We start from the raw sequence: 230,686 nt of genomic DNA on the forward strand, positions 1-230,686 counted from the left end.
TGATCAAACTCTTCAGTTTAAAGTGTTTAATCGACCCATTGAATCAATGACTTAATAAATCTAATTTGTTAAGCACTTTTCCAATCAGTCAGGTGTATCCGAAGATACTTTTTTTTGCATCCGAAGATGCTTCTCTGCCTGAATCCGGTAAGTGCCCACACAGTTTGCTTGGCTTGGTATATTGTTAAAGAACGTTCGCTTACTTCGCTGAAGTAGCGGCTTGCATCTCGGCAAGCAAGGCGGCGTATTCTACAGCCTCGAAGTTTTGTGTCAAGCCTTTCGGCGAATTTTTTTCTGACTCAAAACTTATACTTTTGGCGACTTCGTTGTCTGCCTCAAGCGTGGGGCGCATTTTAGAGATTTAACTCGCCGCGTCAAGCGCCTTTTTGACATTTTTATGTGTTTTTTTTGCCAACTGCTGATTTTGTGAGCGAAGCGTATAAAAAAAGCTCGCCGAAGCGAGCTTTTTGACTATCAATAAGCTGTTTTACTTATTTTTGCCTTTACCTTTACCTGGATTACCGCCACCGGTATCACCGCCAGTATTGCCACCGGTATCGCCACCCGTTGATCCACCACAGCCATTCGCTGTTAGGTAATCAACCGCTGCTTTTGCTTGCACAAGGCCATGGCCATAAAGTGTATCGCGACCTGTTGCACCCAAATCTTTGGCAGTAGCTGCTAAAGCGTTACGGATATCGTCGTTACTACAAGCTGTGTGATGCGACCATACTAATGCGGCTACACCAGCAACGTGAGGCGTTGCCATTGATGTTCCGTCGAAGAACGCCCAATCGCTATCTACAACACCTACGGTTGTGTTTGCACCTAATTGGTTAAGTAAGGTAGCACCGTCCGTATCACTAATACCAACTGCAGGGATACTTGACTGGTAAGTTCCTAAGGTACCCAACACCATACCTGGTTCGTTGTTATAAACAATCGCACCAACACCACCGCCGGCTTCACAAGCTTGTACTTTCTCTGCGAACGAAATCACACCACGTTCGATTAAACAAACTTTGCCTACCGCATCATTACAAGTGGTATCGCCGATACCGCAATTCGCTAACGCGCCAGAATTCTCGACGCGAGCCGTTCCTTCCATGCTAGTTGCTTCAACTGCAACGCCACCAACAGAGAGTGAAACTTTTTCACCCATGCCGCGTGGCACTGAAGAAAGAACGCTTACACCAGGACCAGCAAGTTCGACTTGTGCTGTTTGCTGTGAAAATGATGCGTGTTGTTCATTTGCATCAACTGCCGCAACAGAAACAACTGAATCGTAAGAGGCAGGATAAGAATCACGCGTGTTACCGTCGTTACCTGCAGCAGCGATGCTAAGGATACCGGCAGCGTTTAGCTGAGCAAACGCACGTTCTTCTGTACGGTTTGCACGTGTGCCACCTAAGCTCATATTAATAACGTTAGCGCCGTAATCAGCACATTGTTCGGCTGCTGCCATTAACGATGATGAGTATGCCCAACCAGAAGCTGAGAATACTTTCACGATATGTAGGTTGACGTTACCATTCGGCATCACGCCGACAACACCTTCCCCGTTCGATAACGCAGCAATCGTCCCCGCAACGTGGGTACCGTGACCATTTTCATCGGTATACCAGGTACCAGTACCAGCATCGTTTACACCAGTAACACCTGCTGTTTGTAAATCTGGGTGACCCATATCGTAACCTGAGTCGATGATACATACTGTACGTGTACCTGCTGCAGCATCTGATACTAAATCAGCTTGAACCATTTCGATACCATATGGTTTGCCTGGTTCCCACTGTGTGCTCTGCACATAGCGCTTCTCATCAGGCGTGACGCTGATAACGTTCGGGTTATTCATTAAACCATGAACGGCAGAGTGCGGCACTTGAATTGCCATAGCATTGAAGCGGTCGTATCGATGGATAATTTTATTATCTTTGTTGCCGCCTGGATCATCACCATCTTTAGGTGGATCGAGCAAACCGTCATCATCTAAATGTAAAAAAGCTTCAATGGCGTTTTTTGAGCCTGGCTTAAATTCGACAATTACGCGTTCTTTTTCGTTGTTTGCATGAGCTGGCCCATGGGCGTGTACAGCTGTGCTGATAGCAAGCGACAACGCCGCTAAAACTAGCGCACTATTTTTAGTAGTGTTCGACATGGATTTGACCTTTTTTTATTATACTTTTTAATGTGTTGTTCGTTTGCGGCTCATTATTTTTTTAACGCCACAACAACTCATAATGTAGTATTTTGCTCGTATGCGCAATGTCATATCGTGAAGAAATTGTAAAGTTACTTGATCGTAAGTTCAGTAGACATTTCGCGTTCTACCGTTACAATTCGCCCTCGTTTGTAGATGTAAGACACACATTTAGGAAGTTTCATGACTCAATTAACCATTAACTCTGACAATTACCAAATGCAACTTGCGGAAAAGGTCGCGCGTTTGGAATCAATGCTTACACCATTTAACGTTTCAGAGATTGCGGTTTATGAATCACCAAAAACTTACTATCGCATGCGTGCGGAATTTCGGGTTTGGCATGATGGCGACGACTTGTTCTACATTATGTTTGATCCGGATACCCGAGAAAAAATACGCACCGATTCCTTTCCAGTCGCCAATCGTCTTATAAATCGCCTAATGCCAGAAATACTCGACTATGTGCGAGGGCGTCCAAACTTAAGACAACGACTGTTTCAAGTTGAATTTCTAACAACGACAACAAACGAAGCTTTAGTCTCATTAATCTATCACCGCCAGTTAGATGAACACTGGCAGAGTGAAGCGCGAGAAATGCGTCAACACTTAAGTCAGTTTGGCGAAATAGAAATTGTTGGACGAGCAAAGAAACAGAAACTCCGCATTGATAAAGACTGGGTCACCGAAACACTCGTGATTAACGATAAACCATATCGCTTCCAGCAAGTTGAGAACAGTTTCACCCAACCCAATGCTGCCGTGAACCAGCATATGGTCAGTTGGGCACTTAATGCGACGCAAGGTAGTGAAGGTGACCTACTGGAGCTTTACTGTGGCAACGGTAACTTCAGTCTCCCCTTGGCGCAAAATTTCAAGCGTGTTCTGGCAACCGAAATTAGTAAAACCTCTGTTCACTCAGCTCGATACAATTGCGAACTTAATAACATCGATAATGTGACTGTAGTGCGTATGTCTGCTGAGGAATTTAGTGCAGTTATGGCAGGTGAGCGTGAGTCTCGACGAGCCAATGAAGCTGAATTGGAGCGCTTTGACTGTCAAACCGTTTTAGTCGATCCACCGCGAGCAGGTTTAGATGTTGATACGATTGAGCTCGTTCGGAATTATGATTCAATTGTATATATCTCGTGTAACCCTGAAACTCTGGTGGAAAATCTAGCGGCACTGCAGACAACTCACGAGGTGAAACAAGCCGCATTGTTTGATCAATTTCCGTATACCCACCACATGGAAGCTGGGGTACTATTAAAAAGAAAGCGTTAAAATTTTAGAGTTAAGCTGTGGTGAGAAGACTGGTTGAGCGAACCAAACGTAAGTTAACCCAATGCGCAGCGATAATAAGGCTTGCTCCCAGTAAAATAATAACCGGTTCGCCCATTTCACCTAGACTATCTTTGTGCCAATAGATGAAGCCGCCGGCGATTAATAATACCAACGGGTAGAAGCGAGCATGCTGGCGAATACCACTAATCAGCGCAACTAAGCCAAGCAAAATACTGGTACCTAGAATAACGCGCTCGAGCAGTTCTTCACCGATAAACGATAAACCAATTAACGATAGCATTGGTAAAATGACAGGTAGCAACAAGCAGTGCAAAGCGCACAAGGTGGTAACCCACATGCCTGTTTTGTCTAATGAACGCTGCGTCATTTTTCACTTACTCCAATGAATACCAACTACTCTAAACAAGAGTGTTATAGTATAACATTACTTATTTTAAGCGCAAGCGATGCTGTACGGTAAAACTTGACGAATATCAGAAACACCAGTAACCAGCATTAATAAGCGATCAAAGCCAAGCGCAACTCCAGCGCACTCAGGCATTTCTGAATTAAGAGCATCTATTAACCGAAAGTCAGCCGGCTTCTCACTCTTTCCAAATTGTTGGCGCAGCCGATTATCGTGCTCGAATCTCATCTGTTGCTGCGTTGCATCAGTTAACTCTTGATAACCATTCGCGAGCTCGATACCACCGACATACACTTCAAAACGCAGTGCAACCCGCGGATCTTCAACATCGAGTTGAGCTAATGCCGCTTGGCTAGCAGGAAACCGATGCACAATTGTGATCTGTGATTTATCTAACTGGGGTTCAATGACAAGCGCCATGGCCAACTGTAGCAAGGTATCTTTATCAGTTTCTCGCTCGACCAAATCGGCAATTCGCTCATCGTGCATCAATCGCGCTTGAAGGTCTTTTACTGAAATTGTCAGCGGGTCAATGTTCAAATGCTTTTCAAAAAGCGCTTGATAGGTCGACTGCTGAACGATTAAATCACCAAGCACCGAATGGAGTAAGCAGACGACTTCATCAATTAAATCATGCATTGTGAAACCTACTCGGTACCACTCCAACATCGTAAACTCTGGATTGTGAAAGCGACCAGCCTCGTCGTCACGGAATACTTTACCAAGCTGATAAATCGACTGCCCATGTGCGGCAAGTAGCCGTTTCATGGCATATTCGGGCGAGGTTTGCAGTTGAAACCGTTGGTGTGGGAAATGGCTCAGCGAAGTTTCAAGATTCTCAAGATGTAAATCCGTTACGCCGAATCGGCCAAGGATTGGTGTATCAACTTCGAGAACACATCGGTGCTGAAAAAAACTTCGGATAGTTTGAAACAATGCAGCTCGCTGTTGCAGAACATCAAGCGATGCGCTTGGTTGCCAATCATCAGTGAGCTGCATATAGATTCGGGAAACTTATTTCTGGACGCGCGAAACGTACTCGCCAGAGCGCGTATCCACTTTGACGACTTCGCCCGTTTGCACGAAAAGCGGTACTCGCACTACGGCGCCAGTGCTTAACGTTGCTGGTTTACCGCCGGTACCTGCGGTATCACCTTTTAAGCCCGGATCCGTTTCTACGATTTCGAGTTCAACGAAATTCGGTGGTGTAACAGCAATTGGGTTACCGTTCCACAATGTCAGGGTACAAGTATCTTGCTCCACTAACCATTTGGTTGAATCGCCAACCGCTTTTGCATCGGCGGCCAATTGCTCAAATGACTCATTGTTCATGAAGTGCCAAAACTCACCGTCGTTGTATAGGTACGATAGTTCCATATCAACCACGTCTGCGCCTTCAACTGAGTCACCTGATTTAAAGGTTTTCTCAACCACTTTCCCGCTGATGAGTTTACGGATTTTAACGCGGTTAAAAGCTTGCCCTTTACCTGGTTTTACAACTTCATTGTCGATGATGTTACATGGTTCACCATCTTGCATGATTTTTAAACCAGCTTTGAATTCATTCGTGCTGTAATTCGCCATAGCTTCCTCATATGCTTTCAAATTAAGCGATTTCGCGGGCAATAATAAACCATAACGACGCAATTTTCAGGTAAAATAATTGCAGTCATTAAACAAATTTACAGGAAGCTTGTGTCGAATCTGAATGTTATCTCTGTGCGGCCGCAGTGGCAGCAAGAGCTTGCACAATCTATTTCAGACCCGCGTGAACTCGGTGCGTTGTTGCGTCTACCAGAAGACTGGATTACTCAGAATCAATCTGCACGTGAGTTATTCCCATTGCGGGTAACGCGCTATTTCGCTGGATTGATGACACCCGGTGATCGATTCGATCCGCTGCTCCTACAAGTGATGCCGAAGCAAGAAGAATTTGCAACCAAAGAAGGCTTTGTTACAGACCCACTCGAGGAGCAAAGCAGCAATCACTCGGGCATTTTGCACAAATATAAATCACGCGTGCTCGTGATTCTTCGCGGTGGTTGCGCAATTAACTGCCGTTACTGCTTCCGTCGGCATTTCCCGTATGAGGACCATCACTTTGGTCGCGCACAATTACAACAGCTGGTTGAGTTGGTCCAAGCTGATGCAGCAATCAATGAAGTGATTTTAAGTGGCGGCGACCCATTGATGGCTAACGATGACCAGCTTGAGAGAGTGATAACCGAACTGGAGGGTCTGCCGCAATTAAAGCGAGTGCGCATTCACAGTCGACTTCCGGTCGTATTACCTTCACGCCTTACCGAGAAGCTTGCTAAGCGATTACAGTCGAGTCGGTTGCAGGCAATTTTAGTCATTCACGCAAACCACCCTCGAGAAATCACCAGTACCTTAAAGAGTGCTCTAGCGATGTGGGCCAAGCACAATGTCACGTTGTTCAATCAAAGTGTGTTGCTCGCCGGCATTAATGACTCGGCAGACGTTCTCGAAGCCTTAAGCGAAGCTCTATTTGATGCGCGGGTTATTCCATATTACTTGCACCAATTAGATAAAGTAGCTGGAGCAAGTCATTTCGCTGTGAGTGATGAGCGAGCTCGACAACTTGAACATGAGTTACGAGCCCGCCTACCTGGCTTCTTGGTTCCTAAACTGGTGCGCGAAATTGCTGGTGAAGCCAGCAAGACACCGCTTTAGATGTCAGCGCGCACAGAGAAGCAATTACTTGGCTGTTTCAGGAAAGGTTTCTCGGAACCATTCTTGTAACAGCTCTTTCTCAAAATAAAGACTATCCCGACTTGAGCCCATGATATTTCTAATATTGCGCGGTGGCGCGAGCGACTTTAACTCAATATGGTCAGCTTCACTCAAAACGTTACCTTGCGCATCAGTATATCGATATGAAATCACGAGATACGGATAAGAAACATCATCGAGGATGCGCTGAAATGCACTGCTGGTTGCACCGAACGTCGGCTCCACTCGACCGGCAAGATCAACGTCGTTAAAAGTAACCTCTAGCTTATTCTGCTCGGGTAAGCGCTCACCTAGCTTTGTTACATACTCAGCAAAATCAGCTTTAGTTCGTTCCTCAAAACGGCTTTTTAACTCGTTAACGGCTTCGAAATCTGTAAACGATTTCACGTCATCCCATTTTACCGAAACTTCCGCTGCGCTTGACGCACCAGCAAACAGACTAGCGACAACAGCAAGACTTAAAACGGACGCTTTCATGGTTAACCTCCATTACAAACACTGAGTATCTATTTTCAGATATTGCTTCTGAAATTTTGTTTTCAATAGTATAGACGCTGAAACGCTGAGTTTCGTGACAGCCCAGAAAACAAAAAGGGAAGCACAAACGCTTCCCTTTTTAACTCAGCGACGAATGCGCCGGCTTACATCATGCCGCCCATTCCGCCCATGCCGCCCATATCTGGAGCAGCTGGTTCATCTTTTGGTAACTCAGCAACCATCGCTTCGGTGGTAATCATTAACGCAGCTACCGATGCCGCGAATTGCAATGCTGAACGAGTTACTTTGGTTGGATCCAAAATACCCATTTCTAACATGTCACCGTAAACGTCTTGGCCAGCGTTGTAACCGTAGTTACCTTCACCGTTTTTCACGTTGTTTGCAACCACTGAAGCTTCAGCGCCAGCGTTGGTTGAGATTTGACGCAGTGGCGCTTCCATCGCGCGCAACGCCAATTTAATACCAACGTTTTGGTCTTCGTTGTCGCCACGTAAGTCAGCAAGTTTGCTTGCTGCGCGTACCAACGCAACACCACCACCAGGCACCACACCTTCTTCAACAGCCGCGCGAGTTGCATGCAACGCATCTTCAACGCGAGCTTTCTTCTCTTTCATTTCCATTTCGGTGGCAGCACCGACTTTAATCACGGCAACACCGCCAGCTAATTTAGCCAAACGTTCTTGCAGTTTCTCGCGATCGTAGTCTGAAGAAGTCTCTTCGATTTGCTGACGAATTTGCGTGACACGACCTTCAATCGCCGTTTGGTCACCGCTACCGTCAACAATGGTGGTGTTATCTTTGTTAATCACCACACGCTTCGCTGTACCGAGGTCGTCAAGCTGTGCCTTCTCGAGCTCCATACCGATTTCTTCAGAAATCACGTTACCGCCCGTCAATACCGCGATATCTTGCAACATCGCTTTACGACGGTCACCGAAACCAGGCGCTTTTACAGCTGCAACTTTCACGATGCCGCGCATGTTGTTCACGACCAACGTTGCTAAGGCTTCACCTTCAACGTCTTCAGCGATGATCAACAATGGTTTGCCTGACTTCGCAACGCCTTCCAATACTGGCAACAATTCGCGAATGTTTGAGATTTTCTTGTCAACAAGCAAAATGAACGGGCTATCGAGTTCAACAGTGCCGTTCTCTTGATTGTTAATGAAATATGGTGACAGATAGCCACGGTCAAACTGCATCCCTTCAACAACGTCAAGCTCATCTTGCAATGCTTGGCCCTCTTCAACGGTGATCACACCTTCTTGGCCTACTTTGTCCATTGCTTGAGCAATGATTTCACCGATGGTGCTATCAGAGTTAGCTGAAATAGTACCAACCTGTGCAATGGCTTTTGAGTTGTTGCAAGGCTGAGATAATTCTTTCAACTCTGCTACTGCAGCGATTACAGCTTTGTCGATACCGCGCTTCAAATCCATCGGATTCATGCCCGCGGCAACAGCTTTCAAGCCTTCGTTGACGATAGCTTGAGCTAATACGGTTGCCGTAGTAGTACCGTCACCAGCTTCATCATTTGCTTTAGACGCAACTTCTTTAACCATTTGTGCGCCCATATTCTCGAACTTATCTTCTAGTTCGATTTCTTTCGCAACAGATACACCGTCTTTGGTGATCAATGGTGCGCCAAATGATTTTTCTAAAACCACGTTACGACCTTTCGGGCCCAACGTAACTTTAACTGCGTCGGCTAGGATGTTGACGCCTTTTAACATGCGCTGACGCGCTGTATTACCAAACTTAACTTCTTTAGCTGCCATGTTCGTTTCCCTCTTAAGCTTCGATAATCGCTAGAATGTCTGACTCAGACATAATCAGGTATTCTTCACCGTCAATCTTTTGCGTTTTCACGCCATAGCTTTCGTTGAATAATACGCTGTCGCCGACTTTGACATCCAAAGCTTTCACGTCACCGTTATCCAAGATGCGACCATTGCCCACAGCAACAACCTCACCGCGCGTCGATTTCTCTGCTGCTGAACCAGTCAGCACGATACCGCCTGCAGATTTAGTTTCTGCTTCTGAGCGTTTGATGATCACACGATCATGTAAAGGACGAAGTTTCATCGTTGATAACTCCTAAACCTAAGGTTTGTGGTTGATAACTCTGCTTCAGGGATGAGCTGAAGCTGTTAAAAAATTTGTTGTGCCCCCTGTTATGGGGGATAAAAAATTGATATCAAGGTTTTCTGATAAATTTTTTTTGTTTTCGTATACTGACCAAAATTTAACGAATGGGTGTATGTATGACGACAGAATATCGTCTAGTGATTTGTAGTTGTCCTGATAAACATGTAGCCAAAGCTTTAGCAGATAAGATACTTCGCGCACGACATGCGGCATGCATCAATATTTCAGCACCCTGCACATCCATGTACTGGTGGGATGATCACATTCATGCCGAAGAAGAAGTTTTGCTACAAATCAAGACAACCGTCGGTTCACTTGATGCACTATTTGAACTCATTCAAACTGCGCATCCGTACGATGTTCCAGAAATTGTTGCTCTCGCTATTACCGAAGGCTCAGAAAGCTATTTAAATTGGATTACACAGGTCACCCAATCATGAAGTCAATGTGGTTTCGAAGCTTACTTGTTCTGTTGTCGCTGTGGCTGGTATTGCCATCTATTGCTGTTGCCCAGGCCCAGTTTGAATTGGGACAAGATGACCCGTTTGCTCAACAAAACCAGTTTTTACCGGTTGATGAAGCATTTCAATTCGACTTTCGCCAGCAAGGCGACGTACTCACTCTGAATTGGGAGATTGCGGATAGCTACTATATGTATCAGCACCGGTTCGTCATCAAAACACCGGTTCAGTTGAAGCAAGAGCCACAGTTACCAGAGGGTGAAGCCCACTTTGATGAATTCTTCGGCGAGACCATTGTCTATCGCGACTTCGTTGAGTTGACCTATCACTTAAGCCAAGCTAGCCCTGATCAAGCGTTTACTATTTCATATCAAGGTTGTGCTGATGCTGGCTTATGTTATCCGCCCACTGAAAAGACCATTTATCTCAACGCTGTGAAAGGCGATGGTTCAGTCGCCATTGATTTCCAGCAGGTCACCGAAAATTCGCAACAAACCACTTCATCGACATTTTTTGATGCGATCATCGAGAAGCCCTTATGGCTAGTTTTATTGCTCTTTGTAGTGCTGGGTATTGGTTTGGCGTTTACCCCATGTGTATTGCCGATGTATCCGATTATTTCCGCGATCATTATGGGACAGACTGGCGCCGGCACTAGCCAACCAAAGCAACTAAGTACCCACCGCGCTTTCACCTTAAGCCTTGCGTACGTGCAAGGCATGGCCATTACCTATTCGGTATTAGGAGTGGTCGTTGCACTGGCAGGATTACGCTACCAAGCGATGCTACAACATCCTGCAATACTCATTACCTTAGCAGTCGTGTTTGTGCTGCTTGCGCTAAGTATGCTTGGCGCCTACACATTACAATTACCACAACGATGGCAAAATTACCTCAATCAGCTCAGCCAATCACAACGCGGTGGCGCGCATCGTAGCGTGTTCACCATGGGAGCAATTTCTGGGTTAATCGCTTCACCATGTACTACCGCGCCGCTATCAGGCGTACTTTTGTTTATTGCGCAATCGGGTGACCTCACCATTGGCGCCGCCGTTCTCTACGCCTTAAGTGTGGGTATGGGACTCCCGTTACTGGCTTTCGGTGTTACTGGCGGCAAGCTGCTGCCAAAAGCTGGTGCGTGGATGAATACCATCAAACGGGTGTTCGGAGTGGTGTTGTTGGGCGTTGCCATTGTGCTAGTCGAGCGACTAATTCCCTACGTTGTTGCTGATTGGCTCTGGGTTATCTTTATTGCAGCAAGTGCGGCTTATTTAATTCAAGCCGATGTCCGTGAGCTTTCTCGGAAAGTCGCAGCTCGTTTCGTCGCTATTTGGATTATCATCGGTGGCGTACTTTTATATAGCTGGTGGCCACAGTCACACCACACGCTGCCGTTTGTTCAAGTGTCATCGGTTGCTGAAATTCAACAGCAATTAGCAACGGCAGCTCGTAATGATCAGGTTGTGATGCTGGATCTTTATGCCGATTGGTGCGTTGCGTGTAAAGAATTTGAACGGGACACGTTCTCTGCCGAACAGGTAGCCAATGCAACAGCGGATGTTGTGCTATTGCAGGCCGATGTAACCGCTAATACAGCATCAAACAATGCCATTTTAAGCGAATATCAAGTGCTCGGCTTGCCGACAATTCTGTTCTTTAAAGCAGAACAGGAAATAAATCGCTCGCGGGTGACTGGGTTTATGTCGGCAGAAAACTTCGCTGAACACATCGAAGAGTTAAAAACACGTTAAAACTTGCAGCGAACGGCGGTGATAAGACCAGTATTTTGCTGCTTATTTTCATTTTTTCACTATAATGCTGAATTAGGTGTTGAATTAGAGGCCGAACTTGGCCTCTAATATCAATCTTGATACGTTCGCAGCAGATCGCAGCATTATGACAGCAAATAACGATAAAAAATTCAGAGTGCTTCTACTCAACGGCCCTAACTTGAACTTGTTAGGTACGCGTGAGCCAGAAATCTATGGCAGCGACACCCTCGATAAGATTGAGCATCGCTTACGCGAACACGCTGAGTCAATGGGCATCACCCTTGATTGCCGGCAATCCAATGCCGAGCACCAGTTGATTGACTGGGTTCATGAAGCGCGCACATCACACGTCGATTACATCATTATTAACCCTGGCGCCTACACACACACTAGCATCGCTTTGCGTGATGCATTGGCTGGGGTAGCAATACCATTTACTGAAATACATCTTTCCAATATTCACGCTCGCGAAGAATTTCGTCAGCATTCCTTTTTAGCCGATGTTGCTGTTGGTGTGATTTGTGGTTTCGGTGCGCAAGGTTATGACTTTGCGTTACAAGCCGCCAAGCACTTTTTAAGCAAGCAATAACGAACACAAACCATTGGGGTCATAACAGATCATGGATATTCGTAAAATTAAAAAACTGATCGAACTGGTCGAAGAATCAGGCATTGCCGAGTTAGAAATCACTGAAGGTGAAGAGTCAGTACGTATTCACCGCGGCGGTAGCCACAGTGCTCCGATGCACTATCAACTGCCACCACAACAAATGATGGCAGCGCCAGCTCCTGCTCCGGCTTCTGCACCAGCTGCGGCTGAAGCGCCTGCGGCACCTGAGTTATCAGGTCACGTAGTGAAATCACCAATGGTTGGTACCTTCTATGCGGCCCCAGCACCAGGTGCAGCAGACTTCGTTAGCGTTGGTCAACAAGTAAAAGCTGGCGATACGCTATGTATTGTTGAAGCCATGAAGATGATGAACCAAATTGAAGCCGATAAAGGCGGAGTGGTGAAGCAAATTCTTGTTGAGAACGGCGAGCCGGTCGAATTCGACCAACCTCTGTTTGTCATCGAATAAATATATCGACACAGGACATCGTCATGTTAGATAAGGTAGTGATTGCAAACCGAGGCGAGATCGCGCTGCGTATTCTGCGCGCTTGTAAAGAACTCGGTATCAAGACGGTCGCAGTGCATTCCACTGTCGATCGCAATTTGAAGCATGTGTTGTTGGCGGATGAATCGATTTGTATCGGCAACGGTCCATCAACGGATAGCTATTTGAATATTCCGCGCATTATCAGTGCAGCAGAAATCACCGATGCAGCAGCGATTCACCCAGGCTACGGCTTTTTGGCCGAAAACGCTGATTTTGCTGAGCAGGTGGAAAACTCTGGATTTATCTTTGTTGGCCCAACCGCTGATGTAATTCGCCTGATGGGTGATAAAGTATCCGCGATTGAAGCAATGAAGAAAGCTGGCGTTCCATGCGTACCAGGTTCTGGTGGCCCGCTTGGTGATGACGATGCGACAAATATTAAGATTGCTAAACGCATTGGTTATCCAGTGATTGTAAAAGCAGCTGGTGGTGGTGGTGGCCGCGGTATGCGCGTTGTTCGTAAAGAAGACGAGTTACTGCGCGCAATTAGCACAACCAAAGCTGAAGCTGGTGCAGCCTTTGGTAATTCGATGGTGTACATGGAAAAATTCCTAGAGAATCCTCGTCACATCGAAATTCAAGTACTTGCTGATGGTCAGGGCAACGCCGTTTATTTAGGTGAGCGCGACTGTTCAATGCAGCGTCGCCACCAGAAAGTCGTTGAAGAAGCCCCAGCACCAGGTGTCACACCTGAAATGCGTAAGTTCATTGGTGAGCGCTGTGTGAAGGCTTGTATTGAGATCGGTTACCGCGGTGCCGGTACCTTCGAATTCTTGTACGAAAACGGTGAGTTCTATTTCATTGAAATGAATACCCGTATTCAGGTAGAGCATCCGGTGACTGAAATGATCACGGGCATCGACCTAATTAAAGAGCAACTGCGTGTTGCTGCCGGTCGTCAATTGTCTATCTCACAAGAAGATATCGTGATTCGTGGGCATGCGATTGAATGTCGTATCAACGCTGAAGATCCAAACACGTTCGTACCGTCGCCCGGTTTGATCTCACGCTTCCATCCGCCAGGTGGTCTTGGTGTGCGTTGGGATTCACATGTTTACGCAGACTACAAAGTGCCGCCAAACTACGACTCTATGATTGGTAAGCTCATTACTTACGGTGAAAACCGTGATGTTGCGATTGCTCGTATGCGTAATGCACTCAGTGAGTTAATCATTGAAGGTATTAAAACCAACGTGCCGTTGCAAAAAAATATTATGGCTGACGAGAACTTCCAGCATGGTGGCACGAATATCCACTATCTGGAGAAGAAACTTGGTATGGGTGGTCACTAAACCCGATGCCTTGGATTCAATTAACTGTTTCAGCGCCTGAAAAGCATGCCCCCAACATTGGGGACATGCTTGAAGGCAACGGCGCTATGGCCGTAACCTACCGCGATGCACAAGATAATCCGATTTTTGAACCACCTCTTGGCGAGCTCGTTTATTGGCAAGAAACCTTGGTCACTGGCTTGTTCCCAGCTGAAACGAATTTAGCACCAGTCATCGCAAATTTGAAAAAGTCGAGTTACTTCAAGGAAGGATTTAACTACAAAACTGACCAATTAGAAGATAAAGATTGGGAACGCGAGTGGATGGATAACTTCCACCCAATTCAATTTGGCAAACGCTTATGGGTTTGCCCAACTTGGCGTGAAATTCCCGACCCGGCGGCTGTTAATATCATGCTCGACCCCGGTATGGCATTTGGCACGGGCACACACCCAACAACCGCACTATGTTTAGGATGGTTAGATGGACAAGACCTTGCTGATAAGACTGTGGTCGACTTTGGCTGTGGTTCCGGTATTTTAGCCATTGGTGCGTTATTACTCGGTGCTAAACGAGCCGTTGGTATTGATATTGATAAACAAGCTTTGCTAGCGAGCATGGAAAATGCAGAACGCAACGGTGTCGCCGAGCAACTTGAAGTTTATCTACCAAGTAACCAACCAACGCTCAAAGCCGACGTAGTCGTCGCCAATATTCTTGCCGGACCATTACAGGAACTTGCTCAAGTTATTACAGATTATGTCGCCGAAGGTGGTGAACTCGTCATGTCTGGTATACTCGAACGACAGATCCCTGCCGTGCAGGCAGCGTATCAAGAACATTTTGAATTCAGCCCGCCACAGGTCAAAGATGGCTGGGTAATGCTCCACGCCAAGCGCAGACTGTAATATTCCTGCAATTTGTCAAGAGCAAAAAGTACAAAAAAGGCGGCTTTTGTACAAATTACAGCCTTTTCTTTAGCCGCCAAATTCCCTAAAATTTCCCACCCTTGAGTTGCACAGTTTTTAACCGATGCGGATCGGACCATATCAATTAGACAATCCAGTAATACTTGCGCCAATGGCGGGAGTAACCGACCTTCCCTTTCGACGTTTGTGCCGAGAGTTGGGAGCAGGGTTAACGGTGTCTGAAATGTTATCGAGCAATCCGTTGGTGTGGGATACCAAGAAATCACGTGACCGCATGGAGCACGCAGATGAGCCAGGTATTCGAGCAGTGCAAATTGCAGGTTCTGAGCCAGAGTTGATGGCAGCTGCGGCAATTCACAACGTGAATAATGGCGCACAGATTATTGATATCAACATGGGTTGCCCTGCAAAAAAGGTAAACAAAAAGTTAGCGGGCTCTGCCTTGCTGCAATATCCACAGCTGGTTGAAGAAATTATATCAGCGGTGGTGGCAGCAGTTGATGTGCCCGTTACGCTAAAAATACGTACGGGCTGGGATCCAGACAATCGCAACGGTGTAGCAATAGCTAAGATTGCTGAGCGACTTGGTATTCAATCGCTAGCCGTTCATGGCAGAACTCGCGCATGTATGTACAAAGGCAACGCAGAATACGACACCATTCGAGCTATTAAAGAGTCGGTTCGTATTCCAGTGGTTGCTAATGGTGATATCACCACGCCTGAGAAGGCGAAACAGGTTCTTGAGTATACCGGCGCCGATGCCATCATGATTGGCCGCGGTGCACAGGGGAATCCGTGGTTGTTTCGCGAAATTGCGCACTACTTGGCAACTGGTGAACAACTGCCGCCACCAAGTGCAGATGAAGTTTGTGATGTGGTCATTCGCCATGTTCGCAACCTTCACAACCACTATGGTGACTATAGCGGTGTTCGGATTGCCCGAAAACATGTGGGTTGGTACTTACAACAGCAACAACCTGCGTCAGCTTTTCGTCGGGAGTTTGTCAGCATTGAAGATGCTAACGAACAACTAAATGCCCTGACGAAGTTTTTTGCAACAGTAAACTAGAAGAGATAGAGCGCACCTATGTTTGATCAAAACGCAAATCGTGATCCGATTTCTCCATTTACCACAATTGGTAACAATGCTCAGCCGAAACCACTGCGTGATTCGGTAAAGCAGGCGTTGAATTCATTTTTGAAGCAGCTTGACGGACACGATCCTGAAGAGCTATATGAATTAGTGCTCGCTGAAGTAGAAGCTCCATTATTGGAAGAGGTCATGACCTACACGCGTGGTAATCAAACCCGCGCCGCAACGATGCTCGGCATCAACCGCGGTACTTTGCGTAAGAAGCTGAAAAAATACGGCATGAACTAAGTGCCCCCGGAAAAAGAGCGCCTTGTGTGCTCTTTTTTTCTTTGTAAGACATCAGAAAGGTAGAGCAACCATGCAACATCGTCCTATTCAACGCGCCCTTTTAAGTGTTTCCGACAAAACTGGAATCGTCGCTTTTGCACAAGCGCTCGTGCAACGCGGCGTCGCTATCTTATCAACCGGCGGCACAGCAAAATTACTTCGTGAGCATCAAGTACCGGTAACCGACGTCTCGGAGCACACGGGACAACCTGAAATTATGGACGGTCGCGTGAAGACCCTGCATCCGAAGATTCATGGCGGCATTTTGGCGCGTCGCGACGTGGACCAGCAGGTTATGGCTGAACAAAATATTGCGCCAATCGATTTGGTTGCGGTGAATCTCTATCCATTTGCTGAAACCGTTGCGGATGAAAATTGCTCACACGAAGATGCCGTTGAAAATATCGATATCGGCGGTCCTACGATGGTTCGCGCCGCGGCTAAAAATCATCGCGATGTGACCATTGTTGTGAATGCAAACGATTATGACCGTGTGATTGCCGAGATGGATGCAAACCAAAACAGTCTGACATTTGATACGCGTTTTGACCTCGCAATTAAAGCCTTTGAGCATACGGCACAGTATGATGGCATGATTGCCAATTACTTCGGTGCTCGTCTGCCGCAACAAGAAAGCAAGTTTCCAAGAACCTTTAATGTTCAGTTTGAGAAGAAACAAGATTTGCGTTATGGCGAAAATAGCCATCAACAAGCGGCTTTCTATGTCGAATCGAAGCCAACAGAAGCTTCTGTTGCAACCGCCGTGCAATTGCAAGGAAAGGAACTATCGTTCAACAATATCGCTGACACTGATGCGGCGCTTGAATGTGTGAAATCATTTGAGCAACCGGCTTGTGTGATTGTGAAACACGCGAACCCATGTGGTGTTGCGATTGGTGATACACCGTTGGCCGCATATGAGCGGGCTTTTAAAACGGACCCGACATCAGCATTCGGTGGCATTATTGCCTTTAACCGTGAGCTCGACGTTGATACAGCTAAAGCAATTGTTGATCGCCAGTTCGTTGAAGTGATTATTGCCCCAGTCGTCAGCCCAGCGGCGCGCGATGTAGTGGCGACTAAAGCGAATGTGCGCCTATTGGAGTGCGGTCAGTGGCCAGCCAAGCGCAGCGCTAGTCTTGATTACAAACGGGTGAATGGCGGCTTATTGGTGCAAGATAATGATCAAGGTGAAATTACGCTTGATGATCTGAAAGTTGTGACCGAGAAGCAGCCGACTGAAGCGCAATTACAAGATTTGTTGTTCTGCTGGAAAGTTGCCAAATTTGTTAAATCAAACGCGATTGTGTACGCCCGTGATGGCATGACAATTGGTGTTGGTGCCGGCCAAATGAGCCGTGTATACAGTGCCAAGATTGCTGGTATTAAAGCCGCCGATGAAAACTTAGAAGTACCTGGTTCAGTAATGGCTTCAGATGCGTTTTTCCCATTCCGCGATGGTATTGATGCAGCAGCCGCTGCGGGTATTACCGCAATTATTCAACCTGGCGGTTCAATTCGTGATGACGAAATCATTGCGGCCGCGAACGAACACGGTATTGCCATGGTGTTTACCGGCATGCGCCACTTCCGTCACTAACGGATTCGTTTGCCGAAATGGCTAGCACGGTTTAGGATGAAGCTATCTTACAGCTAAGGAGCAAGATAATGACTGCACGTACTCGTCTGTTAAATCTGTTGTTCATTCCTCTTACCGTGCTGAGCCTGAACGCCTGTTCAGAATCAGCGCAAGCAAATTCAGCAAATGCGGATGCATTGCAACAAGCGATTAACTCTGAAGCTCGCTCAGAGCGTAATAAAGCCCGCGATGAATTTCGTCATCCCGCTGAAACGTTAGCGTTTTTTGGTGTTGAGCCAACCTCTACCGTGGTTGAGATTTCTCCTGGTGGCGGGTGGTATACCGAAATCCTAGCACCGTATTTGAAAGACAAAGGGTTACTTTACGCAGCGCATTTCCCAGCAAACAGTAGCAGTGAATATTATCAGCGTTCACGCCAAGCATTTATAGATCGCGTCGCTAACGACGCTGCATTTAATGCAGTCGTTGTAACCGAATTCGCCCCCATGGGCGACAGTGTTATTGCGCCACCAGCAAGCGCTGATATGGTGCTGACGTTCCGTAACCTGCACAACTGGTATATGGGCGGTGGCGAAGAGGCGGTTAAGAATGCGTTTACGCAGTTTTATAACGCGTTAAAGCCAGGTGGTGTGTTAGGCGTTGTTGATCATCGCTTGCCAGAGTCACGCTCAGACGAAGATATGGCGAGCTCCGGCTACATGAAAGAAAGCTTTGCAGTTGCCATGGCGGAGGCAGCGGGTTTTGAACTAGTAGAGAGCAGCGCTATCAACAGCAACCCGAAAGATACTGCCGATCATCCTCGCGGAGTCTGGACATTACCACCTACCTTGCGCTTAGGCGACGAAGAGCGAGAGAAATATACTGCAATTGGTGAAAGCGATCGCTTCACTCTGAAATTTATAAAACCTAAATCGTAACGAGAGAGTTCATGAACGTATTGGTAATTGGCGGCGGTGGTCGCGAACATGCATTAGCTTGGAAAGCAGCACAGTCAAACGCTGTTGAGATGGTTTATGTTGCGCCTGGAAATGCGGGCACAGCAGCTGAATCAGGCATCGAAAATGTAGCGATTGCCGCTGATGACATTGATGCTTTACTCGCTTTCGCACAAGACAAGAATATCGGTTTGACGATTGTGGGCCCAGAAGCTCCGCTTGTACTTGGTGTAGTCGATAAGTTTACCGCCGCTGGTTTATCAATATTTGGCCCAACGCAAGCAGCTGCTCAATTGGAAGGCTCAAAAGCGTTTAGTAAAGATTTTTTAGCGCGTCACAATATTCCGACAGCTGCTTACGGTAATTTCACCGATATTGATGCGGCGAAAAATTATGTCCGTGAACACGGTACACCTATTGTGATTAAGGCCGACGGTCTGGCTGCAGGCAAAGGCGTTATTATTGCAGAGACTGAAGCTGAAGCGTTCGCCGCAATTGACGATATGCTCGCCGGTAATCGCTTTGGTGAAGCTGGTAGCCGAGTTGTTATAGAAGAGTTTTTAGTAGGTGAAGAGGCTAGCTTTATTGTCATGGTTGATGGCAAAACAGCGTTACCATTTGCGTCAAGCCAAGACCATAAAGCCCGTGATAATGGTGATAAAGGCCCAAATACCGGTGGTATGGGTGCCTATTCACCTGCCCCAGTGGTTACGCCTGTGGTACATGACTGGGTGATGCAGCACGTCATTCAACCAACCGTTGAGGGTATGGCGGCAGAAGGGAATCCTTATACGGGCTTCCTTTACGCAGGATTGATGATCGCACCAGATGGCACAGCTAAAGTACTTGAGTTTAATTGTCGTTTCGGTGATCCGGAAACACAACCGATTATGTTGCGCTTACGTTCAGATTTAGTCGAACTTTGTCAATTAGCTTGTGCTGGCGAGCTCGCGGGTCACAGTATCGATTTTGATCCACGTGCAACGGTCGGTGTTGTGATGGCCGCCGGTGGTTACCCTGATAGCTACGCCAAGGGCGATGTCATTACTGGCATTGAAGCAGCTGAGGCAAACGGCGCTAAAGTTTTCCACGCTGGTACCAAGCGAAACGAGCATGGTGAGCTGGTGACTGCCGGTGGGCGTGTTCTATGCGTCACCGCAATTGGTGACAGCGTCACCGACGCGCAACAGCAAGCTTATGCAGCACTTCACAAAATAAACTGGAATAACGTTTATTTCCGCACCGATATTGCACATCGTGCAATTAGACGCGAACAAGCCTAAAAAAAAAGCGCCGTAACGGCGCTTTTTTAATCTTCCACAACGATATCGTCGTCATCACTACCACTGATTTCAAATGCTTCATCAGTGTAGCGACTGCGGCCGTACATACTGCCTACTTTCGGACGATTGATACGCGCTTGATATTTCGACCAAGCTTTTTCAATTGCCGTATCCGCTGCTTTTTCGCCGCGCGCTACGGCTAACATTGATTGTTCTTCGGCTGATTCAGGTTCAAGCTCACCACTCATCAACGCCGCAATCAAACTGCCGTGTTTTGCTAACAGCTCACTTTCGCGAATTGAAAAATCGCCCGAACGAGCAAAGCCGTACGGGTAGTTTTTGAAGTCGTTAAACGGCTTCTTCATAATTTGATCACGGTTCATTGTTGCCATTGTGTGCCCATCCTCCAGACCAACAACTACAGGTAAACGGTAACGCCTCTTTGCGTCACTGACGATATAGAGGCGAAACCGTAAGTTGTCAACAATTTTCGAATTTTTTTACGTATTTAATTTAGAACCGATAATAAACGGATGCGCCGAAACTACGCCCCGCTTCAGCTAATACCGGTAATGATGGATCATCGATTGGCATTCCACTAACCCGGGCATTTCGCCAGTAACGCTTATCTGTCAGGTTAAATAGGCCTGCCGTTATGTTCAGATCGGGCGTGACGTACCAACGTGAAAGCCAATCGAAGGTTGCATAGCCAGGTGCTGAGAATAATGGGCTGTCTGCCTCATCGAGTAATGCGCGCTGACCTCGCACAGCGGTTAGCACCAATCGCGTATCCCAATCTTGGGCTTCATATTGAAGTTCGGCGATGATACGAGGCGGTGTTACATCAGCCAAATCACGACCACTTTCACGGTCTTCTCCACGGCTATATTCAGCGCTTATCGCGCTTGACCATGCCGCTGACCACTGTTGTTCCCAATTTGCTTCTATACCCTCAATCACGACCTTGTCGCGGTTAATCGACTGGAAAATCAATAGTTGACGGGCAGGGTCGAATCCCAATGATGCTCGGCTTTGAATAAAGTCACTATAGCGGTTGTGATAAGCCGTTATTGACCACTGAGTATCGCTATCTCGACCGCGGAAACCGGTTTCAAAAGCGTAGCCACGCTCTGCTTTCAAATCAGGGTTGGCAATCGCCAGCACTCTAAATTGCGGATAATACAGACCGATATTGACGTCAGAAAACGGCGGCGCACGATAGCCACGAGCATACTGAGCAAACCATTCGGAGTTATCCGATACTGACCAAATCATACCGAGCTTGGGCAGCCAGGCGTCATGTGTCAGATCAGTCACTTCCGAGTCTGGATAACGCTCCGAAAACAGAGCATCGTCACGCGTTCGTAATTTGTAATGCTCGTAGCGTATACCCGGACTAACAGTCGGTCCGTTATCCCATAATTCGAATTCATCGTGCAGATAAACACCGAGTTCCGTCACTCGGCTTCGAGGGAAGTCTCGCAGCGGAAACGTTTCACCTAACAATGTTTTCGTTGTTTCGTTCGTTACCAAATTCGTTTGCGCTGCATCTCGCTGATCTTCTAGAGTTGAACTCATCAATTCAAAACCATAGCCGATTCGGTGACGCGTATTGGCCAACTCAGTATCAGTTTCAAGATCGGCTCCGATCCCCGTTGTTGTTTGCTCAAAATCAAACAACCGCTCGATATCCAAAGGCTCGGGTAAAAGCATTCGTTGCTCAAAAGAGTCTTGCTCAATTTCCGTCGCTTGATGGTATAAGCGCCAGCTACCGCGATCAATCCATGCCATCGGATCAAGATTGAGTTCTGCCAATAAGCGGTACTGTTGACGACTATCTTCACCAAGCAAACTTGTGGTTGCGCTGAGTCGTCCGGTTCCAATAATTGATTGAACGTCTGTGTCTCGCGATTCATTCATCGCATCGAGCGTAAACTGCCATTCACCCAAATAAGTATCAGTTTCAGCACTAACCAACAATGCTTGCTGACGTCTTTGTTGCTCGTCGCGTAAAGCATCTGCTAAATCAGCCGAGCGAACATCTTCGCCGTATTGAATAGCTCCAGCTAATAGCAATCGAGTACCACCATCACCGAATGCTGTTGCTCCCATCAGGTTGGCACGATGACTGTCGGTGTTAAAGCCGGCTTGTAATCGTGAACCTCGCTTACCATTAAGTAATACGTCTTCCGCATCTAGCAAATGAACGGCGACCACACCACCTAAGGCTTTGCTACCATACATTGTGGATGCCGGACCGCGTAAAATTTCAACGCGACTAGCTAACCCTAATTCGAGCAAACCGCGCCCGGTATCTGAATAACTTCCAACTGCAAAGTAATCGGCTACCGGAACTTGATCGATTACGACTGCGGTGCGGTTACCGCCAATACCACGTATACGAAAACCGCTGTTACCAAACCGGCTACTATCGTCATCGAGCTCTACTCCTGGTTGATACCGAACTAAGTCGGCAGCGCTAATAACGAGATCGCGTTGTAAGTCATCTTCGTCAATGATCGTTACTGTACCCGCCACCTCGGAAAGTTGGCGTGGTTGCCGATGGGCAACCACGGTAATCACTTCCATGCCAGCGTTTTGCTGAGTTGTTGCTGCTTCATTCACATCTTGTGGTAAAGCCAGTGTTAACTGGGGCATTAACCCTAATGCCCCAGCCACAACACCAGCAAGTGCTGTATATTTCACGCTTAGTACACCTCGTTCCGTGTGTTGTAGTTATTGAACTTGCCAGTAGGAGTGACCATTTTCTCTCCTTTAATGACATGTTTCAGCTTGCGTGTTTTATCGTCGACGATAACAATCGCTGATTCTTCTTCTTGACCACTCCATACCGAGAACCAAACTTCGTCACCAGCCATATTGTACTCTGGCTGAACGATACGTTTCGGGCCTGGACCTAAATCCGCCCATTCGGCAATCGGTAACGTTTTATAACCAGCGTCTAGGTTGTTGATATCAAATACAGCAACGGATTGGGCAACTTTGGCATCAGGGTTAAATGGTGTATCAACCCATAAGTTACTTGATTTCGGGTGAGTTTTAATGAATAACGAACCACCGCCTTGCCCCTCTAACACACGTACCACTTTAAACGCATGGTCTTTATGCTTCTCAGGGTCGGTACCAATTAATGTGATATCGGCGTTACCTAAGGCGCTTGTCGCCCAGACCGGACCATACTTCGGATCAACAAAGTTGGCGCCACGACCAGGGTGCGGAATACGCTTCACCGGAATTAATGCCTCCAGCTCACGATCTTGAGCATCCACAACGGCGATGGTGTCATTTTCATTGGCTGCGGTCATAAAATAGCGACCTGAACGATCCCAACCACCATCATGTAAGAACGGGGCTGCGTCGATAGTAGTGACCTGTAAGTTATCGATATCGGAATAATTCACCAGCTTAATTTGGCCAGTTTCTTTCACGTTAACGATAAACTCAGGATGCTTATGCGAACCCACAATGGCGGCAACACGAGGTTCTGGATGATACTCTTGCGTATCAACAGTCATACCACGCGTTGAAACGATTTTATGTGGTTCTAACGATTCGCCATCCATCAACACGTAATGTGGTGGCCAGTAGGCGCCAGCGATTGCAATTTTATCTTCATAGCCTTTGTAGCGAGAGTTCTCAACCGAACGCGCCTCAAGACCAATCTTGATTTCAGCAACAACTTGCGGTGGATTCATATACAAATCGATTAGGTCAATTTTGCCATCTCGACCAATTGTCGTGAAATAACGACCAGAACTTGAAGCACGGGAAATATGAACCGCATAGCCGGTTTTCACATAATTCAGCACCTTCTTGCTCGCCCCGTCAATAATGGCAACTTCACCAGCATCACGGAGCGTTACCGCGAACATGTTATCGACATCATATTTATGTTGTGGCTTTTTCGGACGATCTTCTGGCTTAACATGCACTACCCATGAATCTTTCATTTCTTTCATGCCCCACTCAGGCGGGGTTGGTGGCTCATGTTGTAAGAACCGCGCCATCATATCGATGTCTTTTTCGCTCAGTTCTCCGGACGTGCCCCAGTTCGGCATACCACCTGGCGAACCAAAGTTGATTAACGCTTTAAGGTAATCGGTGCCTTTCTTCTGGGTGATATCGGTGGTTAACGGCAAACCTGTTGCCCCTTTACGCAACACACCGTGACACCCAGCACACCGCTGGAAATAAATTTCCTGTGCCTTAGCAAATTCCTCTTCGCTGATATCCGGCGCGCCTGGGGTTTTCACCATTTTGCCGCCAGAAACAGCCGAAGGAGCGCCTTTATAAGCAACCTCTGCAACGGTAGAGCCTTGGTGTGGCTGACCTTCCGCACGATCTTTTAAACCCAGATCAACGCGAACTTGCTCCACTTCATCTTCGGTTACTTCACCACCTTTATTGCCCCAACTTGATAAAACATAGTTGGCAATATCAGCAATATCTTCATCGCTAATATGTTGCATGGGCGGCATGACAGCATTGTATTTCTGACCATTTACTTCCAGCGGACCGGACATGCCTTTTAAAATAGTTCGCACCACGTGCAGCTTATCATCAACGACATGTGGGTTACCGGCAAGCGGAGGGAAAGCGCCCGGCAAACCTTGCCCATTGGGTTGATGACAAGCCTGGCAGTTCGCCTCATAGGCTTTTTTACCATCATCCGATGCAACGGCAACTGAGCTTCCTGCTGTTAGTAGCAGCCCTGTTACTACTGCAAGCGTAGACAGTTTCGGGTAAAACTTAGTTATCGTACTAGGTTTCATTAGATGTCCTCCTTATGGATCATCGAGAAATGAGACTACCTTGTCTGATAGTAAGCCTAGTACATGATTTAATTTTGATCTATGTCACTGAAGAGAGTAGGGTTATTGTGCTTTCGTGAGTACCTCTTACGAGGTACGTACACGTAAACCCCAATCTTCCCATGCTTGTTTTGCTAGCTGTTCACGAAACTGCGGCGCAGCAATATGGATGAGTGCTTCAGCTCGTTCTGTCAGACTCTTCGCGCGTAAATTAGCGACACCAAATTCAGTTACCACATAGTGTACATGGGCACGAGTTGTTACCACACCAGCGCCAGGATTCAGCATGCTACTGATACGAGAAACCTGACCACCGCAAGCTGTTGCTGGTAGAGCAATCACTGAGCGACCGCCTTCCGATAAACTGGCGCCGCGCACAAAATCCATTTGTCCGCCCACGCCGGAATAGATTTTGGTTCCCATTGAATCAGCGCAAACTTGCCCACTCAAATCTATTTGCAACGCGCTGTTAATGGCCATGACTTGTTTGTTTTGGCGAATCACCGAAGTGTCATTGGTATATTCAACGTCTAAAAACGCAACTAATGGATTATCGTCAACAAAATCATAAAGTTGCTGACTACCCATGGCGAACGTGGTGACAATACGTCCGCGATGTTTGCGTTTACGTGAATTGTTGATCACACCACTCTCGACCAACGGCAACACACCATCAGAGAACATTTCGGTGTGAATTCCTAAATCCTTATGATTGCCCAAACAACGCAACGTCGCATCTGGTATCGCACCGATACCCATCTGCAAACAATCGCCATCATTAATGAGACTAGCAACACGCTCGCCAATTTGCGTGGTTACTGCTGATTGCTGCGGTTGTGCATGCAGCGGTAAGCTCGCTTCGGCTTCAAAATAGCGATCGATTTGCTTTAGCGAAATAAAGGAATCGCCATGGGTGCGTGGCATCCGCGGATTAATCCAGGCAATCACTTTTCGTGCCACCTGCAAGGCCGCTCGCGTCGCTTCAACGGAAATGCCCAGACTGCAGTTACCATGGGCATCGGGTGGCGACACCTGAATTAGCACGGCGTCCAAAGGCTGTTCACCCGAGCGAAATAATTTAGGAATTTCAGACAAGAACATTGGCACATAATCAGCCAAACCTTCATTCACAGCAGCGCGCGTTGACTTACCGACAAAGAACGCGCGTTGACGAAGATGCCCTTTCAGGTTTGGGTCACTTAAAATCTCACTATGTTCAGTATGCAACTGTAATAACGTTAAATTTTTACGAGAAAGGGCAACCTCGGCTAGCCCTTCAAGAAGCTTATATGGTGTTGCGGCCATGGATTGGCACCAGATCACATCATTATCTTCCAGAATATGTAGCGCTTCTTGTGCATTTTGAACGAGCATAGTGATTCCTTTTCAGTTACATTTTAAACGTCATTCATCAACGTAAGTCATAAACATAGTATGAAAGTATTCGTTATGCTCGGTGCAATCAATATGGCGTTAGGGGTAATTCTTGGCGCATTTGGGGCACATGGTTTGGAAAAATTAATTAGCCCAGAAATGCTCGATGTTTTCCAAACGGGCGTTCAGTATCAAATTTATCACGCACTTGGTCTGCTGATGGTTGCCGTACTGCTAATTCCATATCCTCACGCTGGTGGGTTACGAACCGGAGGATGGATCATGCTGGCTGGCATCATCTTGTTCTCTGGTAGTCTATACTTGTTGGCGTTAACAGGAATTAAATTCTTTGGCCCAATAACACCCATCGGCGGTGTTTGCTTTATTGTGGCGTGGATTTGGATTTTTTGGGCCATGCTCAAGGAGTTCTAATGAATAAAATGGTCGCAGCTATCTTCATTTTTCTACTAGTGCCTACAGCTGTTGCATGCGACACCCCTTGGCAACCGTGTTGGTATGGGCAAGCTTCGGCCGCTAATACGTGTAGCGGTGATATTGTTCTGTTGTCTGCATATGATGCGAAACAAGTGTTATCAGCACGCCCAGAGTTGCGCTTGCCAACCCAAGCAGAACTGGAAAGTTTCTTGTTGACTGAGCATGCCGCGAAGCTCAGAGCACTTGCCGAAAATGTTGAAACCTTTCAGGTGCTCACCAGCGGTTTTGTTCAACACGGCAACGAATTCTTAGCAACAACGGTTGATATTCGACACGGCCGTGTTGAGTTATCAGCTTGGCGTAAACCAACTCTGGTTATTTTACGGCAAGCGACAATGAACTAGCAGTTCGCGTTAGTTGCCTAAATGCCAGTACGTTGCGGCAACTGCCGAACGACCAGTGTCGACAATGCCACCAATAGACCTGAGATGAGCAAGCACGCCACCAATCCGCTGTGCTGATACACCCAACCTGATAGTACAGTCCCTAACAAGCGACCCGCAGCGTTCGCCATATAGTAAAAGCCCACGTCAAGAGACACCCCATCGGTTCGTGAATATGACACGATGAGATAGCTATGAAGCGATGAGTTAATCGCAAATAAGAGGCCAAAGAGTGCCAAACCTACAATAATGACTAAGGTCACGGAAAGTTGTAGCCAAAGAGCTCCAGCAATTAGTAATGGCGTAAAGGTTAGTAATGCCCCCCATAGCGTGGCTTGATGCGAGGCACGGTCAGTTATTGTCGTTGCGGTTAATTTTGGGGCAAAGCTTTGTACCAAGCCGTAGCCAATGATCCATAAGGCCAAAAAACTACCAACCTGCCAGTGATCCCACTGCAACTCACTGGCAAGAAATACCGGAAGCGCAACCACAAACCAAACGTCACGCGCTCCAAACAACAAAAATCGAGCCGCTGAAAGAACATTAATAGGGCGACTTTTAGAGAATAACTCCTTAAATTTCGGCTTAAATGTGGCTTTCCCGGTTTCTCGGTTTAAGAAAATTAAACTGAAAATCCACACTAGCGTTAGCATGCAGGCCATACTTAATACTGCGCCCGCAAAGCCAAGCCAAGTGAGCAATACGCCACCAAGAAAAAAGCCGATCCCTTTCAAGGTGTTTTTCGATCCGGTGAGCAGTGCCACCCACTTGTAAAGTTGCCCTTGCGCGCTTTCAGGTACCAGCAACTTGATGGTACTTTTTGCGCTCATTTTGTTGAGGTCTTTGGCAATACCAGAGAGCGCCTGGGCTAACATCACCCATAGAATGGTCAACCAGCTACTCGGCACTAAAAGCATTGCGAGCGCAATAATTTGCAGGCCGAGACCAATATTCATGGTGCGATTCAAGCCCCAACGTGCCCCCAAATAGCCACCGACTAAATTCGTCACCACTCCAAAAAACTCATAGAACAAAAACAGCATCGCGACTTCAAATGCACTATAACCAAGCTGATGAAAATGAAGCACCACCAACATGCGTAGCGCGCCGTCGGTCAGGGTAAAAGCCCAGTAATTGCCAGTGACCAGTATGTACTGACGAATCGCCGGTGACAGTTGCGCTAGCATTGCCCTACTTTCTCCATCAACTCAACAGTGCGATTCGCATAGCCCCATTCGTTGTCATACCAAGCGTAAAGCTTCACATGCGTGCCGTTAATGACTTTGGTTGAGAGCGCATCAACAATGCTCGAACGTGGGTCCGTTTTATAATCAATCGACACCAAAGGGCGTGCTTCATAACCAAGAATTCCTTGTAACTGCCCCCGCGCGGCTTCTTGCATCCAGCCGTTAATTTCTTCTACAGAGGTTGGCCGTTCGACTTCAAATACGCAGTCTGTTAATGAGGCATTGGCTAATGGGACACGCACGGCATGGCCGTCGATTTTACCTTTTAGCTCTGGGAAGATTTCAATAATCGCGGTGGCAGAGCCGGTTGAGGTTGGGATAAGACTCATGCCACAAGCGCGGGCACGCCGTAAATCTTTATGTGGTGCATCGAGAATGCTTTGCGTATTGGTTAAGTCATGGATGGTGGTAATCGAACCGTGCTTAATACCTATTTTTTCTTGCAATACTTTCACTACCGGCGCTAGACAGTTTGTAGTGCACGAAGCGGCTGTCACAATACGGTGCTGGCTTGGCTCAAACAGGTGGTCGTTAACGCCCATCACAACATTCAAAGCCCCAGTTTCTTTCACTGGTGCCGAAACCACCACGCGTTTTACCGCCTGTTGCAGATAATCATTCAAGACAGCAACCGTTTTCATTTTGCCGGATGCTTCTAACACGATGTCACAATCACCCCAATTATTCTCAGCAATTGTTCTAAAGCGAGTAAATGGAACGGATTTGCCTTGAATAACGAGCGCTTCATCAGACGCAGACGCCTCATATTGCCAGCGCCCGTGCACAGAGTCGAAGTTAAGTAAATGTGCAAAAGTTGCAGCGTCTGCGCCCGGATCGTTCACCCGGATAAGCTCAAATGCCGGATTTTGCACAATCAAACGCAGTGCAAGTCGGCCAATTCGACCTAAACCGTTAATTCCAACTTTGATCGTCATAAGTTACTCCTTGATATTCTTTAAGTTTTGCCCGAGTTGAGGGTTATGTTCGGCAGCTAACGCAATTGATTGTCGCATCCAGTCAGGTAAAGCAGGGTTCAACCGGTAGTGCACCCACCGATGATCTCTTCGATCTAACAACAGACCATATTCGCGTAACTGAGCTAAATGACGCGAAATCTTTGGCTGCGACATGCCTGTAATCTCGACAAAATCACACACGCATAACTCTTCTTGGCGCGCTAGCATCAGAATCATAGATAATCGCAGCGGGTCCGCCATGATTTTGAAAAAGTCTTGTGGGCTATTAAATAGGTGCGGTCTTTCAATTCGCTTGCGAATAACCAATAAGAACATTCGAATTCGTTCGCTGAGCTCTTTTGCAGTAAGCAAGAAAGCATCGGTTTTTTTGCTCGAAACCGGATCAGAAAAATCCCATGCGATAAAGTTAATACCTTGAAACTCGGTCTGGCATTCAAGTCGAGCGCGGTCGCATAAGCTAATCACATAGTCGAACTGAATATTCGGAAGGTTATCAATCGACTTTGAGTGTAGTCCTTGGGTATCTACATTGAGTGCTGATAGCGCCACCAGAGCTTCTGGTTCAACATGTGATGGATGGGTGCCCGCACTAAACACCTCAATATCAGCAACGGCAAACTGTCGCATAATCGCTTCAGCCATAATCGATCGAGCTGAGTTGGCTGAACAAAGGAATAGAACTTTCATCTATCATCTCATATCTGAAAAATCATATATATGGTAAATCAGATATGAAGAAAAAGACAATAAAAAACCCGAAAGTTTTGACGCTTTCGGGTTTTTCGAATTTGGAGCGAGAAACGAGATTCGAACTCGCGACCCCAACCTTGGCAAGGTTGTGCTCTACCAGCTGAGCTATTCTCGCATGTGTTAACGAGGGCGTATTTTACGGATTCGTCTGTCGCCGTCAACCACTTTTTTCAGCTGAATTGTTTGTTCGCTCGGTTTTTGAACATCCTGCGGCTTTTTTCCACAAAATCGGTTGTGGCGGCTCCCGTATCGCACCCTGTTGATCCACAAACACTAATTTATTTTGCTCAACTCGATTTAACCAATGACGAACAATATCGGTTTGTTCAATCCAGGTATGCAATTCACAGCGAAATTTTTGTAACTGCGACTCACTCGGTTCCTGTGCGCTCACTGAGGCACTCATCATCAATGTCATTAACGCAACAATCAGGCGCATCAGGATTTCTCCTTGGTCTTGTTAAGTTGCGAAATTTTTCGCTCAAGTTCTTTCAAACGTTGCGGTTCTTCACCCGGCATCTTCAAATAGAATGCGCTACTCAACATCGGCATGCCATCTGGTAGTACTTTGTTTTCAAATATTAATTCAATAGTCAACGTCCCCATATGACTGTCCTGTCGAAATGACGGATTCAAAAACAAGTCAGGGCGCACATTGTTGGTGGTCACTTCCTGTGGGAAATAGCTGGAGAATACGGTTGCGATGCGTTTACCAATCAGCTTTTTGTAATCTTGTTCATACGCACTAAGCTGGTTATCAACCGGTAAGTAACGGTATACAGAATAGGTCAGGTAGGCTTCAGCAAAACGCGCAAGCTCATCACGATTGCGTTGAATGTTGGCCTTACCAAGAATACGGAACAGGGTATCTTTAGCAAAATCGCGGAAGCTTTCACGTAAATCAGTCAGCGGTCGCCATTGCTTCGAAGTCAGAATTGCTTTCGCACAATTGCGGGCTCGCGCATCCCAGTCGTCATATAACTCCGACATACTCGACACACCTGAACCATGAGTTTCTAGCAACCATTGCTTCGCGGATTGGTTCATGCGCTCTTCAAAATAGCCTTCAAACTTTGCAAAGTAACGATACTCACCTCGAGTTAGTGCTTTGAAGCCCGGCGCCATACTCAACTGTAACGGCAGATAACGCTGATTATGTTCGCGGTTAAACATCAAGGCTTTTGCGACTAGGCCATTTAATATTCTTTCGTCATCATCGCTAGCGGCACGCGTTAATGATTGCATGTAATCATCATAAAGTTGTTCGCGAGCTTGTTTGGCCTTGCGTCTCAATCGGAAGGGTTTATTGGGAGCGTCTTTGGTTAACTTTAAAAACGTTTCGTAAGCAATGATGGTGTTGCGGCGTTCAGCTAAGAAGAAGTTACGCTGATGTGAACGTACCTGTCGCCAAGCAAAGAATGCCAAGCCAAATACCCTATTAAAGCCCCATAGAAGTGGTGGCAATAGCCACCAAATATAGGTTGAAAACCAATGCCCGGGAATGACAAATGTTTGCTTAAACTGCGCTAACTCGAGCTCCGTAAGTGGTTGCTTACTGTCAGTAGCAGGCGCATACCAAACCAGCTCGGCAAACATTTCTAAAGGTAGCCAACGGTTGACGTGCCAACTTAAAAACGCATCTTGCTCACCATATACAGTCTCAATTTGCTTCTGGTAATCAGCAAATGCGACATACTTGGGTGGGCCATAGGTGAGCCCCATGAATATAATGAAAACTGCAGCAACGAGCCATTTAATCACGTGCTTAGCCTTCCTTGTTGTTGTTATTATTATTTAAATAAATTCGCTCGATAATATTTCAATTCTTCAATCGATTCACGAATATCTGCTAATGCGGTATGCGCACCTTGCTTCGTTAAGCCATTTGCAACATCCGGTGCCCAATACTTCGCAAGTTGCTTCAATGTACTGACATCCAGATTGCGATAATGAAAGTACGCTTCAAGTTCTGGCATATGTTTCGCTAAAAACCGACGATCTTGGCAAATGCTATTTCCACACATTGGCGAACTGCCTGCGGTTACCCATTGCTGTAAAAATTCGATCGTCGCATCGCTCGCTTGTTGCTCGTTTACTTTACTGGCTTTAACCCGTTCAACCAGGCCTGATTGGCTGTGCGTACGCACGTTCCAATCATCCATTTTGTCTAAATTGGCCTGCGATTGATGCACCGCAATAACAGGCCCCTCGGCCAATACGTTCAGTTCATAATCAGTCACTATCGTCGCAATCTCAATAATGTGATCGTAATCCGGCGTTAATCCTGTCATTTCCAAATCGATCCAAATGAGACGTTCTGCGCTCGCTGTCATGCAATTTACCTTATTTGATTACAATTAAGTTCAGGCACTCTGGTGCTGAATAATGTATGATTGCCCCTAGTATGTACTGGAATTAATTTGATGGCAAAACAACGACGTCTGAACAAAGGGCAACTACGCCGAATAAAGTCAAATCAAGAGAAGCGTATTCAACGTGCTGAATTAGAAATCGAAGTTGAAGATGCAGCTTTGGATGCTTCTGAATCAGGCATTGTCGTAAGCCGTTTCGGCCAACAAGCAATTATCTGCACCCAATCTGATCCAGCTCTACGTTGTCATATTCGTCGCGCTGTCGATTCATTAGTTTGTGGCGACGAAGTTATCTGGCGACGTTTCAAACAACGTTCAGAAGACGTAGCAGGAGTGATTGAGGCTGTGCAACCACGGCGTTCGTTACTGAGCCGTCCAGATTATTACGATGGTGTTAAGCCGGTCGCAGCCAATGTCGATCAAATTCTCATCGTCTCAAGCGTCTTACCTGCGTTTTCGAGTCAAATTATCGACCGCTATTTGGTGGCATGCGAGGATATTGGGGTCACCCCAGTTATTATTCTCAACAAGGCCGATCTTCTTGCTGAGCTTGAAACCGAGCAACGCGAAGAGATTGATCACGCACTGGCAGTATATCGCGATGTCGGTTATCAGGTGCTCGAAGTGAGTGCCAAACAGCCCGATTCTCTGCATGCTTTGCAAGAACTATTAAGCGCACATGTCTCGATTGTTGTTGGTCAGTCAGGGGTTGGTAAATCATCGTTGGTCAATGCGTTGTTACCTGATATCGATGCTGATGTTGGCGCTATCTCGGATAATTCAGGGCTTGGTCAGCACACAACCACTGTGGCGACGCGGTATGTCGTGCCAACTGGTGGTGTGTTAATTGACTCGCCAGGCATTCGTGAGTTCGCACTGTGGCATTTAGAGCCTGAGCGCGTCGCTTGGTGCTATATCGATTTTCGACCATACTTAGGACAGTGCAAGTTTCGCGACTGCAAACACCAGGATGATCCAGGTTGTGCACTTCGCGAAGCATTAGAAGCAGGTGACCTACACCCGCTACGCCTGTACAATTTCCACAAAATTATTGAATCGATGGCCATCAAAAAGCCATCCAGAGCTACTACTCGAGGTAAAAAAACGTGAATTGGGATCGCGTAAAAATTCAAATGCAACACTGGCTACCTAAGCATGCCGTATCGCGTCTGGTCGGTAAATTTGCAGCCGCACGCGCTGGCTGGTTTACGCAGCTCTTTATTCGCTGGTTTATTCGTCAGTATAAAATCGACATGAGTGAGGCCATTCATGAAGATCCAAAGGCATTTAAAACCTTCAACGAGTTTTTTACTCGTTATTTGAAGCCAGAGTTGCGCCCGTTAACAGCTGCAGATGATAATCAATTCGCTCATCCTGTTGATGGTGCAATCAGCCAACTTGGTGATATCGAAGAAGGTCGTGTGTTTCAAGCGAAAGGCCATGATTACAGCTTAACCGAGCTTCTTGGGGGCGACCCGCGCGATGCGCATGCATTTCGCGATGGCGATTTCGCAACCATTTATTTAGCACCAAAAGATTATCACCGTATTCACATGCCATGTGATGGCGTGCTGAAAAAAATGATCTACGTGCCCGGCGACTTGTATTCAGTCAATCCGCTAACAGTGGCTAACGTGCCCAATTTATTCGCGCGTAATGAACGAGTCGTTGCAATATTTGAAGCTGATTTTGGGCAATTTGCGATGGTGTTGGTTGGCGCAACTATTGTAGCTAGTATTGGCACCGTTTGGTCCGAAACTGTGACACCGCCGCGCGGCAGTGATGTGCACACTTGGGAATATCCAACCGCCGGCGACCAGGCGCTTCGACTGAAAAAAGGCGAAGAGATGGGCCACTTCAAATTAGGCTCAACCGTCATTTTGGTATTCCCAGATGACGTCATCGATTTTGCCGACGAATTGAAACCAGGCACTGTTACTCGTATGGGTACTGTATTGGGTGAGCGTGACGACTAGTTATGCTCATCTTTGCGCATCGTGGAGCAAGCTTTGAAGCACCGGAAAACACCATCGCGGCGTTTAGTAGAGCTCTCGATGCGCAAGCCGACGGCATTGAAATTGATGTCTATCCAATTGAAGATGAATGGCTCGTCTTTCATGATCGCTATTTAGCTCGGTTAACCGCTCAAACTGGGCGCTTACATGATTTAACTCTAGCCCAAGTTCGCACCTTAAAGGTTTTCGGACAACAGCCGATACCCACCCTAGATGAAACGCTCGACTTTATCCAAGGGCGTTGTCAGGTCAATATCGAGCTGAAAGGCGCCGATATTAAACGCGGCTTAACCCGCCATTTGCGGCGCGCGGTTGAACACGCCAATTTCCAACCGGAACAGCTCTTAGTTTCCAGTTTTAACCATCATTGGCTAGCACAGCTGAAGCAGGATCATCCGCACCAGCGCATTGGTGCGCTTACCACCAGTTGTCCACTTAATTACGCCTACTTTGCCGAACAACTTGATGCCTGGTCTGTACACATCGATGTCGATTTTGTGACTCAGGAATTTGTGGATGATGCCCATCAACGTGGTCTAAAGGTTTTTGTGTTTACGGTTGATGAGCCCGATGATATGCGTGATTTAAACGAGATGGGGGTGGATGGCATCTTCACCAATCACCCTACACTTGCGAGAAACGTGCTTCACGGGCTATTTGTTGATGCCCGTGAAGCCAATCGATGGGATTAGATTCCTAACTTCCTTTACTATCCGGATGCTGTTGTTCAAGTGCTGTTAGCTCATGCGCAACGGCTTCTGGTGAAGTGGTATTGCGAGCAAGCAAGGCATATAACGATGGAATAATGAAAATCGTTAAGAATGCAGACAATGCCACCCCAGCGAAGATAACCGTACCAATGACCATTCGACTTTCAGCACCTGGACCAGAACCAAGAATTAATGGCACAGAGCTCATTAGCGTTGTGAACGCAGTCATGACAATGGGGCGCAAGCGTTGCTGCGAGCCTTTAACAATCGCCTCATCAAACTTCATGCCAGCGTCACGTAATTGGTTGGTGAATTCGACAATCAAGATGCCGTTTTTAGCAGCCAGACCAATGAGCATGACAATACCAATTTGACTGTAAATATTAATCGTCATACCAGTCGCATAAAGCCCAATAATCGCTCCTAAGAACGCAATCGGCACCATTAGCATGATGACTAACGGGTGCACAAAGCTTTCAAACTGTGCCGCTAAAACCAAGTAGGCAACAAGCAAAGCGAGTACAAACACAAAGATTACCGAGCTTCCGCTCTCTTTGTACATTTGCGATTCGCCTTTATAGTCAATCGACACGTCGTCAGGTAACTCGTTACGAACGATATCTTCAAGATAAGCCAAGGCTTCACCGAGCGAATACCCTTCAGCTAAGTTCGCCTCAATAGTAATACTACGCATCCGGTTGTAGCGATTCAGTGAACCTGAAGTGGCTTGTTCTTCAACTGTCACTAAGTTTGACAGCGGGATGAGTTGATTCGAACTATTTGAGCGCACATAAATATTATCGATGGCGGTCGGGCTACGATAATCCGATCGTTCACCTTCGATAATCACGTCGTACTCTTCACCTCTATCGAGATAGGTGGTTGCACGACGTTGCCCTAACATGGTCTCGAGCGTTCGGCCAATATCACCAACTGACACACCAAGATCTGAAGCTCGCTCTTGATCGATACGAATCAACAATTGTGGCAGTGTGGCTTTATAGTCGCTGTCGAGATCCATCAAGTTCGGATTCTGACTCGCTTTCTCAATCACAATATCGCGATACGCCGCCAGTTGATCGTAGGTATTACCTTGCAGAACGAACTGCACTGGGCGTCCATTACCACCGCTTATACCGCTGCGCATAAATGCGAACGCGCGCACGCCAGTCACATTGTTAAGCTGCTGCGAAACTTCATCCATCAGCTCGAAAGTTGACCATTCGCGCTCTTCAAACGGCACTGCACCAACAATGGCAACACCAGCTGAGTTACCCCAACCTGGTGAGCGAATAATCAAGCGGTCGATTTTGCCTTGATCAATATATGGCATGAGGATGCTTTCGATTTCACGCATGTTGGCAGAGTTTGACTCAAAGCTTGCGCCTTCCTCGCTTCGCACCATGACATAGAATGTGCCGCGATCTTCTGGTGGCACAAATTCTTGCTCAACAAATTGCATCATGCCATACGACAACACGCCCGATAATACGATAAGTGCAGCCGCCATCCATGGGTACGCTAGAGTTCGTTTAAGTACACGCACATAGCCCGATTCAACCCAGGCGAAAACTCTATCTATAATTTGACCGAATTTACTCGAGCGCTCTTTTTTATGCAGAATTTTTGAGCTCAGCATTGGTGATAAAGTCAGCGCAGCGATGCTCGAAAAGGCAACTGCGGCGGCTATTGCTAACGCAAACTCGGTGAATAGCTGTCCGATATTGCCATCAAGAAACGCTAACGGTACGAAGACTGAAATCAGCACCAAGGTTGTTGCAACGACTGCAAAGCCAACTTCGCGAGCGCCGCGATAAGCGGCCAGCAATGGCGGCTCACCTGACTCAATGCGGCGATAAATGTTTTCGAGTACAACAATGGAGTCATCCACCACCAGACCGATAGCGAGTACCAACGCCAGCAAGGTCAGTAGGTTTATCGAGAAACCCATTGCAAATAGCGCAATGTATGATGCGATGATGGCCACCGGTACTGTCAACGCAGGAATTAAAGTAGCCCGAATATTACCGAGGAACATATAAATCACGATAACAACCAAGGCCATCGCAATACCCAGCGTGTTATAAACTTCGTCGATGGAGCCTTTGATGAATATCGATGAATCATAACTTGGCACAATGAACATGGTTTCAGGTAGCGTCTGAGCGATGGTATCAATTTCTTTTTTGACGTTTTCCACCACTTCTAATGTGTTGGCCTTAGATTGCTTAACGATACCGACACCAACCATGTTGATACCATTACCGCGGAAATCGGTTTTATCGTTTTCCGATCCCATTTCAATACGAGCCACTTCAGCCAATCGCACTAATTGACCGTTGTCACCACGCTTAATCGTCAACCGCTCAAAATGCTTCGGTGTCAAATAAGTACGGGCGACGCGAACGGTAAATTCGCGGTCAATTGATTCAACTTCACCGGCCGGTAATTCAACGTTCTCGGAACGTAGCCGATTCTCAATATCGGTCACCGTAATGTTACGGGCAGCCATTGCGTCGCGATCGAGCCAAATTCGCATGGCATAACGGCGTTCACCACCAAGTTGCACACGCGCAACGCCATCAACCACCGATAACCGGTCGGCAATGTAGCGATCAGCGTAGTCGGTTAGTTCCAACACCGACATGGTTTCACTGCGTAGGTTGTACCAAACGATGGTACTTTCATCCGAGTTTGCTTTTGAAACTTCAGGTGGGTCAACCTGCTCGGGTAGGTTATCCAGAACGCGCGAAACGCGGTCGCGAACGTCATTTGCCGCGGCATCAATATCTCGCGTCAGTTCAAACTCGATACTAATACGTGAGCGTCCATTACGACTGCTTGAGTTAATATTTTTAATCCCTTCAATACCACTTATGCGGTCCTCGATGACCTGCGTGATCTGAGTCTCAACAATATCTGCTGAAGCACCGGTATAGTTCGTATCAATTGAGACAACTGGCGGATCAATATCAGGGTACTCGCGTAACGGGAGCATCGTAAACGCGACGATACCGAAAACGATAAGCAGTATATTAACAACAGAAGCAAAAACCGGGCGTTTAACCGAAACATCTGAGAGCAACATCTGCGTTAGCCCTCCCGAACGGTTACAGCAACGCCATCACGTAGGCGCACCATTCCTTCGGTCACGACTTTATCACCAGGTTTGATGCCATCAATAATTTCAACAATCCCTGGCTTGCGGCGGCCCAATGTTACTGGCGTTTGGTGCGCAATGTTGTTCTCATCAATCACATAGACAAAGGTTTGATCATTGATTGGCACAATGGCTTTTTCAGGCAAGATCATTGTCTCATCCACGCTGCGTAATAAATTAACGCGCAGCAACATGCCTGGGCGTAATTTATTATCGTTATTTGGCAACGTTGCTCGCACCAAAATAGAGCGGGTTAGTGGGTCGACACGTGAGTCGATACTACGAATTTCACCACGAAACTCTTCACCCGGATAAGCACCGCTACGTGCAGCAACTTCTTGCCCAACTTTTAAACTGGCAAAAAAGAGTTCTGGAACATTGAAATCGAGTTTGATCGGAGTGACATCATCTAAAGTCGTAATTTGTTCACCCGGAGAGACTAACGAGCCAACGCTGACATGACGGATACCAAGACGTCCGGCAAATGGCGCAACAATACGCTTTTGAGCCAAGCGTGTTTCGGCAACCTCTAACTCAGCAATAATTTCTTTGACCAATACGTCTTGTGCTTCTAATTGCTGCTGTGAGGCGGCATTTTGGCGGCGCAAATCAACTAAACGTTGATACTGGCGATTCGCTTCGGCGAGACGAAATTTTAGTTCTTGTACAACCGCGGTTTCCTCGCGAGAGTCAAGTTCCACTAAGACATCACCAGCTTCTACGACATCACCATCGTCAAAGTGGACAGCCATCACGATATCTTGCGCTTGTGCGGTAACCACGATTGATTCATTTGCCTGAGCCGTACCTAGCGCTTCAATGACATCGCGAAATTCACTTATTTGAGCAGATTGAATACGTACCGGTACAGCGTTTTGTGGGCGCTCTTCTTTACCCGCATTCGGGTCTGCAAATCCAAAGAAGTACGCTGTGGCGACTGCCACGAGAACGAGTATGATGGTGATCGGATTAAATAAATTTCTTGCTGCCATAAATCCCTCAGGTTACCACTTTGGCTTCATGTCATGTTCTGACACTATTGTAACCTAGGGATTCCGTGCGACATCCCCGCTCATCGGACAATAAGCGGGGTTTACCGCAAATAGCAATTACTTATGAAAGGCGGGACTTAATTTGTGCACGGCTTCGATAAACGCTGCTGCATGGTCTGGATTCACCTCTGGGTGAATGCCGTGGCCTAAGTTAAAGACGTGACCGTGGCCATGACCGTAACTTTCTAATATGGTTGCAACTTCGGCTTCGATACGAGCTGGCGGGGCATATAATACGCTCGGATCCATATTCCCCTGCAGCGCCACTTTGTCGTTCACGGCTGCACGAGCAGTGCCCAAATCATTGGTCCAATCCACACCCAATGCATCACATCCAGTAGCGGCCATATCCCCCAGCCAAGCACCACCATTTTTGGTGAACAAGGTGACTGGCACTTGTCGACCGTCGGCATGACGCGTTAGGCCATTGACGATTTTTTGCATGTAATTTAACGAGAATTCACGATAATCGCGCGGGCTCAATACACCACCCCACGTATCAAATATCATCACAGCTTGGGCACCGGCGGCAATTTGCGCGTTGAGATAACTGGTCACCGACTGTGCTAATTTGTCGAGTAATAAATGCATGGCTTTCGGCTCACTGAACATCAGCTTTTTGACTTCACTGAAATTCTTCGTGCTACCACCTTCAACCATATACGTTGCTAGCGTCCAAGGGCTACCTGAGAAACCGATAAGCGGAACTTGTCCGTTTAATTCGCGGCGAATCGTTCGCACCGCATCCATCACATAACGAAGCTCTTGCTCTGGATCAGGTACGCCGAGCTTTTCAATACTCGCAATATCACGCACCGGGCGCTCAAATTTAGGTCCTTCTCCGGCTTCGAAATATAATCCAAGACCCATGGCATCAGGAATCGTCAGAATGTCTGAGAATAAAATGGCTGCATCCAGCGGGAAACGACGTAACGGCTGTAACGTCACTTCACACGCAAGTTCGGCATTTTTGCACAAAGCCATAAAGTCGCCGGCCTGTTTACGCACTTCGCGATACTCAGGTAAATAGCGCCCAGCTTGACGCATCATCCAAATCGGCGTGCGTTCGGTTGGCTGACGTAGCAACGCGCGGAGATACAGATCGTTTTTTAATTCCGACTTAAGTTCAGACATTTTATCTATCCAAGTTACCCTTTAAATTTTGCCGCATATTTTACCAGTATTAGGAATTTCTTTCCTGATCAATTTCAGCTTTTAAGCGCATAATCAATTTATTGGCGATGGTTCCTTGCTGCGGGATTTTTGGTAAATCGTTGATGTCATACCAACCGCCTTCTTCAAGCTCAAATGGGTCAATACGAATGTCACCACTTTCCCAATCAGCAAGAAAACCCATCATCAGAGAGTTCGGGAACGGCCATGATTGGCTGGTGACATAACGCGGGTTTTTGATACGAACCCCAGCTTCTTCCATCACTTCACGCATTAAGGTTTGCTCCAACGGCTCACCGGCTTCAACAAAGCCGGCCAAGACCGAATATAGCCCTTCGGGGTGGCGCTTACCGCGGGCTAACAGAATCTGATTACCTTTGCGAATCGCGACGATAATACAGGGAGAAATACGCGGATAACAGCGATGCTGACAGCTATGACAGTGCATGGCGATTTCCCAATCCACAGCCTGCATGCGCGCTCCGCACCGACCGCAAAACCGGTGCGTCGCAAGAAAATCAGCAATCTGTTTGGCTCGCGCCGCCATCGCGAATAGTTCATCGTCAGAGCCGATGATGAGCTCTCTCACACTCAAAAATTCACCAACGGCAGTGAAATTTGAATCCCCGTAATCGGCTATAACCAAATAACAATGGCGTTCACGTAACTCACCAATAAATACAGTTTTATATTCGGTTAAATCAGGAAACGGCAAATCCTCAAGCAATCCGTGTGGTATTTGCTTGGCTTCGGTCATGAGTAACTCACCACCTGAAATCACAAACCACCAAACAGGTTCGTCTGGTGCGGGGCGTTGGTATGGTTTTGTCATGTAAAATAACCTGAAAGTCAGCGAAAATAGTTGACGCTAGCTTAGCATCATCAGTAGATTGGTGGCTATTCATCAAACGGAGAAACACATGTTAAAGCGTAACGAGCAAGCCAAGCAACGCTGGGGAGGCGCCCACGCTGCAGTGGATACTTGGTTACAAGAGCGACAAGCAATGCTGATTGAATATTTTAAGCTTGCTGGGTTACCACCTTATGAACGTGAAGCACATGCGTTACCTGCGACAGCAGATATTACGCATTTTTGCGAATTGCTCATGGATTATATTTCAGCGGGGCATTTTGAAGTTTTCGATACGATTATTCGTAATAGCCAAAAGGCACCGGAATCGACCCGCGAGCTGGCTGATGAACTATTTCCATTAATAGGCGATACCACAGAGATTGCGCTTGATTTCAATGATAGCTATGGCGATGTCACGCCTGAATCTGAACTGAATGGGTTTGATCGAGATCTATCAAACTTAGGTGAGGCACTCGAACTGCGAATGGAGTTTGAAGACCGCTTATTAAACACGCTAGAGCAGCACGAGCTACTCTAGCGATGTTATCAATCAGCGAAGTAATGGTTATTGCTTCGCTTCAATCTCTACTGTTTCTTCTTCAGTCGCTTCTGGATCAACAATGTTGAGCAGTTCAACTTCAAAGATAAGAGTTGAGTTTGGTGGGATTTGACCGTTACCGGCGCCACGCTCACCATAAGCAAGATCTGAAGGGATAACAAAGCGATATTTGTCGCCTACGCTCATCAATTGAACCCCTTCAGTCCAGCCAGCAATAACACGGTTCAATGGTAATACTAATGGCTCGCCACGATCGACCGAGCTATCAAAGACTTCACCATTAACCAAAGTGCCGTGATAATGAACTTCAACTAAATCAGTTGCTGATGGTTGCGCACCGTCTTCTGGACCTTCTTGCAGCACTTCGTACTGGAGGCCTGACTCAGTGACTGTTACGCCTTCTTTCTTGGCATTTTCTGCTTGATACGCTTCGCCTTCAGCCTGCGCTTTACCACCGATTACAGTTGCCGTTTGCTCAGCAATCTGGGTTTGCATGGTTGTGATTAGTTCTTCCGCTTCAGCTTGCGAAATTTTCGCATCACCTTTGATTGCATCGACAAAGCCAGCAATCACAATTTCACGATCTAAAACAAACTCGGCTTGCTCTTGGCGGTTCAATGTTTCACCAACATATTCACCTAAGGTTGAACCGAAGGCATAAGCCATTTTGTCTTGCTCAGCCTCTGGTGCAGCTTCGCTTACCGGAAATTTTTCCTGTTGCTGCATACAACCGGTTACTGCAAGCGCGATTACTGCCAGCGCCAAAGGCTTTTTAAATTGCTTCATTTATTGTCTCCAGGATTGAATTCTCTGTCAGAGTAAGTTGTAATTCGTCGCGCTGAATATACTACACACAATTAGGGGTGTTTGCCTATGGCTGCGCAACACGAACATGATTTATCACGACGTATCGCCGATTTAGAAAGCCAATTGGCGTTCCAAGAAGATACCATTGAAACATTGAATCAATTGGTGACGCAACAAGCGGGAGAATTACAACTTCTGCAACGTAAGATGCAATTAATGGTGGAAAAGTTCCAACAAATAAGCGATCGAGAAGGTGGCAATTCCACCAACCCTGAGGATGACATCCCGCCCCATTACTAACCTGAACAAAACTTGACCGCGTGTAACTGACCCCGTATAACATTCTTTCTACGTTTTTGGAGGTTTCATGTCGGTTCAACATCCTATCATTGCAGTAACTGGCTCATCAGGCGCCGGTACTACCACAACCAGCCAAGCTCTGCGACATATTTTCCGTTCGCTGAATGTTGAGGCTGCGTGTGTAGAAGGTGATAGTTTTCATCGTTACTCCCGACCTGAAATGGAATTGGCGATTCGTAAAGCACAGGAGCAAGGTCGGCATATTAGCTACTTCGGTGCTGAAGCGAACGATTTTACTCGACTGGAGGCGCTGTTTCGCGAATACGGGGCAACCGGTAATGGTGAAGTGCGTCGTTATTTACATAGTTTTGATGATGCCGTGCCCTACAATCAGGTACCGGGCACTTTTACTCCATGGGAACCGTTGCCAAAGGCCACCGATTTACTCTTCTACGAAGGCTTACATGGCGGTGTGGTAGGTGAAGGATATGATGTTGCCCAGTATGTCGATTTGTTAATCGGCATGGTGCCTATCGTTAACCTTGAATGGATCCAAAAGCTCCTGCGAGATACCTCAGAGCGCGGCCATTCACGCGAGGCTGTCACGCAAAGTATTGTGCGAAGTATGGAAGATTATATTCACCACATTGTGCCACAATTTTCGCGGACACATATCAACTTCCAGCGTGTGCCAACCGTCGATACTTCAAATCCGTTTAGTGCCAAAGACATCCCTTCGCTGGATGAAAGCTTCGTTGTGATTCGTTTCCGTGGCATTAAGAATGTCGACTATCCCTACTACCTGCGAATGATCGACGGTTCGTTTATGTCGCGTATGAATACGCTCGTGGTACCTGGCGGTAAAATGGTGTTTGCGATGGAACTAATCTTAGCCCCGCTGATAGAAGAAATCTTAGAGAAACAGCGCAGCAACAGCCGCGCTTAGAGCCAAATGCTTTGATATTCTGCACCGCGGTCTTGCGCCAATAGCGGTGTTAAATAATCCATAATGTCATGAATTTGTTCCGTTAAACCAAACGGTGGATTGATAAATAGCATGCCACAGCCGTTGAGTTTACTGCGGTCAGTGGCTGTGCGGATGAGTAAATCGACCGCAAACACCTTTTCGACACCGGCAATACGTTTCACCTTTTGATGAAAGTCGCCAATGGTCAACGGATCTTTAATCGGATACCACACCGCATAAATCCCTGTTGCCCAGCGCCGCACACCATCAGTAAGCGCACGCACGACTTGTTCAAACTCATCACGCTGTTCAAATGGCGGATCAATCAGCACCATGCCGCGCTTTTGTGGGGGTGGCAATAAGGCTTTGAGCGCGCCATAACCATTGGTTTGTTCTAATACTTTAATTTGCTTTGCTGCGGGAAACTCGCTGCGCACATTTTCAGCCAACGCACCGCTGTCTTGTGGGTGCATTTCACACAGCGTCAGACTATCTTGTGGTCGCAAATGTTGTGCGCTGAACCAAGGCGAGCCCGGGTACCAGCGCAGTTGTTCTGGGCTATTAACCTGTTTCACCCACTCAACGTAGCGCTGAATAGCGGGCGGTAAATCGTCGCGAGCCAGTAACCGCGCGATTCCGTCGGTTGCCTCACCAGTTTTTTGCGCCTGCTCCCCTTGAAGGTCATACATACCAATGCCGGCATGCGTATCAAGCAACCAAAATGGTTTATCTTTTTGCTGAAGATATTCTAGGGCAACACATTGCAAAACGTGTTTGAGGACATCGGCAAAGTTGCCGGCATGGTAACTATGCCGATAGTTCATCTACGCATTCTCACCCGTGTCTACGATTGCATAGCTATGCGTAACTTTTACCGAGGCTTCCAGCATCTTCGCAACTGAACAGTACTTGTCTGCTGATAAAGCAACCGCACGTTCAACATGCTTTTCAGCAACGTCAGTACCGGTGATAATAAAGTGCAGGTGAACGTGGGTAAACACAGCAGGCACTGCATCGGCACGCTCACCCTTCACTTCGCACTGCACACCAGTAACCTGCTGACGTGCCTTTTCTAAAATACTCACCACGTCAACTGAGGAGCATCCACCAGCAGCCATTAACACCAACTCCATTGGGCTTGCGGCTTCGGCTTTATTGCCATCCATTGCCACCGTATGACCCGAGCCTGACTTCGCCTCGAATACTAAACCGTCACGCCAATTCACTGTTGCATGCATGGTCGCTGCCATCGATAACTCCTTTTCGTTGTGTCTATTAGAATTTAAGGCCAGGTGCAAGCTTCTCTGGCAAGCTTACATGCTCAGCTTCTACCGAAGCTACTGGGTAAGCACAATAGTCAGCCGCATAATAGGCGCTAGCGCGATGGTTACCACTCGCACCAATGCCGCCAAACGGTGCAGCGCTACTTGCGCCAGTAATTGGCTTGTTCCAATTCACGATACCTGCGCGAATACGCTTGAAGAAATAACGATAGGTATCTTCACTATCACACAAAATACCAGCAGAAAGGCCGTACTTCGTATTGTTCGCTTCTGCAATCGCTGCATCTAGATCAGTGTAACGATATATCTTCAATAGCGGTCCGAAATGCTCAATATCCGGCATTTCTGTGACATTGGTCACGTCCAGAATACCTGGGGTGACGAAACCAAGATTGTGGTCTTTTTGCAACATTTTCAACAGTACTTTGGCGCCCGCGTCAATCAAATCGTTCTGCGCTTTGACCATATCCGAAGCGGCTTTCGCTGAAATCATTGCACCCATGAATGGCTGCGGATCGGCTTCGTAATCACCAACCTGAATATTTTCAGTCACTTCAATTAGACGCTTCAAAATCGCATCGCCTTGCGCACTTTTCTCAATAAATAAGCGACGTGCACAGGTGCAACGCTGACCTGAGGTAACAAATGCTGATTGCACAATATCATGCACCGCAGCGTCGATATCTGCGACATCTTTCACGATGAGCGGGTTATTACCGCCCATTTCTAGCGCTAAGATCTTATCAGGACGCCCTGCAAATAATTTATGAAGCACGTGCCCAGTATTTGATGAGCCAGTGAAGAAAAGGCCATCGATTTGAGGATGAGCTGACAGCGCTTTACCAGTATCAACCAAACCTTGAACTAAGTTCAAAACACCATTTGGTAACCCAGCTTTTTCCCACATTTTTACTGTGAACTCAGCCACTTTAGGTGTCATCTCACTTGGTTTAAATATTACCGTATTACCCGCCAACAACGACGGCACAATGTGACCATTTGGTAAGTGACCCGGGAAATTATATGGCCCATATACGGCAACAACACCATGCGGTTTATGACGTACAAATGCTTTTGCACCTGGCATCGCATTTTCTACCGTGCCCGTGCGTTCATGATAAGCCCGCTCAGAAATAGCGACTTTACCAATCATTGCAGCAACTTCGGTTAGCGTTTCCCAAACCGGCTTACCGGTTTCTTCAGCAATAATATGAGCGAATTTTTGCTTATTTTCTTCGAGAAGTTCAGCAAAACGTTTACAGATTGCAAGACGCTCTTCGAAACTTTTATCCGCCCACTCAACAAACGCAGCTCGTGCTGCCATGACTGCAGCATCAACCTGTTCGTCAGTCGCGGCTTTCGCTTCCCAAATAACTTCATCGCGAGATGGATTAATTGATTTAAACAACTCGCCTTCTCCGGCAACCCAATTGCCGTTGATAAATAAATTCTGTTCAGACATTAGTTTGCTCCTGTCAATGTGACAAATCGAACGTAGTCGCCGTCTTGTACACGCAGCGCAGCGGCCGCTTCGGCATCGATAATGACGTGATCGTGCTCATCACTCAGCTGTGCTTGAATGGCACGAAACTCAGCAACTTTGGTATTACAAACAATGAAGCGTGGTTTATCTTTAGCCACTTCTCCGATAACTACAGGTAAGCGCTTACTCTCTCTCACGCTCTTGATATTTGACACTTCTGCCTCAACCGTTGGTCCCGCATCAAAGATATCGATATACCCGCGACAGCGGAAACCTTCACTTTGCAACATGCGCAAAGCAGGCCGCGTATTGTCATGCACTTGGCCAATGACTGCTTGCGCTTCCGGCGGCAAAAGCTGCACATAAATAGGTAGTTTTGGCATCAATTCATAAACAAACGTTTTCTCACCAATGCCCGTTAGATAATCGGCTTGGGTGAAATCCATCGAGAAAAAGTTTTGTTGTAACCAACCCCAAAATGGTGATTCACCGTTCTCGTCAGAGACTCCGCGCATCTCGGCAATCGCAATATCGCTAAAGCGATTGCGAAACTCAGCCATAAACAACATGCGGAAACGCGACAAGACACGGCCGTTCATGTTCTTGCGAAAGGGTTCGCGTAAAAACAACGTACAGAGTTCGCTGACGCCCGTGTAGTCATTACACAGCGTGAGCGTTCCAAGTGCATTGTAGATATCGAGCTCTTTCGAATGATGAACAACCTTACCGATATGGTAATGATAAAAAGCGTCGGTAAGCCCTACCGCCGCTTCGATACCACTGCAACCAACAACCTCACCGGTGTCCGTATCTTCCATGACAAATAGGTAGCCTTCTTCACCCGGCTCACTCACTTGTTCACGCGCAAAGGCTTCTTGCGCGCGAGCGATACGACGACGCAATAACGCCTCGTCGACCGGTAGCGAGGTGAAACCATGCCCAGATTCAACTGCGCAGGTGTAAAGCGCCGCATAATCCTGCGGCGTAATCGGACGCACCACTAACATAGCGTGTCTCCGCTTTGGTTAACCAGCGAGCTTAGCTACAGCTCGTTCAAATCGCGCTAAACCTTCCACAATATCTTGCTCAGGAATGATTAACGACGGGGTAAAGCGAATCACGCTTGGTCCAGCAACCAATACCATTGCACCTTCATCTGCTGCAGCGTTTAAGAAATCGCGCGCTTTACCTTCAAACTGCTCGGTTAATTCAGCGCCAAGCAACAAACCTTTACCACGAATATCTTTAAACACATGGTATTTTTCATTGATTTTATGCAGTGTATCTTTGAACAATTGTTCGCGTTTTTTAACGCCTTCAAGCACTTCGCTGGTGTTTACAACATCAAATACCGCTTCTGAAACCGCACAAGCCAGTGGGTTACCACCGTAAGTGCTACCATGGGTACCTGGCTTTAAATGTTGCGCAATTTCATTGGTGGTTAACATTGCACCGATAGGGAAACCGCCACCAAGCGCTTTTGCCGTCGATAAAATGTCTGGCGCCACGCCAAGTTGTTGGTATGCGTACAAGCTACCAGTGCGGCCAAAACCAGTTTGCACTTCATCAAAAACCAACAGCGCGTTGTATTTATCACACAGTTCGCGTACACCCTTCACGAATTCGACGTCTGGGCTAATCACACCGCCTTCACCTTGCAGTGGTTCCATCATGACCGCACAAGTCTGCTCTGACATCAGCTTCTCAAGCGCCGCTAAATCGTTGTAATCAACGTGCTCAACAGCACCCGGTTTTGGACCAAAACCATCAGAGTAAGCTGGCTGACCACCAACGGTTACGGTGAAGAAAGTACGACCGTGGAAACCTTTATTGAAGGCAATAATTTGATTTTTCTCAGCACCAAACTTATCCAAAGCCCAACGACGTGCTAATTTCAGCGCAGCTTCGTTTGCCTCTGCACCGGAGTTGGCGAAGTACACACGATCGGCAAATGTCGCGTCGGTCAATTTTTTCGCTAATCGGATAGCCGGCTCATTGGTGAATACGTTACTGAGGTGCCAAAGCTTGTTGCCTTGCTCGGTTAAAGCTTTGACCATAGCAGGATGACAATGACCTAAACAGTTCACGGCAATACCGCCCGCGAAGTCGACGTACTCTTTACCTTTTTGATCCCAAACTCGTGAACCTTCACCTTTTACCGGAATCATTTTCGCCGGATTATAGTTCGGTACCATTACGTCATCAAAAAGCGCGCGATCGACTTTATTCGTGGTAGTCATAAGTATTCCTCATGCCGTTCAAATTAGTTCAAATTGACCTTCTGAAGAGGTCGCGTAAAGTGGCTACATTATTGCAGAAAAAAGCAACGCTGTCGTGCTTGAAGCATACAAAAAGTGGGGGGTTTTAGGGAACTTAGCTTGATTTGCAGGCGCACTGCATAAGTATGCAGAAGCACCTATTTTCGTTGAATATCTATTGCTTAAATTTTATTCAGGTGGGCTGGCAAAATTCCAGAAACCGCTGAAAAATCGCGTGGCCATGTTCCGTCTCTATGGCTTCTGGATGGTATTGAACCCCCCACACCGGCAAATCAGCATGGCGAATTGCCATAATCTCTCGCTCACCCGCGGAGTTCGTCACCCAAGCGTCGACCAAAAGTTCTTCAGGTAGATGCTCATTGGCTAAAACCAAGGAATGATAGCGGGCAACTTTAAATGGCGATGGTAAGCCTTGAAATAGGCCGAGGTTATGATGATGAAGTTCGGAGGTTTTGCCATGCATGACTTGTCTAGCGCGCACTACTTGCGCGCCAAATACTTGTCCGATGGCTTGGTGACCCAAACACACCCCAAGTAGCGGGATTTGCCCCGCAAACTTTTCAATCACGGCCAGCGAAATGCCAGCTTCATTGGGGGTGCAAGGCCCCGGCGATATCACAATACCGCTGAGCGGTAACTGCTGAATTTCTGCAAGGCTAATTTGATCGTTACGCACAACTTTGACGGTGGCGTTCAACTCGCGAAAGTAGCGCACAACATTGTGCGTGAACGAGTCATAATTATCGATCATCAGCAGCATAAGTTATGGCCGAGGTACAAACCCAATCACGTCATACACCTTGCGCAAGGTTTCTGCGGCATGTGCACTAGCAGCCTCAGCACCTTTCGCCATCACTTGATCGAGATATGCACGATCATGGCGCAATTCGTTGTAGCTCTGCTGAATAGGTTCGAGCATAGCCACGACGGCGTCGGCGGTATCACCTTTCAAGTGACCGTACATTTTGTCTTCGTACTCTGGCACCAAATCCGCAATGGCACGACCTGTTGCTGCCGACAGGATTGACAGCAAGTTCGATACACCTGGCTTTTCTTCGGTATCAAAATAAATACGTGCTTGCTCATCTGAATCGGTGACAGCACGTTTCAGCTTTTTAGTAATCTTCTTCGGGTCTTCTAACAAGCCAATAAAGTTATTTGCATTTTCATCCGACTTCGACATTTTTTTGGTTGGATCTTGCAAGCTCATGACGCGCGCACCAACCTCTGGAATAAACGGGTCAGGAATGGTAAATACGTCACCGTAAATGTTATTAAAGCGAGTCGCGACATCACGAGCGAGCTCAAGATGCTGCTTTTGATCGTTGCCCACCGGCACTTCATTGGCTTGGTATAACAAAATATCTGCCGCCATCAGTGCTGGATACGTGAACAAACCAGCATTGATATTATTTGCGTGGCGATCGGATTTATCTTTAAACTGAGTCATCCGATTCAATTCGCCCATTTGAGTGTAGCAATTTAATACCCAAGCCAATTGCGCATGTTCTGGTACATGTGACTGCACAAAAATCACGCTCTTCTCGGGATCCAGCCCACACGCCATGTACAAGGCTAAGCCATCTAACGTCGCTTCACGCAACTTTTCTGGTTCTTGGCGAACCGTAATCGCGTGTAAATCAACCAACATAAAACGACAGTCATGAGTGTCTTGCATCTTGACCCATTGACGCAACGCGCCAATGTAATTACCAATTGAAAGTTGTCCTGATGGCTGACAGCCGCTTAGTACAATGGGTTTACTCATAATCTGTTGATTCCGTTTTTAAACTACTGTTGCAAGTTGTTGACGCATAGTCGCAATCACTTGCGCATAATCGGGTTGATTGAAAATCGCTGACCCAGCCACAAACATATCAGCGCCAGCAGCGGCTATTTCGGCAATATTGTCAACTTTCACGCCACCATCGATTTCTAAACGAATATCACGACCACTTGCATCAATGATTTGTCGTGCTTGACGTAACTTGTCCAACGTTGCAGGAATAAATGCTTGACCGCCGAAGCCTGGGTTGACTGACATCAATAGGATGACGTCAACTTTATCCAAAACGTAATCCAAATAATGTAATGGTGTGGCTGGGTTAAATACTAAACCAGCCTGGCAACCCGCTGCCTTAATTTGTTGCAATGAACGGTCGATGTGCGTTGACGCTTCTGGATGAAAGGTGATGATTGACGCGCCAGCTGCAGCGAAGTCATCAATCATACGATCCACCGGCTGCACCATTAAATGTACGTCAATTGGTGCAGTAATTCCGTAATCGCGCAACGCTTTGCAAACCATCGGGCCGATGGTCAAATTAGGTACAAAGTGATTATCCATTACATCAAAATGCACAACGTCTGCGCCAGCCGCTAAAACGTTTTCAACTTCTTCACCGAGTCGAGCAAAATCGGCTGACAATATCGATGGTGCAATTAGAAAGTCACGCATAAACACCTCACCTGTATAAAATTCGCCATAGTGTACCAAAGGTTAGTGCGCTTAGCAGTCAAAAAAATGCGGGAATTTGCTTGGCAGTTTGCGTTATTTCCTGCTATTTTAGTAGCTCATTTATTAACCGGAGGTTCCCATGAAACTGTCAGCAATGTCAGTCTTAGTGGCTACAAGCATTGTGCTTACTAGCGCAGTGGGTGCTTCTGCGTGGCATACACAAAACAGCAAAACGCTCGAAGAGTGCCAAGCACTCATGCAAAATAGTGAGCAACCTAATGCACAACAAGTGTGTGAAGCACATCAGCAAAGTGTGACTTGGGGAAGCTGGTTTAGTGGGAAAAGCCGTTCAACACAATTTCATTTCTTAGATTTATTCGAGTTGCTGTTTGGCTCCTCTGAAGCCAGCAAGCGCGACTACAATCATCCAATCAGTGGTTAAGTGGTTATGTCTTTACTGAAGACAGATGCCGAGCCGGCAAAAAAGCCCTCTTTTCTAGACATTATCATCAGTGTATTAGCAGCGTTGTTTGGTGTTCAATCTGACCGCAACCGACAGCGCGATTTCAATCATGGTAATCCAGTGATTTACGTCGCGGTCGGTGCAGTGTTTGTCATCTTGTTTGTGCTAACGCTGGTGCTGATCGTTAGCTGGGTTGTTCCAGACTAGTGATGCCAGAGTGGCGCAATAGTGCATCAACCTGAGGTTCACGGCCACGAAACTCTTTGAATAGCGCCATGGCTTCGCGCGAACCACCCCGCTCTAGAATTGCCCGCAAGAAATCTTGTCCAGTTTCACGATTGAAAATACCCTCGTCTTCAAAACGTGAGTAGGCGTCTGCCGATAATACTTCCGCCCACTTGTAACTGTAGTAACCAGCCGCATAGCCTCCAGCAAAAATATGCCCGAAACTGTGCTGGAAGCGGTTATAAGCGGGTGGCTTGCGCACTGCAACTTCATCACGAACTGAATCTAAGATGGCTTGAATGGTATCACCCTGTGCTGGGTCGTAATCGCGATGAATGCGTAAATCAAACAAACTAAACTCTAATTGCCGGACCATTTGCATCGCCGACTGAAAGTTGCGCGCCGCTAACATGTTGTCGAGCAGTTGTTGAGGCAACGGTTCGCCGGTTTCATAGTGCCCAGAAATCATGGCTAAGGCCTCTGGTTCCCAGCACCAGTTTTCTAAGAACTGCGATGGAAGCTCTACTGCGTCCCATGCCACACCGTTAATCCCTGAAACTCCAGCAACATCAACTTTGGTCAACATGTGATGCAGGCCATGTCCAAATTCATGGAACAAGGTCAGTACTTCGTCATGCGTAAACAGCGCCGGCTTATCACCGACTGGTTTATTAAAGTTACAGGTGAGATAAGCAACCGGCAGTTGTAGTGTGTGATTCGCCGTGATCCGTCGCACCGCACATTCGGCCATCCACGCACCACCGCGCTTCCCTGAACGTGCATATAAATCTAAGAAGAAGCTACCACGTACATCACCGTTATTGTCGGTGATCACAAAGTAACGGACGTTCGGGTGCCACGCAGCGACATTATCTTGTTCTTCAATGCGAATGCCAAAGAGGGTTTGGACAACGCTAAACAATCCCTTCACAACCTGGTTTTCAGGAAAGTACGGGCGCAGTTGCTCGTCGGAAATGGCATAGCGCTGTTGTTTCAGTTTCTCACTGTAATATGCAACATCCCACGCTTCGAGCTCATTGACTTGGTAATGATCACGCGCAAAATCGAGTACTTCTTGATAATCAGCCCGTGCTTGCGGCAAAGAACGTTGCGCTAAATCTTGTAGAAATTGTTCAACTTGCGACGTTGACTCCGCCATTTTCGTTGCCAGTGACAAGTCGGCATAGTTTTTAAAGCCGAGTAACACGGCTAGCTCATGTCGTAAAGCAAGCGTCTCCGACATAATTTGCGAGTTATCAAATTCGCCTGCTTGCGGCCCTTGATCGGATGCTCGGGTCGTGAACGCTTCATACATCGTGCGTCTGAATTCAGAATTATCCGCATAGGTCATTACCGGCAAATAACTCGGAAAATCCAAGCCAAACCGCCAGCCTTGCTGGTCGTGTTCGGCGGCAGCCGCCTGTGCGGCAGCAATAGCACTTTCCGGTAAGCCGGCCAATTCACTCTCGTCGGTCACCAAGTAGTACCAACTGTCGGTTGCGTCGAGTAAATGATTGCTAAATTGCGACGACAGCTCTGATAACTTCGTTTGAATTTCTGCATAACGTTGCTTTTTATCTTCAGGCAACGCGATGCCAGATAATTCGAAGTCGCGCAGCGTGTCGGTAATCACTTTGCGCTGTGCTTCAGTCAGTTGATTAAATTCCGCGCTTTCTTTTAACCATTTAAAAGCTAGATAAAGACCTTCGTGTTGGCCAACAAAAGTGCCATACTCAGACAGTAATGGGAGACATTGGTCATGCGCTTCGCGCAGCTCCTTTGAGCTCACCACAGCATTTAAATGCGAAACCGGTGACCAACTTCTTTCCAGTAAGTCGTCGACTTGCTCGAGCGGCTCAACAAGACCGTTCCAAGTAAAATCACCTTTGTTGATAACCTCAGCAATCGTCGTTTTACAATCACGAATACGCTGCTCGATTGCCGGCACAATATGCTCTGGTTGAATCGCTTCGAAGGGTGGTAAATGGTAATCACCGAGCAAAGGGTTTTGACTCATGGAACTTCCTCTTGAATAATGCGTAAATATTTTACTATCGCGTTTCTAATGATGAGATATGGGTGCTCGGTCTAATATCAAGGGCTGCACTTCACAACAGGGAATAACAATGACACAAAATACCTCCTATTGGCTACGCCAAACTTTCACTGCAGTGACTGCAGCGTTGCTGATCAGCGGCTGTAGTTCGTTACCCGGTGGCAGTAACACCGATACAGTTGCGTCGGCACAGGGTTCTGAAGCTGTTCAATTTGACGAACTGTATGGCGAAGGCAAATTTAATGCGCGGGGCGTCGGCCCAACGCGTTGGTTGGCAAATGGTAGCGGTTATACCGTTCTAGAGAGCACCGAAAACGGTGGCCACGACCTCGTTAGATACCATCCTGAAACTCAGCAACGTACCGTACTTGTCGAAGCTGAAAACCTGCGCCCAAGTGCAACTGAAGAACCACTTGAAGTTGCCGACTACAGTTGGTCCGAAGATGGTAAAAAATTACTTATTTTCACCAACACGAAGCGCTCTTGGCGTACCCATACCTTAGGTGATTACTGGGTTTATAATCTGTCGACCAAGCGTTTACAGCAACTCGGTGGCAATGCCGAGCCGTCGACACTGCAATTTGCAAAGTTTGACCCGCAAGCAACTCGTGTTGCTTACGTGATGAAAAACAATATTTATGTAGAAGACCTAAGTACGCAGAAAATCACGCAGCTGACAGATGACGGTAACGACACTATCGTCAACGGTACTTTCGATTGGGTTAACGAAGAAGAGTTTTTCTTACGCGATGGTTTCCGTTGGAGCCCTGATGGCCGCTCAATTGCCTATTGGCAATTGGATACCGAAGGCACTCCACTGTTTACGATGATCAATAACACCGATGCGCTATACCCAACGCTGAAGCAATTTCCGTACCCGAAGGTCGGTGAAACCAATGCCGCCATGCGAATTGGCGTCATGCCGGCGAGCGGCGGCGACACAAAATGGATGAAAATACCAGGCGACCCACGTCAAAACTATTTGGTGCGCATGCAGTGGGCTGGCAATAGCTCGCAGCTATTAATTCAGCAACTGACCCGCTCGCAAGCAGTGAATACTGCTTATTTAGCTGATGCAAAATCTGGTGCAGTCCGCGAATTATTGCAAGAAGTCACAGAGAGTTGGGCAGAATACGTTGATGATTTGCAATTTATCGACAACGGTAAATCATTTACTTGGTTGAGTGAGCGCAGCGGATTTCGCCATATTTACGTAGTACAGCGCGATACTGGGCGCCTCAGCACAATTACTCGCGGCAATTGGGATGTCATCGAGGTTTTGCAAATTAACGAAAATGATGGCTGGGTATACTTTATTGCCTCTCCAGAAACGCCGTTAGAGCGTTATTTATTCCGTGCCAGCCTTGATGGTAGCGGCAAACTTGAACGCTTGACACCAGACCAGCCAGGCACACATAGTTATCAACTTTCGGCTGATGCCAAGTATGCCGTGCATACCTTTTCTGACGTGAATAACATGCCTGTTGTCGACATGATTTCGCTGCCGGAACATCGTCGTATTCGCGTCATTAAAGATAACGAAAACGCGCAGGACGCCTTTGATAAACTCAAACGTGGCGCTTTTGAATTCTTTCAAGTCGAAGCGCAAGATGGTCTAAAGCTTGATGGTTTTTTAATGAAACCAACCGATTTTGATCCAAGCAAAAAATATCCGATTTTGTTTTACGTTTACGGCGAACCATGGGGGCAAACGGTTTCAAACAGCTGGGGCGGTGAGCGCTTTTTATTCCATACCTACTTAACGCAACAAGGCTACATCGTTGCATCAGTTGATAACCGCGGTACGCGTTCACCACGCGGTTTTGAATGGCGTCGCTCAATTTACAAAAATCTGGGTGATATCACCGTTCGTGATCAGCATGACGCCCTGCAGGCGATGTTAAAGCGCTGGGATTTCATTGACGGTGATCGCGTCGGCATCTGGGGGCACAGTGGCGGTGGTTCACAAACGCTGAATGCACTATTTCGCTATCCAGAAGCTTACCATGTCGGCATGGCGTTAGCGCCAGTTCCTGATCTCACACTTTACGACACCATTTACCAAGAGCGTTACTCTGGTTTACTGCCTGAAGCTGCAGAGCGTTACCGTGAAACGTCAGCCATCACTCATGCCGAAAACTTACAAGGGGACTTGTTGTTAGTGCATGGCACCGGTGATGATAACGTGCATTTTCAGGGTTCTGAGCGCTTAGTCAATGAGTTGATTAAGCATGGCAAGCAGTTCGATTATTTTGCCTATCCGAACCGTACGCATGGCATTAGCGAAGGCAAAGGCACCACGCAGCATTTGCGTACCATGATGGTTGAGTTTTTGAAACAAAACCTTCCAGTCAGTGCGCCTTAGTCGTCGGTAAAATCAAGATATTGGTTGTTCAGCACGGTTACGCCGTGCTGACGCAACCACTGTTCAGCTGCTTCATAGTCAGGTGAGTGTTGTGCAACTAACTGCCAGAACGCTTTGCTGTGATTGAATTCTTGTAAGTGACAGAGTTCATGAATCACAACGTTACGTACCACCCACTCCGGCGCCAGCCACAATTTCCAGCTAAAACGTAATTCACGCTTACGCGTACAATGCCCCCACTTACTGGTGAAGTCACCAATCGACCAACTGGTCGGATTAAGTTGATGCGCTGTGGACCAGGCCGAAAAAAACTGATCGAGCCATTGCATAGCTTGTTCTTTATACCAATTCACAATCGTCTGTTTGGGCTCGCGCTCGCTATTACTGCGCGCGGTAGTGGTTACAAATAATTCGTTACCGTAACGCTCGATGGTTTTTCGCGTTGCCACCGATACCTTTAATTTTAATGGCTGTCCAAGCCAACGTAATCGCTCGCCGGAGCGCCATTTTCTCGGCATTAAGTTATCGAGCTGCTGACGTTGCCGATTTAGGTGCTTATTAATCCAGTCTTGTTTTTGCTCAACGAATTGAGCAATGACGGCCTCCGACATATGCCAAGGTGCTTGAACTTCTAAATTGCCGCGGGCAACTTTTAGCGCCAAGTTACGTCGTTTTTTACTGCGATTGATTTGGTAGATAAGGCTCATCGGTTTTTTCGTTGCTTTATTCGTGTCCTCAGCCGGCTGTTGCATTGCACCTGCTGGCATTTTCGGCGATCATAGTCGAATTCTTATTATGAACTATTACTCTAGCATGTCACAGGAGTTGAGCACATGACCCGACATTACGATTATCTAGCCATTGGCGCCGGTAGCGGCGGCATTGCATCAGCTAACCGAGCAGCAATTCGCGGAGCTAAAGCGGCCGTTATTGAAGCCAAAGCAGTTGGCGGAACCTGTGTTAACGTCGGGTGCGTTCCCAAAAAGGTAATGTGGTACGGCGCACACATTGCCGAAGCCATTAAATACAGTTCAGCATACGGGTTTGACCTTGAGCAAAAAGGTTTTGACTGGAGCACCCTAGTCAAAAACCGCGAAGCTTACATTGAACGCATTCATGGCGGTTACAAACGTGGCTTTGAGAATAATGGCGTTGACTATATTGAAGGTTTTGCCCGTTTCGTCGATTCGCGCACGGTTGAAGTTAATGGTGAGCGAATTACCGCTGATCATATCACCATCGCTGTTGGTGGACGCGCTATGATTCCAGATGTACCGGGTGCGGAATATGGTATCGATTCGGATGGCTTTTTTGCGCTAACGGAACGTCCTAATAAAGCCGTTGTGATTGGTGCTGGCTATATCGCCGTCGAAATTGCTGGTGTCTTACATGCACTGGGTTCAGACGCTCACTTGTTAGTTCGCGGCGACCGCCCACTGCGTTACTTTGATCACGACATCACCGATGCTTTATTGGAACGTCTTAAGCAAGATGGCCCAGAATTACATACTGGTTGTGTGGTTGAGCGCGTTGAAAAAAGCGACGACGGCTTGCTCACAATCCATTGCGATAACGGTGAATCAATCGGCGGTGTTGATTGCTTAATTTGGGCTATCGGCCGTGAACCGGCGACCGACAAAATTAACCTAGAAGCTGCTGGCGTGACCGCTGATGCGCACGGATTTATTCGTACCGATAAATATCAGAATACGAACGTCAAAGGCATCTATGCAGTCGGTGATATCACTGGCGAAGCGCAATTAACACCGGTCGCCATTAAAGCTGGGCGTTTATTAGCTGAACGTCTATTCAATAAAGACATGCCGGACGCGCATATGGATTACAGTCAGATTCCAACTATCGTGTTCAGCCATCCAACCATTGGCACCGTTGGCTTAACTGAAACCGAAGCGCGTGAAGTGCACGGTGATAACGTGAAAGTATATCGTTCACAATTTGCTGCTATGTATAACGCTGTGACGCCACACCGTGCGCTGAGCACATTTAAGCTGGTGTGTGTAGGCCCTGAAGAGCGTGTCATCGGTCTGCACGGCATTGGCGAAGGCATGGACGAAATTCTGCAAGGGTTTGCCGTGGCGATGAAAATGGGCGCAACGAAAGCCGATTTTGATGCCACAGTCGCACTGCACCCAACCAGTGCTGAAGAGTTCGTCACCCTGCGTTAACCCTTCACATCAAGCGTCATCGATAAAATGCGAGACAGATGGCTGTATGGCAGCCCTGTCTCGCTATGCCACTGATTAAACGTATCCTGAATTTGCTTTGCGCCGCGTCGACTATACGGCGAAGCGTCAAGTAAGTTGTGATTGCGTAATGCGGTTAAATTATCAGGCGTTAGGAGATAACCGTCCCAACCTAATCGGCGCAAAACATGTTGCGCTGCCGTTCCGCCGAGGCGCGCTCCGTGCTTTTTAAAATATCGTAGTAACTCAGCTTGCTCTGCTGATGGCCATTGCGCTAAAAACTTGCCAAAGCTACCGTATCCTTCGGCCACTTCAACAATCATCCGTGCATTTATTGGCACCGTCGCAATTTTTTGCAAATTTCGCACAATTCGTTCATCACGCGCCAATTCATCAAGACGTTCGGGCGGTACTTGTTGCCAATACAGCGGCAAAAATCCGGCAAAAGCCGCTTCGAACCCAGCCCATTTATTTTCTATTACTCGCCAAGCAAATCCAGCTCGAAACACGCAGCGCGTCATTTCAGCCAGTACTTGGTTATCAGTGATCTTCTGTAATTCAGCTGCTGTTGCTATGCGTGGCATGCGCTCATGCACAGCTGGTTCGCCACCATGACGCTCACAAGCACGTTGGTAAAAGTAATCAAATTTCATCGTTTACTCTGCGGTTTTTTGATCGGATATCAAAGTTTTATCTTCATGGTTAAATACCATAAACTGTATCGATTGTCGTTTCACCCATTCAATAAAGAGTAGCCAATGTCTACCTCGAGCAAACCCGTGCAACAAAGTTTAAGTCGTTGGCGTACTTGGCACCGCTGGCTATCCCTGGTATTCGGGGTGCAATTAGTTATTTGGAGTATCAGCGGCGCGTATATGGTGTTTTTCGAACTCAGTTTTATTCACGGTGATCACTTAGTTAAAACAAACCATCCGTCATTACCAAATAGCGCTCAGATACGTCCAGTTGAACATGTTATTCGGGCATTTCCACGCGCTCGTGAAGTCACGTTGCAGCCCACTCTTGTTGGCGGCAAATGGATTGCTACCTATGAAGTTTTCGCTCACCGAGATACCTTTTTAGTTGACGCTCAATCTCTGCAACCGGTGGTATTTACCGAGGCCGATATTGTAGCCATCGCTAAGCGACTCTATGCACCAAGCGACTCCGCACCCATAACCAGAGCTACATTACTCGAGCACCGAGCACCAGCAGAGATTAGCCCAAGTTTATTACCGATTTGGCAGGTCAACTTCGATGATTTCGGTAATTCCAGCTTTTATATTTCACCAACCACCGGCGAATTAGTTACTAAGCGACATAGTTTCTGGCGTGGCTTCGACTTCCTCTGGATGTTGCACATTATGGATTATGAAACGCGAGAAGATATTACCAACTGGCTTCTACGAAGCTTCATTCTCGGCACCGGTTTACTTAGTATCACGGGTATTATGTTGTTAATCTTCACCATCGGTCGCAGTCGTGGTCAAGGAGCGCATTCATGATGCGCTTCGCACAATGGTTACATCGTTGGCTCGGTCTGATTTTGCTACTTCAGGTGGTATTGTGGCTTGTGAGTGGCTTATATTTCTCTCTGCAAGGCCATCATGCGATGTCCGGTCATCAATATAAACAGAATCCGACTGGATTGGTGCTTCGTCAAGCAATGCCCAACATCGGTATTGAAGAGATCTGGCGGCGTTATCCTGAGGCTCTTTCAATTCAGTTATATCGCATTGGCGAAACGCCGCAATACGTTGTCGAACTCGCCGATGAAGATGTGTACTTACACGGTCATACTGGACAGTTATGGCACACAAATGCTAAGCAAGCACAACAATTGGCACTCGCTACCTACAGTGGTCCTGGCAACATTCTCTCGACCTCACCGTTAACCAAAACTAAAGAGCTCGTTGGCTGGCAAGGTCAGGGTTACAAAATCTTGTTTTCTGATGAACTCAATACACGTATTTACGTTGATGCCGCCAATGGCCAAGTGCTGGATCATCGCAATACGCCGTGGCTGCTTGCTGATTGGGCATTTAAACTGCACTTTATGGATTACTCCGGTGCACGGAGTTTTAATCACTTACTGATATATACGGCGGCATTGTTGGCACTCTGGTTTACCTTGTCGGGTGTGTTGTTATTAGTGCAAAATCTACGTCGTGGCGATTTCAATCCACGTCGTCAACCAACCATATTAGAGTCTTTGCAGCGACAACATAAGCCGATCGCAAGCGGCTGTGGCGGTGGTGGTACTTGTGGCTTGTGTAAAGTGAAACTGACTGAGCCGACGGTGGCAACGCAAGCAGAGCAATTATTACTGACTACCATTGAAATTAATTCGGGTATTCGCCTCGCTTGTCAACATCGCGATCACGGTCAAACAATCATCTTACTTGATGAACATGTCACCCATTTCAAGCTCGCATTAGTTGCTAAAACTAAGTTGTCAGAAGCAATAACCAAACTAACGTTTAAAAGCGAACCCAGCTGTGAATACAGTGCTGGGCAGTTCATGCAATTTAAGATTCCTGACGGTAATAACGTACTGTTACGACATTACTCTTTTGCAACCAAATCACTGACAACAGCGCCAACTGATACACCATTACTGCACTTTCTTATTCGGCATGTTCCTGCTGTTGCAAACGTTACCCCTGCCGGTATCGGCTCATCTTACTTGCTTGGTCTTCAGGTGGGTGACACGGTTGATGCTGCTGGACCATTCGGTAACTTTGTCGCCACCGACACGAATCGCGAACAGGTTTACATTGCCGGAGGTGTCGGTATCGCCCCTATCCATGCGCTAGTTGAAAGTGAGAGTCAGCGACAACGTCATTTATTCCATGGTGCCCGCAGCGAAGCTGAGCTTATTTTTGCCGATGAATTTAAATTGATGCCAACGCTCGACTACCACCCAGTCGTCGATAAATTTGTGCATGAAGAGGTGGCTCATTGGTTAAATCAAAATCCCGGCGATTACGATTTTTATGTTTGCGGCCCACCAGCGATGCTGGCGGCAACATTACAGTTACTAGCAGATAAAAAAATACCGAAGTCTCGAATTCGTTACGATGACTTCGGTATTTAAGCGCTGTGATATCTTAAAAATCTTGCATGCGATTTTGTTTTGCACGAGGGTTTGCAGTCGTTGGGCGATTTATCTGCCCGCGCGGCGTTGCTTTGACTGGCGCCTGATAGGACGGCGCAGGCTTCACTGTTGGCCGCGGCGTTTGATAACTTGGTTGCGGTTTAGGCGCCGCCTGTGGTGATACTCTTACGCTACGCTGACTGACTTGCGGCTGCTTCGGTGCGTTCATGTAAGGCTGACGTACATCACGATTATTTACCTTTGGCTGAACTCGAACATTTCGCTCACGCACCACCGCATCACCCCATTGTGGCGCTTTGTTGCGTGGTGTCACTGTAACATCGCGGCGCTGGATAACTTCTTTCCGCGCTGTTTCTCTACTCGGCGTCCGCACTACCGCACGCGCCGGCTTGTTGTCACGTAACGTGCGCACAATCCGATCTTGTTCTGGGCGTTTGTTACGCTGAACTGCAACATTTCGCGTCGTAACTGTCGGTTGCGGCGATTGCGCGCGATTAGCCGTCATCACGCGCTCATTATTCACTGCTCGCTGAGAAACCGCTGGTCGCACAATTTCACCTCGACCATTTGCACCACCGTTGACCATGTAATATTTCGGCCGCTCCGGCTGCAAATCGCGGTGACGGTAATCCACACCACGGCGATGGCGTGGGTTATGGTACCAACGTTTACTATCTTTACCGGTCATGTAGTAATCACGACGCTTTTTCGGCGGCTCACGATAATAGTGATGGTTAATCACGACATAACGTTGTGGCCAATAGAAGTGGCTAAAATAGAAGTGGCTCGGGATACTGTAACTAATCCCCCAATAAATACCGGAACCGATACTCACTGTTAATGACGGACGCGTCCAAAATACCGGCTGGTAGTCATGCCAACGCCATGAACCATAAACCACACGCGGATCATAATAAGGCACATACACGACCTCGCGACGCACATTCTCGATCACAATGGTACGGTCTTCGCGTTCGACATTCACGTGCTTGTTAGAACGCAAATTACCAGCAACATAAGCGTCATCACGAAGCACTTGTACGCGCTCTAACACTTCGTCTTGCTGAGCTAAAAATGCTTCACCAATGGCTTGAGTCCACTGTAAATCGTCGCTCATTTGCTTTAATACATCAGGCGTGCCAACCAAAGCTTTTACACTAGCATCCCAGGTTTCAGCGGCAGCACGTTCCAGTGCTTGTTGCGGCGACAAATGTTCATGGCGACGCACCCAACGCTCTGCCTCTACCACTTCTAATGGATAGGTCGCAGCAATCAGAACATGTGACAAAAGACTGTCTGGATAAAGTGCAATCGGTGCAAGCAAGCGATCCAGTTCAGCTGTTGAATAATAGACAACTTGTTGCTGTGTCGTTTCCGCTTGCGCCACTGCCGGCACCAAAGCAATGCTTGTGGTACCCATTGCGCATAACATTGCGACGGCACTGAGACCGTGTTTAAACTGGCGAATTTGCATAAATATGCCTCCAATCGGCAAATAGCGAAAAGCTATTAGTTACTAGTTTAGTCGCAATTTTGTGCATTTTAGTTTCATCTAAACAATTATTTTTTGTAAAGATTCAGTTAACTAACTGATTATACAAGTCCTTGTTCGAGCATTGCGTCAGCGACTCGCTTGAAACCTGTAATGTTTGCGCCGAGTACTAGATTACGTGGTTTTCCATACTTATCAGCCGTTTGAGAAATATCCGTATAGATATTCTTCATCACCTGCTTTAAGCGCTCATCCACTTGTTCAAAGGTCCAGCGTTGCATACTAGCGTTCTGCGCCATTTCCAGTTGACTGGTCGCGACGCCTCCGGCATTAGCGGCCTTGCCTGGTCCATAAGCAATCGAACTCTGTTGCACTGCGTCAAAGGCCGCCTCAGTAAGTGGCATATTGGCGCCCTCCGCAATGCCTAAACAGCCGTTCTCCAACAAGCATTCGATATCTTCTCGCGTCACTTCATTTTGGGTCGCGCAAGGAAATGCTAAATCAACTTGATAACGCCAAACTTGATGGCCATTTTGGGGATAATCTTCGCGCGGTGTGTAGCTTGCCTCTGAGTGTGTCTCTAGATATTTCTCGAGGCGTTCATGTTGCTGCTCTTTTAAACGTTTGACTAAGTCGAGATCGATTCCCGCCTCGTGATAAATCGTGCCTGATGAATCACTGCACGTCACAGGTTTGGCGCCGAGCTCATAAAGCTTCTCCATGGTATAAATAGCGACATTACCCGATCCGGAAACCGCGCAACGTTTACCATCGAGCTCTTCTTCTCGGTCAGCCATCATGTAATTAGCAAAATAAACACAACCGAAACCGGTGGCCTCTTTACGAACAAAAGAACCACCCCAACCGAGGCCTTTGCCGGTAAGCACACCGTCAAAAGCATTGGCAAGACGCTTATATTGGCCGAATAAATAGCCTAACTCACGGGTGCCCACACCAATGTCTCCGGCGGGAACATCTGTGGTAGGCCCGATATGACGAAATAACTCCGACATAAAGGATTGGCAAAAGCGCATAATTTCGGCATCAGATTTCCCTTTCGGATCAAAATTGGCGCCACCTTTACCGCCGCCAATTGGTAAGCCAGTTAACGCATTTTTGAAAATCTGCTCAAACCCTAAAAATTTGATGATTGAACCATTGACACTCGGGTGAAAGCGTAAGCCCCCTTTGTAGGGCCCAAGTGCGGAATTAAACTCGATGCGGTACCCCTTGTTCACTTGCACTTGGCCGTTATCATCCAGCCAGGGTACGCGGAACATGATTTGCCGTTCCGGCTCTACTAAACGCGCAATAATCGCTTGCTCACGATACTTTGGATGTTGCTCTAGAATCGGCTCTAAACTCTCAAGTACGTCTTCTACGGCTTGGTAAAACTCAGATTGAGCTGGGCTGGTCTGTTGCAATTGTTCAATGGTATCGTGAATATAGCTCATACGCAGTTCCTATGGTTTGAATTTGAAAATCTCAATTAACACTAGTCTGTTACAACGGCTAAAAAAAGAAAAAAGCCCAAATTTAAGCCAATACAGATTATGAACAGCATTTATACAGGTGAGGCATGACAGCTACTTACACCATACACTTTAAGCGTGTTTATGACGCAATTGACGACACCGATGGTGCCCGAGTACTGGTTGACCGACTATGGCCACGCGGCGTTAAGAAAGAATCACTAAAGCACCGCGATTGGTGCAAAGAGGCTTGTCCTTCAAATGATTTGCGCAAGGCGTATCACGCAGAAGAAATTGATTATAAAACGTTTGCCGAACGCTATTTTGAGGAGCTCAGTGCACACCCAGACCATTTAACGCCACTGTTGCGCTACGCACGGCAATCAAAACTCACGCTTTTAAGCGCGGTCAAAAACTTTGAACGGTCGCACCTGCCCATTCTAAAGCATGCGATTTTAGAGGCGCTCAACTTAGAAGATCAGCAAGCTGACGACAACGAATTAAGCTCCGCCGTATGTTTCGGCAAAGATTTCAATTATTGGGGATAATCGTGACAACAGATTTTATTGAAGTTTATGACGACGCTTTACCAGCCGAATTTTGTGAGCGTTTTATTCAGCGTTTTGAGCAAAGTCCGCACAAACAACAAGGGCGCACCGGTGGCGGTATTGATACAGAAAAAAAGCGCAGTGAGGACCTTTACCTCAATCAACACCAAGAGTATGCCGACGACTTGCGGACTATCTGTGATATTACCACACGCTACGCTTTGGATTATTTCAAAAAGTATCATTTTGCGCTGATTGCACCGGTTGCTTTAAAAGTGAAGCATCCACGAACTGGCGAAGCCGTTAACCTAACCCATGAGAACTTTGACGAGGTTGTTGCCGGTAATGAGCAGGCTTATATGCAATTACTCTATCGATTAGGGCCGATTCAAGCGCAGAAATACTTGAAGAACCAAGGCAACTACAATTATTGGCATTGCGAAGTGTTCCCTGAAAAAAACAGTGTTGAAGCATTACACCGGAGTTTGTTGTTTATGTTTTATTTAAACGACGTTGAGGAAGGTGGCACCACTGATTTTTATTATCAGCAGCGCAGCATAAAACCGCGGCGTGGGCGGATGGTCATCGCACCAGGCTATTTCACCCATACACACCGCGGAACTATCCCGGTTTCGAATGACAAATACATTCTAACTAGCTGGATTTTAATGAATTCCGGGCAACAATTATTCGGGTGATTTCAACACCTGCCCGTCGTCGTCTAGCACTGTTACGTCAACATGAATGCCGTTACGAACGCTTTGTGTGACCACACAGAAGTTTTCGAACTGCTCGAGCACTCGGTCAAGTTTATCGATTTGATCCGCCGCTTGGCCGAGATTTAACTCAACTTGCATCGAACTGATGCGCAGGCGTCCGTCTACGCGCTCCATGTCGCCTTGTACTTTGGCGGTAACTTTACCTGGGTCACCCTTATACTTGCGAATGGCAAACATCAAACTTGCCGCCAAACAATTGGCGACAGCGGCCGCCAATAACTGGCTCGGGCCAGGCCCTTCACCGTGACCAACAGGCTCATGCTCATCGGTGATCAGCTGTCCAAATTCGCCGAAGTCAACTTCAAACTTGTAGTGATCAATCAACGCAAGTTTTACTTCAAACGCCGGATTTTCCATGTCTTCCTCCAGTTTTTCTGCAATAATTACTGATTCACCCATGTCATCATGTCGCGCGAGGAGAATGATTCATGAAGAATCCGCTGTATATTCCTTATGCAGGCCCTAATTTGCTTGAAACGCCGCTACTCAATAAAGGTAGCGCGTTCACTCGAGAAGAGCGAGCAGCATTTAATCTGACCGGTTTATTACCGCCACGGTATGAAACCATCGAAGAACAAGTAAAACGCTGTTACATGCAGTATTCAAGCTTTGATACGGCTATCAATAAACATATTTATCTGCGCGCTATTCAAGACAATAACGAAACCTTGTTTTACCGCTTAGTACAGCAGCATCTCGAAGAAATGATGCCAATTATCTATACCCCAACTGTAGGGGATGCGTGCGAACAATTCTCTGATATTTATCGCAGTTCACGTGGATTATTTATTTCCTACGAAGATCGCGATCAAATGGAAGATATTTTGCGCAATGCGACGAAGCGTAAAGTAAAAGTGATTGTTGTTACCGATGGCGAGCGGATTCTTGGTCTGGGTGACCAAGGTATTGGCGGTATGGGTATTCCAATCGGTAAGTTAAGCCTTTACACCGCTTGCGGTGGTATTAGCCCAGCTTACACATTGCCAGTGTGTTTAGATGTTGGCACCAATAACGAAAAGTTGTTAAACGACCCAATGTATATGGGCGCGCGCCATAAACGTATTGATCAGCGCGAATATAACGCCTTTGTGGATCGCTTTATGAAGGCAGCTAAACGGCGCTGGCCAGAAGCGATGATTCAGTTTGAAGACTTTGCGCAACCAAATGCGATGCCTTTACTGCGTAAATATCGTGATGAGTACTGTTGCTTTAATGATGATATTCAAGGCACCGCGGCGGTTACCGTTGGCACACTTTTGGCCGCTTGCCGGAGCAAAGGCGTGCAGTTGAAAGATCAAAAGGTTGCGTTTGTGGGCGCTGGTTCTGCTGGTTGCGGTATTGCTGAGCAAATTATTCAACAAATGGTGGCCGAAGGCCTTACCGATACGCAAGCACGTCGCAATATCTACATGGTTGACCGGTTTGGCTTACTTACGGAGGGCATGAGTGATCTGCGTGATTTTCAGCAAGCTTTAGCACAACCATTAGAAAACCTAAATGATTGGCAACACAGTGGCGACTATGCGTCACTGTTAGATGTAATGCATTGCGCTAACCCGGGTATTTTGATTGGCGTCTCTGGTCAGCCAGGTCTCTTCACTGAGCAAGTGATTCGGACGATGCACCAATACACCCAAAAACCAATTATTTTCCCACTCTCAAATCCGTCGCGGCAAATTGAAGCACACCCGGCGCACGTCATTGAATGGACTGAGGGTGAAGCCATCATCGCAACAGGTAGTCCATTCGACGCGATTAAATACAAAGGGACTGATTATCCAGTTGCCCAATGCAATAACAGTTATATTTTCCCGGGCATTGGCTTGGGTGTCATTGCGGTAAAAGCGCGTATTATCTCCGATGAAATGCTGATGGCGGCGAGCAATACTTTGGCTGATGAATCGCCGCGTGTGCGCGGTACCGGCGATAATCTATTGCCAGGCATCCCCGAGATTGCAGAGCTGAGTAAAAAGATTGCGTTTAACGTTGGTAAAGTTGCTCAGCAACAAGGCCTTGCGCTTGAGGTGAGTGATGAAACCTTACGTGATCGTATTGAAGCAAACTTTTGGCGTCCAGAATATCGTCGTTACAAGCGTGTAAGCATTTAGTCAAAGTCACTGGCGATTCGACCTATTTCCTTGTATGTTCAATACATAGCGACGCAAGGAGGTCGAATGCGCAGGGTGATTATGAGCCTGATATTGCTGTTGGTATCACCAACCGTTCAGGGTCAATCAAAAGAGACGGAAAAGCCCACCGACGAAGATAAACCAATGATCGATTCGTTTCGGGAGGGTTTAACAAGCTCAGTGAATGCCACTGCGGCGTGGCTCGACTCTTTTTTTGCCGATGAGATAGATCCTGATGCCTATGATACAGCTTCAGGTAGTCTCCGCGTCACTCCTGAATGGGATGAATATGGCGGATTTAAGCTGGATTCAAGCTTCCGTGCAACCGTCATTTTCCCGCAAGCTGAAAGAAAATTCTCTGCCATAATCGGTCGTGGCGACTTCGACGATTTTATTAATGATACGCAACAATCCCGCCCCTCTGTCATTCGACGCGATCAATCTGATGAGGAATGGATGCTGGGCTTAGGATTTGACCCGCAAGTTAGTAACAACCACAATTTATCATTTGGCGCTGGTATTCGCGGCGGTTTAGCACTCGACCCCTACTTTCGAGTGCGATATAAATATGAGTCGATCATCGGCGAAAATGTAGAATTTTTCACACAAAGTGTTGGATTTTGGCGCGACAGCGATGGCTTTGGTGTGGCACAAACATTTGCGTTTGATGCTGCGCTTTCAGATAACTGGTTCTCCAAAAGCTGGGTTAAAGGAACCTTTGCAGAGCGTACAGAAGGCGTGCGCTGGCATGCCTCTCAGAAAATTTATTATATGTATCACTTTGAGCGAGCCATTGCCGGTGAAGTATGGTGGTACGGTGAAACCGAGCTTGCGGTCCCGATGCAAGACTACGGCATACGCGCACTGCATCGGAGTCGATTCAAACGCGAGTGGTTATTCTTAGAAGGCTGGGTTGGTTTGCATTGGCCTCGTGAAACTTTTGAGGAACAACGCAAACCGAGATGGATGGTTGGTTTAGAATTAGAGCTTCTCTTTGGCAAGTAGAACTATAGCCAACCAAATGCCGCTGCGATACTTCGCATTCCCAACCCTGTCGCAATAAAGCAAACGATTATGCCTAAGATATTTTGCGCTCGTGAATTACGATGTAGTCCTAGTCGCGGTTGATTACAGACCCAGACCAAAAATATCGCAATAAAAGGTAGCAGTAGACCGTTGGCAACTTGCGCAAACAATATCACTTCAATGGGCTTTAATCCTAATGACGCAACCAAAATACCAATGGTCAAAATGGTGCCCCAAATCGCACGAAACTTTTTATCCTTGAGATTATTGGCATAACCTAGCACTCCACTTAAGGCGTATGCTGAGGCCAACGGTGCAGTCAATGATGACGAAAGACCCGCAGCGAATAAGCCGAGCGCCATAAAGGTTGTCGCCGCATCGCCAAATAACGGTTGCAGTGCTTGGCCTAAATCGGCAGCACCCTCGATTGTTAACGCTTTGCCAAAAAATGCTGACGCCGCTGTAGCAACAATCGCCAACGAAATAAGACCACCGAGCGGAATCGAGATATAAATATCCTGCCGCGCTTCATTGAGCTGATCCGCAGAGCGCCATTTTTCTGCACAGCTAGAAGCATGGAGAAATAAATTATAAGGCACCACTGTAGTCCCAATAAGCGCCACAACCATCAAAATACTACCGGTTGGCACTGATGGAATCAGCAAACCAGATATCAACGCAGACCAATCCGGCTGAGTTAAGATAAATGTGGCGAGAAAGGCGACGCTCATTAATAGCACCAGAGCGATTAATACCTTTTCGACCAACTTATAACTGCCCTGCCATAAAATAAAGCCAGCTAAGGCGCCAAGAATAACGGGTATATATTGGCCATCGAACGGCACTAAGTCGGCGAGCCCCATGCGGGCCCCACTAATATTACCGCCCTGATAAACGCTATTCCCAATGATTACGGCGGCGAAAATAAGTAACACGACGACTTTCCGTAACCCTGGCTGTTGAATCGCTGCACGAATATTCTCGCCCAACCCTTGTTGGGTCACAACGCCGAGGCGCGCCGACATTTCCTGCAAAATCATCGTCGCCAACACTGAGAAAACGAGTGCCCACATCAGCGCGTAACCATAGTTGGCGCCAGCTAATGAAGCCGTTACCACAGTTCCTGGACCAATAAACGCTGCGGCAACCAATGCGGCCGGCCCCATACTTAAACGTGGCTGTTTTGTCATTCTTCACCCATTTTTGGTTATTGTTATTATCGTATTTTCCTGGTCTCTTGCAGTTCCCAGTTGGCAGCGTTGTGAGTAGCATGCTAAATAATAATAACAGCCCAGGACACACTTTAGGATAGTCATGTATCAAGACAGTTTTGAAAGCCCCATCGGCCCCGTTACTATTAGTAGCCAAGACGGCGAGTCTATCTGTGAAATTGCGTTTGCGGAACCTGACGGTTACCCGTCCTGTAATGTCACCAGCAAAGGTAAGCAGCAACTGATTGAGTATTTTAATCGCCAACGGCAACAGTTCGATTTACCGTTAACACCTGCAGGTACTGAGTTTCAACAGCGTGTTTGGAAGCAATTAGCAACACTCGAGTATGGGCAATTAGCTAGCTACAAAGATATCGCGGTGGCTATTGGTAACCCGAAGGGTAATCGCGCAGTCGGCATGGCGAATGGTCGTAATCCTATCGCAATTGTCGTTCCGTGCCATCGGGTTATTGGCGCCGATGGAAGTATCACCGGCTACACCGGTGGTATTGAGAAAAAGGCGTTCTTACTCCGCCATGAAGGAGCGGCATTTTTTGAGTAATTTAACTTTTGCCGTTGTAACTTGAAAACATCCGCGCGACGTGCGCCTCAATTTCGTTACGCAACGACATCGGTTCAAGCACTTCAATATGTTCGCCGCAGCTCAAAATCCATGCGACGAGATCTTTGCTGACGGGCTGTACAAAGGTAAGAAAAAAGCTCAGCCCATTGCGTTCAATATGTTGTTCTGGATGCAGTGGATTGTTCGTCACTAGATTCAGCAACCCATTCGTACATTTCAGCTTGATACGCGCCAGTACACCGTGAGTATTACTATCTGGCAAATTAGGGAATGGTAAGTGCGGCGCAGTTTTCGCCAAACTCCAGCCAAATGGTCTTGAGCGATCATCAGCAATTAATGGGAATACTTCCGACAATTCATTTAGGTTTCTCTGGATAGTACGTACGCTTACTTCGACTCCATGCTCTGAGAGTCTTTTCCGTAGCGATTGCACATCCACTTTTTGCGGCTCACGCGGAATATGTTGAAGTAGCATTAAATATCGTAAAACACTTTGCACTGACGAGCTCCTTGTCTTTGGCGCTATATGACATCCATCATACCCCGAGTATGCGTCAGGACCTGTCGCACCAGTTACATTTTTGTAAAACTACAGCAAAACCAACCTATACCACATTGTATATAAGTCGAATAAGCGCTTTACTTAGCATCGCTGGCTAACCAGACTAGCCTTCGCAAAATGCCTGATAGGAGGTTCAAATGATTCGATTTGCACTCATGGTGTTGCTCGCATTAAGCGTTGTGAACGTTGCGACAGCACAAGATCAAAATGCACAAAAAGGTCAGCAAACAGCTGAAGAAGCGAAAGATAAGGCTGCTAAAGCTCAAGCTGAACGAGAAGCCTTACGCGCTCAAATGAAGGCTGAAAAAGAAGCCCTACAAAAAGAGCGTAATGAACAAAGCGACAAGCTTAAAGCTAAGAAAAAGAAGAAAGATGATAATGGTGATAATGGCGATAACCGCTAAGCGTTGATCACCAACGTCAATAATTATCCCCAAGGGTCGCTTATAAGCGGCCCTTTTTTGCTGTGGTAAGGTCTGTTATCACCCAACTGGTGTGTATAATAGTCGCCTAATTGTGCTATACATAAACAACGTCGCTGCACATTGCGTAGATATATTTAAGGATGAAGTTGTAATGCAAGTCGAGCAACCGGTTACATTGCCAAACCTGCCTGGAATGTTTTTTCGCTCATTATTTACTGTCGCGCGAAACGACCAGGAAGAGGCAGAGCCACAAACTTTAGACGCAGAATTTACTGCGCCTGCATTTTCGGCTACTCAATTAAAGCGGTATCACGAAGCATTTAATGGTTTTGTCAGCGAAGTTCCACTAACCCTCATTTATTGCTTGGCGCAACGCGTTCATTTGGCTCAAATGCTCGGCGAGCACTTCCCATGGCCAGCGCCTGGTTTAGTTCATGTTAGTAATAGCATTGAGCAACACGAAACCATTGTTGCGGATGAAGGTTTTCTATTAAAAGCGTCCATTCAGTTACCGGCTCGCGGCCCCAAAGTTTCAGCTCGCCGTTTACGTCCGTTATTTCAGGTTGAGTTTTGGCAGAACGACAAGCACGTCGCTACCTGTGTCAGCGAATATCAGGTGATGCCGAAACAAACCGATAAGCCGCGCCGTAGTAAAGAGAATAAAATAGCGGAACCACCAAGCGACGATTGGCAACGCATTGATACATGGAAATTAGCCGGCAAAGTTGCACGTGATTATGCGCGGTTATCGGGCGACTTTAATCCCATTCATTTGCATCCGTTGCTATCGCGATGGTTCGGCTTCGACCAGCCGATTATTCATGGCATGTACATGTCAGGTCGCGCTCAAGCTGAAGTTGAGCGCGCCGCCAAACGACCTGTGACTAAAATTGACGTCGCTTTTAAACGTCCAGTGCCGTTACCTGCGAAAGTTTCATTATGGCAGCAGCTCGATGACAATAACGACGGCGGTCAATATCAAGTATGCGGCGCTGAAGATCACCTCCAACGCCTTGAGGGTCGTTTTATTTTCGCCAAAGATTAATTACTTTTTCGGCTTTAACCGTTCGACACCCATAAAACGCAACGACAACTTTTCGTAAATGGGCTCTGACGCACCACGGCGAATTTTGTACATAAAGTATTTTTCGAATGCGACTTTCGCCCAATGCACCCAACGACCGCTACCAGTCCAGTTCCGATTTCGTGGTGGGTTTTGCGGAATAGCTAAAAACGCCGTTCCGGTATTACCCATATCAGCTAAACACAGTGCGCTTAACGTTGGCTCAACCAACGCATCGGAGCCGGCTTCCATCGCTTCAATATTCGACACAATCGCAGAGGTCATCGACTCAATCATTAATCCGGTTTTCGGTGCACCTACCGGCACGGGTGTTGCTTCAATCGGGGGAATCGCAACACAAACACCAGCCGCAAAAATATTGGGATACTTAGGTGAGCGTTGATATTTATCGGTAATCACAAACCCTTTGGGATTACATAGCTCTGCAACTGCAGCAACAGCTGGAGAGCCTTTGAATGGTGGTAAAAACATGGAGTGCTTATAAGCCAATTCGTGCTGCTTAATGACTTCTCCTGCGTCATTAAGCTCATCAAAGTAGCAGGTTCCATCAGCTAGTTTTGTCACTTTGGCATTACAAATCCACTTGATACCATGCTCTCGGAATTTATGCTCCATTAAGCCTTTTGAGTCGCCAACACCACCTAGGCCCATGTGGCCAATATACGGCTCTGGAGTAACAAAGGTAATCGGAACTTGATCACGAATTTTCTTTTTACGCAGCTCATATTCGAGCGATAGCACATATTCATAGGCTGGACCGAAACAACTTGCTCCAGGCAATGCGCCAATAATTACAGGGCCGGGGTTTTCGCATAACTGCTGATAATCGTGAAACGATGTTACGGCGTGGTCAACAGTACAAATCGACTGTGAGCCTCCGGCCTCAGGACCTGCTCCAGAAACCGCAGCAAAGTCTAATTTTGGTCCAGTACACAAAACTAAATAGTCATAGGCCATTTCATGACCGTCGTTAAGAACCAAAGTATTTTGAGTCGCTTTAATTTCTTTTACACCAGAGGGGGAAAATGCAATATCGCGCTTACTAAAGAAGTCGCCAATAGGCATCACCACATCGTCACGCTTGCGCGTACCTAAAGCAACCCATGGATTCGAAGGGACAAAGTTAAATTCTGCGCCTTCACCAATAACAGTAATTTTAGAATGCTTGCCTAATTTCTCGCGCAGTTCAAATGCGACAGAAACACCACCTAAGCCTGCACCAACAACAGCCACATGAGTCATGATTTAACGCCCTTTTTGTACACTATTTATACTATGACTATGTGCAACAGTTTGTATTTCGTCAATAGCTAAAATAAAAAACATACAAATAAACTGGCAATAAAAAAGGGCAGTTGAGAATTTTCAACTGCCCTTTCGGTCTTCCGTAATAGTGATTAGCGCAAGCTAGAACCACTTAACGTCGCGGTGGTCGCCGCATTTGCCTCAATGTCCGCTTGTTGGAAATGCAGTGAACGTAATTGTGGTTGCTCAGAATACAACAAGGTTTGATCAAGATAATGATCAGACAATACGTTCGAACTTTGCGAGTAAGTTAACAGCCCCTCAGCTACCGGACCTTCAGGCGTGAACTCCATCGCAAACATCCAGCTTGAGCCGTAGGTGATGTGGTATCCACCCGCTTCAGCACTCAAATCTGAACCAGGCAATAACGGATAACGATGACGAGGTAAAATCGTTCCGTCATTACTCATGTTGCTACGGAACACATTGAAGCCACCTTCAATGTTGTTCGCGCCACCCCATGGTAACTTCTGTCCTGACGGCGTGCCATCTGGATTACTACGTTCAACGAACTGCACACTGCCTAACGTGGCCGCAGGGTTCAGCCCAGCATCAACAATGCGCTGTTGCGCAGTTGCTAATTGCTGTAAGACAGTATTATTGGCTGCCAAGGTATTCGGCGTTGTCGTTGGTTGTTCAGCGTTATAAACAACTTGCCATTGAGGATTGCGGTTAAACTCAAAAGCAAACTCACGGAACATCATCGCGCCCTGACTCTCAAGGTTCATCTTACCGTCCCACAAGGCCAAGGCGTCACAAGCTGGAGTCACAACAACTGTAGTGGAATCGGCCATGGTTACCGGCGTTGCCCCTTGCGTTTGGCACAGTGCCAGCAGATCACTCAGTACCGCTTCACCAAGATAATTGCGATTACCGATAAGGCGATCAACTAAGTCTTCGCGAGTAAAACGACCGTCGACCGAACCACCTTCCGCAAGCATCTTCTGACCTAAACGCGAACGCAGAGATTGCTGATTACCGACCGGCCCCCACAATGGTGATACCCCTTCAATCGGGGCTGCCGGGTTGGTTAACCAGAAGCTATCATTGGAGTTCTGCACAAAGTCATTACGTTCCAGTTGTGGTGCTTGCTCAAACGGCACTGTGCCTTGTGGCATAAATGCACTGTCATCACCTGGGAAAATAAATAGCCCAGCTTGCTCAGTCAGCGTCTGATACAGTGGATTCTCAGCCCACATTGCCAACGCTTCTGGCAGAATATTGGGTACCGATGAACCATCCGTAAAGAATGCATTGCCCTGCGAATCAACCGCCATGGCATTGTTAAATACGGTACCCGTGTAATCAACGAATGTTTGTTTATAGGCATCAATGCTGTCGGCCATATTCATACCTAACCAGTGATCAAACAAATCATAGTTTGGTAGGTTCGCATCATGCAGTGCGTAGGCAACGTTCTGCCCAGTTGCGTCGGTGCCCCACGGCAGTGCGTTTGGAATCACAATGACGGGACCAAATTCACTGTAATAACTGGTTTTGCGCAACGTCATATAACTGTCTGCACCAGTTGCTACACGAATATCGTGTGTCTTGGTCGTCATCGGTACGCTTTCGCCATCAAGCATATAACTGGTACCTGATGCGTCGTTTGGGTCCAATGTTAACCGATGAATCGTGAAGCGCGACGCGGTTGAAAACGTATGGGTCCACGCCACATTTTCGTTAAAGCCAATATTGACGATACCTGGCATACCTGAAAGCGAACCACCAACTACTTTCAAATGCCCCGGCACTTCAATACCAAACTGCCAAAAACGCTGGTTTCCGGTATGTGGGAAGTGTGGATTCGCAATTAGCATGCCCTGCTCAGTCGCACTGAGGTCGCTACCGATTGCCCAGCCATTTGAACCTGATTCAGTCGGGTTGGTATCAGGAATGCCGACCTTGCTGATATCAAAGTTTAGAGCAACTGGCTCACCTGAATCGGTGGTCACAAAGGTTTGGTTATTTGGGACGCCTAAGAACAATGGCCCGGTAAAGTTTGCCGCGCCTGGCAACAATGCGACGCCCTGTGCATAGGTCATCAGGTCAATTGGCGTGATATCTTGAACCCAAGGCTGGCCGGCACAAGTCGGATCCATATCTGCTTCAGACGTTTCATTAATATACTTGTTGTAACCGGCCGCGTAACCGGTCAGAAGCGCTTGCGCATTTTCGCTAATTTGCTCGAAACCAACTTCAGCGTTGGCACGAATACCGAGCGTCAAAAAGCCAAAGTCGGTGAGTAAATTCTCAGAGTCACCAGAACCAAGCACCGCGTCAGGACCAAAATAGAATGCACGCTTTGAGTTAAACTTCACAATTTGATCGGCGAGGATACATAAATTATCTTGCGCAAACGCATAGCCAACACCGAAGCCTAGGCTTTCCATATTGTCAGCTTTTACATACGGCACGCCGTAATTTGTCCACGTGATATCCGCACTGAGATTGCCACTCGGAGCAAAAGCGACTAACCCCGTCGGTGGGGGCGATACTGGATCAATAGGTTCTTCATTGGTACTTGAGCTATCGCCACAAGCCGAGAGTAATAAAACACCACTGGCTAACACCAAAGGCGTGAGTAAGTTTAGCTTTTTAGTTTTAATTTTCATGAGCTTGCCTGGTTGTTCTGAGAAAATACGTTTGTATAAATCATGTAAACAACAGCAGTATGGCTTGAACTGGTCGGAGCTGCAAGTTCAAAAATTAGTCAACTTTTCCGCGCATTGCTTTAATCGATGCACGCTTTTTCTTCGCATCCACGCGGCGTTGCTGCGCCGCCTTCGAGGGCTTGGTAGGAATGCGCTTTTTGCGGGTTGCGCTGACACTACGAACTAATGCGACGAATTGCTCGAGAGCCAGTTCTCGGTTGGTTAACTGGCTGCGGGTTTCTTGGCATTTAATAATAATTTTGCCACTTTGCGTGATGCGATGGTCACGCAATGCCAGTAAGCGCTCTTTGTACATATCTGGTAGTGACGAGGCATTGATATCAAAGATAAGCTGTGCTGCCGTGGATACTTTATTCACGTTTTGCCCGCCAGCACCTGACGACCGAATAAATTGCCATTCGATTTCACGCTCAGGAATCTTCACACGCTGGGATATTTGAATCTCACCCATTAGCTAAACCTCCGCTGCGCTGAATACGACGTTCTACCGCTTTTAACACCAGCTGCGGCTGTGCGCATAGCAGCGTAAATTGTTCTTTGGCACGCGTAATCCCAGTGTATAACAGCTCTTTGGTTAAAATCGGGACATCATGATCCGGTAAAATCATTACCGTATGCGTAAACTCCGACCCTTGCGATTTATGAATGGTCATAGCGAAGGCGGTATCAACTTGTGTCAGACGACTCGGGAGTAGCCAACGGATTCCACCTTCGGCGGTTGGGAAAGCTACCCGTAATGGTTCATCCGACGTGCGGCGTAAAGCAATACCAATATCACCATTGCGCAAATCAAGGCTGTAATCATTGTGTGTCACCATTACCGGGCGCCCCTCAAACCAACCATGTTCAGCCGCTTGATCACCAAACAACCAATAGCTAATGCGTTGATTAAACTGATGCATGCCCCAGTCACCTTCACGCACAGCTGTTAGCAATTGAAATTGCTCCAATTGTTTGAGTATGCCCTTCGCCCAAGTATCGATGGCGACTTCGTCAGCGCTATCAGGTCGTTGTTGCAGCAGTTGTAGTAACGGCGCATAGCCTTGCTCCACTAACTGCTGAACCGCTGGATGATTCGCCCGCGGCACGGCACGCATGCGAATGTTATCAAATTCGACATGAGCGGCTGCCATCGCATCGCTATCGTGCAACCATTGCGCTAACCAGCCACATTGTTGGCGATTCACTTCATCTGCTAACTTACCAATGCCCTTATTCGGGTCAAAGCGTCGGCTCTCGTGAAACATGGTGGTGTGCTGTAGATACCGCCAACTTTCTCCGTTTGGATCGGTTTTATCGAACGGCAATGCAACTTCAGTGGTTTGATTCAACCATGCAGTCAACTCTGGCGTGTAATGGCCTTGTTCGGCTTGTTCACATAACTGCCCCAAGATAGCGCCAGCTTCAACCGAGGCGAGCTGATCTTTGTCACCTAGTAAAATGAGTCGTGACCGCGCCGGCAAAGCATTCACAACCGCAGCCATCATCTCAATATCGACCATGGAGGCCTCATCAATAATCAGTACATCGGCATGCAGTGGGTTGTCTTGGTGATGACGAAAGCCGCGACTATTCGGCACTGTGCCGAGCAGTCGGTGTAGCGTGACAGCCTCGGTTGGAATATCCGCTTTGACATCGTTTATCGTCTTGAGCGTATTCAACTCGTTACTTATTGACTCACTCATTCGCGCAGCGGCCTTACCGGTTGGTGCTGCTAAGCGAATGCGCAACGGCTGTTGGTGCCCACGCAGCTTTTGTAACGTGGCTAGAAGTCGCACGACCGTATAGGTTTTTCCAGTACCAGGGCCACCGGTTACAATAGTAAATCGACTACGCATCGCCATCGCACACGCGGTGCGTTGCCAACTTATCGACTGTTGCCTCCCAAACAACTCGTCTAAAACCTGTTTCAACTGGTGCTCATCAACTGGCTGAATTGACGCCATTCGGGCGGCTAGGTCAGCTTTAATTTGTTGTTCATAACGATAATAACGGCGCAAATACAAACGCTGTTGTTCAAGTACTAGCGGACTATTGGTTTGATTCACCGCCACCGAGCTGATTAATGCCTGCATAGCGCTATCTTGGTTCGCCAACGCTGGCACACTGGCTAACAGTTGCTGTGGCGTTTGACACTCTTGCAGACTTTCCAAGGTTGCATGTTCAGCTGGCAGATCAAGCGTCTGTTCGGGGGTAACATAGAGTTGATTTAGATCAAGGCATGGATGCCCGCGCCCTAATTGATAACTGGTTAGTGCCGCCAATAACACGGTCGCTTGGTCATCATCACCGAGTTGTTGCGCCAACTGTTGCGCCAAACTTAAATCAATGGCTCGTATCCAGCCATGCCGATACCACAGTTGCAGTTGCTCTAGCATTACTGCACCTCCGCTTCGGTGAATAACTCAGCTAATTGCATAATCAATTGCCGTGGCGGCTTGTCAAAAAATACGCCAGCTGAAGGCGCCTCGATTCCACGTAAGAATAGGTAGACTGCCCCACCAATATGGTCATCATAATCATAATCTTCGCCCAACCGCACCGTTAACAGCTTATGGAGCGCAACCAAATAAATGACATATTGCAGGTCATAACGGCTACTGAGAATTTTATCGCGCATTGCCTTCTCAGTATAAGCGGCTTCATTTGGTCCCAGATAATTCGATTTGTAGTCAGCGACGTAATACTTACCGTCATGCTCAAATACCAAATCAATAAAGCCTTTTAACATACCGTTGAGTTGCATCGGCAAAACTTTCGGACGATCGTGATCGGCAAGTACATGTTGTCGCACCAGCGCATCAATTGATTGTGCATCAAGGTGCGGCGCCGGAAACCAAAACTCGGGTTCGGCTTTCACTTGTTGTAAATTGACTAACGCCAGTTGGGTATCAGCAACCTGCATTGGCGTGGCAAGCATGGCGACTAACCAACGTATCAACACGGTTTGGTGACTTGCCCAAGGCTCGAGTTGCGTGCGCTCATGCACGAATTCACGCAACCGATCCGTGTCAGTATGCAACGCCGCAAACCCTTCATCCGCAGCGTCTTCCAATAAATTGTGCAGAAATGTACCGGCGTCAGCCCCTTTCGGAAAACTGTGTATGGTCTCGCGCTTTGGTGCTGCTTCCTGCTCAGGGATTCGGTCGTACTGCTCCTCCAAGGCATTCGCGCTATCAACATCATCCACCGCAACCCAATCACCATATTTCAATGCGCTATAGCTTGCAACCCACCAGTTTTCAAACCGAAAACCCTCGGGCATCTGGCAATAATCAATTGCCGGTTCAGTTGATTGCGGTGGCTCATAAAGTGTTTGCGGCACGTCGTCATGAATATCCTGACGCTGACAATGCGGCGGTGGTGTCCAGTCGCTCAAGTTCAACTTGTCACCACCACTGAGAACATAATTTATCGCAGTGTCGGGAAGAGTATTAAAAGGCGCTAACCCGACATAGGTTGCGAATTGCGCACGAGTAACAGCTACATAGAGCTTACGAATGTCTTCTTCAAGGCGCTCTTGATCAAGTTTTGCAGTAATCGTGTCATCGTCACCTGCCAGTGCAACCTGTATGTTGCCGTCACTGTCATGGTAGACGGCTGGGAACTTAATCCGTTTATCCTTAGTTTTGGTACATGCAATAAAAGGCAGATAAACCAGTGGATACTGCAACCCTTTGGATTTGTGGATAGTAATCACTTGTACCAGTTGACTATCACTTTCCAACCGCACTTGCTGCTCTTTCGCGTCAGTGCTATTGCCTTCTCGTGCCATTTCAATATGCTCGGCTAAATAGCGCAAAATGCCCGACATCCCTTCACTAACTGCCGCATGCTGCTGTAATAGCTCGGTCATGTGTAGAAGGTCGGTAAGTTGTCGCTCACCATCTACTTCGCGAAGCAATCGCGCTGGTACATCATAGTCGTGCAACAACCGCTGAATAAGCGCCAAAATACCATGCTGTTGCCAGCGCTGATGATAGCTCCAGAAACGCTCAGCAAAGCTATCCCAAAGTAATTCATTATTCAGTGTTTGGTCGATTTCATGTAGTGATAACGCAAATAATTGACTCACCAGTGCTGCCCGCAGTAACCGTGGATCACGCGGTTGCGCACAAGCTTGCAGCACCCGTAACAACTCCACCGCCAGTGGACTACTAAATACCGAATCGCGGTCAGACAAATAAACACTCTGAACCCCACGTTCGCGCAAGGCTTGGCGAATGATTTTGGCCTCGGTGCCACTATTGACCAGAACCGCGATGTCACTCGGTTTCACCCGCTCTAATTTGTCGTTTTCAACAAACCCAGCTTGCGGATTATTCAGTAACTGCACGATATGTTCGGCGTGCCAATTGGCCATAATCGTATTGAGATTCGCGTTATTTTGCTTGGCCTCGCTGGCAAAACAATCAAACTGTAGCGCCTCAGGTGAAACACCGTTAATTTCAAAACGCTGTTTTAAGCCATTCGCCGCAACTGGCACAAACGGTAAGGGGTCATCGCCGGAATTAGGGTCACGGAAATGAAATGGCCCATGCGGCGTATCCTGCGCTTCTAAAAATAACGCATTGCTGGCATCCACCATTGCTTGAGTCGAGCGATAGTTTGTGGCCAAGGTGTAGTGACGCCCGGCTGTCGCTACACGAGCTTTTAAATAAGTGTGAATGTCGGCATCACGAAAAGAATAAATGGCCTGTTTGGGGTCACCAATCAAAAATATACCCGTTTCATTGTGCGGATGCTCCAACTGATAGACTTTATCGAAAATCGCATACTGAACTGGATCGGTATCCTGAAATTCATCCACCATCGCAATCGGAAATTGCTGCCGAATCGTCGTCGCAAGCGCGTCACCAAACTCACCATGTAGCGCGAATCGTAACCGCGTGAGCATATCGTTAAAACCCATTTCGGCGCGCTGCTGTTGCAACATCGCAAAGCGTTTCTGAAGCCACCTTGCAGCGTGTTGTAATAATCCTGAACGCGGCGTGGGAATTTGTTCATAGGCTGAGCGAAGCTCGGTAAAGTGTTGCCATAATAAATGTTCTGGCAACTCGCCTTTCACACACTCCTGTAGCCCTTCAACTGTCAAACGGTCCCATCCGGATACAGGTTCCAACGTCGGCACCAGCGGCGCGTTCGGTTGTGAGAGAGAGTTAGCCCATTCGCGCAACTGAACCAACCATTTCGCAATGGAGTCGGCACGCATCTTCTGACCATTGAGACGTTTTTCATCGCGCAACCTTGCAAGCATTAATTCGCCATCATCAATCCATTGGTGCCAGTTCAACTGATGAAACTTATCGCGAATGTGCTGTTGCGCCTGCACGGTATTCTGTAACACAACCGCCGGTTCTGGTATTCCTTCAGGTTGGCCGTGATTCAAAATAGGTTTCACCGCCTTTAATAAGGCTTCGGGATCAGCAAATTCTTTGGTCACTAGCTGATATTGTGTGATTTCAGTTTCCGAGAACGTACTGATATAAGTGCGCCAATAATCTTCACTCACTTGCTGCCAGAGTGCTTGCGTATCGGTGTTTAATTGCTGGGTAAATAGGCTACCGCTGGCAAATGCATGTTCTCGAAGCATACGGTTACACCAGCCGTGAATGGTATGCACCGCCGCTTCATCCATTGCCTGAGCCGCTAAATCAAGTAACCGCGCATAGCGCGCTAAATCATGCTCGGCGTAACTCTTTTTCAACGCCCGCAGAAACTCATCACCTGAATCTATCTCGTCACGAAAGAAGGCTGCCGCTTGACTCAGGTTGGCGCGAATACGGTTGCGTAGTTCTTCTGTCGCCGCATCCGTAAACGTCACAACCAGAATTTCATCTGGGGTATAACAACGCGAACATTCATGTCCCAATATTAAGCGTAAATAAAGCGCGGCAATCGTGTAGGTTTTACCGGTACCGGCACTGGCCTCAATCAATCGACTCCCGACTAATGGAAAAGTCAGCGGTACCAGTTTATTGATTGCACTCATGCGTGTTCCTCCGCTGTTGGCAAGCTCTCAAATACATGCTGCAACATCGGTTGATAAAGCGCTTGTACCATCGCATTGAAAGTTTCCGCTGCAGTTAAACTCGCATAATCCGGAAAATAACGTGCGGTATATACCGCCACAAATTTCTGCGCAGTTTGGTTATAACCACCGTTGTCATAAAACTCTTGTGCTTTAGAATTCAAGGCGTCGAAGACTTCGTTTACGGCGGCTTGCTGCCAGTCTTTGTGGTTTTCTTTAATCCCCTCAAACGCAGTCTTTATTTCTAGTGGTAGTGGCTCCTGCAGTCCGCGATACACCCACTGCATCAATGTTTCCAAAAGCGTTAACGCTGATGCTTGCGGTAGTGGTGCAAATTGAATGCTACCTTCGCGCCCGAGCAGACAGCTACGGGTTGCTTGACGGCTATTCAGCAACAAATGTTCCACCCACAACTGCACCGTATGCTCAGCCCGTGGGCGGTAAACTTTACGTTTATTATCGACAACCACCGATGGCGTGACTTGAAGCCAGAGATGCTCGCCCAAACGATTTTTTTGCAAGGTAGAAAAAGTCGCTTCAAGAACAAGACCCTGATCAAATTGTTGGATAATTTGAAGGGTATCCACCGGCTCTGGGAAGGCGATTAAGAGTTCATTTGCACGTTCCAACAGACCTTGAGTATCGGCAACTAAATCTTCTTGCATTAATCGACCAGAAGCACCTATGGGCAATTCACCGGCGCGTTGATAGCGCGCGAGCATGGCGATAATTGTGGCTTCAGCACTGCTCACATCGTGCTCATCACGTAACTGGCGTAATACTTGATGCAACGTTGGCTGTAGCAACTGCCAACGTTCTAAACCGGTCAAGGCAAAGCGTTCCTCGTCACGAAGCGTATGCGTTTGTTCTTGCAAATAGGTATTCAGGCGAACCTGCGTGAACAATTTGGCTGACTCTTTCAGGAAGTCGCTCACCTGTTTCACGGTCAGTGCACGCGGCGGCAACCATGCACTTAATTCGCCAACAGCGGGCGCTGCCGTTGGCTCACCATGATGCACCACATGCCACTCTTCAGCGAAACTAAATAAACCGTTTGATTGTGGTTGTGACGCTTGGAAATAGGCGCGATGAAATGGTTGCAATCGATGCTCAATAATCCACGGCGATTGATCGCGTCGCTTTCCATAAACTTGTTGAATATGTTCAAGCAATTGACTGACGAGAACTGACGGTGGCTTTTCGCTATTGTCACGAATATTGCGCCCTTGCCAGCTGATATAAAGCAACTGTTGCGCGGCTAAAATAGCTTCAAGGAATAAATAACGGTCATCTTCGCGACGCGATCGATCGCCTGGACGATAATCGTGCGCCATCAGGTCAAAATCGAACGGCTTTTGTGTGCGCGGATAATCGCCGTCATTCATGCCCAACAAACAAACATATTTAAATGGAATAGCGCGCATTGGCATTAACGTAGCGAAGTTCACTCGCCCCGCTAAAAAACGTTGATTCAAGCTTGGTTCATCAACCTGACTCAGCCAACTCTCAAGGACCACGGTGATACTAACAGGTATCTCCAGGGCGGCGCTTTGGGTAGCATCAAGCCATTGCTGCAACCGCTGCTGCAGTTTATTCAACAACACCACATCGGCGTCAGCTTCAGGCAAAAACAGACGCCCTAGCAAATCATTCAAATAACTCGCCCACTGTGCTGGGGTACGCGGCTGACTGGCTTGTTCAAAGTGTTCATTTATTACCATCAAAAATTGTTGTAATGCACCGACAATGTCAGCATCGAGCCCGCCGACGTCGACCAGCGGCTCAATATTTTGCCAACCTGGTGTAAACCCTTCAGTGGCTCCGACTGCATAGCCAAATAGCATGCGTTGCAAGCCAAACAACCACGTATTTTGCCGCACAGGTGGCAACCCCAATTGCTGACGGTGTTGTTCATCGAGTGCCCAACGCACGCCTGATGCGTCAATCCAGCGTTGTAACGTCGCTAGTTGGTCTTCGCGTAATCCAAAACGTCGCTGAATTGCGCTGACTTGCAGTAAATCGAAGAGTTCACTGGCGCTGGCACGTTGCTGGCTTATGGTTAATACATATTCGAGCGCAATGAGCATCGGGTGCTGATGTCGCGCACCTTGATCGGCCAGACTATAGGGAATGCAGCGTGCATCGCTGCGCTCGTAACGACCAAATACCGCATCGATGTGCGGCGCGTACTGATCAATGTCTGGCACCATGACCATCACATCGCGAGGCTTGAGGTCTGGGTCAGCAGCAAATCGCGCTAACAGCTGATCATGCAAAATTTCGACCTCACGCTGCGGGCTGTGGGCACAATGAAATTGTATGGCGCCGTCATCTAAGCTCACGTTCTGCCATTGTGTCTGCGCTTCACTGGGTGAATTGAGGTGCAAGATATCGTAACGAATGGCATCTAAAATAGATGGCTGGTCAGGCACTGGTTGCTCAAATAAATCAAGTTTTAGCGCGGGAAACTCAGGGCGCAATTGATCGGTTTCATCAAAGGAATCTAATAAACGAATATAGTCACGCCCTTGCTTGCCCCACGACGCCAACAACGGGTGACTGTATGCGTGTAATTCATCGGGATTAATTGACTGCTGATGACGACGCTGCTGGCGCGCTTTGACTTCTTTATCGTAAATATCTTTGCCGTCAATAATATCAGCCCAGTAATACTGACATGGGTTGTGGACACAGAGAACCACTTGAGTGAAGCGACTCAATGCCTGTAAAACTTCAAGCGTTTGCTTCGGTAAACTTGAAATGCCAAATACGATAACTCGCGGCGGCAAGGTGTGTGGACGTTGCTGCGCACTACGTTGACGACAACTTTCAATAAATTGTTGATGCAAATACGCGCGGTTGTTCCAGCGCGAATCACCGACATCAGCTAAGAGGTAACGCCACAGCTTGGGTTGCCAAGCTTGTTCATCAGTTGCCGCCATGGCGCCGCCGTTAGCCCAATCACTCAGCCAATCAGCACGATAGATTTGGTATTGGTCATATAAATCGGCGAGGCGTTCGCTGAGCTGAAAACACTTACGTTGGTCCTGATCATCAGCCATATAACGGCGTAGCGGGGCGAATTCAGGTTCATCTAAATGCTCTGGAAGCAGGCGCAAAATTCGCCATGTTAGTCGGTCTTTATCAAATGGCGAGTGCCGTGGCAGATCGTGTCCCAAAATTGCCCGATAGGCTTGCCATTGAAAGCGAGCCGGCAACGTCACATCAACCATCGCGGCTATACCCAAGTCACGCGCTAAGTGTTGTTTGAGCCACTGTGCAATACCATTCGATTGCACCAAAATCGTTTCGTTGTCTAATGCTCCGATAGGATATTGTCGATTAATTGAAATCACCAGATCAGTTAAATCCTGTAACCGATGGCTATGGGCGACAATAAATCCTGGGGTAAGCTGACTCATGACTGTTCCTCTGCATGTGTAGTTGTCATCCTATCGAAATACCGCATCTGAAACCAGCCAAATCAAAAGTGATCTTCTGCTGTAATGTCGCTATATTTACAGCAATTCAAACCTGCGTATGGAGTCTTATCATGCAACGCGTTTATCTCTTCGTAATATCGCTTATATGTGTCCTGTTTTTATCCGCTTGTGACGAACAACAACCGGTAAATAAGATTCCTGTGGGCGTGGCTGATGTTCCCAATATTCATCACCCGAACGAGCAACACTTCACCTCCGGTAAACCTTCAAAAGATGATTTGGTGAAATTAAAAGAACAAGGTGTAACTGCTGTCATTAATCTGTTGACTGACGATGACATGAACAACGACGATCAAGAGGCGCGCTGGGCACAAGAGCTCGGCCTTGATTATTATCGCGTCCCGGTTGGTGGCCCTAGTGATCTCACTCGCGCTAGCGTCGCAGATTTTGATCGAGCCTTGGCCGCCACGGCAAACCAAACGACCCTCATCCACTGCGCCAGTAGCAACCGGGTTGGCGCCATGATGGCGTTACATGCAGCTTGGTACGACAACGCCTCGAACGAAGCAGCGTTGCAAACCGGTCGTGACTATGGGCTCAAGAGTCTCGAGACACCCGTACAAAAACTGCTTAACGAATAAAATTGTGGTAGAATGCGTGCGCAAATTTTGACCTCGGATTTACGATCCGAATCGCCAAAGAAGGAAATAACAGATGTATATTTGCGCCGCACTCTACAAGTTTGTGGAATTTAATGAATTTGAAGCTTTTCGTGAGCCACTTTATAACTGCATGATCAACAACGATGTGAAAGGCACGTTGTTGTTAGCTCGAGAGGGCATCAACGGTACCATTTGTGGCACCCGCAAAGGTATCGATAATGTGTTAGCGTTTATTCGCAGCCAAGAAGCATTTGCGGATACCGAGCACAAAGAGTCTCCGAGCGATAAACAAGCGTTTTATCGCACCAAAGTGAAACTCAAAAAAGAAATCGTCACCATGGGTATCGATTGGGTTGACCCGAAAAACGTTGTGGGCACCTATGTTGAGCCAAAAGATTGGAACGATTTGATTCGTGACCCAGAAGTTCTTCTGATTGATACGCGCAACGATTACGAGTATGCCGTGGGTACCTTTGAAGGTGCAATCAATCCCAAAACGGACTCTTTCCGCGAATTTCCACAGTACGTTAAAGACCATCTCGATCCGGAAAAACACAAAAAAGTCGCAATGTTCTGTACCGGTGGTATTCGCTGCGAAAAATCGACAGCTTATTTGAGATCCATTGGTTTCGACGAGGTATATCACCTCAAAGGTGGCATTCTGAAGTACTTAGAAGAAGTACCAGAAGAAGACACCAGTTGGAATGGTGATTGCTTTGTTTTTGATCAGCGCGTCACTGTGCGTCATGGCTTACAGCAAGGTGATTACGATCAATGTTACGCCTGCCGTATGCCGATCACTGATGAAGAAAAGCAGTCAGAACACTACGTGAAAGGTGTGAGCTGTCCACATTGTCATGACAAAACCACTCCGGAGCAAAAGGAGCGGTTTGCTGAGCGCGAAAAGCAAATTCAACTAGCGAAAAAACGTGGTGAGCAACACATCCGCGATGGCAAAGTCGATGAGCTCAATCGGGTTTAATTGTTGTTCGTTGTGGCTTGAAATAGTCTATACTCGTTCATAGATACAACTTATAAATTAAATCCAAACAAGGAGTTAATCATGCAACAGTTGAATGTAATTGGTATTGACCAACATCACGCGGAACAACTTGCCGAGCGTTTAAACCAACTTTTGGCGAACTATCAGGTGATGTACATGAATGTTCGTGGCTTTCATTGGAACATCAAAGGTCAGGAATTTTTCGAGCTGCACGTCAAGTTTGAAGAAACCTACAATGACTTGTTGCTGAAAGTTGATGAAATTGCTGAACGTATTCTGACACTAGGTCAGCGTCCGTTGCATGCTTACTCGACTTACATCAAGGCGAGTGAGATTCAAGAAGCGAAAGATATTCACGACGGTAAAGCTTGTGTACGCGAAATTCTCGACAGCTACCGTGTGATCATTCGCTTGCAGCGCGAAATTCTTGAGATTGCTGGTGAAGCCAGTGATGAAGGGACTGCGTCATTAATGAGCGATTACATTAAAGAGCAAGAGAAAACGTCGTGGATGTTAACCTCTTACTTAGGTTAATCCTCCGCTAAATGAAACGACCGCGCTTTATGCGCGGTTTTTTTATACCTTTCGCAAAGTTTATTATTTTTGCTATGCTGAATCAGTAGTACCTTAATCCATGAAAATAAAAAGGAAAAATTCGATGAACAAAGTCATTGGAATCGTTCTATTAGTGGTAGGTGTTATTTTGCTTTATTTTGGTTGGGAAGCTTATAACTCAGTTGCCTCTGAAGCGACTCAAGCGCTTACTGGCGAAACAACCGATGAAGCGATGTGGTATTTAATTGGCGGCGCGGTTGCCGTGATTGTCGGTTTGTATGGCGTCATTCGCGGCAAGTAAATCGCGGAAATTAACACGTCGTTAAGCACAAAAATGAAGCGAGCCAAATTGGCTCGCTTTTTTAATTCTGTTGCACATTCGGCAAACTTAAAGCGCGCAATGCCGCAATAATGCCAAGCAAAACCAATAAGCTGATAACCGCCTCAACCCCTGCAAAGCTCTCAAGCACACCGAGTAAAATACCTAGCAATAGCACAATGCCAATCACCGTATTCGAAACGGCGGTAAATTGTGCGCGATTTTCTTGCGTCGCCATATCCACTAAATAGGTTTTACGGCCAACACGCGCACCGTGGTGCGCCACAGCGGCACTAAAAATGAGTAATCCAGCAAGCCACTGCTGCGCCAATAGCTCTGGCATCATCATATAAAGCGCTAGAGCCACCGCCATAACGAATGAGGCCATTGCTGCGGCAGCCGCCATAACATGATGACTGGCGCTATCAGACCATCGACCCCAAAACCGTCCCGCAAGCATTCCCGCTAACCCACTTGCTAACATCAGGCCACCCAGACTCGTTAAACTACCTTCGCCGCTACGTTGAATCATCACCACGATATATGGAATAGCAAAGGCTGACGCAACTAATAAAGCTCGGGTTAAAACAAATTGCCCAAAGTTTTTGTCTTGCCACAGCAAACGAATTGATTTCAGAGCTTCAACCAGCGCATTACCGCCGCCTTCAGTGGCGCCGGGTACTTCTGGAACACTGGCGTAAATAAGCGCTGCGGTAAACCATAGCAGTGCAGCAAAGCTCAATAACAGGATAAATAACCAAGCATCCCCTTCGCGTCCAATGTCGGTTACCTGCGGCGCGAAAATAATCACCAAAGCAGTGACCAACGAAAGCAATCCAGCCACTGAGGCAGCTAAGCCTGAGAGACGTCCACGCCGAGTTTTTGAAATGGTTTTACCTTGCACATCTTTAATAGCTACCGAACAGACGCCGCGCGACAAGCTAAACAAAGCCAACAAGATGACAATAGCCCAGCCTAATACGGTGCCTTCGGTCACAACAATTGCAACGACCATACCTATGAGCGTCGCAGCTTGACCAACGCTACCTACCACCCAGAACCATTTTCGAATCGGGGTTTGTCGCATTTGTTGCGCAATAAATAGTTGCGGTAGCAACGCCAAAGATTCCCGTAACGGCACTAACGCGCTAATGAATATGCTAGGTGCGCCCAGTGCTGTGAGCATCCAAGGCAAAACGAGGCGTGCGCTGACTAAAGAGTCGCCCAACTTCGTGAGTGTCAGTGACCATAAATGCGCCATAAACGCTTGCGGTTGATCGTTACAAGCGCTCTCTGGGATATCTTTACAAACCCGAGCATCTTCATCCTCAGCTAACAATCCGTACATGCGGTCAGTAAGCTTAGACATAGACTCTCCTCGGGTGTGACACCGTTATAAATGATGATGTTGCAAATGATGATGTAATTCGTACCACAAGCGACTAATGGTTTGAGACAGTTCTAACCAATTGGCGAGATGCTGCATATCAATGCGTTCACCCGATGCACCTTCGTAAGCATTGATGAACGCGCGCTGTTCGCCGTGTTCTAATTGATTCACCTGAATACAATTGGCGAGATCAAAATAGCGTTCTCCAAGCCCCGAATATTCCCAATCAATCACTTGTGGCGGCTGGCTCAAGAATACGTGATGAAAAGCGAGATCATTGTGACAGAACACTGGATTGTTGCCAAAGCTATCCAAGAGCTTGCGCTGTTGTTGCAATAACTTTTGAAACTGTCGAGCACGTTCCGGTTCATATTGTGCCAAATTGTCGCAATATCGTTGCACGCGGCAACGCAGCGACCACACTGGAACATCAACCGGTAAACGATGAATATGAGCACAAATTTCGCCTAAGCGTTGAATCTTCGTGCCCATCGATTTTTTGTCATGTGCTAAATCCGGCGTTTCTATAAACGCCTGTAGCATCAGCCCTTGTACCGGATCGTAATGCAAAACTTCTGGTGCTAGACCGTGATTGAATAAGATTTGCTGAACCGTCACTTCTTGATCGCGATCGAGACCGTAGGGGTGATCAAAGCGAAAGTGTTTGAGGACATAAACGCCGCTGGTTGCAGTAATTTTATACACATCGTTGGCGACTCCGCGTAACAACGGTTCGGTTTTCATCACGCCGTGTATTGGTAAATTTGTTAACCAGTGTTGTTGCATAATTCCTTTTGACTCCGACGCCAATTCCACATGGCATATAGTATCAGTACGATATAAATCGCAAAAAGCCCACTCGTTTTTTCAAAACCTTTGATGGCATATAAGTATATATACACACTATCAATCACCAACCAATATAACCAGTTAGAAAATAATTTCCGTGTGAGTAGCCATGTCGCAAACAAACTATACACCGTAGTAAAACTGTCTAACCACACTTGATCGGCGTTGGTATAGCGCCCCAACAACCAAGCACATGCGCTAGCTATCAGCGCCAGCAGAATAACAGCACGGGCATGCCACCACCACGAATACTCGGTGATGTCTTGCGCGGCAACCCGCGCCTGACCAAATCGCCATTGCCACCAGCCATACCCCGATAAAGCAACATAAATGGCTTGCAACCCTGCCTCCATGTACAGCTGCACTTGGAACATGAGCAAGGTATAAATTGCGCAACTTATAGCGCCTGCTAGCCAACACCAAACAGACTGGCGTGCTGCAAGCAATAAGTACAACAACGCAAAAGCAATGGCGATACTTTCCAATTTTCGCTCCCAATTACATTGCGTAGTTAAAAGTTATACCAACTCGACGTGGCTCACCCCACTGGACATAAGTCGTAGGCTGATATTCATCACGTGGGTCATTACCAAAATAAAATCCGCGTGTGGCGTAATCTTCATTCGTCAGGTTACGTCCCCAAAGCTTGATGTGCCAAGCATTCAATTGCCACTGCAAACTTGCATGTAATAGGCTAAAAGCATCGCTTTGGCTATTGTGCGAGTCAGAAAAGTAAAAACTATCTTTGCTGTCTATCTGCACGGTAGCGCTGATATCGTTATTGAACTGCCAATGAATACCGGTATTCACCTGATAGTTTGGTGCTTGAGCCTGATCGCGACCTTCCATATCAACGCCGTCTTCAGTCACAAAACCTTCAATTTTGGTATCTAATAAACCAACGTTGGTAAACCATGAAAGCTGTGGCGTCAGCTTCAAATTAAGCTCAGCTTCAAGCCCCTGAACTTTGCCTCCCGCCGCATTTTCAATGTAACCAATAAAGGTTTGGGCGCGATTAATCCAACTTTTCAGTTGCACATCGTCGCGATTTTGCGCAAACAGCGCGACATTTAATGACAGCGTATCATCGGCGTTAATGTACTTATAACCCGCTTCTAAGCTAGTCAGGTATTCCGGTGCAAAGCTCGAGCGCTGCAACAAAAACTCTTCGAGTTCCGGGTTATCTGTTGCTTTACCCAATGCTTCAGCGTTCACGCCGCCGGTTTTATAACCACGTGACCACGTGATATAGGCCATATGCCCTAGTGCTGGTTTATAGTTAAGACTAATTCGACCACCAACCATGGTGTCTTTGGGGTTTACCGCCACCGCGTTGGAATCTTGATAAGCGTTGCGATAACGCTCTAGGCGCAATCCGGTGATCAATTGCCACTGCTCAGAGAGGTTTTGCGTGACCTCTGCATAGAGTGCGTTACGTTTGCTCGCATAATCACTGACGAACATATCATCCATGTATGTATCCCAGTTCATAAATTCGCGTTTTAAGTTCTCAGTTCGATCGAGATAGTACCAGCCCACCACCCAATCGGTAGGTACGCCAAACATCGTTGCCGGCTGTGTACTGAGCCAACGAGCCTCAAAGGTTTGATCTTGACGGTCGCGCCAATACGCGTCGGTCGATGAATATTCCCAACCTGGGGCGATACCGACATAACTCCAATCTTCATCGTAGCTATAGACCGTGTCGGCGCTCATGATGCTGTAACTGAGTACAGTTTCATGGGTATCCGCACCGGTATACGACAACGCCATGCGCGCCGCTTTCATGGTCGCATCGTCTTGACCTGGCTCATCCGAGAGCGTCTGACGGGTATTGTCGAGTGAAAACGCATCATAGCCATTATCTTGACGGTACAAATGCGCAGTTGAGCGCAATTGCCATGTATCGGCTAGCTCGGTCCACAAATTGAAACGAGCGATTCGCTCTGAACGTGATTGGGTGTCGTCACGCTGCAAATAAGTATTTTCGGTAAAGCCATCGTCAGCTTGCTGATACACACTCAGCCGAGCCCGTCCTAAAACGCCAAGTTCACCGCCAGCAGCAAAACCGCCTTCAACCGCACCATAGTTCGCTGCGCCGAGTTGCCAAAACCCATCAAACTGAGTGCCTGCTTGCGTGCTTTCGAGCACGAGCATACCGGCCATCCCATCCGCTCCGAAGCGCCCACTTTGTGGCCCACGATACACTTCCACTTGGCTGATATCGAATAACTGTGCAGCCTGACCTAAGCCGCTATAGTTGATGCCATCAATCAAGATGCCGACTGATGGATTAATCGGATCAACAAACTGACTACGTTCACCAATGCCGCGGATTTGTAAGAATCGCGCGCGTGAGCTGCCACTGGAAAAGTTAAGGTTTGGAATAATATTCAGCACCTCTTCCATGTGGGTGCCATGGCGTTGGCCAATCACATCAGAAGTAAGCACTGACACACTTGTTGGCGCTTCATTCACGTAAACAGATCGATATTGACCTTGAACCGCTATCCGTTCAATGGGGTCTTCGGAAGCAACGCTTGCAAGTAATAGTAAAGCAGGTGATAACATGGATTATTTCCTCAAAACTTAGTCAGAAACAATCCGGTCGGGCAGGTTTTATAATGGAGTAAATTGCTACCATCCCTACGCCAGTATTAACCGGATCAGGTGCAAAGGGTTTGCAAATTGCATCTCAGCCCAACCGATTATGCTGGCGGGCACCCCTTGGTAAATTGCGCGGCGAGTATAACAGACCTGGCTAGATAAACGCCAGTGCATCACCGTAAAGTTGTGACAACGGTAAACCTTGCGCATGAAACGCATCGCGGATAACGCGTACCATCTCAAAGCGCCCCGCTACGTAAATATCCGCTTCGTTAAGATCAGTTTGATCAGCCATCACCGCGTGATGCACAAGCCCCTGAGCTCCGTGCCATGTATCCGGTGCGTGCTCAACGACGGGGCAATAATGCATATTTTCGTGCTGCTCAGCGAGCTCTTGTAGTCGCTTATCTAAATATAAATCTTCCGGCTTGCGACCCCCCCAGTACAAAGTTACTGGGCGTGACGACTGGCTCCGTAAATGAGCTTGCAAGATAGACCAGGTGTAAGAAAAGCCAGTACCGCCAGCAATAAGAATGAGAGGTCGCTCGCTATCCTGACGCAACCACGCTTCACCTAATGGAGCTTCAATCGTAATTGAACCGGTATCACGCATTTTTTGCAAAACTTCCATCGCATACGGGTTATCTGCGGTCGCCCCAACATGCAGTTCAAGCTCGGAGGTCTTCGATGGGCAGGAAGCAATCGAAAACGGTCGTTTGTCCCGCTCACCCATAACCACTTGAATATATTGCCCAGCTTGGAATTCAATCGGCTCTGGTAGTGCTAACACAATGCGATACACGTTGGGCGTCAAATTTTCTATGGTCGCAACACGACACACGAGTTGTTTCATAACAGCGTTGTTTCCTTAAAGAATATCGAGTTCGTCCCACAACGCATCAACACGTTGCTTCACTTCAGCATCCATGACAATAGGTACACCCCATTCACGGTCAGTCTCGCCAGGCCATTTATTGGTCGCATCCATGCCCATTTTCGAGCCAAGACCAGATACCGGCGACGCAAAATCGAGGTAGTCAATTGGTGTATTTTCTACCAGAACCGTATCGCGTGATGGGTCCATGCGCGTCGTCATTGCCCAAATCACATCTTTCCAGTCACGAGCATTCACATCATCGTCGCAAACAATCACAAACTTGGTGTACATAAACTGGCGCAAGAAGCTCCATACGCCCATCATCACGCGCTTCGCATGGCCGGCATATTGCTTCTTCATGGTCACCACCGCGACCCGATAGGAACAGCCCTCGGGTGGCAGGTAGAAATCAACAATTTCTGGAAATTGCTTTTGTAGTAGCGGCACAAACACTTCATTTAGGGCGACGCCAAGTACCGCCGGCTCATCCGGTGGCCGTCCGGTATACGTGCTATGGTAAATAGGCTTTTCGCGCATGGTCACGTGAGTCACCGTAAACACGGGGAACTCATCAACTTCGTTATAGTAACCCGTGTGGTCACCATAAGGCCCTTCCGGCGCCATTTCATTCGGCGCAATGTAACCTTCTAGAATAATTTCAGCATGCGCCGGCACTTGTAGGTCATTGCTAATACATTTGGCCACTTCTGTTTTTCCATCGCGCAGCAGGCCAGCAAATGCGTACTCCGATAAACTATCTGGCACTGGTGTTACCGCGCCAAGAATCGTTGCCGGGTCAGCACCTAAAGCAACCGCTACGGGAAAATTTTCGCCTGGATGTGCGCGTTTCCACTCTTGGAAATCTAGCGCACCACCGCGATGCGATAACCAGCGCATAATCACTTTATTCTTGCCGAGTAATTGTTGGCGATAAATGCCCAAGTTTTGGCGTTCTTTGTGTGGCCCACGAGTCACTGTGAGTCCCCAAGTAATCAGCGGGGCTACATCACCCGGCCAGCAATGCTGAATCGGTAGTTGGGTTAAATCGACGTCATCACCTTCAAGCACAACCGATTGGCATGGAGCCTTTTTCAGTTGTTTGGGTGACATGCTGAGTACTTTTTTGTACATCGGCAACATGTTAATCGCATCACGAAAACCCTTTGGTGGCTCCGGTTCTTTTAAGAACGCTAAGAGTTTGCCGACATCACGCAAAGCCTCGACCGATTCTTGCCCCATACCCAAAGCAACACGCTCTGGCGTACCAAATAAGTTGGCCAGTACCGGAATATCATGCCCTTTCACGTTTTCAAATAGCAGCGCAGGGCCACCTGCCTTCAACGTCCGGTCGGCAATCTCAGTCATTTCAAGATAGGGATCAATTTCATGCTGTATGCGCTTTAACTCACCGCGCTTCTCTAACAACGCCATGAAATCGCGTAGGTCTTGATATTTCACTCGGGCTCTCGCTGTGGTTTATGTTTTACCAATAAGTCAGGGCGCAGTATAAATGTTTTTGTTATAGTTTTCAGCGCTGACTCGACGAACTCATAGGGATATCGAAATGCTGGCTTTTTGGATCATTACCTGCGTGACTGGCTTACTGATACTAACCAGTTTATTGCCGCGGTTGAACAAAACAATTTGGTGGGTCCGGGTATGGGACTTCCCGCGTTTGCAGCAAACTGCTGTTGCGTTGTTCCTATTAATGGCCAGTGCTATTTTTCTTCCTGCTGATCAACTGAGCACCTGGCTATTGATCGCGGCGCAATTAGCTTGCGGGGCTTGGCAATTTTGGTGGATTTTCCCATATACGCCATTTGCCCAACGCACGGTGAAACGATACAAGCGAAAGCGTGACGAAGCCAACGTAGACGAACACATTCGATTGTTAACCGTGAATGTGCTTGAGCCCAATCGTCGAGCCGTTGAACTCACTCAAATCATTAATAACCATCGCCCCGACGTTATTGTTGCGGTTGAAACCGACGAATGGTGGGAACAGCAGTTTCGGGATATTGAAGACGACCTACCTCACGTTATACGCAAGCCACAGAATAATTTATACGGCATGATGGTGTATTCAAAATGGCCCATGAGTAACATTGAAGTCACCGACTTAGTTCAAGCAGGCGTGCCTTCAATGCATTTTGATTTGCAATTACCGACGCGGGTCATACGAATGCACTGCGTGCATCCTGCCCCGCCAAGCCCAACCGAAAATGAGAAATCTAAACAGCGCGATAACGAATTAATGCTCGTTGCTGGCCAAGCGAAACGCGAGAATGGTCCGGTGATTGTTACCGGTGACCTTAACGATGTCGCTTGGTCCAAATCAACGCGTGCATTTATCGAAGAAAGTCAGTTACTTGATCCGCGAATGGGACGAGGAATATACAACACGTTTCACGCCAAAATACCGATCATGCGCTGGCCGCTTGATCACGTATTTCACAGCAATCACTTCATGTTGGTTGAGCTCAAACGGTTACCGCCGTTTGGCTCAGACCATTTTGCTTTACTGACCGAGTTGGCTTTAAAAAGCGAAAACTAACGCTATTCAGCGGTGCGAACAAAACGGATAAACCGCGAGACTGCCGGATTATCATTGAATTCGCTACCGTCATAAAAATCGATATAGCGGCCCAACGCTAATGGTGCAGGGTCGATATCTTCGGCATCAGGCGTATTCGTCCAAAACGGTGAGCTTGGTGTTTCCGGAAATACTTCGGTACGAATGGCTGGGTCGAAACACGCATACTCAACCAACGTTGCTAGCTCTTTAATATTCGGTAATCGCCAATCGGTGACATCACCATGGTTAAAGTCATCTTGTGCATTGAGCGCTTCACTCCAGTCGGTTACCGCTGTCGGCGAACCGGTGCAACTGTTATTGCTGGCTTCATAGGCTTGACCGTACAAGCATAAAGACCAAGTAAGACCGGTGCGAACATCCAGAACGGTGCCATCACGGTTATCATAGAATTGATCAGGTGCAGTATTCGGTTGAATCGATTCATATTTGCACGACGCTTCAACGATGCTTGATGCACTCAATACACAGGCCATTAGCGAAAGATAAGTTAACTTTTTCATCATGAGTCTCCTTTTTACTCGCGAACAGCTGGATTACGGGCGGCACGAATACTGATGTAATCATTCTTGTTACACAGCATACGGCGCGCATTCTGGATGTCCCAACACCAAGCTGCACCGGCATTATCTGCGGCTGGCGATGAGGTCATAATTTTAGTCGAGCTAAATTGCGCGACATCTGGGAAATAATTCGCGTCGTAGGAAAGTAGTTGCCCAAACAATGAGCTACTTTGCGCTTCGTTGACGGTAGGTAAACGCCAATCACTGAAGCCGCAATAACCCAACACATTCAAATAATTGAGATAGTTTTCGCTGGTACAGCCTGCTTCATAGTCAATCTCACCACCTTCGATGCCAGGGAATTCACAAGTTGGCGCGGTATAATAGGTTTCATCAAGATTCGGCTCTAATTCATTCGGACTATAAGTACCCGCATTGCCAGCATTATTTGCTGGATCTGAATTATACCAACGATAGAGATTTGCTGGATTATTCCAACCATCGATATAGGTCGGACTGCCCCAAACCGCATACACTGTCCCAGACAAATTATCACGTACACATTCGAACGCTGTAGCTGTGCGGGGTAGCGCGTTACCGTTAAAATCAAGCTTGGTGAAATTTAAATTGCCCTGACCGTCATCATCGAAGGTGCCTTCCGCACCTGTGTCTCGCCCATAATCGGCATCTTGATTTTCGTAACCAGCTGCTGCTGTCGCTGCGTTGTAGTTGCCGGCATTGTAGTACCCCACATAGCCGGTATCCGCTAACACCGCATCGCCGGATATCATGACCGTCAACATACTTCTGGCGCTATTAATTGATGCACCATCAGCATTGTTGAGGCCTAGCACAATGGTTTCGCCGCCCTCTTTGAGATCATCGCTTAGCATCACTAAAGGAATCTCAACCTGTGTCGTAAATGCAGGTATTGAAAACGCTTGTTCCGCGATCGTGTAATCGCTATCTCGGGTTGCTGTACCGGCCAAGCTAACGGCAAACGTGACGGGTGTTTCTGAGGCATGACTCAAACGCGCCAATACTTCAATTTCGCCAGCCTGTTCAGAGGTTTTAAATTGCGGCTGACTAAATTGTAGCGACGGAATTGCATCGTTGTTCTTTATCGTTACTTCAATGGCGGAAACGCCCAGCTCAAGGCCGCTAGCGCCAGAAAAGTTAACGGTGAACGATTTATCGCTACCATAATAGTTGTTCGAGATAATCGGTACGGAAAATGATTTGGATGTTTGCCCGGCAGCAAACTCTAAGGTTCCAGTGGTCGAACGATAATGTTCGGTAGCAAGCGCAGTGCCATTTGTTGTGGCATAGCTCAACGATGCCGCTGACCCAGATGCCTCCGAAAGCGTCACAACCACTTCTGCCTGCACGGCATCGTTGGGCGTCAATTCGGTTACCGTGAGACTACTTGCTGAGGCTACCGGCGTCGTTTGTGAACCGCCGTCATCGCCGCCACCATCACCGGTTGGATCACCTGGTGGTTGGCCGTTTTGGAATACTTCACCATCACCGCAAGCGGCGAGAGATAGTACCAACAAAGAGGAAATTAAAAACCGATGCTTGAACGCCATCTCAACAAATCCTTTTTATCGTTTTAATTTTTATTCAACAAGTAATAACGATAAATAAGATATAGCGCAAGCGAATTCACAAATTAAAGGGAAAATTGGAGATAAAACTGCGGCCCCTCCCATGAAAAGAGAGGCCGCTGATTCATTCTAGCTCTTTTGGCGTTTCATCGCTTCGAAGAACTCATCGTTGGTTTTCGTCATCTGCAATTTATCAATGAGGAATTCCATGGCTTCGGTTTCGCCCATTGGGTGAACGATTTTGCGAAGAATCCACATTTTCTGCAGTTCATCTTGCGAGGTGAGCAACTCTTCACGACGCGTACCTGAACGATTGAAATCAATGGCTGGGAAGACACGCTTTTCAGCAATCTTACGGTTGAGGTGCAGTTCCATATTACCGGTACCTTTAAACTCTTCGTAGATGACTTCGTCCATCTTCGAGCCGGTATCGATTAACGCTGTGGCGATAATAGTTAAGCTACCACCCTCTTCAACATTACGCGCAGCACCAAAGAAGCGCTTCGGTTTGTGTAACGCATTGGCATCCACACCACCCGTCAAAACTTTACCTGAGCTTGGAATCACCGTGTTGTAGGCGCGTGCTAAACGAGTAATTGAATCCAGCAAGATAACCACGTCTTTCTTGTGCTCAACAAGACGTTTCGCCTTCTCAATAACCATCTCAGCAACTTGCACGTGACGACTTGCTGGCTCATCAAAGGTTGACGCAACCACTTCGCCTTTCACCAAACGATGCATTTCGGTCACTTCTTCTGGACGCTCGTCAATAAGAAGTACCATCAATACGCACTCAGGATGGTTGGCAGCAATTGACTGGGCAATATTCTGGAGCAATAAGGTTTTACCCGCTTTCGGTGGCGCGACAATCAAGCCACGCTGACCTTTACCAATTGGCGATGCTAAATCGAGAACTCGCGCAGTAATGTCTTCGGTTGAACCGTTACCACGCTCCATACGCATACGTTCGTCAGCATGCAGTGGCGTTAAGTTTTCGAATAAAATTTTGTTGCGGGAATTTTCTGGTTTGTCGAAGTTAACTTCGCGGATTTTCAGGAGGGCAAAATAGCGTTCGCCTTCTTTCGGCGGTCGAATCTTTCCTGATACGGTATCGCCGGTACGCAAGTTGAAGCGTCGAATTTGGCTTGGTGAGACGTAAATATCGTCTGGGCCGGCCAAGTAAGACGAGTCTGCAGACCGCAAAAAGCCAAAGCCATCTTGCAAAATCTCGAGCACACCGTCGCCGTAAATATCTTCACCGCTTTTCGCATGTGCTTTCAAAATGGCGAAAATAATATCTTGTTTGCGCATGCGCGCCATGGACTCAAGGCCCATTGTGTCTGCGAGCTGAACAAGCTCGTTCACAGGTTTATTTTTTAATTCTGTTAGATTCATAGGGGGGTTATGACTTTTTTGGCCAATGGAAATAGTTACACGTTTATTCAGTTAAACCAGTTTATTAAATCAGTTCGGGATTTGACTGCTCGGTTGCCGGAAGGCTGGCATCCTGAAGAATTGTTATGCCAGAAAAGTAACACTTAAATGAAAAAACGTCCAGTTTTTCAGCTCATTTTGTGCAAAAGCTCGGCAAAGGTTGCTGAAGATCAGTTTCAACAACCCGCCGAATCTGTCTAGCAATTACAGGTTTTGTTCAATGAACTCAGCCAGTTGCGCTTTAGACAACGCACCTACTTTAGTACCTGCGACTTCACCGTTTTTGAACAACAACAAAGTAGGAATACCACGGATGTTGTACTTCGGTGGGGTTTGATTGTTGTGGTCAACGTTCAGTTTACCGACAGTGATGCGGTCGCCGTATTCGTTGGCAATATCGTCCAAGATTGGTGCGATCATTTTGCATGGACCACACCACTCGGCCCAAAAATCTACTAATACTGGCTTGTCAGAATTAAGAACATCGCTCTCAAAACTTTCATCACTTAGCTGAACAATTTTGTCACTCATGATAATCTCCGCTGCTGAATTCGCGTGAAATAATAAAACACTATTATTTCTGTTTTTGAATGTTAGCGCAAACTGATATGCTTACGCCATGAGTAAAACACACTTAACAGAGACACGCTTCGCCGATCTCGACCTGCATCCGCAGGTATTGTCCGCACTGGAAAGTGCAGGATTTGAATATTGTACACCGATACAAGCATTGAGCTTACCGATTGCGTTAATCGGAAAAGACGTTGCAGGCCAGGCCCAAACAGGCACTGGTAAAACGATGGCGTTTTTAATTGCAACGTTTACCACGTTGCTTAATAACCCTCGTGACGGTGAGAAACGCTATCCGCGTGCCATTATTATGGCGCCAACGCGTGAGCTTGCCATTCAGATTGCCAATGACGCCGAACAACTTGCGAAGCATTGTGATATGCGCCTTGGTATTGTGTATGGGGGCGAGGGTTACGATTCTCAACGGCAACAGCTCGAAGAAGGCGTTGATATCCTCATTGGTACGACAGGTCGCTTGATTGATTATTACAAGCAAGGCATTTATCAACTCGATAAAATCCAAACCGTGGTGCTTGATGAAGCCGATCGCATGTTCGATTTAGGCTTCATTAAAGATATTCGCTACATGTTCAACAAAATGCCAGCACCGGGCCAACGCCAAAGTTTACTGTTCTCTGCTACCTTGTCGCAGCGCGTACAGGAACTTGCCTATGAACACATGGACTCACCAACCAAAGTTGAAGTTGAGCCATTGCGTAAAACCGGTGAGCGTATTAGCGAAGAGCTGTTTTATCCGTCCAAGCAAGACAAAATCAAGCTATTGCTGACTCTTATCGAAGAAGATTGGCCAGATAAAGCGATTATTTTCGCCAACACCAAGCATACCTGCGAGAAAGTTTTCAATTGGCTTGAAGCTGATGGCCATCGCGTTGGTTTGTTAACCGGTGACGTGCCACAGCGCAAACGCCTCAAAATTCTCGAGCAGTTTACCGATGGTGAACTCGACTTTTTGGTCGCTACCGATGTTGCTGCGCGTGGCCTTCACATACCTGAAGTCAGTCATGTTTATAACTACGACTTACCCGATGATTTTGAAGATTATGTCCACCGTATTGGCCGCACTGGCCGTGCCGGTGCCAGCGGCAAAGCGGTTAACCTAGCCTGCGAAGAATATGTTTATAATCTGCCAGCCATTGAGGAATATATTGGTCACAGTATTCCGGTGACAAAATATGACCCAACGGCATTATTAACTGATTTGAAAACACCGCGCTCGAATCAGCGTCGCCCTCGCGGAGGTCGCCGTAGTGGCGGCAACCAACAGCGACGAAGTGGCGGTCGTAAACCGACTCGGTAACACAGCATGACGCAGGACGCACGCTTCGCCGCCATAGATTTAGGCTCCAATAGTTTTCATTTAATTATTGCCACGGTGAAGCGTAACGGCCACTACCGCATTTTAGGTCGCTATCGGCAAAAAGTTCGTCTAGCCGATGGATTTAATGAGCAGCTTGTTGTCAGTGATGCCGCAATTACTCGCGGCGTCGATTGCCTACTCGGCTTTGCCAATCTCCTTAAAGATATTCCCACCGAACGCATTCGTTGCGTCGCAACGGCCACGTTAAGAAAAGCCAGCAACAGTGATGCGATGCTTACACAATTCAAGCAAGCATTAGGGCACGCAATTGAAGTGATTAGTGGCGAGGCTGAAGCAAGACTTATTTATCAAGGTGCTACGCAGCATTTGCTCCACTCTCAAAAAGCTGTTTTAGTTTTAGATATTGGAGGAGCAAGTACTGAGGTTATCGTTGGCGAAGGCGTTGCGCCGAAACACTTGGTGAGTCTCGATATGGGTTGCGTGACCTGGCAAAATCAATATTTCCCCGAGCAAGTGATTACCGATAACGCATGTCAACGCGCAATTGCAGCAGCCTGCGCGCTCATTGAACCGCACGCGGCACGTTTTAAGCAAAGTGGTTGGCAGCATGTCAGTGGTGCTTCGGGAACGTTTCGTGCGCTATACGACATGAACGAACGCGGTGAACAGTTGCCCATGTGTCAACAATGGTTGCGTGAAGTTCTGACCAAGGCGTGCGCTATCGGTCACGTCAGCGGATTAGGTAAATTAGGTATTCGCCGCGATCGCCAAGCTGTATTCGTTGGCGGACTGTGTATCTTGATTGCATTAGTGGAGCAGTTAGATATTCAGCGTGTTGAAATTGCCGAGGGCGCGCTACGAGAGGGCCTGCTAATCGACATGCTGACCCACTCGATGCCGCAATAAATTATTTCTGCTGTAATTGCTGTGCTGCGTACTTGGCAAAATACGTCAAGATACCGTCGGCACCGGCACGCTTAAAGCCTAATAGCGACTCCATAATTACCGCTTCGCTCAGCCACCCATTCGCAATAGCAGCCTGCATCATGGCGTATTCACCGCTAACTTGATAAGCAAACGTCGGTACCTTGAAGGTATCTTTTACACGGCGCACGATATCAATATACGGCATGCCTGGCTTTACCATAACCATGTCAGCACCCTCGTCAATATCCAACGCAACTTCATGTAGGGCTTCATCTGAATTAGCAGGGTCCATCTGATAGGTTTTCTTATCACCACCTTTCAAGTTACCCGCTGAGCCGACTGCATCGCGAAATGGCCCGTAAAACGCCGATGCATACTTGGCCGAGTACGCCATAATCTGCACGTTGATAAAGCCATGCTCTTCGAGTGCTTCACGAATGGCGCCAATACGCCCATCCATCATATCTGACGGAGCCACCACATCGGCGCCTGCGCGTGCATGCGATAACGCCTGGCGTACCAGTGCCTCAGTGGTGATATCGTTTTGCACGTAGCCTTGCTCGTCAATAATGCCGTCTTGACCATGCGTGGTGAACGGGTCGAGAGCCACGTCGGTAATTACACCAAGTTCAGGAACCGTCGCTTTAATCGCTCGCACAGCACGTTGCGCTAAACCATTATCATCCCAAGCAGCTTCAGCTGTAAGTGATTTATCTTCAACTGGAGTTACCGGGAACAAAGCCACGGCCGGAATACCTAGCGCTGCAATTTCCTGACACTCCGCAACTAGCAAATCAATCGACAAACGCTCGACCCCTGGCATGGATGCAACTTTTTCGCGCTGTTGTTCACCGGGCAATACAAATACCGGATAAATGAAATCAGCTGGGCTGAGTTGGTTTTCGGCAACCATACGCCGGCTGAAGTCATGGCGACGTAAACGACGCATACGCCGGAATGGAAATTGACTGACATGCTGCATAAATTGTCCTTCGCTTATTCAGTTGAGGTTGACTCGGAGCGCTCTCTTTCCACAATGACACGAATTTGATCGCGGCCCGCGGCTTTGGCGCGATATAGCGCGTCATCTGCCGTTGCAAGTAATTGTGTGGGCTGATCATAGACCCCCGCCGCAGCAACCGCAACACCAATACTGACGGTAATATGCATTGGACCATGATCCGTATCAAATGGGTGTTCCCGTACAAGTGTGGCAAGCTTCACGGCGAGTTCTCGCGCACCTACTTCATCTGTATCTGGCAGTAATAAAGTAAACTCTTCACCACCATAACGATACAAGGTATCACTTGCACGACGTAAGTTACGCTTCAGCAAATGCGCCAAATCAATCAATATTTGGTCGCCGAGTAAATGCCCGTACCTATCATTTAGCGCTTTAAAATGGTCTATATCGAGCATAATCACGGTTAAACTGGTGCCGTTGCGGCGACACCGACGAAATTCACGCTTGAATTCCTGATTTAAGAACCGGCGGTTATAAAGACCTGTTAAGCCATCCTCATTGCTGCGCTGTTCAAGTTCTTGGTTCGCCTTTTGCAAGCGCATCATCACCCGTTCCAACTCTTCAGTACGTTGCGATACCATGTCTTCCAGCTGATGGTTCATTTGTTCTTTGAGCACCAATTGTTCTTTACGGCCATCGTTAAAACGTATTGCCAACGCCCACGACAACAACAGCACTTCGAATGCCGAAGCTCCCATAATTGCGTAGCGTTGCACGAACACTGATTCAAATAGGCCTAAATAACCCAGGGCATTGACACACAGCGCCGCTAACAACGCGCTTAATGCCAACGTATAAATGCGTGCATAAATAAGCCCACGACGCCACAGGACAATCCCACTGGCGAGCAGGAAACTACAACTGACAACCGCCAATATCAGTACAAATGGAATAAGTACCGCGTACGGCAAAAAGATACTCAACACAAATGTGGTCGCAAACACCATCATGAAGCGTTGTAACCATCGATGAATGGTGGCGCTGTGAACTTTGGTTTGGAGCACGCCCATAGTCACCAAGGTGGCGAACATAATCATAATACTGCCGATCATGGTCACAATGCGGTCTTGTAACCAAATCCAATTCGGCCACAAATATTGGTAGCCAACACCGTCGAGGCCAGCCATCAATAAGCCAATAGACAGCGTGTAAGCGGAGTAATTTAAAAAGTTTGTGTCACGCGTAACCAAGAAGGTAAACAAGTTATATATCGCCATACACAGCAATAAACCAAAATAAAGCCCCGTGGCCGCCACTTGATATTGATGGGATTCCATAAAATCTAACGGCGCCCAAATCTCTAACGGAAATCGCAGTGAACTCTCGGTTCTCACTCGAATATAAACATCGTGAGCAGCATGCGTAGGTAAAGGGACAACAAAGTTTTTATTATCGACGGGTCGCTCATTAAATGGCAATTGGTCGCCCATATGGAGCTGCTTGAAAACTTTACCCGATTGCACGAAATAAACATCGATGCTATCGAGTAACGGATACCCCATATACAGCATTCGATCAGCTTCATGTTCGCCGACACGTATCCGGAACCAATAGGCGTTCGGCGTGTAACCAAATGACACCGCTTCGCCTTCTGGTATGGTTTGCCAGTTTTGCACAGGCGAATCTATCAGTTGCTGGAGTGACGTATTTTCACTCTCTTGCTGATAATAAATAAGTGGTTTTGTCGGCTCTGATCGAGCCTCGGACAGCGCGCCCCCAAAACACAACACCACCAGTAGAATCATCCACTGCTGGAAAGTTTTGTATGTCATAGCTTCCCTATTTTGTAAAAAAACGAAGGCTGTTTTGCCATGTCTGGGCAGCTATTTCTCTGACTTCCTGGTGTCGCAGCTGCGCCAAAAATTGACCGATTTCCGGTAAATAACATGGTTCATTTTGTGCAGGACGAGGGCGTATCGTTCGCGGTAGCAAGAATGGTGCGTCGGTTTCCAAAAGCAGACGATCTGCTGGAATATCTAACACAGCTTGCTGAAGTTCGAGCCCTCGACGTTCATCACACAGCCAACCTGTTATGCCTATATAACAACCAAGTTCGAGGTAACGTGCAAGTTCTTTTTTACCACCAGTAAAACAATGGGCTAGCATACGCGGAATTTTTGCTTGATAACGTGCTAATAAATCACATTGTTGTTGCTGTGCATCGCGCTCATGCAGATAAACGGGGAGCTGTAGTTCCGCTGCGAGTGCCAGCTGGGCTTCAAAAACTTCAAGCTGTATTGCTTGCGGTGAATAATTCCGATTGAAATCGAGTCCGCACTCACCGATGGCCACAACATTTTCATGATTGGCGAGTTCCCGAAGTTGATTGATGAAGTTGGGTTCAGCGGCCGCGGCATCATGCGGGTGAACCCCCACGGTTGCCAATAATTGCTTTGGAAAGCTGTCGCACAAGGCAATTGCGTCAGCACTTTCACGAACATTCGTGCCAATCACTAACAGTTTTTCGACACCAGCGGCGGCGGCGCGCTCGAGCACCGCCTCCACATCCCGATAAAGCTTACCGTTCGTTAAATTGACGCCGCTATCAAACCAGCGCATTACTTAATGCGTTTGACGCGCGTACGACGCGGGCTATCTTCCCGGCCAAGGAAGAAGTAGCTACCAAACAAGCCGCGCTCAAGGTAGTACGGCTCGCCTTCTTTGATCGTAAAACGTTCAGCGCTAATTTGTTCCCAAACTTGACCATCGGTAGTTTCAATCGTCAGTACGCCGACTCTATTTTTTGAATAACTAGCGATACGGATATCCATACGTTCTGGTTTGGCGTTTTCCGCATCTTCGTCTGGCAAATGTTCAAAACCAAAACGCTCGCGTTTACTTTCCGCTGTTTCAGTCTGTTGCGCACGACCTTGATTATTCGCGCGTTGTTGCGCACGTTCAGATGCTGGCGTTCCTGCTACTGGGCTATTGGTGCTTGCAGCTGGTGCTGTAGCATTTCCAGCAGCCACATCATCGAAGCAAACAAGTCGCTTCAGTGGGTTTTTGATAGTTGTACATTGCGCTAACTGCTGTTCGAGTGACTGCGCTTGAGCCGGGCTTGAAATGGCCCAGACTACCGACATGGCAGCAATTGAAAGAACCACAAACTGCTTGGTCATAATTTATTCCTGATGTTGTTCGGTTTTTGAATCGTTTGAATATAGACCCGCGATCACTAAACCTAGTTCAAACAATAACCACATGGGTATAGCTAATAAGGTTTGTGAAATAACGTCGGGCGGCGTGAGTAACATACCCACCACGAAAGCACCGACAATAATATACGGGCGCTTTTTACGCAATGCAGCGACATTAGTTACCCCAGTCCAACATAGCAAAATAATGGCAACTGGCGTTTCGAAGGCAATGCCAAACGCCATAAAAATAGTCAGCACAAAATCAAGATAGCTGGCAATGTCGGTAGCAACGGTCACTCCTTCAGGAGCCGCTGAAGCAAAGAAGCTCAAGGCTAGTGGGAGTACGACAAAATAAGCAAAAGCAGCACCGGCATAAAACAGTAATGTGCTACTGGCGAGCAACGGTACCACCAAACGTTTTTCTTTACGGTACAGCCCTGGCGCAATAAATGCCCAGAGCTGCCACAATAAATAAGGCACCGCGATTGCAATCGAGACCACAAACGCCAACTTAAATGGGGTAAAGAATGGCGTCGCTACATCGGTCGCGATCATACTTGCGCCTTGCGGTAAGCTCGCCAACATCGGCGCTGCTAGCAAACGATAGAGCTCTTCGGCAAAGATAGCCGCCACCACAAACACCAAACCCACAGCAATCACGCTGCGTAAAAGGCGATTTCGAAGTTCCAGCAGGTGATCAATTAATGGCGATTGGCTACTCATGCTTGCTGCTATCATCGCTTTTGGGTGTTGCTGAGCTTTCTTGTTTCGGTGCATAAGGGCGTTGAACTTGCTGGGCAGCTGCTTTCAGTTCGGCAACGGAACGCTGTAGTTCTGGGGGTAATTTATCCATATCGAGCTGTTCGGCTTTTTGTAAGTGCTCGTGCAGTTCTTTAATACGCAGCTCATGCTTGAGTTCATTTTGCACGTTACTTGAAAATTCACGCACACTGCGCACGGTGCGTTGCAAACCACGCAGCGCACCCGGCAATCGTTCTGGGCCCAATACGATCAAGCCCAGAATGGCAATCACGATGAGTTCCCAAAAGCCGATATCAAACATCTGAATTACTTATCTTTGTCTTGATCAGCAGCTTGCTGTTTTTGATCCAGTTGCTTACTTTCAGCTTGGTCTGCTGAAGAATCATCGCTCACTGATTTTTTAAAGCCTTTTACTGCTGAGCCTAGATCAGAACCAATGTTACGTAATCGTTTTGTGCCAAATAACAACACCACAATCACCAAAATAATCAGCAATTGCCAAAGACTTACTCCACCCATGTCATGCCTCGTTTGTTATGAACTTTTTCGACGCCACAGCGCGATACTACTCAATATCGCTGCTGCTGCAGTAGATGCAACCAACCACAATGGCTGCGCCGTTACATATAAAATTGTTGTACTAATAATTAAGCCACACGTCAGTGCTGCCCAACCGATTTTTTGGCTCTGCAATTGTTGCGCCTCGCGCATTTGCGCTAGGATTTGCTGACGTGCCAGCGCTTGCGGCCGTTGACTCTTCAGATAATCATAAAGCAAGGTCGGCATTTCTGGCAGTTTTTCTGCCCAAAATGGTGCGTTTTCTTGTATAGAACGCACGACCGCACGCCAACCCAACTGCTCTTTCATCCATTTTTCTAAAAATGGTTTTGCGGTTTGCCATAAATCTAACTGCGGATATAGCGTACGTCCCAAGCCTTCCACGTATAACAGTGTTTTTTGCAATAACACCAATTGTGGCTGTACTTCCATTTCGAAGCGACGCGCAGTGTTAAACAGATTAACCAATACGTGGCCAAAGGAAATTTCTGCCAGTGGCTTATTAAAAATTGGTTCGCAAACGGTACGAATTGCTGACTCGAATTCTTCAACGTTGATATGCGCCGGCACCCAACCTGAATCCACATGCAGTTCCGCTACTTTGCGATAGTCTCGGTTAAAGAATGCAAGAAAGTTTTCGGCCAAATAACGTTTATCTTCGCGATTAAGTGTCCCGACTATCCCAAAATCGATACCTAAATAGCTTGGGTTATCCGGGTTTTCGCGTGAAACAAAAATGTTGCCAGGGTGCATATCTGCGTGAAAGAAGCTATCGCGGAACACTTGCGTGAAAAACACTTCAACGCCGCGTTCAGCAAGAATCTTCATATTCACGCCCATCGCCATTAAGGTATCCACATCACTCACCGGGATCCCATCAATACGCTCCATCACCATCACATTGTGACGACTAAAATCGCTGTATACAGTGGGGATATAGAGTAACGGTGAGTTTTCGAAATTACGCTTTAATTGGATGGCATTACCCGCTTCGCGCAGCAAGTCGAGTTCATCCAACAAAGTTTTCCGATACTCTTTCACCACTTCTTTCGGCTTCAAGCGACGACCATCAGGTAAGTGCCGCGCTAGCACACCCGCTAAGGTTTCCATTAAGCGTAAGTCCGCATCAATATCGGCGCGAATATCTGGGCGAATGACCTTAATGACCACGTCTGCACCAGCATCATCGCCTTGTTTCAAGCGCGCGGTATGCACTTGGGCGATGGACGCAGAGGCCAGTGGTTGCACAGAAAAATCGTCGAATGCTTCATCGATATGCGCTAGGCCCAGTGCCTTCTCAATCAATTGTTGCGCTTGCTCGCCTGGAAATGCACGTACTTTGTCTTGTAACTTAGCCAGTTCAAGGGCAATGTCCGGTGGCAATAAATCGCGTCGAGTCGACAACATTTGGCCAAACTTCACCCATACCGGACCCAATGACTCAAGAGCCAAGCGCAAACGCTCGCCGGCTGGTTTTTGTTTATGCTTGTTGGGCATCCAAAACAGCGCATAACGGCCAATACGTAAGCTCCATGGTAACCAACGCGCTGGAATAATCTCATCCAAACCATAGGTGAGGAAGGTCTTGGTAATTTTGTAGGCTCTGCTAATGCGCTGACTCACTCTTGCTTACCTTTTATCGCGTGCTGAAAAGTTTGCTCGAAGGTCTCGTTCAATCCGATCAACTTGTGCCCGAACTTGCTGAATTTGTTGCTTAAACTGGTCAAATTCAGTGGTGCTGACGAGTAGTTGCTTTTCTTCCACAAGTACGTCACGCACCCACGCTTGTTGATCAGCTAAAGCCTGCTGCAACCAATGCTTACTGCGCATGAACGCTTGGCTAATAAAATGCGCTGGTACGTCGCCTAAGCGCTGCGCTAATTGCTCTTGCCAATCGATATCGAGTTCAGCAAATAGCTTGCTAAACTGCTGTGCCAACATGGGGTCACCCTCAATATCCAGTGCGTCAGCTTTAATTAAGCGCGTAATATTCGCCGTGTCGCGTAGCTCTGGTAGTACTGCAAGGCGCGTCATAATATGACAATCCACTGTATCAGTATCCACCCAGCTCAGAAGAATTCCGTCCGCTACAGCAGTCACGGTAAACGGCTTACCAAGCTCCGACAGTGTCACACGCACGCGCTTGTCGCTCAGTTGCTGCAAACGCTTTGGCGATTGCGCATCGAGACTTAACAAATGATTGGCAAACGCTTCAGCAGCGCCAGTAGGGAGAACCGTCCACAACATCAGAATTTAAACCCACGATGCAATGCCACAATACCACCGGTCAAATTGTCATAAGTCACTTGGTCGTAGCCGGCTTTTGTCATCATGCCTTTCAAGGTCTCTTGATCGGGATGCATCCGAATTGATTCGGCAAGATATTGATAGCTATCAGCATCGCCAGCCACCATTTGCCCCATTTTTGGTAAGACATTGAACGAGTAGAAATCATACGCTTGATTCAACAATGGCTGAATTGGCTTGGAAAACTCCAAAACTAATAGTCGACCACCTGGCTTTAATACGCGGAACATTGACTCTAACGCTTTCTGTTTGTCGGTCACATTACGCAAACCAAAAGCAATGGTAATGATGTCAAAACTATCATCAGCAAAGGGCAATTCTTCGGCGTTCGCTTGTACGTAGCGAACGTTGCCGACAATACCGCGATTGCGCAGTTTATCGCGACCAACTTCTAGCATCGCGTCATTAATATCGGCTAAGACAACTTCGCCAGTTGGTCCAACGCGGCGTGAAAACTGGGCGGTTAAATCACCGGTACCACCGGCAATATCCAAAACCTTCATGCCGGTACGAACACCACTACAATCAATCGTGTAGCGCTTCCATAAACGATGAATGCCAAACGACATTAAATCGTTCATCACGTCATATTTTTGTGCCACCGAGTTGAACACGTTGGCAACAAGGTTTTGTTTCTCTGTTTTCGCGACTTGCTTGTACCCAAAGTCGATAGTTTCTTGATTCGATTCTTTCATGTTTAAACCTTTTTCAGCGTCTGCCGCTAGTGTACTACGAAATCAGGCTTGGGCGTAGTGATCACGACGTGGTAACCAGCGTTGGATCAATGCATCGGCGGTTTGTGGATAACGCTCCCAAATCGTGTGCGCGAGCTGCTGCACCTGATCGACTAAATGACTATGTTTGACTAAATCCGCCACTTTCATTTCGGTTAAACCGGTTTGTTTTTGCCCTAATAATTCACCGGGCCCGCGTATTTCCAAATCGCGCTGTGCAATCACGAATCCATCGCTGCTGTCACGCAGAACCGCTAATCGCTGAGTTGCGGTTTTCGACAGTGGTGCATGATACAGCAACACACAGTGACTCGCCGCCGCGCCACGTCCGACGCGCCCCCGCAATTGATGCAGTTGTGCCAAACCGAGACGTTCGGGATTCTCGATAATCATCAAACTAGCATTCGGTACATCCACACCCACTTCAATCACCGTAGTCGCAACCAATAAATCCAGTTCATGCGCTTTAAAGGCTGCCATGACTGCTTCTTTTTCTTGGCTCTTTAAGCGCCCATGCACCAAGCCAATACGCAAATTCGGTAAAGCCTCTTGCAACTGCGTCGCGGTGTCTTCTGCCGCTTGGCACTGCAAAGCCTCTGACTCTTCAATAAGCGTGCATACCCAATACGCTTGTCGTCCTTGTTCGGTGCACACCTGATGAACGCGCTCAATCACTTGGTCACGCCGCGTATCCGGAATAGCCACCGTAGTCACCGGTGTACGGCCTGGTGGCAGCTCGTCAATAATCGACGTGGCCAAGTCCGCATAAGCCGTCATCGCTAAGGTGCGTGGTATTGGCGTCGCGGTCATAATTAATTGATGCGGCTGGAACCCCTGTACCACACCCTTTTGCCGTAATTCTAAGCGTTGATGCACGCCAAAACGGTGCTGCTCGTCAATAATGACTAGGGCAAGATTGTGATAATTCACATCAGCTTGAAACAGCGCATGGGTGCCTACAATAAACTGCACTTCACCACTGGCGATAACAGTTAAATTTTCTTGGCGCTCTTTGATTTTCTGTTTACCTGCGAGCCAACCAACGCGGATACCTAATGGTTCCAGCCACTGCCGAAAGGTTAGCGCATGCTGTTCAGCAAGAATCTCTGTAGGTGCCATTAGCGCAACCTGATAGCCCTGTCCAATCGCAGTCAGTGCTGCGAGCGCTGCGACTAATGTTTTCCCCGAGCCAACATCACCTTGAACCAAGCGCATCATTGGGAAATCCAAGGCCAAATCGTGTTGAATTTCTTGCACTACACGTTGTTGCGCAGCAGTAGGTTGAAACGGCAATTGCGCTAAAAACTCTTGCTGTAAAGCTTGATTTACTTGCAACGCTCGCGCTTGGTGCGCTTGTTTTACGGCTCGCAACTTCAACAAGCTCAGCTGATGAGCGAGGAGTTCTTCGGCTGCTAAACGGGTCTGCGCGGGGTGTGTACCTTCGGTTAACTGTTGCAAACTGACATCAAGTGGCGGCCGATGCAACGTGCGTAACGCTTGCGCCAAACTGATGCCACCAGGACGCAACTGCTCAGGTAATAGTTCGGGTAGTGCCTGTTCATTAAGATAAGTAAGCGCTTGCTCGCTTAGCTTTCTCAGCGTGGCTTGCTGAACCCCTTCAGTGGCAGGATAAACAGGCGTCAAGGCTTCTTCGCCTAACTCCGGCGCAGCGCCTTCGATGATTTTATATTCTGGGTGAATCATATCGGGGCCGTTAATACCGCGACGCGTTTCACCAAAGAGTTGTAGCCGCGTACCTTGCGCGAATTGTTTGAGTTGCGCCGCTGAAAACTGAAAAAATATGAGATTCAGCACACCGCTCGCATCACGAACTTTCACTTTGAGCATGCGCCGACGACCATAAGCCACCTCGGCTTTAACTACTTCCGCGATCACCGTTGCGCTCGTGCCAGCTTGTAATGCGGCAATAGGATAAATGCGTGAGCGATCTTCATAGCGTAGTGGTAAATGTAATAGAACGTCCTGCACGTTTGCCAAGCCAAGCTTTTCCAGCTTCGCTTGCAGCTTTGGCCCCACGCCTTTTAGCGCGCTTAATGGGATACGGTGCAGGCCATCTGAAGTCATCGCTTGGCGCTCCGAATTTGTTGCCACCATGCCTCATCAGCGGCAATTTGCCCGTGCTCATCAAGCTGTGGATAGGGAATATCATTTAACCGACATAAACGTGCGAAGATGGGATGTCCGCCTTCGAAGAGGACACGTTGGCGCTCGGCTTCAGGCAGGGTCGGCCGCTGGTAACAGCCAGCCGCGTCGCGTTGCCGTTGAGCTTCATACATAATCACTGCAGCAGCCACAGAAACATTCAGTGACTCAGCCATACCAACCATTGGAATAATAATTTGATGATCGGCGGCAGCAATGGCCTCCGGTGTGACGCCGCGGCGCTCTTGGCCTAAAATAATCGCGGTGGGCTTGGTGTAATCGATAGTGCGAAAATCAACGGCTTGGTCAGACAAATTGGTTACAAGTATTTGTTTGCCTTCAGCGCGCAACTGGTCAATCGCCGGCTGCAGGCCATCGTGATGCTTAACCTTCACCCATTTTTCGCTACCAACGGCTGCACCGCGGGTCATGCGAAAATGGCGCTCGTACCAAATAGCATGAACCTCGTGCACCCCAACCGCATCGGCGGTGCGCACTAAAGCAGCTAAATTGTGATTTTTATGGACACTCTCCAAACACAACGTAAGATCAGGTTGACGCTGGTCTAACAGTTGCGAAATACGTGCGAAGCGCTCCGGCGACATGATGATTTCCAACTATTTTTTTATTTAAAACTGAGGCAAGTATAACGGCATGCGAGAGTTATCCATAGTATTTCGCCATCCTGATTTTTATGTGCTGGATAAGCCTTCCGGCGCGCCGATGCATGCCAACGATAATGAACTTGGCGTGGTACATCAACTCAGTGAGCAGCTTGGCGAAACGTTATGGCCCGTACACCGTTTAGATACACCAACTTCTGGCGCCTTACTCATTGCCAGAAATCACAGCGCTGCCGCGGCTCTTAGCGGGCTTTTTGCGGAGCGTAAAATGCAAAAGTTTTATATTGCGATTAGCGCCGGCAAACCGAAGAAAAAGCAGGGCTTGATTAGTGGTGATATGGATAAAGTTCGTCGTGGTAATTGGCGCTTGTTACACAGTCAGGACAATCCCGCACAGACGCGCTTTATGAGTTACTCCCTTAAGCCCGGCTATCGATATTACGTGCTCAAACCCATCACTGGCCGAACCCATCAACTGCGCGTCGCTTTGAAAAGTATCGGCGTACCTATTTGTGGCGATGACCGTTATGGCGGTGAGGTTGCCAAACATCTGCATTTGCACGCTTGGAAATTACAATTTGAACACAACGGCGAACACTTTGATATCACAGTATCGTGGCCGAGCTATGAGCACTTTGCTGACCTGCCGGAAATGATCGAGACGTTTTGACCATTTCCTAAGCTGTACGACCATAGTTGTGGTTGGCAAAGGCTAATTAAAAACGGCATACTCATTTCATGTTTGTTTTTTAACCCAAAGGTAGTTGCCATGAAACACAGTCTATTAAGTTTAGCGTTAGTCACAGCGCTTGGTTCCTTTACTGGTGCAGCGCAGGCTCAGCAGCCCGTTAAAATTGGTGCCGATCTTGAACAGAAGGTCATTGAATGGCGTCGTGACTTACACCAACATCCGGAATTAAGTAACCGCGAGTTTCGCACCGCAAAAGTCATCACAGAACACTTGAAAGAACTTGGTTTAGAAGTTCAAACGGGCGTTGCGCACACCGGTGTGGTCGGCCTTTTAAAAGGTGCCAAACCGGGTCCAACGATTGCACTGCGCGCTGATATGGATGCACTGCCTGTTACCGAACTAACCGACGTTCCGTTCGCTTCAAAAGCAGTATCTGAATATCGCGGCAAAGAAGTTGGCGTCATGCACGCATGCGGTCATGATTTGCACGTGGCAATGTTGATGGGTGCGGCTGAAAAGCTCACAGCAATGCGCGACCAACTAGCTGGTAACGTTGTATTTATCTTCCAACCAGCGGAAGAAGGCGCGCCAGCTGGTGAAGAAGGCGGCGCTGAGTTAATGCTCAAAGAAGGTCTGTTTAAGCAATATCAGCCAGAAGCGGTATTTGGTATTCACGTGTGGTCGGCCGGTAACACAGGCGAAATTGGCTACCGCGAAGGCCCATTAATGGCATCGTCAGATCGCTTCGAAATTAACGTGAAGGGTCGTCAAACTCATGGTTCACGTCCATGGGGCGGCGTTGACCCAATTGTTGCCGCGGGTCAAATCATCAGCAATACGCAAAGCATTGTGTCGCGCCAGGTTGATATCACCAAAGCGCCAGCTGTCGTAAGCTTCGGTATTGTCGAAGGTGGTGTGCGTAACAACATCATTCCTGATGAAGTTTACTTGGAAGGGACCATTCGTAACTTTGATATGGATAACCGCGCACAGATTTTTGAAAATTTGAAAGCGACGGCAGAGCACACAGCCAAAGCCAGCGGCGCTGAAGCGCACGTGCATATCGACGAAGGTTATCCGGTAACGATTAATGACCCAGAGTTAACGCGTAAAATGTTGCCAACCATGCAACGCGTGGCCGGTGCAGATAATGTCAAAGTCAATGCGTTGGTAACCGGTGCTGAAGACTTTTCGTTTTATGCACTTGAAGTACCTGGTTTGTTTGTGTTTTTGGGTATTACCCCAGAGGGACAGAATCCGGCAGAAGCGCCAAGTAACCACTCACCGTATTTCTATGCCGACGAAGATGCTCTGAAAACAGGCACCGAGCTGTATGTAAACTGGGTGTTCGATTACGCTAAGCTGAACTAATAACGCTAGAAATTAGAAGCATAAAAAAGGCCCAAGATTGGGCCTTTTTCGATTCGAGGTTTCAGTTACTGCACTTTGAGCATCTCGCGAATCACTTTTTTATCAATTTTGCCAACACTCGTACGCGGAATTTCTTCCACCACTTTCACGGTGTCGGGCACGTACCATTTCTCGATTAAGCCTTCATCGATATATTGCTGCATGTGTGCAACCACCGCTTCGCGATCGACGTTGGCGCCAGCGCGTGCGGTAACAATAGCATGCGGGCGTTCGCCCCATTCCTCATCCGGTAAGCCAATTACCGCAGCGAGCTCGATATCTGGATGCTTACTAATTAGGTTCTCAATATCTAGCGAGGAAACCCACTCCCCGCCGGTTTTAATCACATCTTTGATGCGATCACGAATCTGCAAGGTATAGGTACTATCAATGGTGCCAACATCGCCGGTATGCATCCAGCCGTTTGCCCAAAGTTCTTGGCTCTTTTCCGGCTCGTTTAAATAACCTTGCGTTAACCACGGTGTGCGCACGACCACCTCGCCCATGGCTTCACCATCATGCGGCAAGAAGCGACCGTTACTATCAATAATCCGCATATTCACAAACGGCACCGGACGACCGGTTTTGATACGCTCCGCCACTTGTTGCTCATGGCTAAATTCGTCCGCATTCAGCGGCATCCAAGTCGTGCTCAACAGCGGGCAGGTTTCGGACATGCCGTAGCCAGTGTAAATCTGAATGCCACGCTCGAGCGCTGCACTGGCAAGGCCAGCTGTTAGAGCACTGCCGCCAATCAGCACTTGCCAACCGCTAAAATCAATCGCTTTCGCTTTTTCACTGCTCAGCACCATTTGTAATATGGTCGGTACACAGTGTGAGAACGTGACTTTTTCGGTGACAAATAGCTTCAACAGGGTCGCTGGTTCATAACGTCCCGGATAAACCTGCTTTAAGCCCATCATGGTGGCGACATAGGGTACGCCCCATGCATGCACGTGGAACATGGGTGTAATTGGCATATACACGCTGGATGCCTGCATCAGTTGCATGTTGTCATTCATTGACGTGGTTGCCGCAAGTGCCATGGTGTGTAGCACGAGTTGACGATGCGAAAAGTAAACCCCTTTCGGATTGCCGGTCGTGCCTGTGGTGTAAAAAGTGGTGGCGATGGCGTTCTCGTCAAAATCAGGAAAGTCGTAGTCTGGTAACGCACCGCGCATCAGCTCTTCATACTCACCGACCGTGCTTAGAGGGGCATCAGGCGGGGTATCGGAGTCACTCAACTGAATGTACTTTTCAACCGTCATTAACTCGTGTTTCACTTTTGCTAAAAGCGGCAGAAAATCATCATGCGCCAGCACTACTTTGTCTTCAGCATGGTTCATGGTGTAGACAATCTGTTCCGGCGCTAAGCGCACGTTGACCGTGTGCAATACGGCACCAATCATTGGAATCGCAAAGAAGCATTCAAGATAACGTGGCGTATCCCAATCCAGTACAGCCACTACATCACCAGCCTTAACACCAGCTTCGGTGAGCACATTCGCAAGTCGACAAACACGCTCATTAAATTCCTGATAGCTGTAACGCTTGCCATTGTTGCCACCCACAATTTCGTTGTCGCCGCCATAGCGTTGACTCGAGAGCAGCAACTGCTTAATCAGCAGAGGATATTGATATGCCTCTTCGGTTGGTTTTAGTAATTTTACCGGCATAAAGATTCCTTGTTGTTCTGTATTTTTTAATTGTTACCACTTACGGGTGACTTCATAAATATCGGTACGGCGATCTTTTAAATTAGTCACCGAACCTTCGTGATGTAAATATCGCAATTCATCTAAATTCAGATCAGAAAAAATGAGCTGTTCGGTATTTGGCGTGGTTTCCGCCAAGATGGCATCGTATGGGAAAGCAAAGTCAGAGGGCGAGAAAACCGCCGACTGCGCATACTGTACGTCTAAGCTTTCAACTTGCGGCAAGTTCCCGACACTACCGCAGGTCACCACATAGCATTCGTTTTCGACCGCCCGGGCTTGGGCACAGTGGCGAACACGCAAGTACGCATTGCGTGTATCGGTCCAAAACGGCACGAAGAGAATTTCTAACCCTTCGTCGGCCATTAAGCGGCCAAGTTCTGGAAATTCGACATCGTAGCAAATGAGAATGCCAACTTTACCGGCATCGGTATCAAACACGCGAACTTGATCACCTCCCTCGATAACCCAGTCACGTTTTTCGTGCGGTGTAACATGAATCTTGCGTTGTTCTTCAACGGTGCCATCGCGACGACAGAGGTAAGAAACGTTATAGATCACGTCGTCTTCATTAATTGGCATGGAACCGGTAATAATATTAACGTTGTAACTGACCGCCATTTGCGACATTTCGCGTTTGAAACGTTCGGTGAATCCGGCAAGGAATCGAATGGCATCCTTTTGTTGGCTTTGGTCGGTGAGCCCCATCAACGGCGCATTGAAAAACTCTGGAAATACTGCGAAGTCACTTTGGTAACTCGAAATCGCATCAACGAAGTACTCCACTTGGCGAAGCATTTCCTCCACGGAGTCAATTTCACGCATTTGCCATTGTACGGCGCCAATTCGTACGTTACGGATGCGCGACCCGAGAATATTATCTGACGGCTCGTATAAAAAGTTATTCCACTCAAGTAACGTCGCAAAACCAACCGAACGTTTATCTTCCGGCAAATATTTACCTAATAGCCGTTTAACAGTGAAATCATTCGCTAATTGGAACGTTAGAATTGGGTCGTAGATTTCGCGGCGGTGCACGGCCTCAATGTATTGGCCTGGCGTCATTTCATCAGCGTACTTGTGGAAATTAACAATACGCCCGCCAGCCAGAATCGCTTTCAGGTTCGATTGCCGACAAAGCTCTTTACGCGCATCATATAAGCGGCGTCCCAAGCGATAACCGCGATAGTCTGGGTGGATTAGCACATCAAGACCATAAATCGCATCGCCTTTGCGGTCGTTCAGAATATTTTCACGCGCATCCATCAAATCATCATAGGTGTGCGGGTTACTAAAACGGGCGTACTTTACTTTGACGGTTAATGCTACGCCAACTAACTGCCCATTGTCCTCAAGGCAAATCTGACCCTCTGGAAATTCTTGCACCAGCTTTAAAATCGTATGTTCACCCCAAGCGCCACCAATATCGGGATAGACCTTATCCATCAAGACTTTTAATTGCGGGTAATCGTCTTTGCGCAAATTACGTAACTGTAAGTGAAGTTCATCCGGGCTCATAGACATCCTTTGTGGTTCTGTGTACAACTTGAATTAAAGGTAAGCGTTCTACGCGATGCTTGCAACGTCAAGATAAGACATATAAACTTCTGGACGTCTAAATAACAACATAACTGAAGCAAGGATTTTTATGACACAGCCAGCCAGTGCCAAGGCGCTTTTGCCGCTTGGTTTATTTCTTACGCTGTTCCTTGGCACCGGGATCTACTTCCAACTGTCAGGTGTCGATTATGCGTTTTATCAACTCGCCAGCCCAGTCGCCATACTGCCCGCCATTGTTCTTGGTGTACTGCTAAGCAAGCAGGCATTTGACGCACGTATTGATACCTTTGTATCGGGTGTTGGCGAACGCAACATCGTCACCATGTGTATGATTTATTTATTAGCCGGCGCCTTCTCAACCGTCGCTGCAGCTACTGGCGGTGTCGACGCTATGGTTGCGCTTGGCTTAAATGTCATCCCACCACAATTCTTGCTGCCTGGTTTATTTATTATTGCCGCGGTTGTTTCAACTGCTATGGGCACCTCAATGGGTACCCTCGCTGCGCTGGCACCGGTTGCGCTGGGTTTAGGTCAGGCCGCAGAAATAGATTTAGCGTTACTGGCAGGGGTGTTAGTTAGTGGTGCTATGTTTGGTGATAATTTGTCATTTATCTCTGATACCACTATTGCGGCGACGCGCACTCAAGGCTGTGAAATGAGCGATAAATTCAAAGCGAATTTGAAAATAGCCTTGCCGGCAGCAGCTATTACGCTCATTTGGTTGTTCACCTATGACACCGGTGCTGTACCACCTAAGATTCCCGATGCGAACTTATGGCTGAGCCTGCCGTACTTCTTCATTATTGTGTTAGCTGTGCTGGGTTTAAACGTTTTCGCCGTGCTTACCCTGGGGATTATTCTTGCCGCCGCCTTTGGTATGGTCACCGTTGGTTATGAATGGGTCGCCTTTAGCAAAGATATCTACGAAGGCTTCACCAGCATGCAAGAAATCTTCTTGCTGTCGCTATTGATTGGCGGCTTATCGGCGCTGATTCGGCAACAAGGTGGCTTACAGTTTCTTGCGAACACCGTCAGTAGTATCACGAGCCGATTGTTTAAACATAAACAACAGCGCGCCGCGTTTGGTGTCGCTGCATTAACTGGACTAACGAACTTCGCCGTTGCCAACAATACCGTGACGATTTTGCTCTCTGGTGAAGTCAGTAAACGCCTCGCAGAAGAAGGTAATTTAGCCCCACGCCAAAGCGCAAGTTTGCTGGATATCTTTGCTTGCGTGGTGCAAGGAGCTCTGCCCTACGGCGCCCAAGCATTATTGATGGGTGCAAGTTTTGGCTTATCGCCGTTGGATGTGAGTATTCACACAGGTTACTGCTTTATTCTTGGGGCGGTATCAATCGGCATGATCATCTGGCGCAAGCCATTGGAAGCTCGCGCCAGTGGGGTGACTGCTTAATTGGTGCTTGGCAACTCCATCACGCCATCAATCTCAATTTGCGCGCCCTTCGGTAAGGCTTTCACGCCGATAGCGGCGCGCGCAGGGTATGGCGTTTCGAAAAATTCAGCCATTACCTCGTTCACGATTGGGAAGTTACCCAAGTCGGTCAAATAAATCTGAACCTTGACCATGTCCTGCAACTCGCCGCCAGCGGCTTCACAAACCGCACTCAAGTTTTTGAATACTTGCACGGCTTGCGCACGAAACTCTTCACTGACAAATTCCATGGTTTCTGGCACCAGTGGGATTTGACCTGACAAATAAACCGTCGTACCAATCTTCACCGCTTGTGAGTAGGTACCAATGGCAGCGGGTGCTTTTTCTGTACTAATGATGACTTTTGACATGTTTACTTCCTTAAGCGCCAAACTCGCTGCACATTCGGCATCTTCCGGATGTGGCGAATCACATCGGCGAGTTGTTTCCTATCACGCACACTAAGTGCGATATCAATATAATAAATATTGGCGTCGAGTTCTTCCGTCTTCAGACCGTGGATATTACATCCAGTGGCTGAAATCGATGCGGTCAGTTTGGCGAGTGCACCTTGATGATTTTCAATCTCAACCCGCACTTCAGTGGTAAACTCGGCTTCGGTATTGCCTTCCCATTGCACTGGGAAATAGCGGCCCGGCTCTTCTTCATAGCCGCGCACGTTCTTACATTCTTTGCGGTGTACCACAAGCCCCTTGCCTGGGCTCACGTGGGCAATAATGTCATCGCCTGGTATCGGTCGGCAACATTTCGCAAAACTCACCAATAACCCTTCAGCACCACGAATTGCTAATGTCGTTTTCGGTTGAACGGCGGTGTCTTGTTCGTCTTTTAACTGCGAAAGTTCACCCAATAGACGTTTAGCGATTGCTATCGACATCATGTTGCCCAAACCAATTTCCCTTAATAACGACGGTAAATCGGTAACTTTGACTTCTTTTAACACACGGGTGAAATCCGCTTTTGGAATGTCGTCATAATTGATTGGCCCGAGTGCAGCACGCAACAAACGCTCACCTAACTGCTCCGCTTCACGTGTCTCTTGCCCTTTCAAGTACTGACGAATCTTCGCACGCGCCTTACCGGTAACAGCAAAATTCAACCAAGCAATGTTCGGACGCGAACCTGGCGCTGTTTTAATCTCAACCGTTTGCCCGGTTTCGAGCGGCTTCGACAATGATGACACCTTATGATTCACGCGTGCGCCAATGCAGGTATTGCCGATATCTGTATGCACAGCATAGGCGAAATCTACTGGCGTGGCCCCCTGCGGCAATTCAATAATGCGGCCTTCTGGCGTGAAGACATAAATCTCTTCAGGGAATAATTCCGACTTCACGTTTTCGATAAACTCGAAAGCGTTACCTGTACTTTGCTGTAATTCTAATAGGCTTTGCATCCAGCGGCGGGCGCGTACTTGCGCAGTGGTGCCAGTACTTTCATCGGTTTTATATAACCAGTGCGCGGCAACACCGCGGTCAGCCATCAGGTTCATCTCTTCAGTACGAATCTGTACTTCAACCGGAATCCCGTGTGGACCTTTTAAACTAGTGTGCAACGACTGATAGCCATTCGACTTGGGAATGGCGATGTAATCTTTGAAGCGCGTTTCAATCGGTTTATAGAGATTATGCAATGCGCCTAAGACGCGGTAACACGTGTCCAGCTCATCGACAATGACGCGAAACGCATAAATGTCCATGACTTGTTCGAACTTCAGCTCCTTGTGTTTCATCTTTTGGTAGATGCTATACAAGTGCTTTTCACGTCCGAGCACACGTGCCTTTATCCCGACATCCTTGAGTCGTTTTTCGATTTCCGTTTGCACGCGCTCAACCAGCTCACGACGATTACCGCGGGCCTTTTTCACTTCAGATTCGAGTAATTTGGCGCGCCACGGATGTAAAGCGTGGAAACCCAATAATTCCAACTCGTTCTTGATATCGTGAATACCTAAACGATGGGCAAGTGGCGCATAAATTTCTAAGGTTTCACGCGCAATGCGGCGCTTTTTATCGGGGCGTAAATGACTAATCGTGCGCATATTGTGCGTACGGTCAGCTAATTTGATCAAAATGACACGAATATCCTGCACCATCGCCATGATCATTTTGCGATAGTTTTCAGTTTGCAGTTCTTCTTTGGAATCAAACTTAAGCTTGTCGAGTTTGGAGACGCCTTCGACTAGTTCAGCGACGGTGGCGCCAAACTGCTCTGCGAGATCTTCTTGGGTATATTGGGTGTCTTCAATGACGTCGTGTAGCAATGCCGCCATGATCGTTTCATGATCAAGCCGCATGTCGGCCAGCAAGCCGGCTACTGCAACAGGATGGGTAATGTAGGGTTCGCCACTATGGCGTTTCTGATGTTTGTGCCCATCAGCAGCTAATTTGAAGGCCGCAGAAGCTTGCTCCACCTGCTCTGGTGGTAAATACTCAGCTAACTGTTGCCTGAGGCCTTCAAACAAATACACCCGATTTACTCAAGCCCACGAATTGCGTCAACCGCTGCCATTTCTTCAGCATCTTTCTGCGCCATTTCAGTACGCTCTTCAGCGTCTAAACGTTTGGCGTCGATATGACCGCCTTCAATTTCGCGTAAAGCGACGACGGTTGATTTTTCATTGTTTTTCCAAGGAACCAATGCATCTTTGCCTTGGGTTGCCAATTGACGGGCACGACGTGCTGCTACAAGCACTAAATCGAATCGGTTGCCAATACGGTCAACAGCATCTTCTACGGTTACGCGAGCCATGTTTACTCCAACTATGTGCAAAACGGGTCAGGAATTATACGGATTTACCCGCCATTCGCCAAGAGATCTTTGAGTTTAGCGGCATGCCGCACTTGTTGTAATGCTACCTTAAGGCGTTGTGCAAACACAATATGCTCTAATTGTGCCAACGTTTGGTCAAATTTATCATTGACCAGCAAGTAATCAAACTCATGATAATGCGACATTTCTGCATGCGCTTTTTCCATGCGTGAACGAATCACTTCGTCACTATCTTGGCCACGACTACGCAAGCGTTCTTCAAGTATTTCAAGGCTTGGCGGTACAATGAAAATAGATTGCGCCTGTGGGTGGGCCTCACGCACTTGTCGTGCTCCCTGCCAATCAATATCCAAAAACACGTCAATGCCTTGCGCCAAGGTTTGTTCAATGTAACTTCGCGACGTGCCGTAATAATTACCGAAAACATGTGCCCATTCATAAAAATCATTTTTGTCGATTTTTTCTTTGAACTGGGTTTCAGTCAGGAAATGATAGTGCACACCATCAATTTCACCCGGCCGCGGTGCTCGAGTGGTGCACGACACAGACACCTGCATACTCTCTTCAGTGTGGCGCGCGAGCAAAGCACGGATTAAACTGGATTTACCTGCACCGCTTGGTGCAGCCAAAATAAATAAATTGCCGGTGGCGATTGGTGTTGTCATGAATACTTACATTGATCGGCTTGCTAATAACGGCAAAGCATAGCATGTTGCATAGTAAAATAACTAGAGCGGAGAGCTGAGATGACAACCGGATGGATTATTATCATTGTTGCAGTATTACTGTTGGTGTACCTGATTGGTATTTACAACAAACTCGTACGTTTAAAGAATCAATTTGAAAATGCCTTTGCGCAAATAGAAGTGCAACTCAAGCGGCGTTACGACTTGATACCGAATCTTGTTGAAACCGCAAAAGCTTATCTCAGCCACGAGCGCGAAACACTCGAGGCCGTGATTTCGGCGCGTAATCAAGCTGCCGCAGCGTTACCACAAGCGGCCAAAGATCCAACCAATGCCGGCGCGATGCAGCAACTCGGTGGCGCCGAATCAGCCTTAGGCAGTGCGCTAGGCCGTTTGAACGTGGTGATGGAAGCCTACCCTGATTTAAAAGCGAATCAAAACATGATGCAGGTAAGTGAAGAACTCACCAGCACAGAAAATCGCGTCGCGTTTTCTCGCCAAGCATTTAACGATGCGGTGATGACTTACAATACCTATCGTCAATCATTCCCACCGGTGATGTTTGCGAGCTTCTTTGGTCATAGCAAAGATGCCAACTTATTGGAGTTTGCTGATAGCGCGGAAATACAGGCTGCGCCAAAAGTTAACTTTTAATTTGTGTCACTCGCTGGAAGATTACGATGGTTAATTTCTTCGAACATCAGCAGCAGGCTAAACGCAATACAGGCCTGCTGGTGGTGCTGTTTTTTCTCGCGTTCACCCTAATCATTGGCTTTGTTGCCGTCGTAACCGCCGCTGTCTTTGGTGGTATTGCAGTGCAACAAAACGGAGATTATCAGTTTAGTTGGCAACCCATTGCTTGGGTGGTGCTGATTGTTGGTGGCGGTATTCTCACGGCAATGTTAGTGAAGTGGTTGAGCTTGAAGCCCGGCGGGCACGTGGTTGCTGAAAGCTTAGGTGGCGTGCGCATTGAACCGAATAGTACTGACCCGCTGGAGCGCCGAATTCTTAACGTTGTTGAAGAAATGGCTATCGCTGCCAATATGCCCGTGCCGGCGGTTTATTTGTTGCCCAACGAAGCGAATATCAACGCATTCGCGGCAGGATATGAAAGTAAAGACGCCGTGATTGGCTTAACCCGCGGTGCGGTTGAAACCTTTTCGCGCGAGCAACTTCAGGCCGTTGTTGCACATGAGTTTAGCCACATTCTCAACGGCGACATGCGCTTGAATATTCGTTTAATCGCCGCGCTTGCAGGGATTTTGCTGATTGCACATGTCGGACGAATGTTTTTGCACTCAGCGCGCTTTAGTACATCGCGACGCCGTGGCAACGGCAATGCACTACCACTTATCGGCTTGGCCTTGTTCATTATTGGCTATATTGGCGTATTCTTCGGCAACATCATCAAAGCAGCCGTGAGTCGTCAACGCGAATATCTCGCTGATGCTGCCGCTGTGCAGTTTACCCGTAATCCGGAGGCCTTATCCGGCGCCCTACAACAAATCGGTGCCCGCGAGTACGGAAGTAAGATTGGTCACGCCAATGCCGATGAAACCGCACACTTATTTTTCGGCCAAGCATTAAGCTCGTGGTTTACCCTCATGGCAACACACCCGCCGTTAGATAAACGTATTAAGCGAATTCAGCCGAATTGGAATGGGCGCTATCCAAAACCGAAAAAGGCCATGGTGCAATCGGTGGCGGAGCAGCAAGCCAGTCAGCCACAACCAACGGCTTTGAATCGCTTGGCGATGCTGGCGTTACCGGCGTTACTGCTAGAGCGGGTGCGTTCACCACAACAAGCACCGCAATTTATTCGCGATATGTTAGTGGGTAAATTGCTTGGCGAAGAGCAACCCCAATTAGAAACACTCAATGCAGCGCAGCAACTGGCGTTGGTTGAGCTTGCGATTCCAGCGCTACGGGTTGCCAAAGATTCAGACCGACTCGGGCTGTTGCGCGATCTTGAGCAGCTTGAACACAGCAATGATTTATTTCACTGGTGCTTGTATCAATTGTTAGCGCGGCAATTAATCGAATCGAAACGCTTCAAGGTGAAATTAGATAATGCTGAAGCATTTGCGGCAACAGTGGTTGCGCTTAAACGTGCCGAAGCACAACAACCGTTGAATTTGGTACAACTTGAGCAGGCTTTAAACACCTGCAAGAGCTGGTCACCAAAAGCAAAACAACCTTTAGTACAAAAATGGGTTGAAACAGTGACTTCTGACCAACATATCTCGGATACCGAACGCAAATTAGTCGCCACGCTGTGTGCTTGTATCGAAGAGCCACTACCGGATGAGATGCTGACGAATTCTGCATCGTCAAATTTTGCATAATTTGTATAAGTCGCGCGATCGATTTCGTCGGCACATGCGTATTCCCCGTACCAGACTGATTTAAGGAGTTATCATGTCGACGGATTTATCCCCTTTATTGCAACCTTTCTCATGCAAATCTCTTCAGCTTCGCAATCGTGTTGCGATGGCGCCAATGACCCGCAGTTTTTCGCCCGGTAACGTTCCGAACGAAGCTGTTGTGAAATATTATCAACGTCGTGCTGAAGGTGAGATTGGCTTAATTATTACCGAAGGTGTAGAAATCAATCACCCGGGTGCCAGCGGCTTCCCGAACGTACCGAAAATTTATGGTGAAGCGATGACTGGTTGGCGCCGCGTCGTTGATGCTGTACATGCCGCTGGTGGCCAAATTATTCCACAATTGTGGCACGTGGGAGCCGTACGTAAACCAGAAACTGATGATGCCGCACCGGCCTATAGCCCATCAGGTTTATTTGGACCCGGCAAACCAAGTGGTGTCGCCATGACCAAGGATGACATCAACGATGTGATTCAAGCATTTGCCGAGTCAGCCAAGCAATCGAAAGAAGCTGGGTTTGATGGCGTAGAAATTCATGGTGCCCACGGCTATTTGATTGATCAGTTCTTGTGGGAAGGGACCAATATTCGTGACGACGAATATGGCGGTTCGCTGGAAAATCGTGCTCGCTTTGCCTGCGAAATTGTCAAAGCCGTTCGCGCCGCAGTTGGTGAGGATTTCGCAATTGTCTTTCGTTTTTCGCAGTGGAAACAGCAAGCTTACGAGGCCAAACTTGCGGAAACTCCTGAACAGCTCAAGCAGCTTCTCGATTTACTCGTTGCTGCTGGTGTTGATGTTTTCCACGCTTCAACGCGACGCTTTTGGGAGCCTGAGTTCGAAGGTTCCGATTTAAACCTTGCCGGCTGGACGCAGAAACTAACCGGAAAACCGACCATTTCAGTCGGCAGTGTTGGTTTAACCGAAGATTTTATAAGCGGCACCTTTGCCTCAGATAAACCAGCAGTAGAAAAATCCGGCATTGACGAGTTAGTCAAACGCATGGGCAACCATGAGTTTGAGCTTATCGCCGTCGGCCGTGCGTTATTGCAAGATCCGTACTGGCTACAAAAAATGCGTGATGGCAAAGAAGACGAAATTAAAGCGTTCAGCAAGGCCTCGCTGAAAGAGTTGGTGTAAGTTCTGATGAAGCATCGGGTGGGACTCATTTGGTTTGAGAATGACCTGCGGGTTGCCGACCACCCGTTGCTGCACCTTGCGCAACAAGAATGCCAACAACTCATTTGCTTGTACTGTGTGAATCCGAAATGGTTTCGCCCCAACCGCTATGGCTTGCGCAGTATGGGTGAAAACCGTTGGCGATTTCTGCAACAAACACTCGTTGATCTCGACCAACAACTTGCGCAACTTGGCCAGCGCTTATATGTAAGCTACGAATCGCCTCTGGCTGCCGTTGCCAAACTTATCGGTCAGTTCGGTATCGATGTGATTTACCGTAGCCATCATTGCGGCAGCTATGAGCGCCAATACTTCGATATTGTGCGCGAGCGCTATCCATTTTTGGATTATGTGCAAACTGACAGCAATACCTTGTTTGAACGTGAACAAATTCCCGAGGTGATTGATCAGATACCTGATAGCTTCTCGAAATTTCGAAAGTATATTGAGAGTTCGCAGCGCCGTGCCACTATCAAAGAACCATTGGCAGCACCCTTACAGTTACCGCCACCGCCTGCGTCACTGAGTTGGCCAACGTTAGTGTTGCCGACAACTGACAGTATTTTTGTCGGCGGTACCCAGGCCGGCATGAATCACGTTCGCGATTACTTCGCTGGACCACATGCCCAAACCTATAAGCAAACTCGAAACGCTTTAGATAATTGGTCTGATTCAACCAAGTTCTCGCCGTGGTTGGCTTTTGGTGCTGTTTCACCACGCCAAATTCTTACAGCGCTAACCACACATGAACAAGAAAAAGGGGCTAATGAGAGTACCTATTGGATTTTCTTTGAGTTGCTCTGGCGTGAGTACTTTCATTGGTATGCCGCTTATCACGACAAAAAGTTGTTCGCGGCCGACGGCATTCAACAACGCCGCCCACCAACAAGCTTTTACGCCTCACGCTTTCAAAAGTGGTGCCAAGGCAACACACCGTATCCGATCGTTAACGCATGCATGAATCAACTCAATGCAACGGGGTATATGTCTAATCGGGGACGCCAGCTTGTTGCCAGTTGCTTTGTCCACGAACTCGGTTTGGATTGGCGCTATGGTGCAGCTTATTTCGAACAACAATTGATTGATTATGAAGTTGCAGCCAACTGGGGCAATTGGCAATACTTAGCTGGTGTGGGTGCCGACCCGCGCGGGCATCGCTGGTTTGACTTAACTAAGCAAACCGCGATGTATGATCCACAAGGCGAATTTATTCAACGTTGGCACGGCGATTCTTTTGACGGCCAACTTGATCATATTGATGCCGCTGATTGGCCCATAAGTTAACGGCGGCGTTGCAACCACGGATACACATGCTCGTGCATTTTAGGATCCATAATTGCCATCAAGAAATGGTGGCGTTCCGGAATTTCTCGTACCGTGACATAGCGTGATTCCAGCGGCTTAAAGTATTCAAATGGCGCAACCGAATCGACGTTACTGGCAAGAATCAATGTAGGTACCTTTACCGGTGGTAGCACTTGATGCAAATCAAGCGACGCTGGGTCAATATTTCGTTTCATCAAGGTATTTTTCACACCCTCACGAATTGACTCTTCAGATACGATTTTGCTGGTTTGCTCATGAGTGATTTTACTCACCTCGTACACTGCGTCCTCAAACTGACGCATTGGTGCCAGTAACACCAAACCACTGATATCGTTGCGCTGACGAGCCACATGTACAGCCGCTAATGCGCCCATGGAAAAACCTGTGATGAATAAAGGGTGCGGGCGCTCGCGTGCCGGTAACGAATTAATTAGCGTAGTAATCATTTCGACATCATCAACCGCAAACCCTGGTTGTTCATGTGTTGAACCACCATGACCTTTCAAGTCGGGAATCACAACATGAAACCCGAGGAAGCGATAGTAATCGGCTAAGAAAAACATGGTTTCTTTTGAGCCACCGTAACCATGCAGCATGATCATGGTGCCACGACGTGCTTCTGGAATTTGCTGACGGTTGAGGGTTAATTTGTATTCTTGCGTCTGTGTTTCGCCCACTGCAGTGAACTCAAAAACACGTGAATCAGAGTCGGTTATAGGTGCCGCATACAAGTATTCCGTACAGCCGCCAAGATATGGCATGCAAAACTGACGTTGTTCACCACCAAGCTCGACAATAAGCTCAGGCATGTTAGCCGGGATCCCGATCGGCTCAACACGATTCGACAATTTGTGCTCTACATACGTAGCGCACCCTTGCAGCAGAGCTACAGCAACTAGTCCAAAACACAGCTTGCGATACATCGGGGATCCTCAACATGTTTATCTGACATTTGACATAAGCCCCCGATAATATCACTTCTTAACGTAACGCCAACAGTCTTTACGTTTCGTTATTTACGCCAAAGCTTGCGCAAGATCCGCGATGATGTCGTCAACGTGCTCGATACCCACACATAAACGGATAGCTTCCGGCTTCACGCCGACCTTAACCTGTTCATCTGCGGATAACTGCCGATGGGTAGTCGATGCCGGATGACATGCAAGTGATTTTGCATCACCGATGTTCACTAACCGCTTGAATAGCTTCAGCTTGTCATAGAATCGAACGCCAGCTTCATAGCCACCTTTCACACCAAAAGTGAGCAACGAGGCCGGTAGGCCACCTTTAATAATCTGCTGCGCAAGCGCGTAGTTCGGGTGTTCTGGGGTTCCCGCATAATTTACCCATGCAACTTGCGGGTGTTGTTGAAGATACTCGACCACTTTCTTCGCATTCTCACAGTGGCGTTCAATACGTAACTCAAGTGTTTCGAGCCCCTGTAAGATTAAAAAGGCATTAAACGGCGATAAAGCCGCACCAGTGTTGCGTAACGCAACGGTGCGAGCTCGTGCAATAAACGCCGCTGCTTCAAATGCTTCGTTATACACCACGCCATGATAGGCCGGCTCGGGTTGAGAAAACTGCGCGAACTTCTCAGCATGCTTCACCCAATCAAAGTTACCACCGTCAACAATGATGCCACCGATAGTTGTGCCATGCCCGCCGATATATTTGGTTAATGAATGCACAACAATGTGCGCCCCAAGTGCGATGGGTTGGCACAGAATAGGCGTCGCTACCGTGTTATCAACCACCAGCGGTACACCATGTTTATTCGCAATTGCTGCAAAGCGAGGAATATCCGCGATATTGCCAGCAGGGTTACCAATACTTTCGCAATAAAGCGCTTTGGTATTGGCATCAATGAGTCGCTCAAGCGCTTCGGGGCTGTCATCTTCAGCAAAGCGCACATCAATGCCAAGCGCGGGCAACTGGTGGGCAAATAATGTATAGGTGCCGCCATAGATTTGTGGGGTGGTGACAATGTTGTCACCGTGCTTCGCTAAAGTCAGCAGCGTGTAATGAATGGCAGCCATACCAGAGGCTACCGCCAACCCGGCTATACCCCCTTCAAGGGCTGCTACACGTTGCTCGAGCACATCATTGGTTGGATTCATGATACGTGAATAAATATTACCAGGCACGGCTAAATCGAATAAATCAGCGCCGTGCTGGGCACTATCAAATGCATATGCAGCAGTCTGATAAATCGGTACAGCAACTGACTTGGTGGTTGGATCCGTGTCATAGCCATGATGAATTGCTAGCGTTGCTGGATGGTAATTCGCAGTCATATCAGCCTCAATTAAATAGATGTTTATACGTTTAGACGTCCATAATAATTAAATGACGCCAACCTGCAAGTTATTTTTTACAGAAGTTTCAGCAGTTCCAAGATATCGCTCTGAACACCGGCAGCCGTTACTTCGGGCCCAGCTCCAGGGCCTTGTATAACCAAGGGATTCTGTTGGTATTGGCGGCTTCGAATAATAAAATTGGCATTACCTGGCGGTAAATGCGCATAGGGCGAGTCGCTACCAATCGGCTGCAACTGTGCTGTTGCTTTCACACTTCCGTCAGGCATCGCTTGCACGTGGCCGATATAGCAGAACTGCTGGGCGGTTGGATAATGCTGTAAGCGCCAATGTTCAAATGCCTGGTCAAACTCATCGAGTTGTTGCCAAAACGACGCTACCGGAATCTGTTGTAGTGCCGTCGGTACTAGGTTGTGCAAGGTGACATCGGCTAACTGCAGCGACCAACCGGCATCTCGAGCCAAAATCAGTAGCTTACGAGCGACGTCCATACCACTTAAATCAATACGTGGATCGGGTTCGGTGTAGCCGATGTCGGCGGCTTTGCATAGCCATTCGGATAGTTTGTCACCGGGCCGATATTGCTGGAATATCCACGATAATGAACCAGAAAAGTTCCCTTCCATTGCGGTTATCGCGTCATAGCAATCTAGTCGCTCCCGAATCGCTTTTTGAATCGGTAAGCCGGCACCAACGGTGGTGTTATATAACCAATATCGCTGATGGTGCTCTAGCGCATCGCGAAGCTGTTGATAATATTCCGGATGACTCGAGCCAGCATATTTATTGGCACTGATGATGTGAGCACCGGCTTCTATCCAAGGGAGGTAATTACGACTGACCTCTTTCGAGGCAGTGAGATCCAACACCGCAACGCTATGGCCTGAGTCACATAGCTTACTAATTTCTGCGACCACCGCCGATTGCACCTGCATCGATACGGTCTGTTGCTGCCAATCACTGGGTAACGGCCAGCGCCACAATCGTTTCGAATTCGCTGCGGCGTGCACAAAGACATTGTCCGGCAAACGCGCGGCATAATCATTTAACCAAGTTTTACCGATGGTTCCTAAGCCAACAACAATCACTGCTAACGCCATGATGACTCCAAAAACTGCTTCAATACCGGTGCATAATCAGCGGTATTTTTGATGAAACCGTCATGACCATAAGTCGACGGAAAAATATGACAGCCACGCCCGTCGGGCAGTTGCCCATGAAATATTTCAAGTAAGCTTGGCGGGACCAATTGATCGCTGTCAAATCCAATCAGGAGCGTCGGTTGCTCAATATGATAGGGCTCAATACGATAACTATCGAGCGCGGGGCCGAACACTTCAAACAATTGTCGCGCTCGCGGCAATGAGCGTTGCACCGTACGTAATCCGCGGCTTTCGATATAATTCACCGCATCTTGCGGGTCGGGATAATATTGATCCATGCCCTCGGCACTACGGTAGCTCAACATCGCCAACGCACGTGCCAGCTGTGTACCGCGTTCAGGTTGTCCAGCGGCATCGCCAAGACGCACAAATTCTCGTTGTAACGCCCGTAACATGACCGCCTGTGCGGTCGGACGATGCGCCGCGCCAATCACCGCAACACGGTCAAAATTCAGTTGCTTATCTTGAGCTAACTCTAATGCCACCAGACCACCGTATGACCCGCCAACAACCGCATGGAAATCGACCCAGCCGAGCTCCAGTAATGCGGTACTGATATAGCTCGCTTGTTCAGCAATCGTTTGTGGCACCGCTGCAACTTCAGATTCACCGTTACCACCGGCATAATCAACCGTAACTACTGTAAATTGATTCGGATCAACGGCTTGCGCTAAGCCTTGCCACCAGCCATCTGCAGCATTGGTTATTGCTTGTCGATCACCCGAAATACCACCTAGTACTAACACCAATGGGCCGCGACCTAACGCGTTGATATAAATAGCCCCACCCGGCACTGGGCATTGATGCGTTTCAATAAGAAACGAAGAGCTGGCTGTCATCAGCATTACCTTTTGCAACAAACGATGAATTAAGATGCCGCCTAATGTAGCGGCTTTTGTATTGAATATCAATATAGACGTTTAGATGTCTAAATGTTTTTTGTATAAGCGTTGGGTTCTTGCGATAATCGCGCTATACCTACTGACAAGACACGCTACATAAGGTGATGCGAACATGCCAAGTTTTGATATTGTTTCTGAAATCGATAAAGTTGAATTAAAAAATGCTGTCGACAATGCTACCCGCGAATTGACCACGCGATTTGATTTTCGTGGTGTTGAAGCAACCATCGAACTCAATGATTTAACTGTAACGTTAACGTCAGAATCTGACTTCCAAGTGCGTCAGTTACAAGACATTTTCAACAATCACTGCGCTAAGCGTAATATCAGCTTAGCGGGTATCGACATTCCAGATGAGCCGACCCACAGCGGTAAAACCTACAGCTTGGCGCTCACTTTCAAGCAAGGTATTGATCAGCCGCTTGCCAAAGATATCACCAAAAAAATTAAAGAGAGCAAACTGAAAGTTCAATCATCGATTCAAGGTGACAAAGTGCGCGTAACCGGCAAAAAGCGCGATGACTTGCAACAAACAATCGCGATGTTACGCAGCTCGGATATCGAATTACCACTGCAGTTCGAGAATTTCCGCGATTAATTAGCATGCCGGCCTGTCCGTTATGCCGCGCTTCTACAACCTCGTTGTTGTATACACAGCAGCGAGGTCCCCTTTCGCAACGTGAATATTATCGTTGTCATCAATGCCAGTTGATTCATGTTCCGCCCGTGTTTCATCTTGATAACGCGGCAGAAAAGTATATTTACGATCTGCACCAGAATGACCCTAACGATTCCCGTTATCGCGAGTTTTTGCGGCGCCTGTTTGAACCGATGCGTGAACGTTTGCCGGCCTCTGCAACAGGCCTCGATTTTGGGAGCGGCCCCGGCCCCGCTTTAAGCTGTATGTTTAACGAAGCCGGCTTAACCTGCCAAACGTATGACATCTATTACGACAACGTGCCGGAGCGGTTAGCCGTCACTTACGATTTTGTCGTGTGCAGTGAAGTCATCGAGCATGTCGCGAAACCTCTCGAGGGGTTCCAACAGTTACTCAATTGCCTTAAAACTGGCGGATTACTCGGCGTCATGACACAGCGCTGGACGTCAACCGACCGCTTCCCCGGCTGGGGTTATCGTAATGACCCAACGCACGTCAGCTTTTTTCATGAACAAACTTTTGTATATTTAGCCACAAAGTTTGGCTTAGAGCTGACTATTTACCCACGTGATGTGGTAATTTTTAAGAAACCTCAAGTAGCAACTAAGGATAGCAACGCATGACCTCGCATTGGCAGCAACGCCGCTCGGGCGGCCCATCAAATAGACCGGGCGATTTACGCACACCATGGCAACGGGATCGTGCGCGCGTGTTGCACTCTGCAGCATTCCGACGATTACAATCGAAAACTCAAATCATGAACGTCGGTGAAAACGACTTTTATCGAACCCGACTCACTCATAGCCTAGAGGCAGCGCAAATTGGTGCTTCGCTGATCAATCAGCTCCAGCAAGTTTGTGCCGAGCACGAAGCACAGTATCTGCCTGACTTAAATCTCATGGAAACGTTGTGCCTAGCGCACGACATTGGCCATCCGCCATTTGGCCACGGTGGCGAAGCCGCATTGCACTTTAAAATGCTGGGCTCTGGTGGCTTTGAAGGCAACGGCCAAACGTTTCGAATTGTCGGTAAACTAGAGGCCTATCATCCTGAACACGGAATGGACTTAACTCGCCGTTCACTGTTGGGTTTATTAAAGTATCCGGTGTTGATGCCAGCACTTGAGGTGCCGAAAAATATTTCACACCCAGGCAGCTTAGCAAAATGGAAGCCGGCAAAAGCGCTCTTCGCCTGTGATTCTGATCTACTCGATTGGGTGCTTGAGCCACTGTCTACTGCTGACCGTGAATTGTTTCAAGCGGTCGATAAACTCGCTGAAGCACCGTGGCAAAAATCCAAACATAAGGCTCTGGATGCGTCACTCATGGAGTTGGCCGACGATATTGCTTATGGCGTTCACGATTTAGAAGATGCTGTGGTAACCGGTACGCTTAGCGAGAGCCAATGGCATGCGCATGTCGATAAAGTGATTGACCAATTGCCAACTGAGCTAGCGCAGCTGATGCAAGAGCTCGGCGAGCAGCTGTTCGCCCGCGAACATCACCAACGCAAGAATGCCATTGGCTCATTGGTGAATATTTTTGTAACCCAGGTTCGGCTGGAAGAGGTTCTGCCCGAAGCTGATGAACCATTGATTCGATATAATGCGACGCTACCTGATGCCGAAGCTTACTTGCTGAAAAGTCTAAAAGATGTGGTGTTTGAACACGTCATTAACGAGCCATCGATTCAACAGTTACGGTATCGTAGTCAGAATATGTTGCTTGATTTGTTCACTGCGCTGCACACCGAGCCGCTGCGCTTATTACCGCGCAATACGCGTGAACGGTGGCAAAAGGCATCGGCGGAACAAGGGCAGCAAGCAGCCGATCGCATACTGTGTGATTACGTTGCCGGTATGACTGATGATTATGCTGAACGTATGTACCGCAATTTATTTGTGGTCTAGCCACGTTAATAAATCGCTCAGCGGCAACGGTTTACAGAATAGATAACCTTGCATGAAGTCGCAGGCATAGCGCGTGAGATAATCGCGCTCTGCTTCGGTTTCGACACCCTCGCCAACTACTTCAATACCAAGCTCAGCGGCCATGGTTAACATACCGCGGGTAATTGCTGCATTGCGTGAGTTGCTATCGATGTCCTGAACGAAGCAACGGTCGATTTTCAATTTTTGAGCGGGAATCACATTCAAGTAGCTTAAGCTGGCGAACCCGGTGCCAAAGTCATCAAGAGCTATCTCAAGACCCAGTTCGCGTAATTCAGCCATCATGCGCAGTGCCCCTGCCGAATCTCGTAGCAACACGTTCTCAGTAATTTCCGCGACCAATTGATTTGGCTTAATCGCGTATTTCTTTATCAAACCGGCAACGGTCTCAATGAAATCATCACGGTAAAACTGCATCGGCGAAAAATTCACGCTGACTTGAGCAACACCGGATTCACGCAATGTCGCCAAGTCTTTGCAGGCTTGTTCAAGTACCCAATTACCAATCGCAACGATTTGTCCAGTACGCTCGGCCAGTGGAATAAAATCAGCAGGCGAAATATAACCGCGCTCAGGGTGCGCCCAACGAACCAAGGCTTCAACGCCAACAATTCCGCCGCTACGCGAGACTATGGGTTGATAGAACACTTCAAATTGAGCTTTTTGAATGGCTTCTTGGAGTTGTGCTCGCAAGGTAATTTGCTGCTGCGTATCAAGATCCAAGTCAGGTGAAAACCACTGATAAGTGCCACTACCACGGCGCTTGGCTTCGTACATGGCAACATCAGCATGTTGAATGAGCTCATTTGGATTCTTCACCGCTATTTCGCTACTTGCGATACCGATGGCCGCGGATAAACTGACTTCGGCATCATCATAAGCAAATGGTGCGTCAAAGGTTTCCAATATTTTACGGGCAATAGGAATCACGCCTTCGTCCGTTTGGACACTTTGAATAACTGCGACGAATTCATCGCCACCAAAACGTGCGAGTAAGTCGTGCTTCGGCATCACACTGCTCAAACGTTTTGCCGTTTGTACCAGAATGTGGTCACCGCACTCATGCCCAAGGCTATCGTTCACTGGCTTGAAGCCATCTAAGTCGATAAATAGGACATATACTCGCGCGCTATTATTTGCCACCGAACGTTGTAAAAATCGCTCTAACGCAGTGCGATTCGGTAAGCCCGTTAACACATCATGCTCGGCGTTATATGCCAACTCAGCTTCGCGTTCAACGCGTTCAGAAATATCGTTTTGTAGGCCGACAAAATGGCTCACTTCATGATTAACATCCCGCACCGGCGAAATAATTAACTCATTCCAAAACGGTTTACCGTCTTTACGATAGTTGCGAATCACGCAGCGAATTTCACTTTGTTCTCGCAGCGCTGCCGAAATTTCTCGAACGGTGTTGGGGTCAGTATCTGCCCCCTGTAAAATACGGCAATTGCGTCCGATCATTTCTTCGGGTTGATAACCGCTGATATCACTAAATGCCGGATTAATATAAATAATTGGAAAGCCTGGACGACGAGCATCACTGATCACAACACCATTCGTACTCGCTTCCACACTGCGATTGAATATTTGTAGACGCTCTTCGTATTCACTTTGTTGCGTAATGTCTTTCGCGATACCGTGAACACCCGTGATTTTGCCATCAACAATCATCGGGATATTCGTTAATTCCAGTTTCTTTAAAACGCCCCGACTGTTTAAAATTCTCACTTGGTAGTGCTGTGGCTCACCTTCTTTGGCGGCTTCGAAATGCCGACGCATAAGGGCATGATCTTCTTCGACTAAACATGCCTCGTAATGACGCCCAATCACTTGCTCGATAGGGAGATCAATGAGCTTTTCTCCAGCCTGATTAACGCTGGTAAAAAAGCCATCGAGATCAAGTGTGAATACTGCGTCTGGATTATGTTCAAATAACGATGCAGTTTGCTGTTCACTGCGAAGGCGTTCGACGCGATCTTGATGCTGAGCAATCACCAGTGAAATAAGATCGCGACTACGCTCAATTAAACGCGCTTCTTCTGCATCTGGGATTCGCGCCTGAGTCGAATACAACGCAAACGTACCCAATAAGCGTCTATCTGTTGGTGAAAATACCGGAAATGACCAAGCTGCGCGTAATTTGTATTGGTCAATCAGCGCCAAGAAAACTTCAAAGCGCGGATCAATTAACATATCTTCAACCACAACAGGTTGTTTTAACGCAGCAGCCGTACCGCAGGCACCAACGCCTTCAGCTATTGGCAAATTCTGAAGGGCTTTGGTGAATTCAGGTGGAAGTGATTTTACCGCAACGGCATCAAGTGCTGTTCTTTGCGTGTTCACCATCATCACGGATGCAAAACAGTCTGGAATTTGAGTTTCTACCAGCTCGCAAATATCGGCGAGCTTGTCGGCTAATGGATGGTCTTGTGCGAGCGAGTTTAACGTATCGTATTCAGCGTCGATAAAGGCTTGCAGATGTTTTGTTTGGTTGCGGGCGCGGCGCCAAAAAAATAAGGCAAAAAATAGCGCAACGAAAAGCACTAGCGCCAGCCCTATAATAATTCCGCCTGAATAATGCTCCACCCAATTATTTCCTTAATGCTGTGATGCTAATCCGAGCGGTGACTTGCGCGAAAGGCATGCCAAATAAGACCGACACCTATCAATATGAGCCCAACATACAATATTTGCAACTCAATAAATGCCGCTAACGACAAACAACTTATTAATCCTAAAACAGAAATCCAACGTGGCACGAAGCGCTCCTCAGCTTTGACTCTTAATGCAGCCAAGTTGGTAATGCTGTAATACACTAAAACGGTAAACGCACTAAACGACCAAGCTATCTTCAAATCGCCGCTGATCACAACCAGTAACATCACAATAAACGTGACCCATACCGCTGTTGGTGCAGACGTGCGTTGCTGATTCAACTGCGACCATTGTTTCGGTAAGTCACCGCGGCGCGCCATCGCTAACACCACCCGCGAAACTCCTAAAATAAGATTCAAAATGACGCCACACATGGCTATCACGGCACCAACGGCTACCAGTTGTCGCCATACACCAGATGGCAGTAAATTTGATAATACGAAATCGCCACTGCTGGTAAGCGGCAAGTAATGCAAAATTCCCCAACCAATCAACGCATACAACAGCGTGACAACAACTACGGTGGCGAGAATAGCGCGAGGTATCACATGGCGCGGGTTTTGAACTTCCTCACCCATGGTCGCAATGCGTCCGTAGCCGGTGTACGCCACAAATAATAAACCAGCGCTCGCCAGAAGGCTTCGCCAAGTTGGCTCGTCTGCAATCCCCACCTCAGGCATCGGCCTGTTGGCGCTTACTGCCACGAATACCAGCAACGCACCAATTGCTAGCGCAACTAATATGGCATTGGCACGATTCGAACGGCGTAGGCCGCCTAATACCAACACCGTGAATATCAGTAAGGTTACACCAGCAATCACTTGCACCAACCAACTAGGGCCGGCAAGCCAGTTTTGAAGCGCAACACCAACCGCTAATGCCGCCGTAGCAGCACTGGCACTTTTCGCGAGCACAAACAGCCAGCCCGCGGTAAAACCAAGTTGCCGATTTAAAAACTGATAACCATACTCATAAGTTCCGCCACTTACGGGGTGGATTGCAGCCAGTTGCGCGCTAGATAAACCATTAAACGTTGCAACGGCGGCGGCAATCAGCAATGCCCAGATTATCCATGAGCCGGCCAATTCAACGCCGAAACCAATACTCACAAACGCACCAGTACCAATAATTGAACCGAGCCCGAGTAAAATGGCTCCCCCAAGTGATGTACTACGCACCAATTGTTGCTGTGGTTGATTCATGGTTTACCCTTTTTTGCGATTAATCGAAGCGGCAATCTTTAGCAATTTCAAAACTTCGTAACCGCGCACTATGATCATACGCATGACAGGTCAAAATTAGTTCATTCACACCGGTCGCTTTTTTGAAATCGCGTAAATATTGGTGAACCTGCTCAGCTGTGCCAGTCGCAGAATACTTCAGCGCATGATTGGCGGCCGCTAATGCCATTGGGTCAACTTTATCTTCAATATTATCGATAGGTGCAGGTAGCGGGCCCGGATTCCCTTGCCGTAATGCCATAAATTGCAATTGCATGGAGCTCTTGAGGCGTTTTGCTTCCACTTCGGAATCGGCCGCAAATACATTCACTGCCGCAGCAACATAAGGCGCATCGAGATAAACTGATGGCTTAAAGTTGTTGATGTAGGCCTCGATTGCCACGTGCAAGTAATCAGGCGCAAAATGAGATGCAAACGCATAGGGCAAGCCCAGTTGCGCAGCTAACTGGGCGCCAAACAAGCTTGAGCCTAATAACCAAACGGGTACCTTAGAACCTGAACCTGGCACCGCTTTAATTTTTTGTCCAGGTTGTGGGTCGGCCAAGTATCCGAGCAATTCTTGGACGTCTGCCGGAAAGTTATCGGCACTATCGTAGCTACGGCGCAGGGCACGTAAGGTCGCACCATCGGTGCCAGGTGCTCGTCCGAGCCCGAGATCAACGCGCTCTGGATATAAAGCCGCTAATGTACCAAATTGCTCAGCGGCAATTAGAGGCGCATGGTTTGGCAACATGATACCGCCAGCCCCAATACGAATCGATTGGGTCTTTGCCCCAACATAAGCCAGTGCGACGGCTGTCGCCGCACTGGCAATACCGGTCATATTGTGATGTTCAGCCATCCAATATCGATGATACCCCCAAGCCTCGCAATGCTGGGCTAGGTCAGCGGAATTGAGTAACGATTCACGCGCGTTACTGCCTTCGGTAATTGGTGCTAAATCTAAGATAGAAAGTACAGCCACAACAGCTCCTGTAACTACTTCTTTGTGAAACATTTTAGTATGCTAACAGACAATGATGTCATTTCTTATAAAGGCAAATAAATATGCAGTATTGGTTGATGAAAACCGAACCGAATGAGTGCAGTATCGACGATTTTGCCAACCAGCCAAGCGAGGTGATTCGTTGGGATGGTGTACGTAATTACCAAGCACGTAATTTTATACGAAACATGCATATTGGTGATGAGGTTTTTATCTATCATTCGAGTTGCGCCCACATTGGCATTGCAGGCATTGTGCGAGTCACTCGCTCGGCCTACGCTGACCCTAGCCAATTTGATACCGAATCGCCGTATTTCGATAGCAAAGCAACGAAAGAAAAGCCCCGCTGGGATGCCGTGGATTTACAATTTGTGCGTAAATTCTCGCAAATCATCTCTCTCGATAAACTAAAAGCATTACCCGAATTAGCTGATAATTCACTGGTAAAAAAAGGGAGTCGTTTAAGCGTAGTGCCGTTCAGCAAAGCGGAACGCGATGCTGTGCTACAGCTCACTAGTCGGCAATAAGACTGCAGTTACGACCTTTTGATTTGCTCTGATACAAGGCGTTGTCCGCCAGTTTTAATAGCGTATCGGCGCTGGCGCTTGATTCTTTGATAACGGCTACACCGGCACTAATGGTGACAATGCCTGCGACCGTATCGGCATTAGGTATTGCCAAGTCTGTGACTGCGGTTCGAACCCGCTCAGCAACCTGCAGGGCTTGTTTACAGGTTAAATTCGGTAATAACATCACGAATTCTTCGCCACCATAGCGAGCAACGACATCAGCCGCGCGCTGTGCATGCCTTGACAAGACTTGCGCAACGCGCCTCAAACACTTATCTCCGGCGGTGTGCCCGTAGGTATCATTAAACGTCTTGAAATAATCGATATCAAAATAGATTAATGCCAACGGCTGATTATTTCGTTTCGCACGTCCAATTTCTCGTTTCAGTGCATCATCGAAATAACGTCGATTTGCCAGTTGCGTGAGTTCATCGGTAATCGTTAACTTTTCCAATCGCCGCATGGCGTCGTTCAACTGTGCAGTGCGTTCTTGAACTTTGGCGTCGAGGTATTGATTAATCATCAATAGTTCGCGCTGGGGGTCAATAAAATCGGTTAGATTATGTGAGGTCCCCCAAATATGAGTCACCTTGTCTTCGGCATCAACAATAGGCACTAAAAACGTGCGAAATAAATACTCTTTGCCATTGATGACCGGTGTCTGTTCAAATTCCAATGGCATCTTGTCAGCCAAGCATTTATGGTAACCATCAAGAATGCCATCGGGATACTTGCCCGACGCAACAAGCTCAGAGAATTTAGTTCCTGGCTTTTGGCGAGGGTCCAGTGCGAGTGCAGCAGGGTTTGCAAGAATCATCTCGAAATCGTCGGCAATAGGTTTGCAGATCCAAAACGGATTTAACGATTTTTTCCATAACTGTTTGAAAAATAAATCCAGTTCTTCTGGATGAAATGGAACCTGCTTCACTGCCGCGCTCTCTCGCTGATTAAACAATTTTGATACATAATTTTATTGAATTTAATACATCAACCTAATGTAGTACAGCTACCGGAGAATGCCATGCGACACCTTTTGACCCTAATAATGCTAACCCTTTGTTTTTCTAGCTTTGCGCAGGAATCGAAAACACAAGAAATTACCAAAACTTTACATTGGTTCATGGAAGGAGCGAGCATCAATAGCGCATCCGTTCACGACGCTTTTTGGGCGGATGAGTTGGTCTACACCAGTTCAAGCGGTAAACGTTTTGGTAAAAGTGAATTGATGGATGGCGTTCGCAGTGGTGGCGAGATCACCGAGGAGCCATTGACCAATTACTATACTGCGGAAGATATTCAAATCGCATTTTATGGTGACACCGCGGTGGTTAATTTCACTTTAGTCAGTAATACCGATAATCACGCTGGTTATTCCCGCGAGACCTTTCTCAACAGCGGCGTCTTCATTCAACGTGACGGGCGCTGGCAAGCGGTGAACTGGAACGCCACACGCGCCAGCAACTAATGCTCTAAAAATTCGGTGACACGTTGTGCCGCTTGTTGCGGCACTTCAACCATCGGCATATGGCCGATACCATTGAAAATCGTTAACTCACTTTGACGAATACCTTGATGCCATAAAGGTGCAGCTGATGGACTCAGTATCCGATCTTGGTCCCCCCAAATAATCAGCGTCGGGACGCGAATGAGTCCTAATCGATTATCCAACTGATCATGGAAACGAAAGTCTTGTGCAATATGTGCATAGTTTGCTTTGCGCTCGCGATAACGCTCTGCCATGCCCCGTAATACAAATTGCGGCACAAACGGTGGCTGCGCCATGGTACGGTCATAAAAATCGGCAAACTCATCCGCGGAGTCGATTTCGAACAATGACTCACCACGACTAAACATCTGTTCAGTTTCAGTCGGTTCAGGTGGCATAACACCAGCCGGATTAAAAACGACAATTTTGTGCGTTTTGAGCGGATACATAATCGCAAAGTTAGCCGCAATCAGCCCCCCCATCGAATTACCAATAATGGTTGCTTGTTCAACATCCAGCGTGTTCATCAACTGCGCAATTCGATCCGCCTGTGCCGATGCTCGATATGACCAGCCACTGAAATATCCCGTTTCGCCATGCCCTGCTAAGTCAGGAATAACTACGTGATAGCGCTCGTTTAGTTGGTTTGCAAATCGCAGCCACAACTCTTTCGATGCCGTGTAGCCATGCAATAAAATCAGCGTTTCATCAGCATTGTGCGCATTGCGTTCATATATCGCCATTTCCATGTCATCAATGCGCACAAAAGACTTCTCAAAACCGTATAATTTGGCCTCTGCGGCACCAACTGCATCATAAAACGCCAACCCAACGCGCGGGTGTAACGAAGCCAGCCATGCGGCGAAACCCAATACGAGAAGCGTAACCAGAAACTTTTTCACGATGACTCCTGCATGCTACTTGGTGGTAACCAGTGATGTTGTGGTTTAAAACGTCGCGCCATGAGACGATACACAAAACTAAACCCAGGATACATCGCAATCACATGACCACTTTTGCTTTTGTACCAGCTATTGCAGCCACCACTATGCCAAACTGTTTTACGCATTTCACGATGAATCATGGCGGTATAGTCAGCTTCCGCTTGCTCGGAAACTTCAATCACGCCACCCTGTTTATCGGCGAACTTTAACGCCCGCATTATGTATTGCATCTGCGACTCAATCACGAAAATTGCAGATGTATGACCAATGCCGGTATTCGGGCCAGTCACTAAAAACAAATTCGGAAACTTTGGTAAGGTTGTGCCTAAATAAGCGCGCGGATATTCATGCCAAAATTCGCTCAGAGTTGTGTCATCTCGGCCGATTATCTCGTAGCCAACAGCGCCGTCAGTCGCATCAAAACCAGTCGAATAAACAATTAAATCAAGCTCAACCTGATTCCCTTGTGCCGTGACGATGCCAGTTTCGGTAATTTCGGCAATGCCATCATCTTTATCATGTAACGTGACATTGCTTCTGCTCAGCGCAGGATACAGCGTGTTGGACACAATGATGCGCTTACAACCGATGGTGTAGTCAGGTGTCAATTTACGTCGTAGCTGTTCATCGGGTACCTGTGTACGCAAATGTTTTAGTGCCGGCCGTTGCGCGAAAAATTTCATAAGCCCATGGGCATATTTGAACGCAAATACTCGCCATTCCAGTGCCCAATAAATGGTTTTACGTAGCGCATGATAAATTACCTTATTACCAAGCAGCTTACGTACCAACGGTGAAAATGTTCGATCGGGGCGGGGTAATACCCAATGTGGCGTGCGCTGAAATACATGCAACTGCGCGACTATATCAGCTATCGCTGGGATTACCTGAGCGGCGCTTGCGCCGCTACCGATAACGGCGACCCGCTTGCCTCGGTAATTGTAACTGTGGTCCCAATGATTGGTATGAAAGCTTTTACCCTGAAAGCGCTCACGCCCCGGAAAGTTAGGAATGACTGGGTTACTGAGTGGCCCTTGCGCACTGATAACATAGCGCGCATAAACAACATCACCCGCTTCAGCATCAATCCGCCAACACTGAATCTCGTTTAACCAAGTAACGCGCGCAACATTAAAATTGAGAACCGTCTTCTCACGTAACCGATATTTATCAATGACGCGATTGGTGTATGCCTCAAGCTCTGCTTGCTCAGCAAACATTTGTGACCAAGCTTGCGGTTCAGATGCCAACGAGTAAAGCGGCGACTGCACATCAACTTGTGCGCCAGGGTAACTATTTTGACACCATGTACCGCCCATAAATGGGCGACGCTCAAGCATCACAAAGTTATTCTGGCCTTCTTTCAATAAATGAATCGCCGCACTTTGTCCGCCAAATCCAGTGCCGACAATCGCAACACTAATGGGTTGTTGCGGCGAGCTTTTCGGAGCTTGTTGCAGCAAATTACACCTTTGCCGACGCGCGTGAGTTAATTCGGTCGAACCAAGCTTGTAAATAGGTCTGTTCGTCTTTAATACGCAATTTTACAACTCGCGCAAAAGCAACCGTTGCAAACGCGTTGATATCTGCCGCAGTGAATTCATCACCGAGCAAATAGGTATTGGTTTTAAGATGTTCGTTTAGGAATTCTAAAAACTTCTCAGCCGCTCCGTAACAATCTTGTCCATAATCTGGGAAGCAATTCATGCGGTCTTTGAAGTAACCTGAGGTGTGTTGAAAGCACATGCCAACTGGCGTCATTAAATAAAAATCAACCCAGCGAAGCCACTGCTCAATTAACGCCTTTTGTTTTGGCGTATCACCAAGTAATTTCGGCGTTTCTGGATGTGCTTCTTCGACATAGCGACAAATCGCCATGGTCTCGGCCAAACTGGTGCCATCATCGAGTACCGCAACCGGTACCTTTTTCATCGGATTCATGGCGACAAATTCAGGTGTTAAATTCTCACCTTTGGCAATATCAACTTGAATGAATTCAACTTGTTCGAGTAAACCTTTTTCGGCCAAAAACATGCGCACACGACGCGGATTCGGTGCGGTTGCGGTTTCGTAAATTTTCATGGTGGGTTCCTGTGTGTTCTAACGCCTGAATAGAACACACAATGAAACAACTTGAGTAACAACGCAAGCGCTTGTTTTTGTGGTTTTATGTCTTTCTGCGTGCGCGTTTTTTCCGGCGTTGCCACCACACGTAGGTACCTGTTATTGCCAACAGTAACGGTGTAACGCCGACGATACTCCAGATAATTTTTACCGTTAAGCCACCGAAGGTACCAAAATGCAATCGGCGAAAGCTATCAAGCGTTTTCGCGCCAACACCTTGCTCATTTAAGTTGTAGGTGTTCAGGTACTCTCCCGTCTGCGGATCATAATTGCTCACGCTACCATAATTACTCAAAAGCGGATTCGCGGTTGGCGCGCGTCCAAATACCGTAAACGGTAATTCCGGCTCATACGGGAAGAGTAAGTACGTTGGCTTAAAGCCGTCGATACGTAGCTGACTATCCGCTACTAACGCGTCAATATTCAAATTTGTATGATAAAGGCGTTCGGTCATCACATGATGCTCGGCCCCATCGGCATGCTCCGTCCACTCTTCATAGAAAATCAGAATATTGTAGTAGCCTCCCGTAATTGCTAACACCAACAGCACTGGCGAGGCGAACGTACCAGCCATTTTGTGCACATCGCTAAACACCGCAAGCAGGCGTTGATTCCAACGTAATGTAAACAGACGTGCCCAAAAGCGTCGGTACATAATGAGCCCTGACACCCCCATGAACAATAAAAATAGCGACAGAATAAGCCCAATAATCAAACCAAGGTGTTCGGGCAAATGTTTAAGATCGTTGAGCATCAGCGTGTAGTGAAACTCAACCAGCCAGTCGGTCAAGTAGTGGCCAGTTGTTTTCGGCTGACTCAACAGTTCTCCCGTGTATGGATTCAAATGAGCTTTGTGCCATTCATCGGTGCCGCGCTTAATCACAAAGATACGGTCGGCTTCATCATGACCAGCCGGGAAAATTTCCCAACTTCCAAATTCGTAACCCGGCAACTGTGCGTTTACCTTGGCCGTTAATTCAGTCAACGGCAACCGCGGTTGTTCGGTGGCAGGCAACGTTGCAACCGACGGTAGCAGCAATGCATCAATTTCTTTTTTGAAAACTAAAATGCTGCCGGTTAAACAAATAAGAAGAAAGGGGAGCATACAAATGATCCCCGCCCAACCATGCCATTTATGGAGAGTCTTTCGCATTGTTGGTTAAACCTTTAAAACGAGTAGCTTAATGTCGCTGAATAGTTGCGAGGTGCGCCATAGTAGCCTTGTGTGGCCCACAGTAGGCTGTTGATATATTTTTCATCGGTCACATTATTCGCATTCAATGACACCAACAGCTTCTCGTTAACTTGGTAGCTGGCCATCAAATTCAAGCGTCCGTAAGCGTCCTGAGTGGTCACAATCGTTTCGCCTGCGTTGGCATAGCTTTCACCAACGGTACCTTGTACACGCGAGATTGTGTCCTGCCACTGATAGCTCACGCCAAACTTCCAATTTTCAGCGAACATTGGACGATAAGTGAGCGCCCCACGGAATAAATTTTCAGGGGTGTAATCTTCAACGGTTGTATCACCATCAAGTTCAAACACGCTTGCCGCAATACTGCCTTGCAGACCCGGCGCGAGTTCACCCGAAAGTTCTACTTCAAAGCCGTTGCTGGTAACGCCATCGGCTGCGCGATAAACAGTTTCCGGTGCATTAGTGTTTGGATTTGTCACGGTGCCGTCGCCAACGGCTAGATTCTTCTGCGTCACGTCAAAATAAGCGGCTGACAACAAGGCGCTACCATTAAATAATTCGGTTTTAATACCAATTTCGGCAGTTTCACCTGTTAACGGTGGTAGTCGATTAAATTCACGATCGCGCAAGTTTTGTGCTTGGAACGTTTCGGTATAAGACGCATAAACTGTTGTCGCGTCGTTGACGTTATGAGTTAAACCAAAGTACGGAATAAATTCAGCATCATCGCGTGATTGATCAACACCATAACCAATGCCGTCGGTTTTGAATTCGTTATAGCGACCTCCTAGCAGTAATTTTGTGTCGATACTTAAACTGAAGCGCGCTTGCGCATAAATAGCTTTTTGGGTGTTATCAATTTCACTACCTGCTAAGCCATCAGTGAATTCAGGAAATGGCGTGTTACCGTCCCAATCTTCCAACGCAGGCATTGCAGGGAAACCGTTTCCAGTGTGAAAGTCATACAACGACGTATCGATATAATCTAAACGAGCATAGTTTGCGCCAAAAACAACTTCGTGCTCTAAACCACCGAGTTCAAAATGACCTGACACATAGGCATCGACGGTGTCTTGTTGGTCATCCAAATCATACTCGCTACCATAGCCTATTAGACCCAAGCCAGTCTCCGGGTCTAACCCCACTGAAGGGTCTGGCAGATAGGTATAAAATAGGAAACTATCTTCATCGGTACGCACTCGGTTATAAGCGATACGCAACGACCATGAATCATTCAACGCGGACTCGATATCGATAAAACTGCGGCTTTCTTGCACAGTCCAGTTTGACCAATCGGCAGCAATATTTACCGAGCGATCAAAATCCGTTGGGGTTCCATCACCATAGTTTAATGTCACTGCCCCCCACATATTGCCATCGGTATCACTGCGATGCTCGCTATGACCAAGGGTGATCAGCGTGTTGCTGGTAGGCGCATAATCAATTACACCATAGACAACCTGTGAGCTATTTTCGTAGCGATCAAGATACGATTCACTATCATCATTCACGACAACCAAACGGCCTCGTAACGAGTCCGTTAATGCACCAGAAAAGTCGCCTTCAATACGTTTCCCTGACCAAGAACTTAGCGTTACTGAAATACTATTTTGAGATTCGGAAGTCGGTCGCTTGCGCACCAGATTAACGGTTGCGGAAGGGCTACCAACGCCAGTCATGATACCGTTTGCGCCATGCACAACCTCGACTCGCTCATACACCGCTGAATCGATGCGGCCATGAGTATTACTGTTAATCAGCGGCAAACCTAAACCATCCACCTGGAAGTTATTCACTTCAAAACCACGCGACGTGTAATAAATTCGATCGGTTTCAACTTGTTCAACATTAATGGTGGCGGAAGTTTCGAGAATTTTGTTGATGTCATTGAGGGCAAAATCGCGGATTTTCTCTTGCGTGATAACGGTCACCGTTTGCGGTGTTTCCTTCACGTTAATATCCAGCTTTGACGCAGATTGTTGCTCGCTTGCAAGGTAACCGCTTTGTTGCTCACCACGAATTTCTAGACGTTCGATGGCTTCGGTGGTTTGCGGCTCGAGCGAGCTCGCGAAAGCTGACGGTATACCCGCCAAAAGAAAAGCTGAAGTTATTGCAGATAACTTGATCACGTCCATACCCCTATAAATGAATGAAGAATAGATAGGGGAGCGATCCTAATGCAAATAAGAATGATTCGCAATAGCGTTTTAATGAATTAATTTGTCAGGTCTCGAACATGTCCAATAAAGCTGCGGGCAACGGGCCCAAGTGTTTCGGCGTCGCGGAAATTAAGGTAAAAGTTAGTGGTGCGAGTGCCACCACGGTTGAGTTGAATGGGCACAAGAAGACCATATTGCAACGCTTCTGCAATCGCGCGACGGGGTAAAAACGCAAAACCGAGGTTCTTCTGAATGAGCTCGATAGAAGTTGCTAAATGGCTCACCGTCCAGCGCTGTTCAGAACCGAGCCAGCCAATATCCGTCTTTTTCTCAACGCCTGAATCACGAAGGACAATTTGGCGATACTGTTTGAGATCTTCTGGCGTCACGTTTTTCTTCTGCGCCAATGGATGCTGCGCACCGCAAACCGCAATAAATTCAAGCTGACATAAGTCTTCACTGAGTTCGTTCGCGAGGGTAAATGGCGACAATGCGATTTCTGCCATGCCTTTATTCAGAAGCTCGTTGGCACCGGTCAATATTGTTTCGATGACTTCAAGGTGGACAATCGGGTATTCATTCGATACTTCAGCTAACGCTTGATAGAGCACGTCTTTCGGAAATGCCTCGTCCACCGCTATTGCAAGCTTTGACTCAACACCTTGCTTAAGATTTTGAGCAACGTTTTCAAGTCGTTCAGTTTCAGCGAGCAAGTAATTAATACGGCGAAGAAGCTGCTGGCCGGCATGAGTCACTGCGGTCTTGCGACCATGCACCTCAATTAACTGCACGCCCAGCTGCTCTTCTAATTTATTCACCGCATGGTGCACCGTCGATTGGCTTTTGTGGACGTGATCGGCGGCTTGCTGAAAGCCACCAAAATCAGCCACTGCTTTAAACATACGCCATTGTTCAATGGTTGAACGCGCCATGCGTGAATCTCCTAAAAGAAAGGGAGCCGAAGCTCCCTTTATACTTACTTTTGTTGATTACTCAAGATCAAAGCGGTCAAGGCGCATGACTTTCACCCATGCATCAACAAAGTCATTCACAAATTTCTCATCTGTGTCGCTCTGTGCATAGAATTCAGCAATTGCGCGAAGCTCTGAGTTCGAACCGAAGATTAAATCAACCGGCGTCGCAGTGTACTTCAATTCACCTGAACTGCGGTCACGACCTTCGTAAACACCTTCTTGGCCTTTGGCCGGTGCCCACTCAGTGCCCATGTCTAACAAGTTCACGAAGAAATCGTTCGTTAACTGGCCTGGGCGGTCAGTGAATACGCCGTGCTTCGAGCCACCGTAGTTCGCATTCAACGCACGCATACCACCTACCAATACAGTCACTTCTGGTACCGTTAAGGTCAACAAGTCAGCGCGCTCAACCAATGCTTCGGCTGGTGACATCATCACATCTTTGGTGTAGTAGTTGCGGAAGCCATCAGCTTTCGGTTCTAACACATCAAATGAGTTGTCAGTCCACTCTTGCGTGGTGTCGTTACGACCTGGCGCAAATGGTACAGACACAGTGTAACCCGCATCTTTCGCAGCTTTTTCTATCGCTGCAGCACCACCTAACACAATTACGTCAGCCAACGATACACGCTTGCCTTTTGGTAATGAACGGTTGAAGTCTTTCTGAACTTTTTCCAGAGTCGCTAAAGTCTTCTTCAGCTCTTTTGGATTGTTCACTGCCCAATCTTTTTGTGGCGCTAACGCAATACGAGCACCGTTTGCACCACCACGCATATCGGTACCGCGGAAGCTTGCCGCAGACGCCCATGCAGTGCGTACTAACTCAGACACTGACAAACCTGAATCCAAAATTTTCTTCTTCAGATTCGCAACATCGCGGTCATTGATCAGCTCATAATCCACCGCTGGAATTGGGTCTTGCCAAATCAAAGGTTCTTTTGGCGAAGTGTCCACGATGTAACGTGCACGTGGGCCCATGTCGCGGTGAGTCAATTTGAACCAAGCTTTTGCAAACGCCAATTCGAACTCTTCTGGGTTCTCATGGAAACGCTTCGCAATTTTGCGATATTCAGGGTCAAACTTCAGTGACAAGTCAGTCGTGAACATGATTGGTGCATGACGCTTGCCAGGAATATGCGCATCTGGAACCAAGTTTGATGCTTGACCGTCTTTTGGAATCCACTGAATGGCGCCCGCTGGGCTGCGTGTTTGTTCCCACTCAAAGCCAAACAAGTTATCAAGATACTGCGTAGTCCAGGCAATTGGATTTACTGACCATGCACCTTCTAAGCCTGAAGTGATAGTATCTTCAGAGTGGCCTTTACCACACTTGTTTTTCCAACCTAAGCCTTGCTCTTCGATTGCTGCGCCAGCAGGAGCTTCACCCAAACATTCGTCTGGCTTGTGTGCACCGTGCGCTTTACCGAAGGTGTGACCACCAGCAATAAGAGCAACAGTTTCTTCATCGTTCATTGCCATGCGGCCGAATGTTTCGCGAATGTCTTTTGCAGCAAGCAATGGATCAGGATTACCGTTTGGACCTTCTGGGTTTACATAAATTAGACCCATTTGAACTGCAGCCAAAGGACGCTCAAGTTCACGATCGCCGCTATAACGCTCGTCCGCTAACCATTTCTTCTCTGGGCCCCAATAAACTTCATCTGGTTCCCAATCGTCTTCACGACCCGCTGCGAAACCGTAGGTTTTAAAGCCCATTGATTCCAGCGCGACGTTACCGGTAAGGACCATTAAGTCAGCCCACGACAAGTTGTTGCCGTATTTTTGCTTGATTGGCCACAACAAACGACGCGCTTTGTCCAAGCTCACGTTATCTGGCCAGCTGTTCAATGGCTCAAAACGCTGTTGACCGCCACCTGCACCACCACGACCATCATGAATACGATAGGTACCCGCACCGTGCCAAGCCATACGAATAAAGAACGGACCATAGTGACCGTAGTCCGCGGGCCACCAGTCTTGAGAGCTAGTCATTAAGGCTTCGATGTCTTTCTTAACCGCATCAAAATCAACTTTCTTGACAGCTTCTGAGTAGTCGAAATTAGCCATTGGGTTCGAGCTAACGTCGTGATCACGAAGTGGGCTTAAATCGAGTTTGTCTGGCCACCAGAACATTTGTGATTTGCTATCAGGAGCTGCCATCGCGCCTGATGAAAATGCCATGGTAACAGCAACCGCTGCAGCCGATAGCATCGGGATTGATTTCTTGAACATGAGATGATTCCTCCAAAAGGGACCGTTTCTGAGTCAAATTGACTATAGTAGAAATAATCGATTCTGCGAGGGAGCTACAAACAGGAAAATTCGATTAGATTAATCGAAACTGCTGTTTTCTCAGTAAATTCGCGGGCTCAGCCGCCATATTTGAGGTACGCCATAAGCGCATCGCGGTCTTCTTTTTTGGGTAAGCCGGTAAATGGCATACACATATCTTTAACCATTTTCTGTGGATTTTCCAACCACTCGTAAAGGGTTGATTCTGTCCAAACAATGTCATGCTGTTTTGTGGTTTCAGGAAAAGTGTAGCCATCGATTGTGGCAATTTCTCGGTCAATTAAATCCGCAAGATGTGGGCCAAAAAATTGGCTTTTGTTAGCATCCATACTGTGACAGGCAGCACAACGATATTTGAATACCTTTGCGCCTTTAGCAATTAAAGCTGGGTCGTTAGGAATCGTTGAGGCTTGCGTCGGAGTTTGAGCAAGCAACGGTAGCTTCGAGTCAGTTGATTCGCAACCGAGCAATAGAAACAACGGTAATATCCCAAGAAACTTCTTCACCACACACCTCTACTTCGTACGGATATAACGGCTTAGAAATCTTTAATACCCCGAAAGTAACGTTTTGTCTAACTAGATGAAAAAATATCGATATAGATCAGGTCGGTCATTCGCTTATCGAAGCGAAGTTTTCTAGAATATATTTACATAAATCATTGTAACTTTAACGAGATTCTCCACATGCCATTACACGTCATTAAACATCCTCTTGTGCAACACAAACTTGGGCTGATGCGCGAAGCTGATATTTCTACTAAAAGCTTTCGCGAGCTGGCCAACGAACTTGGTAGTTTATTAACGTATGAAGCGACCAAAGATTTTGAACTCGAGCCACATACCATTGACGGTTGGAGTGGTGAAACCATAAAAGTTGAGAAACTCAAAGGCAAGAAAGTGACGGTGGTACCTATCTTGCGCGCGGGAATTGGTATGCTCGATGGTGTGCTCGATTTAATTCCAAGTGCAAAGGTGAGTGTCGTTGGCTTATATCGCAATGAAGAAACTTTAAAACCCGTTCCTTATTTCCAGAAGTTAGTGAAAGACATCGACCAACGCACGGCTCTCGTGATCGACCCGATGCTGGCAGCTGGCGGCACCATGGTGGCAACGCTTGATATGCTCAAACAACATGGCTGCAAAGATGTGCGTGTTTTGGTGTTAGTTGCTGCGCCGGAAGGTGTGGATAAAGTGCTCGAATCCTACCCAGATATCCACATTTATACCGCGGCACTTGACTCACATCTTAATGAACACGGCTATATTGTTCCTGGCTTAGGTGACGCTGGCGATAAGATCTTCGGCACCCGCTAAATTGTTTACGTTTTGTTGACGTTTGCCGAAAAAAAATACTATAAAGGTACAAACGTCAAACAAAAGCATCGCTATGAAAACAACAAAAACAATCGCTTCGTTAAGCTTTATTAGCCTTTTATCTCTATTCTCCCCCAACAGTTACAGCTCCGATGTACTGGTTTCCGCAGATTTTAATGTCGGCCAAGGATTCAATTATTTAGTAAATGGCACCTGCTATGTCGTAACGCCGAAGCATGTTCTCGGTGATGCGCAAACAGCCAATATTATGCTGCCAACACGCCAGTACTTCACAGCTGACTTAGCGCACGTGTTCGACGTCGATATGGCTGTTTTAGAATCCAACATTCCCGAAGCGCAATGTAACCGCAACACGTTCTTACAAGTCAGCGACCTGAAGAAATTATTAGATGTTTACCAAACTGGCGTGCTCAAAACGCGTTTAGCTGACGGTAGCGTTTTACAGTCCAAGATTGTGATTAATACAGTTGATGAAACTGAGTATTTAGCGATAAAACCTGAGCGCGCAGATGAGCCATTTAAACAAGGTTACAGTGGCAGTATTTTATTTGTAGCCGACCAAGCTGCTGGCGTTTTACTTGAGGTTGATGACGAGGGTGGTGTGGTTTACCGAGCCGACGCATTGACGCAAATGCTGGATGAGCATTTCGGTGTCGAAGACACAGCTGAAGTATCGGTAGCTACGGGTGAGGCTAAAGTAGCGGATGACTCTGAAGTGACAACGAATTCGCATTTAACCGGTCGCTTAGCGCAAAACCAAATCAAAGATCATGAAGTTAAAATGCTCGAGAATAGTCCGATTGAGTTTGTGTTGAAGGCTAACGAGGGTAATCGCATGCGGTATTCGATTCGAATTATGGATCGCCGCGAAAATATGCTACTTGATTACGACTTTTATAATGATGATCCATATAACTTTGCATTTACCCCGCCCAAATCTGACGTCTATATCGTTCGCCTCGTCGGACTGAGCTCATTTGGTGAATTCGACATTAAAATGAATGATTTTGCCTTTGATTCAGAGCTGAGAGGGCAAGGTAATACAATCACGATTCCAACAACCATAGAACCAAAGGTTGCAAAGGATTCTGTTGCTGAATATCGATTTAAGGGCGAATCAAATAGTCCCATCGAATTCAACTTGAAAAAAGTTCCAGGACAACGGTTTAGATTCAAAATCGTTGTCGTGAATAGTGAAGGTGAAGTGCATCAAGATTATGATTTTTATTCTGACGATAATTATTCTTATGCCTTCACTCCGCCTAGCAACGACACGTACACAATTAAAATCGTTGGGTTAAGTAGTTACGGCACAGCAAATATTCAAATCGACCAATGGGTGACCGACGCTGTACTGAAAAGTCCGCAAAATGTCGTGACTGCTGGTGAAGTTATTGAAGGCAAGCTTGCAACAAATGCTGTCGCAGAATACCGCATGATGATGACGGCCAATGCGCCGATCGACTTCAAGTTTGAACGCCAGTCGAAAAGAATGAGATTCCGATTGGAAATATTTGATGAAACCAATGAACGAAGATATTCCGGCGAATTTTATTCCGACGACGAATATCGCATTGTTTTTACACCGCTATCGTCAGACGTTCATATCATTCGGTTAACTGGTATTAGTAGCCATGGTAATTACACCATCAAGTTGTTCGATTATGATTAAACATCTACTTACACTGGCGATGCTCACTGCGAATGTGGGCATTGCGCAAGCCAATCAGGTCAGCGGTTTTACCGAATCATACAGCGAAACGGTAAAGGTTTCTGGGCAGTTCTTAAAAGGCCTCCAATTTACCGACGTCGATTACCAAGTTGCACCGCACATTTATTTCCCAAGCCCCTATGAGGGGGCTGTTTGTGTGTTTGTGAGTAGTGCCGATGGCCGTTACAAATCGCAATATCAATATAACTTCACCGAATCCGTCGACGGTTTAGTTCGTATCGAATTTCCAACACAGTACATTGATGAATTGGAAGAATTCGCCCCCGGTGAACTCGGTTTATTGGTTGCTGCTCAAGCCGATTGCAATGCCACCAACGGTAATTACGTGGTGGGCGCTTGGGGTATTCCAAAATCGATGAACAACATCGCTGTATTTCTTCGCAGTAATGCTCGCCGGGATGTTGCTACGCTGATTAATACTGGTAATGAAGCACCAAATAAGTCCGTAAAGTGCCAAGATTTACGCAGTAATTATCGCGTTTCTTATGATAAAGAATGCTTATTGCAAGATGTAAACACGGATTCGGCAATGCGCATTGTCATTAAGCGTCGAAATTTGCGCGCAATACCTGATGAAGTAGTCGAGTTATTTCGATGAAGCGTCTCACTCTAAAAAATATATTTCGAAAAACGGCCAAGTTTTTGTTTGGTATTTTTTTAACGAACGAAGATTTACCGTATACCGCAACAGAGTTTCGTGACCGCATCAGCTTAAGCCCATGGCGTTGGTTACTACATATTTTGGTTGGCTTCTTTTGGATGCTGTTGGCCTACATTGTCGTTATTTCACTTCGATTTATTACCACGCCCGACACGCTATATAACGTGACAGCGCGTTCAGAAATTATCACCATCGATTCATTTCAAAATAGCGCATTTGTGCCCTGGCAATTAGAAAATGTAACGCGCTATGCACAATGCGGTAGCGAAACATCTTTCATTTCTGGACAACTTCAAGTTGCACAAGATACTTCGGTATATATTGAGCGTATCGGTACTCAGTCAGTGTGGATAACTTTAAGTTCCGCGACGCTCGCCCCAGTGGGATATATTCAAACAGATAACCAGCGAATTGAATTAAGTGATTGCGAAGCATTTGAGCTACAGGCTTCTGCCAATAATAGTTATACGCTGCCCATTGATGGCGTGATGACAATAGGTGGTGAGGTCAAAGAAGCATCCGCGCGCGAGCCAATTTTACATGATGGTTCGGTCGCTATTTCTGATAAAGGTGCGTGGTCGGGGCAATATTATCAAACTGAGCCATATGCGCTTGAGTTAGGTGACAAGTTCTTTATTCAAAACCCATCAATTCAAAGCTCTGGTTTTATTTTCGTAGATGATTCACCGGGCATGCAGGTGACCTTCAATGGCAAAGGTGACGCAGGTGTTATTCAACGTTATAAATCAGAAGATATTATTCTGAAAAACAGTATTTGGACGAAACTCGCACACGACGAAAGTTTATTGTTTCTGTGGCTATTCTTAGTGGCTGCATTCTCGTTATTAAAGTTTGTGATTCGGGTCAATATCGAATAATTCAAGAACCACCGACAATTTGATTGCGCCCGCCACGTTTGGCGCGATAAAGATTTTCATCAGCCGATGACAATATACGATCAATCGAATCGGTTGCGCCGGCGCTATAGGTTGCGGCGCCAATACTCACGGTAATATGAACATCTTTTTCGACAGCCTCGGCACGTATATTCTCAATAATACGCTGACCAAACTGAATGGCTTGTTGTTGATCGGTATTTGGACAAATAACCAGAAACTCTTCGCCGCCCCAACGACCAACGGCATCCGTTTCACGTACAGTTTCACGTACAACGTCGCAGAGTCTGATTAAAACTTTATCGCCAATAAGGTGCCCGTACTTGTCATTCACCGCTTTAAAATGATCGACATCCAACAGCAGAATTGACACGGCTTGATGCGAGCGATTCGCTTGCGCAACAAGCGATTTGAGCGTGTTATCGAGGTGCAGACGGTTATAAACTTTCGTTAACGGGTCAGTAATCGCGGTTTTTTGTAATTGATCATAAGCTTCTTGCCGCGAGTTTTCATAAAAGCGAAACAAAAATACCTGCGCAGTCGCTACTTCAATAAAGTTAAAGAGTGCACCGAGGCCAAGATTAGCGGTGACTTGCTGTTGAATCAGCTGATATAGATACCAACTACAGTACACAAGAATGATTGCACTGACCCAAGAGCCATTGCGCCTACCTAAAAGGAAAAATGCAAATGGCGGTAAAATAGTGACCCACATGAGGGAGTAGTTTCGCCCTTCTGCCAAGTGGACGAAAGCTAACAAGACGGCGGCGATGGAAACAATAACCGCCCAACTCGCAACTTTAAAGTTTCCACCACGGCTCACAAAACGAAAAATAATCAGCGCAAGAACTAATCCGAGATAATCAAAAAAGGCAATTTCAGGGGCATAAAACAAGGTGATATTGAGCGTGCCAATAATGGCAAAATAGGCAATCATGATCAGCAAAATGCTGTAAATCAAAGAAACTTGTTTAAATCGAGGGTCTGCCGCATCAATATCAGGATGGTATTTATGCCAAAATTTCATAGCGCTACTTCGTTTGACTGTTTGAAATATCCTAGCGGTGTTTTTACCGAAATGGAATTAACTTTGTGAACAACTAGCTCAAAATCTTAATTCATGATTTTATAGCAATTGTATTGAATAAACTGCGGATGCATCATGAACCAAACAACCCAAGTTAAATTGCTCAGAAGTGCCATCATATTGGGCCTCACTCTTCTCGTTTGTGGACACATTGTGCTTGCCGTAACGTTTGCCAGTGACGACATCGGCCATCAAGGATTTATCTTAGGTGCTGCGCTCAGTGCTTTTGGCGTAGTGCTGTCATTACCAACAAAAATTTACCTTACATTGCTATTGATGGAACACGAAGAGAAAACCAATCCTAATTTTACCCGTTCAGCAGATGGTCAAGCGAGTCGAGGCGTGTCGGTGGCACATATTCGTACTGCAACTGAAGAAGATGCCGCGCGCCTATCGGACCTAGCGCGGCAGACTTTTATCGATACTTTTGCTGCCGATAACAGTGAAGAAAATATGCGCTTGCACTGCGACGCCACCTACAGTGAAGCGCTACAGCTGGTTGAAATTAAAGATCCCAACCGGTTAACCTTACTCGCGACCCATGAGTGGCACCTGATTGGTTTTGTTCAACTACGCTGGGGTCACACACCCGATTGTGTTGAGGCAAAGTCAGCGGGCGAGCTACAACGCTTGTATGTGGATAAAAATTGGCACGGCAAGGGCGTGGCACAAGATTTGATGCAAGCGGCTATAACAGCCATGCAGCGTAAAGGTAACGACGTAATCTGGCTTGGCGTTTGGGAGCATAACCCGCGCGCCATCGCTTTTTATAAGAAAAAGGGATTTGTTGAGGTTGGCTCGCATGTGTTCCCGCTGGGGAATGACCCGCAACGGGATATTATTATGATGAAATCGTTGGTAGAGCGTACTAGCGAATAATTGGTGCTAGCACAGCAGCATCACCATCAATTTCTGTCATGAGTTCAAGGCCCAGTAGCTTCGCCATAAACGGATAAATATGAATATTGCTGAAGCGCTTTAATTCTCCGCCCTGTTTAATCGCTGGGCCAGTGGCAACGAATAAACCATCCATGTCACGGCTGGAGTGGAAGCCGTGGGTACCGCCATCTTTGCGCTGGTCTTGTGGCCGTGTTGTGAAAGTTGCCGGGGCTTGGGTGCCGAGCACAATCGCCGGTTTACGCGGGCCATCGGTGACGCCAAGCTGCGCCAGTTGCTGCTCTGATTCAACAACAAACTGAGCGGCCTGTTGCATCAGTCGTTGTTTGAGCTCTTGTGTCTGTTGCTCAGTCGTCTCTTCTTTTGGATAAATCATTAAACGCGTCTGCGCATTGACCACTTCAAACATGTCTTCATTGATATTGAGAGCATTCACATCAATCATGTCCTGCGCGGTAATTTGCGACATGCCGTGGTCCGACACCAATATCAAATTAACCGGTACATCGGTTTCATCATGAATACGTTGCCACAACTCACCGATAAGCTCATCCACATGTTTTACTGCTTTTGCCACCTGATGTGATTCGGGGCCGAAACGGTGTCCCATCGTGTCAACGATGGAGAAGTAGCCGGTAATCAGGCGCGGGCGAGCGGCTTCAGGAAGCTTCAGCCACTCGACCATTTGGTTTATGCGCTGCCGATTCGGAGCTGGCGTGCTGTAGTTGAAGTAGTAACTTGGCGTACGACCATTAATACGCGCCTCTGACTCCGGCCAAAAAAACGTCGCGGCTTTCACGCCCTGAAACTCAGCCAGGTTCCAAATGGGCAATGTGGTGAGCCAAGTACTGTCTTTGACGCCATCGCCCATTTTGTAGCGCTGCTGGCGTTCGGTGTCATAAAAATTGTTGTCGACAATGCCGTGCTTGGATGGATATTGCCCTGTGACAATCGAGAGGTGATTCGGGAATGTTTTGGATGGATAAACCGGCATCAAGCCGTCACTGCGAACGCCTTGCTCCGCAATTTTGGCAATGTTCGGCGCGCCATGAAGCTCAATATAATCATGCCGAAACCCATCAATTGAGATCAGCACCACCGTCTGTTCTTCTGCTGCCTGCACCTGCAGACAAGCCAACGCCAACAACACCCCAACTAGCTGTTTCATCTATGTTTCTCGCCTAATTATTGCCTAAATATCAATGCTGCGAGTTTACCACAGCTTTATGACATTGGTGTGTAGGAGGTGGGGTGCAGTCCTTGGACTGCACCCCTCTTAAAGCTTAAAACGCTGCGGTGGAGCGCCAGGCTCGGGAAGTTGGAATATATAGAGCCAGTCGTTACCGATAAGTTGCTGGAGTATCTCGTGTTCCGCGACAATCGCGGCGATACGTTCCATCGGCGCATCGATGTAGACGTTGAGACGCAAAGGGTCATGACGATATTGCTGGCCATCGTGAATCGACTGCCAAGCCAAGCCAATACGAAGATCACCACCGTTACCTTCGAATACACCCAAGCGGCCGCCCACTACGTTGTGCAGGGTTTTATTACCGCTACCGAAGCGCAGGTTATCAACGGTTGAGCCGAAATACTGCAGGTTAATCCAATTGGTCACAATCATTGGCGCCGTCATAATTTGTGTCAAAACAGCACCATCATTGTCGCGCTCAGGTTGGTAGTCATGCAGGAAGCTACGCCCTTCTAAACACAGCCCGCGGGTACGTTCACGTGGTGCTATCACAAACGCCGCATTATTGGTTAAGCCCCACTCTGGGCGTGTTTGCGACCAGTCATAAGCGCGGCGCACAAATGCTGCACGGCGTTTCTCAAGGCTCGCCTCAACAAGCTCCAACCCTAAACTTGGCGCGCGCTCTAAACGCGCCGCATCACTTGCACGCGCCAAATACAACTCGATTTTCGCTAACTGCGATTGCCAGCTGGCAGGAACCGAATCAGCATCATACAACGTGACATCTTCGGTGGTTGTGTTGTGCAGTGCCGCAATGAAGTACGTGGTTTTCGGAATCTCAATGCCGCGCTCTGCTAAGCCGCGGCGAATATCTTTATGATTTAGCAATTGCGCCAGCGCACGCGCGTTAACTTCGCCGCTTTGACCGCAACATGCACCGCAATCAAGCCCCGCCCGCTGCGGATTATTCTGGCTGGTACTGCCATGCCCAACCAACAACACCAACGGTGCGAAATCTTTGGTTAAACCCATACCGGTTAACACCCCAGCAGCAAGTGCAACGCGCTCCGACAGCACTTCGGCATCAACACTCAGTGTCGGCCGCACCGAGCAACACGCCTGCTCCGACAAACCTAGCTTATCTAAACCGCTGCTGTCTGCTTTAAAAAAGCTGGCTTTCAGCAATTTACCTAAATAACTCATGCCCAGCGTTTCAACTAAGCTGAACGATGATGCCGGGACGTTACTAAATGGCCATAAACTTGCTTTTTCTTGCAGTTTCACGCGGCGAATTTGCGCTAACGTTTTATCTTGTGTCGCATCACCGCTGCTATCGGTGACATTTAAACTGGGCGCCAACAAACCAGGCAACTGTGCGCGGGTGCTTTGTGTGCCAAGCGGCGTATAGTCAATTGGCAAGCCGAAAAATCCGGCAAAACCACCGGTGCGCACACCATCGGACTGCGCCTCAAAATGGCGACGCAATACCTCTGATCGTACATCAATACAAAAATACGCTTGCACTTCAGGTGCTTCTGAAACCGCCGCAGGCTTCTGCATCAATACCTGCGCCAGCTGTTCTTGATAGGCGAATTCATGGGCCCGTTGCCAGACTAAAAGTTTGCTGCGCGACAACGAATCATAGTCGCCAATTTTATCCCACAGCGCGCGCCAGCGCTTCCACACACTGTCATCTTCGCGACCGCCGCTATCCACCAGCCATTCCCAGCTCGCTCGAATCGCTAATAGCTCCATCAATGTTGTATCCGACTCACCACGCAGATTTGCTTGCCACGCGCGATACGCACAGGCCGAAGCCCAGCCACTCACACGCATCAGCACCGTTTCCAGCCACAAATCCCATTGCTCGGGCGGAATATCCAGTGACTGCAATACCTGCGTCAATTGCTCAATAGGGTCGCTACGCATGGCATCGGCGCGCGCAATCAAATCATCGCTGTGCATCAGTACACGCACGCTCCGATCATGACGCACTTCGTTTAGCCAACTCGCGTACAGCGGTGCGTCTTTGTGCGGATGCCACGCCGCCTGATATTCATCAAAATAGGCCGCACAAAACTGCGATACCTGAAACGTAACCGTTTCGTGCCAACCCGGCTCGTGGTTCAAATCACGCGTTTTGTCGTAACAATCACTCAATAAAGGTAAAGCCAACGGCTTGTAATTTTTACCGCCTACAAAACTCACCAAATGCGTCATCGAATGTTCTGACGCGAGTTCATCCATCGCCTGCTGCAAATGCGATTCTTGAATCACGCCGTCTTGCCATAATTGCGCATAATAGTCATTGCGCATCGACAGTGGTGATGCCGCAGTCAGCTCGAGTAATTTCGCCGCCTTCGAAAACGACTGATGCGAGCGCCCCCAATAAGGATTCACTGCAATCATCTGATCTAATGGCCAAGCCGGCGCAATATGTGCGCACGCAGCCGCGACAGCAGCTTCAACTTGAGTGCGTAAATCTTGCTGCGCCTGACTCATGAAATAATCTCCTTCGAAGCATCTGTCTGCGCCGGCGGTAGCGGCCAAATTTTAAACGTGATTAAGGTGAAACGTTCGTCGAGGTAAAAGCCATTGTAGGCCCACGGATACAAGCGGCGCGACCACTTGTGTTGCGGATACAGTTGCACCAGCAACTGAAGTCCAAACAGCGCGACAAACACCAACGCCACCCAAATCACCAACGCAAGATGCGGATCGCCATGGCCTGGCACGGCGGCGGCAAACAGTAAATGCCAAATGAAATAGAGTTGAGTGAGCAACAACACGCGAACCAAGCCGAGGCGAAACAATGCCCCGCTCATATCACGTTGTGGCCATAACAGCGGCGCAAAACCGATGGTTAGAATGATCAGGGCGACCCAGCTCACATGAAATTCTGGCAGCACCCATTGCCAAACCACCAACGACAAGCCAATCACCGCAGCGCTGACCAACGGACTTAATACATAAAGGTGTTTACGCGTGACACTATAAGTCGGCTCCAGTAACCGTTGCAGGCGCGCTTGCTCGACTGCTTCGCCAGCACTTAAAAACGCATAGGCTTTGTAGAGCGAGTGGGCAACTAAATGCAGTAGCGCCAGCTCGTATAAACCGAGGCCGATTTCCATCAGCATGAAGCCCATTTGCGCGCAGGTCGACCAAGCCAAGCGTACTTTGATACTGATACGCGTGAGCATCACCATGGCCGCTAACGCCGCTGATAAGCTCCCCACCACCACTAATAGCGCCTCAGCGATATCGCTTAACGCCAACAACGGCGCCATACGCAATAAAACAAAACCGGAAAGATTCACAACGCCAGCATGCAATAACGCAGAAATAGGCGTGGGTGCCTCCATCACTTGAATCAGCCAGCCATGTAGTGGTAGTTGCGCGGTTTTTAAAATCGCCGCCAAGGCAACCAGCACCATGGTGAGCTCAAGCCACACAGAAAGCTCAGATTGTCCCGCCGCATGGGCGTTAATATCCGCAAGATTCAGCGAGCCCACATCGATATAAGTTAACGCTACCGCCATCAATAGCAGTACATCAGCAAGGCGGCTGATAATGAATTTTTTGTGCGAAACAATTTGCGCGGCGCGGCGCTGATGATAGAACAACAACAGCTTATGTAGCCCTACGCTAGTCAAAGACCAACCGAGCAACATCAGTAGTAAGTGGTCACTTACCACAATCAAACCAACATTGGCGAGGATAAATAAAGTAAACTGTATGAACATGATTTGGTTGGGTTCACCCTGCAAATAGTGCTTGGCAAAGCGTGTCACCACCCAACCTAAAATGGCAACAAGAACAATCACGACCAGCCCGACCCGATCAGCCGGCGCCGCACTAAACGTTGAAAACAAGACCAACATCAACGCGCACAACAATGCGCTCAGCGAGGTGAGCTTGGCAACTTGCCATAGCATTTTTGGCGGCGCGACCAAACTGGTCAGCCACCCAATCAACCAAACTGCTGCAAAAGGCCAAGTTTCAAGCATGTGGAGCATCCATATGACGTAACTAGTGTTAGGGTAGTGCGCATGTTGCCAAAAAGCATACCTTCAGTAAAATAGATATAAAATATATAATCGTTCTGTTTTATAGAACGTAGTACTATTCAATGTACCAATCAACGGCCACTGAGGTGCTCCGACCATGCGTGAATTGAACTTTCATCACCTTTTTTATTTTTGGACGGTCGCCAAAGAAGGCCACTTAACTCGCGCCGCACAGCAGTTGCATGTATCGCAATCGGCCCTCTCCTCGCAAATTAAGCAATTGGAAGAGCGCCTTGGCCAAGATCTATTTGTGCGTGAAGGCCGCAGCCTTAAACTTACTGAATTCGGACATGTGGTGCTCAACTATGCCGAGCGGATTTTCAATTTGAGCCAAGAAATGATGTCGATGGTCGAGCGCGGTGACACGCATGTCGTCCAAACATTTCGGGTAGGCGCCGTGGCAACGCTTTCTCGTAATTTCCAAGAAAACTTTTTGCGCCCTATTTTGGGTAACCCGAATATTCAACTGACGTTACTTTCAGCGAGCCTTGAGCAGTTGCTTGAACAACTCAGCATGCATAAGCTCGATTTAATTCTCTCTAACCGCGCGGTCGCCTCTGATTTCCATCTGCCAATTCGCTGTCAGTGCGTTGCCCAACAGAGCGTCAGCCTGATTGGACCCAACACGGACGCATTAAAGGGTAAAGAATTCCCGCGAGATTTAGACAAAGTGCCGGTGTTAGTACCGGGCGTGAGTAGTGATATTCGCACCCAATTCGACATGTATTGTGAAGAGAACAATCTACAAATTACACCCTATGCCGAAGTTGACGACATGGCGATGTTGCGGGTTATGTCGCGAAGTATTCAAGGCGTGACCGTGGTTCCCGAGGTTGTCGTGCAGGACGAGCTTCGAGCCGGAGTTTTGAAAAAATACTGCACGCTGGAGGGTGTAGTCGAGAAGTTCTATGCCATCACCGCCAAACGCGAATTTGAATCGACTTTGATCAATACGCTCTTAAATTAAAAAATACCGCGCCAACTAAACGCTTAGCAGGCGCGGCATCATGAACACCTTACTACTCAACCAAATAGGTATTTAGGAAGTTCAAATAAGCTTCCTGCGCCTCAATACGGTTTGCTTTCACGCTAAATCCGTGGCCTTCGTCATCGAATAAAACATACTCCACGGGTACTTTGTTGGCACGAATCGCTGCCACCATTTCATCGCTTTCCACCTGAAGTACGCGCGGGTCGTTGGCACCCTGCACCACTAATACGGGTACTTTAATGTTATCGGCATGGAACAACGGTGAAATACGGCGCAGACGCTCACCATCAACCGCTGGGTCACCCAGCTCGTCATATAACGACTGACGGAAGCTTTCCCACCATGGTGGGATACTTTCAAGTGTACGCACCCAGTTGGTGACACCGAAAATGTTAATACCCGCATCAAATTCATTGGTGAACGCCAGTGCCGCCATCGTTAAATAACCACCGTAACTGCCGCCCATAACGGCGATACGTTGCGGGTCCACCCAATCAAGAGTCTGCAAGTATTTCTTGGCGTAAACAATATCTTGCAAGTCGTCTTCACCATGGCGCTGGTCATCGAGATGGAAGAAGGTTTTACCGTAACCAGAAGAACCACGGTTATTCACCCCAAACATCGCGTATCCATGGTTTACAAGGTGTTGCACCATTGCGCTATAACCTTGGCGCGTCTGACCACCAGGACCACCATGAATAAAGATAACCGCTGGTACTCGGTTCTCAGCACTGGCTTGGTGTGGCTTATACAGCAATCCTGGAACCGTTAGCTCGTCAAAGCTTTCAAAGCGCTCTACCGTGCTTTGCACAAGATGCTCAGGTTGCATGCCTTCAGCCAGCGTATTGGTCAACTGAACCACATTCTCGCTACCGACCTGCCAGAACATCAGATTGGATGGCGACACATCAGAATTCACATAGAATACTAATGTTTGTTCGTCGTCAGAAAAATTTACACCGCGTAAATCACCCGGTGGGTGTTCCGGCAACATGACTTCTTCACCCGTCGCCGTATCGATAATACTAAGTTCAGTGCGCGCATCCGCATTCACACCAACCACTTGATACTTGCCAGAATCGGAGAAATACAGGAACGATACATCCCAATCGGCGGCGAAGTGCTCGCTGTGCTCCTCAGAGGCGATATCGTACGCCCACGCTTGATAAAACTCGCCGTGACCGTCAGTGCCATAAATAAGTTGGTTGCTATCGTGCGTGAATGTGTAGGCATTATGCTGAATATTGCCATCTGTTGGGGTAATCAGCTTCGGCTCAACCTTGTCAGCCGCCAAATCCACCAAGAATAAATCCGAATCGGCGTTCGAATTGGTTCGGCTCAACGCCAAATAGCGCCCGTTGGGGCTAATCGCGTCGACATTAAAGCCCGTATTATTTTCAAATACCATTTCACGGCTGTAATCTTCGGCGCTGTATTGATACACATCGAAGTAACGATTATCTCGCTCGTTGGTCATCACATAAAAATGCATGTCGTCTTCGTGCCAGCCACCTAACATGGCTTTTAAATTCTCGCCCGGCGTTAAATCTTGTGTGCTGCCATCTTCTAAACGCACATACACATGGTTGAGCTCATTACCGCCTTGGTCCGCGGTATACAGCATACGCCCGTCTTGCGGAAACCAGCTTACGCCCATCATGGCATCGGTGGTGGAGTTCGTTAGTTGCGTTGGTTCGCTACCATCTAACGGGTAACTGTATACATTAAAGATGCCGCTTTTATCGCTGGTCACCAGCACCGCCGTGCCATCGTGGTTAATCGACGAACCAAAGATGGTCTCGGTGTTAAAAAATGTCTCAGCGCTATAGGTTGGCACCGCCGGCGTTGCCGCCACTTGTTGTGTGGCTTCGGCGTCGGAAGCAGGCGCAGCCGACTCAGGCTCCGGCTTACTGCAAGCAACCAGCAACACACTCGCGGCTATAATCGAAAGCATGGACCTCAATCGCATAACTCTATCCTATCGTTCGTTGTAGAAGACTACTCTCAAAGCCCTAGAAGTTTAGTTCACAATTAACATTCAACAAGAAATCACAACCAAGATTATTCATGAACACATATAAGCAACCTCTTTGTTGATTTATGAATACATTTGGATATACTTTAATAAGATAAATAACTACATATAGGTATTCAATGAGTATCAAAACTATCGTTTCTCAACAGTACAGAGACAAAATCAATCAATCAGCTAAGACGCTTGCCGACTTTCCAGAAATTCCTCCGGAAGGATGGTTAAAGACTGTACGCAAAGCTTTGCGGATGTCGGGGGCAGCTTTAGCCAGCCGGCTTGGTGTTACGAAAGCTCGGATTCCAAAAGCTGAAAAAGATGAATTAAGTGGAAGTTTAACTCTCAAAACAATTCAGAATATGGCTGAGGCAATGAACTGTAAATTTGTATACGCCGTTATTCCTAATGATTCTGTCGACAGCATTATTCGACAGCAAGCTTTAGAAAAAGCAAAACAACAAGTCGAAGCTGCTGCTATTCATATGGCGCTAGAGGCTCAATCGCTGAATAATGAGCAAACTAAATTCGAGATTGAACGAATTGCGAACGATCTTATTCAACGCATGCCACCAACCTTTTGGCGCGATTAAGGAATAAAACGAATGGATTATCCTGATGGAGCAACTCCGCTTGATCCTGATGAGTTAAATGGACTTAAGTTTAAACACGTCACGACAAGGGGAGAACTCGATCAGCTTGAGCAAGCAAATATCATGGAAGGTTTAAATTGGCTGAGTAAACAACGGTCTCCTGATGTTCTCACCATCGAGTTTATTCTGCAACTTCATAAAGCGTTATTTGGTCAAATTTGGGGATGGGCGGGGGTATTTCGTACTTCCGAAAAAAATATAGGAGTAGACCCAATCACTATTTCTGTAAATCTAAGATTATTAATAGATGACACGGAATATTGGATTGAGCATGAAACCTTTGATCCACTTGAAATTGCAGCACGATTTCACCATCGATTAGTGGCAATACATTTATTCGCTAATGGCAATGGTCGACATGCTCGAATCCTCACAGATGCATTATTAAAATACAAATTAAAGCATGCACCAATTGACTGGAGTGGTGGACACTCGTTGACTAAAATGAACGAACGTCGTTCAGAATATATTAAAGCTCTTCGACTAGCAGATAGAGCCGATTACCGATCACTTTTAACTTTCATGGGAAGCGGTGAATGAAACACATCCTATACATTGCGCACGGCGGCGGACCGATGCCGTTGCTGGGTGACAAAAGTCACGACGATATGGTGACGAAGCTACGCGAAGCTGCCGCAAAAATGCCGAAACCGAAGGCCATTTTAGTCATCAGTGCCCATTGGGAAACTGACATACCGCACGTGACAACCGCTACGAAGCCGGAACTCATTTACGATTACTACGGTTTTCCTCCAGAATCCTACACGATAGAATACCCCGCTCCCGGTGAACCAGCGTTAGCCGAGCAAGTATTGGGAGCAATTACTGCGGCCGGAATTGAGGCACAAGGTGATGCGCAGCGTGGCTTTGATCATGGTTTGTTTGTGCCGTTGAAACTCATGTATCCAGACGCCGACATTCCATGCGTGCAGTTGTCATTAATGAATCATTTAAACGCCGACACACATATTAAACTTGGGCAAGCGTTACAGGCACTCGACTACGACAACCTATTGATTCTTGGCTCTGGCTTCTCGTTTCATAATATGCGCGCATTCTTCGCACCGAATCATGCTGAAGCAGATAGCCAAAATGCGGCGTTTCAAGCATGGCTTGAACTTGTTTGTAGTGACCCAGAAATGGACGAGAAGCAGCGGCAACACATGCTCGCAAATTGGCAAGAAGCACCGCATGCACGGTTTTGCCATCCGCGTGAAGAGCACTTACTACCGTTGCACGTCTGTTATGGCGCAGCAGGTCGCGCATGTGATCGGGCCACCACGGTATATGCATTGAATAAAGAATCACGTATGTTCTATTGGCAAATGAATTAAGGTAGGGAATCATGGCGCGCGCACACGCTTTGCACATATTGGTAAAAACCCGCGAAGAAGCGGAAGAATTAAAGAAACAGCTGGCGGCTGGCAAGAAGTTTGGTGACCTAGCGCGTCAGCACTCACTTTGCCCATCGGGCAAAAAAGGCGGCGATCTTGGTGAGTTTGGCCGCGGTCAAATGGTGCCGGCTTTCGATAAAGTGGTATTCGGCAAGCCGACGCTCGAAGTTCACGGGCCGGTAAAAACCAAATTCGGCTGGCACTTAATAAAAACTTTGTCGCGAAATTAAGCTATTTTTGGCGAAAATCAGTCGAATTTCGCCAAAAGTTCCTCAATATCATCGAGATCATCTTCAACATATTCTTTCACTAAACGATAGAATTCATCGGCGGCGTCCGCAATCGCTTCACAAACGCGCGCGACCGTTTTCGCACCGAGCTTTTGGTTATCTTCTTCAAGTGGCAAAGCATACACAAATAACACTTCGCCCTCATTGTCGACTGAGAAACTGCTGAACTTCACTTTGTTGTTGACGAGGTTGGCAATTTCAAGAAGCTGTGTTTGAAAAATCGGTCGATACTCGCCCGCTTCATTAAAATATAACTGCTCGACAAAAAACGGGGCTTGGACAAAATAAGCAATACGCCCCTCTTCGGCTAAACACACTTGAACTGCTATCCCGAAATTACCTTCATCATCAAAATAGTTTTGCGTAGCAACACCAACAAGCACGCGGTCGTCAGTATCGGGCGGCACTTGAAATGCGATACCATAACGCTCAAGATCTTGTATTAATTCACCAATTGTCATCGTCACGAACTGTCATCCTTGTTTCGTTTGTAGTTACTTCATGAAACCACAATTAACTACGTTTTAAAACTTTCACGTTTGCTTCAGCTAGAGCTCAAAGATAATCGATGCTATACAGAGATATCTATTCAACTAAATAAAAAGAATGAAAATGAAAAATAAATTAGCGGTTTTCTTCGTTTGCCTTATGGTTTTTGGTGCAGTTGCGAGTGAACGTCAAAAAGTACTTGGTTTCGGCGGTGTGTTTTTCAAAGCTGAGAATCCAAAAGCTCTGGCGCTTTGGTATGAAGAACATCTGGGCGTAAAACAAACACCAACAACTTATGAAGAAATGCCTTGGGTGCAAGCTGGCGGTAGCACTGTATTCGGTGTGTTCAACGCAAAAACAAAGTATTTCGGTGCCGATGACCAGCAATTTATGTTTAATTTTCGCGTGGCGGATTTAGATGCCATGGTTTCGCAGTTGCGCGAGGCCGGTATCGAAGTAGAGGTTGATCCTGAAGTTTATCCGAATGGTCGCTTCGCTCGCCTTGCAGACCCTGAAGGCAACCCCATTCAGTTATGGCAAGAGATGATGCCGGTTACGGATTAACCGGCGGGACATAAATGGCAACCGCTTCGGCGGTTTTGTCAGTGAGACCAAATGATTTCCCGATGCTGAGACCAAAACCAAAGTTACCGGTACTACGCCCGATGCCGGTACCAATATTCACTGAATCATCTTGTCGCTCGCCAGTGCGGCGCAATAAAACACCATTGGCACCGACTTTGGCGGCAGCTTCTTTCAAACGCTGAATCACCGCATTCATTTTCGCTTCATTGCTGAGACTAAATGAAGCATCACTGGTAGCGGTAATCATTGCGATTGGTTCGTATTCTGCGGGGTCCTGCAAATACACTTGAACCTGTTCAGGGCTAATAGCTGGGCGCGTTTGTCCAATCACATGAGTTGTTGACGGTGACGCACACGCGGTTAACAGCAATACAAACCCTATCATGAAGTATTTCATTCCGATATCTCCTGCTCGTCGCCCCATTCTTCGCCGAGGTATTTAAAGCGCGGTACTTCGAGGCCATCGACGCTTACCGACTGTAAAAACATGTCATAGGGGCGCACCCACAAGCCTTGCTCATCGCCGTATAACGGCCGGTACAATACCATCCATTCTTCAGTTTCAGAATGGCGCACGGTATCGACGACTTCATACATTGGACCTTTATAATGCTGATATTTACCTGGTGTGATTTTCATCGTGCACTCCTCGCCAGAATTTTATCGAGCTCGTTGGCAAACGCCATGCGGTCACGTTGATGCAACGGCGGTGGCCCACCGGTATGTTCGCCACTACTGCGCAGCGTATCCATAAAATCACGCATGTTCAAACGGCTACCAATATTTTCTTTGGTGAATAACTCGCCGCGCGGACTCAGCGCCTGCCCATGCTTTTTAATTACATCGGCGGCCAACGGAATATCCGCGGTGATCACCAAATCGCCCGCTTCACAAATTTCGGCAATATAATTGTCTGCAACGTCAAAACCTGACGCCACCTGCTTTGTTTTTATCCATTTTGACGGCGGTACACGCAACGGCTGGTTGGCCACCAGAATGAGTTCCAGTTGCTTGCGCTCAGCGGCACGGTAGAGAATGTCTTTTATGACCGACGGACAGGCGTCAGCATCAACATATATTTTCATCAAGCTTTCGTTATTTTCATGAGTTTCATAACCCATAGATTAGCATTAAAACAAAATAAAAAGCCGCTCAGTTGCACCAAACTTGATGCAGCTGAGCGGCTGTTTTAGGTTGCGAGACTAGAAACTAATACCGTTTTAAAAGTATTAGCTGGCGTTTTTAGTCTCGCGAATGTAGTCATCCACAAACTGCTCAAGAATGTTGAGCGGTAATGGACCGTTGGCGAGAATCACATCGTGGAATTCACGAATATCGAATTGCTCGCCAAGCTCATTTTTAGCTTTCTCACGCAGCTCAAGAATCTTCAACATACCGATTTTGTAGGCTGTTGCTTGGCTTGGCATCACAATGTGGCGTTCAACCATTTTGCGCGCATCAGCTTCAGCGTTCGGCGTATTGTTGACGTAGAAATCGATACTTTCTTCACGCGTCCATTTCTTCGCATGAATACCGGTATCCACAACCAAGCGCACTGCGCGCCATAGCTCCATCGCTAAACGACCAAAGTCAGAGTACGGGTCTTTGTAGAAACCGTATTCTTTTGGCAGCAACTCGGTGTACAAGCCCCAGCCTTCACTGTAAGCGGTGTAACGACCAAATTTGCGGAACGACGGAATACCTTCAAGCTCTTGCTGAATGGCAATTTGCATGTGGTGGCCCGGAATACCTTCGTGGTATGCCAAGGCTTCCATTTGATACGTTGGCATAGAGGCCATGTCGTACAAGTTCGCGTAGTAAACACCCGGACGCGTGCCATCCATTGATGGCTGCTGATAGAACGCCTTACCGGCTGATTTCTCACGGAACGGTTCAACCGCTTTCACAATCATGTCGGCTTTTGGCTTGGTGATAAACAGCTCATCCAAAAACTCACGCATGGTGTCAATTAATGCAGTCGCTTCTTCTAGGTAACGCTGACGACCCTCTTCGGTATCAGGATAGATAAAGTCTTGGTTATTACGCATGTGCACGAAGAATTCCTGCAACGTGCCTTCAAACCCAACTTTTTCCATGATCACGCGCATTTCGTTATGAATACGCTCAACTTCGCTTAAACCAATTTCGTGAATTTCTTCAGCGGTGAGATCAGTGGTGGTGGTCCGTTTTAGCGCGTTGTTGTAGAACGCTTCGCCGTCTGGAAATTTCCACGCGCCGTCTTTAGTATCCGCTTGTGCGGCAATATCTTCAACCGTAGCAATCAAGCTTTCATATGCCGGCTTCACCGATTCCACTAAGGCTTTTTCTGCCGCTGATTTCAAACCGTCATATTGGCTTTGCTCGATGTCGAGGTTGTCGATTTTCTTAGTGAAGTCTTCAAGCAATACGCTTGGCTCGCCATCTTCAAATGGTGCGCCAGCAATAATATTTTTGCTGTCGCTGATCACGTACGGATACACGAATTTCGGCGCAATAATGCCTTTTTCAGCACGTAAGCGAAGATTTTCTTCTAGCTGCTCAAACAATGCCGGCAAGCCGTTTAAACGCGCAATATAGTCTTCAGCGTCATCCACTTCTTGAATACGGTGCTGGTTAATCAGCATCGACACGACACTCGAGTGCATGCCAAACATTTGATTCACTGGGTAGTTGTAATGACGCCATTTGTAGTCAGCGATATCTTCTTCTAAGCCCTGCTTCATGAGCATCCAACTGATTTTGGTTTGCTCGTCTAGCTTACTTTCGTCAATCGCGTTTACTTTTGCCAACTGCTCTTTTTGTAACGCCAGCTCTTCTGCAGAAGCCTGCTCAGAAATGTCGTCCCATTTGTCTTGGTCTTGCTTAATCCCCAAGTACGATTGATACATTGGGCTACGCATGACATTTTCCATGAAAATGTCTTCAAACAATTTGTTGGCTTTTTCTGACTCAGCTTTGATTTCCGCTTCGGTGGCCGCTGCGGTAGTTGCCGCTTGCGTTTCAGCGACAGGAGCTGTCGCTTCATTTGCCGCATCAGACTTTGACGCGTCAGAGCATGCCGCTGTACTCAGCGCCAGCGCCACAGCTAAAGCTAAGTGCTTCATTTTTAAATCAGACATCGGTTGTCTCCTTATTGTTATATTGCCCTTAGCTTAGCACCATACTTGGCGGGCGGTCTATTGACGCGCCAGCGCTTGGGGTGAAGCGCTACAACTCTGCGGCGAGGTGTTAACAACCGCCCGAGCTTGATGTTGATGCGGTTGTTGCAGCGAGCATCGCCGGTAACATGACGGCGACCATTACTGCGGCTTGTACCGCATCGATCACGTCTTGCGTTAGAGCGCCGAGCTCTTCACCCTTGGCGATTTGTTCAATGCGCTTTTTGTGGGTTTTTAACTCTTCTTTGCTGAAGACATCTTTGAGCAAGTACGCACTTTTAGCGAGCGCTACCATGAGCGCCACGCGCGGATCAATTTCTAGCGGTTTATCCAGCACCAAGCGGCGCATCTCGTGACGTAAGTGACGCTCTGGCTCTGGATTTACCTCGGGGTAGATTTTCTGGGTGAAAATCCACAGCACTTTCTTTTCGTCGCTTTTAATAATGCCATCGGCAACCAGTTGCTCGGCAACTTTGTGTTTCAGTTTGGGAATATTGGCGATGGACATCACCCAGTTTTTGAGGATATCCGGACGTTTCTTCGTGGCAATTTTTTGCAGCACTTCGTCCATGACTTGGTCGCCCGTTGGCGAGGCATCAAGCACCTCAATTTTATCTTTGTTGTCGGCATTTACCTGAATACGCTTCGCCAATAACAACTCAGCCAATACCGCCGCAGCCACAGTATATTCAATGTACCAACCTTCAGACGTGCCTTTCTCGTCGTGCAACGACAGTAACACTAAGCCTTCGTAGAGTTTTACTTGTAATTCATTGGTGTGTTGCATGTGTCACCTCCTTTTGAAGTTGTTTCATTCATCATAGGGCGGTGAGCGGCAATGCTCAATTTTTGTATGTAAGTTTTTGTGTAGATGTATGAAGGCAAACTTTTCAAGACGCATAACATATTAATCGGCTCACATAATGAGCCGAATAACAGATCTAATCGGCTCATTGTGCAAATTTAAGCCAGTCTACGATGTAATCACCAGCGGGATATCTTGCGGCGCTTCAAGTAACGGCGTGAGTGCGTCGGCATCGCTGTTGAGCCAAAAGCCAACTTCACTCGGACGAATGAGAAGCGGCATGCGATGGTGATATAGCGCGCATTGCTCCGTCGGTGCGGTGGTTAGCGTGACGAGATGAGCTTGCTCTTCACGATGCGGGAAATAAATAGCGGCCATGTAGAGCGGTTGTTGATTCGCTTCGGCAAACAAATATTTGGTTTTACGTGACTGCCCTTCCTGCTGTTGCCATTCATACCAACCACTACAAGGCACCACGCATCGATGCTGTTTAAACGCCATTTTAAAGGTCGGCTTGGTCGCCACGGTTTCAGCTTGCGCATTAATGATAATGCGGTTCGCCCAATTCGGCTGTATGCCCCACAGCGTGTTCAATTGATGAAGCCCATTGTGGTTGGCGGTGGTAGTGACCGTTGCGACTTGCTGTGTGGGCCGAAGATCTGTGTTGCTCGGCGTGTGGAACTTAAAACCGAGTTGCTCGGTCACCAGTTGACAGAGTGGGTCGTTGACGACGTTTAGTCTTCCGCACATGATGATGCCTTTAGCGAGATATCCAGCAAATCAGTTGCGAGTCAAAGGGGTAGTTACAGAAGTTCATCAGTAGGTTGTGGGCTGTCGATAGGAAAGGCCTTAACACTTATTACTTTCGGTGGTTGCTTGCGGAGTGGAGTAACTTTCTCCTGAGTATCAGTATATTCCTGATACTTCGCGTTAAACGCACCGAGGGCAAACGATAGGCAGTTCACCAACAGTTGATTAAGGCTTACGTCTTCAATATCAGCCATACGAGAGTATGCTCGGTGCATCGTTTTAGGCATTCTTAGCGTCACACGACCACTGAAGTCGTCTGCTGGCTCAAAAGGAGCAGGCATCACTTTACCTTTCTCGGCAAAAATCTCAGCGGTTGTCTCGACCGTATCAATCGCCAACGCATAAGCCTCTTCGAATGAATCGCCGTATTCAGCAACGTCAGGCAGTTCAAGCACGCGCGCTTCGTAGCATTCCTCACCTGAAAATACACCTTTGCGTACTGTTATGTTGTACTTTGTTGCGTCCATACAAGTCTCCCGTTATTTCTCACCAAGTAGCTCTAAGAGCTCTTGTTCATACTGCTTCAATACTTTCATTATTTTCTTAATGTAGCCTGGCTTTATTTGCGGATTCTTACCGTGATCGCAGTTAAATGAGCTTGAGTAAAAATCATCCAGGCCATCATGAACATATACTTTATGCCCACCGCGTTTGCCATCTCGCACCTCGAAACCAAGCGCTTCGAGCTCTGTGATGACATCTTTGCATCGCAACGCTTTACCACTCTCAAACAAGCTTAGTGTGTCTTTAAATAAGTTTCCAGACATTATGACACCATATATAGTGTCAAAGTCTCCGAGGTGAGAATTTTACTCTGGTTTCTGTTAAATGCAAGCATGCTTCCCTTCCTCCGCTATGACGACAAAAGCTCATCCGGCATTGCCAATGCTGGACCTCATTAACTTAAAATATTCCACGTCACACATGAACAGTTTACTGACATAGCATTCAACTGATAGGTCTTCATAAGCTAACATGCTTATCCATGTCCGAGATGGTATTTTTAGGCTTGAATCTTAAAATACGAGATTGACTACACTCGAAGTATGCGCGGGTTAGGTTGTGTAACTACCCTGAGAAAATTCGGGTTGATAACGGCAGCAAATTCACCTCCGAAGTATTCGTCAACTGGGCAAAAGCGCACGACATTATGATTGATTACATCAAGCCCGGCTGCCCATACCAGAACGCATATATTGAGCGGTTTAACCGAACTTATCGTGATGATGTACTCGATTGTTACATCTTCAACAACCTAAACGAAGCGAAGCAAATAACCGAAGACTGGATTGAGTTATACAACAACGAACGACCGCACAACTCACTCAATGATATGACGCCGTTTGAGTACCGAAATGCGGCATAAATATTCTACGAGATGACTGTGTTATAAATGGGGTATTTACAACTATATTCCTATTAATCGGCCAAAAATAGGATAATAGCCCAAGATATATTGGCTAGCAGCCAAAGATTGACTAGGATGAATTGATATTTTTCGGAGGCGGCTATGCTTTTTATTCACGAAACACTATTGAATTTACACGTGGTACTTGGCGCATTGGCGTTGGTGCTTTTCTGGGTGCCTATACTTGCGCGAAAAGGCGGCCCCACACACGTTCGCTACGGCAAAATGTACGTATGGCTGATGTATATTGTCGCCGTTTCAGGTATTGTCATGTCGGTAATGGTGCTGGTTAGCCCCGGCTACTTTAAGCCAAACGCCTCGCTTGTCGTGATTAATCAGTTTTATACTTTGCTGCTGTTTTTGTCAGCGCTAACCTTTATTAGCGTGCGCCACGCCATGCTAGTGCTTAAACACAAAACCGATACTTCGGTATTTCGCCGCGTTGGCTTTTTATGGATGCCAGCCATATTAGTTGGTGGTGGCACTACGCTGCTTGTTATAGCCGTTAATTCTAGCTCAACGCTTATTTTGCATTACGTATTCGGCGGTTTAGGTGTGTTTATTGGCACTAGCATGGGCCATTTTGCATTTCGGAAAAACCCACCACGTAAGATCTGGTTAACCGAACACATTGGCGCGATTCTTGGCTCTGGTATAGCTGCTTACACCGCATTTCTGGCCTTCGGCGCGCGCCATTGGCTGAGTTTTTTAGGCGAATGGCAGCTGGCCGCCTGGATACTTCCGGGCGTTATTGGTACCGCGGGCATTGCTTGGGCTTCGCGGCGCTGGGGCCGTTGATTTAATTAACGGCGCGTTGCGCCACCCGGCGTACCTTACGGAAAGAACGCCGGGCTACGGTATGGGCTACTCGATGTTTTGGATCTGAATGTATTTCATGAGTGTATGTATATGATATGCATGAACATTAGCGATAAATATATTTCATAGTCACCATTTTTGTCACCACTCGGCATGATTTACAAAGCAAGTTCAGCCTCGACTAATTTTACCTTATCTCTTAAAGTCTGATTATATTCTTTACTATCCATCGCGTAATGCGCTCGTCGATGACAATTAGGGCAGACAGCAACAACATTCTCCGGATGATCGGGCCCGCCATCAGCTAAACGATTCATATGGTGACACTCCAAGAACGGACCTGACTTTGTCTCGAACGGCGCAGGATCTCCGCAGCCCTCACATATTCCTTTTGAGCGTTTTAATACATACAGCTTTATCGCTTCTGAACGAAGTCTAGTGATCACAGCCTGCTCTCTTGGAGACGGATCAGGAAAGGCTGATACAGCCGCAAGCGCAAGTACTCTTAACTCTCTCAAGTTAGAATTTCTCAACTTAGTTTCATTGTAGTCGCCGTATATCTTCCTAGGTTCATATACTTGTTCTTTATCAAAAATCGAATCAACAGTAAGATGAAATACAAAGACATTTCTTAGGTTTCCGTCTCGATCAGGCCTCTTCTCTTCGTGATAACCGATACATTCTGCCTCACCCACAAAATTGACAAATGGGCTTTTTGAGTTTTGCTTTTCGAATAAATAAAGTTTTTTCCCGTTGGTTTTATGATCTCTAATTGCTAGATTACCTTTTTGCATTTTCATGTCACCTAACTGTCCCTCGCCGGTATACATGAAAACACCATCTACAAAACCATCGATATACCCAAGTTCTTCACCACCAGGAGAAGTAAACAAAAAAACAGCGCGGTGTTCTTTAGGTGTAGCTATACCTCCGCGTCGTTGACCTCCAAAATGCTCGTGTATATCGGTTGCTCGGCGATAACTTTTTCCAACTACGAACATAGATGTCCCTTTTCCATTAATTCACATTGAGGAAAGATTAGCCTTAACACGACTGGATGTCTCCTGGTCAATTTCGCAAATTAGCCTGAGCCAACGTGCATAGGCGTTGAAAGACCGCATACTCATAGTAGTTATAATGTTAAATACTAAAACGACAATACCGAGTTGGGGGGCCTTTACTGGGTTTAAATCTCATCGACAAGTGAGCTATAGCTAAAAATACAGCTAAAAACCTAATATCGAAAAACACTAACACTACTAGATTAATCAGCACATCACTAACGCAAGCAACGCGGCCCATCAAGAATGAAAAAGATTGTGGGCTCGATACGGAATCCAGCCCATCATAATGCAAAGGTAAATTACCTTATGTCCATTTGAGATTCACGCACAAGCAGTTACTAATTTCATTATATTTGCCCAACCAAAATTTTTGCTTTTCGTGCAAGCTCTCTTGATTCGATTCGCTCATCAATAGAGCGCTTCGTCATCTCTATGATAGTAGATCGTTTTGTGTAATCTTTAGGAACTGGAATGATTAATTCCATTATACGCTTTCCAAGAGAGTCGATTATGTCTTGAGTAAATCGTTTGGACTGAATTTGTTCTATAACTAATGGGCTGGATAGAGCAGCCAAAAGCATATATGGGGACAACACTTTCTCATCATTTACCCTAATCTTGTATAGGTGACTCTGGTATAGCATTTTCGTATCGTATTTTGATACAAAAGCGCAAGTACCAATCAAGTAAGTTCCATCCTTTACCATTAGAATATCTCCCTCCTTCACATCTTGCCTTTTCGCATATTTTTCATATATTTCCTGCGATACTCCATGCTTGGGATCTAACTTTATTTCCCAGTTTGAGATGTCAGAAGTTCTAACAAAGGGTATGCTTCCTGTACCGTAGGCTAATTTTCCAACCTCATCACCGGTAGAAATGCTCACAACACCTTTTTCGACTAATTTACCTAAATTTATTAAATCGTGAGTAGCTGATAGCGCATTTAGAGCGAGAATCGGCTCTGGATTATAATAGCGAGGTGCCAAAACGTTGTTTTGAATTTGTGAGCGTTCTACGAAGTAACCTAGATGTGCTTCAGTACCGCCGCATTCAATACGATTAATATAATTTCCAATAATCACAGGAAGATCGTTGTGTGGTATGGGATTACCTCGACTATCATGCCCACACCACTTTGCTTCCGCCATGAAAATTTTACTTTTCGGATTCGGTGCGGAACACTTAGTCGCAACGACCAAGCAAGTCTTAGTATGAGTGCCTCCTTTCCCCGATGTCTTAAACAAGTTTTCAGGCATTCCAACAATAGCGTTTATATCGGTATTATCCATCAAATATTGAACTACATGCCCACCTGACGAACTAGAAAGCATACTTTCTGGAACGACTATCCCCAAGCGTCCACCATCCTTAAGCAGCTTTACACATAACTCAAGAAACAAAATTTGTGGGCTCGGATTTGCGACTAAACTCTCTGCTTTTAGAAAGCGTCCAGACTCCTTACTTCTAGTCCATTTATGGGCTAAGTCGAAGCTCTTCTTGGCTTTTTCAGAGCCAATTTTTATCTTTGCACCAAAGGGTGGATTTGCTAAAACAACATCGAACTGGTTATCCAGGTCGAAAGGAATCGGTTTGCCGTCCAGCGTGGAGCGTTCAATTGAGTCAGCGCATACAACATTACTCTCTGCAAACGTGGAAAGAGCGATATGAGTATTTGCTAATTTAGATAGGTATTCGTCTTTTTCCAGTCCATATAGATTGGTGTTTATTTTTTCCGAGCTAACACCATCATTTTTCAAGTATCGTGCTGAGTAGCTTAAAAAGCTTCCTGCTCCACATGCAGGATCAATTATTTTCTGTCCCTCTTTTGGCGCGATTGCTTGTACCAACCAGTTCACAGCGACCGAAGGCGTAAAAAATTGACCTTCAGAACCTCGAGCTTCTGAACTAACAAAAACCTGATATAACTCGCTCAATGGATCATTCGTGGGATCTTCAAGGTTTACGGAACACAGGGCGTTATGAATAAATACGATAGATTCAGGATCTAACAGAATTTCCTCATCTTGATTAAATATTGACTGATTTTTCCGCTTTAAATGAGAAAAAGCTTCCCTGTATTTTTTTGCAATTGCTTCTTCATTATCGTCCCCACCAACTTCCTCTAAATGACTCACTTTGCAGAATAAACATTTCACTACCTCATGCATCAGTGAGCGATCCCGCGTGATGCCCAACGCTTTCCCAGCTAGGTAATTTCGAATTTGATAAAAAACAGTGTTAAGGCTCGTATTTTTCATTACAGAACTGCTACCTCTATCAGAGTATGAAACTATGCAATAGCATAACAGGACCTGCATTTAGAGACTAGCTTAGAATACCAACATCCATCATTCGATTGAAAATACCTCGGAGCATCTCTTGAGTGGCGCTAATACTCAAGCTACCTTGTATTCGGTTACCATCTTGTGAAATCCACTTAATATTTTCACCAGAATGTCTTCCCCCAGCCTTCAGCGGAACCATATGCCCCACTTGGAAATTAGACTCACCGTGCGCACCCCCTCCAAGTATTTCATTAAAAATCATAGGCTTAAGTGTTATCGGACATAATGTTACATCTTGAGTACCGAAAAGGCCTCGCTCAATTAAAGCGGACTTCTTGTCATCGGGGAATCCTTGGAAGTGAGCCAATTCGTTTAGCAGCTTTCGTTCTACAGACCAACACTCCTCAATACTAGCATGTTGAAAATCTACACTGAGGCATTCCCAACGCTTAGCCCTATTTGTCTGCATTTCACCTGTTTGTGACCTATCTGTTTTATAACATTTCGTTGCTATCTTACTTATGAGTTTACTATCCTTACCCTCTAAATTTAGCTTTATTTCAGGCCTGATTAACGGTCTGGCCAGAATCAACCACTCTATATCTGTGAGTTCAGTAAGACGTATATTTTGAACAGTGTGGACAGGAGACAAACTTGGGTCTATGTATGTGAAAACAGATTCGTATGGTGTTCCTCTACACTTCTGACTCTGCAGCTTCTTCGCGACTGCTAGGTGCATTGCGGAACTAGACAATAACTCAAAACACTTAAACAGTATCCCGGCACACTCTTCAAAAGACGAAGAGCGTTGATCTTGATTGGGCGCAAACGTACCTACATAATTTTCAAATGTTCCCAAGCGCGTTTTTGTAATGCTACCAGTAACCCACCTAGTCTTCATCTTTGTTGACGTTATCTTTAGGTTTGTCAGCTCGATACAAAACGCAAAGCGAAAAATTGAAGAAACTATGTATTTAAACTCGGCCTCACTCATATTGTCACGAATAGCAGTTATAGTTGACTTGCTTTCAATATCTAACTCGTCAATATTTTCAATAGCCCAGGTAACTACCGGGGAAAAATCGAAGTTCGGCGCCCGCCCCTCAATCGAGGGACCACCAAAAGAGGCCCCTACTGTCTCTGTCTCTAGCTCTTCAAATTTTTGTTTTATGGTATCTAGGTATCTCATCCATTTCCTCCCATTGAAAATCTAGAAGGGCGGACGGATTAACTTCTAAAGCATTTGCAAATTTTATGATGTTAATAAGACTAACATTGCGTTTGCCTCGCTCGGCACTTGATACGTAGGTTCTATCGATGTTAGCAATTTCACCCAGCTTTTCTTGACTAATTTTTCTAGTCTCTCGAATCCTGCGAAGATTTGCGCCGAAAGCCTCAAGAACTTTTTCGCTATCCAATTGATGCCCCTCCAGTCTATAGAGAGAATGATGCGCTCTTGTTGACTATAGTTCTACGGACTATGAGTAACATGTATAGAAGGGTATAAAACCAATAATTTGTAACATTGAATAGACGAATGACATCACATTAAGAATAGGCATTACTATAAAATCTCAAGAAAAAATACCATTCCTTTCGCACTAAAGATCTTCGCAAGATGCAATTGTCTAACATTTGGTAGCTATTCAAAATCTGAGCATTTTATATATATTTATCAGGCTCGATTAATTCTAGGCACATGATATCTCGATAAAGATACAGTTTAACCTGGTCGAGTAGAGATTAATTTAATATAACTCGGTAAAAGAGACGCTGAACCGGCGTGTATTCTCGAACTTAACTTCTTTTCCTCTGATTTTTGCAAGATAGCTAAAATGCCATATCGCTTGAAATAATTCATCTGTGTCAGTTCTATCTAATTTGTAATATTTGACGGCAGTATATCGTCCATGATGGAACCAATAGAACTTTATCCATTCGCTTAAAACGTAAGGAGAGTTGACTTTGCTTCCGTCTAACGCAACTAGAACATGATAGTGTGGCGTATCAGCTGAGTGAATTTCCCGAGCCCAGCAAATAGCTATTCTCTTTGAATATTTTTGAAGGCGAACTTTGTTTTTAACTCTACTAATTAAAAGGCTTATACTCTTATTATTCCGTTGCGACGTATAACACGACAAATCGAAGCGAAATAGAAAAACTTTTCGATGATTATTGAGCATCCATAGCGGCACATCAAGAACCTTGCGTAAGATTTGAGGATCTAGACCACTTCCACGAGCATTAACGAGCCAATCAATGCCTCGATGGTGAAACCAAGTTTCCTTATAAGAATGGTTCATAAAGTACCCATAGATATTATTAATTACCTAGTTATTGCTCGCGGCCTTTGCTCTTCCATGAGCTATGCCTGCCACATTGAAACTAAAAACGGTAAATAGAAAAGTCAGGTTGACGCCTATAATCGTCTGAAACCGTCAGTGTTGGATCAAACAAGTCCATTTTCAGATACTTCATCGATCCATTTTTCAAGGTCACTCAAACGCCAAGCCACCGAGCGTGTTCCTAGATGAACTCGTTTCGGAAACTTACCTTGCTTCTCAAGTTCCCAACGCCGCTGACGAGCTAATCCAGTAATCGCTCTGCACTCACGCTCGCGAACTAAACGATCTTTAGGTTTACGCTGCACAGGAATGAAGCTTGTGGTTTGTATTTTCATCTCGTTGCCTCTAACAGGTTGTGAATGTCAGAAGCAAGTTAACTGATGGAAATCGGCGACATGCGCGCAACTTAAACGTTCACCGTAGATATGCGCGCATGGTTTACGGTTTTTCTTTTATTGCTTCATAAAAGAAGTTCTTCTTTGGTCGAAACGAACGATTTTCAGGCGGTGGTGGACTTCCGAAAAGATTCCCCATACCTGCATCAATTGGGGTTCCGATCGGTTTCTTCTCGAAGTCTCTATCTTTTTCGTAACAATCCCTCAGCCAATCTGCCGCGTTACTTTTCCCGTCTCGCTTCGAACGATAACTTCGGTCATTTTCAAATGCATCTTTTCGGTCTTGAAGATATTTATCAACCGCCCACTCACGTAAACGTTGTTTGTACTCTTCGAGGCCTTGATGTCGAACTGTTGCTGCATTTTTAGGTTGTCTTCTCCGTTTTACATTCTCGTCGAAAATCGGCTCAACCGAGTCATAAACAGCGCCAGCTTTCTGTCGCAGCATTTCAATCTCGCTCCTAAGCAATTCCGCCTCGCGCTCAAAGCCAGCGTCTTTAATCCGCTGCAAACTGTGCTCTATTTGCGCAAGTCTGAGTGCATTCGGACCTTTAATAAACTCATCACGTTTACTCATCATTACCTCCTTGTATTAATGGCTCAAAGAAATCAGCTACCTCGGCGTTAACTTCTCTACGCTCTTCAAGATAATCATGTTGATTGTAAGTCTTCAGAATGCCTTGCAGCTCATGGTTTAAGCATCGTTCGGCTATCTGATCTGGCACTTTCAACCGGGCCAACAGAGTTCTATAGGTTCTGCGTAAGTCATGTACTGTAAAATGTTCGACTCCCGCTGAACCAAGAACATTGGGGTAGGGTTGTTTCTTGCTATCAACTTTCTGGCCGAATAGTTTTGCTAACGCATGATTCAGCGTATCGTCAGAAATATACCCTCGTCGTTTACTTCGGCGACGCGAGGGAAATACATATTCAGAACCTGCACAGCGAACTTTTAATTCTTGAATCACGGGTAGCATTTGATTTGGGATAGGCACCGTAATTGGCTTACTGGTTTTATTCTCGGGAAAGAACCAGGTCTGGTCCTCTAAATCAATTTGTTCCCAACGCGATGATATGATTTCAGACTTGCGACAGCCCAGATGCAGAAGCAAAAGACACGCTAGGTAATTGTCGCGAGTAAAGATATCTTGATGCTTCCGGAAGATCGCGAATGCCGTCTTTATGTCATCTTCAGACAACGAGCGCTTTCGAGGTGAGTAGTCTTGACCAATATCTCGCCCAGTAAAATAGATCGCTGGATTACTACCTAGCAAATTAAGTTTGATGCCATGGTTAAACATCCGCTTCATAATGCTTAGCGCTCGAGCGGAAGTCGTCTTATGACCTGTCTGCTGCAGTTGATCAAGAACATTGCGAACATCAATCGGTGTGATGTCTTTTAGTGAATATTTGCCCAAGCGATTCTTAAGATAATTTCGATAAACGCGCTCATCATTACCAGGATGTTTAACCTGACCTTCGACTGATCGCTCGAACCAATCATGAAACAAGTCATCCACCGTCTGAATAGTACTACCTGTTTCTCGGCGCCGTTCAAGCTGAGGGTCAATCCCATTCTTAACTTTTGATTTAATCACGGCAGCTTGCGCCTTAGCATCAGCCAATGAGCACTTCGGATATCCTTCCAGCAAGGTGATGGTCTTGCGCTTACCCGCGTAGGTGTATCGCACAAACCATGAAGCAGTACCTTGTTCAATTCTGAAATAGAGCCCATCACCCACACTTTTCCGAACGTCCTGTCCGGCTCTAACAAGTGCTTTGATCTGACTGCTGTTCATGACTATCTCCAAATGGTGACAAAACCTAATGATGGAGACGCTATAAATTTCTAGTCACCATCCTTGTCACCACAATATAGCGGACAATCACGAACATTGCATTACCATTAGATACGAAAAAGGCCGCAACTACGCGACCTTATCCAAACTTAGTATACTTAACAAAACTTAACATGACCCTATTCTATATTCTGGATCTGCTCACGCATCTGCTCAATCAACACCTTCAACTCCACTGCAGCGGCAGTAATATCAGCGTTAATTGATTTTGATCCCAAGGTATTCGCTTCGCGGTTAAATTCTTGCATCATGAAGTCTAAACGGCGGCCACAGGCGCCACCTTTGCGCAGGATTTTGCGGGTTTCAACCACGTGCGCGTTGAGACGATCAAGCTCTTCGGCGACGTCCATTTTTTGCGCCAGCATCACCATTTCGGCTTCTAGACGGGTTGGGTCGAGCTCCACCTTCGCTTCTTCAAAGCGCCCCAGCAACTTCTCGCGTTGCCATTGCAGCACTTCAGGCATGCGGCCGCGTACAAAGGTGACTTGTTCCGAAATGCCTTCGAGGCGCTCTTCAATCATGCGCTCGAGGGCTTTTCCTTCACTGCCACGGTTCTCAATGAACTCGGCGATGCAGGCTTCAAAGGCGCCGAGTACATCGGCTTGAATGGCATCCATGTCGTCTTCTTGTTGGGCGACAACGCCTGGCCAACGCAATACATCGAGCGGATTCAACTGTGCGCTTGAGCTTTGGTTCGCCACCCAATTCGCTGATGAAATCACGCTACGCGCTAAATCTTCGTTCAAGCTCAAACCACCTTCGGTTTTTTGCTCAATGTGCAAACGCAGGTTGCACTCGACTTTGCCGCGTTGCAATTGCTTGCGCAGGCGGTCGCGTAGGCCGTTTTCTAACGAGCGAATTTGTTCCGGCAAGCGAAAGTAGGTTTCTAAAAAGCGTTGGTTTACCGAGCGCATTTCCCATGTAGCGGTGCCCCACTCGGCTTTCAGTTCATGGCGCGCGTAGCCGGTCATTGATTGAATCATTGCTATTCCTTGTAAGCTTTATCTGCCGTTAGTTTATCACCGATCGCAATCTCGTACAGCACGGCAATAAAACCTGTGTTGGTAGTAACGGAATTTCACATCCATCTCTGATATAATCGCCAACCAATATTTTGCACAAAATAGGAGCCACCCATGCGTCCAAGTGGTCGTACTGCCCAACAGATTCGTCCGGTAACGATTACCCGGAATTTTACGCGTCATGCCGAAGGTTCGGTGCTGATTGAGTTTGGCGATACCAAAGTGTTGTGTACCGCGAGTGTCGACAAGAGCGTGCCGCGCTTTTTGAAGGGCAAGGGCCAAGGTTGGGTTACCGCAGAATACGGCATGTTGCCTCGTTCAACCCATTCGCGCATGGACCGTGAAGCGGCGCGTGGCAAGCAAGGTGGCCGTACCGTTGAAATTCAGCGCTTAATTGGTCGCTCGTTGCGTGCGTGTGTCGATATGGCGGCACTAGGCGAGAACACCATCACGATCGATTGTGACGTATTGCAGGCTGATGGTGGTACGCGTACAGCTTCGATTACCGGTGCTTGTGTGGCGTTGGTGGACGCACTGAACTGGATGCGTAAAGAAGGTATTGTGAAAACCAATCCGTTGAAAGGTTTGGTGGCGGCGATTTCAGTGGGCATGTATGAAGGCAATCCGGTGGCTGATTTGGATTATCCGGAAGATTCGAAAGCGGAAACCGACATGAACGTGGTGATGACCGAAGCGGGTAAATTCATTGAAATTCAGGGCACGGCTGAGGGTGAACCGTTCTCAAGCGAAGACATGAATGCGATGCTGGATTTGGCCAAGCACGCTATTCGCGAATTGATGGATTTACAGAAACAGGCGTTGGCTTAAACATTAACGGCGCTTTGCGCCACCCGGCGTAAAACGCCGGGCTACAGGTTAATCGACATGAAACAATATCAAAAAGAATTTATTGAATTTGCCATTGAACGTGGCGTGTTGAAGTTTGGTGAGTTTACTTTGAAATCAGGCCGCACCAGTCCGTATTTCTTTAATGCGGGGCTGTTTAATCAGGGTTCTGATTTGGCACGCTTGGGTCGTTTTTATGCGGCGGCGTTGCAAGACAGCGGCGTGGCATTTGATGTGTTGTTTGGCCCTGCCTACAAGGGTATTCCGATTGCTACAGCGGCGGCGATTGCGTTGTTTGATTCGTATCAGAAAGACGTGCCGTATTGCTTTAACCGCAAAGAAAAGAAAGACCACGGCGAAGGCGGTAACTTGGTGGGTTCACCACTCAATGGTCGCGTGATGCTGGTGGACGATGTGATTACGGCGGGCACGGCTATTCGTGAATCAATGGAAATTGTGCAGGCCAATGGTGCTGAATTGGCGGGCGTGTTGATTGCATTAGACCGCCAAGAGAAAGGCAAAGGCGAGCTGAGTGCGATTCAGGAAGTTGAGCGTGATTACAACGCGACGGTGATTAGCATTGTGAAGCTCAATGATGTGATTGAGTATTTAAAAGACTCGCCCGATTTAGCGCAGTACCTTGATAAGGTGACTGCGTATCGGGCGCAGTATGGGGTGTAGCCCGGCGTTTCACGCCGGGTGGCGCGAAGCGCCGTGAATGTTTGAAACTATTATGAATTTCTGAATCCCCGAACAATAACCATGACTTCGTCATGTCCCGGCGTAGAACGCCGGGCTACCAGGTGTCGGGTTGCCAGGAGAGGCCGATGCGGGCATCGGTCACTTGGCATTCGCCGCCGGCTTTGACGCGTTTGGTGGCATCGTCTCCCGCCACCATTAAGCGGAATTCCTTCTCAATTAAGTTGAAGCTGTTGCGCTCTTGGCACAGCAAGCGTAATGAATCCACCATGCCACGATCGCTCAAGAAACGCGTGGTGGGTGGTTCTTGCACTACTTCTTCTGACTGCGCAAAACGCACATCGACAATGCCGTCATCGGCAAAGCGGCCACGCGCGCCAGCTACCAAATAATGGAAGGTCGCTGCAACGGCATTGTCGGTTTGCTGCGCGCCAACACCAAAGAACACACCTCGCTCACCCAGCACTTCAAATGCACCGGTTAACACATTCACCGCTAGCGCAGTGCGAGTATCAATGCCCACCGCCAATGGCGTGTTGGTGGTCGCCGCAACGCGCAGTAAACGGCCATGGCGTCCCATGTCAGAGAACTGGCCATCCAATGTCGCAGAATTAAACAATCCAACACCACCTAATGGATGATAGGTTGCGCTCTCAGCGTTCATGTTGCGTGGGCACGAGTCGTCTTTGCCACAGGCAAATGGTGGTGCTTCGCCGGCAATCGCGCCAGCCCGTAATGCTTCAGCGCTGGTACCGCTGGCGACCATTGAGCGTGCAGTCATGGCATTCATGGCGTCGCTGGTTGCGCCAACCACGAGTTTGTTCGCGCGCATTTTTAAGTAAATGCTGGTCATGAGATCAGTCGGCTGACTCAATGGGTCTAAAAATGCTTTACGTACTAAGCCAGGGTCGTTGCCGACAATCAGTACGGCATCCGCCCAATCCACAATTTTTGGCCCTTGCAGGGCATCTTTGCAGAACGCTACTTGCTGTTTATGTTGCTCTGGGAATACTCGGGCGCGCTTCCACGTACCAAGTTCTTGTTCACGCAATGCATCCAGCTCATCACATTTACCGGTGCGCTGTGCCGCGTTCACGGCAGCATCAATTGGCAACCAACGCACTTCAGCACCGAGGCTGTCAAACGCGCTAATAAATGGCTCCACCGCCGTGATTGGATCCCGTGCGCCAGCGGCGGCAATAGCAATACGAGGAGGGGCATCACCGCCACGAACTTTCTGCGCTTGCTCCAACATCGCGTTTAAGATCTGGCGCTTCGCTAGAATCTTCGTCAGATCAAGGCGCGCGGTATCGTGTTTACCTTTTGGCGCCGGCATTTCAAGGTAATCAATAATCAGGTTCCATTCGCGCTCCGACAAACTGTCATACAAATGACGCGTCGCACGGCGGGTAAACTCTTCTTGGAAACTGCGCTCAGGCACCACTTCCGAACGCATGCGTTCATACAAAATTTCCAGTGCCATTTTTACGTCATCGCGCGTCTTGCGACGGTGTACCGGCCACAATTCATCTCGCAGCAGAGGCGTGGTGTAGGCTTCGCTTAAGTTAATGTAGCGATCGGTGCGCATGGTTTCGCCATCCAGCCAATCGGTGTCATTACAATGGGTCCACGCCATGCTGGAACACAGCGCCATTTCATCGCCCATCAAAAATAGCTGATAATTGGGGCCCGTGGCGCGCTCAGCGTCTTGTGCTGACGCTTGTTGTGCAAAAATCAAACCACCCAGCACAGCAAATACCAGTGAGGTAGTCTTAACTAAAGCTTTCATGGTGTACTCCTACAACGTCAGGCGCTCAACCTAACGGCATTCAAAGCAAAGGTCAATTTTAGTCTAGTTTCATAAAAGCTTCGACCTGATATACTGGCGAAGGTTTAATTGTTTCGTCAGAAACTGAAAGGAAGGTTTGTTTGGCTAAATTTTTGCCTAAGTTCGTACAGCACTTCGCACTACTTGTGATTGCCTTGCTGGCAAGCACTGTTACGCGCGCTGAACAAACCACCCTGACCTTTCGCGCCCCCGATGACGGCCCGGTGCCGGCTGCGGTGCAAGAAATTTTAGAAGAAGCTTACGCTGAGCTTGGCATTCAGCTGCGTTATGTCGATATGCCGCGCAACCGTAGCTTGGTGGAATCGAATGCTGGACGTATTGCGGGCGAATTAGGGCGGCTTTCTGATCTTGATAATCAATTCACCAATCTCAAACAAGTGCCGTTTCCGCTGTTTGCTTTTGAAATTGTACTCGTCGCAGACCGCCGCGATTGCGGTTTGTGTACCTTGGATGATGTTGAGAACCTCGCCTATATTAGCGGCATGCAAACGGTGATTGGGATACTTAAAGAATTCCGGTACAAACGCCCAACCGTGCAAGCGCTTGATATTCAGCAATTGAATTTAATGTTTACCAATCAGCGCGTGAAGTCAGTCATGCTCAACGACTTTGAAGCTCGTCAGCTAGGCTATTACGACAACCCGCATTTGATCATCACGCCCATGCGTGCGCTGATTGGCTACCACTTTTTGCATGAGAAACATGCGCACTTGATTCCAGCCTTGAATACCGTGCTGGAAGAGATGCACGCAGCTGGGCGGGTCACGACAATTTACCGTGAACATGGTGTCACGTTCGAGCGCCGCAATGAGTTTCCAGAGCCACCAACGTTTCCTGCTTTATCAATTACCGCGGGACTGATGGAAGAGCGCGCACAAGTTGATGGTTCCGGTCGGTATTGGCAGCTCGTACAAAAGATATTTCAGTCCATCACGCCAGAGCTTGAATTACACACGAACAGCTATCAACGCGCGGTACTTGGCTTTAATGAGAATCGGTTTGATATTTTAGTCGGTGGCACGCAAACGCAGGTATCCATTGATGGCATTCCATCGTATACGCATTTCGACTACGACAGTCCGGTCGCGGCCTTTGCGTTGCAACAAGCTGATATAGAAGCCATGCAGGCGGGTACGCTGAAGCGGCCCATTTGCTTTGTCGCTGGCTACGATTATCACAGCTTCTTCAAAGAAGGCTTAACGTACTACCTTGCCAATAGCATTCTGGATTGTTTCGCGATGCTGGATATGCAACGGGTTGGCGCCGTGGTGACCTTCGAAGATAATGCCCCCGATTGGGCGGGGACCGATTACGTGAAGCTGCCATTGCGCGAAGCCCTGCCGATTCACGTGATGTTTCACGATACGCCGCGCGGTCGCGAACTTCGTGATTGGTTTGATAAACGCCTGCGTGAGTTGGTAAAAAGTGGCGAAATCGGGAGCATGATGACGCCCGCCCAACTGCAACATGCTCGTTTAGCGGCGAGTTTACCTAAAACTTCAACGCCATAGTTTCGTGGCAAAAGTGTCGAGTCTTGGAATGTTTCATATCGCTTTATTTAATCCTGTGATGCCTGCAAATACCGGCAAACGTGCAACCCGTATCATTTAGAATAGTTTTGTTAGCCCCAATTACTTGCTCTTTTAGCCGTAACTATAAACTCCAATAAAGAAAAAGCTTAGACCCCGCCAAAAACGCCTGTCTGTACTCTTACCTCTGATTAAAGCTATTGCTAGTCTTTTCGATTCAAACACTCGAAAGGATGAAGTAATGAAAAAAATTGTACTTAAAGACATAACGCTTTCTAACAGAACATTCAAACGCTTAGACATCCTGCTTCATAGCGATGGTAGTCTTGTGTTACTTCCGACACTTTTTTCAATCTATACTTACAACCGCTCGCTGAGCCTTGTTATGCGAGACGTGAGAAATGAAATACTTTCGCAAGACGTGTATCGACAAACCGAAATAAATGAGCAACAAATTGCCTTTGGAACTTGCGTCGCCTATGTGGCTCGCATTTTCGAGTTAGCGAAATACTGTGACAATTTGAAAGAAGCACATTTAGACATGAATAATAATAAATTCATGAATTTATATCTTAATGAGGTTTTAGGTAAGCGGGTCAAAAGCGTAACCACGCTGGAGTTGGCGAAAAGAGCATTAACATCATATCGTCTATTTCTATCGACTCTTCGTATTGGTGACATTCCATCTCTAACATTAAATCGCGAAGTATTAGCAAACTTAAACTCATCAAAAATAGTGCACTCTGCAAGTGATTATGTATCGAGAGAAGAGCGAAGTCTTATTATGCAAGCATGCCGGAACGAGCGCGATCGTTTAATTATTCGCTGTGGATATCAACTGGGGTTACGAACATCTGAAAATCGAGCTCTTTGCTTACACGACCAAAAAATAAAATGTGTTACTAAACCGGGACTTCTTTCACTATTCAAACAGCTCGATTCTTCGCAGCAAGAGACGTTCGTTTATACGTTGAATGGTATCTACACGAAATATAAAAAATCTCGCGACATTTATATTCCGCGTACGTTACTTGAGACGTTTCGCTCGTACTATGAAAATGAGCGAAAGCAATTTATCGAAAGACATCAGGTTGACGATTCAATTTGGCTATTTATAAGGTACGACCCTGCCGGCGCTGGGCAACAGATCTCAGAACGCCACGCTACCAATATCTTTAACCAAGCGCTATGCGATTCTAATTTAGAAAACAGCTCGCTCTCATATCACAAGCTAAGACACACTTTCGCAACTGAGTATTACGCAAGTCTTATACAGAAAGAGTCAGGCCTCGGATATTCGGAAGCAACTGCTTTGTTTCTTGTCGCAAAACGACTTGGACACTCAAAATCAGGCACAACCGAACGATATATACGTTTGATTGAAGATATGAGCATTATAGAAGGTAAACTGACCTTTCCCCTGAAATAACACCATATTTTCAATGAGATTTCAGTTTTTATGCCACCTGTTTTGCATATTCAGCTGGCGGTAAATAATTCAGTGAACTGTGTGGTCTTTCTTCGTTGTAATGACGCTGCCACTGCTCAATGTCGTAACGTGCTTCATCAAGAGTTCTAAACCAATGCTGGTTTAAGCATTCATTCCTGAACTTTCCGTTCAGACTCTCTACGAAAGCATTCTGCGTGGGTTTACCTGGCTGAATAAAGTTCAGGCGTACACCTTTAGTTTTGCTCCAGAAGAACATAGCCTTACTCGTAAACTCTGTACCGTTGTCGCAAACAATCGAGTCAGGCCTCTCACGAGCCTCGATAACTTGCGATAAAAAGCGTGCCACCTGTTGCCCTGATATCGATACAGAGACCAGCTGACCAACCACTTCACGACTAAAGTCATCAACGATATTTAAGACGCGAAAACGACGCCCATTGGCTAGTTGATCAGAAACAAAATCCATCGACCAACGTTGGTTCACGGTCGTTGGCGTATCCATCACAACACGTGGACGAACGAGTTTCTTGCGTTTCTTCGTACGAACTTGCAGACCCTGCTCGGTATACAAACGATAGGTCCGTTTTTTGTTCTTAACTAATCCCTCACGCTTAAGAAGACCATGAAGCATCAAGTAGCCGTATCGTGGATACTCAACCGCCAGCTCTTTTAAACGAGCCGTAACCGACTCATCCTGACGTTTTTTAGGCTGATATCGATACGCTGTACGACTCAGCCCAACCAACTTGCACGCAAGGCGCTCACTAAGCTTGAAGGTGGTTACCATATACTCAACCACACGCTTTTTGCTGGCGGGCTTTACCACTTTTTTGAGACCACGTCCTTCAACGCTTCCGTCTCCAACATCTTTTCTGCCAAGAGCTTCTTAAGCTTACTGTTTTCAGCTTCAAGCTCTCGCAGGCGCTTGGCCTCGTTAACTTCCATACCCGCATACTTGCTACGCCAGTTGTAGAAGGTACCGCTCGAAATACCCATCCGTCGGCATATATCATCTACCTTGGCACCAGCTTCATGTTCCTTGATAGCCTTGATAATCTGTTCTTCGCTGTGACGTTTTTTCATAGTGAGATCTCCAATAACTCAATTTTAATGGAAATCTCATCGATGTCATGGTTCTATTTTTGGGGGAGAGGTCAAAACTTTTCTAACTATTTTTTAAGCAAAAGCTTAGACCCCCTCAAAAACGCCCCTCTGTGCTCTATAGCTTATAGAAACATCGCGCTAGGCTATAGACCTGCACAGTCAAAAAAAGGGGCTATACAACAAATGTCTGAATTTATAAATAGTTTTGAGGTTGATCCAGATCTTTCAAATGAACAGGTAACATCGAACGTCATTCCGATCGTAGCGCAAGAAGACAGAGTTGTTATTCAGAATCACGTATTTGAATTTTCGGTGGACTGCTTCGAACGAAAGGCGCTAATAAAATCAATTAATGCCGCATTAACCTCCGAATGGTTTTTATCGCGTTCGAAGCAGTCGCAAATTAGTTATCTGAGTGCGTTAAAGCCTTTTTTGTCATTCTTACAGTCATTACTAAAAGAGCAATTTTCTACTGCCATTTTAGCTGAGTTTGTGGAGTATCGGGTAAATGTCGCAAAGGTTAAATCGCAGTCTACAAACGTAAACCCGGTCGCTCTTGTTATTCGCCATGGCCTTAATCACGCAGGTTTTTCGAGTGAACAGATTACATATTTGCGAGCAACACTTCGGAATAAGCCCAGGACTGCCAAAAAGAGACGAAAACAGGTACCACTTTCAGATTATTTTTTAAACTTGTCGTGGTTTAGAACATATTTAAGTGATGCTGAGATTTATGAGCTCACTAATCAAAAAAATTTAATTGGTAGTTTTACGACTGCTGTGGCCGTCGTGCTTATTAATATCATTAATGCGAAGCGTTCATTGAGTGCATTTGAAATTAAAGACCCAGCGAGCGAGCATGGTGAACTCTCCAAACGTTCTCAGCAGAAGAAGCATGTTGAATCATTGCTCAAGTGCTGCAATCAGCTTCAAACAGAACGCAAAGTCCAATTTCAGAAACTACTGCAAGTCGACGTAATTAATGAATCTCGATACGTGAACCTAGATGAGCAAAAAGAAGAGGTTTGTGCACCGGAAATATCATTTCTAAATGAACGAAACTCATATCATGCTCCAGACGTTCTAGCTTACGAACATCTCAACAAGCCTTCTCATTTCGAACAATGTCTTATTTCTTTTCTTCTCGCTGCACAGGCGATCCAACCATCAAACATTAAAAACTTGTGTGCTGGAAATATCATCGGGGTTAGCAATAGTCGAGGAGAACTGGTGCAGGTGTACATGAAGTATTATAAAACTCGTGCGGCTCAGGCAAAAATAACACCCTACTTGGCATATAAAAGTTCGGTAGTTGCACAAGCAATTGTAAATTATAAGAAATACTTTATCGACCAGTCGTCTTGTCTTTTTGACTCAGGTTTCAACCCTGGCGATCTAATACACTTCACACCAAGTTGGAAGACTCGAACCATCGTGAGTCGTTTTACTAACGCATTACGTATTTACGATTCAGAAATTCAAAGTGAACTTCGTCGAAATGGCTTCACAAATATTTTATCAAAGTGCTTTGAAATTTTTAGCGAAAGCGGAGGTATACCTCATAGCGAATGGTGGACAAGTATCGCTGAAAAAAAAGGTTCGAAATCATATTCACGGTACAAATCTGATATTAAGAATTATCTCCCGACGTCTTTCATTCGTTTAAACGCAATTAAAACTTCGGCGATTTATGCGACTGCCGATCAGTTCAATCAAAATTCACCACAAAATTTCAATTCGCATTCGAATGCGACGGAGCTACAGCACTATTTGAACGATCAAAATCAGGATTGGCAAGACCGGAACGGTCAAGTCACACGACTAGTATTTAACGACATGCAAAGCTATGCATTTCGGCCCACCGATAACCCAGCGATCGATAGTGTTTCTAATTTAGTGAATCGAACGATTATACAAAGCTCACCCGAAGCTGGCGTGCGAGTTCCTAATGCGAGGGGATACGTTAACTCTTCACAGGAAGAAAAGAGTGAAGGGGTTGAGCGGGTCGTCATTGATTCTGCCGAAACCGTTGTATTGATGAAGCATTATATTCATCAAGCCCAAAGGTTTTCAAAAGAGTTACTCCAGTCCAACAAAATGTTCTTTGAATGGGAGGTTTTACCCAACTCAGAGTGGGCTGAGACCATGCTTGCCCAAAAGCTATCACCTAAAACTGTTCGGCGAGGAGTGGAGCTATATCGTGCGATCAAGCACAAGTTACCCGATTTATTTACTCAAAAAATTGAAGGACTATCACATTGAAACAGCACAACTCAAAGCTGGCTGCAGCTGGTACAAATCAAGTCAATAAATATTATGACGAATCTTTACCACTACTTACTGGCTCAATCAGCAAATTTGATGACGACATTTGGATTTTTGAAAGTAGCGTTAACTTTCATGCAAGATTCGACATTGTCGAAAGTAGCGAAGCACTACAACAAGCTAATAGTGATCTGAAAATTGATTGTGTTTTAATTGCAAAATGCATGTTTTTGGATGCAGTTGCCGACAAAACATCGATGAGTGTCTATCGAGCCACGTACAATCAAATCATTAAACTTTTCGCCTTTTTAAAGCAAAAGAATATTGTGGCTATAGACGCACGCAACTTAGCTGATTTTCTTGAATTTAGCTTAATCACTTATGTTCATGCGGAAAAAATCATGACGAAATCCGCAATTCTCAGTAGTTCGCAGCTACTCATCGGCCTGCAACTTAATTCTTGGTTTAACTCGCTTCAAGCATTAAACGTAGAAAGCGAATTAATACTTACTGAGTCGTTTTCGCGCTCTCAGATTGACAGTGCCTTAAAATCAGCTATCAACGATATAACTAGAGGCCAATTGGCCTACGGCGATTGGCTTAACGGTGGTAACTTAAACTCATTAACGCTCGATTATGGCCGCTATTTCGTTGAGCACAATGCTCTTCTTTACCAGCGGTACGCTCGATATGCTCAAGCGATTCGATTATGCCAAAAGAACTACCGAAAAATCTTAGATGATGCTGCATGTAAAGGCACCGTCTCAAACTATCAAAGTTCAATAAATCAGTTTTTAGCAAATGCTGAGGTTGCGGATGTCCCGGATTCGCTGCGCGCAAAAATGTCAGATCAGCTGTTTGAACGTATTCGAAGTAGCACGCGCAACATGCTGACAAGCATGCTTGCTAAACTTGAATCGATAGATCAAATTCAAGAAGAAATAGCTGATCGCGGATTACTTGAACAGTTCATGAATTCGTCCGATAAACAGAGCGATTTGGATTTTTTTACGCGACTAGCTGAACTGTATGCATATGTTCAATTTCGCGATATTCATCAACCAATTTTAAAATCGGTAGAGCAAGAAATTGTTTTATATGAAGGCTCCCGCACGAATGTAGACTTCAAAGCGTGCAAAGAAATAGTTTTAACAAAGCTCAATGCCCTAGTTGAAAATCACAAAGCAGTAATTTTCGACAATCAACACTTTGAAAAAATGGGACTCGAATTAAGCGATTCCAAAGGCGCTACATATCTAGCCGCATTTATGAGAACTATTGAAGCTGCCGGCGTCACTTTATTTGTTGCATCAGTTGGTTGGCGAGAAAGCGAATTTGGCTTCTCAATTAGAGATGTAAAATTAGAGGTAAACCACGATGTTCGGGATCAACTTGCATTTCCAGCAAGGTATTTCACTCACAGCCTCGTACCCAAAACACTTGCCGGCGCTAGAGAGCTCAGGGAGCTTAATTTAAATGCGTTTCGAGTACTGCAACAACAAACGCTACTGACACAGAACTTGCTTGATGAGCCAGCGCTATATAGCTTTCAACGATTACAAACGAAAGATGCATCAAAGTCATCTGATATGATCCAGCGTGGCGTTAAGAAAAATTGGCATAACTTCGTTTGGAATTATCCGCAGTTTGTTGAAATTGATCATTTTTGCAGAGAGCATGTCGAATTCGTACCATCGTTGCAAGACATAGAAAGTAATAACGAGGCTTGGCTCTCGACTAGACTGCAGCTATTAAAAATTTTTGATTCTTCTCTAGTTAATGCGTACGAATTAGCTCGCTCTGAATATCGTCGAGTCAATTTCTATATTTGTTCTGATAAACGCAAGAATTATGTTCGTCAATTTGCCGAAGGTTCATGCAGTAACGAAACGATTGAAATAATGAAGGAATTTCTATCTGATTCGACTTTGGAACGACTTACTCGGTTGAGGGTTGAAGATGTAGGCCCGCTGTTAACCGAGGAAATCACAGCTGAAATATTAGGCTCTTGCAAATACCCCACCGCTCACGCATTCCGACACATGTGGGCAGAGGCAGTTCTTCGGAGGTTTTCGGGCGATCTAGGCAGCTTCATACGCTCGTCATTCAAGCATGTATCGAAAGATATGTGGCAGGCATACATTTGTGACAAGGCGAATATTCATACATTGAAATCTGCGAAACGAGAGGTCATTTCGTCTCTTTTAAATAGCTATATCGCTAAAGAAGGAGAAGGATTCGCGGGCGGGATGAGTAAATACATTGACCGAATGTTGAACGGTACAGCTGTTAAAAAGGCAAATCAATTGAATGAAGTGATGGAAATAATCAACGAGGAAATTATTGACATTCAAGCCTCAACTTGGGGATTCTGCTTGCTCAAGAAGCATGCTCGTCAGACAGCAAAATGTGCGGAAAATGGGGAGCCGCGTCGATATGTATCTGAGCCTTCCGTTTGTATGCACTGCAGCAACTTTCTTGCAACTGAGCAGAGTATTAGCTCAATCGCATTACTTGCAGAAAACTCACTAACGGTAGCGGCCGAGGAGGACATTCCGAAGCCATTTCGAATCGCTGCAACGAAACATCTGAAAAAAGCCTACCAGCAGTTAGAAAAACTGGGGGCGGACCCGCGATTACTAATCAAAATAAAAGAAGTTACGGCGTAAGGAGGCAACCATGGCAAGTCTATTAGACCTCGTCGAGGTCATAAGCAACGAAGAACATCCTTCGTGGGTTTCAGATAGCAATGCGAGTTTGAAAGCGTTCAATGCGATTAATGAGCTGTTCGCCGTCAAAGCTAAACGCCTTAAAGATGGCCGCTCAACACTGTCAACACTTAAGAAATCGGAGTGGCAAATTAGTATCTCTGAAGTTGCTACAAATATATCAGTAAGCCGTGTGACCTTAGGCAGTACTGCTAGTTACGCTGAAGATCTGAAAAACTATATAGGGGAGATTAATCAGAGACTACTGGATAAGAAACATTGCATTCAGAAAACTCTAGAGCAAACAAGAAAAAAGGGGCGTAAGGCTCATAAAAAATCAGAGCTACTTCGCTCAAACCAGCAATTACGACGAGAAATCGACGAGCTCGAAAAGCGGCAAGCTGTGGAGCTCTTACAACTTACGATAGAAAAGCTTCCATTGCCTGTACGAAAGGCGCTGGGCTTTGTTTAATTCGCAAAGCCACCGCTGTTTTTAATACCATGTGTTGTTGTTACCAACTATTTTACAAAACCAAAAGTCATCGCTCTCACGATGGCTTTTTTTAATTCCCAAATAGTCTAAATCTTCTGACACTTTAAATACGTTGGTAACAACGTCAATCCGTGGTATACGCACCGAATGGCTCTCTAGGCCTTGATAATAAAAAGGTTAAGCGAATAACCAATGCGTGGTATATGCACGCATTGGGACAACAAGTAAAAAAAATGGTCGAATAGTGCTCGCTACATGGGTTTAGGAGTCGAGCTATCAGCTTACCTGAATTTTGCTTCATTCTTCTCAACTGAACATCCTTTCAAGCATTCTTTAGGGGATATCCTTCACTCAATTATTGATCACCATTCAACATAAATCGAGGCCATCCCATCCAGCCGCTCTTTTGTCTTTTCCCACTTTGGCATGACTTGGTTCATTAACCGGTAAAATCGTTCGCTATGGTTGTGTTCAGCTAAGTGGCACAGCTCGTGTAGAATTACATAGTCGATGCACTCGCGAGGCGCTTTGACTAGGTGCGGGTTTAAAGTTATTCGACCGTGTGGTGAACAGCTACCCCATTGCGTTTGCATTGTCATAAGCCTGAGTGGAGGGCGCTCTTTTACCCATAGAGCTTGCTCAAGCATGGCGTCAAGGCGCTTGACGAAAGTCTCCTTTGCGCGAGCCTTGTACCAATCATCCAACAACTTTTTGACCTTATCAGCGCTCTTAATTCTTACGGATACTTCCAACTTTCCACGAAGTAATTTTACACCTTGAATATCACTAGGCGCTTCAATCACCTTTAATAAATACTGTTTCCCCAGGTAATAGTGCGTTTCGCCACTGATATACTGGCGCGGAGTAGAAAACTCCATCTGTTTGCGAAAGTCTCTAAGCTTTTCGTAGATCCAGCGGCCACGTTTTTTTACAGCTGAGAGGACTACTTTGTTGTCGGCATCTGCCGGTGCTGATGCGACGACTCGACAGTCGGGATGAACCTTAATTAAAACTCGATTTGAAACAAGTTTGCTTGTAACTCTCTCGACCGGAATAAGATCGTTACCATAACGAAATTCAAAAAGTTTAGAATTAGACATTTTCAAACATATCCGTGACATTCGATGCAGATACTTTATTCGGTCTAGCATCGATTAGCACAAGGCCTTTATCCTCTTTTAGTTCCAGCTCCTTCATAATTCCAATGAGTTTGTTAAGCTCAGAATCGCTGAAATATAGAATCACTTTAATAGATTGGTGCGTGCCATTTGCAGCTTCATAAACTTCGACTTGGTGTTTTAGGTTTTGCTTAAGCTTTTTGTTTGATGCTAGCTTGAACTCAACAAGTGATTTGTCTCTGCTTCCGTTTGATACTTTAAAATCAACAGGCCCTCTCCCGTTATTAACTTCCGCGTTTACATCAAAGTCAGAGGCAAACCATGTCAACTTGAACAAAAGCTGAAGGTCCTGTTCTCGTTTTATTGGATCGCCCTTTACATAGAAAAATCTGTAGCCATCGTTATTCTCAATCATTTGCTTTAAGAAAATTACGCGCTCATATGCTGCGTCTAAAGAGTTTGATGCTTTTTCATAAAAGGGCGTATCGTGCTCTAAGGTGCTTACCAGCTCCTTCACTTTTTGAATGAACAGGTGCTCAGTTTCACTTACCTTAAGCTCGCTCAATTTGACTGCTTGATCACCATTCTCTTCTTTTAATTTTATAAAGTAGTCAATATATTCAGGAAACTTGATAATCGTCTTCACAACGGCTGCGTCAAACTCTTTTTTATTCGGATCTTCGGGGAGCATCCTAGCTAGATAGTCATTGAGTTGTGCTCTCAGTTGGTCGTTCGGAATACTTTCTAGTACCCCCCTAAAGTCACCAATCATATCGGACTTATTAATCCAGTTTTCGTCCTTGGTAAGGATGTCTTTAGGCGTTAACAAAACATAGTCGTTTTGAAATGTCGGTAACGTAAATGTTCGTGCCATCCAACTTCGAGTCGCATAATTAAACTCTACTTTCTCGACAATGTGTGTGGATAAAAAGCGGGCATCAATGTGGTCCCGAGCGAATGCTTGGGTGTATTCCAGTAAAAACTTCTTAATAAGATTTGTGGTGAAGTCGCTAATATGGTCTCTTCCAACACCGTCTCGTATTAAGCACAGTTTTTCGAGATGACTTCCGTTGGTAATTTCCTCAGTGCCGAAATTCGTAAACACTGTATGTAGATTTTCGTTGAGCGATTTTGCGAATTTCGGGCCGAGTCCGCTTCCACTATTGCCAATTTTGCTATACCCAAACCATGTTTGCTTCACTTCCGGGAATAGAAACCATGCTTTGATTAAACCTTCGTTGATTCCTTCTTCTTCAGAGCGATCACGTAAGAATGCAACATACTTGATAATGTTACCGTGTAGCTCCTGATATTCCGGTTTTTCACTATTAAATAAGAGGAAAGGGTCAATGAAAAGAGGTAAGTCATTGATTAAAGATGGGTCAAATGCACCATACGCCTCAATATCTTTGGGTGATACTTCGAAAAAGTCCGAAAAGTAGATTTTCATATCAAACCCCACTCAAGCCTACACGAGTGATCTGAACAACCATCTCAACAATTTTCTTGGCTTGATCCATACCACCACCAATGGCTTTACATTCCTTGAACATGCGCGGCAATAGTTTCTTACGAATATCAGCTTCAATGTTCTGGGGATTAATTGAGTTCTCGGCGACCGAAGTTTCTACCGCTTGGTCAATTTCAAAAGCCACCTTGACCCATTTGTCCTGTATCTGCTCGTCCATCACTGCTAAGGCTTCAGGAAGCACCTTCTTAAATACACCAAAGTAAGCCTGAGCATGGCGGTTACCAGCAAACGCATCAGGTAGCTCACTTAAGCGTCTCTCTTGTACTTGCTCTTCAAACTCGCGGAACATCATGTATTGTTTCAGTGGATGGTCGAATAGTTTTTCAGCTTCTTCGATGGCTTGCCGAAGTAGCTTAGAAAACGCTTCTTGAGCATACGGATCATCGCGCAGATCTTGTTCAATCATACGTGTTACGCGAGTTTTGATAATATCCGTTTCATTACGTGTTTTATCTTCGCTCCAGTCTTCCGGCTGCTGTTTTTGACCCATCTTGCCGACTTCATAGACACCATCAGGTTCTTTAACCTCGACACCTACCACATGTTTGTCCAACAGCTTCTTAACCTGTTCGGCATACTCGTCATAATCGATCTTTTCTCCAGCATCTTGTTGCACCAATTGTCGAAGACTCGAGAACTGTTTGACGGTTTCCTTGTAATAGCGACGATCTTGATCGCTGAAGCTTTTATCATCGAAAAACGTGGCCGATTGGAGTGCAACTTTCAAACAGCTAGCGAAGGCGGTCAGGGCCTCATAGAAGTCTTCGCGTACTTTCAGGTGTACATCGACTAGCTCGCCATCTATCTCTTCAATTTTCGGAACGAGCACCTTACGTAGTTGCTCAATGTCGTTCTTGTTTTTCACACCATCGAATATTGCCCATAACTGCTTATAGAGTTGCGGCAAACGCTTATATTCGGTGCTCATCTGGTTGTAGAGGCCCTCGATATCATTGATGTCGTAACCACCTTGGGTGCGAGAGGCTAAATCCTGATATTTCTGAATGGTGGTATCTAGTTCGGAAAGTATTCCGCGATAGTCGATAAGCAAGCCAAATTTTTTCTTCGGGTGCAGACGGTTTACTCGTGCAATTGCCTGAATAAGATTGTGCTCTTTAAGAGGCTTGTCGATATACAGCACGGCGTTCTTTGGCTCGTCAAAACCGGTAAGCAGTTTATCAACAACGATCAGTATTTTGAGTGCATCATCTTTATCAAACCGTTCAATCAAATGTTTTGTATAAGCTTGGTCATCTTGACTACCAACATTGTCTTTCCACCATTGGGTAACTTCTGGTGTGGTAGATTCATCTACGGCAGTATTGCCCTCACGGCTATCTGGTGGGCTCATCACTACCGCGGACTCAAACAAACCCGCCTCATCCAAATATCTTTTATACTTGATGGCGGAGGCTTTACTGTCACAAGCTAGCTGTCCTTTTAAACCCTCGTCTATGTTTTTAACGAAGTGGTTAGCAATATCCAGTGCAATCAAACGAATACGGTCATCGGCACCGTATACTGGGCCTTTCTTCGCAAATTTTCGCTTCAAATCAGCTTTCTGCTCGTCTGACAGCCCTTCGGTGATACGTTCGAACCAGCTGTCGATAGCTCGTTCGTTTACGTCTAAGTCAGGAATACGCTCCTCGTAGAGCAATGGCGTAACAGTTCGGTCCTCTACTGCCCGTTGCATGGTATAAGCGTGAACAATCGGGCCAAACTTATTCGTAGTCTTGTCGTCTTTTAGTAAAGGGGTTCCAGTAAAGGCAACAAACGCGGCATTGGGTAGCGCCTGCTTCATGCGAATATGGTTCTCACCGCCTTGGCTGCGGTGACCTTCGTCTATCAGCACAATGATGTCAGAACTATGGTTCACGCATTCAGGAAGCTTAGTGGCGGTATTAAATTTTTGTATAAGCGAGAAAATAATTCGCTCAGTGCCTTTACCAATCTGTTCGGCTAGCCGTTTGCCAGAGGTGGCCATTGCGGCTTCTTTGTCTTTTCTTCCTGCCAGTTCACCACCCGAAGCAAACGTTTTACTTAGCTGGTTTTCCAAGTCCACTCGATCAGTGACTACGACAATACGGCATTGCTTCAAGCTTTCATGCAGTATCAGCGCCTTACTTAAAAACACCATAGTAAATGACTTACCCGATCCGGTTGTATGCCAGATAACGCCACCTTCACGCCCACCGGTGCTACTACGAGTGTTAATGCGCTCAATCAGTCGTTTTATACCGAACACTTGCTGATAACGGGCAACAATCTTACCAGCCTTTCGATCGAACAAGGTAAAGTAGCGGGTCATCTCTAGCAGCCGAGCAGGGCTTAGTAGGCTAATCAGCAGTTGATCTTGACCTGTCACAGCTAGCTCACCCGCAGCCGTTAGGTTTTGATACCAATCAAGATCTTGTGGCGGACGATGACTGAATAAGTTCTTCAGGTGCTCGTCTTTAAGTTTCTTGTTCTTGATAGCGTACATCTCAGCGTCAGAGATATCTTCTTCGCGCCACGCTGCCCAAAACTTTGCGGGAGTACCGCAGGTACCGTAACGGCCTTCATTACCGTTAGTGGAGAGCAGCATCTGGCTATAAGCAAAAAGCAGTGGGATTTCATCGTGACGTTGGTTGCGTAGACTTTGTGAAATACCTTCGTCAATAGTTGGGCCTTTTTTGCTATTGCCGTCTGGGCGTTTGGCCTCTATCACGACTAGAGGAATGCCGTTTACAAAACATACGATATCAGGCCGACGGTTTTCCACGCCCCCCGAACGGGTTACGGTAAACTCTTCGGTAAATAAAAAACTGTTATTAGCTGGGTTCTGCCAGTCGATCAAAGAAACAGTCGGGCTGGCTTTTTTTCCATCCACAAATTCAGTGACAGAAATGCCATACAACAGGTGGTTGTATAAACGCTCGTTAGCGGTCATCAGGCCTTCGTTGAGCGCAGGACTGCACACCTCGGCAATCAGGTTATCAATGGCCTTCTCAGACAGCGGATAGCTCTTGCCGGCAAAGTTGAAGGTGCGCTTCTTAAGTTCACTGCGTAGCACCTGGCGTAATACCACTTCATAGGTCTTGCCACCACGGGCAACCAATGCAAGATCAGGAGAGAGAAACGACCACCCTAAGTTAGTCAACAACGTCAGCGCCGGCAGTTTCGCGCTGTATTCTTCCTGAAATTTGGGCGTGTATTGTGTCATTCGTTATCTCTCTTTAATCCCTTGTATCGGAGTTGCAGTATCGGGCTATTGCTTTTGCTTTGTTCTATTTTGTCGGCGCATGTTTTCTACAGCCAATGCAAATTCAGGATTGGTAACATCTTCTTGCCAGCGAGACCAGAAGTCTATTGTTGCACTCAATGGCTTTTCATTAGGAGGGGTAATTTTAATTCTACTCGGTAAAAGAACCGAATCACCTACAACCATGGCTTCCCCAACATCCATGATAGGTAATGCTTCTAAGAGGCTCTCAAGGCTTTCTGGTAGTAATTTTCGAACAGTTGCTTGATCATCTGCATTCGTTAAGCGCAGCGAAATGATGTTGTTACACTGGCTGAGAATGGTAGTGCTTACATCTGAAGGTCGCTGGCTCACAATCATTAGTGCGACGCCGTATTTGCGACCTTCTTTAGCTATTTTCTCAAAAGCTTCGACCGCTCTACGTTCAACTGGGTTGCCTTCTCTTCTTGGCAGATATAGGTGAGCTTCGTCACAGACAAAGGCAACAGGTCTGCGACTTTCCGGATCAGTCCAGAATTGAACTTGATAGATAATGCGAGCAACTAGGCCAATGATGACTGGTAGTATGTCAGCAGGAACCTCTGAGAAGTCGATGACTTTAATACTTTGCTTTTGATCGCCAAAGCTCATTACTTTCTCAGCAATCATAGCCAACGAATCGTATTGGTTATATTTATTCGGACTATTGAAGAGAAAGCCATAGCGCCGGTCGTTTAAGCGGCTAGCCATGCGAACTAACAATCTAGAAAATTCGCCGTTGAATGGGCCGTTTTTAAGGCCTCTTGCTCCTTCAACTTTTTCTTCGTTTAGATATTTAAGCTTCCCTATAACTTCATCCAAGGAGTATGGAATTGGACTATCTAGAGTAAAAGACTGCAATAGATCGGTTCGATGATTATCTTGTAGAAATGCTTTCTTTTGTTCTGTAATTGCATCTTGCACAACCACAACTTGGTTATGTGCACTGAACTCGCTGCGGTCGACAAATAATGACTGAATCTCTTCCGAATTAAGCAGCCAGTAAGGCAGGAAGAGCAGTGATTGATCATCGACATCAACCTCATCTGGCCCTGGAATTCTTAATTGTTTTGCATATGAAAGTTCCTTGTATTCACCATGTAGGTCGAATACAACGAGGTTCGAAGACGGTAGCTGCGAACTTCTTTCCAGAATAGAAGCAACCGTCCATGATTTGCCAGAGCCCGTACTTCCAAGCAAAGCGGCATGTCGTTGGAACAACTTATTACCGTCGACATAAGCGCGTGCATTCTCATTAAGCTTATAAGAGCCCAACTCCAGTGAATGCTCTCCATCGCCACATTCAGAAATTACACGCATGAATTCCTCGAGATGGGCATCTTTAAGTACGTAACAGGTCGAGTCAATTTCAGGGACGTGATCTAGAGATCGTGAAAACTTATATTTTTGTTCAGCGGCATTCCATCGAGCAGCCCCCATCAATGTGATCTTGACAGTGTTGACTACGCTATCTTCAAAAGCATCAACCTCGTCAGAGTCACCTTCTTGTGTTTCCAGTGCCATGGGCTGAGCAACGACAGCTTTGATGACTTTATCAATCAGACCAATAAGCCAACATTCCGTTGCACCGCTGAGCTGCACTGTCACAAGCTGTCCAACTCTGGCTTTACGAAGATCCTTGTCACTCTTTACCAAAATGGTGATTTTTCTGGTGTCAACTTCACGAATATTGCCTAGTGAGTAGCTGTCATCATTGAAAGTAAAAAGTGCCATGTTACCCTCCTAAAAATTCGTTGGTAAAAGCGTCAAAACGCCATAATTCCTTGTCATGAATATGTAGCCAGTTTTCATACTTTGAGTTGTAGATTCGGCTTTTATCTGAATCAGTCTGTTTGCAGATGAGCCACATATTCGGACATTTGCTAAGCCACTCTTCTATTCTTGGGTTCGAATCCCGAGTAATCACCAAAGCACGGCATTGGTCTTGTTCAAGCTTTTGCCTAAATGCGTTGTTAACAAGCTGGGAATCGTTAAAGCCAAATCCCAAAAATAGGAAGCTAGTATGGTTTCCTACTGCTGTGTCGTACTCAGCTAACTGTGCTCTGTCCTTGTGTAATCGTTGATACTTGGCCGTACCAGGAGTAATCATGGCTCGCGCAATGCCGTCAGGTTTGTTGAGTATCCAACTGTTACATTCAATAAGCTGAGCTTCCCATTCAAATGTATTTAAGGAACCGTGCGGCTTGTGTAGTCGGATATGCTTGCATTCAACAATTCGTAATGGCGGCCTTGTCTTACCAAGACCTTTCTGAATGGATTGAACTGACTTTTTCGCTTCACCCCAGTCGTAACGCCGAAGAAAACCACCGTGAAACCCGGTAATGTAGGGGATCTTGTGCCGGACAAAGGCGTATTCAGCCAGCAAATCATAATTTGGCGTGGCGACGTGAAGTTGTTTATCAGCCTGCGGTAAAGCTTCAACCAGCTTTTTCAATAGCGAGCCAGCCGGCCAATCGCATGAGCCAGACATAATTGAATGAGCGTAAGCATTATCGTGTTGCGCAACAAAGCTAGCAGTAAGTTCGACTATTCGATTGGTCAGATCCTCATCTTTGATGAAGTCCATTGCAGATTCAAAATCATGACTACCAACATCAAGAGCAGAGACTACTTGCTGCCATTGTTGTGCTTGTGATTTGGTCAATCCATGAGTAAGCTCGGCTCGAAGGTGGCGCTCAAGAGCTGGCATCCCAAAACTCAGATCAAGTGCACATGAAGTTCCTGTACCAAATAATACAAACGGCTTGTCTGTAAAAAACTCAGCAATCGCTTGATATGCAACATCCTTTGTTAGCTCCACGTGCATCCCCCTTAGCTCACCAAAACTCTTCGCTTACCCGTCAACAACTGCTGCATCAGGGCTTTTTTCTCTTGCTTTAAGGCATCCAGCTTTTGCTGTAGAGCAGAAATTTCCTGATCGGCGGTGGAGATTACGGCAGCGATTTTTTGTTGTTCATCAATACTAGGTAATTGCCAACCAATTTTCTTAAAATGGTTAAATTTCAAATTCCAAGTATCTGAAACAAGGCCTTGAGAATGCCTATAGAAAACATATACAAGGGCTGGGAGCTTAAAAAGATATGCGGCATATACAGGGCAAACTTTGTCGGTTGGTGTGACAATGGTATAGGCAGGACTAACAATCCCTTCTTTGTCTGACAAGCTAGATCGGCCTTGCCACATACGCATGGTGTTGTAGCCAATGTCGTTTACGCAAATTCTACGGTACTTTGATTTGTCCTCATTGGAGGTGTTTTTTCTGCCAGTATCTTCTTGGTAGACAACCCCATCGTCAGCCGTAATCGACAACAGTGGCAGATCATCCCGACCTGTTTCCACTCGCTCTTTGAACAAATTGCCAAATTTGTGAGTTTTCCACTCCCCACTAAACCTAACCCCATTATTATCCAGCAGGCGATTTTTGCCGGTGAGCAATTGGTGCATCAGGGCTTTTTTCTGCTGCTGGCTGTTGGCGAGCAGTTGCTCGGTGGTGGTGATAGCCTTATCCCAGGTGGAGAGAATCTGGGCGATTTTCTTTTGTTCGGGAAGTGGAGGAACAGGGATTGGAAAATCACCGATCAACTCTGTGTTCAAGTTCGGTTGACCAACACCAGGAGCGATCACAACTCTGAAGTATTGTGTTTTTGAATAAAGGTAGTAATAAGCAAATTCTGTTGCGATACCGTCAAGATCTAACAGCATCGCGATTCCATCGTTTGCTCCACATCGTATTGAAGAGATCTTGGGGACTCCAAGAGTTGCGCCACTGTTAGTGAGCATCAATGTTCCCGGATCGGTTATACGAGTTCTTTCAGATCCAGCCTCAGTAAGCATGGATTTAGTTGATGTGAGATACATATCGTCTGAACAGGTAAGGTCCGCGACTGTAGCCCACGGTAGAAAATTGCCATTAAAGTACAGCGGGCTGCCTGCTGGCCTAGGGGAGCTTCCACGGACAACTTTGCAAACATGCTTAATTAATGAGCCTCTCCACTCATCTGGTAAGACGCCAGCTACGGTTTTATGCACCATATCCCAGCTCCTCCAGATACTTGGCCATCTCGGTTTCCAGCTCGGTCAGATGGGCTTTCAGCTGCTCACGCTCGGCTCGCACTGTCATCAGGTCGATTTCTTCCTCTTCTTCAAAGGTATCGACGTAGCGTGGAATGTTCAGGTTGTAGTCGTTCTCTTTGATCTCTTCGAGGCTGGCGACGTAGGCGTATTTATCGACATCATTGCCAGCGTGGTAGGTAGCGACGATCTTGGCGATATTCTCTTCTGTCAGCAGGTTCTGGTTTTTACCCGCCTTGAAGTCGCGGCTGGCGTCAATAAACATGACGTTATCGTCGCTCTTATTTTTCTTAAAGAGGAGGATTGCCGCTGGAATGCCGGTGCCGTAGAACAGCTTTTCTGGCAGACCGATCACAGCATCCAACAGGTTTTCGTCAATGAGCTGCTGTCGAATCTTGCCCTCAGACGAGCCACGGAATAACACGCCGTGTGGCACTACAACACCCATTCTTCCGCTTTTTGGTTTGAGGGTTTCGATCATGTGCAGGATAAAGGCATAGTCGCCTTTGGTTTTTGGCGGTACGCCACGGCGGAAGCGGCTGAACTTGTCGTGCTCGGCTTCGTCGTGGCCCCATTTATCTAAGGAAAACGGTGGGTTGGCGGTCACGATGTCAAACAGCATCAGGTCGCCGTTTTTATCGAGCAGTTTGGGGTTACGAATGGTGTCGCCCCATTCAATTTTGTGATTGTCTTCGCCGTGCAGAAACATGTTCATTTTGGCCAGCGACCAGGTGGAGCCAATGGCTTCCTGGCCATACAGGGCGTATTGCTTGCTGCCGTGATTCGCTACGACCTTGCGACCGCACTTCATCAGCAGCGAGCCAGAGCCACAAGCCGGGTCACAGATGCTGTCACCCGGCTGCGGGTCTAACAACTCGGCGATGAGATCCGAAACTTCTGGCGGAGTATAAAACTCACCGGCTTTCTGGCCACCGCTGGCGGCGAAGTTTTTAATCAGGTATTCGTAGGCGTTACCGATCACATCCAAGGTGCCAACACGGCTGGGTTTGAGATTAAGTTCGGGCTTGGCGAAGTCTTCCAGCAGGTGGCGCAGAATGGTGTTCTTTTGCTTTTCTTCACCCAATTTGTCGGTGTTAAAACTGATGTCTTGGAACACGCTTTTGCCGGCGTCTTTCAGCTTGGTACCGTTAGCTTCTTCAATGGCGTGCAGAGCCTGGTCGATGCGTTCACCATTACCAGGTTCGTAACGGCGTTCGTACAGGGCGTAGAAGCTAGCCGCTTTTGGCAGCACAAAGCGCTCGTTTTTCATCATCTCTTCAATGAGCTCCGGCTCATCACCGTATTCGGCCTTGTACCCATCGTAATGGTCTTGCCACACGTCTGAAATGTACTTAAGAAACAGCATGGTCAAGATGAAGTCTTTATAGGTGTCAGCGCTGATAGTGCCACGAAAGGTATCGCAGGCGTTCCAAAGCGCTTTGTTGATGCTGTCTTGATTGATTTTGTCGTTAGTGCTCATTACTTCGATTCCTGATTGTTCTTATTGCCTAATTTTTTAGCGGCCGATTCAAGTTGTTTGATGCTCTTCTCTGGTGCAGGCAACTCTTCAGGCATAGTGCCACCTAGATCAGTTATGGTTTGACGAACTTTCTGACCCACCTCATAGTGAGTTTGGTTTGCCTGCTTTTTGTCCTGAACGTTGTCTCGACGTAGCTTTTCTTCCGCCTGTGTGGCTCGGAACAAATTTGCAGCCAGCTCTGTCGAGCCCATATGATCGAGAATTTTCTGACTTTTCTTCAGGCCTTTTCGACTATGAATAGCTTTTTGATCCAATCCACCGTACAAACCTTTGTAGCCGTGATTTTGGAAGATAGCGAAATCGATATTAGTCTCTACGCCTGCCTGTTGAGCGGCTTCGACAAGTTGCTTGTTATGCTCTTTGAGTTCATTGCGTAAGAATAATCGCTTTTGGTCTTCTCTAAGTTGTTGGAATGCCAAATCGTCGGCCAATTCTTGTCGCCGAGTTTGGAGAGCGAAGTAGGTTTGACCTGCCGCAATAACCTGTTTGGTAGGATCACCATTTTGAACAACAAGATAGCAAGCATAGCGAGAAAGCTTTACATCCGGGAGCTCACGTAGTGCACCTGAACCTATCGAAACCATTCCGAGGACATCCTCGAAATGGTCACTGACTGAGTGCTCACTATTAGCGCATGCTTCTTTTGCTTTGGTAATGACAGGCTGGAAGTGTCTGTATTCGGAGTAGCCTAAAAGTTTAGAGATCGACCTAGCTGACCAAAACTCCATTCCACTTGATTCAATCTGCTTTATTTCTTCGAATAATTGATGTTGGTCATTCATTAGCGTACCTCCTTGTTTTCAAATAACTCTCTAGCGATTGCATTCATCATGCGCTCGCCATTATTGACTAATTTCTGAATTAGACTTTGTTCTTCCCTAAGAATATTAGCCATTGCGATAATTGCTTTCTGTTTAGCTATAGGTGGAGCAACCACAAAAACGTCTTCTACCACGCTTCGACGAATACTCTTAGTGACTGAGCCTTCAGCATTCTGTTCAAAATAGCGCTGCGTTGGTTCCTGATTTAGGAACCACACCATGAATTCCGGCAGAATGTCTTTGTTCGTTAATCTAATTACAAAAAAATGTGGTGAGGAGACAGCATATTTGCCAGTAATGGCAAGCTTTTGATCTACTTGCACGGCGTAGTTATGACTGCCTCGAGAGGCAACTAATATATCGCCTACGGCTAGGTAATCGGGTTCACGCTTGCCAGTTAGTTCAGTCTCTACGCACTCTGACCAGAGAATTCCTTCGGTTAGTGAAACATCTTTCATTTGTACCGCGACCAGATCAGAGCCTACCACTTCAGAGATCTTTCCCCGAAATGGATAGCCAGAATTAATGAGTGCGATATGTTTAAGCTTCACTAAATACCTCGTTCATCTACAATGATGCAAAAAATATAGATCAGGGGTGATTAAATGTCAACCAAATTTGCATCATCGCCATTGATGCAAAATTTAATTTGCGAAATGCATATCTTTACTCGGTTTAACTAGATGAGGAACTGGGCCAATTTTTATGCGGAATATTGAGTGGCGCTAATAAATTAGCAAGAGTCACAAGTGACGTGAGGATGTAGAACTAAGTCTTAGTGGCTCAGTCCCATAACTCTATAGAGCACTGCCTTGGCCTCATCACTGTAGTAGACAACCTTGAGCTCGTCGTGATTTCCGGTAATTTGCGTAATAGGCGAAAACGTCATCCAATTTTTAGTCCGCCCCTTAATTTTCTCTGTTCGTTCTATCTGAATACTCATAAGCGCTTCGGCAAGAGACTTTGTATGATCCGGCTCTAATTTTTGATCGGCTGGATATAGCGTTTCTGGAAGGCCAGTTAATAATCGCTTTAAGATCGCATGATCATCGTCACTGAATTTGGCTGAGGTTACTTTGTAGCTAACGTTACTGAACTTAAACTCCGAGAGAGTTTTGCCTTGTTTCGTTGTGGTAATAGAGACATAACAGTCGTCTCCGAACAACTCTTGAAATGCATCTAAAATATCGCGCATGTAGCCTCTGATAGTGTTTTAAGTTGTTCTTAGGATAGTAGGCTCACACGTAGAACATTGCAATTCTCTAGCGTGCGATCGAGAGTTTGATTTTGCTTGTCCTCAATACAACTCTAGGCAGCTACAATGGAAACGCGCTAAGCATCTGCTATATTGAGTTTTTCAACTTAGACCAATTAAGGACTTTTGGGCTGCTTTATGATCATCCAGCGATATATGGACTTTTCGAAGTTTGAAAGCTTAGTACAAACGAAATCTCTATTTTTAGCTAAAATGGCTTCGTTTGACGACAAATTAGAAGGTGGGATCACGGCTTCTGATTTTTTCGCAGCATCCAATGCTCTCCGAATATTAGATGTTGTAATTAACCACACCATGCCAGGCGTTGACGACTCAGCCAACAACAGAAATCAAAAACTTGCAAAATCACGCGAACTTGACGGGTCTTTGAGGGCTCAGATGTTTCAGTCACCTTTTGGTGAATATCCGAGTGATGATTTTGAGGAGCTGTACCCTATTTGTCGAGAGTGGATGTATGTCAACTGTTGGCATAAATCTAATCATGAATGCTATGCGATGTGGAATCTGTACGCCGCTAAACCAAACGCTTTATGTATTTTTACAACGACAGATAATCTTAAATCAGCATTAAAACCGATCGACAGTTTCACGAACATTGAAACACATCCTGTAAGCTACATAAAACACGGTTCCGTCGACCTTTTGGGCGATCCAATTGCACCGTTTTTGTCGAAGTCTATGCCGTATACGTTTGAACGGGAGTACCGTGTTATAGCATGGAATTCACATAAAGATTTGTATAAACAGCGGCTCAACAGTGATAAAGGTATTTTCCTACCAGTGCATCTTGAAACGCTGATAGAAAAAGTCGTCATTTCTCCCCTGGCAACTGATTCTTTTAAAAACCAGGTTATTGAGTTTTGCCATACCCACAATTTGCTGGTTCAAATAGTTGACTCTGAATTAAAAAATACGCCTGTTAGAGATATTTACGATGCCCTCGCACTGAGGGAGCAACACCAGACTTAGTGTAGTTAAGCTGTCGTGCTAGGTCAGGTTCTATAGTTACCTTTCAATTGAGGACTAAAGAATGGATACCAGAAGAAGACTGAAGCGAGCGTTAGCCGCAGTGGAAGGGGCTATAATTTCACTAAAATATGCCAGAGGAAGAGCTGATGAGGCGCGTTTTGATATTGATAAAGCTCTTCGGGAGTTAGATGAAGCTGAAAGCGATATTCGACGAGCCATTAGAGAACTGCCATAAAGCTGAATCTCTCCTTTACATCAAAAGGGCAATACGATGGCTACTGAAAATTCAGATACTGTCGAGGAAGGAATCATTATTAAAACCCAAAAGTTTCCAAACTGGGCTTGATTCCTAGCAACCGGTCAACCGTAGCCAACTAACTAGTAGCATCAGGGGTTACGGTAGAGTTTAAGGTGGAAGATAACTTATGAGATCTCTTGGAATTGAACTTTCAGGCAGCGAACTGATTTATGTACTTGTCGACATAAGTGATGATGTCAGAATCGTGGCCAAAAATAAATTGGAGCTTGCACATACACGCGATCGGAACGCGCTTGTAGCATTTCAAACGGCATTGCGAGCAGTTTACAACGAGCTCGCACCGGAAATTATTGGAATTAAAGAGAAGCCGGAAAAGGGAAAATTAAGTGCTGGGGCATCGGCGTTAAAAATGGAAGGAATAGCTTTAGCTAGTAGTCCCTGCAATGTTCGCTTTGTGTCAGGAACAAAGGTAAACAAATGCAAGGCTCAATCTGATGACTTGAAAAAATACCAATTACCAGCCTATAAGGTCGCTGTATTGTCTGCGGAGATGGCTAATGATTGAGACAGACGATATGCCCGAAGAAGTCGCAAGGTGTATTGAAGACCTTACTGAGCACTTCGATGAGTTTGAGCGCAATGATCGTGGAGCCAACGGTTTTTTGATCTTTGCTAAAAATAAAGTTTCTGGTCAGGATGTAGCCATAAAGTTCTATGAGGGCAATGAAGGAGAACGCAAGCACGACGAACCTAGGCAGCTATCAGCTCTCACATGCAATAATATACTTCCTATTTTAGAAGCTCGTTCAATTTCGAATGAGTGGGCATTTTTTGTGACACCTAGGTGCTTCGAGGGAGACTTAGATGACATTATTGAAACAAAACCAAGTGTTCACAAAGCTATTGATTTAGCGATAGGTATTTGTGCAGGCGTAACGTCTATACATGCAGCCGGTATGCTACATAGAGATCTAAAGCCTGGAAATATTGTGATTCTAGAAGGTGTTCCAAAAATAGCCGATTTCGGGAGTGTAATTGCTCTCGAGCAAGGTAAACAAGAAGTGGTAGCGTCAAGGCACAGTGTTTTATGGCGTCCCCCCGAGTCTGTTGAATTTGACCGTTATTCGAAGAAAGGTGATGTATATCAAGTAGGTGTTGTGCTGTATCAACTTCTTGGTGGACTACTTAGCTATGATGGTATGACTTACCTTAATGCAAAAGAAAAAAAAGCATACGATGCAATTCAAAATTTTAGTGACCAAAGTATCTTTGTCGATGCTGTCATTAAACGCCGAATAAAAACCGGAAGACTCTTAAATTTTCAGAGTTTGCCAGGTTGGATAGATCAAAAATCACTGCGCCTATTAAAAGAAATTTGTCATTACGACCCTAACCGTCGACCAAACTCACTTGCAGATGTTGCTGCATCATTGACCTCGATACGCGCAAGGGTAAAGAACTGGTATTGGGACGGCAATATAGCAACGCTGCAACAAAATAAAACGACCATCGAGCTTCGCCCGTCACGGAACGAGGAAGAGTTTAGCGCCTACAAAAATTCTGGAAACGGATTTCGCAAGATACCTAAAATTGGTAATAACACATTGTCAAACTTAGTTTCACAGGTATAAACAGTAGTTATCGAACTAAGTTTCCAACGGACGACTTCATATTGAAACCGGTACTTTTTGAAAGAAAGTCGATGAGTAAATACGATGCAACTGGACGGCGACTTTGCTTAGAAGCCGACTTGAATTACCAGTAACTATATCCTACGCTCTATCGGACATTTGTTAATTAAACGTAGATAATCTAAGGAAGTTATTATGAGCAAGGATAAGCAGGACAACGAAATTGATTCGAAGCTAATTTACGATGGTGTTAGTGTGGATTGGTTCCTTCAACATTTATCAGAGCTTACTAATACATCAGATTTAGAGTTAGGAATCACTCTTCAAGTTAGCGGTCAGACAATAACAGGAACTATGATTGGCGGGAAAAAGTATTTTAAGTTGTTTGCCGAATCATTTTCTGATGCTTGGCCATTCGAGGATAAAAAAGAAAGAAAGGAAATAAGGGAAGCATTCGAAGCGAACGGTAAAATATACGAGAGTAAGGGAGATGACGAACCTCGTCGCTCAACGCAGTATATACACCTCGCTGACGCAAGAATCTTTGAAGGCGGAAGGCAAGTACCACATAGTGAAGGTATGTTATGGAGAGGAAAAGTTAATTCAGTTTCAGGTTTTAGTCTCGGGACTTTGACTGAGTCATAACTCCTGAATTCAAATATGAGTTGCCCCAATACAAATTGTATGTGGGGCATTATTGTTTGCGTAATAAACTTCTACTGTTCAATAATCGGCTCATCGCTAAGCAAATTATCAGTAAGTAGCACCTTACAATTCGGACAAATAAAAAATAACTTATCCTTTTCGTTGAAAAAGCGAGCTCTAGTTAAATTGAAGCTTCTATTGCTGCATTTGGGGCACGATAAAAATAGCTGTGAGCCAATATCGCAGGCCATGGGTTTCCGTAAATTCGGCATTGGTTACTCCTTTATTTTCCGTTTTTGAATTCACACTGTCGCCATGCCTCATAGCTGACCAATGCAACAGTATTAGATAAGTTCAATGAACGATTATTGGGCATCATTGGGATGCGTAATCTCATTTCAAGATCAATTTGTTCCATGACTTCGGGCGCCAAGCCACTGGTTTCTGAGCCAAACAACAGTACATCACCCGGTTGGTACTGTACCTCAGCATAACCCCGTGTGCCCTTGGTTGTGATGGCATAGATAGTGCGCTGCCCCATAGCTTCTTTGAACGCGTTGAAGTCAGAGTAACGTACTACTCGACTCAGATCGTGATAATCGAGGCCAGCGCGGCGCAATTTCTTCTCTTCTAGGTCAAAGCCAAGCGGCTCAATGAGGTGTAACGTGCACCCGTTGTTGGCACAAAGCCTGATCACATTGCCGGCGTTAGCAGCCATGACGGGGTTGAATAACGCAATATTAAACATCCGTTGTGTATCTCCAAATTTGCAACTGAAGTGATTTTAACGGCATCAATGGGTTTCGACCATGCCAAAATTTTGTTAGCCCCTTTTTGTTAGCTATTGTATCGTGTTTGTAATACCTGATTTTAAAGGCGTGGAGAGCTGTTTTGACGACCTGGGCTAACAAAAAGCACCTGCCGCTGGTGGTAGAAAGAAGAAATGTCATCCGTCTTGCGGCCAACAATGGCTGTACCTTGCACTTAATTGAGCCGCTTGGGTTTGATTTTGAAGAGAAGAAGCTACGCCGTGCTGGGCTTGATTATCATGACTTAAGCCGCGTTGAGCGCTATCCTGATTTCAATGCATTTAAACAAGCCATGGGGGAGCGCAATATTTATGCGATTACCACCAAGGGCACGCGCGGTTACGCTGAGGTGCAGTATCAACCGGGCGATGTATTGTTGTTTGGTTCTGAGACTAGCGGCTTGGCACCCGATGTGATGGCACAAATTGCGCCAGAGCAGCGGATACGCATTCCGATGATGCCGAATAACCGCTCCCTGAATTTATCGAACTCGGTTGCTATTGTGAGTTACGAAGCATGGCGACAACAAGGATTTACCGATGGCAGCTAATTCAGCTCATGAAAATTATGCGTATTGGGTGAAAATTGCGACACGTGCGTCAGTATCTGTCGCGTTTATTTTAATTGCGGTCAAGGTGACCGCTTGGCTGATGACAGACTCCAGCAGTATGTTGGCGTCTTTAACTGACTCACTGTTAGACAGCCTCGCGAGTTTGTTCACGTTTTTTGCCGTGCGCTATGCGGTGCAACCGGCGGATAACGAACATCGCTTCGGGCATGGCAAAGCCGAGTCGTTAGCGGCGCTGGTGCAATCAGCTCTGATCACCGGATCGGCCATGCTCCTGCTGATTCACAGTGTGCAACAATGGATTCAAGGAACGCCGGTCAAACAAGCCGAGATTGGTGTGTACGTTTCTGTGTTTGCCATTGCGTTAACGCTTGCGTTGGTCGTGTTACAGCGTATCGCAATTAAGAAAACCGGCTCGCAAGCGATTGCCGCTGATGCATTGCACTTTTCTTCCGACTTATTGCTCAACAGTGCGGTTATCGTTGCGCTGATTTTGAGTGCTTATGGGTGGCTTTGGGCGGATAGCGTTTTTGCAATTATTATTGCGGTGTTCTTGGCGCAAGGTGCAGTTCGTATCGGTTGGGATGCGTTCCAATCGTTGATGGATCGTGAATTACCGGACACTGAGAAACAACTGATTATTGATACGATAAAAGGCATTCAAGGCGTACGTGGCATCCATGGTTTAAAAACGCGTTCGGCGGGTCCTACTCGTTTTGTACAGTGTCATATTGAGCTGGACGACAACTTAAACCTTCGCCAAGCGCACGACATTGCCGATAAGGCCGAACTGGCTGTTGCGAACCTATTCGACCATACCGACGTGATTATACATATGGACCCATTATCGGTTGTTCCTGCGAAGGTTGACGGAGCGACGTAACGCCGCTCCCATCAAGCCCATCAACAATAACCACCAAGTCATTTGACCTGAAGATGATTGTGGCGCAGCCGGTTCGTGCGGCACATTTACCTGTACTCGCAAGATACCTGAAGCCGTTGCCCCGCGATTATCTGTTACCACGTACACAACCGTTATTGCGCCAGTGACCCCCGTTGCTGGCGTTACGGTTACGGTGCCGCCTTCGAATGCAACGGCTCCCCCAGTACCTGAGGTGATTTCAGCTGATGCTACGGTTAGCGTGTCACCGTCGGCGTCAATGTCATTGGCAACCACGTCGACGCTCACCGGCTTATTAACCACTGTACTCACCGTATCAACTGTCGTTTCTGGCGCACGGTTGGCTAATATCATGACCGCAACAGCGGCTGTCGCAACACCACCGCGTCCATCATCTATGGCATAGGTGACCGTTGCCGTTCCGGCGTAGTTTGCTGGGGCATCGTAATGCAGTGCCGCGCCGTCGTTGATAACAGTTACTGTGCCGATATCTGCGTGCGCCGACGTAATCACGAGTGAATCGTCATCAGCATCAATGTCATTGGCTAGTACATCAATTTCAGCATCCCCTTGCCAAATGACTGTCACCGAATCTGCCGTAGCTTCTGGCGTGGTATTGTCCGTTGCTGCAACACTTAGTGCACCCGGATCAACAATCACACCGTTAGCCATACCATCTGCGTCGTTCGCACCGCCATCTTCAAGCTGTAACTGCACACACCAGTGACCAGCTGTTAACCCCGCCTGCCACTGCGACGAGCCTAGTGCTGGACACACGCCTGGTTCACCAGCAGCACTGAAGATCTGGTTGTTTTCGTCTTGCACAAAATCTTGCCATGCACCACCAATATGCTTCCGATACAAGGCATTGGTTGGAATTGGCTGTGATAATGGCAGAACGATACGGCTGGTGCCGCCTGGCTCAGAGAGATCAAAGATTTCAAAATCAAAGGCCGAACCCATGCGGGTATGGTTTGTATCGGCATCTAAACCTTCTGACACACTGATATGCGTGTTGAATTGACGCATACCCAGCTCACCGAGTCGCAAACACGCACTCATTGAACCTTGAGCGAAGTGAATGTTACCCGCTTGTGCAGAACGTGCGGCTATCAGTTGGCAACTACGGCTTGGGTTTAGATAATTTGGTATGCCCTGACCTAAGTCGTCATTGGTGCCATCATGCATATCTGGTAAGCCATCGCCATCCGCATCGGTATCTGAACCCAGCGTAGGGTGAGCATCAACAGCATTCAAAATCACGCTAGCGTAGCCGCGTAGGCCTGCTGCGTCGGTTACTGTGACTCGAACGGTTGCTGCGGTATTCGCCGCAATCAACAGTGGGTCAATCACATAGCGAGTGCCACCATCGGTTGCGCCGCCGGCAACTGGGCTTTGCCAATTGTATGACAGAGTATCTCCGGCATTCGCATCGGTTGCCGTTGCGACTAACTCGATCAAACCACCACTGCGAAGCACGGTAGTGCGCTTCTGGCCGTCTTGTGAGTAAGCGACGCTAACTTGCGGAGCCATATTGGCAGCGCTGCTGGTTACCGAAACTTCTGCAACTTCGCCAAGGTTCATGCTGTCAGCAAGCGCCACAACAATGGTATCGCCTGCAGTTGGGGCGGTAACACGGATGGCACCTTGTGTGCCTTGCTCAAGCTCAAGCAAACTCGCTACGCCGTCAACGGTGTAGTCGATGACAAATGGGTAACTTGGCGCCAGACCATTCAACATCACCGGCAAGTTCACTGAGATGCCAGCCGCTGTTGTTACGTCGCGTGCTAGCGATACCATCGGCACAACTTCAATGCGCTGACCAAGCACGGTACGCTCGCCATCTGCGTTAGTCGCTTGCCACATCACTTCGTGTACACCCGGCGCGAATACTGGCGCCCGTTGCTCAACTAAACTGACAGACAATGGCTGACCGTTTGCATCTGCCGCTGAAGCTTCGCCGAGGTCGACTCGAGTGAGTGCGCCGGTTGCAGGAACAACAAGGTCATCAGGTACCACAAGATTGATGGCGCCAGAGCCAGTGATTGTGACTTCAGCCCTAGCAGAGTCACGCCCCCCCATACCGTCGTCAACACTATAATTCACGCTGACTTTGCCGGTGTACTGCGCATCAATCGTTAACTGTACTTGGTTACTAACAATACTCACTGAACCGACACTTGCCGATGCTTCAACAAGTGTAAGCGAGTCTTCATTAATGTCGGTATCATTCGCTAATACATCCAGTAAATACACGCCATCGTTATTGCGTGGCAGACTGAAAGTATCATCGTTTGCTACCGGCGGCTCTTGACTGTACGTCACTTCAATAGTGAACACCGGTAAGCTCGCGCTGACCGTACCATCATTCACGCTAAGTGAAATATCAACCCAAACCGCAATGTCTTCCATTGTAGGCGCACCACTTAACGTGCCGGTTGCTGTATCGATAGTTAACCAAGTCGGTAAGTTTTCTGCACCAAATGTCAGCACGTCGTTATCGATATCTTCAACTGTTGGGGTGAAACTATAGGCTTCGTCCACTTCAGCAAACGCCGCTGGTGTGCCAGTAATGGTTGGCGCGTCATTCACGTTGGTAACCTCAATTGCGAACGTAGGAAGGTCGGCGGTTAACGTGCCATCACTCACCGTGATCACAATATTACTGTGAATGCCTACATCGTCATTGGTTGGCGTACCCGTCAGCGCACCGGTTGAACCATTGAAACTCGCCCACGTTGGTGCGCCGGTAATGCTAAAGCTAAGTGAGTCGCCGTCAACATCAGATGCTGTTGGTGTAAAGCTATAAGTTGCATCTTGCGCAACGGTTGTTGCTGGCGTGCCGCTAATCACTGGTGCATCGTTCACGTTCGTTACTTCAATGCTAAATGCTGGTAGCGATGCACTGAGTTCGCCATCGCTCACCGTGATAGTGATACCAGCTGTGCTACCCAAATGATCTTGAGTTGGTGTTCCTGACAACGTACCTGTACTGGTGCTAAACGATGCCCAAACTGGTTTGTTCACAATGCTATAAGTAAACGAGGTGCTATCAATATCGTTCACCGATGGTGTGAAGCTATAGGCGGCATCCTGGGCAACTGTTGTCGCTGGGCTACCGCTTATAGTTGGCGCATCATTCACGTTCACCACGGTGATGGTAAAGCTTGGTAAGCTAGCGCTTAATTCGCCGTCGCTCACACTGATGGTGATTGCTGAACTTGTGCCAACATGATCATTCGTTGGCGTGCCGGTTAGCGTACCCGTTGCCGCGCTGAAACTTGCCCATGCCGGCATGCCACTGATGCTGTACGTGAAGCTGGTGCTATCAACGTCTGCCACTGCTGGCGTAAACGAATAAACACTGTCTTCGTTCACAGACGTTGGTGGCGTGCCACTAATCGTCGGCGCATCATTCACGTTCACCACGGTAATCGAGAATGGCGCAAGTGAAGCACTTAAGGTGCCATCACTTACGGAGATGGTAACGCCTGACGCTGTACCCACATGATCATTAGTTGGAACGCCTGCCAAAGTGCCTGTAGTTGGGTTAAAGGTTGCCCAAACCGGCTTATTGGCAATACTGAAGATTAACGAATCGCCCACATCAACATCACTCGCCGATGGGGTAAAGCTATAGGCTGTATCCTCGTTTACTGACGTTACTGGGCTACCGCTAATAGTTGGCGCATCATTCACGTTCACGACAGTAATTGAGAAGGCTGCTAATGCGCTTCCTAGCTGACCATCATTGACGCTAATTTGGATGTTGCTATGCACACCAACGTCGCTATTGCCTGGTGTACCAGTCAGTGCGCCAGTGAGCGTATTGAAACTTACCCACGCAGGCTTGTTGGTGATGCTGAATGAGAGGCTGTCGCCATCAATATCTACCGCAACTGGTGTAAACGAATAAAGACTACCTTGGTCAACCGAGGTTGACGGTGCACCGTTGATTGTTGGTGCATCGTTGACGTTTTCAACGGTAATCGAAAACGCAGTTAACGTATCACTGAGCCCGCCGTCTGACACAGAAATCTGAATATTGCTGTAAACACCCACTTCGGCGTTCGATGGCGTTCCACTTAATGTTCCGGTGTTTGTGTCGAACGATGTCCAAGCTGGAGCGTTCAATACAGCATACGTCAACGAATCACCATCGATGTCATTAGCGGTTGGTGTAAAGCTGTACAACGCATCCTGTAATACCGAGGTCGCAGGCGAACCGCTAATCGTTGGCGCGTCGTTGACGTTCACCACCTCAAGGTTAAAGGCCGGGAGCGAAACTTGATTATCTGCATCAGCCACGGTGATCACGATATTTTCGGTGATACCTACATGCGCCTGTTGCGGCGTTCCAGAGAGCTCGCCAGTGGTCGTCGAGAACGATGCCCATAATGGTTTGTTGGTAATACTGAACGTCAGTAGATCGTTTTCTGTGTCCGTTACCGTTGGGGTGAAGCTGTAGGTATTGCCTTGTAAAACCGATGTATTAGGTGTCCCTGTTATAACTGGTGCGTCGTTCAGGTTGAGATAATAAACTTCTCGACCGAACTCAGGTAAGTTTGCGATGAAGAAATAGGTTTCGCCAACAGCTATTGACGTTGAATGGTAGCCGATATAATCCCCATCTTCGGCGCTTGTCCGCTGAGTAATTTCGCCCGTTTCAAAACTATATGAGTAGATATCTTCCTGCCAAGAGTTATTTGAAGAGCGCACATAGGCATATATATAAGCCTGCGTATCTGTCGCTGTCATCATGCCATATGAAGTGGTGAGTGCGCCGGGTGATAAATCAGCAACTAATGTCACCGATTCACTCGCAAATTCATACTTATAGAACTCATAACCAGTTTCAGCAGTAGAGGCATGCATGAGAATACCATCACTGACCGGAGCGATGTATGAGGCTACTTGGAAATTTGTATTTGGTGTTACAGCGACCGTACTTTCCGTATTCGGGTTATATTGAAAGAGTTGCCAATTATTTGTGCCGTTGTAGGCAGAAAAATAGAGATTGCCATCGGTACCTTCCACAAAAAATCTTGCATGGCTTGAACTACCGCCAGCATAAATATCCGCCACCAATTCAATGGCGTTGGTTGTATGATTAATTCGGAAAAGCTCCCATCCATAGGTTGATGAGAAAGCACGAAAGTAGAGAGCGCCATTAAAACTTAGCGATTCCTCAAATTGACTAGTGAAATCGACACCGCCATAAACATCATTTACTTTTGCTAACGAGTCAGTTGCTGGATCATAAACTGCTTGATACCAACCGGTATTCGCTGGATCGATAGTCCCATTGAAATAAATCTTGCCATTGGATGCAACAAGTCCGCTCGCTGCATTGAGACTGCCATTGTCTGGCAGCGCTAAATATTCGCGAATATCATTGGTGGTTGGGTTATAGGCAAATAGTTTACTACCGCCAATATCTGCGCTACCAGCTGCAAATATCAACTCGCCATTAAGCTCCGCCATCGTTGTGCTGTAGCTAAACGCGTTCGTTCCAACAACAATTTCTTGATTCGGGTTAGTAAGGGCTTTGGTCTCTGGGTTATACCGGAATAGTTCCATGCCAAGCTCGTCGGAACTTGCAAAGAAATACAGCTCCCCATTCATTTTATGCAATGCATTGGTAATAGAGCTGTTACCCACCGAAACCATCCCACCTGCATTTTGGGCAGTGTTCGTTGCGGCATCAAAACGAACCAAGTCATGCTGTGGAAGTACCTGCGTGCTAGCTCGCATGTAAAGCACATCACCAACAACTATAAAGCTGTCTGGACTACTTGAGCTAGACCCAGGGTAAATATCGACAGCTAAAGAACTTGTGAGATTAGAGGGGTTGATACGATGCATTTCATAGCCATGCTCATTACTGTAAGCCCGATAATAAACAGAGCCGTTGTAGCTTGTATAACCATACGGATTGGGATTTGTTGAGGCCACGGATAACTCAACCATGGTAGCTGAGCCACCTTGCTGAACAAAGGTTTCACTGGCACCCGACATTGCGTTATAGGCTGAGAAATATAAATCTGAGCCAATTAAACTCAGACCGTAGGGGCTAGAGCTACCTGCCCCTGAGTGGATATCATTTAAATTGGTTGAATTGTCATTTAAGTTAATGATTAACAATTCATTGCCATAGCTCGAATACTGAGCAGCCATGTATATAAAGCTATTATTCGCAACTATGTCGCCAAATCCAGTTGCAGATTCACCATTGAATACGAGACTGATTGGGACTTCTTCAGAAGCTTCAGGGTTGAATTGCGATAATTTCGGTGTTCCATTCAGGTAGTACTGAATAAACAGACTCGTATCGTTTTTAGCTAAGCGAACAATATTAACGCCGACAGAATCAACACTAAATTCATAGATTAACTGTGTAGTACCACTGGCGGGATCAAATTCGTATAACCGCTGACCATTTTGGTTGGTATTATAGCCTCCGAAATATATTTTCCCGTTAAATTCTATGACTTGGGTTGTACTTCCGGAAGGTAGGCTAGAGGCAAGGGTAATTTCATCATTAACCGAGTCATAGTAATAGAGCTGCCAATAACCTCCGGATTCGGTATACCTAATTCCTCTGAAATAAATTCGATCACCGAGTGTAATTAGAAAATCCGGCTGCAAAGAACAGTTTCTCGGACAATAGTCCATCACCATTCGCCGTGTATCTGTTGCAGGATCGTACTCCCATAGCTCATAGCCGTAATACTGATCATACCCGCGGTAATAAATTTTACCGTTAAGCTCAGTCATGTAATAAGGGCTCTGGCCAGCAAGGGTAGTACTGGCGTTTAAGTCAGCGACAACCTCGACTTTTGCTGCGAACGAGGCGGCTGGGAATAAGAAAAACAGGAATAGGAACGCGGCTGCGCAGCGCACAGAGGTTGCAAATTTCATGGCGAAATCCTTTGGTATTTACTCAAACATTTGTGTTTTCGGTGCCACGAAACAGCACGGTGCAGCCGTGCGGAAATTTTAGATTAAATTTTGATCTTTACAATATATTTACGTTATTTCTAAAAAATAATTTCATTCGAATAGCGAGTAAAATAAGCTATTTTTTTGATTTTTATCAATTTTATTTATCGGCTTGAAACCAGTTTAAAACAGCATCAAGCGCCGGCTGACGAAAGCGATCCGACTCCATAAACAATTCGTGTTTGGCGCCTTCAATGCACTGGATTTGACTCTGATCGTTCCCAAGTTTACGGAAAAATTCAGTTTGCTTGCGGTTATCAACCACCGTATCAGCGCCCGATTGCAGCATGAGAATGGGCACTTCGATACGATCCGCTTGCTGATGTGCCGCGCGAATGGCGCCAAAAGCTTGCGCCAACCAATTGAACGTTGGCCCGCCGAGTTTCACTTCCGGATTTTCCTCGTAGGCATCGCGAAACATTTGATAGCGGGCTTCGCTATGCGTCAGTTCATTCTCGTCAAATGGCACGTGCACATAATCGGTCATGCCAATGAAGTACCACGGTTTGCGTGGGCTTATCCAACGATTCAATAATGCGCCGCCAACGGCAATGCTCTTCGCCAACCATTGTGGTGTGTCACCCGTCAGTATGCCGAGCATCGGTGATGAGAATACCGCTTTGCGGATGCTATGCTTATGCTGTGCTAAGTACAGTGCGCTGATAGCTCCCCCCATCGAGTGGCCTAATAAATAATGGGGTACACGCGGAAAGTAACGCGATGCCTCTTGCACCACAGCATCTAAGTCATCCACAAAATCTTGAAATTGATCGATATGCCCGTGATGCGGATTGTTACTGAGACGATCCGAGAAACCTTGCCCACGATGATCGACCACAGCAACCGCATAGTTCGATTGCGCCAGTTGCCATACCAGTTCTTGATATTTTAATGCCGCTTCAATGCGCCCAGGGCAGATGATGATAAGCCCTTGCGGATGCACCGGGCGATGCAAAAACCAATGCAATACCACGCCATCAGGGCGAGTTAAATGGTGAACTTCAACGTGGTCGCGCCAAAATGGCTGAATTTGCTGTGTGAAAAAGCGGATCCATTGCGGGTCTTCATCCGTGTACATTTAATTCGACTCCTGCGGCTCCTGTTCTGGCGCATCAGCTTGATCTTGCTCGGCTTCGGTTGCGGTGTCAAACGGCACAATGGGCAAGTTTACCGAGACTTCGAGGCCACCTTCTGGATGGTTGCGAGCAGTTACCGAACCGCCCAACACATTCGCAGCTCGTAAGCTTAGTGCCATTCCAAGGCCAACGCCAGCTTTATGATGGCGCGATGGATCTCCACGGAAAAATGGTTCGAATAACTGTACAAGTTGCCCTTCGGGCACACCGTCGCCGTGGTCACGTACCAAGATGGTAAATTGCTTGTCGTTGTGGCGCACGCAATCAAGTTCAATAATGCCCGCTGTATATTGCAGAGCGTTACGCACGAGGTTCTCAATCACCAGGCGCAACAACTCATCATCGGTGGCGGTGGTTGGCCAATCGGCATCAAGCACAATCACCCGCTCGCCGTATTTGGCGTCAACGTAGGCGAGGTCCGCTGCCAACGTTTTCGCCAGCGCATGCGTATCTATCGGCTGCGGATCAAGTTTTACTAAACCGTTTTCCAACCGTGATAGTGACAAAATACGCTCAATGATCGTCCCGAGCCGATCGACATCCCGGCTCATTTGCGTCAGGTGCGGATTAGCATCGGGATTGTCATCATCTTGGCTGAGCATCAGCGCCACTTGCATACGCGCCAGCGGCGAGCGTAGTTCGTGTGACACGTCACTCAAAAGACGACGCTGGGCGTCGCGCGAAACTTTCAGATCGTGCGCAGCGGTTTCTAGTGCTCGGGCTAATTCACCTAATTCGTCGGTACGACGGGGCAGGCGTTTTAGATGCAGCTTATCCGCGCCAGCAGCAATTTCACGGGTAGCGCTAATCAAACGTTTTAACGGCAGCACCAGCCAAAAGCCAAGCAACACCGCAATCAACAATGAACCGAATAACAGCACCATGGTTTGTGCTTGTTCGGCGCGTTCGGAATTCACCTGCTGATCCACGCGCTCGTCTTCGGTGAGCGGGCGAATCAACAAGATGCGCTTATTTTCTAAAACAAACGGACCAACCAACATGCCGTTGGGCAAACGCAGTTGCTCGGCACGGTTGGCGTCCAGTTGGCGTAGTAATTCACGCCGATGTGTATTCGCTAAGTTGGGCTCAAGTTGCAGGCGGTTGGGCCCTTCCTCGGGGGTTACCGCGGCGGCCACCCGGTAGTTACCAGCCAGTAGCCGACCGGGCGTCAGCGAGGCAAAAGTGGCTTGGTCACTCAGCAGTGGTGAGAGTGTTTCTTGAACTTCTTGTGGTAGAGGTTTCGCTGTTTCAGGTTGGGCATACCAAATCGCTAATAAGAAACCGCTACTGGCCACTGCAAATAGCAGTGCCCAAAATAGCAGTAACAGCCGAAGCGTTAGCGAATGGTACCAGCGAATCTGCATGCTAGCCTCACGCTAATTGCAGTAAGCGATAGCCTCGGCCACGAACGGTTTGAATGCGCTCAGGATTATGGTCGATTTTCTTACGAATATTACTGATATGCACGTCGAGGCTGCGATCAAACGGCGCCAACTGGCGGCCTAATGCTGCCACGGACAACTGATCTTTGCTGACCACTTGGCCTTTGCCTTGCACTAATGCACGCAGAATATCGAACTCGGTTGGGGTGAGTTCAAGCACTTGCTCATCGCAACGCACTTCGTTTTGCAGCGGGTTTACATGGAAGCCAGCATATTCGAGTGGCTCTGGACGCACGGAGGTATTTGGCGTGCGGCGCAATAATGCTTTGACGCG

At 47.0% G+C, this 230,686-nt stretch carries 208 protein-coding genes, 1 tRNA gene and 1 riboswitch (1 of these 210 cut by a window edge); of the genes, 80 read left to right on the top strand and 129 right to left on the bottom strand.

Going from position 1 to position 230,686, the window contains the following annotated elements:
• Window positions 1-487 precede the first annotated feature (487 nt).
• Window positions 488-2,158 (bottom strand): S8 family serine peptidase, encoded by a 1,671-nt coding sequence (locus tag BM292_RS06905; protein WP_092856962.1) that lies wholly within the window; start codon window positions 2,156-2,158, stop codon window positions 488-490.
• Window positions 2,159-2,383: 225 nt separating this feature from the next.
• On the opposite strand from BM292_RS06905, the gene trmA reads away from it, so the two are divergent.
• Complete coding sequence (gene trmA / locus BM292_RS06910; protein ID WP_092856964.1) at window positions 2,384-3,484, top strand: tRNA (uridine(54)-C5)-methyltransferase TrmA; 1,101 nt, start codon at window positions 2,384-2,386, stop codon at window positions 3,482-3,484.
• Between the two features lie 10 nt (window positions 3,485-3,494).
• On the opposite strand, the gene BM292_RS06915 is transcribed toward trmA, so the two are convergent.
• The 3 genes from BM292_RS06915 to efp form a co-directional block, all read right to left on the bottom strand.
• Window positions 3,495-3,872, bottom strand: coding sequence for a MerC domain-containing protein (locus tag BM292_RS06915; protein WP_092856966.1), 378 nt, complete (start codon window positions 3,870-3,872; stop codon window positions 3,495-3,497).
• A 66-nt stretch (window positions 3,873-3,938) separates the two neighbouring features.
• On the bottom strand, window positions 3,939-4,910 hold the full coding sequence (gene epmA, locus BM292_RS06920) for an elongation factor P--(R)-beta-lysine ligase (protein WP_092856968.1): 972 nt from the start codon (window positions 4,908-4,910) through the stop codon (window positions 3,939-3,941).
• A 15-nt stretch (window positions 4,911-4,925) separates the two neighbouring features.
• Window positions 4,926-5,495: an elongation factor P gene (gene efp / locus BM292_RS06925; RefSeq protein ID WP_092856970.1), complete on the bottom strand. Its 570-nt coding sequence runs from the start codon at window positions 5,493-5,495 to the stop codon at window positions 4,926-4,928.
• A 111-nt stretch (window positions 5,496-5,606) separates the two neighbouring features.
• On the opposite strand from efp, the gene epmB reads away from it, so the two are divergent.
• Window positions 5,607-6,605: an EF-P beta-lysylation protein EpmB gene (gene epmB / locus BM292_RS06930; RefSeq protein WP_177203808.1), complete on the top strand. Its 999-nt coding sequence runs from the start codon at window positions 5,607-5,609 to the stop codon at window positions 6,603-6,605.
• A 24-nt stretch (window positions 6,606-6,629) separates the two neighbouring features.
• On the opposite strand, the gene BM292_RS06935 is transcribed toward epmB, so the two are convergent.
• The 3 genes from BM292_RS06935 to BM292_RS06945 all read right to left on the bottom strand — a co-directional run bounded on the left by BM292_RS06935 (window position 6,630) and on the right by BM292_RS06945 (window position 9,248).
• Complete coding sequence (locus BM292_RS06935) at window positions 6,630-7,142, bottom strand: DUF3016 domain-containing protein (protein WP_092856972.1); 513 nt, start codon at window positions 7,140-7,142, stop codon at window positions 6,630-6,632.
• Window positions 7,143-7,306: 164 nt separating this feature from the next.
• Window positions 7,307-8,941 carry a chaperonin GroEL gene (gene groL / locus BM292_RS06940; RefSeq protein ID WP_092856974.1) on the bottom strand — a complete coding sequence of 545 codons (1,635 nt, stop codon included), beginning with the start codon at window positions 8,939-8,941 and terminating at the stop codon, window positions 7,307-7,309.
• A 13-nt stretch (window positions 8,942-8,954) separates the two neighbouring features.
• Entirely contained in the window at window positions 8,955-9,248 is a 294-nt protein-coding gene (locus tag BM292_RS06945; protein WP_092856976.1) for a co-chaperone GroES, read from the bottom strand.
• A 179-nt stretch (window positions 9,249-9,427) separates the two neighbouring features.
• On the opposite strand from BM292_RS06945, the gene cutA reads away from it, so the two are divergent.
• The 11 genes from cutA (at window position 9,428) to purD (ending at window position 20,142) form a co-directional block, all read left to right on the top strand.
• Window positions 9,428-9,751, top strand: a complete 324-nt coding sequence (cutA, locus tag BM292_RS06950; protein WP_177203809.1) for a divalent-cation tolerance protein CutA — start codon at window positions 9,428-9,430, stop codon at window positions 9,749-9,751.
• A gap of 5 nt (window positions 9,752-9,756) precedes the next feature.
• Window positions 9,757-11,523: a protein-disulfide reductase DsbD gene (locus tag BM292_RS06955; RefSeq protein ID WP_425439082.1), complete on the top strand. Its 1,767-nt coding sequence runs from the start codon at window positions 9,757-9,759 to the stop codon at window positions 11,521-11,523.
• Between the two features lie 145 nt (window positions 11,524-11,668).
• Window positions 11,669-12,133 carry a type II 3-dehydroquinate dehydratase gene (gene aroQ / locus BM292_RS06960; protein WP_092857575.1) on the top strand — a complete coding sequence of 155 codons (465 nt, stop codon included), beginning with the start codon at window positions 11,669-11,671 and terminating at the stop codon, window positions 12,131-12,133.
• A gap of 31 nt (window positions 12,134-12,164) precedes the next feature.
• Window positions 12,165-12,623 (top strand): acetyl-CoA carboxylase biotin carboxyl carrier protein, encoded by a 459-nt coding sequence (gene accB, locus BM292_RS06965; protein ID WP_092856982.1) that lies wholly within the window; start codon window positions 12,165-12,167, stop codon window positions 12,621-12,623.
• Between the two features lie 23 nt (window positions 12,624-12,646).
• Entirely contained in the window at window positions 12,647-13,996 is a 1,350-nt protein-coding gene (gene accC / locus BM292_RS06970) for an acetyl-CoA carboxylase biotin carboxylase subunit (protein WP_092856984.1), read from the top strand.
• A gap of 5 nt (window positions 13,997-14,001) precedes the next feature.
• Complete coding sequence (prmA, locus tag BM292_RS06975; RefSeq protein WP_092856986.1) at window positions 14,002-14,883, top strand: 50S ribosomal protein L11 methyltransferase; 882 nt, start codon at window positions 14,002-14,004, stop codon at window positions 14,881-14,883.
• A 124-nt stretch (window positions 14,884-15,007) separates the two neighbouring features.
• Window positions 15,008-15,973 (top strand): tRNA dihydrouridine synthase DusB, encoded by a 966-nt coding sequence (gene dusB / locus BM292_RS06980; protein ID WP_092856988.1) that lies wholly within the window; start codon window positions 15,008-15,010, stop codon window positions 15,971-15,973.
• Window positions 15,974-15,991: 18 nt separating this feature from the next.
• The gene (gene fis / locus BM292_RS06985; protein WP_092593808.1) at window positions 15,992-16,285 is read left to right on the top strand and encodes a DNA-binding transcriptional regulator Fis; all 294 of its coding nucleotides are present in this window, start codon (window positions 15,992-15,994) and stop codon (window positions 16,283-16,285) included.
• Window positions 16,286-16,355: 70 nt separating this feature from the next.
• Entirely contained in the window at window positions 16,356-17,924 is a 1,569-nt protein-coding gene (gene purH / locus BM292_RS06990; protein ID WP_092856990.1) for a bifunctional phosphoribosylaminoimidazolecarboxamide formyltransferase/IMP cyclohydrolase, read from the top strand.
• A gap of 68 nt (window positions 17,925-17,992) precedes the next feature.
• Window positions 17,993-18,841, top strand: a complete 849-nt coding sequence (locus BM292_RS06995) for a class I SAM-dependent methyltransferase (protein ID WP_092856992.1) — start codon at window positions 17,993-17,995, stop codon at window positions 18,839-18,841.
• A gap of 11 nt (window positions 18,842-18,852) precedes the next feature.
• Window positions 18,853-20,142, top strand: a complete 1,290-nt coding sequence (gene purD, locus BM292_RS07000) for a phosphoribosylamine--glycine ligase (RefSeq protein ID WP_092856994.1) — start codon at window positions 18,853-18,855, stop codon at window positions 20,140-20,142.
• Between the two features lie 26 nt (window positions 20,143-20,168).
• Here the strand turns inward: purD and BM292_RS07005 are convergent, their stop codons facing one another.
• The 4 genes from BM292_RS07005 to BM292_RS07020 all read right to left on the bottom strand — a co-directional run bounded on the left by BM292_RS07005 (window position 20,169) and on the right by BM292_RS07020 (window position 26,348).
• The gene (locus BM292_RS07005; RefSeq protein ID WP_092856996.1) at window positions 20,169-20,534 is read right to left on the bottom strand and encodes a MaoP family protein; all 366 of its coding nucleotides are present in this window, start codon (window positions 20,532-20,534) and stop codon (window positions 20,169-20,171) included.
• 121 nt (window positions 20,535-20,655) lie between these two features.
• Window positions 20,656-22,848, bottom strand: coding sequence for a TonB-dependent receptor domain-containing protein (locus BM292_RS07010; RefSeq protein ID WP_092856998.1), 2,193 nt, complete (start codon window positions 22,846-22,848; stop codon window positions 20,656-20,658).
• 2 nt (window positions 22,849-22,850) lie between these two features.
• On the bottom strand, window positions 22,851-24,935 hold the full coding sequence (locus tag BM292_RS07015) for a cytochrome D1 domain-containing protein (protein WP_092857000.1): 2,085 nt from the start codon (window positions 24,933-24,935) through the stop codon (window positions 22,851-22,853).
• 126 nt (window positions 24,936-25,061) lie between these two features.
• A complete protein-coding gene (locus BM292_RS07020) occupies window positions 25,062-26,348 on the bottom strand; it encodes an acetyl-CoA hydrolase/transferase family protein (protein ID WP_092857002.1) in 1,287 nt (428 codons plus the stop codon).
• Between the two features lie 60 nt (window positions 26,349-26,408).
• On the opposite strand from BM292_RS07020, the gene BM292_RS07025 reads away from it, so the two are divergent.
• The gene (locus BM292_RS07025; protein ID WP_092857004.1) at window positions 26,409-26,780 is read left to right on the top strand and encodes a DUF423 domain-containing protein; all 372 of its coding nucleotides are present in this window, start codon (window positions 26,409-26,411) and stop codon (window positions 26,778-26,780) included.
• The gene (locus BM292_RS07030; RefSeq protein WP_092857006.1) at window positions 26,780-27,187 is read left to right on the top strand and encodes a hypothetical protein; all 408 of its coding nucleotides are present in this window, start codon (window positions 26,780-26,782) and stop codon (window positions 27,185-27,187) included. Before BM292_RS07025 ends, BM292_RS07030 begins: the two co-directional genes overlap by 1 nt.
• A 17-nt stretch (window positions 27,188-27,204) precedes the next feature.
• On the opposite strand, the gene arsJ is transcribed toward BM292_RS07030, so the two are convergent.
• The 7 genes from arsJ to orn all read right to left on the bottom strand — a co-directional run bounded on the left by arsJ (window position 27,205) and on the right by orn (window position 32,533).
• Window positions 27,205-28,413, bottom strand: coding sequence for an organoarsenical effux MFS transporter ArsJ (gene arsJ / locus BM292_RS07035; protein ID WP_092857008.1), 1,209 nt, complete (start codon window positions 28,411-28,413; stop codon window positions 27,205-27,207).
• Window positions 28,407-29,408 carry an ArsJ-associated glyceraldehyde-3-phosphate dehydrogenase gene (locus BM292_RS07040; RefSeq protein WP_092857010.1) on the bottom strand — a complete coding sequence of 334 codons (1,002 nt, stop codon included), beginning with the start codon at window positions 29,406-29,408 and terminating at the stop codon, window positions 28,407-28,409. The genes arsJ and BM292_RS07040 overlap by 7 nt, the downstream gene beginning before the upstream one ends.
• Window positions 29,409-29,411: 3 nt before the next feature.
• Window positions 29,412-30,137: a metalloregulator ArsR/SmtB family transcription factor gene (locus tag BM292_RS11850; RefSeq protein ID WP_092857012.1), complete on the bottom strand. Its 726-nt coding sequence runs from the start codon at window positions 30,135-30,137 to the stop codon at window positions 29,412-29,414.
• A gap of 102 nt (window positions 30,138-30,239) precedes the next feature.
• Window positions 30,240-30,315 (bottom strand) — tRNA-Gly (locus BM292_RS07050).
• A gap of 42 nt (window positions 30,316-30,357) precedes the next feature.
• Complete coding sequence (locus BM292_RS07055) at window positions 30,358-30,639, bottom strand: hypothetical protein (protein ID WP_092857014.1); 282 nt, start codon at window positions 30,637-30,639, stop codon at window positions 30,358-30,360.
• Window positions 30,639-31,961, bottom strand: coding sequence for a hypothetical protein (locus BM292_RS07060; RefSeq protein WP_092857016.1), 1,323 nt, complete (start codon window positions 31,959-31,961; stop codon window positions 30,639-30,641). Before BM292_RS07060 ends, BM292_RS07055 begins: the two co-directional genes overlap by 1 nt.
• Window positions 31,962-31,990: 29 nt before the next feature.
• Entirely contained in the window at window positions 31,991-32,533 is a 543-nt protein-coding gene (gene orn / locus BM292_RS07065) for an oligoribonuclease (RefSeq protein WP_092857018.1), read from the bottom strand.
• 90 nt (window positions 32,534-32,623) lie between these two features.
• Between orn and rsgA the strand changes: the two genes are divergently transcribed.
• Genes rsgA through BM292_RS07080 form a run of 3 tightly spaced genes read left to right on the top strand, consistent with a single transcriptional unit; the run spans window position 32,624 to window position 35,279 of the window.
• Window positions 32,624-33,682 (top strand): small ribosomal subunit biogenesis GTPase RsgA, encoded by a 1,059-nt coding sequence (gene rsgA, locus BM292_RS07070; protein WP_092857020.1) that lies wholly within the window; start codon window positions 32,624-32,626, stop codon window positions 33,680-33,682.
• 23 nt (window positions 33,683-33,705) lie between these two features.
• Window positions 33,706-34,548, top strand: a complete 843-nt coding sequence (gene asd, locus BM292_RS07075) for an archaetidylserine decarboxylase (protein WP_092857577.1) — start codon at window positions 33,706-33,708, stop codon at window positions 34,546-34,548.
• 2 nt (window positions 34,549-34,550) lie between these two features.
• On the top strand, window positions 34,551-35,279 hold the full coding sequence (locus BM292_RS07080; protein WP_092857022.1) for a glycerophosphodiester phosphodiesterase: 729 nt from the start codon (window positions 34,551-34,553) through the stop codon (window positions 35,277-35,279).
• Between the two features lie 4 nt (window positions 35,280-35,283).
• Here the strand turns inward: BM292_RS07080 and BM292_RS07085 are convergent, their stop codons facing one another.
• The 4 genes from BM292_RS07085 to nudC all read right to left on the bottom strand — a co-directional run bounded on the left by BM292_RS07085 (window position 35,284) and on the right by nudC (window position 41,514).
• Window positions 35,284-38,385 (bottom strand): efflux RND transporter permease subunit, encoded by a 3,102-nt coding sequence (locus BM292_RS07085; RefSeq protein WP_092857024.1) that lies wholly within the window; start codon window positions 38,383-38,385, stop codon window positions 35,284-35,286.
• 5 nt (window positions 38,386-38,390) lie between these two features.
• A complete protein-coding gene (locus BM292_RS07090) occupies window positions 38,391-39,449 on the bottom strand; it encodes an efflux RND transporter periplasmic adaptor subunit (RefSeq protein ID WP_092857026.1) in 1,059 nt (352 codons plus the stop codon).
• A 117-nt stretch (window positions 39,450-39,566) separates the two neighbouring features.
• Entirely contained in the window at window positions 39,567-40,643 is a 1,077-nt protein-coding gene (gene hemE / locus BM292_RS07095) for a uroporphyrinogen decarboxylase (RefSeq protein ID WP_092857028.1), read from the bottom strand.
• Window positions 40,644-40,692: 49 nt separating this feature from the next.
• A complete protein-coding gene (nudC, locus tag BM292_RS07100) occupies window positions 40,693-41,514 on the bottom strand; it encodes an NAD(+) diphosphatase (RefSeq protein ID WP_092857030.1) in 822 nt (273 codons plus the stop codon).
• An 88-nt stretch (window positions 41,515-41,602) separates the two neighbouring features.
• Here nudC and rsd point away from each other — a divergent pair, with 88 nt between their 5' ends.
• Window positions 41,603-42,073, top strand: coding sequence for a sigma D regulator (gene rsd / locus BM292_RS07105; protein WP_092857032.1), 471 nt, complete (start codon window positions 41,603-41,605; stop codon window positions 42,071-42,073).
• Between the two features lie 27 nt (window positions 42,074-42,100).
• Here rsd and bamJ read toward each other — a convergent pair whose 3' ends face one another.
• Window positions 42,101-42,880, bottom strand: a complete 780-nt coding sequence (gene bamJ / locus BM292_RS07110; protein WP_092857034.1) for a BamJ family beta-barrel-assembly machinery protein — start codon at window positions 42,878-42,880, stop codon at window positions 42,101-42,103.
• An 87-nt stretch (window positions 42,881-42,967) separates the two neighbouring features.
• Between bamJ and BM292_RS07115 the strand changes: the two genes are divergently transcribed.
• Both BM292_RS07115 and BM292_RS07120 read left to right on the top strand, forming a co-directional pair.
• The gene (locus tag BM292_RS07115) at window positions 42,968-43,201 is read left to right on the top strand and encodes a SlyX family protein (protein WP_092857036.1); all 234 of its coding nucleotides are present in this window, start codon (window positions 42,968-42,970) and stop codon (window positions 43,199-43,201) included.
• A 67-nt stretch (window positions 43,202-43,268) separates the two neighbouring features.
• Window positions 43,269-44,147, top strand: coding sequence for a phosphoribulokinase (locus BM292_RS07120; protein ID WP_092857038.1), 879 nt, complete (start codon window positions 43,269-43,271; stop codon window positions 44,145-44,147).
• On the opposite strand, the gene BM292_RS07125 is transcribed toward BM292_RS07120, so the two are convergent.
• The 8 genes from BM292_RS07125 to rpe form a co-directional block, all read right to left on the bottom strand.
• Window positions 44,144-44,992 (bottom strand): 23S rRNA (adenine(2030)-N(6))-methyltransferase RlmJ, encoded by an 849-nt coding sequence (locus tag BM292_RS07125; protein ID WP_092857040.1) that lies wholly within the window; start codon window positions 44,990-44,992, stop codon window positions 44,144-44,146. The two genes, BM292_RS07120 and BM292_RS07125, sit on opposite strands and share 4 nt — an antisense overlap.
• Window positions 44,993-45,406 carry an OsmC family protein gene (locus tag BM292_RS07130; protein WP_092857579.1) on the bottom strand — a complete coding sequence of 138 codons (414 nt, stop codon included), beginning with the start codon at window positions 45,404-45,406 and terminating at the stop codon, window positions 44,993-44,995.
• 37 nt (window positions 45,407-45,443) lie between these two features.
• A complete protein-coding gene (gene astD, locus BM292_RS07135) occupies window positions 45,444-46,913 on the bottom strand; it encodes a succinylglutamate-semialdehyde dehydrogenase (protein ID WP_092857042.1) in 1,470 nt (489 codons plus the stop codon).
• Window positions 46,913-47,941 (bottom strand): arginine N-succinyltransferase, encoded by a 1,029-nt coding sequence (gene astA, locus BM292_RS07140; RefSeq protein ID WP_092857044.1) that lies wholly within the window; start codon window positions 47,939-47,941, stop codon window positions 46,913-46,915. The genes astD and astA overlap by 1 nt, the downstream gene beginning before the upstream one ends.
• A gap of 18 nt (window positions 47,942-47,959) precedes the next feature.
• On the bottom strand, window positions 47,960-49,174 hold the full coding sequence (locus BM292_RS07145; RefSeq protein WP_092857046.1) for an aspartate aminotransferase family protein: 1,215 nt from the start codon (window positions 49,172-49,174) through the stop codon (window positions 47,960-47,962).
• Window positions 49,175-49,385: 211 nt separating this feature from the next.
• Window positions 49,386-49,973, bottom strand: a complete 588-nt coding sequence (locus BM292_RS07150; protein ID WP_092857048.1) for an anthranilate synthase component II — start codon at window positions 49,971-49,973, stop codon at window positions 49,386-49,388.
• Between the two features lie 3 nt (window positions 49,974-49,976).
• Entirely contained in the window at window positions 49,977-50,981 is a 1,005-nt protein-coding gene (trpS, locus tag BM292_RS07155; RefSeq protein ID WP_092857050.1) for a tryptophan--tRNA ligase, read from the bottom strand.
• An 18-nt stretch (window positions 50,982-50,999) separates the two neighbouring features.
• Window positions 51,000-51,671, bottom strand: coding sequence for a ribulose-phosphate 3-epimerase (gene rpe / locus BM292_RS07160; protein WP_092857052.1), 672 nt, complete (start codon window positions 51,669-51,671; stop codon window positions 51,000-51,002).
• A gap of 139 nt (window positions 51,672-51,810) precedes the next feature.
• Between rpe and BM292_RS07165 the strand changes: the two genes are divergently transcribed.
• Window positions 51,811-52,113 (top strand): hypothetical protein, encoded by a 303-nt coding sequence (locus BM292_RS07165; RefSeq protein ID WP_092857054.1) that lies wholly within the window; start codon window positions 51,811-51,813, stop codon window positions 52,111-52,113.
• A 6-nt stretch (window positions 52,114-52,119) separates the two neighbouring features.
• The gene (locus BM292_RS07170) at window positions 52,120-52,341 is read left to right on the top strand and encodes a DUF2970 domain-containing protein (protein WP_092857056.1); all 222 of its coding nucleotides are present in this window, start codon (window positions 52,120-52,122) and stop codon (window positions 52,339-52,341) included.
• On the opposite strand, the gene prlC is transcribed toward BM292_RS07170, so the two are convergent.
• Entirely contained in the window at window positions 52,319-54,376 is a 2,058-nt protein-coding gene (gene prlC / locus BM292_RS07175; RefSeq protein WP_092857058.1) for an oligopeptidase A, read from the bottom strand. The two genes, BM292_RS07170 and prlC, sit on opposite strands and share 23 nt — an antisense overlap.
• A gap of 109 nt (window positions 54,377-54,485) precedes the next feature.
• On the opposite strand from prlC, the gene BM292_RS07180 reads away from it, so the two are divergent.
• Window positions 54,486-56,780 carry a S9 family peptidase gene (locus BM292_RS07180; RefSeq protein ID WP_092857060.1) on the top strand — a complete coding sequence of 765 codons (2,295 nt, stop codon included), beginning with the start codon at window positions 54,486-54,488 and terminating at the stop codon, window positions 56,778-56,780.
• Here the strand turns inward: BM292_RS07180 and BM292_RS07185 are convergent.
• On the bottom strand, window positions 56,777-57,547 hold the full coding sequence (locus BM292_RS07185) for a M48 family metallopeptidase (RefSeq protein WP_092857062.1): 771 nt from the start codon (window positions 57,545-57,547) through the stop codon (window positions 56,777-56,779). The two genes, BM292_RS07180 and BM292_RS07185, sit on opposite strands and share 4 nt — an antisense overlap.
• 66 nt (window positions 57,548-57,613) lie before the next feature.
• On the opposite strand from BM292_RS07185, the gene gorA reads away from it, so the two are divergent.
• Complete coding sequence (gene gorA / locus BM292_RS07190; RefSeq protein WP_092857064.1) at window positions 57,614-58,966, top strand: glutathione-disulfide reductase; 1,353 nt, start codon at window positions 57,614-57,616, stop codon at window positions 58,964-58,966.
• On the opposite strand, the gene BM292_RS07195 is transcribed toward gorA, so the two are convergent.
• Window positions 58,963-59,637 carry a DNA-3-methyladenine glycosylase I gene (locus tag BM292_RS07195; RefSeq protein ID WP_092857066.1) on the bottom strand — a complete coding sequence of 225 codons (675 nt, stop codon included), beginning with the start codon at window positions 59,635-59,637 and terminating at the stop codon, window positions 58,963-58,965. The genes gorA and BM292_RS07195 overlap by 4 nt on opposite strands.
• Window positions 59,638-59,742: 105 nt before the next feature.
• On the opposite strand from BM292_RS07195, the gene BM292_RS07200 reads away from it, so the two are divergent.
• Both BM292_RS07200 and BM292_RS07205 read left to right on the top strand, forming a co-directional pair.
• The gene (locus BM292_RS07200) at window positions 59,743-60,489 is read left to right on the top strand and encodes a PepSY domain-containing protein (RefSeq protein ID WP_092857068.1); all 747 of its coding nucleotides are present in this window, start codon (window positions 59,743-59,745) and stop codon (window positions 60,487-60,489) included.
• Entirely contained in the window at window positions 60,486-62,081 is a 1,596-nt protein-coding gene (locus tag BM292_RS07205; RefSeq protein WP_092857070.1) for a 2Fe-2S iron-sulfur cluster-binding protein, read from the top strand. The genes BM292_RS07200 and BM292_RS07205 overlap by 4 nt, the downstream gene beginning before the upstream one ends.
• A gap of 13 nt (window positions 62,082-62,094) precedes the next feature.
• Here BM292_RS07205 and BM292_RS07210 read toward each other — a convergent pair whose 3' ends face one another.
• Together BM292_RS07210 and gdhA are read right to left on the bottom strand one after the other, a co-directional pair.
• Entirely contained in the window at window positions 62,095-63,576 is a 1,482-nt protein-coding gene (locus tag BM292_RS07210; RefSeq protein WP_092857072.1) for a DUF3300 domain-containing protein, read from the bottom strand.
• A gap of 119 nt (window positions 63,577-63,695) precedes the next feature.
• Window positions 63,696-65,048, bottom strand: coding sequence for an NADP-specific glutamate dehydrogenase (gene gdhA, locus BM292_RS07215; RefSeq protein ID WP_092857074.1), 1,353 nt, complete (start codon window positions 65,046-65,048; stop codon window positions 63,696-63,698).
• 125 nt (window positions 65,049-65,173) lie between these two features.
• Between gdhA and BM292_RS07220 the strand changes: the two genes are divergently transcribed.
• Both BM292_RS07220 and BM292_RS07225 read left to right on the top strand, forming a co-directional pair.
• Window positions 65,174-65,614, top strand: coding sequence for a DUF488 domain-containing protein (locus BM292_RS07220; RefSeq protein WP_092857076.1), 441 nt, complete (start codon window positions 65,174-65,176; stop codon window positions 65,612-65,614).
• A 2-nt stretch (window positions 65,615-65,616) separates the two neighbouring features.
• The gene (locus BM292_RS07225) at window positions 65,617-66,312 is read left to right on the top strand and encodes a 2OG-Fe(II) oxygenase (RefSeq protein ID WP_245751873.1); all 696 of its coding nucleotides are present in this window, start codon (window positions 65,617-65,619) and stop codon (window positions 66,310-66,312) included.
• On the opposite strand, the gene BM292_RS07230 is transcribed toward BM292_RS07225, so the two are convergent.
• Window positions 66,301-66,792, bottom strand: a complete 492-nt coding sequence (locus BM292_RS07230) for an OsmC family protein (protein ID WP_199286259.1) — start codon at window positions 66,790-66,792, stop codon at window positions 66,301-66,303. The two genes, BM292_RS07225 and BM292_RS07230, sit on opposite strands and share 12 nt — an antisense overlap.
• Before the next feature lie 29 nt (window positions 66,793-66,821).
• Here BM292_RS07230 and BM292_RS07235 point away from each other — a divergent pair, with 29 nt between their 5' ends.
• Both BM292_RS07235 and BM292_RS07240 read left to right on the top strand, forming a co-directional pair.
• A complete protein-coding gene (locus tag BM292_RS07235) occupies window positions 66,822-68,501 on the top strand; it encodes an NAD-dependent malic enzyme (protein WP_092857082.1) in 1,680 nt (559 codons plus the stop codon).
• 66 nt (window positions 68,502-68,567) lie between these two features.
• Complete coding sequence (locus BM292_RS07240) at window positions 68,568-69,527, top strand: hypothetical protein (RefSeq protein ID WP_092857084.1); 960 nt, start codon at window positions 68,568-68,570, stop codon at window positions 69,525-69,527.
• Between the two features lie 2 nt (window positions 69,528-69,529).
• On the opposite strand, the gene BM292_RS07245 is transcribed toward BM292_RS07240, so the two are convergent.
• Entirely contained in the window at window positions 69,530-70,738 is a 1,209-nt protein-coding gene (locus tag BM292_RS07245) for an Nramp family divalent metal transporter (protein ID WP_092857086.1), read from the bottom strand.
• Window positions 70,739-70,862: 124 nt separating this feature from the next.
• Between BM292_RS07245 and BM292_RS07250 the strand changes: the two genes are divergently transcribed.
• A complete protein-coding gene (locus BM292_RS07250; protein ID WP_092857088.1) occupies window positions 70,863-71,321 on the top strand; it encodes a methylated-DNA--[protein]-cysteine S-methyltransferase in 459 nt (152 codons plus the stop codon).
• Between the two features lies 1 nt (window position 71,322).
• Here BM292_RS07250 and BM292_RS07255 read toward each other — a convergent pair whose 3' ends face one another.
• Window positions 71,323-71,841, bottom strand: a complete 519-nt coding sequence (locus BM292_RS07255; RefSeq protein ID WP_092857090.1) for a WYL domain-containing transcriptional regulator — start codon at window positions 71,839-71,841, stop codon at window positions 71,323-71,325.
• 200 nt (window positions 71,842-72,041) lie between these two features.
• Between BM292_RS07255 and BM292_RS07260 the strand changes: the two genes are divergently transcribed.
• On the top strand, window positions 72,042-72,308 hold the full coding sequence (locus BM292_RS07260; protein WP_092857092.1) for a hypothetical protein: 267 nt from the start codon (window positions 72,042-72,044) through the stop codon (window positions 72,306-72,308).
• Window positions 72,309-72,480: 172 nt separating this feature from the next.
• On the top strand, window positions 72,481-73,374 hold the full coding sequence (locus BM292_RS07265) for a MaoC/PaaZ C-terminal domain-containing protein (RefSeq protein ID WP_092857094.1): 894 nt from the start codon (window positions 72,481-72,483) through the stop codon (window positions 73,372-73,374).
• On the opposite strand, the gene BM292_RS07270 is transcribed toward BM292_RS07265, so the two are convergent.
• From BM292_RS07270 to recC, 6 genes are all read right to left on the bottom strand, one after another.
• Complete coding sequence (locus BM292_RS07270) at window positions 73,375-74,655, bottom strand: NAD(P)/FAD-dependent oxidoreductase (RefSeq protein ID WP_092857096.1); 1,281 nt, start codon at window positions 74,653-74,655, stop codon at window positions 73,375-73,377. It abuts the gene before it with no gap.
• 155 nt (window positions 74,656-74,810) lie between these two features.
• The gene (locus tag BM292_RS07275; RefSeq protein ID WP_092857098.1) at window positions 74,811-77,333 is read right to left on the bottom strand and encodes an acylase; all 2,523 of its coding nucleotides are present in this window, start codon (window positions 77,331-77,333) and stop codon (window positions 74,811-74,813) included.
• Between the two features lie 94 nt (window positions 77,334-77,427).
• Window positions 77,428-77,844, bottom strand: coding sequence for an alternative ribosome rescue aminoacyl-tRNA hydrolase ArfB (gene arfB, locus BM292_RS07280; RefSeq protein WP_092857100.1), 417 nt, complete (start codon window positions 77,842-77,844; stop codon window positions 77,428-77,430).
• Window positions 77,837-79,771 (bottom strand): exodeoxyribonuclease V subunit alpha, encoded by a 1,935-nt coding sequence (gene recD, locus BM292_RS07285; RefSeq protein ID WP_092857102.1) that lies wholly within the window; start codon window positions 79,769-79,771, stop codon window positions 77,837-77,839. The genes arfB and recD overlap by 8 nt, the downstream gene beginning before the upstream one ends.
• Window positions 79,771-83,385, bottom strand: coding sequence for an exodeoxyribonuclease V subunit beta (gene recB / locus BM292_RS07290; RefSeq protein ID WP_092857104.1), 3,615 nt, complete (start codon window positions 83,383-83,385; stop codon window positions 79,771-79,773). The genes recD and recB overlap by 1 nt, the downstream gene beginning before the upstream one ends.
• Entirely contained in the window at window positions 83,382-86,846 is a 3,465-nt protein-coding gene (gene recC, locus BM292_RS07295; RefSeq protein ID WP_092857106.1) for an exodeoxyribonuclease V subunit gamma, read from the bottom strand. The genes recB and recC overlap by 4 nt, the downstream gene beginning before the upstream one ends.
• Before the next feature lie 131 nt (window positions 86,847-86,977).
• Here recC and BM292_RS07300 point away from each other — a divergent pair, with 131 nt between their 5' ends.
• From BM292_RS07300 to BM292_RS07315, 4 genes are all read left to right on the top strand, one after another.
• Window positions 86,978-87,508, top strand: coding sequence for a protein tyrosine phosphatase family protein (locus BM292_RS07300; RefSeq protein ID WP_165383910.1), 531 nt, complete (start codon window positions 86,978-86,980; stop codon window positions 87,506-87,508).
• 73 nt (window positions 87,509-87,581) lie between these two features.
• On the top strand, window positions 87,582-88,511 hold the full coding sequence (trhO, locus tag BM292_RS07305; RefSeq protein ID WP_092857110.1) for an oxygen-dependent tRNA uridine(34) hydroxylase TrhO: 930 nt from the start codon (window positions 87,582-87,584) through the stop codon (window positions 88,509-88,511).
• Window positions 88,512-88,592: 81 nt separating this feature from the next.
• Complete coding sequence (locus tag BM292_RS07310) at window positions 88,593-89,066, top strand: Dps family protein (RefSeq protein WP_092857112.1); 474 nt, start codon at window positions 88,593-88,595, stop codon at window positions 89,064-89,066.
• 124 nt (window positions 89,067-89,190) lie between these two features.
• Window positions 89,191-89,388, top strand: a complete 198-nt coding sequence (locus BM292_RS07315) for a DUF3185 family protein (protein ID WP_092857114.1) — start codon at window positions 89,191-89,193, stop codon at window positions 89,386-89,388.
• Window positions 89,389-89,449: 61 nt separating this feature from the next.
• Here the strand turns inward: BM292_RS07315 and BM292_RS07320 are convergent, their stop codons facing one another.
• From BM292_RS07320 to ubiD, 6 genes are all read right to left on the bottom strand, one after another.
• On the bottom strand, window positions 89,450-90,775 hold the full coding sequence (locus BM292_RS07320; RefSeq protein ID WP_092857116.1) for an MFS transporter: 1,326 nt from the start codon (window positions 90,773-90,775) through the stop codon (window positions 89,450-89,452).
• A gap of 24 nt (window positions 90,776-90,799) precedes the next feature.
• Window positions 90,800-91,582, bottom strand: a complete 783-nt coding sequence (locus BM292_RS07325; protein ID WP_092857118.1) for a phosphotransferase — start codon at window positions 91,580-91,582, stop codon at window positions 90,800-90,802.
• The gene (pnuC, locus tag BM292_RS07330) at window positions 91,564-92,130 is read right to left on the bottom strand and encodes a nicotinamide riboside transporter PnuC (RefSeq protein WP_092857120.1); all 567 of its coding nucleotides are present in this window, start codon (window positions 92,128-92,130) and stop codon (window positions 91,564-91,566) included. Before pnuC ends, BM292_RS07325 begins: the two co-directional genes overlap by 19 nt.
• Window positions 92,131-92,143: 13 nt before the next feature.
• Window positions 92,144-94,216, bottom strand: a complete 2,073-nt coding sequence (locus BM292_RS07335) for a TonB-dependent receptor (protein ID WP_092857122.1) — start codon at window positions 94,214-94,216, stop codon at window positions 92,144-92,146.
• A 55-nt stretch (window positions 94,217-94,271) separates the two neighbouring features.
• Window positions 94,272-94,383: riboswitch (TPP riboswitch) on the bottom strand.
• 23 nt (window positions 94,384-94,406) lie between these two features.
• Window positions 94,407-95,105, bottom strand: coding sequence for an NAD(P)H-flavin reductase (fre, locus tag BM292_RS07340; protein ID WP_092857124.1), 699 nt, complete (start codon window positions 95,103-95,105; stop codon window positions 94,407-94,409).
• 15 nt (window positions 95,106-95,120) lie between these two features.
• Complete coding sequence (ubiD, locus tag BM292_RS07345) at window positions 95,121-96,587, bottom strand: 4-hydroxy-3-polyprenylbenzoate decarboxylase (protein WP_092857126.1); 1,467 nt, start codon at window positions 96,585-96,587, stop codon at window positions 95,121-95,123.
• Window positions 96,588-96,693: 106 nt separating this feature from the next.
• Between ubiD and BM292_RS07350 the strand changes: the two genes are divergently transcribed.
• Window positions 96,694-97,683 carry an endonuclease/exonuclease/phosphatase family protein gene (locus BM292_RS07350; protein WP_092857128.1) on the top strand — a complete coding sequence of 330 codons (990 nt, stop codon included), beginning with the start codon at window positions 96,694-96,696 and terminating at the stop codon, window positions 97,681-97,683.
• Between the two features lie 2 nt (window positions 97,684-97,685).
• Here the strand turns inward: BM292_RS07350 and BM292_RS07355 are convergent, their stop codons facing one another.
• The 4 genes from BM292_RS07355 to trxA all read right to left on the bottom strand — a co-directional run bounded on the left by BM292_RS07355 (window position 97,686) and on the right by trxA (window position 101,797).
• Window positions 97,686-98,228 carry an Lcl C-terminal domain-containing protein gene (locus tag BM292_RS07355; protein WP_092857130.1) on the bottom strand — a complete coding sequence of 181 codons (543 nt, stop codon included), beginning with the start codon at window positions 98,226-98,228 and terminating at the stop codon, window positions 97,686-97,688.
• An 11-nt stretch (window positions 98,229-98,239) separates the two neighbouring features.
• Complete coding sequence (locus tag BM292_RS07360; protein WP_092857132.1) at window positions 98,240-99,814, bottom strand: Calx-beta domain-containing protein; 1,575 nt, start codon at window positions 99,812-99,814, stop codon at window positions 98,240-98,242.
• 147 nt (window positions 99,815-99,961) lie between these two features.
• Window positions 99,962-101,227 (bottom strand): transcription termination factor Rho, encoded by a 1,266-nt coding sequence (gene rho, locus BM292_RS07365; RefSeq protein ID WP_092857134.1) that lies wholly within the window; start codon window positions 101,225-101,227, stop codon window positions 99,962-99,964.
• Window positions 101,228-101,470: 243 nt separating this feature from the next.
• The gene (gene trxA, locus BM292_RS07370) at window positions 101,471-101,797 is read right to left on the bottom strand and encodes a thioredoxin TrxA (RefSeq protein WP_092857136.1); all 327 of its coding nucleotides are present in this window, start codon (window positions 101,795-101,797) and stop codon (window positions 101,471-101,473) included.
• Window positions 101,798-101,885: 88 nt separating this feature from the next.
• Here trxA and rhlB point away from each other — a divergent pair, with 88 nt between their 5' ends.
• Window positions 101,886-103,154 (top strand): ATP-dependent RNA helicase RhlB, encoded by a 1,269-nt coding sequence (rhlB, locus tag BM292_RS07375; protein WP_092857138.1) that lies wholly within the window; start codon window positions 101,886-101,888, stop codon window positions 103,152-103,154.
• 6 nt (window positions 103,155-103,160) lie between these two features.
• The gene (locus tag BM292_RS07380; RefSeq protein WP_092857140.1) at window positions 103,161-104,081 is read left to right on the top strand and encodes a Ppx/GppA family phosphatase; all 921 of its coding nucleotides are present in this window, start codon (window positions 103,161-103,163) and stop codon (window positions 104,079-104,081) included.
• A 1-nt stretch (window position 104,082) separates the two neighbouring features.
• On the opposite strand, the gene hemB is transcribed toward BM292_RS07380, so the two are convergent.
• Genes hemB through trmH form a run of 12 tightly spaced genes read right to left on the bottom strand, consistent with a single transcriptional unit; the run spans window position 104,083 to window position 115,392 of the window.
• Window positions 104,083-105,084, bottom strand: coding sequence for a porphobilinogen synthase (gene hemB / locus BM292_RS07385; protein ID WP_092857142.1), 1,002 nt, complete (start codon window positions 105,082-105,084; stop codon window positions 104,083-104,085).
• Between the two features lie 14 nt (window positions 105,085-105,098).
• Window positions 105,099-106,898 (bottom strand): sensor domain-containing diguanylate cyclase, encoded by a 1,800-nt coding sequence (locus tag BM292_RS07390; protein ID WP_092857144.1) that lies wholly within the window; start codon window positions 106,896-106,898, stop codon window positions 105,099-105,101.
• A gap of 7 nt (window positions 106,899-106,905) precedes the next feature.
• Window positions 106,906-107,685, bottom strand: a complete 780-nt coding sequence (locus BM292_RS07395; protein ID WP_092857146.1) for a TatD family hydrolase — start codon at window positions 107,683-107,685, stop codon at window positions 106,906-106,908.
• A complete protein-coding gene (locus BM292_RS07400; RefSeq protein WP_092857148.1) occupies window positions 107,685-108,245 on the bottom strand; it encodes a hypothetical protein in 561 nt (186 codons plus the stop codon). Before BM292_RS07400 ends, BM292_RS07395 begins: the two co-directional genes overlap by 1 nt.
• Window positions 108,246-108,248: 3 nt before the next feature.
• On the bottom strand, window positions 108,249-108,986 hold the full coding sequence (gene tatC, locus BM292_RS07405) for a twin-arginine translocase subunit TatC (RefSeq protein ID WP_092857150.1): 738 nt from the start codon (window positions 108,984-108,986) through the stop codon (window positions 108,249-108,251).
• Window positions 108,979-109,326: a Sec-independent protein translocase protein TatB gene (gene tatB, locus BM292_RS07410; RefSeq protein ID WP_092857152.1), complete on the bottom strand. Its 348-nt coding sequence runs from the start codon at window positions 109,324-109,326 to the stop codon at window positions 108,979-108,981. The genes tatC and tatB overlap by 8 nt, the downstream gene beginning before the upstream one ends.
• A gap of 5 nt (window positions 109,327-109,331) precedes the next feature.
• Window positions 109,332-109,544: a Sec-independent protein translocase subunit TatA gene (gene tatA, locus BM292_RS07415; RefSeq protein WP_092857154.1), complete on the bottom strand. Its 213-nt coding sequence runs from the start codon at window positions 109,542-109,544 to the stop codon at window positions 109,332-109,334.
• Between the two features lie 15 nt (window positions 109,545-109,559).
• Entirely contained in the window at window positions 109,560-111,206 is a 1,647-nt protein-coding gene (gene ubiB, locus BM292_RS07420) for a ubiquinone biosynthesis regulatory protein kinase UbiB (protein WP_092857156.1), read from the bottom strand.
• A gap of 6 nt (window positions 111,207-111,212) precedes the next feature.
• Window positions 111,213-111,830 (bottom strand): ubiquinone biosynthesis accessory factor UbiJ, encoded by a 618-nt coding sequence (locus BM292_RS07425; RefSeq protein ID WP_092857158.1) that lies wholly within the window; start codon window positions 111,828-111,830, stop codon window positions 111,213-111,215.
• A complete protein-coding gene (gene ubiE / locus BM292_RS07430; RefSeq protein WP_092857160.1) occupies window positions 111,830-112,585 on the bottom strand; it encodes a bifunctional demethylmenaquinone methyltransferase/2-methoxy-6-polyprenyl-1,4-benzoquinol methylase UbiE in 756 nt (251 codons plus the stop codon). The genes BM292_RS07425 and ubiE overlap by 1 nt, the downstream gene beginning before the upstream one ends.
• A gap of 42 nt (window positions 112,586-112,627) precedes the next feature.
• A complete protein-coding gene (gene recG / locus BM292_RS07435; protein ID WP_092857162.1) occupies window positions 112,628-114,709 on the bottom strand; it encodes an ATP-dependent DNA helicase RecG in 2,082 nt (693 codons plus the stop codon).
• Window positions 114,706-115,392 carry a tRNA (guanosine(18)-2'-O)-methyltransferase TrmH gene (trmH, locus tag BM292_RS07440; RefSeq protein ID WP_092857165.1) on the bottom strand — a complete coding sequence of 229 codons (687 nt, stop codon included), beginning with the start codon at window positions 115,390-115,392 and terminating at the stop codon, window positions 114,706-114,708. Before trmH ends, recG begins: the two co-directional genes overlap by 4 nt.
• A gap of 49 nt (window positions 115,393-115,441) precedes the next feature.
• Between trmH and BM292_RS07445 the strand changes: the two genes are divergently transcribed.
• Together BM292_RS07445 and BM292_RS07450 are read left to right on the top strand one after the other, a co-directional pair.
• On the top strand, window positions 115,442-116,080 hold the full coding sequence (locus BM292_RS07445) for a TIGR01621 family pseudouridine synthase (protein ID WP_092857167.1): 639 nt from the start codon (window positions 115,442-115,444) through the stop codon (window positions 116,078-116,080).
• A 99-nt stretch (window positions 116,081-116,179) separates the two neighbouring features.
• A complete protein-coding gene (locus tag BM292_RS07450; protein ID WP_092857169.1) occupies window positions 116,180-117,472 on the top strand; it encodes a M20 family metallopeptidase in 1,293 nt (430 codons plus the stop codon).
• Between the two features lie 65 nt (window positions 117,473-117,537).
• Here the strand turns inward: BM292_RS07450 and BM292_RS07455 are convergent, their stop codons facing one another.
• Both BM292_RS07455 and BM292_RS07460 read right to left on the bottom strand, forming a co-directional pair.
• Window positions 117,538-119,187: a fatty acid--CoA ligase gene (locus BM292_RS07455; protein ID WP_092857171.1), complete on the bottom strand. Its 1,650-nt coding sequence runs from the start codon at window positions 119,185-119,187 to the stop codon at window positions 117,538-117,540.
• Between the two features lie 33 nt (window positions 119,188-119,220).
• Window positions 119,221-120,744: a carbon-nitrogen hydrolase family protein gene (locus BM292_RS07460; RefSeq protein WP_092857173.1), complete on the bottom strand. Its 1,524-nt coding sequence runs from the start codon at window positions 120,742-120,744 to the stop codon at window positions 119,221-119,223.
• 130 nt (window positions 120,745-120,874) lie between these two features.
• On the opposite strand from BM292_RS07460, the gene BM292_RS07465 reads away from it, so the two are divergent.
• The gene (locus tag BM292_RS07465; RefSeq protein ID WP_092857175.1) at window positions 120,875-122,200 is read left to right on the top strand and encodes a Na+/H+ antiporter NhaC family protein; all 1,326 of its coding nucleotides are present in this window, start codon (window positions 120,875-120,877) and stop codon (window positions 122,198-122,200) included.
• Here BM292_RS07465 and BM292_RS07470 read toward each other — a convergent pair.
• From BM292_RS07470 to gmk, 4 genes are read right to left on the bottom strand one after another with little or no spacing between them, the layout of a single operon-like run.
• Window positions 122,197-122,589 (bottom strand): deaminase RidA, encoded by a 393-nt coding sequence (locus BM292_RS07470; RefSeq protein WP_092857177.1) that lies wholly within the window; start codon window positions 122,587-122,589, stop codon window positions 122,197-122,199. The two genes, BM292_RS07465 and BM292_RS07470, sit on opposite strands and share 4 nt — an antisense overlap.
• A 2-nt stretch (window positions 122,590-122,591) precedes the next feature.
• Window positions 122,592-124,709 carry a bifunctional GTP diphosphokinase/guanosine-3',5'-bis pyrophosphate 3'-pyrophosphohydrolase gene (gene spoT, locus BM292_RS07475; protein ID WP_092857179.1) on the bottom strand — a complete coding sequence of 706 codons (2,118 nt, stop codon included), beginning with the start codon at window positions 124,707-124,709 and terminating at the stop codon, window positions 122,592-122,594.
• Between the two features lie 5 nt (window positions 124,710-124,714).
• Window positions 124,715-124,990 (bottom strand): DNA-directed RNA polymerase subunit omega, encoded by a 276-nt coding sequence (gene rpoZ / locus BM292_RS07480; protein ID WP_092857181.1) that lies wholly within the window; start codon window positions 124,988-124,990, stop codon window positions 124,715-124,717.
• A gap of 44 nt (window positions 124,991-125,034) precedes the next feature.
• Window positions 125,035-125,676, bottom strand: a complete 642-nt coding sequence (gmk, locus tag BM292_RS07485; protein ID WP_092857183.1) for a guanylate kinase — start codon at window positions 125,674-125,676, stop codon at window positions 125,035-125,037.
• Window positions 125,677-125,757: 81 nt separating this feature from the next.
• Between gmk and BM292_RS07490 the strand changes: the two genes are divergently transcribed.
• From BM292_RS07490 to BM292_RS07505, 4 genes are all read left to right on the top strand, one after another.
• A complete protein-coding gene (locus tag BM292_RS07490) occupies window positions 125,758-126,351 on the top strand; it encodes a LemA family protein (RefSeq protein ID WP_092857185.1) in 594 nt (197 codons plus the stop codon).
• Window positions 126,352-126,377: 26 nt separating this feature from the next.
• On the top strand, window positions 126,378-128,042 hold the full coding sequence (locus tag BM292_RS07495; RefSeq protein WP_092857187.1) for a M48 family metallopeptidase: 1,665 nt from the start codon (window positions 126,378-126,380) through the stop codon (window positions 128,040-128,042).
• A gap of 73 nt (window positions 128,043-128,115) precedes the next feature.
• Window positions 128,116-129,219: an NADH:flavin oxidoreductase gene (locus tag BM292_RS07500; RefSeq protein WP_092857189.1), complete on the top strand. Its 1,104-nt coding sequence runs from the start codon at window positions 128,116-128,118 to the stop codon at window positions 129,217-129,219.
• A 6-nt stretch (window positions 129,220-129,225) separates the two neighbouring features.
• Window positions 129,226-130,542 carry a DASH family cryptochrome gene (locus tag BM292_RS07505; protein ID WP_092857191.1) on the top strand — a complete coding sequence of 439 codons (1,317 nt, stop codon included), beginning with the start codon at window positions 129,226-129,228 and terminating at the stop codon, window positions 130,540-130,542.
• Here the strand turns inward: BM292_RS07505 and BM292_RS07510 are convergent.
• The 4 genes from BM292_RS07510 to BM292_RS07525 all read right to left on the bottom strand — a co-directional run bounded on the left by BM292_RS07510 (window position 130,539) and on the right by BM292_RS07525 (window position 134,904).
• Complete coding sequence (locus BM292_RS07510) at window positions 130,539-131,393, bottom strand: alpha/beta hydrolase (RefSeq protein WP_177203810.1); 855 nt, start codon at window positions 131,391-131,393, stop codon at window positions 130,539-130,541. The two genes, BM292_RS07505 and BM292_RS07510, sit on opposite strands and share 4 nt — an antisense overlap.
• 207 nt (window positions 131,394-131,600) lie before the next feature.
• Window positions 131,601-132,881 carry an O-acetylhomoserine aminocarboxypropyltransferase/cysteine synthase family protein gene (locus tag BM292_RS07515; protein WP_092857195.1) on the bottom strand — a complete coding sequence of 427 codons (1,281 nt, stop codon included), beginning with the start codon at window positions 132,879-132,881 and terminating at the stop codon, window positions 131,601-131,603.
• 77 nt (window positions 132,882-132,958) lie between these two features.
• Window positions 132,959-134,002 (bottom strand): hypothetical protein, encoded by a 1,044-nt coding sequence (locus tag BM292_RS07520; protein ID WP_092857197.1) that lies wholly within the window; start codon window positions 134,000-134,002, stop codon window positions 132,959-132,961.
• Window positions 133,993-134,904, bottom strand: a complete 912-nt coding sequence (locus tag BM292_RS07525) for an alpha/beta fold hydrolase (RefSeq protein WP_177203811.1) — start codon at window positions 134,902-134,904, stop codon at window positions 133,993-133,995. Before BM292_RS07525 ends, BM292_RS07520 begins: the two co-directional genes overlap by 10 nt.
• Before the next feature lie 175 nt (window positions 134,905-135,079).
• On the opposite strand from BM292_RS07525, the gene BM292_RS07530 reads away from it, so the two are divergent.
• From BM292_RS07530 to BM292_RS07540, 3 genes are all read left to right on the top strand, one after another.
• Window positions 135,080-135,565: a YajQ family cyclic di-GMP-binding protein gene (locus tag BM292_RS07530; RefSeq protein WP_092857201.1), complete on the top strand. Its 486-nt coding sequence runs from the start codon at window positions 135,080-135,082 to the stop codon at window positions 135,563-135,565.
• Window positions 135,566-135,693: 128 nt separating this feature from the next.
• Entirely contained in the window at window positions 135,694-136,248 is a 555-nt protein-coding gene (locus BM292_RS07535) for a class I SAM-dependent methyltransferase (RefSeq protein WP_218151674.1), read from the top strand.
• Entirely contained in the window at window positions 136,245-137,534 is a 1,290-nt protein-coding gene (locus tag BM292_RS07540) for an anti-phage deoxyguanosine triphosphatase (protein ID WP_092857205.1), read from the top strand. The genes BM292_RS07535 and BM292_RS07540 overlap by 4 nt, the downstream gene beginning before the upstream one ends.
• On the opposite strand, the gene BM292_RS07545 is transcribed toward BM292_RS07540, so the two are convergent.
• The 3 genes from BM292_RS07545 to BM292_RS07555 are packed head-to-tail and all read right to left on the bottom strand — an operon-like array spanning window position 137,520 to window position 142,469.
• Window positions 137,520-140,162, bottom strand: coding sequence for an EAL domain-containing protein (locus BM292_RS07545; protein ID WP_218151675.1), 2,643 nt, complete (start codon window positions 140,160-140,162; stop codon window positions 137,520-137,522). The genes BM292_RS07540 and BM292_RS07545 overlap by 15 nt on opposite strands.
• Before the next feature lie 26 nt (window positions 140,163-140,188).
• Window positions 140,189-141,433: an APC family permease gene (locus BM292_RS07550; RefSeq protein ID WP_092857207.1), complete on the bottom strand. Its 1,245-nt coding sequence runs from the start codon at window positions 141,431-141,433 to the stop codon at window positions 140,189-140,191.
• A gap of 19 nt (window positions 141,434-141,452) precedes the next feature.
• Window positions 141,453-142,469, bottom strand: a complete 1,017-nt coding sequence (locus BM292_RS07555; RefSeq protein WP_092857209.1) for an LLM class flavin-dependent oxidoreductase — start codon at window positions 142,467-142,469, stop codon at window positions 141,453-141,455.
• A gap of 50 nt (window positions 142,470-142,519) precedes the next feature.
• Between BM292_RS07555 and BM292_RS07560 the strand changes: the two genes are divergently transcribed.
• Window positions 142,520-142,984 (top strand): EVE domain-containing protein, encoded by a 465-nt coding sequence (locus tag BM292_RS07560; RefSeq protein WP_092857211.1) that lies wholly within the window; start codon window positions 142,520-142,522, stop codon window positions 142,982-142,984.
• On the opposite strand, the gene BM292_RS07565 is transcribed toward BM292_RS07560, so the two are convergent.
• Window positions 142,971-143,954 carry a sensor domain-containing diguanylate cyclase gene (locus tag BM292_RS07565; protein WP_092857213.1) on the bottom strand — a complete coding sequence of 328 codons (984 nt, stop codon included), beginning with the start codon at window positions 143,952-143,954 and terminating at the stop codon, window positions 142,971-142,973. The two genes, BM292_RS07560 and BM292_RS07565, sit on opposite strands and share 14 nt — an antisense overlap.
• A 93-nt stretch (window positions 143,955-144,047) precedes the next feature.
• Here BM292_RS07565 and BM292_RS07570 point away from each other — a divergent pair, with 93 nt between their 5' ends.
• Window positions 144,048-144,491 (top strand): nuclear transport factor 2 family protein, encoded by a 444-nt coding sequence (locus tag BM292_RS07570; RefSeq protein WP_092857215.1) that lies wholly within the window; start codon window positions 144,048-144,050, stop codon window positions 144,489-144,491.
• Here the strand turns inward: BM292_RS07570 and BM292_RS07575 are convergent.
• From BM292_RS07575 to BM292_RS07610, 8 genes are all read right to left on the bottom strand, one after another.
• Window positions 144,488-145,414, bottom strand: a complete 927-nt coding sequence (locus BM292_RS07575) for an alpha/beta fold hydrolase (RefSeq protein ID WP_092857217.1) — start codon at window positions 145,412-145,414, stop codon at window positions 144,488-144,490. The genes BM292_RS07570 and BM292_RS07575 overlap by 4 nt on opposite strands.
• A complete protein-coding gene (locus BM292_RS07580; RefSeq protein ID WP_245751879.1) occupies window positions 145,411-146,919 on the bottom strand; it encodes a flavin-containing monooxygenase in 1,509 nt (502 codons plus the stop codon). Before BM292_RS07580 ends, BM292_RS07575 begins: the two co-directional genes overlap by 4 nt.
• Before the next feature lies 1 nt (window position 146,920).
• Window positions 146,921-147,538, bottom strand: coding sequence for a glutathione S-transferase family protein (locus BM292_RS07585; RefSeq protein WP_092857219.1), 618 nt, complete (start codon window positions 147,536-147,538; stop codon window positions 146,921-146,923).
• Between the two features lie 85 nt (window positions 147,539-147,623).
• Complete coding sequence (locus BM292_RS07590) at window positions 147,624-148,733, bottom strand: PepSY-associated TM helix domain-containing protein (RefSeq protein WP_092857221.1); 1,110 nt, start codon at window positions 148,731-148,733, stop codon at window positions 147,624-147,626.
• A gap of 14 nt (window positions 148,734-148,747) precedes the next feature.
• A complete protein-coding gene (locus BM292_RS07595) occupies window positions 148,748-150,904 on the bottom strand; it encodes a TonB-dependent siderophore receptor (protein ID WP_245751882.1) in 2,157 nt (718 codons plus the stop codon).
• 86 nt (window positions 150,905-150,990) lie between these two features.
• Window positions 150,991-151,866 (bottom strand): LysR family transcriptional regulator, encoded by an 876-nt coding sequence (locus BM292_RS07600; RefSeq protein ID WP_092857223.1) that lies wholly within the window; start codon window positions 151,864-151,866, stop codon window positions 150,991-150,993.
• A 57-nt stretch (window positions 151,867-151,923) separates the two neighbouring features.
• Window positions 151,924-154,140, bottom strand: coding sequence for a catalase/peroxidase HPI (gene katG, locus BM292_RS07605; protein ID WP_092857225.1), 2,217 nt, complete (start codon window positions 154,138-154,140; stop codon window positions 151,924-151,926).
• A gap of 137 nt (window positions 154,141-154,277) precedes the next feature.
• Complete coding sequence (locus BM292_RS07610) at window positions 154,278-154,706, bottom strand: c-type cytochrome (RefSeq protein WP_177203813.1); 429 nt, start codon at window positions 154,704-154,706, stop codon at window positions 154,278-154,280.
• Window positions 154,707-154,886: 180 nt separating this feature from the next.
• On the opposite strand from BM292_RS07610, the gene upp reads away from it, so the two are divergent.
• The 4 genes from upp (at window position 154,887) to BM292_RS07630 (ending at window position 158,808) form a co-directional block, all read left to right on the top strand.
• Window positions 154,887-155,516, top strand: a complete 630-nt coding sequence (gene upp / locus BM292_RS07615) for a uracil phosphoribosyltransferase (protein ID WP_092857229.1) — start codon at window positions 154,887-154,889, stop codon at window positions 155,514-155,516.
• 73 nt (window positions 155,517-155,589) lie between these two features.
• The gene (locus BM292_RS07620) at window positions 155,590-157,209 is read left to right on the top strand and encodes a hypothetical protein (protein WP_092857231.1); all 1,620 of its coding nucleotides are present in this window, start codon (window positions 155,590-155,592) and stop codon (window positions 157,207-157,209) included.
• On the top strand, window positions 157,202-157,867 hold the full coding sequence (locus BM292_RS07625) for a hypothetical protein (protein WP_092857233.1): 666 nt from the start codon (window positions 157,202-157,204) through the stop codon (window positions 157,865-157,867). The genes BM292_RS07620 and BM292_RS07625 overlap by 8 nt, the downstream gene beginning before the upstream one ends.
• A 44-nt stretch (window positions 157,868-157,911) precedes the next feature.
• Complete coding sequence (locus BM292_RS07630; protein WP_143434080.1) at window positions 157,912-158,808, top strand: hypothetical protein; 897 nt, start codon at window positions 157,912-157,914, stop codon at window positions 158,806-158,808.
• A 1-nt stretch (window position 158,809) separates the two neighbouring features.
• Here BM292_RS07630 and BM292_RS07635 read toward each other — a convergent pair whose 3' ends face one another.
• Window positions 158,810-159,853 carry a GGDEF domain-containing protein gene (locus BM292_RS07635; RefSeq protein ID WP_092857237.1) on the bottom strand — a complete coding sequence of 348 codons (1,044 nt, stop codon included), beginning with the start codon at window positions 159,851-159,853 and terminating at the stop codon, window positions 158,810-158,812.
• 135 nt (window positions 159,854-159,988) lie between these two features.
• Here BM292_RS07635 and BM292_RS07640 point away from each other — a divergent pair, with 135 nt between their 5' ends.
• Window positions 159,989-160,792 carry a GNAT family N-acetyltransferase gene (locus BM292_RS07640; protein ID WP_218151676.1) on the top strand — a complete coding sequence of 268 codons (804 nt, stop codon included), beginning with the start codon at window positions 159,989-159,991 and terminating at the stop codon, window positions 160,790-160,792.
• Here BM292_RS07640 and BM292_RS07645 read toward each other — a convergent pair.
• The 3 genes from BM292_RS07645 to BM292_RS07655 all read right to left on the bottom strand — a co-directional run bounded on the left by BM292_RS07645 (window position 160,782) and on the right by BM292_RS07655 (window position 166,009).
• On the bottom strand, window positions 160,782-161,978 hold the full coding sequence (locus tag BM292_RS07645) for an alkaline phosphatase family protein (RefSeq protein ID WP_092857239.1): 1,197 nt from the start codon (window positions 161,976-161,978) through the stop codon (window positions 160,782-160,784). The genes BM292_RS07640 and BM292_RS07645 overlap by 11 nt on opposite strands.
• 108 nt (window positions 161,979-162,086) lie before the next feature.
• Window positions 162,087-164,504 carry a YbcC family protein gene (locus BM292_RS07650; protein WP_092857241.1) on the bottom strand — a complete coding sequence of 806 codons (2,418 nt, stop codon included), beginning with the start codon at window positions 164,502-164,504 and terminating at the stop codon, window positions 162,087-162,089.
• Window positions 164,501-166,009 (bottom strand): NADH-quinone oxidoreductase subunit L, encoded by a 1,509-nt coding sequence (locus BM292_RS07655; RefSeq protein WP_177203814.1) that lies wholly within the window; start codon window positions 166,007-166,009, stop codon window positions 164,501-164,503. The genes BM292_RS07650 and BM292_RS07655 overlap by 4 nt, the downstream gene beginning before the upstream one ends.
• Window positions 166,010-166,166: 157 nt before the next feature.
• On the opposite strand from BM292_RS07655, the gene BM292_RS07660 reads away from it, so the two are divergent.
• On the top strand, window positions 166,167-167,036 hold the full coding sequence (locus BM292_RS07660; protein ID WP_092857245.1) for a LysR family transcriptional regulator: 870 nt from the start codon (window positions 166,167-166,169) through the stop codon (window positions 167,034-167,036).
• A 52-nt stretch (window positions 167,037-167,088) separates the two neighbouring features.
• Here the strand turns inward: BM292_RS07660 and BM292_RS07665 are convergent, their stop codons facing one another.
• Window positions 167,089-169,029 carry an alpha/beta hydrolase family protein gene (locus BM292_RS07665; RefSeq protein WP_092857247.1) on the bottom strand — a complete coding sequence of 647 codons (1,941 nt, stop codon included), beginning with the start codon at window positions 169,027-169,029 and terminating at the stop codon, window positions 167,089-167,091.
• 185 nt (window positions 169,030-169,214) lie between these two features.
• Here BM292_RS07665 and BM292_RS07670 point away from each other — a divergent pair, with 185 nt between their 5' ends.
• Genes BM292_RS07670 through BM292_RS07685 form a run of 4 tightly spaced genes read left to right on the top strand, consistent with a single transcriptional unit; the run spans window position 169,215 to window position 171,363 of the window.
• A complete protein-coding gene (locus BM292_RS07670; RefSeq protein WP_092857249.1) occupies window positions 169,215-169,679 on the top strand; it encodes a mobile mystery protein A in 465 nt (154 codons plus the stop codon).
• 12 nt (window positions 169,680-169,691) lie between these two features.
• Window positions 169,692-170,279 (top strand): mobile mystery protein B, encoded by a 588-nt coding sequence (locus BM292_RS07675; protein WP_092857251.1) that lies wholly within the window; start codon window positions 169,692-169,694, stop codon window positions 170,277-170,279.
• Window positions 170,276-171,073: a DODA-type extradiol aromatic ring-opening family dioxygenase gene (locus BM292_RS07680; protein ID WP_092857253.1), complete on the top strand. Its 798-nt coding sequence runs from the start codon at window positions 170,276-170,278 to the stop codon at window positions 171,071-171,073. Before BM292_RS07675 ends, BM292_RS07680 begins: the two co-directional genes overlap by 4 nt.
• A gap of 11 nt (window positions 171,074-171,084) precedes the next feature.
• Entirely contained in the window at window positions 171,085-171,363 is a 279-nt protein-coding gene (locus BM292_RS07685; RefSeq protein WP_092857255.1) for a peptidylprolyl isomerase, read from the top strand.
• A gap of 17 nt (window positions 171,364-171,380) precedes the next feature.
• Here BM292_RS07685 and BM292_RS07690 read toward each other — a convergent pair whose 3' ends face one another.
• Complete coding sequence (locus BM292_RS07690; RefSeq protein WP_092857257.1) at window positions 171,381-171,884, bottom strand: YbjN domain-containing protein; 504 nt, start codon at window positions 171,882-171,884, stop codon at window positions 171,381-171,383.
• A gap of 151 nt (window positions 171,885-172,035) precedes the next feature.
• Here BM292_RS07690 and BM292_RS07695 point away from each other — a divergent pair, with 151 nt between their 5' ends.
• Entirely contained in the window at window positions 172,036-172,476 is a 441-nt protein-coding gene (locus BM292_RS07695) for a VOC family protein (RefSeq protein WP_245751883.1), read from the top strand.
• Here BM292_RS07695 and BM292_RS07700 read toward each other — a convergent pair.
• The 8 genes from BM292_RS07700 to BM292_RS07735 form a co-directional block, all read right to left on the bottom strand.
• Complete coding sequence (locus BM292_RS07700; RefSeq protein WP_092857259.1) at window positions 172,466-172,894, bottom strand: hypothetical protein; 429 nt, start codon at window positions 172,892-172,894, stop codon at window positions 172,466-172,468. The two genes, BM292_RS07695 and BM292_RS07700, sit on opposite strands and share 11 nt — an antisense overlap.
• Window positions 172,891-173,136 carry a DUF1653 domain-containing protein gene (locus tag BM292_RS07705; protein ID WP_092857261.1) on the bottom strand — a complete coding sequence of 82 codons (246 nt, stop codon included), beginning with the start codon at window positions 173,134-173,136 and terminating at the stop codon, window positions 172,891-172,893. Before BM292_RS07705 ends, BM292_RS07700 begins: the two co-directional genes overlap by 4 nt.
• Window positions 173,133-173,582 (bottom strand): YaiI/YqxD family protein, encoded by a 450-nt coding sequence (locus tag BM292_RS07710; RefSeq protein ID WP_092857263.1) that lies wholly within the window; start codon window positions 173,580-173,582, stop codon window positions 173,133-173,135. Before BM292_RS07710 ends, BM292_RS07705 begins: the two co-directional genes overlap by 4 nt.
• Window positions 173,583-173,726: 144 nt before the next feature.
• Complete coding sequence (locus BM292_RS07715; RefSeq protein WP_092857265.1) at window positions 173,727-175,616, bottom strand: DUF885 domain-containing protein; 1,890 nt, start codon at window positions 175,614-175,616, stop codon at window positions 173,727-173,729.
• A gap of 109 nt (window positions 175,617-175,725) precedes the next feature.
• Entirely contained in the window at window positions 175,726-176,442 is a 717-nt protein-coding gene (locus tag BM292_RS07720; protein WP_092857267.1) for a GOLPH3/VPS74 family protein, read from the bottom strand.
• 186 nt (window positions 176,443-176,628) lie between these two features.
• Window positions 176,629-177,210 carry an SOS response-associated peptidase gene (locus BM292_RS07725; protein ID WP_092857269.1) on the bottom strand — a complete coding sequence of 194 codons (582 nt, stop codon included), beginning with the start codon at window positions 177,208-177,210 and terminating at the stop codon, window positions 176,629-176,631.
• A 53-nt stretch (window positions 177,211-177,263) separates the two neighbouring features.
• Window positions 177,264-177,737, bottom strand: a complete 474-nt coding sequence (locus BM292_RS07730; RefSeq protein WP_092857271.1) for a toxin-antitoxin system HicB family antitoxin — start codon at window positions 177,735-177,737, stop codon at window positions 177,264-177,266.
• 12 nt (window positions 177,738-177,749) lie between these two features.
• The gene (locus BM292_RS07735) at window positions 177,750-178,037 is read right to left on the bottom strand and encodes a type II toxin-antitoxin system HicA family toxin (RefSeq protein ID WP_092857273.1); all 288 of its coding nucleotides are present in this window, start codon (window positions 178,035-178,037) and stop codon (window positions 177,750-177,752) included.
• 383 nt (window positions 178,038-178,420) lie between these two features.
• Here BM292_RS07735 and BM292_RS07740 point away from each other — a divergent pair, with 383 nt between their 5' ends.
• Both BM292_RS07740 and BM292_RS07745 read left to right on the top strand, forming a co-directional pair.
• Entirely contained in the window at window positions 178,421-178,636 is a 216-nt protein-coding gene (locus BM292_RS07740; protein ID WP_177203815.1) for an integrase core domain-containing protein, read from the top strand.
• A gap of 144 nt (window positions 178,637-178,780) precedes the next feature.
• The gene (locus BM292_RS07745; protein ID WP_092857277.1) at window positions 178,781-179,476 is read left to right on the top strand and encodes a DUF2306 domain-containing protein; all 696 of its coding nucleotides are present in this window, start codon (window positions 178,781-178,783) and stop codon (window positions 179,474-179,476) included.
• Window positions 179,477-179,655: 179 nt separating this feature from the next.
• Here the strand turns inward: BM292_RS07745 and BM292_RS07750 are convergent, their stop codons facing one another.
• From BM292_RS07750 to BM292_RS07790, 9 genes are all read right to left on the bottom strand, one after another.
• A complete protein-coding gene (locus BM292_RS07750) occupies window positions 179,656-180,498 on the bottom strand; it encodes an HNH endonuclease (RefSeq protein WP_092857279.1) in 843 nt (280 codons plus the stop codon).
• 410 nt (window positions 180,499-180,908) lie between these two features.
• Window positions 180,909-182,822 carry an N-6 DNA methylase gene (locus BM292_RS07755; protein WP_177203816.1) on the bottom strand — a complete coding sequence of 638 codons (1,914 nt, stop codon included), beginning with the start codon at window positions 182,820-182,822 and terminating at the stop codon, window positions 180,909-180,911.
• A 67-nt stretch (window positions 182,823-182,889) separates the two neighbouring features.
• The gene (locus tag BM292_RS07760) at window positions 182,890-184,038 is read right to left on the bottom strand and encodes a hypothetical protein (RefSeq protein ID WP_092857283.1); all 1,149 of its coding nucleotides are present in this window, start codon (window positions 184,036-184,038) and stop codon (window positions 182,890-182,892) included.
• A complete protein-coding gene (locus BM292_RS07765) occupies window positions 184,004-184,267 on the bottom strand; it encodes a helix-turn-helix domain-containing protein (protein WP_092857285.1) in 264 nt (87 codons plus the stop codon). Before BM292_RS07765 ends, BM292_RS07760 begins: the two co-directional genes overlap by 35 nt.
• Before the next feature lie 330 nt (window positions 184,268-184,597).
• The gene (locus tag BM292_RS11880) at window positions 184,598-185,152 is read right to left on the bottom strand and encodes a YagK/YfjJ domain-containing protein (protein ID WP_092857287.1); all 555 of its coding nucleotides are present in this window, start codon (window positions 185,150-185,152) and stop codon (window positions 184,598-184,600) included.
• A gap of 146 nt (window positions 185,153-185,298) precedes the next feature.
• Window positions 185,299-185,529 carry a helix-turn-helix transcriptional regulator gene (locus BM292_RS07775; protein WP_092857289.1) on the bottom strand — a complete coding sequence of 77 codons (231 nt, stop codon included), beginning with the start codon at window positions 185,527-185,529 and terminating at the stop codon, window positions 185,299-185,301.
• A gap of 103 nt (window positions 185,530-185,632) precedes the next feature.
• The gene (locus BM292_RS07780) at window positions 185,633-186,166 is read right to left on the bottom strand and encodes a hypothetical protein (RefSeq protein WP_092857291.1); all 534 of its coding nucleotides are present in this window, start codon (window positions 186,164-186,166) and stop codon (window positions 185,633-185,635) included.
• Window positions 186,159-187,388: a tyrosine-type recombinase/integrase gene (locus BM292_RS07785; protein WP_092857293.1), complete on the bottom strand. Its 1,230-nt coding sequence runs from the start codon at window positions 187,386-187,388 to the stop codon at window positions 186,159-186,161. The genes BM292_RS07780 and BM292_RS07785 overlap by 8 nt, the downstream gene beginning before the upstream one ends.
• 179 nt (window positions 187,389-187,567) lie before the next feature.
• Window positions 187,568-188,431 (bottom strand): YicC/YloC family endoribonuclease, encoded by an 864-nt coding sequence (locus tag BM292_RS07790; RefSeq protein WP_092857295.1) that lies wholly within the window; start codon window positions 188,429-188,431, stop codon window positions 187,568-187,570.
• A gap of 153 nt (window positions 188,432-188,584) precedes the next feature.
• On the opposite strand from BM292_RS07790, the gene rph reads away from it, so the two are divergent.
• Together rph and pyrE are read left to right on the top strand one after the other, a co-directional pair.
• On the top strand, window positions 188,585-189,298 hold the full coding sequence (gene rph / locus BM292_RS07795) for a ribonuclease PH (RefSeq protein ID WP_092857297.1): 714 nt from the start codon (window positions 188,585-188,587) through the stop codon (window positions 189,296-189,298).
• 57 nt (window positions 189,299-189,355) lie between these two features.
• The gene (gene pyrE, locus BM292_RS07800) at window positions 189,356-189,997 is read left to right on the top strand and encodes an orotate phosphoribosyltransferase (RefSeq protein WP_092857299.1); all 642 of its coding nucleotides are present in this window, start codon (window positions 189,356-189,358) and stop codon (window positions 189,995-189,997) included.
• Between the two features lie 115 nt (window positions 189,998-190,112).
• Here the strand turns inward: pyrE and BM292_RS07805 are convergent, their stop codons facing one another.
• Window positions 190,113-191,804 (bottom strand): type 1 glutamine amidotransferase family protein, encoded by a 1,692-nt coding sequence (locus BM292_RS07805; RefSeq protein ID WP_092857301.1) that lies wholly within the window; start codon window positions 191,802-191,804, stop codon window positions 190,113-190,115.
• A 140-nt stretch (window positions 191,805-191,944) separates the two neighbouring features.
• On the opposite strand from BM292_RS07805, the gene BM292_RS07810 reads away from it, so the two are divergent.
• Both BM292_RS07810 and BM292_RS07815 read left to right on the top strand, forming a co-directional pair.
• Window positions 191,945-193,375, top strand: a complete 1,431-nt coding sequence (locus BM292_RS07810; protein ID WP_092857303.1) for a transporter substrate-binding domain-containing protein — start codon at window positions 191,945-191,947, stop codon at window positions 193,373-193,375.
• A gap of 259 nt (window positions 193,376-193,634) precedes the next feature.
• A complete protein-coding gene (locus tag BM292_RS07815; protein WP_092857305.1) occupies window positions 193,635-194,822 on the top strand; it encodes a tyrosine-type recombinase/integrase in 1,188 nt (395 codons plus the stop codon).
• Window positions 194,823-194,850: 28 nt separating this feature from the next.
• Here the strand turns inward: BM292_RS07815 and BM292_RS07820 are convergent.
• Window positions 194,851-195,926 (bottom strand): IS3 family transposase gene (locus BM292_RS07820; protein WP_092857307.1). Its coding sequence is split into 2 segments (ribosomal slippage): window positions 194,851-195,677 and window positions 195,677-195,926, totalling 1,077 coding nucleotides; the frame shifts between segments, so codons are not numbered across the junction.
• Window positions 195,927-195,968: 42 nt separating this feature from the next.
• Here BM292_RS07820 and BM292_RS07825 point away from each other — a divergent pair.
• Genes BM292_RS07825 through BM292_RS07835 form a run of 3 tightly spaced genes read left to right on the top strand, consistent with a single transcriptional unit; the run spans window position 195,969 to window position 201,392 of the window.
• Window positions 195,969-198,209 (top strand): hypothetical protein, encoded by a 2,241-nt coding sequence (locus BM292_RS07825; RefSeq protein WP_092857309.1) that lies wholly within the window; start codon window positions 195,969-195,971, stop codon window positions 198,207-198,209.
• A complete protein-coding gene (locus BM292_RS07830; protein WP_092857311.1) occupies window positions 198,206-200,881 on the top strand; it encodes a hypothetical protein in 2,676 nt (891 codons plus the stop codon). The genes BM292_RS07825 and BM292_RS07830 overlap by 4 nt, the downstream gene beginning before the upstream one ends.
• Before the next feature lie 10 nt (window positions 200,882-200,891).
• Window positions 200,892-201,392: a hypothetical protein gene (locus tag BM292_RS07835; protein ID WP_092857313.1), complete on the top strand. Its 501-nt coding sequence runs from the start codon at window positions 200,892-200,894 to the stop codon at window positions 201,390-201,392.
• Window positions 201,393-201,775: 383 nt separating this feature from the next.
• Here the strand turns inward: BM292_RS07835 and BM292_RS07840 are convergent, their stop codons facing one another.
• From BM292_RS07840 to BM292_RS07885, 10 genes are all read right to left on the bottom strand, one after another.
• Window positions 201,776-202,513, bottom strand: a complete 738-nt coding sequence (locus BM292_RS07840) for a M48 family metallopeptidase (RefSeq protein WP_092857315.1) — start codon at window positions 202,511-202,513, stop codon at window positions 201,776-201,778.
• Window positions 202,506-203,981, bottom strand: coding sequence for a DUF8370 family protein (locus BM292_RS07845; protein ID WP_092857317.1), 1,476 nt, complete (start codon window positions 203,979-203,981; stop codon window positions 202,506-202,508). The genes BM292_RS07840 and BM292_RS07845 overlap by 8 nt, the downstream gene beginning before the upstream one ends.
• Window position 203,982: 1 nt before the next feature.
• Window positions 203,983-207,264 carry a type I restriction endonuclease subunit R gene (locus BM292_RS07850; RefSeq protein ID WP_092857319.1) on the bottom strand — a complete coding sequence of 1,094 codons (3,282 nt, stop codon included), beginning with the start codon at window positions 207,262-207,264 and terminating at the stop codon, window positions 203,983-203,985.
• Window positions 207,265-207,309: 45 nt separating this feature from the next.
• Window positions 207,310-209,055 carry an ATP-binding protein gene (locus BM292_RS07855; protein ID WP_092857322.1) on the bottom strand — a complete coding sequence of 582 codons (1,746 nt, stop codon included), beginning with the start codon at window positions 209,053-209,055 and terminating at the stop codon, window positions 207,310-207,312.
• 1 nt (window position 209,056) lies between these two features.
• On the bottom strand, window positions 209,057-210,142 hold the full coding sequence (locus BM292_RS07860; protein WP_177203817.1) for an SIR2 family protein: 1,086 nt from the start codon (window positions 210,140-210,142) through the stop codon (window positions 209,057-209,059).
• A gap of 11 nt (window positions 210,143-210,153) precedes the next feature.
• Window positions 210,154-211,374 carry a restriction endonuclease subunit S gene (locus BM292_RS07865; protein ID WP_092857326.1) on the bottom strand — a complete coding sequence of 407 codons (1,221 nt, stop codon included), beginning with the start codon at window positions 211,372-211,374 and terminating at the stop codon, window positions 210,154-210,156.
• On the bottom strand, window positions 211,364-212,893 hold the full coding sequence (locus tag BM292_RS07870; RefSeq protein WP_092857328.1) for a type I restriction-modification system subunit M: 1,530 nt from the start codon (window positions 212,891-212,893) through the stop codon (window positions 211,364-211,366). The genes BM292_RS07865 and BM292_RS07870 overlap by 11 nt, the downstream gene beginning before the upstream one ends.
• Window positions 212,893-213,735: a DNA damage-inducible protein D gene (dinD, locus tag BM292_RS07875; protein WP_092857330.1), complete on the bottom strand. Its 843-nt coding sequence runs from the start codon at window positions 213,733-213,735 to the stop codon at window positions 212,893-212,895. The genes BM292_RS07870 and dinD overlap by 1 nt, the downstream gene beginning before the upstream one ends.
• Window positions 213,735-214,325, bottom strand: coding sequence for a restriction endonuclease subunit S (locus tag BM292_RS07880; protein WP_092857332.1), 591 nt, complete (start codon window positions 214,323-214,325; stop codon window positions 213,735-213,737). The genes dinD and BM292_RS07880 overlap by 1 nt, the downstream gene beginning before the upstream one ends.
• Window positions 214,326-214,549: 224 nt before the next feature.
• On the bottom strand, window positions 214,550-214,969 hold the full coding sequence (locus BM292_RS07885; RefSeq protein ID WP_092857334.1) for a hypothetical protein: 420 nt from the start codon (window positions 214,967-214,969) through the stop codon (window positions 214,550-214,552).
• Window positions 214,970-215,167: 198 nt separating this feature from the next.
• Here BM292_RS07885 and BM292_RS07890 point away from each other — a divergent pair, with 198 nt between their 5' ends.
• The 5 genes from BM292_RS07890 to gvpU all read left to right on the top strand — a co-directional run bounded on the left by BM292_RS07890 (window position 215,168) and on the right by gvpU (window position 218,554).
• Window positions 215,168-216,019: a hypothetical protein gene (locus tag BM292_RS07890; RefSeq protein WP_092857336.1), complete on the top strand. Its 852-nt coding sequence runs from the start codon at window positions 215,168-215,170 to the stop codon at window positions 216,017-216,019.
• Window positions 216,020-216,080: 61 nt separating this feature from the next.
• Window positions 216,081-216,254, top strand: a complete 174-nt coding sequence (locus BM292_RS11760) for a hypothetical protein (RefSeq protein WP_177203818.1) — start codon at window positions 216,081-216,083, stop codon at window positions 216,252-216,254.
• 190 nt (window positions 216,255-216,444) lie between these two features.
• Entirely contained in the window at window positions 216,445-216,843 is a 399-nt protein-coding gene (locus BM292_RS07895) for a DUF3010 family protein (RefSeq protein ID WP_092857338.1), read from the top strand.
• A complete protein-coding gene (locus BM292_RS07900; RefSeq protein WP_092857340.1) occupies window positions 216,836-217,909 on the top strand; it encodes a protein kinase domain-containing protein in 1,074 nt (357 codons plus the stop codon). The genes BM292_RS07895 and BM292_RS07900 overlap by 8 nt, the downstream gene beginning before the upstream one ends.
• Before the next feature lie 195 nt (window positions 217,910-218,104).
• Window positions 218,105-218,554 carry a gas vesicle accessory protein GvpU gene (gene gvpU / locus BM292_RS07905; protein WP_092857342.1) on the top strand — a complete coding sequence of 150 codons (450 nt, stop codon included), beginning with the start codon at window positions 218,105-218,107 and terminating at the stop codon, window positions 218,552-218,554.
• 283 nt (window positions 218,555-218,837) lie between these two features.
• On the opposite strand, the gene BM292_RS07915 is transcribed toward gvpU, so the two are convergent.
• Window positions 218,838-219,302, bottom strand: coding sequence for a tRNA (cytidine(34)-2'-O)-methyltransferase (locus tag BM292_RS07915; RefSeq protein ID WP_092857346.1), 465 nt, complete (start codon window positions 219,300-219,302; stop codon window positions 218,838-218,840).
• 143 nt (window positions 219,303-219,445) lie between these two features.
• On the opposite strand from BM292_RS07915, the gene BM292_RS07920 reads away from it, so the two are divergent.
• Entirely contained in the window at window positions 219,446-219,913 is a 468-nt protein-coding gene (locus tag BM292_RS07920; protein ID WP_245751884.1) for a tRNA (cytidine(34)-2'-O)-methyltransferase, read from the top strand.
• Window positions 219,903-220,814 (top strand): cation efflux pump FieF, encoded by a 912-nt coding sequence (fieF, locus tag BM292_RS07925; RefSeq protein ID WP_092857348.1) that lies wholly within the window; start codon window positions 219,903-219,905, stop codon window positions 220,812-220,814. Before BM292_RS07920 ends, fieF begins: the two co-directional genes overlap by 11 nt.
• On the opposite strand, the gene BM292_RS07930 is transcribed toward fieF, so the two are convergent.
• The 4 genes from BM292_RS07930 to BM292_RS07945 form a co-directional block, all read right to left on the bottom strand.
• Window positions 220,776-227,753, bottom strand: a complete 6,978-nt coding sequence (locus BM292_RS07930; RefSeq protein ID WP_092857350.1) for an Ig-like domain-containing protein — start codon at window positions 227,751-227,753, stop codon at window positions 220,776-220,778. The two genes, fieF and BM292_RS07930, sit on opposite strands and share 39 nt — an antisense overlap.
• A gap of 181 nt (window positions 227,754-227,934) precedes the next feature.
• Window positions 227,935-228,912: an alpha/beta hydrolase gene (locus tag BM292_RS07935; RefSeq protein ID WP_092857352.1), complete on the bottom strand. Its 978-nt coding sequence runs from the start codon at window positions 228,910-228,912 to the stop codon at window positions 227,935-227,937.
• Window positions 228,913-230,334: a sensor histidine kinase gene (locus BM292_RS07940; protein ID WP_092857354.1), complete on the bottom strand. Its 1,422-nt coding sequence runs from the start codon at window positions 230,332-230,334 to the stop codon at window positions 228,913-228,915.
• Window positions 230,335-230,341: 7 nt separating this feature from the next.
• On the bottom strand, window positions 230,342-230,686 hold the 3' portion of the coding sequence (locus tag BM292_RS07945) for a response regulator transcription factor (RefSeq protein WP_092857356.1). The gene runs 333 nt beyond the window's last position; only the last 345 of its 678 coding nucleotides appear in the window; its start codon lies off the right edge, out of view; the stop codon is at window positions 230,342-230,344.

This window comes from Pseudidiomarina tainanensis, assembly GCF_900115255.1.
In the GTDB taxonomy this organism is placed as follows: domain Bacteria; phylum Pseudomonadota; class Gammaproteobacteria; order Enterobacterales; family Alteromonadaceae; genus Pseudidiomarina; species Pseudidiomarina tainanensis.

Bases quoted from the DNA above. Each gene is read 5' to 3' on its own strand.
- BM292_RS06905 (WP_092856962.1), bottom strand. From the start codon at position 2,158: ATGTCGAACACTACTAAAAATAGTGCGCTAGTTTTAGCGGCGTTGTCG.
- trmA (WP_092856964.1), top strand. From the start codon at position 2,384: ATGACTCAATTAACCATTAACTCTGACAATTACCAAATGCAACTTGCG.
- BM292_RS06915 (WP_092856966.1), bottom strand. From the start codon at position 3,872: ATGACGCAGCGTTCATTAGACAAAACAGGCATGTGGGTTACCACCTTG.
- epmA (WP_092856968.1), bottom strand. From the start codon at position 4,910: ATGCAGCTCACTGATGATTGGCAACCAAGCGCATCGCTTGATGTTCTG.
- efp (WP_092856970.1), bottom strand. From the start codon at position 5,495: ATGGCGAATTACAGCACGAATGAATTCAAAGCTGGTTTAAAAATCATG.
- BM292_RS06935 (WP_092856972.1), bottom strand. From the start codon at position 7,142: ATGAAAGCGTCCGTTTTAAGTCTTGCTGTTGTCGCTAGTCTGTTTGCT.
- groL (WP_092856974.1), bottom strand. From the start codon at position 8,941: ATGGCAGCTAAAGAAGTTAAGTTTGGTAATACAGCGCGTCAGCGCATG.
- BM292_RS06945 (WP_092856976.1), bottom strand. From the start codon at position 9,248: ATGAAACTTCGTCCTTTACATGATCGTGTGATCATCAAACGCTCAGAA.
- cutA (WP_177203809.1), top strand. From the start codon at position 9,428: ATGACGACAGAATATCGTCTAGTGATTTGTAGTTGTCCTGATAAACAT.
- BM292_RS06955 (WP_425439082.1), top strand. From the start codon at position 9,757: ATGTGGTTTCGAAGCTTACTTGTTCTGTTGTCGCTGTGGCTGGTATTG.
- aroQ (WP_092857575.1), top strand. From the start codon at position 11,669: ATGACAGCAAATAACGATAAAAAATTCAGAGTGCTTCTACTCAACGGC.
- accB (WP_092856982.1), top strand. From the start codon at position 12,165: ATGGATATTCGTAAAATTAAAAAACTGATCGAACTGGTCGAAGAATCA.
- accC (WP_092856984.1), top strand. From the start codon at position 12,647: ATGTTAGATAAGGTAGTGATTGCAAACCGAGGCGAGATCGCGCTGCGT.
- prmA (WP_092856986.1), top strand. From the start codon at position 14,002: ATGCCTTGGATTCAATTAACTGTTTCAGCGCCTGAAAAGCATGCCCCC.
- dusB (WP_092856988.1), top strand. From the start codon at position 15,008: ATGCGGATCGGACCATATCAATTAGACAATCCAGTAATACTTGCGCCA.
- fis (WP_092593808.1), top strand. From the start codon at position 15,992: ATGTTTGATCAAAACGCAAATCGTGATCCGATTTCTCCATTTACCACA.
- purH (WP_092856990.1), top strand. From the start codon at position 16,356: ATGCAACATCGTCCTATTCAACGCGCCCTTTTAAGTGTTTCCGACAAA.
- BM292_RS06995 (WP_092856992.1), top strand. From the start codon at position 17,993: ATGACTGCACGTACTCGTCTGTTAAATCTGTTGTTCATTCCTCTTACC.
- purD (WP_092856994.1), top strand. From the start codon at position 18,853: ATGAACGTATTGGTAATTGGCGGCGGTGGTCGCGAACATGCATTAGCT.
- BM292_RS07005 (WP_092856996.1), bottom strand. From the start codon at position 20,534: ATGGCAACAATGAACCGTGATCAAATTATGAAGAAGCCGTTTAACGAC.
- BM292_RS07015 (WP_092857000.1), bottom strand. From the start codon at position 24,935: ATGAAACCTAGTACGATAACTAAGTTTTACCCGAAACTGTCTACGCTT.
- BM292_RS07020 (WP_092857002.1), bottom strand. From the start codon at position 26,348: ATGCTCGTTCAAAATGCACAAGAAGCGCTACATATTCTGGAAGATAAT.
- BM292_RS07025 (WP_092857004.1), top strand. From the start codon at position 26,409: ATGAAAGTATTCGTTATGCTCGGTGCAATCAATATGGCGTTAGGGGTA.
- BM292_RS07030 (WP_092857006.1), top strand. From the start codon at position 26,780: ATGAATAAAATGGTCGCAGCTATCTTCATTTTTCTACTAGTGCCTACA.
- arsJ (WP_092857008.1), bottom strand. From the start codon at position 28,413: ATGCTAGCGCAACTGTCACCGGCGATTCGTCAGTACATACTGGTCACT.
- BM292_RS07040 (WP_092857010.1), bottom strand. From the start codon at position 29,408: ATGACGATCAAAGTTGGAATTAACGGTTTAGGTCGAATTGGCCGACTT.
- BM292_RS11850 (WP_092857012.1), bottom strand. From the start codon at position 30,137: ATGAAAGTTCTATTCCTTTGTTCAGCCAACTCAGCTCGATCGATTATG.
- BM292_RS07055 (WP_092857014.1), bottom strand. From the start codon at position 30,639: ATGCGCCTGATTGTTGCGTTAATGACATTGATGATGAGTGCCTCAGTG.
- orn (WP_092857018.1), bottom strand. From the start codon at position 32,533: ATGACAGCGAGCGCAGAACGTCTCATTTGGATCGATTTGGAAATGACA.
- rsgA (WP_092857020.1), top strand. From the start codon at position 32,624: ATGGCAAAACAACGACGTCTGAACAAAGGGCAACTACGCCGAATAAAG.
- asd (WP_092857577.1), top strand. From the start codon at position 33,706: ATGCAACACTGGCTACCTAAGCATGCCGTATCGCGTCTGGTCGGTAAA.
- BM292_RS07080 (WP_092857022.1), top strand. From the start codon at position 34,551: ATGCTCATCTTTGCGCATCGTGGAGCAAGCTTTGAAGCACCGGAAAAC.
- BM292_RS07085 (WP_092857024.1), bottom strand. From the start codon at position 38,385: ATGTTGCTCTCAGATGTTTCGGTTAAACGCCCGGTTTTTGCTTCTGTT.
- BM292_RS07090 (WP_092857026.1), bottom strand. From the start codon at position 39,449: ATGGCAGCAAGAAATTTATTTAATCCGATCACCATCATACTCGTTCTC.
- hemE (WP_092857028.1), bottom strand. From the start codon at position 40,643: ATGTCTGAACTTAAGTCGGAATTAAAAAACGATCTGTATCTCCGCGCG.
- nudC (WP_092857030.1), bottom strand. From the start codon at position 41,514: ATGACAAAACCATACCAACGCCCCGCACCAGACGAACCTGTTTGGTGG.
- rsd (WP_092857032.1), top strand. From the start codon at position 41,603: ATGTTAAAGCGTAACGAGCAAGCCAAGCAACGCTGGGGAGGCGCCCAC.
- bamJ (WP_092857034.1), bottom strand. From the start codon at position 42,880: ATGAAGCAATTTAAAAAGCCTTTGGCGCTGGCAGTAATCGCGCTTGCA.
- BM292_RS07115 (WP_092857036.1), top strand. From the start codon at position 42,968: ATGGCTGCGCAACACGAACATGATTTATCACGACGTATCGCCGATTTA.
- BM292_RS07120 (WP_092857038.1), top strand. From the start codon at position 43,269: ATGTCGGTTCAACATCCTATCATTGCAGTAACTGGCTCATCAGGCGCC.
- BM292_RS07125 (WP_092857040.1), bottom strand. From the start codon at position 44,992: ATGAACTATCGGCATAGTTACCATGCCGGCAACTTTGCCGATGTCCTC.
- BM292_RS07130 (WP_092857579.1), bottom strand. From the start codon at position 45,406: ATGCATGCAACAGTGAATTGGCGTGACGGTTTAGTATTCGAGGCGAAG.
- astD (WP_092857042.1), bottom strand. From the start codon at position 46,913: ATGTCTGAACAGAATTTATTTATCAACGGCAATTGGGTTGCCGGAGAA.
- astA (WP_092857044.1), bottom strand. From the start codon at position 47,941: ATGTTAGTGGTGCGTCCGATTACGCCGCAGGATTATGCGGCGCTTTAC.
- BM292_RS07145 (WP_092857046.1), bottom strand. From the start codon at position 49,174: ATGACTACCACGAATAAAGTCGATCGCGCGCTTTTTGATGACGTAATG.
- BM292_RS07150 (WP_092857048.1), bottom strand. From the start codon at position 49,973: ATGCTGCTGATGATCGATAATTATGACTCGTTCACGCACAATGTTGTG.
- trpS (WP_092857050.1), bottom strand. From the start codon at position 50,981: ATGAGTAAACCCATTGTACTAAGCGGCTGTCAGCCATCAGGACAACTT.
- rpe (WP_092857052.1), bottom strand. From the start codon at position 51,671: ATGCGTGACTTTCTAATTGCACCATCGATATTGTCAGCCGATTTTGCT.
- BM292_RS07165 (WP_092857054.1), top strand. From the start codon at position 51,811: ATGAAACTGTCAGCAATGTCAGTCTTAGTGGCTACAAGCATTGTGCTT.
- BM292_RS07170 (WP_092857056.1), top strand. From the start codon at position 52,120: ATGTCTTTACTGAAGACAGATGCCGAGCCGGCAAAAAAGCCCTCTTTT.
- prlC (WP_092857058.1), bottom strand. From the start codon at position 54,376: ATGAGTCAAAACCCTTTGCTCGGTGATTACCATTTACCACCCTTCGAA.
- BM292_RS07180 (WP_092857060.1), top strand. From the start codon at position 54,486: ATGACACAAAATACCTCCTATTGGCTACGCCAAACTTTCACTGCAGTG.
- BM292_RS07185 (WP_092857062.1), bottom strand. From the start codon at position 57,547: ATGCCAGCAGGTGCAATGCAACAGCCGGCTGAGGACACGAATAAAGCA.
- gorA (WP_092857064.1), top strand. From the start codon at position 57,614: ATGACCCGACATTACGATTATCTAGCCATTGGCGCCGGTAGCGGCGGC.
- BM292_RS07195 (WP_092857066.1), bottom strand. From the start codon at position 59,637: ATGAAATTTGATTACTTTTACCAACGTGCTTGTGAGCGTCATGGTGGC.
- BM292_RS07200 (WP_092857068.1), top strand. From the start codon at position 59,743: ATGTCTACCTCGAGCAAACCCGTGCAACAAAGTTTAAGTCGTTGGCGT.
- BM292_RS07205 (WP_092857070.1), top strand. From the start codon at position 60,486: ATGATGCGCTTCGCACAATGGTTACATCGTTGGCTCGGTCTGATTTTG.
- BM292_RS07210 (WP_092857072.1), bottom strand. From the start codon at position 63,576: ATGCAAATTCGCCAGTTTAAACACGGTCTCAGTGCCGTCGCAATGTTA.
- gdhA (WP_092857074.1), bottom strand. From the start codon at position 65,048: ATGAGCTATATTCACGATACCATTGAACAATTGCAACAGACCAGCCCA.
- BM292_RS07220 (WP_092857076.1), top strand. From the start codon at position 65,174: ATGACAGCTACTTACACCATACACTTTAAGCGTGTTTATGACGCAATT.
- BM292_RS07230 (WP_199286259.1), bottom strand. From the start codon at position 66,792: ATGGGTGAATCAGTAATTATTGCAGAAAAACTGGAGGAAGACATGGAA.
- BM292_RS07235 (WP_092857082.1), top strand. From the start codon at position 66,822: ATGAAGAATCCGCTGTATATTCCTTATGCAGGCCCTAATTTGCTTGAA.
- BM292_RS07240 (WP_092857084.1), top strand. From the start codon at position 68,568: ATGCGCAGGGTGATTATGAGCCTGATATTGCTGTTGGTATCACCAACC.
- BM292_RS07245 (WP_092857086.1), bottom strand. From the start codon at position 70,738: ATGACAAAACAGCCACGTTTAAGTATGGGGCCGGCCGCATTGGTTGCC.
- BM292_RS07250 (WP_092857088.1), top strand. From the start codon at position 70,863: ATGTATCAAGACAGTTTTGAAAGCCCCATCGGCCCCGTTACTATTAGT.
- BM292_RS07260 (WP_092857092.1), top strand. From the start codon at position 72,042: ATGATTCGATTTGCACTCATGGTGTTGCTCGCATTAAGCGTTGTGAAC.
- BM292_RS07265 (WP_092857094.1), top strand. From the start codon at position 72,481: ATGCAAGTCGAGCAACCGGTTACATTGCCAAACCTGCCTGGAATGTTT.
- BM292_RS07270 (WP_092857096.1), bottom strand. From the start codon at position 74,655: ATGACTCATGTGGCTGTTGTTGGTGCAGGCTTAGGTGGTGTTTCTGTC.
- BM292_RS07275 (WP_092857098.1), bottom strand. From the start codon at position 77,333: ATGAAAATTAAAACTAAAAAGCTAAACTTACTCACGCCTTTGGTGTTA.
- arfB (WP_092857100.1), bottom strand. From the start codon at position 77,844: ATGGGTGAGATTCAAATATCCCAGCGTGTGAAGATTCCTGAGCGTGAA.
- recD (WP_092857102.1), bottom strand. From the start codon at position 79,771: ATGCTAGAGCAACTGCAACTGTGGTATCGGCATGGCTGGATACGAGCC.
- recB (WP_092857104.1), bottom strand. From the start codon at position 83,385: ATGAGTGCAATCAATAAACTGGTACCGCTGACTTTTCCATTAGTCGGG.
- recC (WP_092857106.1), bottom strand. From the start codon at position 86,846: ATGAGTCAGCTTACCCCAGGATTTATTGTCGCCCATAGCCATCGGTTA.
- BM292_RS07300 (WP_165383910.1), top strand. From the start codon at position 86,978: ATGCAACGCGTTTATCTCTTCGTAATATCGCTTATATGTGTCCTGTTT.
- trhO (WP_092857110.1), top strand. From the start codon at position 87,582: ATGTATATTTGCGCCGCACTCTACAAGTTTGTGGAATTTAATGAATTT.
- BM292_RS07310 (WP_092857112.1), top strand. From the start codon at position 88,593: ATGCAACAGTTGAATGTAATTGGTATTGACCAACATCACGCGGAACAA.
- BM292_RS07315 (WP_092857114.1), top strand. From the start codon at position 89,191: ATGAACAAAGTCATTGGAATCGTTCTATTAGTGGTAGGTGTTATTTTG.
- BM292_RS07320 (WP_092857116.1), bottom strand. From the start codon at position 90,775: ATGTCTAAGCTTACTGACCGCATGTACGGATTGTTAGCTGAGGATGAA.
- BM292_RS07325 (WP_092857118.1), bottom strand. From the start codon at position 91,582: ATGCAACAACACTGGTTAACAAATTTACCAATACACGGCGTGATGAAA.
- BM292_RS07335 (WP_092857122.1), bottom strand. From the start codon at position 94,216: ATGTTATCACCTGCTTTACTATTACTTGCAAGCGTTGCTTCCGAAGAC.
- fre (WP_092857124.1), bottom strand. From the start codon at position 95,105: ATGAAACAACTCGTGTGTCGTGTTGCGACCATAGAAAATTTGACGCCC.
- BM292_RS07350 (WP_092857128.1), top strand. From the start codon at position 96,694: ATGCTGGCTTTTTGGATCATTACCTGCGTGACTGGCTTACTGATACTA.
- BM292_RS07355 (WP_092857130.1), bottom strand. From the start codon at position 98,228: ATGATGAAAAAGTTAACTTATCTTTCGCTAATGGCCTGTGTATTGAGT.
- BM292_RS07360 (WP_092857132.1), bottom strand. From the start codon at position 99,814: ATGGCGTTCAAGCATCGGTTTTTAATTTCCTCTTTGTTGGTACTATCT.
- rho (WP_092857134.1), bottom strand. From the start codon at position 101,227: ATGAATCTAACAGAATTAAAAAATAAACCTGTGAACGAGCTTGTTCAG.
- trxA (WP_092857136.1), bottom strand. From the start codon at position 101,797: ATGAGTGACAAAATTGTTCAGCTAAGTGATGAAAGTTTTGAGAGCGAT.
- rhlB (WP_092857138.1), top strand. From the start codon at position 101,886: ATGAGTAAAACACACTTAACAGAGACACGCTTCGCCGATCTCGACCTG.
- BM292_RS07380 (WP_092857140.1), top strand. From the start codon at position 103,161: ATGACGCAGGACGCACGCTTCGCCGCCATAGATTTAGGCTCCAATAGT.
- hemB (WP_092857142.1), bottom strand. From the start codon at position 105,084: ATGCAGCATGTCAGTCAATTTCCATTCCGGCGTATGCGTCGTTTACGT.
- BM292_RS07390 (WP_092857144.1), bottom strand. From the start codon at position 106,898: ATGACATACAAAACTTTCCAGCAGTGGATGATTCTACTGGTGGTGTTG.
- BM292_RS07395 (WP_092857146.1), bottom strand. From the start codon at position 107,685: ATGCGCTGGTTTGATAGCGGCGTCAATTTAACGAACGGTAAGCTTTAT.
- BM292_RS07400 (WP_092857148.1), bottom strand. From the start codon at position 108,245: ATGACCAAGCAGTTTGTGGTTCTTTCAATTGCTGCCATGTCGGTAGTC.
- tatC (WP_092857150.1), bottom strand. From the start codon at position 108,986: ATGAGTAGCCAATCGCCATTAATTGATCACCTGCTGGAACTTCGAAAT.
- tatB (WP_092857152.1), bottom strand. From the start codon at position 109,326: ATGTTTGATATCGGCTTTTGGGAACTCATCGTGATTGCCATTCTGGGC.
- tatA (WP_092857154.1), bottom strand. From the start codon at position 109,544: ATGGGTGGAGTAAGTCTTTGGCAATTGCTGATTATTTTGGTGATTGTG.
- BM292_RS07425 (WP_092857158.1), bottom strand. From the start codon at position 111,830: ATGTTGTGGACGGTTCTCCCTACTGGCGCTGCTGAAGCGTTTGCCAAT.
- ubiE (WP_092857160.1), bottom strand. From the start codon at position 112,585: ATGAAAGAATCGAATCAAGAAACTATCGACTTTGGGTACAAGCAAGTC.
- recG (WP_092857162.1), bottom strand. From the start codon at position 114,709: ATGACTTCAGATGGCCTGCACCGTATCCCATTAAGCGCGCTAAAAGGC.
- trmH (WP_092857165.1), bottom strand. From the start codon at position 115,392: ATGTCGCCGGAGCGCTTCGCACGTATTTCGCAACTGTTAGACCAGCGT.
- BM292_RS07445 (WP_092857167.1), top strand. From the start codon at position 115,442: ATGCGAGAGTTATCCATAGTATTTCGCCATCCTGATTTTTATGTGCTG.
- BM292_RS07450 (WP_092857169.1), top strand. From the start codon at position 116,180: ATGAAACACAGTCTATTAAGTTTAGCGTTAGTCACAGCGCTTGGTTCC.
- BM292_RS07455 (WP_092857171.1), bottom strand. From the start codon at position 119,187: ATGCCGGTAAAATTACTAAAACCAACCGAAGAGGCATATCAATATCCT.
- BM292_RS07460 (WP_092857173.1), bottom strand. From the start codon at position 120,744: ATGAGCCCGGATGAACTTCACTTACAGTTACGTAATTTGCGCAAAGAC.
- BM292_RS07465 (WP_092857175.1), top strand. From the start codon at position 120,875: ATGACACAGCCAGCCAGTGCCAAGGCGCTTTTGCCGCTTGGTTTATTT.
- BM292_RS07470 (WP_092857177.1), bottom strand. From the start codon at position 122,589: ATGTCAAAAGTCATCATTAGTACAGAAAAAGCACCCGCTGCCATTGGT.
- rpoZ (WP_092857181.1), bottom strand. From the start codon at position 124,990: ATGGCTCGCGTAACCGTAGAAGATGCTGTTGACCGTATTGGCAACCGA.
- gmk (WP_092857183.1), bottom strand. From the start codon at position 125,676: ATGACAACACCAATCGCCACCGGCAATTTATTTATTTTGGCTGCACCA.
- BM292_RS07490 (WP_092857185.1), top strand. From the start codon at position 125,758: ATGACAACCGGATGGATTATTATCATTGTTGCAGTATTACTGTTGGTG.
- BM292_RS07495 (WP_092857187.1), top strand. From the start codon at position 126,378: ATGGTTAATTTCTTCGAACATCAGCAGCAGGCTAAACGCAATACAGGC.
- BM292_RS07500 (WP_092857189.1), top strand. From the start codon at position 128,116: ATGTCGACGGATTTATCCCCTTTATTGCAACCTTTCTCATGCAAATCT.
- BM292_RS07505 (WP_092857191.1), top strand. From the start codon at position 129,226: ATGAAGCATCGGGTGGGACTCATTTGGTTTGAGAATGACCTGCGGGTT.
- BM292_RS07510 (WP_177203810.1), bottom strand. From the start codon at position 131,393: ATGCCTGAGCTTATTGTCGAGCTTGGTGGTGAACAACGTCAGTTTTGC.
- BM292_RS07515 (WP_092857195.1), bottom strand. From the start codon at position 132,881: ATGACTGCGAATTACCATCCAGCAACGCTAGCAATTCATCATGGCTAT.
- BM292_RS07520 (WP_092857197.1), bottom strand. From the start codon at position 134,002: ATGGCGTTAGCAGTGATTGTTGTTGGCTTAGGAACCATCGGTAAAACT.
- BM292_RS07525 (WP_177203811.1), bottom strand. From the start codon at position 134,904: ATGACAGCCAGCTCTTCGTTTCTTATTGAAACGCATCAATGCCCAGTG.
- BM292_RS07530 (WP_092857201.1), top strand. From the start codon at position 135,080: ATGCCAAGTTTTGATATTGTTTCTGAAATCGATAAAGTTGAATTAAAA.
- BM292_RS07540 (WP_092857205.1), top strand. From the start codon at position 136,245: ATGACCTCGCATTGGCAGCAACGCCGCTCGGGCGGCCCATCAAATAGA.
- BM292_RS07550 (WP_092857207.1), bottom strand. From the start codon at position 141,433: ATGAATCAACCACAGCAACAATTGGTGCGTAGTACATCACTTGGGGGA.
- BM292_RS07555 (WP_092857209.1), bottom strand. From the start codon at position 142,469: ATGTTTCACAAAGAAGTAGTTACAGGAGCTGTTGTGGCTGTACTTTCT.
- BM292_RS07560 (WP_092857211.1), top strand. From the start codon at position 142,520: ATGCAGTATTGGTTGATGAAAACCGAACCGAATGAGTGCAGTATCGAC.
- BM292_RS07570 (WP_092857215.1), top strand. From the start codon at position 144,048: ATGCGACACCTTTTGACCCTAATAATGCTAACCCTTTGTTTTTCTAGC.
- BM292_RS07585 (WP_092857219.1), bottom strand. From the start codon at position 147,538: ATGAAAATTTACGAAACCGCAACCGCACCGAATCCGCGTCGTGTGCGC.
- BM292_RS07590 (WP_092857221.1), bottom strand. From the start codon at position 148,733: ATGCGAAAGACTCTCCATAAATGGCATGGTTGGGCGGGGATCATTTGT.
- BM292_RS07600 (WP_092857223.1), bottom strand. From the start codon at position 151,866: ATGGCGCGTTCAACCATTGAACAATGGCGTATGTTTAAAGCAGTGGCT.
- katG (WP_092857225.1), bottom strand. From the start codon at position 154,140: ATGTTCAAGAAATCAATCCCGATGCTATCGGCTGCAGCGGTTGCTGTT.
- upp (WP_092857229.1), top strand. From the start codon at position 154,887: ATGCCATTACACGTCATTAAACATCCTCTTGTGCAACACAAACTTGGG.
- BM292_RS07620 (WP_092857231.1), top strand. From the start codon at position 155,590: ATGAAAACAACAAAAACAATCGCTTCGTTAAGCTTTATTAGCCTTTTA.
- BM292_RS07625 (WP_092857233.1), top strand. From the start codon at position 157,202: ATGATTAAACATCTACTTACACTGGCGATGCTCACTGCGAATGTGGGC.
- BM292_RS07635 (WP_092857237.1), bottom strand. From the start codon at position 159,853: ATGAAATTTTGGCATAAATACCATCCTGATATTGATGCGGCAGACCCT.
- BM292_RS07640 (WP_218151676.1), top strand. From the start codon at position 159,989: ATGAACCAAACAACCCAAGTTAAATTGCTCAGAAGTGCCATCATATTG.
- BM292_RS07645 (WP_092857239.1), bottom strand. From the start codon at position 161,978: ATGAAACAGCTAGTTGGGGTGTTGTTGGCGTTGGCTTGTCTGCAGGTG.
- BM292_RS07650 (WP_092857241.1), bottom strand. From the start codon at position 164,504: ATGAGTCAGGCGCAGCAAGATTTACGCACTCAAGTTGAAGCTGCTGTC.
- BM292_RS07655 (WP_177203814.1), bottom strand. From the start codon at position 166,009: ATGCTTGAAACTTGGCCTTTTGCAGCAGTTTGGTTGATTGGGTGGCTG.
- BM292_RS07660 (WP_092857245.1), top strand. From the start codon at position 166,167: ATGCGTGAATTGAACTTTCATCACCTTTTTTATTTTTGGACGGTCGCC.
- BM292_RS07665 (WP_092857247.1), bottom strand. From the start codon at position 169,029: ATGCGATTGAGGTCCATGCTTTCGATTATAGCCGCGAGTGTGTTGCTG.
- BM292_RS07670 (WP_092857249.1), top strand. From the start codon at position 169,215: ATGAGTATCAAAACTATCGTTTCTCAACAGTACAGAGACAAAATCAAT.
- BM292_RS07675 (WP_092857251.1), top strand. From the start codon at position 169,692: ATGGATTATCCTGATGGAGCAACTCCGCTTGATCCTGATGAGTTAAAT.
- BM292_RS07680 (WP_092857253.1), top strand. From the start codon at position 170,276: ATGAAACACATCCTATACATTGCGCACGGCGGCGGACCGATGCCGTTG.
- BM292_RS07685 (WP_092857255.1), top strand. From the start codon at position 171,085: ATGGCGCGCGCACACGCTTTGCACATATTGGTAAAAACCCGCGAAGAA.
- BM292_RS07690 (WP_092857257.1), bottom strand. From the start codon at position 171,884: ATGACAATTGGTGAATTAATACAAGATCTTGAGCGTTATGGTATCGCA.
- BM292_RS07695 (WP_245751883.1), top strand. From the start codon at position 172,036: ATGAAAAATAAATTAGCGGTTTTCTTCGTTTGCCTTATGGTTTTTGGT.
- BM292_RS07700 (WP_092857259.1), bottom strand. From the start codon at position 172,894: ATGAAATACTTCATGATAGGGTTTGTATTGCTGTTAACCGCGTGTGCG.
- BM292_RS07705 (WP_092857261.1), bottom strand. From the start codon at position 173,136: ATGAAAATCACACCAGGTAAATATCAGCATTATAAAGGTCCAATGTAT.
- BM292_RS07710 (WP_092857263.1), bottom strand. From the start codon at position 173,582: ATGAAAATATATGTTGATGCTGACGCCTGTCCGTCGGTCATAAAAGAC.
- BM292_RS07715 (WP_092857265.1), bottom strand. From the start codon at position 175,616: ATGTCTGATTTAAAAATGAAGCACTTAGCTTTAGCTGTGGCGCTGGCG.
- BM292_RS07720 (WP_092857267.1), bottom strand. From the start codon at position 176,442: ATGCAACACACCAATGAATTACAAGTAAAACTCTACGAAGGCTTAGTG.
- BM292_RS07725 (WP_092857269.1), bottom strand. From the start codon at position 177,210: ATGTGCGGAAGACTAAACGTCGTCAACGACCCACTCTGTCAACTGGTG.
- BM292_RS07730 (WP_092857271.1), bottom strand. From the start codon at position 177,737: ATGGACGCAACAAAGTACAACATAACAGTACGCAAAGGTGTATTTTCA.
- BM292_RS07735 (WP_092857273.1), bottom strand. From the start codon at position 178,037: ATGTCTGGAAACTTATTTAAAGACACACTAAGCTTGTTTGAGAGTGGT.
- BM292_RS07740 (WP_177203815.1), top strand. From the start codon at position 178,421: ATGATTGATTACATCAAGCCCGGCTGCCCATACCAGAACGCATATATT.
- BM292_RS07745 (WP_092857277.1), top strand. From the start codon at position 178,781: ATGCTTTTTATTCACGAAACACTATTGAATTTACACGTGGTACTTGGC.
- BM292_RS07750 (WP_092857279.1), bottom strand. From the start codon at position 180,498: ATGTTCGTAGTTGGAAAAAGTTATCGCCGAGCAACCGATATACACGAG.
- BM292_RS07755 (WP_177203816.1), bottom strand. From the start codon at position 182,822: ATGAAAAATACGAGCCTTAACACTGTTTTTTATCAAATTCGAAATTAC.
- BM292_RS07760 (WP_092857283.1), bottom strand. From the start codon at position 184,038: ATGAGATACCTAGATACCATAAAACAAAAATTTGAAGAGCTAGAGACA.
- BM292_RS11880 (WP_092857287.1), bottom strand. From the start codon at position 185,152: ATGAACCATTCTTATAAGGAAACTTGGTTTCACCATCGAGGCATTGAT.
- BM292_RS07775 (WP_092857289.1), bottom strand. From the start codon at position 185,529: ATGAAAATACAAACCACAAGCTTCATTCCTGTGCAGCGTAAACCTAAA.
- BM292_RS07780 (WP_092857291.1), bottom strand. From the start codon at position 186,166: ATGAGTAAACGTGATGAGTTTATTAAAGGTCCGAATGCACTCAGACTT.
- BM292_RS07785 (WP_092857293.1), bottom strand. From the start codon at position 187,388: ATGAACAGCAGTCAGATCAAAGCACTTGTTAGAGCCGGACAGGACGTT.
- BM292_RS07790 (WP_092857295.1), bottom strand. From the start codon at position 188,431: ATGATTCAATCAATGACCGGCTACGCGCGCCATGAACTGAAAGCCGAG.
- rph (WP_092857297.1), top strand. From the start codon at position 188,585: ATGCGTCCAAGTGGTCGTACTGCCCAACAGATTCGTCCGGTAACGATT.
- pyrE (WP_092857299.1), top strand. From the start codon at position 189,356: ATGAAACAATATCAAAAAGAATTTATTGAATTTGCCATTGAACGTGGC.
- BM292_RS07805 (WP_092857301.1), bottom strand. From the start codon at position 191,804: ATGAAAGCTTTAGTTAAGACTACCTCACTGGTATTTGCTGTGCTGGGT.
- BM292_RS07815 (WP_092857305.1), top strand. From the start codon at position 193,635: ATGAAAAAAATTGTACTTAAAGACATAACGCTTTCTAACAGAACATTC.
- BM292_RS07825 (WP_092857309.1), top strand. From the start codon at position 195,969: ATGTCATGGTTCTATTTTTGGGGGAGAGGTCAAAACTTTTCTAACTAT.
- BM292_RS07835 (WP_092857313.1), top strand. From the start codon at position 200,892: ATGGCAAGTCTATTAGACCTCGTCGAGGTCATAAGCAACGAAGAACAT.
- BM292_RS07840 (WP_092857315.1), bottom strand. From the start codon at position 202,513: ATGTCTAATTCTAAACTTTTTGAATTTCGTTATGGTAACGATCTTATT.
- BM292_RS07845 (WP_092857317.1), bottom strand. From the start codon at position 203,981: ATGAAAATCTACTTTTCGGACTTTTTCGAAGTATCACCCAAAGATATT.
- BM292_RS07850 (WP_092857319.1), bottom strand. From the start codon at position 207,264: ATGACACAATACACGCCCAAATTTCAGGAAGAATACAGCGCGAAACTG.
- BM292_RS07855 (WP_092857322.1), bottom strand. From the start codon at position 209,055: ATGGCACTTTTTACTTTCAATGATGACAGCTACTCACTAGGCAATATT.
- BM292_RS07865 (WP_092857326.1), bottom strand. From the start codon at position 211,374: ATGGTGCATAAAACCGTAGCTGGCGTCTTACCAGATGAGTGGAGAGGC.
- BM292_RS07870 (WP_092857328.1), bottom strand. From the start codon at position 212,893: ATGAGCACTAACGACAAAATCAATCAAGACAGCATCAACAAAGCGCTT.
- dinD (WP_092857330.1), bottom strand. From the start codon at position 213,735: ATGAATGACCAACATCAATTATTCGAAGAAATAAAGCAGATTGAATCA.
- BM292_RS07885 (WP_092857334.1), bottom strand. From the start codon at position 214,969: ATGCGCGATATTTTAGATGCATTTCAAGAGTTGTTCGGAGACGACTGT.
- BM292_RS07890 (WP_092857336.1), top strand. From the start codon at position 215,168: ATGATCATCCAGCGATATATGGACTTTTCGAAGTTTGAAAGCTTAGTA.
- BM292_RS11760 (WP_177203818.1), top strand. From the start codon at position 216,081: ATGGATACCAGAAGAAGACTGAAGCGAGCGTTAGCCGCAGTGGAAGGG.
- BM292_RS07895 (WP_092857338.1), top strand. From the start codon at position 216,445: ATGAGATCTCTTGGAATTGAACTTTCAGGCAGCGAACTGATTTATGTA.
- BM292_RS07900 (WP_092857340.1), top strand. From the start codon at position 216,836: ATGATTGAGACAGACGATATGCCCGAAGAAGTCGCAAGGTGTATTGAA.
- gvpU (WP_092857342.1), top strand. From the start codon at position 218,105: ATGAGCAAGGATAAGCAGGACAACGAAATTGATTCGAAGCTAATTTAC.
- BM292_RS07915 (WP_092857346.1), bottom strand. From the start codon at position 219,302: ATGTTTAATATTGCGTTATTCAACCCCGTCATGGCTGCTAACGCCGGC.
- fieF (WP_092857348.1), top strand. From the start codon at position 219,903: ATGGCAGCTAATTCAGCTCATGAAAATTATGCGTATTGGGTGAAAATT.
- BM292_RS07930 (WP_092857350.1), bottom strand. From the start codon at position 227,753: ATGAAATTTGCAACCTCTGTGCGCTGCGCAGCCGCGTTCCTATTCCTG.
- BM292_RS07935 (WP_092857352.1), bottom strand. From the start codon at position 228,912: ATGTACACGGATGAAGACCCGCAATGGATCCGCTTTTTCACACAGCAA.
- BM292_RS07940 (WP_092857354.1), bottom strand. From the start codon at position 230,334: ATGCAGATTCGCTGGTACCATTCGCTAACGCTTCGGCTGTTACTGCTA.